The sequence below is a fragment of the Wolbachia endosymbiont (group B) of Parapoynx stratiotata genome, from assembly GCF_947250635.1.
Classification (GTDB): domain Bacteria; phylum Pseudomonadota; class Alphaproteobacteria; order Rickettsiales; family Anaplasmataceae; genus Wolbachia.
In genome coordinates this window covers 1,267,656-1,498,341 of record NZ_OX366335.1, presented here as the reverse complement: position 1 = coordinate 1,498,341, position 230,686 = coordinate 1,267,656, and the positions used below count along the sequence as shown (strand labels likewise).

The following is a 230,686-nucleotide window of genomic DNA, read 5'->3' as shown; positions in this document are numbered from 1 at the left end:
GCTTGCCCTGATGGTAAAACATGGGATACAACAAAAAATATATGCAAATAATAAGCATAAAGCTTCAAAACATTAGCAAATGGTGCTTCTTTAAGGAGCACCATCATTGCACGAACTTGTGACTTAAGCCACCATAAAGGTGTTATTCGAGTAGTCCCTCCCCTGTCATCCCAGTGCGTGACACTGGGATGGCTTTCTTGCATCACTCAAGTAAAAAGAGCTAGCAGTTACTGACAAAATTCACTATAAGACAAGCATTTAACCTACGAAAGAAAAATATGTCACAAAAAATGAGAGTCAGTAACTGCCATGAATATAACAAATTTCTCCAAGAGAGGGGAAATATTTTTCATTTTATTAATGAAGCAATTGAGAATTGGTACGAAAAAGGTCCAAAAATGGCTGGTGGCAACTATATTTATAGCGATAAAGTTGTGATTTTAGTGCATATAGTCGCTAATCTCTTTAGAATTGGCTTAAGACAAACGGTAGGGTTTATAGAAGGGTATTTGCAGCAAATAGGAAAAAATTTGCAGCTATTCACAAGCTTCAAAAAAAACTCAATATTAAGATCAGTGACTGTAGAGTTAACAAAAATGATACGGAAGGTATTGAAATTGCCATAGATAGTACAAGTATCAGTATTTATAATAATACCCCTGGTCACAGTAAGGAAAATAGCGAAAGTATCGCAGTTATAAACAGGTAAGAAAGCTGCATGTAATGCTGGAGATAGGTAGCAAAAAAGTCATAGCTGCAAAATATAGTAGAGGAGTTTATTCTGATCATTACGGAGCCTGTGATCTTATTGAAAGAGTTGAAGCTCAATATAATATAAGCACACTGTATGGAGATAGGGCATATAACCGAAAGAAATTATATAAATTGTGCAATGAACTTGGGATAAAGACAAAAATTCCTCTGCAAAATAATGCAGTAGAGCATCCAAAGTTAGACTATATGGCAGAGAGAAATGCTGCAATTAGACTAATAAAGTCATATGATAAAGATAATATAAAGATGTGGAAAAGGCAAATAAACTACGGAAAAAGATCTTATATAGAAAGTTTTTTCTCGCGACTGAAACAAATATTCGGATTTAATTTTCGTAACAAATCTGAGGTTAATCGTGAAAAGGAACTGCTACTCAAGTGTTATTTGCTTAACAAATTTACTGATTTTGGTATGGCTAAATTTGAAATAGTTACATGAATTTGTCGTAAACCACCACTACATGAAGTGTTATGCAACAAAGCCATAGCGGATAGTAATGCCATTTGTGAATATATAGAAGAGACTTACAATAGCGACGTCAAATTACTTGGTTCATCCACTATTATTAAGTCTAAAATACGCGCTTTAATCAATTGGTTCGATAGCAAATTTTACAATGAAGTTACTAAGTATATTATGAATGAAAAAGTAATTACTAACCGCAGCCCTGACTCTAGATTTCTTCATGCAGCTCAGAATAACCTGCCTTGCCATATGGAATACATCTAACACTTAATTAACAAGAACGTTTGGCTTGCAACCGATAAGTTCACTTTAGCCGATATTACTTTAGCATCACATATTTCTATAATAGACTACGTAAATAGTTTCCCATGGGAAAAAAGTAAGATTTTAAAAGAATGGTACTCCATTGTTAAATCAAGGCCTTGTTTTCGCGAAATATTATTAGAGAGAGTTTTTGGCTTAACTCCCCCTAGACATTACGCTGACCTTGATTTTTAACTTGCGTGAGTTTTAAAGCTACAGTCATTCCTTCGTCAGTAGGAATCAATATGGAGAAATATTTTTTTTCATCTGACAATCTATCGTTAAACTCTCTCATAGCATGCCATGACTTTTCTGATACTTCTTTTGGAGGAGATTCTAAAAATACTGTATCAAATAATAGAGTGTTATCTGCAACGATTAGCCCATCTTGTTTAATGTATGACTCTGCCCAATCTAAATACTTAGGATAACTACTTTTGTCAGCATCGATGAATATCATGTCAAATGGTGCCTTTGCTGATAATTCATTAATTTTTTCCAGTGCATCACCTTCTATTAGAGTAATTTTATCACTTAGATTAAAAGCACTAAAATTTTTTTTTGCTATTCTTGAGTGTTGAGGATTATTTTCTATTGTATATATATGACCATCTTTCGGTAAAGCTTTTACCATACAAATTGACGAATAACCATATAACGTGCCAATTTCAACTATGCTTTTAACTTTATGGATTTTGATAAATAAATTTAATAATTTTCCTTCTTCAGGAGTGATTTGAATACGTTGTTTCTTATCAAGAGTACAATGTTCTTCTATTTTTTTATACTCTTTTGCAAATAAGCTTCTTATGTACAAGGATTTTCTGCTAAAGTTATGACGCATTAAGTTTTATAATATAAACTAAGGAGGTTTAATCTATATAAGATTTATAAATATAACAATAGAGTTAAGAATAATAAAATTTTTTTATTTTAAGTTGTTATTTTATAAAGTAAAATTTTAAGTGACAAAGATTATTATATATTTTACTATGGTTAACTAGTATAATAACCAATTGTTATACTAGAATTAAGGGATCGTTTATTTACATCTCTCTTAAAATGTAATTTTTATAATCAATTAGAGGGGGTTATATGTCTTATAACATTGCTAACGAAGTTGAAACGTTAAGCAAGAAATCTAATAATAATGAAGGAGTGAAATTACTGCACAATCCAGCTTATCGCGAGAAGTACAAAGAACGCTTTAACGAAGCTCAGAAAAAAGTTATGGATATGGTCCAATTTTATGATGGAACGATAGTATTAATAGAGAATAAAATTGCTATGTATTATTATGCTTGGCACAGTAAAAAAAGAGAGTTTGAGCGTAAAAAGCAACAAACAGTATCAAAAAATAATGATTCAGCATAGGGTTTTTATATGGTAAGCTACAGTGTTATTACTTCACTATAGCTTTTCCATATAGCTCATCTATTACATTAGTGAAATATTCCAGCTCTCTATATCCTTCATGTTTGATTTTACCATTCTCTACATATGATTTATCATCGTTAAGCTTGATGATGAATACAGGAGTAGCTGTGATATCAAGTTTATTAATTGCAAGTGATTTATCATTTATAATTTTGTCCATCATCTTTTTATCATTAATGCATTGGTTAAATACATCTTGCTTCAAATTGCTTAGTGCAGCAATTTTTTGTAGTATAGTTAAATCACTAAAATTAGAGTAGTTCCACGAGTCTATTGCATTAAACACAGCTTTGTTAAAATTAAAATAGTCTTCTTCTTTTTCATAGCAATAACTTAGCATTGCAGCTTTTAATCCTCTATAATCTAGAGGAAAATGACGGAATATGTATAACATCTTACCTGTATCTATGTACTTCTCTTTGATTTTAGGAAAAACTTTCTTATGAAAAAGAGAACAGTGATAACAAGTGAGCGAGGCGTATTCTATCATTAAAATTGGTGCTTTTCGATCTCCTAATAATTTATCATCAGGCAATAGCGACAGTAGTTCTTTTGATGTTATTTCATCAGTTTTTTGAGTGTTGGGTAAGTTTTGTTCAATAGCTGCATCAGAACTAACACTTATAAAAATAAGTAAGAACAATAATCTAAAAATCATTACAATGGAAACACTTAACTTATTAAAGAATTTATGCATTTATATAAATGATGTCAAGATAACTTTTGTTTAGCAAGGCTTTCTACTCTGTCTTTAAATGCAGCAATTATTCTGCTTTGTGTGTATTTATACACTGAGTTTAATAAAGTGGAAAACAAATTGGATTTAAATTCAAACTTTATATAGAACTCTACCATAGTTTTACTTTCATCTATAGGAGTGAATTTCCATTCGTTGTATAAATGTTTAAATATTCCATTTGACGACACAGCTTTTATCCAACCTTCATTTGTTCCACTTGGAGAAAGGAAGGTCACTTCTGATGTGTAACTTCCTTTAATGCCATGAAAAGCTGCAAGGAGGTCCACAATCATTTGGCTATCAGTTTTTTCTTTTATATAAACAGCTTTGCACCAAGGAACAAAATCAGGATACTTCTCAACGTCAATTACAACTTGAAATATCTCATGAGATGAGCAGAAAAAAACACCTTGTTCTTTATATTGGTGTAACATAAACCTAAATAATGGAAAAGGGATCCATATCTACCGTCAGTCTTAGTAGATTCCTGAGACCTAAAGTTAAGGTGGGCATCACGTACTAATTTCAATGAAATTAACAGAGGCAATTCCCTTGATCAGAAATTATCGCTCGGGAAATTTAACTTAACTCATAACGCATAGCACAGACCCCTAAATTAATTATAGATTATTTATATAGAGTATGTCTATAGATATATTAAAACTAGCGATCATTATTTTGCCTTTGTTAAATTTTGCATTTTAAGTATCATAGCTAATAAATATATCTTATGAATCTTATTAAGTTCTTAACCATTTTTATTATAATCTCCTCAAGTGCTTACGCGAATTGTATAGGGCACAAAACTTTTGTGCTTGCCATGAAGCAGCAAGTAGACAACACGTCTATGAAAGGGAATAGAAAAAATCTAGAACATGTACAAGAAGAACTTCTGAAAATTATTCAGAATAATGTTGACCTCAAAGGAATATCTCGATTTGTCATAGGGAAATATTGGAATTTATCTACTCAGAAAGAAAAAGAAGAGTTTCTAAAAGAATATGAAGTATATCTCGCGCGCTTGTGCGCTAAAATTTTGTATAAATACATAAATAATAGTGAAATGATCATAATGAGTACAAAAGCAGTTGACGATGAAACTTGTCTGATAGGAACAAGATTTTCTTATGGTGATGAGGAATTTACAAACATTGACTTTAAAGTGACTAAAAGTGACAATTCTTTCTTAATAAACGATGTTGTAATGAGTGGGATAAGTATTGCTATTAATCAACGTTCTCAATTTAGTGAAAAAATCGACACGCACGGCATGGCAAGTGTAATAGATGAATTAAAATTTAACAATAATCTATGATATACATGCCTCATTGGCCTAAGCCGCTTGGCAGTAGACCAAAGGATTTTTCTCTTGATCGCATAAAAAGCTCTCTCAATAGATTAGGCAATCCTGAGAAAAAAATACCGCCAATAATTCACATAGCTGGCACTAATGGCAAAGGATCGACACTATCATTTCTAAGATATATAATGCAAGCAGCAGGGTATAAAGTTCATACCTACACTTCTCCACATTTAGTGAATTTTAATGAAAGAATAGTTATTGCAGGCAATGATATCGATGATAGTGAATTACATAACTCACTAGAAGAATGCCGTATAGCAGTCGCAGAACAACCCATCACTCTATTTGAAGCCGCAACGACTGCAGCCTTCTTAGCTTTTTCTCGTCATAAAGCTGATATTACTTTAGTTGAAGTGGGTCTGGGTGGAAGGCTTGATGCAACAAATGTTATAGATAATCCAATTCTAACGATCATCACTTCAATTGCCCTTGACCATACAGAATATCTTGGTCCTACCGTAGAAACCATAGCAGGTGAAAAGGCTGGAATAATGAAACCTAATGTTCCTTGCGTAATAGCACCACAAGAAAAATCTATAATGAACACGCTAGAGCATCATGCAATAAATAAGAAATCTCCTCTGTATAGAGGAGGACTTGAATGGAATTGCGAAAAACAGAATAACAGGATGGTCTTTCAATCGACTATTCAATCAATAGAATTTTCTTTGCCATCTTTAAAAGGAGATCATCAAATAATCAATGCAGGAAACGCAATTGCAGCATGTAGCATTTTAAGTGGAAAATATGGCTTTGATATTGGAAAAGAGGACATTGCTTCAGGTTTACAGGGCACTTATTGGCCTGCGCGGCTAGAGTCTATAAAAAAAGGTAATTTAATTTCTTTATTACCAAAAGATTGGCAATTATTTCTAGATGGCGCACACAACAATGATGGTGCCAGAGTGTTAGCTAAGTGGATAAAAGACAATTTTACTGAAGGTGTCTATATGATCTTTGGCGTTACTCGTAACAGAAACGTGGCAGAGTTCTTAGAGCACTTAAAGCCATATATCAAACTACTATGCGCCGTTTGTGTTAAATCTGAACCTAAAGCAACAAGTACAGGTTCAATTAGAGAAGGAGCTCGTAATATAGGAATAAATGCTATTGAATGTGAATCAATCGGCGATGCGATATCAAATCACATATTGAAAGCCTCTATTCAAAACGTCAAAACCATACTAATTTGTGGCTCGTTATTTTTAGCCAGAGATTTGAGTATGGAGAATAATCAACCTACTTGATGAGCCGAGACGTTAAAAGCACCATCAGGATTTACAATGCTGCTTGGCTTTTCGGTTGATGCTCCTATAGGTACATTTTGTTCATCACCTATTCCTTCAGTTTTTACAAGATTTACAACTTTTCTCTCGTAGATTTCACTTGCTAAGTGTAGTAATAAACTACAACCCAGTAATGCAGCAAATCCGATGAGTATTTTACTGTTTAAGCAACTAGATTGGTACTGTAACACCAAACCTGCTACTAATAAAATAGGAGGAAGATAATTTGAAATTTGGGAAGTAAGAATTAGATATTTAAATGCTTTACTTTTGGATATTTCATCTTCTAGCTCTTCTTGATCTAAATTTTCACCTTGTTCCCGTTGAGGATTTTGCAAATCCATAGCTTTTTTAAATAAAGAAGACATCAAATAAACAGATAAGAAAAAAGTTGTAACAGATGTTATTAGAGTCGCACTAAACAAAATGCCAGGTGCATCAGTAAAATTAGCAGCCTTATATAGCTTAAACCCCAAGTAAATATACGACACTAATGACGAGATGAGCAGTAGGATATTTACCCGAGTAAAAACAGCATAATACTCTGCACGCTTATCATTCTGACCTTGCTGAATTGATTGTAAATACCTTTTCAATTCCTCAGGAATGATTAATCCCCGATTCTTTCCACTTAGTGGTTTAATATATTGCAAAAGCGCTGCTTTATTTCTGTTAAGGGCCTGTATTTTTTCATCGCTACCTCCTGGTTTATCTGGGTGACACTTTATTGATAACCTTCTATAATTTTTTGCTATTATATTAGATATTTCTAAGAAGTTACGACCTTCTACTTCTTGCACTTGAATGCCTATCTCTTTAAATAAACTTTCATTATAATCATATTCTCTTTTTCTTAGCTTATAGCCCATGTCTCCACCTCATAAATTAACTAACTATTAATACTTTATAATATATAAATTTCCAAATCATGTCAATTCTTTCATTCATGCTTATTGTATGAATTATTTCTTTCACGACTACCATGACAAGTGTATGAAAGTTATCATTTAGTGCATAATAGTGCTTCAATGTTTAGGGTTACAGTTTTCATTGGTCATTTGAGTTACTCAAATCCAATTCATGCCAGTTCTATCTATCTTGTCATTTAAGTAGCCCTTTTTGTGTAATCCCAGTACCCTCTCTTTGATGTCATCCAAGTGGCTTACACTGGCTTTCCGTAATCTCAAAAAACGTTGTGTTTTAGCATAATTTTGTGCTCAATATGCTTGTTTATAGTAAAAATTTCTGGATTTCAGCATCAAATGCTGGAATATGGGTATCATTCAAGTAGCCCTTTGTTGTCATCCCAGTGCTCCGACACTGGGATCCAGGAACCAGCGTCACACGCTGGCTCTCTAAAATTACTTTAGCCACAAATATTAAGAAATTTACTGAGTAGAAAAAAAGGTAAAAAAATCCTTTAGTAGCGAGTTTTATAATGTAAATTGGTGTTGTAATAATGTGCTAACAAGCGCGATTTGGCTGAATGTAGAAAAAATAAAAAAAGCCGCTATAATTTTTATGTAATTTGCCAATAAATATCTGAGTTTTTTACTGAATTTTGTTATTAAATCCGCGGAGATTAAAAACAAGGATAAATACTCTTACTTTTATAGTAAGGGGGATGGCGTAATTTGTCAAGTTAAATAAGCTAATTTATTAACATGTGATAATTAGACAGCTATCGTGGATTGATCGTTCAAATGACTACTAGATTTGAGATTATTACTTTCATCTATTTGCGGCTGACTAATCATAGTACAAACGAAATTGGTTGCCATAAAGGTACAGCCTAGAATAAAAAAAGCAACGGAAATAAAGGGGATAATAGGAAATTCAAGAGGTAATATAGATGTAATTCCTCCTATTAAAAATGAAACGTTAGATGTAATGTCGAGGCAGATCTTCATTAATTTATCTTGCCAAGAGGTATCGAGTTGCTTATTAAGGCCACACTGCCTAAAATGATCAGTTAATGACCATATATTTAAAGCAAGCGAAAGTGCACTTAGCATAGTGCTGACAATAGTACAGTACAAGCTTAAGGAAGAAATATTTAGGTCTAATGCTGCTGTATACCCCATCAAAGAAGCAATAGATAGTGCAGTAACCAAGCGTTTTGAATAAGTTCTTATTTTCTTTCTGTAAACAAGCTTTTTTTCTTCATAACTCATAAACTTAGTAGTAAATACATTATATCATAGCATTAATTGACTCAAAAATCAATATAGAGTGCCCGAGAGAAGACTTGAACTTCCACAACTTAAAAAGTTACTAGCACCTGAAGCTAGCGCGTCTACCAATTCCGCCACCCGGGCTTTTTGTGATTTACTATGTTAAAATTAAATAATATACTTAAACAATTTTTAGCTCAAAGGTAATGCCAAATCTAGATCAAATATTTTTTGCTCAAAACAATGTTAATATTAATAATGTATATAAAATAGTCAACAACGCTTTGAGCGATAGTGATGGTGGTGAATTATTTTTAGAATTTTGCCAATCAGAGTCCCTGGTTTTTGATGATAACATATTGAAACACATGGATTTGAATATCAGAAGGGGATTTGGGTTAAGGTCCTTTTGTGAGGATAGTACGTCTTTTGTTTGCTCTTCTGAAATTAGCGAAAAGGAAATTAGTAACGCTGCTTCTATAGTGAAAAGTTCAGTATCTTTAAACAAAACAAATTCAATAAACTTAAATGAGGGAACAAGAGAGCTGTATTCAAAGATTAACCCCATAAATGAAATGGATCTGAACTCAAAGATTAAACTACTCAATGAGGTTAATGAGTATGTAAGGTCCAAGAATAACTACGTGAAGCAAGTAAAAATAATTCTAAGTGGAGAATGGCAAGTTATACAAATAATAAAAGATGATCACAGGTTAAGCGACATCAGACCTTTAGTACGTTTTAATGTACTAGTCATCGTAGAGAAAAATGGCCGAGCGGAGAAAGGTTCTGCAGGGCATGGTGGAAGAGACGCTTATAGTAAGTTTGTTTCTGAGAAGAAGTGGAAAGAAGTTGCAAACCAAGCGTTAGAGCAAGCGCTAGTAAATCTTGAGGCAATTCCAGCTCCGGCTGGAGAGATGACAGTTGTTTTAGGTTCAGGTTGGCCAGGAATATTATTGCATGAAGCTGTAGGTCATGGACTTGAAGGTGATTTTAACCGTAAAGGAATCTCGGCATTTTCAAATTCTATGGGTAAACAAGTGGCAGCTAGTAACATTACTGTAATTGATGATGGAACTCTACCTAATTTGCGTGGTTCTATTAGCATAGACGATGAGGGTACTTTACCTGGCTATAATGTGCTTATAGAAGATGGAATTCTAAAAGGATATATGCAAGATCATATGAACGCTAAACTCATGGGTGTAAGCCCAACTGGTAATGGTAGAAGAGAAAGTTACAAAGAAGTTACCATGCCACGCATGACAAACACCTATATGTTGCCAGGAAAATATACACCAGAAGAAATAATATCCAGTGTAAAGAGAGGCCTATATGCAGTAAATTTTGGTGGTGGACAAGTTGATATAACATCAGGAAAATTTGTTTTCTCATCTTCGGAAGCTTACCTAATAAAAAATGGTAAAATTACACAACCAGTCAAAGGAGCAACGCTAATTGGTGATGGGCCAACAGTGCTAAAAAAAGTATCAATGATTGGTAATGATCTAAAGTTAGATCCTGGTGTTGGTACGTGCTCAAAAGACGGACAAAATGTGCCTGTTGGAGTTGGTCAGCCAACACTCAAGGTCGATGCAATAACTGTTGGTGGAACTGAATATGTAGATAAGGGCTAAGCGAACTCAGCTCATGCTGTACAATTATATTGTAACCATTATTCAAGTAGCTCATATAGATGCAAAAACTACTTAACAAATCTCTCTGCCTTCCTTGCTATAACGTGTATAACAATCTCACAAAAAATAATATCATAGAATTCAATAGGTGATCTTTAAAAAATCCTTAAGGAAAGTAAAATACTGTTTAAATAGGCCGATATAGATGGTTTTACGATATAATAAAATTATTATAAACAAGAACTTATAAACTCTAGCAAATGAATTTGTGAGTTTAGTGGTGTTAGGAATACCTGGCTCTTTTATGTGGATTGACATTCTCAATAACCTGCTCTAGAGATAGATTATATAATTTTGACAAGGTTCTTGGCATGTGATATTTTTCTCAAATATAGGGAATGGTATAAATGACTTTATATCTATATCCAGCTCTAGGGGAAGATCTTCAATGTTTACGTCTATCCCTGATAAAGGATATTCTATGTCCATGTGCAGCTTTGGGGGATAGTTCTACTTTGAAGATTTCTTTCACTTTTACTATTGCGACTCCCGATTGGCTTTGTTGCATCACACTTTATGAGATGGTGATTTATGGTAAATTCATGTAACTATCTCAAATTTAGCCATACCAATATCAGCGAATTTATTAAGCAAATAGCATTTAGTTCTTTTTCTCGATTTATCTCAGATTTATTCCTAAAACTAAATCCGAATATTTGCTTTAATCTTGAGAAAAACCCTTCAATATAAGATCTTTTCCCATAATTTACTTCTTTTTCCATTCTTTCATGCCATCTTCACCGTATAATTTTATTAACCTAATAGCAGCATTCCTGTCAGACATATAATCTATTTCTGGATGTTCTGCCGCATTGTTTATTGGTGGAATTTTTGTCTTTATATCATATTCGTTACACAACTTATAAAACTTGTGCCTATCACATGCTCTATCTGCATATAGTGCTTTTATGGCATGCTGAAAATCAACTTCTTTTAGCAAATCACAAGTGATCAGAGTAGACACCGTTACTGTATTTTACAGCTATGGCTTTTTTGTTGTTTATATTCAACATTACGTGCAATTTTCTCGTTTGCTCATAGCCACTCTGTCAGTGCTATTTTCCTTGCTGTGTGTTGTTGTATATACTAATTCCTGTACTGTCTATAGCAATTTCGATATCTTCTATATTATTTTCTGCAATCATTTATCTTAATATTAAGTTTTTTTTGATGCTTGTGAATAGCTGCAAATCTCTTCCTATTTGTTGCAGATATCCTTATCACTATAAATATAGTTGCCGCCCTGCATTTTTGGACTATTTTCATACCAATTTTCGATAGCTTCATCGATGTAACGAAAAATATTCCCCCTTTTTTCAAGGAATTTGTTATATTCGTTTTGGTTACTGACTTTCATTTTCTGTGGCATATTTTTTCTTCAACAGTTAAATGGCTGTTTTATAATGAATTTTGTCAGTAACTTCCAGTTCTTTTCACTTGAGCGATGCAACAAAGCCATCCCAGACTGGGATGACAGGAGAAGGAAACGCAGGAATGGCAGGGGAAAGAAACACTGGGATGACAGTGAAAGATCTAATTCCTTATATCAATTAATTCTCATCCACCTTTTACATTACATAAACTCATCACTTTTATAGAACATCTCATTAAAATCATTCAAAATTCCAAAATCTTGATTTTTAATAAATAGATGCCCATCTGCAATATAGGACTCAGCAAGAGTAAATGGTTCATCATGATGCTGTGATGCTGGCCTAACAATTTCATTGTACAAAACCATTACTTGCTCATAATTGTATCCACTACCATCATGATATTTACCACGTATAGTGTCATAAAAATTTCTTACATCATCATACGTAACTTGCAGTTCTACCTTATATTTCCCTATTTCAACAGCCTCACCCACTTTGATTTTTAAAGGATGTTGTGATTCTTCTTTCACATTATCTATAACAATTGTTTCCTCTTGCTTCTCTTCGTCTCCTCTTATCGATCTTTTACTCCTTTCTTCAATTACAGGTTGATCTGCTGGCATTTGGTCTATATCGTTAGATTCTTCTTCTTGCATAGTAATTTTTTTGAGATAGCTAAGCATATCCTTTCCAGCTTTTTCCCAAGTTGCAGCTTCTTTTGAAAGCTCACGATAATAAGAATCATTATCGCCTTTGCTATCTATTACATCTCTTGCTAGTCCTTTCTCTTCTGCCCATAACTCAGCATGTTCAACAAGTGTCCTGCCATCTTTGCCTACAACGTCAACGTCAGCTTTGTTTTTTATTAGATATTCTATTGTATCTAACTTTCCATGCCTCACTGCATGAACTAAAGGTGTCCAACCATCATTATCCTGAACATTAATATTCGCACCTTTTTCAACTAACTGCTCTATCATCTTCTTATTCCCAAGATCAACAGCAAGATGCAAAGGTGTTAAGCCGTAGCTATCCTGAATATCAATATCCGCATTATGCTCTATGAGATATTTAACTACTTCCATATTTTTCATGTGCATGGCAAAATGTAGTGGAGATTTACCAGAGCTAATATCACGGGTATCAACATCTATACCACGATCTATTAAGTATTTAGCAATTTCCGTATGTTTTAGCTCAATTGCATAGTGCAGCAGTGTTTGAGCTGACGTGTTCTTGATACCAAGATCTGCGCCATACTCAATTAAACTCTTAACTATTTCCGCATTCCCTAGCTTAATAGCAGCAAGTAACGGAAAAGTATAATAACTTTTACTATTAGGATCTGCGTTATGATCTAATAGATACTTCACTATTTCTGTATTACCTGAATAAATAGCACTGTATAATGGTGTTTGGGAATAAGCATCTTGAATATTAGGATTTGCACCACGATCTATTAAGTATTTAGCTATCTCTATATTTCCAGACTCAATAGCATAGTGTAAAGGTGTCTTATAATACACATATTTAGTATTAGTTTTCTGATAATAATTGTCATGAACATTAAGATTTGCTCCATGATCAATAAGATATTTTGCTACTTCCGTATTTCCTGACTGAATGGCATAATGTAGTGGCGTTTGTCCATTATGGTCTCTTGTATCAATATATGAATTGTGTTTTAGTAGCGTTGCTACTTTGCTTAAATCTCCCAATGAAGCAGCAAAATGTAAACTAGTCGCACCTGTTACCTTATTTATCTCGTTTACTTTTCCTATAGTGTTTTCTACATTATTGTCATCAATATTCACCTTTAAGAAAGGCTGTTTATTATACTTCATAACTTTTATTGTAACAGCTTTTCCTTGTTCGTCTTCACTCGCTTTTTTAGCAGGTTGCATAGAATCTTCTCTACTGACACTTTCTATCTTGGTTTTATCACCACTTACATTATGTACTGGGCTATAACCATATAGACCCTTGCCTGCACTTTGTTGGCTTGTTGAACTTTCAACACTGTTAGATTCAACAACATTATATTCCATATGTTGTTCACCACTCAGCTCAGCCTTAACCCATTTTTTAAATTCTCGATCATAACCTTTTAGCTCAGTCAAAAAATCCTCAACTAATTTCTTACCTTGATCCCTATCATGATATCTCTTATAAGTGGAGAGGCTCTTTAGTAAATTATCAATTAAGTCCGGGTGTTTATTTTCAAGAAACTTTACTACTTGCTCTGCTTCTGAATAGTAGTGATTTCCTTGATAATCATTACGTAATATCTCATCTAGTTTAAGATTCTTATTTTTTATTGCAATTAAAGCTTCTTTATCTCCGTGATCATTAATGTGTTTGCCATTTTCTAAACCAGCAACATAGTTAGCAATAGCTTCGTGCATTGCTTTTGGCAAGATATAGCTTAGACCAAGATTTGCAAAGTGCATTGCATGCCCTATCTCGTGCTCTAACGTATGTTGATTTAAATTCCCTTTACTATCTAGGTAGACATAAACGTCAGCAGCATTTCCCTTATTTAGATCGATCATTCTTGTGTAGCCATTAACACCGTCGCCAGAATCGAATCCAACTTTTTTCAAGTACTCTTTAAACTCATTTTGAGTGTTGAATACATAAGTATTGATCCTTATATCATGGTCAGAGGTATTAAAAGCACCCTTAAAGTCTCGTACAGCATCTTTAATGCTTTTTTCTATTGTATCTAGCTTATTGGCAGCTAAGTCATACTTGATATTTATATTAGTGTTATCAAGGGATACAGTTTTGCTACGTGAAAGGTTTGACATTACACCATCCATGTAATTTACTATTTCCACTTGCCCTTGCTGTTTAGCATAAGTAAGAGGTGTACCATCGCATGCTCTTTTAATATAAAGATCAGCACCATTATCTATCAGACATTTCACCATATCTAAATTTCCACGTGTAATAGCTAGGTGTATCGGAGTGTAGTTATGAGTAAGATTTATATCTGCACCGTTTTTTATTAAATAATCTACTACTTCTGTATGACCTTTATTGACTTTTACATTTGCAGCAACATGAAGAGGAGTATCATTCCATTTATCTAAAACATCAAGCCTAGCACCTTTTTCTACTAAAAATTTCACTGCAGCTAAATTTCCATCTTCAGCAGCTTTATGCAGAAAGGTTCTGCCGATACTGTCTTGTCGGTTTATATCTGCACCTTTGTCTATCAAATATTCTGCTAATTCCATACGTCCAAGTGAAATAGCCATGCCAAGAGGATTATTATATTTACCCAGGTTAACATCGGCATTACCTATTTCGACTAGAAATTTTATCATTTTCTCATCATTATTCATAACAGCATAAAAAAGCGGAATGAGCTTATGTTTATCTTCCACGTCCACTCTAGCGCCTTTATCTATTAACAGTTTGACCTCATCGAAACGCCTACTAAAAACAGCTTTATGTAGAGCAGCATAGCCTGCAGAGTCTTTAGCATCTAAATCTAAATTTTTTGATTTATCATATTCAGAATTTGTTTTAAATTTCATATTCACCTCTTAAAAATTTTCACTATAAATAAGTCTTGAGAAAAATGCGTTAACTGTAGATTCAGCCTTTACCTTGTTTTTGCATAACTGCTTAGATAGTTGATCATCGCTAAAAAGCAGATTCTTAGTATCGAGATATTTAGCATAGTTGCCAGCAAGTATTGAGTAGAAACCGCTTTCAAGTTCAAGATAAGAGCTGCTATTCAGAACAAAAAATAAATCGCTCTGGTCAAGCAGTATGTCATAACCAGAGCTCGTGCAATGTAAGTATTCATTGCCTTCATACTCTGCTATGTAGTACTTACTTGCATCAAGATCACCATTAAGCTGTAAAATTGCTGCTGAATGTCCATTCCCAATACTATGGCCTTTTATTACTTTAAGTACTTTAATCTCATCATTTTCTATGAGTTCTCTTAACTTTTCATTCTTTTGATTTAATTCTTCCTCTGCTTTTCTTCTGTCTTCTTCTAATTTTGTTTCTTTTTCAACAAGCTCATTTTGTATTTGCAAAAACATATCTTGAATGGTTAAGCCATTTAGAAAGTAATCCAATACACTTGACACAAACGGCTGCAATTCACCATTATCTTCAAAGCTCTTTTCCTGCTTTTTGTCATATTGAGTGGGATTATAGATTGCATACAGAGGATAAAAGCCATAATTCACCTCGTCGAATGATAACTCTATCGAAAATCCGCTCTGATCAAGTGGAAGTTTAGTAGCTAAATATCTACCATTATCATCTCTGATATATAGCTCATTTATACCATAGTGACCACTATATTTGTTGTAATAAATATAAAAATTCTCAGGATTAAGATTAAAGTAATCATCTAAATTGTTAGGTTTACCGAGCTTTTCACGTAGAAAACTCTTGCTCTTATCTGTAAGTTTGATGCGTGTAGAGAAGTAACACCGATCTATTCGGTCACCTTTTTCTATTTCAAAGTCTAGGACTATTTTATCGCTAAACATACAGAATTTCCTCACATTTCCAGTATTTATGATTATAAATTGTGTACTATGAAAAAAGCATTAAGGCTTCTCTATGTATCTAAAAACAGCGCTAACTTATGACAAAAACAGTTGACGTATTACTGCCACTTCCAATTGATCAGCTATTTTCATATGTAGTTGAGGAAGATACTGAAGTTTCAATTGGAGATTACGTAGTGGTGCCGTTTGGCAGAAAGCGTTTGATTGGAATAGTTTGGAGAGAAAGTAGCAAAAGCGATCGAGAATTAAAATTTATTGAACAAAAGGTCGATTTACCGAGCATCAGACCAAAACTGATCGAATTTGCAGAGTGGGTTGCGCAGTATAATGTAATACCTATTGGTATGCTTGCAAAAGTGATAATGGGAGGAGTGTTAAAGGTAAATCAAATAGATAAGTTAGTTTGCACTAAGCAAAAGCAAGAAATAAGTGAAATAGATTGCCAATTAAACCCTGAGCAGCAAGCAGCTCGCGATAAGATAATAAGTAATTTGAATGAGTATTCAGTGACTTTGCTTGACGGTGAAACCGGGTCTGGAAAAACGGAAGTTTATCTCTCTGTGATTGCAAGGTTAATTGAAATCGTAAACGATGCACAAGTCCTGATCCTTCTGCCAGAAATTGTCCTAACTTCACAATTAGTAAATCGTGTTCACAGTCAGATATCTGGCAATATAGCTGAGTGGCATTCAGGACTTACTCCCAAAGCTCGCCGAAATAATTGGCTTAATATAGCAAATGGAAGTGCGCAGATAATTATTGGGGCAAGGTCAGCACTTTTTTTACCTTATAAAAACCTAAAATTAATCATCGTCGATGAAGAGCATGACTCATCCTTTAAACAGGAACAAGGAATTATATATAATGCTCGAGATATGGCCATTATCTTAGCCAAGCTCGAAAATATTCCGATTATTTTATCATCCGCTACTCCGCTGCTTGAAACAATTTATCATGTTAAAAAAGGGAATTACAACCATGTAAAGCTAACCGAACGATTCGGTGGTGCAGAGTTGCCGCACATAAAAGTAGTGAATAATAAACAATGGATTTCAAATGAGCTTTTCGAAGGGATAAAACAAACCATAGAGAAAAAACAGCAAGTTATGCTCTTTCTAAACCGCAGGGGGTATGCGCAACTTGCAGTTTGTAAAAAATGTGGATATAAAATTTCCTGCTCAAATTGCACTGTATGGCTTACGTACCACAAGAAAAAGAATGTCCTTTTATGCCATCACTGTTCTTATCAATTAAAACTTCCAGAAAAATGCTCCAATTGTCAAAGTGAGCAGTCATTGCTCCTTTATGGTGTGGGAATTGAAAGGTTAGTTGAAGAAATAGTGAAATTAATACCAAATGCAAAAACTGCAATTATCAGCAGCGATCAGAAGTCGCTTGGTAACGTAATTGACTCAGTGCTCAAAGAAGAAGTGAATATTATAATCGGTACACAAGTGATTGCTAAAGGGCATAATTTCCCTAAGTTAACTTTGGTTGGAGTGATAAACGCAGATTTAGGCCTTGAAAATTCTGACCTCAGGGCAGCAGAAAAGACGTATCAATTATTGCATCAAGTTGCGGGTAGATCTGGGAGGTTCAACGAAAAAGGAACGGTAATAGTGCAAACTAATAATCCTGAAAGTTTGATAATAAAAGCATTGCAGCAGCAAAAAAGGGATTTGTTTTATGAAATTGAACTTGAGTCAAGACGCAAAGCTAAAATGCCCCCATTTAGTAGGCTAATAGCGCTTATAGTTTGTGGTAAGGATCAATTTGCAACGCAGAAAGCAGCAAATGAGATAACAAACTTTTTGCATAATCAATTTTCAACTACCTCTCAGCACTTGACATTGAAAGAATTTGAAATTTTTGGCCCATCACCAGCAGCAATAAATTTTTTAAACAATAAATATCGGTATAGAGTGTTACTAAAAATATACAATAACCATAGTCTATTCATAAAGAAAAAGCTGAAACATTGCTGTAACTTGAGTTCAAATATTGAAGTAACAATAGATGTTGACCCTGTGAGTTTTTTTTGATGTTATTTGAATTTATTTGACATTTGTAGGAATTGCTAATAAACTATATTAACTTTTTAATTAAAAATCTGACTTTTATTAGAATTTATTATATTATTGATATAATTAGAATAAGGAGATGGTATGACTACTTTACTTGAAATCTTCTGTAGGCAAAAGATAAAGTATCAAGAAAAAATTGGACAATTGAAGGCATTTCTTGATAAAAATATCGAAATACCTATTGACAAGGGGTTATTTAAATTAGCTTTATCTATAGAGGATCCTGTAGATATAAGAAAAGATATGGTGTATCTTATTTTGCACTACTGTATTAAACACGATAGTGCAATATCTGAGAAAAAAGAGAAATTATCATTTCAAGACGTGATGAAGATTTTAGATGAAGCTGTGAGTATACTTTCTAATCCTCAGTATTTCGACAGATTGATCAATTTTCGAGATCAAAGTAGAAATACATTATTACACCAAGCTGTTATAAGTAATAACACTAAAGCAATAGAAGCCCTTTTGACATATGGTGCAAGCCCTTTGATAAAGAATAAAGAAGAGAAAATCCCATTAGATTTAGCTCAAGGAGATATAAAAAAATTACTCATCGAATGTATGAAAGACCAAGCTCAATCGAAAAAAGAAAGTGCTAGATGTAATAGTTTGATTGGCATTATACCTGGCGTTTTTCTTGGCATTGGACTCGGTGTTGGTGGTGCTTTAGTCCCTTCAATGACTATTATATTATGCGCACTCGCAGTATCTGCTCTTGTTGCTGGAATAGCAGTTGGACTGTCTATATATTTCCTAAGTCAAGACTATAAACAGGCTAAATTGATAGAAGGAGTTGTTGCTATTGATTCTCAATTGAATTCCGTCAAACCTGAAAAGACTGCAGATAATAAAGCAGTACTAGGATAACTGTGAGTTTTTTAACATTAGATTTCTTGCATAATCAAGTGTGATCCCAGTGTCAGCTACTTGTATAACAAGAAAGAAAGCACTGGTCTCACATGCATCTAAACGGATACATAACCTTTCATTCACAATTCGTCCTCAAATAGTCTAATTTTCTTTAGCTATGAAATAGAGCAAATTGATTTTTTATTAGTTGATGTCTGCTTTTTTGCAGAACATTGGTCAGGCTGTGATATAGAAGGTTGGTTAAATGTTGTTTTGGGCTTATTAAGAGAAGATCGTGCTGAAGAAGGGCCAAAGCCACTATCTTTAGCCGAAGCATCATCCCCACCTTTACCTTCACCATAGTAGTCGGGCCTAAGGAATTTGCTCGAGTTTCCATTATGTGATTTACCTATAACTGAATTCTTAGGTGAATCACCAAAACCACTATCTGCACTTGGTCCATCTGTCCCTACTTTTTCTTCAGAAGGGGCAAGAGTTTGTGGTTTCATAGCTGGCACACGTGCAGGATCAATGGACAGTTTATAATCCTCATTGATTACAGAGCTCTCCATGATCTTATCCATCACACAGTAAGCAATGTCTGGGTTAGCAAAATCTATTGCATATATTTGTTCGGCACCATATGTTGGCAGACCTCTTTCTGCAATATCATCTTTTACATCACGCAATACTTTTGTACCACCAAACACCTTATTATTAATATGATCAACTTCTTTTTCATTTAAAAACTCTATGTAATTACCACAATCAAAAATAGGAGCCAAAATTGAATACTCATCTTTACTTTCTTTATGGGAAGTATGCCACATAGAATCAATTGGTAGGTGCGGTAGTGCCTTACAAATTAAATCAACAATTGCGCGCTTCAGAGTGTCATTCATTTCATCTTCGGTACTTGAAACTTCCAAATCACGACACTTCAAGGATACTTTATCCTTTGCTATGTCTTTAATGAGCTTAGGATTATCAAAAATGCTTTTCTTTAGATATACATAATTTCCTTTCTCTTCTAAAAAATCCTTAGTTTTTTTAGGACCATTTTCATAACCTTTTATTCCCGATGAAAGCAAATTTACAAAAGAACGTTGCAAATTTCTATCAACACACTCCGCACCATATAGATAAGATCCCTTATTAAAGACTTCATCAATTATATTATAATCTACATGATTTTCTATCTCCTCCTCTATATCATCTGATAGATTCTCACAACCTAGTTCCGATTTTTTGTCTTCTTTTTCTTGCTCTTTAATAAGATCTGTTGCAAATCGCGCGAGTTCATGGGCTAGCAAAAACTTTAGATTAGAAACCACCTCTTTCCTCATTGGCACCAAAAATTTATTATCTTCAGCCGATTTCCCTTGATCAAAGTTAAAAGGAAAAAACTTTGTATAAAAATTATCATCAAGAATACTTTCATCCGGACAAAATCTTTGTATTATTTTTTCTTTCATACTGCTCAGGTACTTTATGCGCCGATCACGAGTCATATTATTATCAAGCGAGATAACAATATGATCGTCCTTTACAGTAAAATTAGTAACAACAGCATTACTGAAACGAAGAATACTATTAAATGCTTTTACTAATTCTCGATTTATTTCACTTTTATTAGGCATAATACCACCTCTCTAATTAATTAACATAATTACTTACCACTCCTACTGGTGCCCTGACCACTCTTACTACTACTGGATTGATTTTGCTTCATTCGTTCTTGTTCACGCTTAATCATATCGCTGAAGTTATCTATTCTCTTTGGATCTAGGTATTTTTTATCAATCCTTGTTCTCCCTGAATCAGGTACTTTTTTATTTGGATCATTATTGCCATGCATATCAACCTCTAAATTAAATTATTATGTAATGAGTATATTAAGAATCAACTACTAGCACAAGCAGTTTTTTTACATAAATTTTATTCACCATTTTTATACTCCTGGATTCCAGACTGGGATGAAGAGAGAGAGCTACTTGTCCGCCATGTCATTCCAGCACTTGATGCTGGAATCCAGATGAAATACTAGTACTGGAATGACATCGAAGGAGCTACTTGCACGACATTGAAGGGGCTACTTGCATGGCGGCCTTTTAAAATTGGGATGACACCATTTACTACGCAAATTACCACAATGTTCGTACAGTTGTGTACCCAGACACTGTCATCCAGATACAATTTCATCATATAAATCTTATATGTTAAAAACAAGTCTTTATAAGTATTAAGAAGTAGTAATATAAAGATGTATAGAGAAGAGGAACCGTCATAGATCTTGGTCATAAGGGACCGTATTGGAGCAAGGTTCTCTTCTCTGTTTATATACTGAATAGTTCCGAACAACTGATTGAGTTTTTAGGCTCGTATATAAGGGTGGAAAATGCAGTATTATATTATTCTTACGGAGGAATTATGAATTCATCAAATATCATTGCTGGCATTGATGTTAGCAAAAATAAGCTAGATATCCACATTCATCCACTTGGACATTATAAAGTATTTGAAAATGACGTTCAAGCTATTGATCAAATACTCGACTTTTTACGTTTGCATAATGTAACCAAAGTTGGACTTGAAGCAACTGGTGGGTACGAAAAATTATGTGCTTATACTTTACTAAGCCATGGTTTCGAAGTATATGTTATTCAACCTAGATGGGTTAGAGATTATGCAAAAAGCCTTGGTATCGCTACTAAAACTGATAAAATAGACTGCAGCATCATCTCACGTTATATCAATAATACAGATATGCGTGTTACTCCTTTAAAGGTTAGTAATATTGACAGTTTGAAGCAAAAGTTATCTCGCAGAAATCAATTAGTGGAAATGGCAAAAATACAAAAAACTCAAGCTCATCAAGTAACTGATATATCCATAATCAAACAAATGGAAGAACTACTTGCCATTTTGCAAAGTCAAATTCAAGTTTTAGAAGACGAGATGATAACATTGATTGAGCAAAGTCAAGAGCTTAAAGAAAAATACATATCAATAACTAGTATGCCAGGAGCAGGTAGAATCTTAGCTATTACTATGATCTGTTATCTACCAGAATTAGGAACTCTCCGACATAAAGAAATATCTAGCCTTTCTGGAGTTGCACCTTTTAATCGAGATAGTGGTTTTAGTAAAGGAAAAAGATGTATTCAAGGTGGTAGATCACAGATTAGAACAGTTTTACATATGTGTGTTCTTAGTGCACAAAAGTACAATTCTTATATAAGAATCTTCTTTGATAGGCTATACGATCAATACAAAAAACCATATAAAGTTGCTTCTACTGCTGCCATGAGAAAATTACTTATCCTTGCTAACTCTTTAATCAGAGATGGCAGGGTTTTTACTGAGGAATATAGCCCTAAAGCTGCTTAGATTGAAAATTAGTGTAGTTGTGGATAAGTGCGCTTACACAGACTGAAAGCACTTATCCACATCCACACTTCTTAAAAGAATTCAAATCAAATACTACAACTTAAATTACGTAAAATGTGTTAAAAGCATCTTTGGCTTTATAGTCCACTAAGTAAAAATTTATTTTTAGTATTTTTCTATTGACTTTTAACACAACTGCTCCTATGATTATTGTCCAGTAGAAATTTCAAATTTTGTAAAATCTTTAAAAACCCAGTTATTTTTAAGAGTGTAGAAAATAGTTATAAGAAATTTTCTAGCAGTAGCAGTTATAGCCTTAGCAGAATCACGCTTCTTTTTTATATGTTCATAAAAGCTTTTCAAGTAAGGACTGTAACGTACAGCAATCCAAGTACATTGAACTAAAGAAGTACGCGCTATTTTTGACCCTCGTTTGGTAATTCTTCCAATTGTACATTGCTGATTAGATTGAGAAACTCTTGGTACAACTCCAAAATATGCAGTAAGTTTCTCAGGTCTACGGAAATCATTAATGTCTCCGATTGTTACAATAAAAACAGCTGCAGAAATTGGACCTATTCCCTTTATGCTGATAAGATTGCTGAACCCAGGAAGTTGTTTAGCGAAAGCTATAATTTCCTTTTCAAGCTTTTTAAGGCTTTCTCGGATAGCTTCTAAATGATAGCTAATCACTTCAATTTCAACTTTTTCTAAAGGATCCCAATTATGCTTTTGAGTAGCACGTTCAAATCCTACTTTAGTTGTAAGTACTTCTTTTTTAATTTTTATTCCATGGTAATTAAAAAGACCATGAACTTTATTGATTAAAGATACCCGTGACTTTACTAACTGATCTCTCATTTGAAGAAGAGAAGCTAACTGCTGGCATTGTTTGTTTTTGCACCTTGCCTCAGGCAACATATCTTTGCTGAGAAAGAAAGCAATAGCTCGTGCATCATGCTTATCTGTTTTGTTCACAGAGCGACGAACAACTTCAAACTGCCCAGGAGCAATTATTACTATGCGTTTAACGTAAGGTGAAACTGCATCATAAAAGAAACAGCTGTTACCTGTTGCCTCTATGGCTACTTCATCTGTTTCTTGAAGCAGTTGTGTTAAAAGTCAATAGAAAAATACTAAAAATAAATTTTTACTTAGTGGACTATAAAGCCAAAGATGCTTTTAACACATTTTACGTAATTTAAGTTGTAGTATTTGATTTGAATTCTTTTAAGAAGTGTGGATGTGGATAAGTGCTTTCAGTCTGTGTAAGCGCACTTATCCACAACTACACTAATTTTCAATCTAAGCAGCTTTAGGGCTATATTCCTCAGTAAAAACCCTGCCATCTCTGATTAAAGAGTTAGCAAGGATAAGTAATTTTCTCATGGCAGCAGTAGAAGCAACTTTATATGGTTTTTTGTATTGATCGTATAGCCTATCAAAGAAGATTCTTATATAAGAATTGTACTTTTGTGCACTAAGAACACACATATGTAAAACTGTTCTAATCTGTGATCTACCACCTTGAATACATCTTTTTCCTTTACTAAAACCACTATCTCGATTAAAAGGTGCAACTCCAGAAAGGCTAGATATTTCTTTATGTCGGAGAGTTCCTAATTCTGGTAGATAACAGATCATAGTAATAGCTAAGATTCTACCTGCTCCTGGCATACTAGTTATTGATATGTATTTTTCTTTAAGCTCTTGACTTTGCTCAATCAATGTTATCATCTCGTCTTCTAAAACTTGAATTTGACTTTGCAAAATGGCAAGTAGTTCTTCCATTTGTTTGATTATGGATATATCAGTTACTTGATGAGCTTGAGTTTTTTGTATTTTTGCCATTTCCACTAATTGATTTCTGCGAGATAACTTTTGCTTCAAACTGTCAATATTACTAACCTTTAAAGGAGTAACACGCATATCTGTATTATTGATATAACGTGAGATGATGCTGCAGTCTATTTTATCAGTTTTAGTAGCGATACCAAGGCTTTTTGCATAATCTCTAACCCATCTAGGTTGAATAACATATACTTCGAAACCATGGCTTAGTAAAGTATAAGCACATAATTTTTCGTACCCACCAGTTGCTTCAAGTCCAACTTTGGTTACATTATGCAAACGTAAAAAGTCGAGTATTTGATCAATAGCTTGAACGTCATTTTCAAATACTTTATAATGTCCAAGTGGATGAATGTGGATATCTAGCTTATTTTTGCTAACATCAATGCCAGCAATGATATTTGATGAATTCATAATTCCTCCGTAAGAATAATATAATACTGCATTTTCCACCCTTATATACGAGCCTAAAAACTCAATCAGTTGTTCGGAACTATTCAGTATATAAACAGAGAAGAGAACCTTGCTCCAATACGGTCCCTTATGACCAAGATCTATGACGGTTCCTCTTCTCTATACATCTTTATATTACTACTTCTTAATACTTATAAAGACTTGTTTTTAACATATAAGATCTTTGGTGAAATTATCCAAGTCTTTTAAGCGAAACGTTTGAATATGCTCAGGTTTCCCTTCTTGTAAGTAACAAACAGTAAAACTATTGGTATGTAAATCGACTCCAATGTGACGCATATTTTTTCCTCCAATTGCATATTTCAATATATCAGAGTAGAATATTGCCGGTTGTTCCAAACTCCTATACGAGGTCATCACATTTTGTGAGCCTCACGATGATTTTCGGTGGCAGGGGCAGTTAATCTCCCCCACGAAGTCTTCTTTCTACTCCCTGGGCAGAAAGTGCTTCAGAAAAACATCCAACCTGCCACCTATCCACTCTGAGAAGTCATTATCTTCTCTTGCTTCCAACCAAGCAATACTTATTCATACCATCTCCCTATTTTTCCTCCAGTTCAAGTAAATAATTCTCGGCAATTTCTCTACTTGATATGTTTTTTTCAAATCATTCATGAAAACTTTTGCTCGATACATATTTCAGTGAATTTCTTATCTGATGTACTATACATTTCTGCTTTAGGAAATACACTGTTTATTGCTTTAGGAAAGCTTTTTAACACATACAATCAGGATATCTTCTACTCCTTTCTCTTTTAAGTCATTTAACATCCCTAGCCAAAAGTTAGCTCCCTCACTTTCTGCTATATAAAAGCCTAAAACTTCTTTTCTGCCATTTTGCTAATATGTTATACATACATTTGCTTACACAATGCCCGTCCTCCTTGACCTTAAAAAACCATGAACACTATTGGATATACAGATTGCAGCGGACGACTGCGCCATTCGTTGATTACCAGTAACAATTTGTCAGTAATACTTGATATCTCTGCTGCAGATATTTTATATTTCTTCTACATGCGATGCTATATCCCATGCCACTGGCATATGTACTTAAAACCTTTGCTTCAAGTTCGGTTGTTTGCCTTTTTCTGACTACTTGTGGCTCGAAACTTCCTTCTCTATCTCCTGGTGTCAATAGTTCAAATACTTGTCCGTAAAGTCTTTGAATTTCTTCGGTTGTTTTCTTCGCTTTCAGCCGACAAATGGTTTTCTATCTCGCCTTCCCTCTAGCAGTTTTTTTATAAATGGTGTTAATGCTCCATCTCTTTCCGTCAATGGTCTTCCTTCTCGTATAGATGATAAGATATTTGTTTCTAATTCTTTATAGTCTACCAAACCGGTAGTTCTGTTTGCTTGACTCATTGTCAAACCTCCATTTTTTTATCAATTTATTACTTTACTTCTCGGTTTGACACAGTTTATTTAACACTTCCCTAAGTACGTAAGAAAAAACACTCCTATACTGAAAGTACAAGCATTTGTTGAGATTATTAGGAATGTAAAACCTAGCAGAAATCTTGATAATTCAAACGCTGAACAACTTCAAGCTATTGATAGAAAAATCCCTTAATTGTACATAGGCCAAGTTGGCTTATGTGTTCTTATTCTCACTTTGTAAACATGCCAATAATTTTATCCACTATTCCACCCATATTTGCTCCAGCTTGAGTATGCGCTATTTTACCACCGTGTGAAATTAATTTAGGATCTGCACCAGGTGATATATTAACAAATTTACTACCAACAACCCCACTGCTAGCGATTAGAGCTGAGCTATCAATTGGCAACTTTATGTCTCTGCTTATGCACATATCGATTCGTGCTATGTAGGTAGCTTTGTCAAGCGATACACCAGTTATGCTTCCGATTTCTACACCAGAGATCTTGACACTATCACCAACCCCTACACCGTTAGCATCAGTAAAAAGGCCATGTATTTTATAGCAATCCTTATAGTTTTTCTTGATGTAAGATAGCTTATTAATAGCGAAGAAGACAAGAAAAATAGTGAAAATTAATACAAATGACCCAGCAGTTATTTCAAGTATATTTGACCTTCGCATCTTCAGTTATTAGGATTCCAGCTTTCATAGTAGTTTTTCACCTTTTGGTTTGGGTAGTATGCATCTTTTATACCCGTTAAATTAGGAGTTTTTCTTTTGTTATTATTAACTGGTACTGCATTATCAGTATAATGCATCCATATATGCCATTCTGGAGGAATTGTTGTAGGCTCAGAAACATTGCCATATATTACCCATCTTTTTCCTTCACTTGATTCATAGTAAGAATTTCCGTTTTCGTCCCTTCCTATAAGTTCACCTTCTCTCCGTAATAGGCTCGTTACTGCATTATAAATTTTAGACAACATAAAGGTGTTAAAACAAAAAGTATTATATATACTAATACTTTAACGATGTATTAACAACAGTTTAATGCAATTACCAATTCTACAAGTTATTATACCGATAATTGCATCAATGTTTTGCTTTCTTACCAAGAAACATAGGGTGTCCTGGTTTATCTCTTTTTTTGCAACGGCAGCTACTTTCTTTATTTCATTAACGTTGCTAATGAAAACATACAATGGTGAAATTATAACTTATTATCTTGGAGATTGGTCTCCTCCGTACGGAATAGAGTTGAGAATCGACATATTGAACTCCTTGATTCTAACTTTGGTGAATTTTATAGCGCTGATTAGTGTGCTTTATAGCTTTGATATTAATGAAAAAGAGATTAGCAAAAACAAAATCACAGGTTTTTATTCTCTATTTTTACTGTGCTTAAGTGGACTACTTGGGATTTTAGTCACAAATGACATATTCAACCTTTATGTCTTTTTAGAAATTTCATCTCTTTCTTCTTATGTTTTAGTTTCAATGGGAAGGGATAAGAAAGCTTTAGTTGCAGCATTTGAATACCTCATTAGTGGTACTGTAGGAGCAACATTTTACTTGTTTGGCATCGGCCTTTTATACTCTATGACCGGAACGCTCAACATGTCTGACATGGCTGAAAGAATAGTACCATTATACGATAATAACATCATAAGACTTGGTACATTATTCATTTTTGTTGGTCTCTCAATCAAAATGGCACTATTTCCACTCAGCAGATGGCTGGTTAACGCATATAGCGAAGCACCTAGTTTCATTAGCATATTCTTTTCAGGCACAGTGACAAAAGTGATGATATATGTTTTTATCAGAATCTTTTACACTGTTTTTCAGCAAAATTTTTTCTTACCACTGCATAATGTGATAATTATCCTCGCACTTTGCGCTATTGTATTTGGATCAATATCTGCAATAATCGAAAAAGATATAAAAAGACTGTTTGCTCACTCCAGTATCAGTCAGATTGGCTATATACTTTTAATGCTGGGTTTAAATTCAAAATCAGGTTTGTTTTCAGCAGTTCTTCACATAGTAAATCATAGCATGATAAAAACGTCTTTATTCATGGTTGCAGGGTGTATTTCTTATAAGGTTGGTATGACAAAAATAGAAAATTTATCAGGACTAAAAAAGTCAATGCCCTATACAACACTTGCATTTACTCTATTTAGTTTAGCATTAATCGGTGTACCCTTGACAAATGGCTTTGTAAGTAAGTGGTATATGATGCAAGCAATTCTTGAATCTCGTGCATGGGTCTCTCTGATGGTTTTTGCTGTTAGCTCTTTTTTTGCATTAGTATACATTTGGAAAATGGTTGAGAAAATGTATTTTGAAAACAGTACAGCATCAAACGCTGGAATGACACTTAATGAGGTACCATTGCTTATGCTCTTTTGTCTATTATTTATGGCAATTTTAACGGTAATAACTGGGATATATAGTAATCCAATTCGGTTGGTAATTAATAAATTTGCTTTTTGATTTTCTTATGTTTTATTGTATCTAAAAGTCTGTAAAGTTTTCGCTGTGGATAAGCTGAAGAAGATTCACTTATTATTAGTCATGAACGTAATAGCTCTGTTTTGCGTTGGCATTGTTGTTCAATATTCTTCTGCTGGAGGAAAGTGGGCTCCATTTGCAATTCACCAATTGGTCATATTCTCTTTCTTCCTTTTGCTTGCTATAGCTATGTCATTTATAGAGCTAGATTTTTATTTGAAGCACGCTTATTTTTTTTACATAGCAGCAGTAATTGCGCTGTTAGCAGTAAATTTTTTTGGCTCGCATATAATGGGTGCAACGAGATGGATAAGAATTGGGTCAATTAGTTTACAACCATCAGAATTTGTAAAAGTGGGCTTAATACTTGCACTTGCTTGTTATTTTAATAAACAAAGTGTGTATAAAATGATGAAATTTCAAAGCTTATTTAAGCCACTTATAATTATTTTCTTACCTGTATTCCTTGTATTGAAGCAACCTAATTTAGGAACAGCTGTAATAATATTGTTTATAGGAGCATCAATCATATTCACAGCAATAATGGAGAGACCTCATTTAATAATTTTTGGAACTCTTGGCATTTTCGCAATACCAGCTATTTGGCCTTTTTTGCGCCCTTATCACAAGCAAAGGATATTATCATTTTTGGATTCATCAGTAGATCCACTTGGAATAGGTTATAATGCACAGCAATCTCAAATAGCTATTGGTTCAGGAGGTTTGTTTGGTAAGGGATTTATTAATGGAAGTCAAACTCAACTTGGATTTTTGCCAGAGAAACGAACAGATTTTGCTTTTGCGGTACTGAGTGAGGAATGGGGTTTTTTAGGCAGCATGACTTTGGTTTTACTCTATACCACATTGCTTGCTATAATATTCTCCATTGCTTACAGGTCAAAAAATTACTTTTCTAAGTTAATATCTATCGGGGTTTTTGCCTTTTTTAGTGCTCATTTCTTTATAAACATTGGAATGACAATAGGCTTCTTACCTATAATAGGTGACCCACTTCCATTTCTATCCTATGGCGGAAGCACAACTGCTGCGAGCTTAATATGTATAGGATTGCTACTTAGTTCCGTGGCATCTACAAAGGACTTAAAGCTAAGTTTCCGATTTCACCCATAGAAAGAGCTTAGACAACCATCACTCTGCTAATGGTTAACGTCTTATTCTTCAATGAGAATCCCATTTTACGGTGCTTAAATCTATTCCCTCTTGTACCATTTCCAAAAGTGGGCTCATCTCTCTTAGCCGTCCAACATTTTTAGTAACAAGATCTGCTGCATATAGAACTTCATCTTTAGTTGTAAATCGGCCAAGGCCAAATCTAATTGATGAATGCTCAAGATCGTGGCCATTGTTTAGTGATCTTATGACATAAGAAGGCTCAAGGGATGCAGATGTGCATGCAGAACCAGAGCTTACTGCTAAATCCTTGATTGCCATGATAAGAGACTCACCCTCAACATAAGGAAAACTTAAGTTAAGGTTACCTGGAATCCTATTTTCGTAGTCACCATTTAAAACAACATCAGGAAATGCCTCTTTTATTTTGTTGTACAAAATATCTCTCAACTCTTCTAATTTGCTTGCTTCTATTTCCATTTCTTCTTTAGCGATACGTGCCGCTTCACCAAAACCAACTGCAAGGGGAGTAGGAACTGTTCCAGAGCGTATGCCTCTCTCCTGTCCACCACCACTAATTAGTGGCGTCAACCTAACACGAGGATTTTTTCTACGGACATATAATGAACCTATTCCCATAGGTCCATAAATTTTATGGCTAGAAAGGCTCATAAGATCAATGTTCATTTCATTTACGTCTATTGGAACTTTTCCAAAGCTTTGGGCAGCGTCTGTATGAAAAAATATATTATGCTTTCTACACATTGCACCAATTTCTTTGACAGGTTGCATTACTCCGATTTCATTATTTGCCATCATCACTGAAATCAGAATTGTTTTATCAGTGATTGCCTCCTCAAGTTTCAACAAATCTATAATTCCGTTTTGCTTAACGGACAAATATGTAACTTTAAAGCCTTCATTTTCCAGATGTCGACAAGAATCTAAAACGCACTTATGCTCTGTGCAGACAGTTATTATATGATTTCCCTTATTCTTATAAAAATGAGCAACACCTTTGATAGCCATGTTATTTGATTCGGTTGCACCCGAGGTAAAGACGATTTCTTTGCTGTCTGCATTCACTAAATCAGCAATGTGCTTCCTTGCTTTTTCTACTGCTTCCTCAGCTGTCCAACCAAATGAATGGCTACGAGAGTGTGCATTACTAAACTCACCAAAATAAGGTATCATCACCTCCAAAACACGAGGATCTACTTTAGTAGTAGATTGATAATCGAGAAATATTGGTAATTTTATTTTAGCATTGCGTATTTTTTCCATATTCATAGTCAGGTTTCAGCATAGAAGTTACAATATTTAGTAGCACTAAAGCTTAATTTTTTCAAGATATTGATCTTACCCAGAAAAAGTAGACAGGTAGTTAAGACGTTTTTTTCATGAAAATGATGAATCAAATTTTTCAGGAATGCAATAGTTAATAGTAGAATGTCTACGTTGTTTGTTATAAAAAATTTCTATGTATTCAAATATTGCGGTTCTAGCTTGTTGTGCGGAGTGTTGTGAGGTATCAATGAGTAATTCCCTCTTTAGTGAACTAAAAAAGCTCTCCGAAACAGCATTATCGTAACTTTGTGACTCATGCTAGAAATAATACTTTTTGTATTCAGTAAAAATTGATAATTTTTAGAGGTGTACTGTGATCCTTGATCGCTATGAAATAGTAGATTTTTAACGGGTTTGCGCCTATCAACAGCCATCAATAAAGCATCTATAACTAATTGCTTATTTATTGAATTACTCATTGACCAACCAACTACCATGCGTGAATATAAATCTATTATTGCTGCCAAATATAGCCATCCTTCGTTGGTGTTTATGTATGTAATCCCATATCTTGTTTGGCTGATCAGTGGTGAAATTCTGATCCAATATGTTAGGAGTTATAACTCTATTGTCTGTTTGAAGTTTCTTAGTCTTAAACCTTCGTCTAAGTTGGGCTTGAATGCCATTTTCCTGCATAACATTTTGCACTGTTTTGATGTTATAATTTTTATCTAAAACCTTTAATTCAGCGTGGAGCTCCGTATCTGCATTGTGACGCTTGATATATCTTTTGAATATCTTTTATGAGCTCTTCTCTTGTTGATTTTTTATTACTTTTTTCCTTAGAAATCCATTTATAATAACCACAAGCAGATACGTTCAAAAACCTGCATAGCTCTTATATGTTAAAAACAAGTCTTTATAAGTATTAAGAAGTAGTAATATAAAGATGTATAGAGAAGAGGAACCGTCATAGATCTTGGTCATAAGGGACCGTATTGGAGCAAGGTTCTCTTCTCTGTTTATATACTGAATAGTTCCGAACAACTGATTGAGTTTTTAGGCTCGTATATAAGGGTGGAAAATGCAGTATTATATTATTCTTACGGAGGAATTATGAATTCATCAAATATCATTGCTGGCATTGATGTTAGCAAAAATAAGCTAGATATCCACATTCATCCACTTGGACATTATAAAGTATTTGAAAATGACGTTCAAGCTATTGATCAAATACTCGACTTTTTACGTTTGCATAATGTAACCAAAGTTGGACTTGAAGCAACTGGTGGGTACGAAAAATTATGTGCTTATACTTTACTAAGCCATGGTTTCGAAGTATATGTTATTCAACCTAGATGGGTTAGAGATTATGCAAAAAGCCTTGGTATCGCTACTAAAACTGATAAAATAGACTGCAGCATCATCTCACGTTATATCAATAATACAGATATGCGTGTTACTCCTTTAAAGGTTAGTAATATTGACAGTTTGAAGCAAAAGTTATCTCGCAGAAATCAATTAGTGGAAATGGCAAAAATACAAAAAACTCAAGCTCATCAAGTAACTGATATATCCATAATCAAACAAATGGAAGAACTACTTGCCATTTTGCAAAGTCAAATTCAAGTTTTAGAAGACGAGATGATAACATTGATTGAGCAAAGTCAAGAGCTTAAAGAAAAATACATATCAATAACTAGTATGCCAGGAGCAGGTAGAATCTTAGCTATTACTATGATCTGTTATCTACCAGAATTAGGAACTCTCCGACATAAAGAAATATCTAGCCTTTCTGGAGTTGCACCTTTTAATCGAGATAGTGGTTTTAGTAAAGGAAAAAGATGTATTCAAGGTGGTAGATCACAGATTAGAACAGTTTTACATATGTGTGTTCTTAGTGCACAAAAGTACAATTCTTATATAAGAATCTTCTTTGATAGGCTATACGATCAATACAAAAAACCATATAAAGTTGCTTCTACTGCTGCCATGAGAAAATTACTTATCCTTGCTAACTCTTTAATCAGAGATGGCAGGGTTTTTACTGAGGAATATAGCCCTAAAGCTGCTTAGATTGAAAATTAGTGTAGTTGTGGATAAGTGCGCTTACACAGACTGAAAGCACTTATCCACATCCACACTTCTTAAAAGAATTCAAATCAAATACTACAACTTAAATTACGTAAAATGTGTTAAAAGCATCTTTGGCTTTATAGTCCACTAAGTAAAAATTTATTTTTAGTATTTTTCTATTGACTTTTAACACAACTGCTTATTTTACAGCAGTTTTCATGCTCTTTTATAAAAGAATATTTCACTCTTTTTGGTTTGCAAAATATCCCAGGGCTTTTTTTTAAATATCTCTTTCTCTAGTTACTCTTGCCAGTTCTTTCTTTAAATCAAACCGTTCTTTGTCATAAGGAGACAACTTTCCTTTTCCTGGAAACGCGTCTGTCCCAGACATTTTATCATTGTATTTTTTTACCCACCTGCTTAATGAATCGCCGTTAATACCCAGATCTCTTGCTATTTTTGCTGATGATTGACCTGTTTCTTTAAATTTTAAAAAGTTCATGTTAGTCTCCTATAGTGTTAGTGGAATTTACTTTATGGTGGTGTCAGCCTCTTTGGTGTCATCTCAGCGTCCTTTTTCTTGTCATCTAAGTAGCCCTTTCCTTGTCATTCCAGTGCTTGACACTGGAATCTAGTTTCACCTTATGATGGTGTTATTCAAGTAGCCTCTATCCAAGTGCCCCTTTGGTGTCATCCGAGTAGCTGACACTGGGATGGCTTTATTGCATCACACTTTATGAGATGGTGATTTATGTTAAATTCATGTAACTATCTCAAATTTAGCCATACCAATATCAGTGAATTTATTAAGCAAATAGCATTTAGTTCTTTTTCTCGATTTATCTCAGATTTATTCCTAAAACTAAATCCGAATATTTGCTTTAATCTTGAGAAAAACCCTTCAATATAAGATCTTTTCCCATAATTTACTTCTTTTTCCATTCTTTCATGCCATCTTCACCGTATAATTTTATTAACCTAATAGCAGCATTCCTGTCAGACATATAATCTATTTCTGGATGTTCTGCCGCATTGTTTATTGGTGGAATTTTTGTCTTTATATCATATTCGTTACACAACTTATAAAACTTGTGCCTATCACATGCTCTATCTGCATATAGTGCTTTTATGGCATGCTGAAAATCAACTTCTTTTAGCAAATCACAAGTGATCAGAGTAGACACCGTTACTGTATTTTACAGCTATGGCTTTTTTGTTGTTTATATTCAACATTACGTGCAATTTTCTCGTTTGCTCATAGCCACTCTGTCAGTGCTATTTTCCTTGCTGTGTGTTGTTGTATATACTAATTCCTGTACTGTCTATAGCAATTTCGATATCTTCTATATTATTTTCTGCAATCATTTATCTTAATATTAAGTTTTTTTTGATGCTTGTGAATAGCTGCAAATTTTTTCCTATTTGTTGCAGATATCCTTTTACAAACCCTACCGTTTGTCTTAAGCCAATTCTAAAAAGATTAACGATTATATGCACTAAAATCACAACTTTATCACTATAAATATAGTTGCCGCCCTGCATTTTTGGACTATTTTCATACCAATTTTCGATAGCTTCATCGATGTAACGAAAAATATTCCCCCTTTTTTCAAGGAATTTGTTATATTCGTTTTGGTTACTGACTTTCATTTTTTGTGGCATATTTTTTCTTCAACAGTTAAATGGCTATTTATAATGAATTTTGTCAGTAACTGCCAGTTCTTTTCACTTGAGCGATTCAACAAAGCCATCACGATTCCACTGAAATCACTCTTTCCCTTAATTCATATTAATATGGTGACTCCATTTATTCCCTCACTTTCAGCTTTTTCTTGCTTTACCATATCTCTTCCCCTCTTGTCTCTATCTTTATGTATTAAGCTGTATAACTCAAAATCTTGATAAAATGCAGAAAAGTTTTTTTAATTTCAGCTCCATCCTCGAAGAGTTAGAAAATAACTTTAAGCAAGTTAGTCAGAATTTTTCTGACGCAAAGGAACAAGTTTTAAATTTAGCTGTCAACTCTGAAGATTTGGCAGGCAAGTTTCTTAATTATCACCCGAATATGTGCATAGTATAAAATTAGCTTGATAGACTTCAAGAGCTTTGCCTATGAAGTCAGTGTGCTTCTTGAAATGCAATATACTTTTATTACTTTAATTATGAAAATCCGTTAAGCCTTCTTGCCAATTACTACAATATTTTCACTTGGAAAAAAGTAGTCAGGTATAGCCATATTTTTTGGTGCAGGACCGCCAATTACTCGGCCTGATGTGTCATAATATGAACCGTGACAAGGGCAGAACCAACCGTTGCCGTCTTTTGTAGCGTGATCAACTGGTACACATCCAAGATGGGTGCATATTCCAATCATAATTAACCATTCATCTTTTCCTTTGTATACTCTTTTTTCATCTGATTCAGGATCTCTCAAATTTTCTGCATTTATGGCTCTTGCAGCCTCAATCTCTTGTTTTGTGCGCTTGCGGATAAATACTGGCTTACCTTGCCATTTTACCTTTTTTCCTTGTCCTTCTTGAATATCAGATAGATTAACCTCAACCGTAGACATCGCTAAAACCTCAGCAGAAGGATTCATAGACTTAACCAATGGCCAAAGACTGCTTGCAGCTCCTATACCTGCCATGGCACACGTAGTTAATGTGATAAAATCTCTTCTACTCTTATTTTTGGCAAAATCTTTAACAAGAGATGTTTTTTTATTCTTCTCATTCGTCAATGATTTTTTATTTTTAGTTAACTTCTTATCCATCAATCTCTACTTGAACATAGACATATATTTTAATTTAAATATTATAGATTAATCAATAGAAATTTGCACTATTTGCTTAACCTTTGCTATACAGTTAAGAAGAAACAGAGTTTTCAATTTCGGAAATACTATCTTCAGTGGAATCGGGATCCTCAATTTTCGCTACTGACACCACCTTTTCTCTACTCTCTGTTTTAAACAGAGTGACTCCTTGAGTGCTACGTCCTGCAATTCTGATATCATTTACTGAAATACGAATTAACTTTCCTTTATCTGTAATAAGCATGATATTATCACCCTGTTCAACTGGAAAGCTAGCAACAACATTACCGTTTCTGTCGGTAGTAAGGATATTTGTAATACCAACACCACCTCTATTTGTTACCCTATACTCGTACGCAGAAGTTCTTTTACCAAAGCCATTTTCAGTAATAGTTAATATGAACTCCTCATTCATTGCAAGTTTTAAGAACAGTTTGTTATCTATTCCTAAATCATTCAAAGTCTTTTCCAATTTAGAATCAATGGAGTTATTAATTGCAGTTCCCAGTCTTTTTGCAAGTGGAACTTTTAAGTAAAGTTCTTTTGTTTCTGTTGCTACACCTATCCCATTTAATATGGTCATAGATATCACGCTGTCATTCTTTGCAAGTTTGATACCTCTTACGCCATCTGAATTGCGACTTTTAAATTGACGCACATCACTTACAACAAATCTGATACTTTTGCCGAATCTTGTTGAAAGAAAAACATGATCAATTTCATTGCATACTTTAACTGATATTAACTTATCTCCTTCATCGAGCTTGATTGCTATTTTTCCATTGCTTGGAATATAGTGAAAATCTGCTAAAGAGTTGCGCCTTATGTTCCCATGAGCAGTAGCAAAAACTATGTTTTGATTTTCGTCATTTTCACTTGGTAATGGCATTATATTAGTTATAGTTTCACCATCGCTAAGCGGGAATATATTAACAAGTGCTCTTCCACGTGCAGTTGGCTCTGCAATAGGTAACTTATAAACTTTTAATCTATAAACTCGGCCAATATTAGAAAAGAATAAAAGGCTAGTGTGGGTATTCCCAACAAATAATTTTGTGGTTACATCCTCTTCTTTTAATCCTTGTCCTAGCTTTCCTTTTCCACCACGACGCTGAGTTCTATAATGAGAAAGCTTCACACGCTTGATATAACCATTCATAGTTACGGTTATCACCATATCCTCTTGTGGAATTAGATCTTCAGCTTCAATGTCCGTATCTGATTCCTCTATTGAAGTTTTTCGCGGCACAGTAAATCTGTTCTTTATTTCTTGTAGATTGTTTTTTATTTCTTTCATCAACTTCTCTCCTGAGCCAAGAAAAGCGATATATTCTTTTATCAGGTTGATCATTGAACTTAGCTCAGCTTCTAATTTGTCTTTTTCAAGGCCTGTTAAACGTTGCAATTTCATGTCAAGAATAGCTTTCGTTTGCAGCTCAGTTAATCTATACACTCCGTCTTTCAAAAAGCTTGTGCTGTCTGAGATTAATCCAATAATTGTGTTTATCTCAGCTGAAGTTTTCCATTCTTTATTTAAAAGTTCTCTACTTGCTTCCGCAGGATCTTTTGCACCACGGATGATTTTTATCACTTCATCTATGCTCAAGACCGCAATGTAGAGCCCTATATATATATGAGCTTTTTCCCTCGTTTTTCTTAGACGAAACTCTGTTCTCCTGATTAATACTTCTTTTCTAAAATCAATAAAAGCAGCTATAATTTCTTTCAACGACATCAAAGCAGGCCTGTTGTTGTTGAGGACTAAAGTGTTAACACTAAAACTACTTCTTAGTGGAGTTAGTCCCAATATTTGATTAAGTATAAAACTTGCTTCAGCATTTCTTCTGAGGTCAATTACTACCCTAATACCAGACTTATCAGATTCATCCCTAATTTCTGTTATGCCATCAATTCTTTTTTCTTTTACAAGCTCACCTATCTTCTCAATTAATTTTACTTTATTTACCTGGTAAGGTATTTCATCAATCACTATTGCTTGCCTATCTTGTGACAGGTCTTCCATGTGAGTCTTGCCTTGCACAACAATTGATCCACGACCCGTTGCAAATGCTGATCTTATTCCAGACCTTCCAAGAATCGTTCCCCCAGTTGGGAAATCCGGTCCTGGCATCACTTCAAGTAACTCATCCAAAGTAACTTCAGGATTATCTATATATAACATACAAGCATCTATTATTTCTCCAAGGTTGTGAGAAGGAATATTGGTTGCCATACCAACTGCAACACCGCTTGCACCATTTACCAATAGATTCGGAAATTCTGCAGGCAGTACAACAGGCTCTGTTTCATTTCCATCATAGTTTGGCCTAAGATCAACTGTATCTTCGTCAATATCATTTAGTAAAAAATGCGACACTCTGTGGAGCCTTGCTTCTGTATATCGCATTGAAGCTGGCGGATCTCCATCTATCGAACCAAAGTTACCTTGCCCATCAATAAGTGGTAAAAGAAGAGAAAAATCTTGAGCCATCCTGACCAAGGAGTCATAGATAGCCATGTCACCATGTGGGTGATATTTTCCCATTACATCTCCGACTATACGAGCTGCTTTTTTATACGGTTTACCGGCATCGAACCCAGCCCTCGACATTGCGTATAATATGCGCCTATGAACAGGTTTAAATCCATCTCGCACATCAGGTATAGCTCGACTTATGATCACACTCATTGCGTAGGAGAGATAAGAATCCTCTAGCTCTTTCACTATTGAAACTGGTACTATGTTGTCTTGCATTTTCTATACTTTGATTGAAATAATTGTAATATTAATATTCAACTAGGCTAATGGGCAATGACAGACTTGAACTGCCGACCTCCTCGGTGTAAACGAGATGCTCTACCAGCTGAGCTAATTGCCCCTCTAGATATAATTCTATAGTTCAATGTTGTTGTTGTAAACAAAAATAGCGATACAAGCAACTCTTATGGAATCGCTGAGTGCGCACTATGGAGTTGTATAAATTTTAGCCTTGCTGCTACCTTGTATAAAGGTATTCTTTCACTTGCATTTTTTGACATGTTCAACAACTTTGAATAACATGCTGTGGCATTTTTAAAATCTGAGAGCTTATCTAGAATAACAGCTAAATTATAGGTATAAAAAATATTGTTTTGATCTAAAGAAATTGCTGCTTTCATATATTCTTTAGCTTTTACGTAATCCCCTTTTTTCATATAGATCAAACCTAAATTTGCTGATAAAGGGGCGCTATTTCTGAGTGTATCATACAATTTCAACATTTCACTCAATGCTAAATTAGGATCATATTGTGAGATTATCGTCAGAAAATTCTTTAATACATAAGGGTTGCTAGGATATTCTTTTAACAGTCTTGTGTAAATCTCTACAGCTTTTTTAAATTCTTTGTTAGCGTAATAGATGTTCCCTAGTCCAATTAAAGCACTTTCATGATAAGGAAATTTTGCGATAATCTGATTGAGGAGAGAAGTAGCTGTTTCACTATCTCCTAACTCAAAGGAATCTTTTGCTTTTTTTAAAATAGAGTATATGTCAAAATTCTTGCCAGAATTCTGCGAAATTTTGATATTAAATTTGTCACTTTTTCTCTCGATAACATCAAGATCTTTATATTTTTTATCAGCTTTTATATGCTTGACAACACTATCAAAGACCTTCTGTATCTCCAAATTTTCACTAGCATAGGTAACAGAAGACCTCCATAAAATCACAACGCAAATTAACATGCAGACAAACATAGATCCTAGTGTTGTGGCATTGGCTGAAGCGCGTAACCAGTAAATCTTATTTCTTTGAACTATACGCAACACATTACAAATTCATAAATGCTAAATTACTTATCTAATATAACAATAAAGATATTATTAATTGGCAGATACTATTTAGAATGAGTTAAAAGAGCACTTCTACACATCCCATATGGTTGCCAATTACACTCCTCACATGCGTAGTCAAATTTCTCTAAAGACATTTTCTTTCTAATTCTTTTTACTGCTTTACTCCAGGTCAAAATCTCGCCAATTTTTATTCCTAAAATTTCCATATGCCTTCTATCTAGCTCTAAAACTTTAGCTTGTGTGGTACATTTACCTTGTTTAGTCTGGTTTGGGCAAACACTACAAATAGTGTCAAGATTATCAACTACTTCGATTTTAGTATTAGGATCACTAATTACTTTACTTGCTATCTTTTTGTAATTTTCTACAAAGCTCTGAGAATATCCATACCCTTGAAATGCAAGAGTGCACATAAAATGATGAGGACGAAACCTTATCACTTTTTCAAATACTGCAAAGCTGCTACAAGTAGAAAAATTTTTACCAAACCAGGAAGGATGAATGGTAAAACACCTACCATTATTGCTTGTTTCAGACCCACGTAAATAGTAAGCCAACTAATACCACAAATAAAGATTACGAATGTACCCGCCAGACAACTTAAAGAATTACACATAAATGATTTATATTTAGAGTTCAGTAATTCATTTACTCTGCTCATTACTACAACAGCAACTAAACAGCCAATCAAATATCCACCTGTTGGCCCGAGAAAAATGTGATAACCACTAGAAAAATTCGCAAAAACAGTCAATCCTGCTGCACCAAGTGATAGATATGTAAGCACAGAATAGAATGCTGTTCTGTGGTTAAATTTAAGCCCAATAAGCATTACTCCTAAAGTTTGCAATGTGATAGGCACAGGCTGCAATGGTATGCTTATTTGAGCCATCAAGAATAAAAGTAAAACGCAAGACAATATTTCAGCCAGTGTTGATCTGCTGCTAGATTGTGTTATAAACATACTTTCCCAATAAAAATAACTTATTAAATGTCATATATGTGTATGAGAGGTTTTGCAATTTAAATTTTGCTCATATTGTGCTACAATGAATTATTTATGCACTATTAAACTAAAAATGATGAGTAAACAAGATCTATTATCGTTGATGAAAGCAAGACACAGCGGACGTTCATACGATCCTACAAGAGCAATATCTCAGGAAGACATGGATATTTTAATGGAAGCTGTAAGGCTGACTCCCTCATGTTTTGGTGATGAACCCTGGAGATACGTAATATGCAACAAACAGAACAATCAAAGCGCATGGGAAAAGCTGCTAAATTGCCTTGATGAATCTAATCAAAAGTGGGCAAAAGATGCACAAATACTAATTATATCTCTAAGCGCTAAGAATTTCCGTAAATCTGACAAAGGTGAAAATTTTTGGGCTAATCACGATACTGGTGCAGCAAATTATGCACTTATGCTACAGGCTGCAGCTATGAACTTAATGGCTCATCAAATGGGTGGATTTGATAGAGATAAAATAGTAGAAAAATTCAACATATCCGATGATTTTAATTTAATGTCAGTGATAGCGGTTGGTTACGAAGAAGATGGCGCTGAAACAAGTAAGAAAAAAAGAAGACCAATAGAAGAAATATTTTTTTATGATGAGTGGCCAAAAACTAGTTAACTTACTTTGACCACCCCTCTCTCAATACCTTAAAAATAGGATTATCTGGTAAGTAATTTTTTTTCATTGTACCTTTTTCAATTGCTTGCCAGTCTTTCCATGAAAGCTTCTCGTTTCCAAGTTCATAGTCCATACCGTCCCACACGTCTTCACGAAAACCATAAACAGCAAAGTGCCAATTATATTCATTAAAAATAGAAGTAAGATCTCGAAAATAGTTCTCTAATCCTTTTGAACAGCGATGCCCGCCAAACTCTCCAACAAAGATCTTATAATTTGGTATATTATATTTCTCTTGGAAAACTTTGACTGGTTCTATATATGATCTGAGTGTATTTCTATTCCAGTACTCTGTTTTATTTGTGTCAGCAGAACAAATATATCCTGGATAGAAAAATTTCCCCTGGTTTAGTTTTAAATTTGTATAAACAAAAGGCTCGTATATGTGAAATGAATAAAGAACATTGTGATCATTAAGTGGTTTTAATTTATCGAAAGCCTGAGGATCGCCATAATTACTGCTGTCCAGTATGATAGGGGTTTTTAGGTCAATGCTTTGTTCTACGTTATAAATAGCCGAATCTGCAGTATTATAAAGCCTTTCTGGATGTGGTTCATTTAAGATATTATATCCAACAATAGCAGGATGATCTTTAAGCTCTTTCGCAAGATCTTGCCAAAATTTTGCTGCTTGTTTTTGAAAAGCTTGATCTGACCATAAACGTAAATCATCTTTATCGTTATTATTTTGCTTCCATCTAGATCCAGGTAAGCTAAGCATCGTTAATACTACTGGTATTTTTTATTGATGAAAAGCATCTAAAACATCTTTCAGAACTTTCAGATCTTTGGAAATCAGGCCAGGATAATTGTCTGCATTGCCTAAGAGGAAGTCACGTTGCGTAGTTTCAAATTTGTCAGGAGCAAGACGAATAAAACCAATTTTGTATTCCTTTGCTGATTTGATTAAGTCACTATCAACTTTTCTATTGAAAACATTTGCTCCCTTTCTAACTCCAGTTTGCCAAAAGAGCATTTTGCTGTTCTCCGGTATTGACTTAGCACTTACATTACAGAAAACTATAGAATACAAAACAGCTGTAATTAGAAGAAAAATTTTCACTTATGTAATTTTGCTATAATGGTAAGTAACCTAACAGACAAGATCCCGTTTGTAAAGATGCACGGTACTGGCAATAGTTTTGTTATCATAGACTCACGTTCAGCAAATAATTTAGACTGGAATTATAGACAAATTGCTGATCAAGGCAGTTGTGATCAAGTGATAATTATAACAATGTCTAATGCTGCAAACTGCTTTATGCATATCTACAATGCTGACGGTAGTCGAGCTGAAATGTGTGGAAACGCAGCACGCTGTGTTGGATATTTGATAATGTTAGAAAAAGGTACTGAATATATCACTATTGAGCTGATAAATAATCGTATCTTAGAATGTTTTAAAGTAGGTGATAAATCAATAAAGGTCAATATGGGTAAACCACTGCTTAAATGGAATGAAATTCCTCTTTCTTGTGAATGCGATCCCCTTTATCTACCTATAGAGCTTGAAATGCTGAAAGAGCCAGTTGCAGTAAATATTGGTAACCCTCATATAGTTTTTTTTGTTGATAACATAAGCGAAATACCATTGCAGAATTTAGGACCAAAGCTAGAAAATCACGAATTATTTCCTCAGAAAACAAATGTTAGTATTGCACAAATAGAAAAATCTGGAGAAATAAACTTAAGAGTTTGGGAAAGAGGAACAGGTATTACTGCTTCATGTGGTAGTGCGGCTTGTGCAGCATTTGTTGCATCTATACTTCGTAAGTGTTTGGCTACTAAACAAACTTCAGTGCATTTACCAGGAGGTCAGTTACTGATTGAGTGGTCAAAAAATATACTGATGACTGGGGATATAGGGTTTTTATGACCTAGGCTAGGCACTGACACTCATTACTTCTAACACCTTTTTACCAATCACAGCAGGGGTTTCTGCAATCGCAATCCCAGCACTGCGCATAACCTCTAACTTTGCACCAGCACTTCCACCGCTGGAAGAGATGATTGCTCCAGCGTGTCCCATACGTCTTCCTGGAGGTGCCGTTTGGCCTGCTACAAAACCAACGATTGGCTTTTTAGTTTTTTCTGTTTTCACAAAATGTGATACATCTTCTTCTTCGTTTCCACCTATTTCACCAATAACTACAATACCATGAGTATCGTCATCTTTTAAAAAGAGCTCCATACAGTCAACAAATGTCATACCATGAACTGGATCCCCTCCAATTCCTATACATGTTGACTGACCAAGACCAACAGCGGTTGTTTGTGCTACCGCTTCATAAGTTAAAGTTCCGGAGCGAGACATAATTCCTATGTGTCCACGCTTATGGATATGGCCAGGCATAATTCCTATTTTGCATTCTTCAGGTGTAATAATTCCCGGGCAGTTGGGACCAATCAATTGACTTTTTGAGCCGATAAGCGCACGCTTAACTTTCACCATATCAAGTATAGGAATGCCCTCTGTAATACAAATTATCAATTCTATTTTTGCATCTATTGCTTCAAGTATTGCAGCAGCAGCAAATTTAGCAGGTACATATATAACTGTGGCATTTGCACCGTTTTTTTCTTTGGCTTCTGCTACAGTATTAAAAACCGGTAAATTAAGGTGAGTGCTACCACCCTTTCCAGGAGTTACACCTCCCACCATTTTCGTTCCGTAATCAATTGCTTGCTCTGAATGAAATGTGCCTTGTGCACCAGTAAAACCCTGGCATATTAATCTTGTATCTTTGTTTACTAAAACGGACATGCTTTATTTTACCTCTTTTACTATCTTTTGCGCAGCATCACCCAGTTCATCTGCAGCAATAATATTTAATCCTGACTCTTCTAAGATTTTTTTTCCTTCTTCAAAATTAGTACCTGATAATCTAACCACTAGAGGAACTTTAATGCTCATTTCTTTTGCAGCCGCAACAATTCCACTTGCGATAATATCGCAACGCATTATACCACCAAATATGTTAACCAGAATTCCTTTTACGTTGCTATCAGACAATATGATTTTAAATGCTTCAGTTACAGTTTCTTTACTCGCTCCACCACCAACATCCAAAAAGTTAGCAGGCTCTGCTCCGTAGTATTTTATTATATCCATTGTTGCCATCGCAAGACCTGCACCGTTTACCATGCAACCAATACTGCCATCCATTTTGATGTAACTGAGCCCATACTTTGAAGCCTCTATCTCTTCTTTCACTTCTTCATCATAATCACGAAGTTCCATAATTTCTGGGTGACGATATAAAGCATTGTCATCGAAATTAATTTTCGCATCGAGCGCAATAAAATCTCCAGAATTTGTTTCAACCAGTGGATTAATTTCAATTTGGCTCGCGTCAGTTGCAATAAACGCATCATATATTTTTTTTGCAATGTTCGATATCTTTTCTATTTGTTCTGGACTCAAATGAAAACTGCTGCTTAACTTGCTGCTATCAAAACTTGTAGCAGAATCAATATCAAATTTCACAATTTTTGCAGGAGAATTTTTTGCCACTTCTTCGATGTCCATTCCACCTTCTGAGGAAAATATGAATATTGGCCTACTGAGCTTCGGGTCGATTACCAGGCTTAAATAATACTCTTTCTTAATGCTTGAGCCTTCTTCAACGTACACTTTTCTTACTTGCTGCCCGCTTGGCCCTGTTTGATGAGTAACTAAAGTCATACCAATCATGTTCTTTACAAACTGTTGAGCTTCTTCAACTGACTTTGCTAGCTTTACACCACCAGCCTTACCCCTACCACCTGCATGAATCTGAGCTTTAACCACAAACACGTCAGATTTTAGTTGATTTATTTGAGTTTCTACTCCTTCTGCAGATGTAGCAACAAAACCCTTTGGTACCGGGACATTAAACTTGTGTAAAATTTCCTTTGCTTGATATTCATGAATATTCATAAGATAACTAATTATTAACCTTAGTAAAAACTACCAACCATAACGCTGTCTTCTGCATTCTTGCTGATACCTCTTTTTCCTTGCTTCAGCTTTTTTTTTAGCTGTTTTCTCTGATTTCTTTTCGTGATATTTTTTTTTCATTTTGAGCCCTCTTCCTTCCTTTTGAATTATTTTTCTCAACACTGGAAGAGCTCTATCTACATCACCATAATGGACTGATACTTCAATCAAACTCTATACCTCCTTCGGTAATCACTTCAAAATCCATTTATAAATTAGAAAATTAACATTGTCAATTATTTTATAAACTTGAGCGATAGAATATGATATGCAGTGATTTATATGAAAAAAGCTTCATTCTGCTGTCAATCATTTACTTGCTGATAAAAATTGCTCTTAGGTTACAGTGCTCTTGTAATTTTTCTAATCTCGGGGCGGAGAGATTTGAACTCCCGACCCTTTGGTCCCAAACCAAATGCGCTACCAGGCTGCGCTACGCCCCGACTTCTTTACTAAGAGTATCGATAGTTCGGAAAAATGCAAGTTTCATTTATTTCTTTTAGGAAAAATATAATGCAGATTTCTTTATATAGAGTGTCAAGTTGCACTAGCCATATTAAAAAATCTAGCTATACCAATTGGTGAAGGTTAATGCAGCAACTACAGCAGTATCAACTCTCAAAATTCTTTTTCCTAGACTCAGTTTCTGACAAAATTTATTGGCAGAATCAAGTTCGTAAGATGAAAAACCACCTTCGGGGCCAACAATAATAGCAACGTTTTTCTTGCCTTTTAGAACTTTATTAGGAGGTTGTCCTTCACCTGTTTCATCACACAAAACAAAATTTTTATTCTGGGAATCGGATAATTCACAGAAATTAATAGGAAGAAAAATCTGTGGTATACTTGTCCTACCGGATTGTTCCGCAGCTTCAATTGCCTGTAATTTCGCTCTACTTAGGTTAATGTTTTTTACTACTGTACGTTCTGTTGAAATAAATTGAATGCAGGTTACTCCCATTTCAGTTGCTTGTCTTACTATGTTGCTTAAGGCGCCGCTTTTTACCAGAGCACAATACAAATATAGATTTTTTTCATGTTGTTGTTGTTTAGTGCGTTCTTTTATTATAATTTTTGTCGATTTACTTGATATATTCACTACTTCTCCTAACCATTCTCCATCCTTTCCATTAAAAAGATAGATGTTATCATGCTTCTTAAGCCGCATTACATTGTAAATATAGTGACTTTGTCGTGGATGAAGCGCCAAACTTACATTTTGTGATAAAGCTTCTTCAACATAAAGCCTAATTTTTTTCATTCAAAACTTTAGTTATTTGCATTCTGTTTGAGTGACTCTTACGGGATTTGAACCCGTGTTACCACCGTGAAAGGGTGGTGTCCTAACCACTAGACGAAAGAGTCGACTTGAATCTAACTGAGTTATATCGATTATACATATAAAGTCAATTCAATTATTTTGAATCACACAGTTAGAGTGATATATCAGTGATTTTATATCGACAGCCTCCTATTACCCCATGTTCAATGCTTACTGAACCTATCTCAGATTTAGGAGCTTTAGATCCTAAATCTAATTTTTGTTCAACTTTTGTATCTGAATCATAGCCAGAATCATATCCAGAATCTCTACGCTCAAAATTTTGCCTTATTTCTTTTACGTTAAAGCCAGCCTTGGTCTTGATTTGCTGACTCGCTGGCTTATTAGTACTTTGCTCATTTAGTTTTACTTGCAAATTATTCACTTTATCCTTCACTAATCCATGATAAGTCCCAGAATTATCTTTTATATGTTTTGCTTGTCTTTCTGATCTCTTTTTCGATAAATCTACTTTAGCATAAATAGGCTCTGGTTGCTCTTTATGATTTAAGCTAGTGGGCTTTTTTTGCTCTGAGAAATCATCTACATCTTCATAAATAGGTTCTCCTGATATACTAGAATAACCACTATCTTTCAATGATAAATTTTCGGTAGATCTTTTATGCAAATCATATACTTCAGCATAAATGGATTCTTCCGATACGCTCAACTCTTCTAATGAGTTACTAACCTTAGCGTCATATACCTCATCATAAATGGGCTCTTTTAAAAGTAAAATATCATCATGTTCAAAAATTCTAGGAGGTTTTTTAGGTGAGTTGGCCTTAAATTTTAGCTCTACTTCCTCTTTAAGCTTGTCACAACTTTCCGTTTGTTTCAAAATCTCCAATATTTCTTTTCTTTCTTTTTTTATTAGCTCACCAAGCACTAAACAACATTTTTCTTTACGATCTTTGAGACTGTCCTTATCTCCGTACTGCATAGCTTCTGATGCTATTTTGTATTGAAGGATTACATTTCCTATACTATTATTTATTTCATTAATATTTGCTCCAGCACTAATAAGTAACGTCATTACATTATGATCAAGATTTGTTACTGCATACTCTAAAGCTCGATTTAAAGTTTGATCATTATTCAAGTCAAATGACCCCTTGTTCCTAAAAGGATTAATTCTAGAAAAGAGTTTTTCAAAGCTGTTTACTATATTATGAAGACTTAAAGCTAGCCTCACGCCTCTTATATTGCTATTTCTAGCGGATTTAATTAAAAAACTATCTACTATACCCATGATTGTACCCCTCTATATAAAAGCTCACCATTGTGGTACAATTTTAAACTATAACGATTTATTTTATATTAATAACCGCTTTTCACACCCACTTAACAAGAGGCGGCATCGACATCATAATTGCATCGGGGTTACCATTAGTCATTAAACCAAACCTTGTACCACGATCATAAAGAAGATTGAACTCCACATATCTGCCACGTTTTATCAATTGTTCTTCTCGTTGTTCTTTTGTCCAAGATTTGTGCATATATTTGTGTATGATGTGCAAGTAAATTTCTAAAAAAGCTTCACCTACTGCTTTTGTGAACTCAAAATCATTTTTCCAGTTGCCAGAAGTTAGATTGTCATAAAAAATTCCACCAATACCACGTGGCTCTTTTCTATGTTGTAAAAAAAAGTAATCATCACATTGCTTTTTAAATTTCGGATAATATTCGATGTTGAACTCATCGCAAGTTGCTTTAATTGATTCGTGAATGTACTTATAATCTTCCTCATCTTTATAAATTGGAGTAAAGTCCATTCCTCCACCAAACCATTGTTTTGAGGTATATATCAGCCTTGTGTTCATATGTGCTGCAGGGATAAGGGGAGATTGCATGTGAGACACTAAAGATATACCGCTTGCCCAAAATTCTCCATTGCTTTCACTTGCACCAGAAATTTCATTAATGGCTGAGTCTGCGAGCTTTCCGTATACTCTTGAAACGTTTACTCCAACTTTTTCAAAAATATTACCAAAGATAATTGTAGATTCACCACTTCCTCCACCTGGTCGGTTCCACTTTCTTTTTTCGATTTTTGGTTCTGTGAATGACTGTACCTCAATTGATAAGAAAGATTCGGTGATCTTGTTTCTCAGTGCGCAAAACCATTCAAATGCTTGTGTCTTTTGTTTTTCCATAATGCCTTCTGTTGGCTTATTAATATTATTGTACTCTATATTTACAGGACTCAATTAGATTGGGATAGTAACTACTCATCAAGGATGTTAATAAATCTATAATAATTAAATCAATATAGTAGAATATTTTTATATGTGCAAGGATGCCAAGCAACAATAATGAGTAAAAGATACATAGATAACAAAAAAGAGAACAGAGTTGACTTCATACTAAGAAATTATGGGATGTCAATTATTGTGATGGCAGTCATTATGTTCTTACCTCCAATAGCAATATCAGTACTCTATTTTTCTAATGTATATAGTCAGCATGTTAATATAGAGATTAATTTATTAATTAGTACTCTAATGACTCTCTTTGTGGTATATAATATAAAACGTTACAAGTATCTACTTAATATCATAGAGTTTCAAAATGCAATATTTGCAAATGCACTGAATCATAATACAGAGTTTTGTCTCATTTTACATAAAGATGAGGGTATTATTTATGCTGATGCGAGGTTCTACGAAAGGTTTAAAGATCACATAAACGATGATGTTACGCTAGATAAAATTCTTGAAGCAGGAGATGTTTCAGAAAAAGACAGAAAATCACTCTATCATGCGTTAAGAAATAACACTTCTGTAAAAGTATGCATTTCCTTAAGCAAGAAGAGTAGAATATCTAACTTTCTTTTGCTCTCTGAACCAATACCGGATAATCCACAAATTGCTATAAATAGTAATAAGACTTTAAATTTATCATTAGCCCCAATAGCAAGACCGAATGGGTATTTTGTACTGAAGGCAACACAGGTAAACAAAGAGCAGGTATATGAAGAGTTGATAGAGAAACACAATATAGCAACTTACGTTGCAAATACAAAAGGAGGTATCTTATCTGTAAATAAAAGATTTTTAGACATGTTTGAACTAAAAAAATTGGAAAAAGGTAGCTCAATCAATGATTTTATATCTCAATCTAAGTATGACGATACAATAACCAAAAATGAAATTATGTTTTTTACTATAAGCGGTGCTCCATTTAAGGCTTATATGAGTACTGCTATATTTTGTGATAAATACAATCATAGCTATATACACGGCTTTATAACACCAACTGAATCAAATATTGTTGATTATCAACTACACCCTTGTTTTACAAATTCGTCAATTGCTATTGCACAATGCGACATAAATGGCAATTTTATAAAGAAAAATATAGCATTAGTAAGACTTGCGGGGTCAAATAATGGTTCTATCTTTGCATTGATATCAGATGGTTATCATATGAAAGTGCGTGAATATTTTTCAAGTAATAGGATAAATAATGCGTCCTTTGATGTGCAGCTCAATGGCGGTAATAACATGAAAATATATTTTAATAAGTTTCTTCATAATAAAGTGATGTTCATACTTTGTTATTTTATTGATAATACTGAACGTAAAAAACTAGAGATAAAACTTGAGCATTATCAAAAGGTGCAAGCTATAGGGCAGTTAGCAGGTGGTATTGCACATGATTTCAATAATATATTAACCGGAATAATAGGATTTTGTGATTTGCTTTTACTCCAGCACTCAGCTAGCGATCCATCTTTTGGAGATATAATACAGATACAGCAAAATGCAAAACGTGGGTCAAATTTAGTAAGACAACTGCTTGCTTTTTCAAGAAGACAGACTTTGCAGCCAAAGATTATTAATGTAAATGGTACGATAGCTAATCTTTATGAAATGATCAAAAGATTAATAGGTGAAAATATAAAATTTAATATTTATTATGGTAGCGATTTGGGTGCTGTTAGGGCTGACCAAGGACAATTAGAGCAAGTTATGCTTAACTTAGCAGTTAATGCTGGTGCTGCTATGGAAAAGGGGGGAGAGTTAACTATACGAACCTTTAATCAAAAGGTTGATTCATTAAATTCTACACCTCAGGATATGTTTTCTCCAGATAAGGAAACGATTGAACATGGGAATTATGTTGTGATTGAAGTGATTGATACTGGATGTGGAATGACGAGTGATATAATTGAAAAGGCATTTGATCCATTTTTTTCTACCAAAGATATTACTTCTGGTACAGGTCTTGGCCTCTCTACTGTATATGGCATTATTAAACAAACCGAAGGATACATCTATGTTGCTAGCAAAGTGAATCGTGGAACTAAATTTAGCATATTTTTGCCGATAGTTTACATATCGGATGAAAATGATAAAGAGGAAGATAGTAAAGAAATAGAGAAACCGGTAGAGATTAAAGGTAATGGTATAATTTTATTAATTGAAGATGAAGATTCAGTAAGGGAATTTACTGCTAAGGCTCTTACAAGAAAAGGATTTAATGTAATAGAAGCGAGTATAGGCAGCGAGGCACTAGAGATCATTAGAAAAAAAAATCAACACATAGATCTAATAATCACTGATGTAATCATGCCAGAGGTGAGTGGTCCAGAAATAGTTAAAGAAACATTGATACATAGGCCAAACATCAAAGTTATTTTTATTTCTGGGTATGCAGAGGATGCTTTTTTAAAGAGCGATGAAATCAATATAGAAGACTTCCATTTTTTACCCAAACCATTTACTCTGAATGAGTTAGGAAATAAGGTTCAAAGTGTGTTACACAAGACAAAAAAAGGCAGTTTACTTTGAGCATGACTGGCAACAAAAAAATTTTTCTAATGCAAAAATTTCTTGCATATATACAATAGAGTTATTTTATACATAAGATAAAAGGCGTGAGCAAGATCATTGCAATAGTAAATCAAAAGGGTGGAGTTGGTAAAACTACAACTAGTATAAATTTATCAACAGCCTTTGCTGCTGTGGGAAAAAGTACTTTACTGGTAGATCTTGACCCTCAAGGAAATGCTAGTACAGGACTTGGGATTTCTTATCGTAGCAGGGAAGAAAAAAATATATATAAAATACTGCTGAGCAGCGAAAGTGAATTGGTGGAATCGGCAATTTTCAATATAAAGGAAATTCCAAATCTATCGCTGATTTCATCAGTGGTTGACTTATCAGCTGCAGAAATTGAGCTATCACAACTTGAGCAGGGAAAATTCGTACTAAAAGATACGCTAGAGAAAGTACGTAATAATTATGAGTACATAATTATCGATTGTCCTCCATCACTTGGTCTGCTTACTATCAATGCTCTGACCGCTGCTGACTCGATTATTGTTCCTCTTCAGTGTGAATTTTTCGCTCTGGAAGGATTGAGCCATTTAGTTAAGACTGTAGAGCTGATAAAAAGAAATAACCTAAACCCTTTCCTGCTAATAGAAGGAATATTGCTCACAATGTATGACAGACGCAACAAACTTAGTGAGCAGATAAAAAATGATATTTGCCAGTATTTAAATGATAAAGTATATAAAACTATCATCCCATTGTATGAGACCATTATTCCACGTAACGTACGGTTATCAGAAGCGCCTTCTCATGGGAAACCCGCTATTGTATATGATTTTAAGTGTCCTGGTGCGCAAGCATATATAAGTTTGGCAAAAGAAATTTTAAAGAAACACATGAGCATCTGTAAAGAGAAAAAGCTGATAAGTGAGGGTGCGGCGTGAAGGATAATAGGCGCTTAGGTAGAGGTCTTGCCGGCCTCATAGGCGATAATTATGATAATAAGGAAGATCGATTACCCGTTTCATTACTGCATCCGAGCAAATTTCAGCCGAGAAAATATTTTGATGAAGAGTCATTGAAAGGACTTGCAAGTTCGATAGAGAAAAATGGCATTATACAGCCTATTGTGGTGCGCAAAGATCCAAATGATGACGATTATGAAATAGTAGCAGGGGAACGTCGTTGGCGGGCAAGTAAAATTGCAAATCTTGATAGTGTGCCAGTCATCATAAAAGATTTAAATGACAAGGAATGCTTAGAAGTATCGATAATTGAGAACATACAGAGGCAAGACATTAATCCAATAGAAGAAGGTGAAGCGTATAGGAAACTAATAGATGAATTCTCCTATACACACGAAGAACTAGCTTCAACTTTAGGCAAAAGCCGCAGTCACATAACCAATATGACTCGAATGTTATCACTCCCTGATGGAGTGATAACAATGATCAACGAGAAAAAATTGTCTATGGGCCATGCAAGGGCATTGATTAATGTTGAAAATGCGGAAAGTCTTGCAGAAAGAATAGTTTCTCAGGGCCTGAGCGTTAGACAAACTGAAAAATTGATAAAAGACTTACAACAAAATAACGACCGAAAAGAGCATAAGTGTACTAAAAATCAAGATATGGCAGCATTAGAAGGAGCTATATCTTCTCAGCTTGGTTTAAAGATCAAAATTAATGACAGTAATTCTAAGGGTAAAGTCATGATACGTTATAACAACTCAAATGAATTGGATTTTATATTGAAAATTTTGAATAGAAGACTTGAATCAGCTATTAATGTCGAAAGTAGCTCATAGAAATTTCTTGACAAACCTTCCCATTTTCCTTGCAATGGAAGTGAAATGGTGGAGTTTGTCAAGTAAGTTATTTCGTTTCTACCTTCAATAAAAATTTGCACGCAATAGCACAGAAGCATACGTTGCTATTCCCTCATTTCTTCCAATAGAACCTAATTTTTCCGCTGTGGTTGCTTTGATATTTACGAATTCACCATTAATTTCTAATATTTTTGATATGAATTCCTTCATTCCTGCTTTGTAAGGCGATATTTTAGGCTCTTCACAAACTATAGTAATATCTAAATTAGACACGCTATATCCTTTTTTCTGTGCTTTTTTAGCAGCAAAGTCAAGAAAATGAGATGAATTGCAATCCTTCCATTTAGAGGAATTAGGAGGAAAATGTTCTCCTATATCGCCACATCCTAGTGCTCCGAGTATTGCATCAACGATTGCATGTATTGCAACATCACCATCGGAATGTGCCTCTATTGCCATATCATGCTCAATTTCCACACCGCAAATTTTTATAAAGCTCTTAGCATCATTTTGAATTTTAACAAATTTATGTATATCATAACCGGTTCCGACACGCAATTTTGGCTCTCCAAAGAGAAGTTTTGCCATATTGATATCCTCTTTTGTAGTTAACTTAAAATTCTTTTTCTTACCTTCAATAATCGCAACATGTTTTTTATGCTCCACCATTAGTGATGAATCATCAGTAAATTCTTTGACTGACTGATGGCACGATAATAATTCTCTGAAATTAAAAATTTGAGGGGTTTGTATGGCTCTAAGTTTTTCTCTTGAAATCGTAGATTCAACGAAATTATTACTCACCAACGATATAGTATCCTCGACTTCTATTGCTGGAACTACTCCTGTATATTGACCATTAATCATAGATTCAATCAAGTTGTTTATTAGAATATTTGATACAAAAGGCCTACAAGCGTCATGTATAATAACAAAATCTGGATTGATCTTTTGCAAACTCTCCAGTCCAAGTTTAACTGAACTCTGCCTGCTTTTTTCTCCACATACTGGACTCAGCAATTTAGTATCTATAGTTGATGACGTAACTTCTTTATAGAAATCTTTTTGACTTTCATTTACTACCACTCTTATGTAACTTATGTACTGATTAGCTAAGAATTTTCTAATTGTGTGAAATAAAACAGACTTACCTGCCAGTTTTATATACTGTTTAGGGATTTTGGCATTGCATCTACTGCCTACTCCTGCTGCAACTATTAATGCTGCTATCTTGTATTCCTCAAGTCTGTTAGTGTACATGCTTATCATTTTCGTTGTTAATACAAGTTATCTAGCATTTTAAAAAAGTTTGATCCAATTCTCAAAAAAGAATATTCTTTTACTAGGTGTAATATATGTTAGAGGGAAATAATGCACGTTGCTAAGTATAATAAAGAAAATGAGATACATCTTATATTTTTTCATGGAATAGGTGATAATTATAAAAATGCGTCCAGGTATATACAAGATAGATCTACATATCTCCATAGGTCTAATTTCTACACTCATGCACATAAATACCCAATTGCATTTCAAAACTATATAACTTACGCAATAGCTAGTTTCTTATTTTTAGGAATATCCATATTATCACCCGCTCTGATATTATTTACCAACCCAATGACGTCTAGGACAGCGAATTCAGCAATATTATCAGCTTTGATTTGCACTTTTTTGTCTATATCAATACTCATGATTCCATTTATAAATAAGAATAAAAGCTTATCTCAGTCTGCGATAAAAAAAATCAATGAATTAATGGACAAGGGTGTAAAACCTGAAAACATCATACTTTTCGGCCATTCCTTTGGAGGAGCAGTTGCATCAGAAGTATTAAAATATTTTACAGACAAAAATATTAAACTTGGAGGCGTTATTTTTACTAGCACTTTCAGCTCTTTTCATAATGCAATAAAGCATTTTCCAATTCCTCAAGCAAAAATTTTAAGTGTACTGCCCTCATGCTTATTGAAAAAGATGCTTAAGGTCCTAAATTTAGATTTTGATATAGTAAGCAATATACAAAAGCTACAAAATGATAATATACCAATAGTAGTCATTAATCATGAAAGAGACACCTTAATACCATATCCTGCACAATTGGCAAAGGCAGTAGATGATCTATTGTTAAATAGAAATTCGATTAAGATCGTTAATCTGAGAGGCTTTACAGATAACCCGCATAACGGGGTTTTATCTAGTTGGCAATTGAGTGAAAATTTGGTTGATCTCATGCCTAATAAAATAATGAATAGATAGTACTTACAAAAAACTGTATATTTTTCGGTAAATTAACTATTCTAAACACATGCAAAAACGTCATATAACTATTTGTTGTGTACTGCTTTTCATAATAGGGGCATTATTTTTGATGCGTCCTATGATTGTTCCGTGTCTAATATCTGTTTTTGTTGCACATCTATTTAACCCGCTAGTAACCAAGTTTGAAAAATATAGAATACCACGTTCATGTTCTGTAGTTTTTATAATACTTACCTTATTGATAGCTTTTATATTAGTTATCACATTTGTTTTACCTATTATATATTTTCAAATTACTTTAATATTAAATTTCTTAGTGAATAAGATACCTTCATTAAAGCTTAAAGTGATTCCTTCTGTGCTAGAATTTCTTAATATAAAAACTGAAGATAGTTTATTTGATCACTTGTCTAAAAATCTAGTAGAAAATTACAGTGATTATATATCTTATTTTATAAATGCTCTTAGTATGGGCAGTAATCTTATAATTCAAGTGCTAAATTCAAGCTTTAATTTGATTTACATGGTATCATTAATAGCTATTACGCTTGTGGTGTTTTTTTATGTATTACGTGATTGGCCTGCAATTGTAGAAAAGGCTAATAAACTAATTCCCATTCTTTACAGAGAAAAAGCTGCAGGTTATTTTTCCAAAGTAGATTTCATTATATCTAATTACCTAAAGGGACAGTTAAACGTATGTATAGTCATGATGATCTTTTACTCCGTGGGCCTTAGCATAATTGGGCTGAAGCATTCTGTAGCTATTGGAATTTTATCAGGAACATTAACATTTATACCCTATATAGGGCCATTATTATACACTATTATCGGATTTTTGAGCGCCATTACTCAATTTAGTGGATGGTTTGAAAGTACTGCTGTCTTGCTATTATTTAGTGTTGGTCAATTAATAGACTCAAGCATATTAGTGCCTTTATTAATAGGAAAAAAAGTTCATATACATCCAACTATCATTATTTTAGGAGTTGTCATATGCACCTCATATTTTGGGTTTATAGGTATATTATTTTTTATTCCAATAATAGGAATGTTCAGTGTATTAGTAGAATATGCAGTCAATAAATATTTTGAAAGTGAGCTTTATAAAAATGGCTAATTAGTTCACGATAAAAAGAAAAAGGACCTCTGATACATTTGGGAGATGCAAGTAAATTTTTATGCAAAAATTATTATCAAAAAGTAGTAATGTAAGAGGCTTTACGTGCAATTAAATTTATTTAGCAATAATCAAGTTGATTATTGCTGGCAAAACTATATCACCTTAGACGAAAATAAGCACGTATATAACTCAATAGTTAACGATTTATCTTGGAAATGCCTGATTCTTTTTGGACCTAACAGCTCTGGAAAAACTCACCTTGCTCATATTTGGCAATCAATAAACAATGCAATTTTTATCAATGTGAATAATTTTGTAAGCGAAATTAGGTATAGCGATGCGTTTATTTTAGAGGATGTACAAAACATTAAAGATGAGGAAATGTTGTTACATTGTTATAATTATATGAAAGAAAATGATAAGAGACTGCTAATCACTTCTTCAATTTCACCAAAAAAGCTTAACTTCAAACTAAGAGATTTAAGCTCCCGAATATTGTCAACTACCAGCGTAAAAATTTTGCCTGCAAGCGAGGAATTATTAAGAATTATGCTAATAAAACGGTTTTCAGATAAACAGTTAAAAATTGATTTAAAAGTGATTAATTATATTCTAGCAAGAATAGAACGTTCTTTCCACAGCATTAATAAAATTATAGAAAAAATAGATAGTGAATCCATAGGATCAAATGTAACCATTCCTTTTATTAACACTTTATTAAAAAAAAGTCCCAAGTGATTCCTTCTGCTGCAAGACATTTGTTATATATATTAAAGATTTATTAATACCCATACAATAATGAAGTTGAAATCACTATCTCTTTATGTTAAAATTATAATAAATACTATGATGTAATAAGCATAAACAGACATAGCTAAGGAATATTTTATATGATAGTAAAACTTACTTTACAGGATGTTTTTTATAGATTTGATGTTATAATTGAAATATGGTAAAAATAAGATCAAATTTAAAAAAAAGGTTAAAACAAAGGTTTGTAGTACTTACTTTATTGATAAATGTTTTATTTATCTCATATTTTCTTATAAAAAATACAAAAAATACTTTTAATCAAATTATAGTCAAAGAAATAAATATAGGAGCTGATAATGAAAAATAAACAACCACAAAATAAAAAAGAGGATCTTTACATAACGTATTACATAGATACTTTGGTTTCCGAAAAATCCTCTACACAAAATACTTTGGAAAGTTATCGTTCAGATTTACACCAACTTGAAAAATTTTTATTAGAAGGAGGCACGACCTTAGTTGGTGCAAGTAAAGCTAATATTAAAGATTATGTAAACTTTTTACGTACACAAAAGAAATATAAAACTAGCTCTATATCAAGAAAAATATCTGCTATCAAAAATTTCTATAAGTGCCTATTTAATGATGGAATAATAGATTTTAATCCAGCACCGGCTAATGATAATGAATTAAGAAATCCAAAGGTTTCCCGTCCTTTGCCTAAGTATTTAAGTGTTCAAGAAATATTTTTGCTCATGGAAACAGTAAAAAAATCAGCAAGCGGATCGAATAAAGAGATAAGCAGTAAAAGGCTATGTGCAATTTTAGATATTCTTTACTCTTCCGGGATGCGTGTTTCTGAACTAATCAATATGAAGTTATGTGAAGTATCACATTTAGTAAACAGTAATGGTAAGGAAGGCTACATAATAATAAAGGGAAAAAGTGGCAGAGAAAGGCAAATCTTTTTTAATCAACAAGCATTGCAAAGCCTTAAAGATTATTTATCAATTCGTGACAATCTGCTCCCTAACAACAAAAAATCTGATTGGCTATTCCCAGGTGATAAACCTAATAAACCAATTACAAGGCAAAGAGTTGGTCAATTAATAAAGGAATTAGCAAGAAAGTGCGATATTGATGAAAATAAAATCTCTCCACATGTGATTAGGCATTCTCTTGCTACCCATCTACTGAATAGCGGAGCAAATATTGTGCTGATACAAAAAATTCTTGGCCATACTAATCTTTCTACAACACAAATATATACTCATATTGCTAACGAAAAGTTAAAGGACAAATTAGCTGATTCTCATCCTATTACTCAGATGATCAATAATTAAACTTATTGCTTTTAGTTTTGTAGTAAAGTTAAATTCAAATAAGTTTACGTGTGTTTGTGATTGCAAGTTTATTATTTAATTTACTCCTTATATTATGGGAAGTATTCTATACTTTAATTACTCTCCCTGTAATTTTCTTTCCTGAGTGTGTAATAACCATTTTCCTTGTTTGCTCGGTGAGAGTTGTATTATTCATGTTGCGTTTATTATGTGGCATTAAATATGAAGTGAGGGGAATGGAAAACATTCCTAAGCAACCTTTTATAATTGCATCTAAACACCAATCTCCATTTGAAACATTTATTTTTATACTACTCTTTAGAAAAGCAGTTTTTATTTTAAAACGTGAATTGAAATGGATTCCATTCATTGGTTTGCATCTCATGGCATTAAAAATGATTTTTATTAACCGCTCAGATGGTATTAGTTCTGTGCGTCATATCATGAAATTAGCAAAAGTGTGTATAAAAGAAAATAGAGGCATAATAATATTTCCTGAAGGTACAAGAACAACTATAAACCAAAATATAAAATATCAATCGGGTATTGCTGCTTTATATAGCGTATTATCTGTTCCTGTGTTACCGATTGCTTTAAACACTGGTTTGTTTTGGCCAAAAAGCATACTTTCTCTGAGAAAGAATCCCGGAAAGGCGGTAATAGAAATATTACCTCCCATATATCCTGGGTTAAACAAAAATGAATTCTTGCAAAGTTTAGAAAAAATCATTGAAGAAAGAAGTAGTAGATTAATTGCAGAAAAAACTGATATTGCAAATTAACAAAAAAACTTTATAATTAAAAGAAAAGTACAGGTATTAATATATGGCAAATCATAAGAGTGCTAAAAAAATGATGAAGGTAATAGCAAAGCGTACTTTAGTAAATAAGATGCGAAAAAGCAAAACTCGTACTGCTATTAGAAGATTAGTTGATATAATCAAGTCTGGTGATAAAGAGAATGTTGTCTTGGCATTTCGGAATGCTGAATCCAATTTACACAAATGTGTAAATAAAGGTGTCATTCATAGGAATACCGCTGCGCGTAAAATAAGTCGCTTAAATGCAAAAGTAAAAGCATTGATGACCGCTTAATACTGTTAATGTAAAGTTAGCTGTATTAATATATACTCTTCAGTTCGTATATTCTGTATAAAATTAAGTAGCTCAAGTGATGGATAAAAAAGCATTATTGGAACTAAGTAATGGGTCAAAAATTGATCTGCCCGTATTAAGTGGAACAGTAGGTCCTGATGTGTTAAATATTAAGGACTTATATAAGACAACAGGATTATTAACTTACGATCCAGGGTTTGTTTCTACAGCTTCATGCTCTTCTACAATTACATTCATTGATGGAGATGAAGGAGTTCTTAAATATAGGGGACATAATATAGCTGATTTGGCAGAGAATAATAATTTTACTGCTGTGATTTATTTATTGCTCTATGGTGAATTACCCAGTTCAGAGCAACACAAAAAATTTCTTCTCAAAATACAAGAATCATCCAAAGTATCAGAGCAAGTTACAAATGTAATCAAAGCATTTCCAAAAACTGCTCACCCTATGTCGATTTTAGTTGCATGTTTTGCAAATTTGTCAGCGTCTTACCATGAAATGCATGGCAACAATGTCAATGGTGAAGATTTAGATTTTGGAATTTCTGCAATAGCAAAAGTTCCTGCAATTGTTGCAATGATTTATAGACATATCAACAATCAGGAATTCATAAATGCTAATAATAAATTAAGTTATAGTGAGAATTTCTTAAATATGATATTTGGCAGTGCTGTTAATAATACCCTTTTTGTAAAAGCTCTGGATAAAATATTTACTCTTCATGCTGATCACGAACAGAATGCTTCTACAGCAGCTGTCAGATTGGTAGGGTCAGCTGGTTCTAATCTATTTGTAAGCCTGTCTGCAGGAGTTGCTACACTTTGGGGTCCAGCACACGGTGGAGCTAATGAGGCAGTTATAAATATGCTAAAAGAGATAGAGCAAAGTGGAGATGTAGATAGATTCATTGAGAAAGCTAAAGATGATAAAGATCCATTTAAGCTAATGGGATTTGGACATCGTGTTTATAAAAACTATGATCCGCGCGCGCTTATATTAAAGGATGCTTGTCATGAGATTTTAAGCAAACTAGAGCAAAACAATGAATTACTTGAAATTGCAAAAAAACTTGAAGAAATAGCTTTAAAGGATGAGTATTTTATTACACGTAAGTTGTATCCAAATGTTGATTTTTACTCAGGTATAATAATGAATGCTATCGGTATCCCTTCAAGTATGTTTACATCCATTTTTGCACTTGCAAGAACCACTGGTTGGGTTGCCCAGTGGTATGAAATGGTAAACGATGAAGAAACCAAGATTTGTAGGCCAAGGCAGCTATACCTTGGCAAATAACCTTTCATTCACAATTCGTCCTCAAATAGTCTAATTTTCTTGAGCTATAAAATACAGCAATCTGATTTTTTACTAGTTGATGTCTGCTTTTTTGCAGAATGCTGGTCAGGCTGTGATACAGACGGTTGGTTAAATGTTGTTTTGGGCTTATTAAAAGAAGATCGTGCTGAAGAAGCGCCAAAGCCACTATCTTTAGCCGAAGCATCATCCCCACCTTTACCTTCACCATAGTAGTCGGGCCTAAGGAATTTGCTTGAGTTTCCATTATGTGATTTACCTATAACTGAATTCTTAGGTGAACCACCAAACACCTTATTATTAATATGATCAACTTCTTTTTCATTTAAAAACTCTATGTAATTATCATAATCAATAACAGGAGCCAAAATTGAATACTCATCTTCATTTTCTTTATGGGAAGTATGCCACATAGAATCAATTGGTAGGTGCGGTAGTGCCTTACAAATTAAATCAACAACTGCGAACTTCAGAGTTTTATTCATTTCATCCTCGGTAATTGGATTATCATCCTCGGTATTTGGAGTATCAAAACAACGGCATGTCAGAGATACTATATGCTTTACTATGTCTTTAACAAGCTTAGGATTATCAAAAATGCTTTTCTTTAGATATACATAATTTCCTTTCTCTTCTAAAAAATCCTTAGTTTTTTTAGGACCATTTTCATAACCTGTTATCCTCGATGAGAGCAAATCTACAAAAGAACGTTGCAAATTTCTATCAACACACTCCGCACCATATAGATAAGATCCCTTATCAAAGACTTCATCAATTATATTATAATCTGTATACTTTTCTATCTCCTTCTCTATATCATTTGGTAGCTCCTCAAAACCTAGTTCCGATTTTTTGTCTTCTTTTTTTTTGCTCTTTAATAAGATCTGTTGCAAATCGCGCGATTTCATTGGCTAGTAAAAACTTTAGATTAGAAACCACCTCTTTCCTCATTGGCACCAAAAATTTATTACCTTCAGGCAATTTCTTTTGGTAAGAGTTAAAAGGAAAAAACTCTGTATAAAAACAATCATCACTAATAGTGTCATCAGAATGCCTTTTTTTCCTGTCATCCCAGTCGGCTTTGTTGCGTAGCTCCTGATAAGGCAGGTAGGTACAGTAAATTCATGCAGCTAATTCGAACTTAGCCATACCTATATCAGTAAATTTATTAAGCAAATAGCACTTAATTAGTAGTTCTTTTTCACGATTTATTTCAGATTTATTCTTGAGACTAAACCCAAACGTTTTTTTCAACCTATAGAAAAAACATTCAACAAAGGATCTTAGTCCATATTTTGTTTCTTGTGTCCATTTCTTTATACCGTTCTCATAGTTTTCACATAATTTAATCACATTAATGTTGCTATTTCTTTCTAATTGATAATCAATTTTCTCATAGATTTTCGCACCTTTTATTGGTCGAATGATTGGTTTTATATTATGTCCTTTACACACTTTATACATACTAGCTTTATCATAAGCTGCATCTGCGCGAACAGATGAAATATTATATTTATCTACTGTTCCCTTTAACATATCGCATGATAATCAAGTGTAGTACCATTAGTGTACTTCATATCTATAACTTTTTTATTATTTATACTTAAAATAATATGTAACTTTCTTACTTGATCATATCCATTATATTTTCTTACTTTTGCATTTTCTTTATTACGTTGATGGGTGTTGTTATAGATACAAATACTGGTGCTATTTATAGCTATTTCAATGTTTTCCATACCATTTTTATCAATTCTACAATCATCAATTTTCAAGTTAAGCTTTTTGAATCTTCTAGAAGCTTGAGTATAGCTAATGACTTTGAGGTCTTTTCCCATTTGCTCTATACAACCTTTTACGAAACCAACTGCTTGTCTTAAGCCAATCCTAAAAAAATGGACTACTATATGTATCAAAATTACAACTTTATCACTATAAATGTTATTGCCACCTGCAACTTTTGGACTATTTTCATACCAATTTTCTATGGCTTGATTAACAAAATGAAAAACATTTCCTCTTTTTTGAAGAAATTTGTTATATTCGTAGCAGTTACTGACCTTCATTTTGACTGGCATATTGGTGGTTAAATACCTGTTTTATAATGATTTCTGTCAGTAACTTCCAGTTTTTTTTACTTGAGCCATGCAACAAAGCCCTTTCGGATAGAAGAATCACTTGACAAACTTCACCAGCCTCTTATCTTACCAATAAGAGTATTTATCCTTGTTTTTGACCTGCAGCTCAATCACAAAATTCAGTAAAAAAACTCAGATATTTATTGGCAAATTACACAAAAATTATAGCGGCTGCATGTCTTTTAAACTTTTTCTACATTCAGCCAAATCGCGCTTGTTAGCACATTATCAATTTAAATTATTAAAACTTGCTATTCGGGACTTCTTTTGCCTTTTTTCTATTTGGTTGGATGATTTTATAAATTAGTTAAAATATTCATAATATTGATTTCTTATCACAACAATGCTATTATTAAGCTAATATTACTTTTAGTGAGGTATGAGCAATGGTTGATGTGGCTTTTATTGGCGTAAATACGGTTATTGATAACGGATACAGAAGAAAAATAAAACTCGTTATGTCAGGGTTATTTTTAGCTGTATCAGCAGCAACTGCTATCTGGTTTATCTTTCCTGGATCGCAAAATGTACTTGCTCCATTCTTGCTTCCAGCTATATTCCTTCTCTTGACTCTGTCTATGGGATATTATACGTTTCTTTTTGGTTGTGAGAAAAAATCTGTAGTAGAAAATGTTCTAGGTATCTGCTGAGTCAGTTAAGAGAATGCGTTGCCAAGACGAGATCGAATCTTTGCTAGCAAAAACAAGAGATACCACAAAAAATAAGTTTTGTAACATACTTTTGTTTTGAGGATCGTATCAAAGCGCACAAACTTGCTTTATACGTAAAAGACATTGATGATATTGCATCTTTAATAAAGAATGAGGATCTTTTAAGTCACTTTGATCAATTTTTTACCATAACTGAAGTAAGCAATAAGAATAGTAGAAATGAGCTAATTAATCGCGCAAGAATATATAGAACAATAAGTGAAAAACCTAAAAATGAAATACAAAGTTTTTTAGCTAATCAAAAAGAGAGTCTTTCGTATGAAATAACGTCACCTAAAATTGATAATTTTTTACCACAGGTTAATGCAGTAACTGTTTAGGTTAGCAAAAGTTCAATACGTATAGCTAAGTCTTTGCAATATCAATAATTTCATTGTGTACATGATTATCACTTTTTTTTTCAATTCCAGTAATAACATTACATCTATTAGATTCTTTTATAGCTATTTCTTGAAATCCTTTTCGAATTTTATGATAGAAATCAATGCTCATTTCTTCATACTTATTTTTATCCTTTGCTCTGCTGAGTCCAACTTGAACATCAATATCTAAAATAAATGTGATATCTGGATATTTAATTTCCACTAATTTGTGTAAGTCTCTTATTAGACTCAAGTCAACACCTAGTCCATACCCTTGATACGCAATAGTTGAATCGATAAATCGATCACAAATAACTGTCTTTCCCTCTTTAAGAGCTGGCAATATTAATTTTTTCATATGTTCGTGCCTCATCGAGATAAGCAGCAAGAGTTCAGAAATAGGATCAATATTATCCTTAAGTAGTAATCCTCTTATTTTTTCTGCAAAATCAGTACCACCTGGTTCTCTAGTCAATACGACATTATTTTCACCGTGAATTTGCTTGAAATAATTTGCAAGTAACTCAGACTGTGTTGTTTTACCAGAACCATCTATTCCTTCGAAGGTTATGAACATAAATTTTATAATTACAATGCTAAATGCAAACAGTGTACATAGAAACCATTTGACATTTAAGCAATAAGATCATAAATTATACACGGTATATAATTCTCTATGAGCTATGGTTGCGCTAGACACTCCTAAGATAGATTTAGACTTTACTGCAAAGAATTTCAATCTCTTGGGAGTGGATAACAAATATTATACATTAAGTGACTGCTATGGGGAAAATGGTCTTATTGTAATGTTTATATGCAATCACTGTCCTTACGTTCAATCAATTATTAGCAATCTAGTAAGCGATGTTAATTTGTTGAAAAAAGATTATCAGGTAAACACCGTTGCAATCATGCCAAATGATGTGAATAAGTACCCAGAAGACTCCTTTGAAAACATGATTAATTTTGCCGAGAAAAATAAGTTTACATTTCCATATTTAATTGACAGTAACCAAGAAGTAGCTAAAGAGTATGGTGCTGTTTGTACCCCTGATCTCTTTGGGTTTAACGCTGATTTAAAACTTCGTTATCGTGGACGTTTTAACAATGCAAAAAAAGAGAAAGTTCAAAATTATGAAATAGGAAGTAGTGATTTATTTCAAGCGATGAAATTTATTGCAAAAACTAGCAATCCTCCAATTGACCAAAAATCAAGTATTGGTTGCTCAATCAAGTGGTCTAATTCTACAGGGTAAATATCATGCACAGTGGCTCTCAGCATTTGTTTGATATTATAATCTTACTTTCCGCTGCTGTGTTTATAGTAATAGCGTTTTGGAAAATGAATATTAGTCCAGTGCTTGGTTACTTTGTTGCAGGTGCATTGATTGGTTCTCATGGATTTAATCTGATACATTCAGCTGAAGTAATGGATAACTTCGCAGAATTTGGAGTAGTTTTCCTGTTGTTTATTATAGGTCTTGAATTGACATTTGAACGCCTCATCGCCATGCGTAGGCATGTGTTTGGGTTTGGTTCTCTCCAAGTTATAGTTACTATGATAGCAATATGGTGCATTGCTCTCGCCTTTGGAGTGAGCATAAACATGGCAGCAGTTATTGGTGGTGGGCTTGCACTATCTTCAACAGCAATAGTGTTGCAGGTTCTGCAAGAAAAGGGTTCTCAAGCAAGCCAAGTTGGTAGATTGTCGATAGCAGTGCTACTAATGCAGGACTTTGCAGTGGTACCTCTAATAGTACTAGTGCCCCTGCTTACTGGCAATTCTGAACACAGCTTAATAAGCTCGTTGGCAGGCTCATTAGTACAAGCAGCTATTGCATTGGTGTTGATATTTGTAACTGGTAGGTTATTACTGAGGCCATTGTTTTCGGTTATTGCCAAAATGGAGAGTAATGAAATCTTTATATCAACAACACTTCTGATAATATTAGGATCAGCATTTATTACTGAACAATTTCATTTATCAATGGCATTAGGTGCATTTGTTGCTGGGTTACTAGTTGCAGAAACAGAACACAGGAATTCGGTAGAACATGCAGTATTGCCATTTAAAGACTTATTTCTTGGTTTATTCTTTATGACTGTTGGCATGTCTATTGATATTGACCTTTTACTCAATAAGTTACCACTCGTTACTTTATTATCAATTATCCTTATCGTTTTAAAGACGTCCATTATATATACATTGTGTAGATTTTTTGGATTTAGAAGTGCACCTGCAATACAAGCTGGATTACTGCTTGCACAAGGTGGTGAATTTGCATTTATTTTATTCCGTTTAGCAGATGAATTAGATGTACTATCAAGTGAAATCGCTCAAGTGCTTATGATGGTAACTACAGTAACTATGGCTTTTACTCCTCTTTTATCGGGAATTGGAGACTGGATAGCAAATTCATTTAGCACTGAAAAAATAATACTAGACGATGAAGCAATCGAAACAGACACACAAGATCTTTATAACCACGTAATAGTTGCCGGGTTTGGTAGAGTGGGATATATGGTAACGAAAATGCTTACTGCAGAGCATTTAAGTTATGTTGTTGTAGATATTCAATCAAAAATAGTGAAAGAAGGAAAAAATGACAGTTTCCCTATATATCTTGGAGATGCTACAAGATATGAAATTTTAAAATCAGTAGGAATAGAAAGAGCTCAAGCTCTTGTGGTTTCAATAAAGAACGAAGTCACTATAAAGAAAATAGTTTCTCTAGTTGCAACAAACTTCCCGCATGTAAATATTATAATACGTTTACCAGATTTGAATAATGTGGAGGTTTATAAAGATCTAGGGGCTAGTAAAATTATTCCCGAGACGTCTGAGATTGGATTGCAGCTAGGTGGAGCAGCATTAAGCTTAAGTGGAATTAGCGAAAGCGGAGTTACATCTTTAAAAGGTAAATTTAGAAAAGGCAACTACAGTATGTTAAAAGACCTTGGTAGTGATAAAGATGAATGATCCTCTATCACTTTAATTAGTGACCAGAAAAACACATTTAATTAAGCAACTATACTCTCTAGAAAGGTGAAATTGACCTTATTGTAACTATGAACAAAATAATAATAAAAAAATTTGGTGGTACTTCGCTAACTGACTTAAATCGAGTTGCAAATCTAATAAAAAACGATATTGAAAAAGGTTATAATGTAATTGCTGTTGTATCTGCTGCTGCAGGATTCACTGACCAAATGGCTTTTCAAGCCAGGCAAATTTCAAATTTAAATTGTAGACAAGAGTTATCAGAGTATGATGTCCTGCTTTCAGCAGGAGAACAAATCTCTTGCGGGTTATTAGCTATCACTCTTCTGTCTGTTGGAGTTAATGCTAAATCATGGCTCGCCTGGCAGTTACCAATTGTAACGGATAATTTTTATTCTGAGTCTAAAATAAAAAAGATAAAAATTGACCATGTAAAAAGATCTTTTGCTGAGGGTTATACTGCTGCAATCATTGCTGGTTTTCAGGGTATACACGATGATAGAATCACTACTTTTGGTAGAGGAGGATCTGATATCTCAGCAATTGCCTTTGCTGTAGTCTTTGGTATTAGGACTTGTGAAATTTTTACTGATATTGATGGAATATATACAGCAGACCCAAAAATTGTTCCAAGGGCACGCAAGCTTAAATCTATCTCTTACAATGAAATATTGGAGATGTCGTCATCTGGTGCTAAAATATTGCATAATCGTTCAGTACAACTTGCAATGAAGCATAATATTAAGGTGCAAGTGTTATCCACTTTTGAGGAAGTAGAAGGCACTTCAGTACTACACGAAAAAGATGTACTGGAAAGATACTTAATTACCGGAATAACTTATAGCACTAACGAAGCTCTTGTAACTTTCACTAACCTTGCAGATATGTTGTGTATTCTAAAAGATATTGCAGGGGCAAATATTAAAATTAACATGATACATGGATCAAGCTTTGTGATTTCCGAGTTTGATGTTGACTCAATGAGAAAGCTGCTGAACAAAAATGAAAATTATGTCGTAAACAATAATATAGCTAAAATTTCAATAATTGGTATTGGTGTTATGTCTGTGATGCACTGCACACTCAAGGTTTTAAGCGAAAAAAAGATAGAAATACTTGCTGTCACAATGTCCGAAATCAAGATCAGTATAGTTGTTCAAAAAAAACACGCTGAGGCTTTAATTAGAGATTTACATACCGAATATGAGCTTGATGTATGACAGCACGCTTGAAATTTATTTACTTGATAATTCAAAAAACTTGAAAGAGCAAAGATAGTTATTGAAATTATCTTGATTTACATCGGTTATCCAAGTTTGACATTGAATACTTAACACCTCCTCCATTAACACCTTTCTGTAATCTTTATCCAGATGCGACATTATATCGTCAAGCAGAAGAAGAGGTGCTTTATTGTAATGAATACACCTTGCTTTTACACTAGATAAGATGATAGAAAGCAGTAATAGCTTTTGCTCTCCAGTAGAACAAAGATTTATTGGCATGTCCCCTTTTTGGCAAAAAACCCAAAAATTATCATTATGTACAGAAAAGGTTACTCTACCAGTTAATGAGTCTTTTTCTCTGTTTTCCTTTAGACGATTCTGAAAATATTCTGCAGTATCGTCCAAAGTTAGCTGGCTGCTGAATTTCAAACTTGCCTTCGGAAAAAGCTTACAGGAATGGTTATCAATTGTGTCTTGTAATATCTTTAAAACAGATGATCGCATACGTAAAATATCAATTGCATTGGTAGCCATGACGTTTTCAAGACTAGAGAGCCAACTTTCGTCCAAAATATTCTCTCTAAGCAATTTACTTCGCTCATGCTTAGCTTTTCTATATTTCATGTAGCAATAGGTGTAATTTTCTTCAAATAGTGAAACTATACGGTCTAAAAATTTTAACCTGTCGCTTGGAGAATTAAGAAGAATATAGTCCATTTGTGGAATTAGCCATATTACATTAGATATTCTATACAAAGATGAGTAGCTTGACTGCGTTTTCCCATCAATTTGTATTAATTTCTTATTAAGATTCTTTCCTATACCAATTGAGTTAAGCTCTGCTCCATTGAAAAAATCATAATACACTACCCAACTTTCATTACTGCGCCTATTTTGCATCTCATTGATTTTTGCTTTTTTCATTCCGTTGCTTTTAGCAAGCAATGAGATTGCTTCAAGTATATTAGTTTTTCCAATACCATTTTTGCCAGTTACTACAACTGGTCTATCATCTAAATCCAGTTCAAAGTTTGAATGACTACGAAAGTTATATAATTTCAGTTTTTTTATATAGCAATGGGTAGTCATTCTTTAATTTATATTCTCCTTACTTCTTCTAGAACCTCATCAACATGTCCACTAACTTTTACGTTTTTCCAGATCTTCACTACTTTACCTTTTTTATCTATTAAAAAAGTAGTGCGCTCTATTCCCATATACTTTTTGCCAAACATACTTTTCTCTACCCAAACACCATACTTTTCCAACATTTCAGCATTTTCATCAGAAACTAAAGAAAATGGCAGAGAATATTTTGCTTTGAAGTTAGCGTGGCACTTAACGCTATCTTTTGATACACCAATTATCACTGTGTCAAGAGAAGAGAAATTTTCTATTTTGTCTCTAAAGCCTTTTGCCTCCATTGTACAGCCCGGAGTATCGTCTTTAGGATAAAAATAAAGGACTACATTTTTTTTATCAAAAAATTCACTCAGCGATAAAATTTCGCCAGAATCTGTTGGCAAACTAAAATCAGGTGCATTATTTCCTACTGTTAATTCCATACTTTGCTCCATTATTAACACTTTTATGGTACTATAGTATATTGTAATAGGAAGGGAGGATAAATGAAAGTAGCTTTTCAAATGGATGAAAATATAAATTTTGAAACTGATACTACATTTGCATTAATAAAAGAAGCGCAGAGGAAAAAGTACGAAATTTTTGTTTATGTACCTAATAATTTAGCACTCAAGTTAAATCAGCCAATTGCCCTTGCTCAGAAAGTCAGCGTTGATGATTGTAGCTTCATTTCAAAAGAGGATGTAGTAATCAACCTAAATGAAATGGATATCATATTTATCAGACAGAATCCACCATTTGATATGCGGTACATTACAACAACCTATATCTTAGAAAAGACTACTGCGTTAGTAATAAATAATCCAACAGAAATAAGAAACTGTCCTGAAAAATTAATTACTTCACTATTTCCAGAGCTAATTCCTCCAACTTTGATCACTGAAAATATATCGATGATTAGAAATTTTTGTCACGACTATCAGGATATCATCTTGAAACCACTATATAGCTATGGAGGAAATGACGTAATAAGAATACAAGACCAAAATAGCATTCAAGTGGTAGTCGATCTCATGATTGCAAAATATGAATGTCCTGTAATTGCACAAGCATTTTGTAAAAAGATAAATACAGATAAAAGAATACTGCTACTGGATGGAAAGCCAATAGGAGTAATGAAGCGAGTTCCAAAGTCTAGCGGAGAAATCAGAACAAATATGCGGCTTGGAGCAAGTTTTGAATCTATTGAAATGAATGATAGAGACACTGAAATATGTAATAAAATTGGTCCTGAGCTAAAGAAAAGAGGGCTAATATTTGTTGGCATTGATATTATAGATGACTTCCTTCTTGAAATTAACACAACTTCGCCTACGGGAGTAGTTTATATCAATAAGTTGTATAGTAAATCACTAGAAAAAGAACTATGGGATGCATTTAAAGAAAAAGCAATTCGTCAACTAAGTTCTTGAGCTATTGCCTTAATAAATTTAGTAACTCCATTCCTTATTCTTGTTTTCTTAGTATTATTAGCCATATCACGCAATTTTTGACAATTTTGCAATAAATCAACTAGCAACTCTCCTAGATTCTTTTTCGCGTTACTATTTTGCTCAACCATTACAGCTGCTCCCGAATCTTCAATATGTTTTGCATTATAAAATTGATGGTTATCTTTTGAGTGAGGATAAGGAATATATACAGCAGGACGCTCAGCAAGAGTAATCTCTGCTATTGAAGTTGCCCCCGCTCTGCTAATTACCAAATGAGCATTGGCCAGTTTATTTTCCATATCATCGAGAAACTCACTTAACTCACAATTAATTCCTTCACTTTTGTATAGACTCTTGACCTTGTTTATATTTTTCTTTGTACATTGCTGCGTTACTCTAATCCTTTCTTTTACTTCAACAGGTAGATCACAAATTACGCTGCTCACTACATCATCAAAAAAATTTGCACCCTGACTGCCTGCTATTATTAACACGTTTAAAACTGTTTCAGCTCTAGAATAGCCTTGTGCTTCTATATCGACAAAATTTCCTGTAAAAACGCATTTACTACCTTCTGCATACTTAGTCTCTGGAAAGCTAGTTGCAATTAATTTTGCACTCTTGAAAAAGAATCTATTTACTCTCCCTAAAACTATATTTTGTTCATGTAAAATTATAGGTATAGAAAAAATCTTTGCTGCAAAAAGAGTTGGAAAAGAAGCGTAGCTACCAAAACCAATGATTAGCCTTGGTTTTAATTTCCTGATTCTATATATTGCTAGTGCACAACTATACATTAACAAAAAGAGAAATTTCAATTTGTTGCCGCTTGGCTTGCACAATGGTAAAATATAACTTTCTACATTGATGGTTTTTTGATCCGTAAATAATATACAATTGTATCCTTGTACCTTTAGTGCCCTTGCTAAGGTTATAGCTGGAAAAATGTGTCCACCTGTACCGCCTGTTGCTAGAATAATAGTCATCTGTAAGTAGTAATTTGATAATATATTGTTAATTATTTTTTAATACTTTGCATGTAAAATTTTATCAAGCTTTATGATAGTTGAGTTAAAAATGCCTAAAAGTAGTGACAGTAAAAAAGAATCTAACGTAAAAAATAAGCCTCAAGAGCAAAGCAGAAGCGGAGGTTTACTAAAAAACATAATAAAAGCTCTTTTTAACTCAGTTGTTGATCTACCTCAGCAAGAACAACTCAATAAAAATATTGATAGACAACAAGGTTTAGACAGTAAAAGAAAAAGCCCAGAGGATCTTAATCAGGAAAAAAAGCTTGAAGTGAAAGAAGCAGCTGAAGGGTTAAAAGAAAAGTTAGAAAAATCTGATATTGGTAATCAATCTATTAGAATTGAATCGCCTAATCAGGATAATTGTAGCTCTAAAACAATGGATCGTTAGCTTAACTATTTAACGATTCATCATCTGCAGCAAGTACTGATTCGTGTATAATTTCCGAAATAGTTGGATGAGGAAAAATCGTAGATTTTATGTCGCAGTCTGTTCCCTCTAGTTGCTTTGCAAGAGCGAAATTGCTAATTAACTCTGTTACTTCCGCTCCTATCATGTGGCTACCCAGAAGTTCGCCTGTTTTTTTGTCTATAATTGTTTTCACTAAACCTTCAGTTTCACTTAGTGCAATAGATTTACCATTAAAGTTGGAGTGAAATTTTCCTACTTTTATATCGTATCCACTTTTTATTGCCTGTTCCTCAGTAAGGCCAACGCTTGCTACTTGCGGATGAGAGTAAGTGCAATTTGGTATGCACTCTTTTTTTAACTTATGAGCATTTTTACCGGCAATTTTCTCAACACAGATTACAGCTTCATGACTTGCTTTATGCGCTAAACATGGGGGACCAGCTACATCACCTATTGCATACACACTTGATTCACTTGTTTCATACCACTCATTCGTTTCAATGAAACCAGAAGGACTCAACTTAATTTTTGTATTTTCTAAACCTATATTTTCAGTGTTTGCTTGCACGCCAACTGCAACAATTACTCTATCGAATTCTTTATTATCACCACTACTTAGCTGCACTTGAACAGAGTCTTTATTTTTAGTGAAAGTTTTTACACTATTGCTCGTATATATTTTTATTCCTTGTTTTGTAAATATCTCTTGTACTAAATTTGAAATGTCTTTATCTTCCAGCGGCAAAATAGTGTCTTTTACTTCTATAATTGTTACATCAACCCCCAAAGTACTATAAAAACTTGCAAATTCTATTCCTATCGCACCAGAACCTATGATTAGTAGCGATTTTGGTAACTTCTTTGGAGTCATAGCGTGCTGCGCATTCCATATTAAATCTCCATCCGCCTCTATTCCAGGTAGATTTCGCGCTCTAACACCTGTTGCTAAAATGATATGATTGGAAGAAATCTCCTCCTCCTTTTTGTCATTAAGAATTTTTACAGTACGATTACCTGCAAGTTTACCAAAGCCTTGATGAACTTTGATGTTATTTTTTTTCATCAAATACTCAACACCACTTGATAGCTTATCAACAACGTTCCTTGAATATTTCACTATTGATTGTATATCAAAACTTGTATCCTTTACTTTTATGCCAAATTCTTCTGATCTTCTTATTAATCTATAAACTTCAGACGCTCTAAGTAGCGATTTTGTTGGTATACATCCCCAATTTAAGCATATACCACCCAAATTTTCCTCCTTTTCAACAATTGCAGTTTTAAGTCCAAGCTGCGCCGCTCTAATTGCTGCTATATAACCACCAGGACCGCTGCCTATAACTGTAATATCATACTCATTCATCAGCTTTCTTCGTATTCAAAAAGATTATATATAACAGATGGAAACCGTATAATCAATGCTAAGGTACATAGAAGCGACTTGACAAACCTTCCCACTTTTCTTCTTATATCAATAAGAGTATTTATCCTTATTTTTAATCTCCGCGGGTTTAAAAACAAAACTCAGATATTTATTGGCAGATTACATAAAAATTATAGCGGCTGCATGTTTTTTAAATTTTTTCTACTTCAGCCAAAACACGCTTGTTAGCACATTATCAATTTACATTATTAAAACTCGCTATATAGGGATTCTTTTGCCTTTTTTTACTTAGTAAATTTATTATATTTATAGCTAAAGCTTCAGGCCAGCACTTGATGCTGAAATCTTTACTACAAATAAGCATATTGAGCACAAAATTATTCTAAAATACAACGTTTTGGTGAGACTATGGACAAACTGAATCCCAGTATCTGGGCACTGGGATGACAAGAAATAGGCTGCTTTCATAACAATGAAAGGTTATTTGGATGATAGCTGCACTTCCAGTTTCAGCTACTCGGATGACAAGAAAGATGACACTGGCATGCTGAACCATAATGTTCGTACAGGTGTGCAAGAATCAGTGGGTGTGACTTGCCAAATTTTTAAATTACGGACAGCACCAAGTAACGCACAAGTACAGCGTCTATACCAGTTACTGTTGTACCTTATTTCTTTCTCCACAATACATTTTACCTGATAAGAATAGAGCTACTATAAGGTAAATAAGATTCCATGTTGCTAAGGAAATACCAAAAATATAATGAGGCCTGTCACAAGATGGAGAGTAATTAGGGTTTAATAGATTATTTCTTAGCTCTTCTATGCTAGCGTTGCCACTTGCTTGCTCTGTACAGCCTAAAACATCATGAAATAAGTGAAGTTCAAGACCTATATGATAAAAAGATATTATTGCACCAATGAGATAGCTGCAAAACATTGCATAGATTAGAATTTTGTTGTCTTTGAACATGTACGCAACTGCAAGTAACCCTGCAACATAGTAAACTACTCGCTCGTATATACATAACTTACACGGTATCATATTGAAAAAATACTCTAGCACATATGCAAAAATTAAAGCGACAGCGCTTGATAAGAGAAAAATTATAGAACTGTTATTTACATCTGACATAGTTAATGAATTACTACAATATCTGTGAAGAGTCAACTCTTGTTTGACAACGTTTCATGTAACGATAGAACACTAAGTACTATGTTACTACTTTTACACCTCTATACATATGCTCGCCGTTGTATATTGGTTCAGTAATCAGCCCTTTCATATCAGTTGCAACTCTAGTATCACTATCTATTTTTGCAATTTCTTCTTTGGTATACAATTCATCCTTGTTTTTCGTCTAGCTATTGTCATATTGAATATCAACTTCTCCTCCATTGGTTTTAAACCCAAATGTTTCTTGCATAAGCAATCTTGCTTCTTCCAAACGTCTATTGTAACGTTTGTTAGAATCTTGATAGCTAGATATAAGAAGAAGAACGTCATTAGAAAGAGTGAAATATACTATCTCTTCCATGATTTTGTAAATCTCATGTTCTGATAACTTAAACAAAGGATAATCTTTTTGAAACTTATTCTTTACTTCATTGTAAATTTCCATAATTTTTACTCTACCAGCATCGCTTAGAGCAATGATAGCATTTTCAATACTTGCTATACCATCATAGTCATAACCTTTTCTGTCATTTTCAGCAACCAAAAAGCCCTGCCTAGCATGAATCTCACCGACTTTCTTGTCTTCTTTAGGTGAGATATCAAAATCAAAATAGATCATAGGAGATTTCAATATCAACAACATAAATATACGCATGCTGTCTATCTCAACACCAAAATTTTACTTTCTGGAATAGAGTATAGATCTCTAAAATATTGAGATACAGTGTATAAAGGACATTTAGATAGTTCTGTTTTCTTATTTGGTTGCAAGTGAAAGCTAAATCCATACTCTCCTAAATCCAGCTCATTAAAGTCTATAAGCTCTATATTTTTGTCTAGATTAAAAGGAAGCAAGATTACCTACTTTACATAGGGATTTTTGTTCTTTTTCAAAAGTAATCTGACTGGTACGCCTTCAACAAAGAAGTTTTTTCTAAGACCATTAGTCAAATAACGTTTATAACTCTCATCAACACTTTCCGGGACGTTGCATACCAAAGAAAAAGCTGGAGGTTTGGTGCCAATTTGAGCAATATACTTCATTTTAATTGCTCTACCTTTTATAAGTGGGTGAGAATGTTTTTCCACAGCATCTATTAGCCAATTATTCAGTTTTGCAGTGCTGATCTTCTTGTTTAAGGATTCACTCACTTCAAGACACTTATCTATCACATCACCACAGCGCATACCTTTCAATGCAGAAATTGTTACAGTTGGCACTTCCAAAAATAACCGAGTCACTTCCTGTTGTTTGACAAATTTTATTAACTTACTTCTGTCATCCTTACCTATTAAATCCCACTTATTTAAAACAATGATAATTCCCTTCCCCCCTTTAATTGCAGCTTCAGCAATTGATAAATCCTGCTGCTCAACGCCAAGCAAGGAATCTAGCATTAAAATCACTACATGAGAGCGCTTTATTGACTCTATACTTTTTTCAACAAATCTTGATTCTAAGTTATCAACAACATTTGCCTTTCTGCGGATTCCCGCAGTATCGATGAGAGTGATTAATTTCCCATTATGGTCGTATGAAATATCCACAGAGTCACGCGTGGTACCGGGTTCTGAGCTTACTATTAGTCTATTTTCTGCAAGTAAACTGTTTAAAAAAGTTGATTTTCCAACGTTTGGGCGACCGATGATTGCAATCCTCAGTCTAAAGGACTCACTTTCAGGCAGCTCAGTGCCTTCGCTAAGACCTTCAATAACACTAGCTAATGCATCATAAAGATCAATCATACCAAGATTATGTTCGGCTGAGATGTACACCGGACCTATGAAGTTGAAGAACTGCAAATAATCAACGTTTTCCGATTTATGACTTTCGCATTTGTTTGCTATTAGTATTACAGGTTTGTTCGTTTTTCTCTTCAGCCACTTTGCAAACTCTTTGTTCTGCTCGTTTTGCACTTTTGCATCAACAAGAAAAAAAATTACATCTGCGCTTAATAAAGAAAACTCTATTTGTTCAATAACTTGTAGTGAAAAACTAGTTTGGTCATTCCATCCTCCTGTATCTATAACTTTAAACTCTAAATCACTAATTCTTCCAATTCCTTCACGCCTATCTCTCGTTACTCCTGGAATGTCACTAACTACCGCTGCTTTTCTTCTTACTAGCCTATTAAATAGAGTTGACTTGCCTGCATTTGGAAGGCCTATTATGACTATTTTCAGCATAGTTTAAGAGCATGTTTTGTACATAATAGATTATAATCAAAATTTTTCATTTTAACTATTGACTTGATAGATTATATACCTATCCTAAAATTAGGATATTTTATCTTAAGTTTATTATGTAGAATTGGAGGCGCTATGCATAATGCAAATGAAACTTTAATAATGAATTTCGATCAAGTTGCTCAATTAACTCCTCAAATTTATAAATTAGGGACACCTTATAACAACAGGACACGTATATATAACTATATAACTTTAGCTAAAGCATTGGAGAACCTCAATGATCCATCCCGGTCACATGCAAATAAGGATTTTTTTGAGTGACAATGATGAAGAAACTAAGAAATTTCTGAGTGTAATTCGAAAAGGAATTGCTGAATATACAGGTAATGATTCTGTAGATGTGAGGTTGAGAGGAAAAGAAGATAAATCATTTACTGCATGGGTATCGTTAAAAGAAGGCAGAGGTGAGTTAAAATTTGATAACTCATTTCCTGGTAAAGCCTTAAAGGATAGTAATCCAAAAATTGGAGCTTTTACATTGGTATCTCCAGAAGATAAAAGGTTGGTGCGTGTTTCACAAAGTGATGATGGTGTAAGGCTTTATCAAATACTAAATGAGTCTTGTATAATTAAATTTAACTGGAAAGTGGGTGATAGAGATTGCAGTATTGCTTTAAATATTAGTGGAAATGGTAACGTATTTTGTACTGATTTAAGTGATAATATAAGTCCTGAGGACTTCGAGGAAAACAAAGCTGTAAAAATAAAAATTGGCTATTATGAGAATAAGAAGATGGATAAATATAATGACATGACTCTAGCAAAATTGGTCTCATTGGCTTCAAACTTACAAGGAATTGAAAGAGAAGTTATAACAATTAATCCATCAACAGGTGTAACAAGTGCAAGTGCACAGAATGTTAGTGAGTCTCAGCATTCTCAAAATATTAAATAGAAATTGCTAGCGCATTAATTATCGTACACATACACCGTTGCATGCAGCAACGGTGTATGTGTATAATCAATAGGATTTGTAAGCTCAATAAAGTTTACAACCAATTTGAAAGTTATTTTACTACATGCAAGACTCTGAAATACTAGAAACTCTAAAGATCAAAACATTAGAAGCCGAAAAAGGAGGAGGTCCTGATAGAGTTAAGAAGCAACATGAAAAAGGAAAGCTAACCGCTAGAGAAAGGCTGAGTATATTGCTCGATGAAAATTCATTTCAAGAGTATGATAAGTTTGTGAAGCATCACGCAACTGATTTTGGCATGCAAAATGCTGATTTTTTAGGTGATGGAGTTGTAATTGGCCATGGTACTATTTATGGCAGAAAAGTTTTTGTTTATTCTCAGGATTTTACTGTCTTTGGTGGATCACTTGGTGCATCACATGCAAAAAAAATATGCAAAATTATGGATATGGCAATTAATGCCAGGATTCCAATTATCGGACTAAACGATTCTGGTGGAGCCAGAATCCAAGAAGGAGTAAATTCCCTTGCTGGTTACGGAGAAATTTTTCAAAGGAATGTAAATGCATCAGGCGTTATACCACAAATCTCTCTAATCATGGGCCCATGTGCTGGCGGTGCAGTTTACTCTCCAGCACTAACTGACTTTACTTTCATGGTAAAAAATAGCTCATACATGTTTATAACCGGACCAGATGTAGTGAAAAAGGTTACCTATGAAGATGTAAGCTTAGAAGACCTCGGTGGAGCAAAAATTCATACAAGCAAAACAGGAGTAGCAGATTTTGCATTCAATAACGACGTTGAAATGTTGCTAGAAATGCGTGAATTCTTTACCTTTTTGCCAGCAAACAATCAAGAGTTGCCAAAACCTGTAACAATCTGTGACTTAATTGATGATGTTGATGAATCTTTGAACACTCTAGTTCCTAGTAATCCTAATACTCCTTATGATATGTATGAACTCATTGAAAAGGTGTGTGATGAAAGGAAATTTTTTGAACTAAAACCCGATTTTGCCCGTAACATCATAATTGGCTTTGGCAGAATTGGAGGAAATACTATTGGTGTTGTTGCAAATCAACCTATGCACCTTGCAGGATGCTTGGATATTGACTCTTCAAGAAAAGCTGCGAGGTTTGTAAGATTTTGTGACGCATTTAACATTCCCATCATCACACTTATTGATGTTCCAGGTTTCCTGCCAGGTACAAATCAAGAATACAATAATATAATACAACACGGAGCGAAACTGCTTTACGCTTATGCTGAAGCGACCGTGCCGAAAATTAGCCTTATCACTAGAAAAGCGTATGGTGGTGCATATATTGTTATGAACTCAAAGCATTTAAAAGGTGATATAAATTATGCTTGGCCAACCGCTGAAATAGCTGTAATGGGCCCTGAAAGTGCAGTTGAAATTATATTTAGGCATGAAAAAGACCAGCAAACGTTAATCAAAGAATATAAAGAGAAATTTGCTAATCCATTTTTTGCTGCATCACATGGATACATTGATGACATTATAGTGCCAAGTAAAACAAGGCATCACTTTCACAAAGCATTAGAGCTACTTAAAAACAAGAAAGTAGAAAGAATATGGAAGAAGCATGATAATCTTCCTTTGTAACTTTCCTCTCAGTCTTTATTGTAAGGTCTACAGTGCCGTTACACCAAGTTGGATTACCAATAACGCTAACTTTTGGGTTCTTTTTTCTACAATGTATTCTTACTTTAGCTAAAAATTACTTCCGCATATTTTAAGTCTGATTATAATGACAATTAGAGATACTTTTAGAGCTCAAAAATTTATCTTTGTCTGCAGACTTTTTTTATTAAACTCATAAAAAAATGTAGCGTATCCTCTTCAGCGTATGTGAGTGCATACACACATACTTAATTTCTGTCGTATGTGCACTGCATTTTTTTCTAATCTTTTTTTTATAGGGGGGTTTTATGTTCAGAATTCCAGATACTTGACCTTTACTTTAGCTAATAAAAACCAACTGGTACCTGCGGTTTTTATAGCCTCAAAATTTCAATCAAACTTCAACTATCATTCAAAGAAACTTATAGTTATTCTTAGTGTTATTACTGTAGTAACAGCGCTATGATGATAAGAATATGGAATCCTTTATAACTTTCTTCTCAGTCTTTATTATAAGGTGTTCAATAATATGGGAAGAGTAAAGTTTTAAAGAGATAATTAAAATTATCCTTATCACCTACTTAGCAATAAATTATATTTGCTTAATCGTAATTACTTACACTTCTTCAATGTCCTGTTTTATTTATGGCAAACATTAAGCTTAAAAATGTACACAGTCTATTAAATTATATTATTTGTTTTTTCCTTATATACATTCAGTATATGCATTCTGCTATTACTTTAGATAACTCTTCATCACATTTAAAAAACTTACCTGATTTTTTACCTTTTAGAAAACCTTTTGATAATATAGAAAAAATTATTAGAACTGACAATTTTAGAAGTTTTGATCTTGATAAAAGAAATAAGCTTTATACCAATGCTCATAATAGTATCAGTCTTGTAAATATTATTAATAAAATTATCTTAGCTCAAGATAACTTATTCATACTAGAAAGTAAGCCGTATAATATAGTACTTGTTGATAATCCCAATCTTAGTAGAACTACAGGTGCTGCAGGAAAGGACTATGTAATTATTGAGGGAAGCTTAAAAAAAAATATCAAAGATTATACTAGAGTGATATCACATGAATTAATTCACAGATATATAGGACATATAATAGAGCAAGACAACGATAAGAAAAATGAAAAAAAATATAAGTGGTTTTTTGAAGGATTTACGGAATTTTATGGAGTGAAAACCTTACTTGACACGAAACTTATTAATAAAGATGAATATTTAGAAGTAATTAATACTATTTTAAAAGAGTATTTTAACTCCTTAGTACTTGATATTGATTTTGAAAAGATAGGCAAAAAACATTTACTTGATCAAAACATAAGCATGTTGAGCTATAACAAAGGTTTTATTCTTGCAATGATAATTGATGAGAAATTAAATGAGATTAGTAATGGAGAATATAACTTATTAAATGTTATAAATAGAATAATAAATGAAGCGACTTCAAAGCAAGTTAATTTTAATGTTGACTTATTTGCAAGTCATTTAAAACATTACTTATCAGAGTCCTTTATAAAAGATATCATAGCCTCTATAGGAGATTCTAGCATACTTCTCAGTCTATTACCCAGTAGATTACTAAATAAAAATTTAACTTTCCAAGATACTGATAAGTATAGTGATATATGCTTTAACTTAACCAGAAGTCTAGAGCTACAAAAGATACGTGGGGTTAAATTAGGTAGTGATTGCAATAATATGGGACTCAAGAATGGTCAAGAACTAAAGTGTTATAGTATTGACTTTAATAGTGGTAATATTAAGTTAAAAGTCCTTGAAAACAAGATACCGAAAGTTATACATTTGAAAGCAAATAAAATGACGAGTAGCATTCCAATATATAAATAGCTCAGATAAATGCTTGACAAAAGCTATAGTAAACCTAGACTTTGCTATTTTAAAGCAAAATAATTATGGTAAACAATAAAGAAAAACAAGTGGATTTATTATTAGAGCGTCTTAGCGTTAATATTGGTCAAGTTAGTAGTAGTATTATACTTAAAAGAATAGAGAAACTTTCAGGTAATTTTCATGGTAGAAATAATCACAGTAGCCATTGTCAGTTTGATAGAGATGGTGGAGGGCATGGTAATATATGCTGGGCAGATAAGATAAAAGAAGACCTGACTGAGAACTATCATAAAAAGGATAGAGAAATTTCTATCTAACTTTTCATTAGAGCTATTTTACGGTAATTATTCAAGAGTTGAAGGATTTGGCAAAAGAAGTCCTTTTGTATTACCGTTAATATGTGTTTCCAATAATGGTAATCTCGGCCCACTAGATGATTTGAGAACATGTGTCCCTCATAAGTTTGTTGAATATAACATAAGCAATACTAGTTGGGCTAAGTTCTTATCAGATAAATTTTTTAATAACTTTTTGAGTGATATGGAAAACAGGCCTGACGATTGTAAGCAGTGTTGTTATGAAAATATTTGTGGTGGGGGAAGTTATGGTAACAGGTTTAACCCTGCCAACGTAAGTTTTAATAATCCTTCAGTATATTGTGAGGGATTTTTGGCAAAGGATTATACAATTTCTTTTAATGCATGGATTTTCTAAAGAAAAATTACGGCAGGTATTATTGAATAGTAATACTGAAAAAGCAGCTTAATGGTAGTGTATAAAAGGTATTTACTAGACGTTTTTCTATAATCTAATTAGCATCTAGAGGATTGACTTTATGAATATCGTCCTCTAAACTGCCGTTACCAAGATTCGAACTTGGGACCTCGTCATTACCAATGACGTACTCTACCACCTGAGCTACAACGGCAAGTTCACGTATTATGATAATGAATAACATGAAAAAAAATAAGGAAAAAGAAGAAGAGAGAAAAAGATTGGCAAAAGCTTTAAAGCAAAATATTCTAAAAAGAAAAAAACAGCAACAGAGTAGACAAAGCAGACCCCTTCCAAAATTTGTTTGTGGTGAGGAATTTTTAGGAGAAAGCGCCGCAGAATACCCAAACGTATTTGAGGAAGCTTTAACAACAAAATTACCATCAGAAACTTAAGTTTTGAAGGAGGTATCATGCCAGAACTCCCAGAAGTGGAAGTCATCTCTAACTTCTTATTTGATAAAATCAAAAATAAGAAAATAAGCAATGTTACAGTCAATAATTGGAATTTGCGTGTACCAATAACAAAAAATATTGATGATTTGCTAAAGGGCAAAGTTATAAATGATATCAAGCGTAGAGGTAAATATATAATCTCGAATATAGATGCTAGTATGGCTGTAATCATACATCTTGGCATGAGCGGAAAGCTTATATATGCTGAAGACAATCAAGCACAGAACAAACATGATCATGTGATATTCTTATTTTCTGACAACACTTCACTAATCTTTAATGACCCAAGAAGGTTTGGATTAGTGATTGTTTTAAACAGAGAGCAAGAACTAAATTTTTTTAATAACCTAGGAATAGAACCCCTCACAGATGAATTTGACGGACATTATTTACAGAAGTTGCTAAAGAACAGAAAAGCAAATATCAAATCAGTATTAATGAATAATAAGCTAATAGTTGGCGTAGGTAACATATATGCTTCTGAGAGCTTATTTAGAGCTCGAATATCACCACTTAGGCTAGCACAAGATTTAACATATATAGAGTGCGAAAAACTTGCTATCGAAATAAAAAATACTCTGAGTGATGCAATTGCTGCTGGTGGTTCAACACTGAAAGATTATGCACAACCATCTGGATCTGCTGGATACTTTCAAAATAACTTTTACGTATATGGTAAAGTGCAAAAACCTTGCAGAATCTGCAACAATATCATAACACTTATACGACAAAATGGTCGTAGCACTTATTTTTGCAATGCATGTCAGAATTAAATTTTATTTTTGCATATGACACTCTTACCTGAAAAAGATCCTTTTGATTTGTTCTCAAAGTGGTATCAAGAAGTACTTAATTTTCCGTGTAAAGAGTCAACTGCAATGACGCTAGCAACGTGTAGCAAAGACTGCATTCCATCTGCAAGAGTGGTATTACTAAAGGAATATAGTAAAGAAGGTTTTGTGTTCTTTACTAACGTAAACAGTAGAAAAGGAAAAGAATTGACTGAGAATCCCAAAGCTGCACTCGTATTTCATTGGACAGAATTTTCTAGACAAGTACGAATTGAAGGAGAAGTTAGGCTTCTAAGCGGCAAAAAGGCTGACGAATATTTCTCTTCTCGAGCACGTGATAGTCAAATTAGCGCGTGGTGCTCAAAACAATCAAGAGTTCTGAAAAATTGGCAAGATTTTGAGCAGGCTATAGAATTGAAAGAGAAAGAATTTCACAATACACAAGTTTCTCGTCCTGACTTTTGGGTGGGATTTTGCGTAATCCCAAAGGTAATTGAATTTTGGCAAGAAGGTGAATATAGGAGACACACTAGATTTAGATATACTCTTGTTGAGAAAAGCAATTGGAAAGTGGAACAATTATATCCCTAACGTTAGAGAAAGCTACTCTGCAGATCAAAGATAAGGATTTATTGTCATAACAGGAAAGTAACTTTTTATGGCTTAAAAACTTGTTGTATGTAACGTATTGTAATACTTACGCAAAATATTTTAGTGCATTCTCAAATATGAGCATTCCATCACCATATTTTGGCATAGCCACTCCTGAACGTTTACATTTTTCTTTTTCAAGAGGCCAGTTGTCCTGCTGAGTAAAAAATATTCCTCTCTCTGGGTGAGGCATTAAAGCTAAAACTCTACCACTTTTGTCTGACAAAGCTGCCAGGTCGTATATAGATCCGTTTGGATTGTAAGGAAATTGTAAATTTGCATAGTCACCATTTTCATCAACGTAACGCAGTGCAACGGAATTATTTTCAATCAATTGATTTAAAATATCTTGATCCATAAAAAACCTACCTTCTCCATGAGCAACAGGAAGATATAGCTCACTCAGGCCCCGTAGCCAAACAGAACTACTCTGCGGATTAACTCTTACTCTAATCCAACGACATTGGTAATTACCTATATCATTAGAGGTTAAAGCTAGATTAGAGAATTCTGGAACTAATTTTACTAATATCTGGCAACCATTACATATCCCTATAATAAGCTTATCCTGAGATAAGAAATTTTGAAATTCGTCTAACAAGTTGTTTTTTATACGCAAAGCAAATGCATTACCAGCACCAGTATCATCACCATAGGAAAAACCTCCTGGAATTGCAAGTATATTGCTTAATTTCAGTTCACTTGGATTATCTATAATATCATTAATGTGAACGATTTTTACTTCAATATTATTAATACCAAGCTTTCTGCTGCATTCCATAAATGCAAATGCAGTTTCTTTTTCGCAATTCAAGCCATAACCAGATAGGATTGTAATTTTCATGAATCAAAAAACTCGAACTTTCTTTTTACAAAATTTGCTATTAAATTTAAAGCAAATAGCATTAACAATAAAGCTATAATTGCAATGGCAGCAAGCTCAATAAATGCAATTTCAGGACTACTTGACCATATGTATATTTGTACAGGTAAAACAGTTGCCGGATCGAAGAAGGATGTAGGTGTATCAGCAATAAATGCTACCATGCCTATCATAAGTAAAGGGGAAGATTCGCCTAAAATCCTTGCAATTGCAAGCACTGCACCATGTATTATCCGTGGCAACGCAATCGGTAAAGAGTGATCCAATATCACCTTGATGTGAGGTGCACCTAGCGCAAACGCTGCATCTTTTATTGCAATAGGAACGTTTGTAAAGGCATTTTTTGTTGCAATAATAATATTAGGCAGCATCATAAATGAAAGAGTCATCCCGCCAACAAGCGGTGAAGAACGGGGTAAACCAAATATGCCCAAGTAGAGAGTCAGTCCTACCACACCAAATATTATCGAAGGCACTGCAGCAAGGTTATTCATGCTAATTTCTACAATACTGGTTATTAGCCTATTTCTAGGCATAAATTCATAAAGACAGATACCTGACATAATTCCTATTGGCAATGCCAACGCTAAGCATACTATAATTGTCATTAATGAACCGATAAATGCCCCTAAAATCCCTGCATTCTCAGGCTCACAAGAATCAGACTTAAGAAACAGAGACTTATTAAAAAATTTTCTTACTCTTCCCTTCTCTTTTAACCAATCAAGTAATTTAGCATAATGATCATTCAAACATTTATTTTTATATAGTGAATTGATCACACTCGATGCGGTAAACCAAATCTCATATTCACCACTATTTTTTACTCTCTTAAGAAAAAACCTCTCTAGCTCCTTGTAAGAGTTACGACTTAAAATTTCGTCACTGTCTTTAAAGTCAATTCCTTCAAACACTTTATGTAAAGAGTTATTGAGTAGTCTAATGGACTTATATCGTAAATCACCAGGATTATTAGTTAAAATAAGATCAGCATTTATTTCAACTGGCAATAAAATTTTCGTTACTGTTAAAGCACTGTAAGAGTTAACTAATATACTTAGTAATATACATATAGGACACCCAATTGAGACAATCAGTGCTGTAAAAGAGCAAAAGCATAAAATGTTGTTCTTTTTATTTTTTCTTTTTACACGAGCATGTACGCGCTTAGATTGAAGTAACTTAAGAAAGTTTTTCTTTATTATACCCATTTACTTTTCTTTACATGAGGATTTGAAAAAACTTTCCCCTTTTTCCAGTGATTGACACTGGGATGACATCACAGCGGGAGGCAAACGTACAGTTGTGCGCCACACACTGGGATAATAAGAGAGAGTTTTGAGATGATACAATTGACATCACTCCCTATTGTATCTACTTAGATTTTTTTTTAACATAAGTAGTACGTTCTTTGATCCTTGCAGCTTTCCCAAATAGCTTGCACAGATAATATAATTTTGCTCTACGGACCTTTCCCTTTCTTATCACTTGTACTGAAATTAATGCAGGAGAGTAAACAAAAAATTGTGATACTATACTTTCTCCATGACTTACCTTTCTAACTGAAAAAGAAGAGTGTAATCCACGATTTCTTTTTGATATACATACGCCCTCAAATATCTGTATACGCTCACCCATACTATCAACTACCTTAAAAGTGACCTTCAAATCATCGCCAGGACAAAAAGCTGGCATCTCTTTGGCTAACCTTTGTATTTGTTGTTCGTTAAATTTTTCAAGTAAGTTTGTCATTTATCATCTCCATTCAACAATTCAGGTCGACGTTCCTTTGTTCTAACATATGACTGTTCCCTTCTCCAATCACTTATTTTTCTGTGATTGCCAGACAACAGAACCTTAGGAACTTTGTACCTACTCCACTGCTCAGGCCTAGTATATTGAGGATATTCAAGCATACCACCACTATAACTAAAACTTTCTTCAGCAACGCTATCGAAATTATTTACTACACCTGGAAGAAGCCTAATACATGCATCAAGAACCACCATTGCAGCTGGCTCACCTCCCGAAAGTATATAATCTCCAATACTTAACTCATAAGGAGTATACACATCAATTACTCTTTGGTCAACACCTTCAAATCGACCACACAATATTGTTACATGAGGAATTTCTGTTAGCTCCTTTGCAATGCTCTGATTAAATTTTGTACCAGATGGAGTCATATAAATAAATCTAGTATTTTTATGAGCAGAAAGCACATTATCAACTGCATTACCAATCACATCTGGGCGCATAACCATCCCTGCTCCACCTCCATATGGAACATCATCTATAGTTGAATGTTTATCTTTAGCAAAAGAACGAATATTTACTATTTCAAGATTCCATATTTTTTTTTCCAACGCTCTTCCAGCAAGAGAATAGTTCAAAAACCCGGGGAACATTTCTGGAAATATGGTTAACACTGTAACACTAAACGTCATTAGCAAATTTGTAGTAAACTAAGCAGCAATTTGATATTATCTTATAGTATACAGCTAAATTAATCATGTCACTGAATAAAACGATATACGAAGGTAAAGCCAAAGTCATTATTGAAACTGAAGACTCATCAACTGTTATACAGTACTTTAAAGATGATGTTACAGCGTTCAACAAGGAAAAATATGAAATTATTGAGGGCAAAGGAATAATTAATAATCATGTTAGTGCTTTTATCATGGAAAAGCTTGAAGAAGCAGGAATTAGCACGCACTTTATAAACACTCTAAACGAAAGAGAACAGCTAGTCAAAAAACTCAAGATAATACCTCTTGAGATAGTGGTTAGAAACATTGCAGCTGGCAGCTTTTGCAAACGTTTTAATATCAAAGAAGGTGAGACACTTACATCTCCTATAATCGAGTTTTTTTACAAAAATGATGACCTAGCCGACCCAATGGTGAATGAAAATCACATACTATATTTTGGTTGGTTATCCAATAAAGAAATGGAAGAAGTTAAAACTACAACTTTAAAGATCAACAAAATCTTAGTCGACCTATTTTCAAATGCAAATATATATTTAGTTGATCTCAAGTTAGAATTTGGCAAATTGATAAACAACAGCACTAAAATCATTTTAGCCGATGAAATCAGCCCTGATAATTGTAGGCTATGGGATAAAAATACTCATAAAAAGCTAGACAAAGATGTTTTCCGTTTAAATCTAGGAAACTTAAAGGAAGCATACTCAGAAGTTGCAAAAAGACTGTCAGTAAAGTTAGACTAACTAAATACTACTCTATCAAGTGGAGGGTGACATGCCTCATCAAGTTTTCCAATAATCTCAATTTTTTCTCCACGCTTTTGGAAATGGCTTTCCACATCCTTCATATTATCGGGATCTACAATCAGTACTATACCTATGCCGCAATTAAATGTTTTTAACATTTCTCTCTTTTCTATTTTGCCTTCTTCTTTCAGCCATAAAAATATATCTGGCCATTTCCAAGAATTAATATTTATGTCTACAAATAAATTTCCTGAGAGAATTCTTGGGATATTGTCTATTAACCCGCCACCTGTTATATGCGCAATGCCTTTTACCTTTGGCATAATAGGCAACAAAGAATCAACATATATCTTTGTTGGCTTAAGTAATATTTCACCCCAAGATTTATTATTCCATGGAGATATATCATTATAATTTATACCTAAGCTTTTAAAAATATGGCGCACCAAAGAAAATCCATTTGAGTGAATTCCATTTGATTCTAAACCAACTACACAGTCACCTGCTTTCATTATACTACAATTTGGAAGAATTTGCTTTCGATCAACAACACCAACCACAAACCCTGCAAGGTCATAGTGATTGTTACCATACATTCCAGGCATTTCTGCAGTTTCTCCACCAACTAATGCTATTTTAGATTCCTTGCACCCTTCTGCAATGCCCTGGATTACAGACAATAAAACGTTTTTGTTTAAAACGCCTGTTGCAAAGTAATCAAGGAAAAATAAAGGTGTTGCTCCTTGTGCAAGTAAATCATTTACACACATTGCAACTAAGTCTATACCTATAGTATCATGCTTATTCACCTCTTGAGCTATTAATAGTTTTGTGCCCACTCCATCAGTTGAGGAAACAAGTACTGGATGGTCGTATTTCTTACTCAGCGAAGAAAAGTCAAACAATGCGGAAAATGATCCTACTTCACTAATTACTTCTTCTCCTTTAGTCTTTTCAATAATAGGTTTAACTTTTTTTATTAGTTCATTATATAGTTTAAGGTCTATTCCAGATTTAGCATAAGTATTCATAACGCCTTCATAAATCTTATAATTATTAATACTACATTAATGCTTTGACACAAAAAGCGCAACGAAACTTTCTCTTAAATTGACTACTACATGCCTACCAATATAGGGTTAAATTAAATCATTTATACTTTTATCCAATGAATAAAAACATAATGTTAATAACAGAATGCCTATCAGGACGAATTCTTCATGATTTTGCTAGTTCTATGCAAGGAATAGTGGGTGGATTGGAAGAGCTTGAAGAAAACAACCCTAATATGCAAAACGAAGCATTGTCATTGCTTAAAGAAAGCTCCGATGATTTAATATATAAATATAAAGTTATGAAGCAAGCGTATTCTCATTCATCAGATAATTGCAGCTTTGTTAAGACTAAATCCAATATAGAAAATTATTTATTAAAAAAAAAGTAAAGCTTCAGTGGAGAGTAAGTGAATGTCCTACAGAAAACTTAATTGAAAAAATAAATAAGATAATTTCCAATATGGTGATAACTATAATCAGTGCAGTGGCACAAATTGAATTAGTGTCTATTTTACTGACTAAAACAGAAGATAAAACACTACTCACTATAAAAGTAGTAAATGAACATAAATCAATAAGTACATTATTAGTGAGCAAATTAACAAAAAAAAATGATATTCGTTTGGATACAAAAGACATTATTATCTATATGACTTCTTTACTGTTAGAACAGTATAACACTAAAATCAATTGCACTTGTGAAAGTAATTCACTGAATATAGGCTTAACTATAACTTGAGATGGCTTCATATTTCATAAAAAGGAATCGATACTATAAATTTGAATCTTGGATAAGGAAAGGAAAAATTTTGTGGAGTAACCTAGACATAAAATCTGTAGTTAATTTCTTTGCAGGGAGTGTTAAATAAACTGTGTCAAACCGAGAAGTAAAAATAAAATAGAAACAAAAAATGGAGGTTTGACACAGTTTATTTAACACTCCCCTTTTTCCTGCAGTAATGAATTATTATGGAGCTTGCATTTTCTGTCGCTTACTACTGGGATAGCTTAACAGTTGCAGTGCATGTCTATCAATGATAAAATGAAGATCAGTTTATTTTGATACTATGATTAGGGTACTCTTTGTTGCACTATTATTTTTTTGTGGTGGTTATGCACTTGCAAAACAGGAACCAAGACCAATAGCTGGTGATAACCACATAAAGGTAATGAATTATAATCCACAGGCTATACATAAGTACACGGGCTTTTATGGTTATCAATCCAGCATATTGTTTGAGCCAGGGGAGGTAATAGAGAGTCTTTCAATGGGTGATGCAACCGGTTGGCAACTCCTTCCTCAAGGTAATAGATTATTTATTAAGCCTATAGATGATATTGCCGATACTAATGCAACTATAATTACCAATAAAAGAGTTTATTATTTCGAATTTCATGCTGAAGAAGCAAACGGGCTAGATGATCCAAGGTTAGCATATGAAGTAAGGTTTCTTTATCCACTGTTCAACAGTGATGAAATTTATTCAACGAGTAACGGTGATATTCTAGAGCAAGCTAGTCATACCACTATCCCTGATATAAGTGATATTGAGGTTATAAAGAAAGGCTTGAATTTTAACTATTCCATCTCGCACGTTAAAGGCAGTCAATCAATAATACCAATTAAGGTTTTTGATGACGGAAAATTTACATATCTACAATTTAATAAAATAAACTCTGATTTCCCGGCAGTTTTTATGGTTGATTCTGCAGGATATGAATCCTTGATAAATTTTCGTACAGTTGATGACTACCTGATAATTGAAAGAGTAAGCTCGGTATTTACCTTAAGAAACGGATCAAGCACAGTCTGCCTGTTTAATGAAAACATACCTTTCAAAAAAGGTAAGTGATTAAAGGCTATAGTATTCTTATAGGTGCAAAATTCTTTCTATGGTGCTTCGTAATTCCATGAAGGCCAATAGCGCTGAGGTGTTCTTTTGTTCCATATCCCTTATTTTTATACCAATTATATTGAGGATGTTTATTATGCAATTCTTCCATAAGCCGATCTCTTGTAACTTTTGCAACGATTGAAGCAGCTGCGATTGATATACTTAAGCTATCACCATTCACTATAGATTTTACTTGCCATTTTACTTCAGGTGGTTGATTACCATCAACTAGCACATAATCTAGTTCTAGATTCAAGTTTGCCAACGCACGTTTCATTGAAAGCTTTGTTGCTTGCAAAATATTGTATGAGTTTATTTCTTCTACGCTTGCCATTCCTATACCAAATTTTGCAACAGACGTTATTTTTTCGTATAGAACTTGCCTACACTTAGGGGTTAGCTTTTTTGAGTCGTTTATTCCATCAATAACCGTATCTCTATCAGTAAATATTACAGCTGCAGATATCACTGGACCGGCAAGCGGACCTCTTCCAACTTCATCTACTCCTGCTATAATTCCTGATAATGTATCTTCTAATGTGAAATCTGGATATTTCATAGTTCCTATAATAAGAAAGTTAAAGCAAAAATCGAACAAGCAATAGAAATTATCCAAAATTTTATAACTATTGTATTTTCTGACCACCCTTTCTTTTCAAAGTGATGATGTATTGGTGTCATAAGGAAAATTCTTCTTCCTGCTCCATATCTAAATTTTGTATATTTAAAATATGATACCTGAATAATCACAGATAAAGTCTCTATTACAAAGATTATTCCAATAACGGCAAAAAGCATTTCTTTTTTAATTAGAACACTAGTGAGTCCTAAAGCTGCACCGATTGATAGGCTTCCAACATCACCCATAAATATTTTTGCTGGATGTGTGTTAAACCACAAGAAACTTAAAATAGCTCCTATAAATGCAATGCAGAATAAAGTAATGTTTACATCTGTCTGAGTGATGTATGCAATTAGCCCCAAAAAAGCAAAGGAAGTAATGGCTTGAGTTGCAGCAAGGCCATCTAGGCCATCTGTAAGATTCACAGCATTAGAAGAGCCAACAATAACAAATGCAGCAAACGGAAGATATAGATAGCCAAGGTCGATTGCTACTTCTCTAAATAGAGAAATTTTTGTAAAACCTTCAGCAGATTGTAGCTTAAGTATAAACATACAGACCAGAGTAACGACAAACTGAATAAGTATTTTGGTTTTTGCACTTAAACCTCGGTGGTGATTTGTCTTCAATTTTAAATAGTCATCAATAAATCCAAGTAGAGCAAAAAATAGAGTTATAAATACCAGCAATGAAATTTCTGGTGTTAATTGAGTCCAAAGCAGGATTGGTAATAAAGCAGAAGTTAGTATTATTATTCCACCCATAGGTGGTATATTCTTTTTTGTTATTAAATGACTTTCTGGTCCATATGATCTGATTGGTTGTCCATCTTTACTTATCTTTTTTAGAAGTTTTATAAAATAGGGAAAGAGAATAAACCCAAAAATAAATGAGATAAAAAACGTCTTTGTAGATGAGATCACCTGCCTATTCAAAATTAACTAGATATTATACCAAAAGCTTTACCTAATCTCAATTTATACCTTTTTATCAGCTTATTTTATTTGGAGTAAATTTAGTTATTGATTAGTTATAGCAAAGTTTGCATACTGATATTTAGTTAATGGTAAGAGGTGGCATATGTTAGATTATATTAAAAAGCTTTTGTGGGCTACTACAGTACCTGATAATGAGAGTCGAGTTAAAAGTTCTTACACGCATATAGTAGAGAAACCTTCTTTTGGTGATGCAGCTTCAAAGTTGAGTAAGGAAGAAAGGTCAGAAGAGCATCTTGTTCTTCTAAAAGGTAAAGGCAATAGCTCTGGTACAACTGTAACAGAAGGATCGTCTAGTATTCAGAATGCAGTATCAGGCAAGGACAAGCGTGGATATATCAAATTAGACAGTGATGAAGAATGGGATAAATTCTTTGAGTTACAGAATGATTCTGACACTAATATTACGAACAAAGAACCTTTTTCTCGGAAGAAAGGAGAATCTCACTATCATGGTAAAGAGATTGTAGGCAAGATTGCTGACCAAATTAAGGCAGAGATATCGAAGGTATATACCATAGAGTCCATAATGATAAAAGAAGGCAAAAGGGAAGGTAATATTGTTTATCCTACCGTAAGAGTTGTGCTACATGCCAATAAAGAAGGAGCAGATATAGCTAAACTTCTAGGCGGTAGTATATGTAAAGAGTATGGTGTAAGAACAATTACATTTTGTCATCCTAATCAAGAAAAAAAGAGAGGGGCATGTTGCTATATTAATAATGATAGTGATAATGAGGAAAGAGTTTATGAAATAATTAGTGGGTTATATGAAATGACTTTAAAGTGGTATGTTGATGGAAAAGAATGCAAAATTAAAGTTAACATTGACGGTAAGAACGGTGTAACTCTCCTTGAAGGGAACGGTGTTACTGCAGAGCAGTTGCGTGCAAATAAAGAAGTCAAAATAGGTAAGAGACGTGAGCCAAAATCTTTATATGAAGCGTTAGTACCGCAATTGCAACAAAAGAGCTCTGAATCAGTCAAGGTTTTACAGCAGCCTTCAACAGATGTAACAAATGTGACAACAACACCAACTTCTACTTCTCAGAGATGCTCTTAACTAAATAAATAAGAAAAAGCAAAAATAGTACAAGTTGCTTACAAATGTAAGTAACTTGTACTTCTATGATGAATAACACAATATTACCAAGAAATTTCTATGAACGGCCAACTTTAACCGTAGCTGGGGAGCTGCTAGGGAAGATGCTGAAATTTTCTAATTTTAGTGGAATAATAACTGAAGTTGAAGCGTATATAGGAATGGATGACCCAGCTTGTCATGCAGCAAGAGGCTATACTAATCGAACCTCAGTAATGTTTGGTACGCCAGGGTTTTCGTACGTATATTTTATATATGGAATGTACTATTGTCTAAATATTGTAACAGAAGCAGAAGGATTCCCAGCAGCAGTGTTAATACGAGGATTAAAGCTCATTGAACCGCTTGAAGCAAATTTAGGCGGGCCAGGCATACTGTGCAAAAAATTAAACATTACAAAAGAACATAATAAACAAGACCTTACTATAAGTCATGAATTTTGTCTCTATGAATATCACCTCAAACCAGATTATGTGTGCACTCCAAGAATCGGAATTAGTAAAGGCAAGGAGAAATTTTGGCGATTTAAAAGTTGCGTTTTAGCAGAAATGCCTAAAATCACACTCAACAATAAATATAGACCTCCTGCATAAACTAGATAAAAAGGCAAATAGCCTTTTATGTTTACCAACAATAGACTTCTTGGATAACCTAAGGATATTTTTTGATCTTCTATGGGGGAGATGGTATGAATAAGTATTGCTTGGTTGGAAGCAAGAGAAGATAATGACTTCTCAGAGTGGATAGGTGGCAGGTTGGATGTTTTTCTGAAGCACTTTCTGCCCAGGGAGTAGAAAGAAGACTTCGTGGGGGAGATTAACTGCCCCTGCCACCGAAAATCATCGTGAGGCTCACAAAATGTGATGACCTCGTATAGGAGTTTGGAACAACCGGCAATATTCTACTCTGATATATTGAAATATGCAATTGGAGGAAAAAATATGCGTCACATTGGAGTCGATTTACATACCAATAGTTTTACTGTTTGTTACTTACAAGAAGGGAAACCTGAGCATATTCAAACGTTTCGCTTAAAAGACTTGGATAATTTCACCAAAGATCTTATATGTTAAAAACAAGTCTTTATAAGTATTAAGAAGTAGTAATATAAAGATGTATAGAGAAGAGGAACCGTCATAGATCTTGGTCATAAGGGACCGTATTGGAGCAAGGTTCTCTTCTCTGTTTATATACTGAATAGTTCCGAACAACTGATTGAGTTTTTAGGCTCGTATATAAGGGTGGAAAATGCAGTATTATATTATTCTTACGGAGGAATTATGAATTCATCAAATATCATTGCTGGCATTGATGTTAGCAAAAATAAGCTAGATATCCACATTCATCCACTTGGACATTATAAAGTATTTGAAAATGACGTTCAAGCTATTGATCAAATACTCGACTTTTTACGTTTGCATAATGTAACCAAAGTTGGACTTGAAGCAACTGGTGGGTACGAAAAATTATGTGCTTATACTTTACTAAGCCATGGTTTCGAAGTATATGTTATTCAACCTAGATGGGTTAGAGATTATGCAAAAAGCCTTGGTATCGCTACTAAAACTGATAAAATAGACTGCAGCATCATCTCACGTTATATCAATAATACAGATATGCGTGTTACTCCTTTAAAGGTTAGTAATATTGACAGTTTGAAGCAAAAGTTATCTCGCAGAAATCAATTAGTGGAAATGGCAAAAATACAAAAAACTCAAGCTCATCAAGTAACTGATATATCCATAATCAAACAAATGGAAGAACTACTTGCCATTTTGCAAAGTCAAATTCAAGTTTTAGAAGACGAGATGATAACATTGATTGAGCAAAGTCAAGAGCTTAAAGAAAAATACATATCAATAACTAGTATGCCAGGAGCAGGTAGAATCTTAGCTATTACTATGATCTGTTATCTACCAGAATTAGGAACTCTCCGACATAAAGAAATATCTAGCCTTTCTGGAGTTGCACCTTTTAATCGAGATAGTGGTTTTAGTAAAGGAAAAAGATGTATTCAAGGTGGTAGATCACAGATTAGAACAGTTTTACATATGTGTGTTCTTAGTGCACAAAAGTACAATTCTTATATAAGAATCTTCTTTGATAGGCTATACGATCAATACAAAAAACCATATAAAGTTGCTTCTACTGCTGCCATGAGAAAATTACTTATCCTTGCTAACTCTTTAATCAGAGATGGCAGGGTTTTTACTGAGGAATATAGCCCTAAAGCTGCTTAGATTGAAAATTAGTGTAGTTGTGGATAAGTGCGCTTACACAGACTGAAAGCACTTATCCACATCCACACTTCTTAAAAGAATTCAAATCAAATACTACAACTTAAATTACGTAAAATGTGTTAAAAGCATCTTTGGCTTTATAGTCCACTAAGTAAAAATTTATTTTTAGTATTTTTCTATTGACTTTTAACACAACTGCTTCAAGAAACAGATGAAGTAGCCATAGAGGCAACAGGTAACAGCTGTTTCTTTTATGATGCAGTTTCACCTTACGTTAAACGCATAGTAATAATTGCTCCTGGGCAGTTTGAAGTTGTTCGTCGCTCTGTGAACAAAACAGATAAGCATGATGCACGAGCTATTGCTTTCTTTCTCAGCAAAGATATGTTGCCTGAGGCAAGGTGCAAAAACAAACAATGCCAGCAGTTAGCTTCTCTTCTTCAAATGAGAGATCAGTTAGTAAAGTCACGGGTATCTTTAATCAATAAAGTTCATGGTCTTTTTAATTACCATGGAATAAAAATTAAAAAAGAAGTACTTACAACTAAAGTAGGATTTGAACGTGCTACTCAAAAGCATAATTGGGATCCTTTAGAAAAAGTTGAAATTGAAGTGATTAGCTATCATTTAGAAGCTATCCGAGAAAGCCTTAAAAAGCTTGAAAAGGAAATTATAGCTTTCGCTAAACAACTTCCTGGGTTCAGCAATCTTATCAGCATAAAGGGAATAGGTCCAATTTCTGCAGCTGTTTTTATTGTAACAATCGGAGACATTAATGATTTCCGTAGACCTGAGAAACTTACTGCATATTTTGGAGTTGTACCAAGAGTTTCTCAATCTAATCAGCAATGTACAATTGGAAGAATTACCAAACGAGGGTCAAAAATAGCGCGTACTTCTTTAGTTCAATGTACTTGGATTGCTGTACGTTACAGTCCTTACTTGAAAAGCTTTTATGAACATATAAAAAAGAAGCGTGATTCTGCTAAGGCTATAACTGCTACTGCTAGAAAATTTCTTATAACTATTTTCTACACTCTTAAAAATAACTGGGTTTTTAAAGATTTTACAAAATTTGAAATTTCTACTGGACAATAATCATAGGAGTTGAACATTCCCTTTTTATAAAACTTTTGCATACTCCTATTTAACTTTAATAGCTCTTTATCTTCCTGAAATCTGGATGTTTTATCAATGCATCTTCTATTCAGCCGTTAGCAAGAACTTTCACTTATTCCATAGATTTGCGCTATATGGAAATATGTACGGTATTTACACAAATATTCGAGTGCTATTAATAAATATATTTGGTTTTCCTCCTCTTGCCTTTTTCTTGGCCTCTTCCTCTATTAAAATTTCTATTATTTTTCCAATGTTTTTCTTTTTACTCCTCTTAGTCTTCGAAGCTTCTCTTCATCAAGTTTACTTACCTGCTCAAAATTTATACCTTCCCTAATATTGCTTCTACTACTTGTTTCTTAAGTTATCCAAGAAGTCTATTGTCTGTTCAGATACGAGGTCGCTGCTGCCATTTGAAATATTTTATTCACCTAAAATTACATTCTACCTATTTTAAAAGTAGTTTAAAAAACTTTATAGACTACATACAAAAGACCTAACATCTTTAGCAATGCCTTCATAAATCCTTACTAAATCCTCACTTAGTATTGAAGGATTTCCACAATCAGAAGCACTACATATTTGCGGATCTAGAGGAACTCTGCCCAAGAGTTTGACTCCCAGCTCTTCAGACATTTTTTTTGCACCACCTTTTCCAAATATGTGTATTTTTGAATTATCTTGAACAAAATAGCTCATATTTTCCACAATGCCGATAATTGGCACGCTGAGCTTTGTGAACATATCATAAATTTTCTGTGCATCGACTAAAGCAAGCTCCTGTGGAGTTGAAACTATTATTGCTCCAGTTAAACTAAAATTCTCCATCAGACTTAAATGTACATCGCCAGTGCCAGGCGGTGTATCAATGATTAAATATTCTATATCAGACCACCTTGTTCCCATTAGCAAATTGTAAAGTGCTTTTGTGATCATAGGTCCACGCCATATTACTGCGCGGTCCTTATCAATAAAATAGCCAATTGAAATAGTATAGAGACCATGTTTCTCTATAGGCATTGCTTTACCACTCTGTATTTCTGGTTTTAATTTCTCAGTGCCCAACATTTTAGGAATCGAAGGACCATATATATCTGCATCAACTAGCGCAACTTTATGTTTTAATTCTACTAACGAAAGAGCTAGATTTAGTGCAACTGTTGACTTACCCACACCTCCTTTACCAGAAGCAACGACAATTATATTTTTCACTCCTTCGATATGAAGTTTAGCTTTTTGTTGCCTAGCTTGTTTTTGACCAGTAGCAACTACAGTAACCTTTCCTACTCCCGGTATCGCCTTAACAGCTTGCTCACAATTTTTTCTTAATTCTTCATTTGGCTCAGTAACTTCAAGAGCAAAAGCAACATCTTTACCCTTAATAACAATTGAGGATACTACACCAACATTCTTACCACTTTTCTTCTCTATAACCTTTTTTAGGCTCTCTCTTACGATTTCCTCATTAACCTGTGTAAATTTTTTCCAGAACATATGATGAAATTTTTTCTATTGGTGTATACTAACATAGAATAATTAAACTGCACTGACTTTAAAGCGAGGTTACAAGAATATGCTAAATGATAACAACTTAACACAAGCACAACGAAATTTGCATTTTAAGTTGAAAAAGGTAATATCAAATGGTGAGGGAATTAGTAATATCTTGAAAGTAGCCTCAGAGAATGATTTACTAAAAGTTCTTACAATAGGATATACTACACAATTTCCAAGAGGTGGGGAACGCACTTTAACACTACTTAGCCTCGCCATATTCAAATGTAATGACGAATGCGTTAATTCTATTTTAATACATTCTCAAAATAACGGTACACTGCAAGAGATTATTAATACTGAAAATATTATAAACTATCAAGATAGTCTGATATACACCTTAACATCGCTTGGCTTTGCTATACATTACAATAAGCCAAGATATATTAATGATATTTTAACAAAAGCCCAGGACAGTGGAATACTACAAGATATTCTTGCTGCTAGAAATATTGTACAGTATTTCAATACTAAGGAGTATGCTTTAACACCACTCAGTTTCTCTATATATAAAGGTAATAAAGAATGTATCAGTTCTATTTTAGAAAAAGCTCAAAATAATGATATGCTGCAAGGCGTTTTTATTGCTGAAAATATTTTACAGTTTTCAGATGGTCTGACGCATATTTTAACACCAATTAGCTTTGCCATATATGAAAATAATAAGGAATGTTGTAACTACATTTCAACAATGATTCAAAATAATGTTGTATCGCAAGATATTCTGAATAATTGGACATACATTTTAACATTGCTTGGCCTTGCTATATATAGAAATAACAATGAGTATATTAATTCTATTTTAAGACAAGCTCAAAATAATGGTACGCTGCAAGAAGTTCTTACTGCTAATAAAAATACTATGTGTTCTCCAGATGGTTGGACGTACAACTTAACATCACTTGGCTTTGCTATACATGAAGGTAATCATGCACATATTAATTCGATTTTAACTCAGGCCCAAAATAGTGGTATATTGCAAAATGTTCTTGCTGCTAAAAATACTGTATATTCTCCAGATGGTTGGACGTACAACTTAACATCACTTGGCTTTGCTATACATGAAGGTAATCATGCACATATTAATTCGATTTTAACTCAGGCTCAAAATAGCGGTATATTGCAAGAGATTCTGACTACTGAAAATACTATAAACTATAAAGACGGTCGGACGTACAGCTTAATACCACTTGGCATTGCTATATATAAAGGTAATATTGAATGTATTAATTTTATTCTAGCACAAATTAATGATATGCCGCAATACATCATCTATGCTGCCTTTCAACCAACTGCAGCGATTAATGAAAGGAATATTAGGATTAGTAGTGCATTAGATAATGTATCTATTTCTTCTAGGTATGTTAGAGAAAATAGCAAAGTCAATTAATTTCTTAAGTAACTCTTTCTTGCAAGTACTACTTTTTTATGTATCTGTTCAGGCAATGGCGTTAACTTAAGAGAATAAATTAGCAAGCTCTCCTAAAGGCATGATGGCGTTTAGGCTTATCTACTTTATTGCAGCTATACAATCTTCACGTTAACTTTAGTGCGTATACTTAAAAAGGGCTTGAAAATTTTTTGGTTCCAACAAGCACCTGATAAAGTTTTTGTTTCATTATAGCAAATCGACAGCAAGAAACTGCTAGCGATAGTAGGGTTGCCTAGCGATTCTGCCACAGTATCAGCTGCTTCAATGATATCCATTTGTCCCTATAATTGTCTTTTCCCGCCTACCTTATTTTACCACTCTGCTGAACAGAGACAAATTTACTTTCTTACTTCACTCACTAAAATTTTAATATGACGTTTCTTTCCTGCAGACAATTTTATGAATGACTGATCTTTGAAGCTCTCAGAATTTATTATATAGTTAACATCATTTATAGTATTATCATTAACTTTACATCCATTTCCCTGTATTAAACGCTTTGCCGCACCTTTTGAAGGTTCAAAACCGGTGTCATGAAGCAAGTCTATCAGGAGTATGCCATTTGCAACTTGTTCTCTTGTGATGGTGTAACCAGAAAGCAATGAACTGTCTTCATTTTCAAAAGCAGAGATTGCAGTAAGTCGTGCAGTTTCTGCTTCTTTATCACCATGACATATTCTTGTTACCTCTGTTGCCAAGACCTTTTTTGCTTCATTTATTTCTTGATCCTTCAAGGACTCTAGTTTTTTAATTTTATCAGTTGGTAAATCAGTGAAAAGTCTCAAGAAACGACCAACATCTTGATCATCAACATTGCGAAAATATTGCCAGTAGTCATAAGGCTTGAGCATACTGCCATCAAGCCATACTGCACCACTTTCAGTTTTGCCCATCTTTTTTCCTTGTGCGTTTAATAAAAGAGGTGTGGTAAGACCAAACAGCTCAGGTAAATTTAACTTTTTGCCAAGTTCAATTCCGTTTACTATATTTCCCCATTGGTCTGACCCTCCAATCTGGAGACGACAGCCATACTTTTTATTCAACTCGACAAAATCATAGGCTTGTAACAACATGTAATTAAACTCGAGAAAGCTTAGATTTTGCTCCCTATCTAGCCTAATTTTCACACTATCAAAGCCTAACATGCGATTTACAGAAAAATGTGTCCCTATATCACGCAAAAAGTCTATATATTTTATGTTATCTAACCAATCTGCGTTGTTTACTATGATTGCACCAGTTTTTCCATAATCGAAAGATATCATCTTCTCGAGGGTTTTCTTTATACCAAGTATATTTTGATTGATATCTTCTATCGGCAAGACGCTTCTTGCTTTGTCTTTACCAGATGGGTCACCAATTTTTGTTGTGCCACCTCCAAGTAGAATTATTGGCTTATAACCGAATTTTTGTAGGTGACGGAGCATCATGATTTGAATGAGATTGCCAATATGCAAACTTGGTGCCGTACAATCAAACCCAATGTATGCAATTATATAATTATCTTGTGATAATAGCTGTTCTAACCTATCAATGTTTGTACATTGATATAGGTATCCTCTTTCTTGAATGAAGTTTAAAAACTCGGATTTATGTTTCATAATATGTTATTTTGTGTGTAAACGGTGTTGTTAACGATGGCGTCATTCCAGTGCTTGACGCTGGAATCCAGTTTATTATGAAATTTCATCAAAAATGTTGTATAGTGTGCTCGTTTATGATTAAGTTTTCTAGATTCCAGCGTCAAGCACTGGAATGACACCACCAACTTCATAAGGGTTGCCTTCAAAATTACAACATTTGAAAGTGTATACCAGCTACCTGGATAATCAATTCCATAACTCTTCTATCTTATAATATTCTCTTACTTCTGGCCTGAATAGGTGAACCATTATACCTTGAAAATTCACAATCACCCAGTTACCTTCATCCATACCTTCTACATCTATTTTATCATATTGCTTGAGATTTTTCATCACGTGCTCAGCTAATGCTTTTACATGGCGGCTCGAATCACCGGATGCAATGATCATATATTTTGCAATGACAGTTTTATTCTGTACATCAAAAGTAACTATATCTTGACCTTTGTTTTGATCTATTACATCTACAATTGTATTTTTTATTGATTCTGTATCACCATTCATTATTCTAAATTATATAATTTATCTGTAATGATACACTCAAAATTTCTGAATATGAACTATTTTTGATATGTTTCTAGTGTAACGTTTATAATACATATATTTGTAATATATGATAGTTTTCTGATGGTATGATCATTTACTTAATCGGATTTCCGGGTAGTGGCAAACTTACGATTGCAAAAGAGCTGTGTAATATTATTGATGGGGTGATAGTAGACAATAACCTGTTTAATAATATCATATTTGATATGATTGATTTCAGAAACGCTGAGGTTACAAGTGAAATATGGGAAGAAATTTTTGTGATTAGAGAGAATATGTTAGCAATATTGGAAAAATACCATATAGAATCAAAGCATTATATATTTACAAACGAATTGATAAAAGGTGATTCCTATGATCAAAAAGTATATAACTCAGTGGTGAATTTAAGTAAAAAAATGAACGTAGAGATTCTCCCTGTGGTGTTATATTGTAATAGTGGAGAACTAGTAAAGCGCGTTCAATTAAAGGAAAGAGAGCAGGAGAGAAAAATTACTGATTCAGATTTTGCTATGAGAAGAATTAAAGGAAAGAAACTATTTATGCCTCAAGGTTCACTTGAAATTGATAACTCAAACTTAAGCGCAAAAGAAGTTGCAAAAAAAATTGTTGAAAAAATGAATAGTAAAAAAGTAGTTGGAACTTCTATGATAGATAATTTAGCAACAGAGAGTATTTGTGATTAGTGAGGAGAAAGAGTATCGCCCTTGTGTTGGCATAATGCTATTTAACAAACAGGGAAATGTTTTTATTGGAAAACGCTTTGATAGTGACTCTTATTGGCAGATGCCACAAGGAGGAGTTGATGAAGGTGAAGAGCTAGAGCAGGCAGCGCTACGTGAGCTATTGGAGGAAGTTGGTACTGATGAAGCAGAAGTTGTGGCTCAAAATAAAGAGTGGATATATTACAACTTACCCGAGGAAGTTATACCGATATGCTGGAATGGGAGGTATTCTGGCCAAAAGCAAAGGTGGTTCTTAATGAAATTTTGTGGGAAGGATAAGGATATTAATATTAACTATACTGATCATCCAGAGTTCAAAGAGTGGCGTTGGCAAAATGTGGATGATTTGGTAGCCAGTGCCATACCGTTCAAAAAAGAAGTTTATAAAAAAGTGATAGAAGAGTTTTCTTCTATCATAAAAGGATCTATTTATGATAGTTGATTCTCATTGTCATCTAATTTATTTTTCTGATGATGAAATACCAAAGGTAATTTCAAGAGCAGAGCAAAATGGTGTGAGAATTTTGCATAACATATGTATAAGCATTAATGATATCCCTAAATTATTAAAAATCTCTTCATCCTATGATCAAGTCTACTGCTCCGTTGGTATACATCCGCTTGATACTACTATAGAAAATGGTGAGTGTATACATGTTGATGAATTAATTGAGTTTACTAAGGGCAAAAAGGTAATTAGTATCGGTGAAACCGGATTAGATTTTTATAAATCTGATAATAAAAGCAATCAAAAAAAAAGTTTTGCATCACATATAGAAGCGGCAAAAGTAACAGGATTACCTTTAGTTATTCACACTAGAAATGCTGATAGTGAGATGATTGATATGTTAAATTCAGAAATGAAGAAGGACGCTTTTAGTGGAGTAATGCATTGCTTTGCTTCTTCTAAAGAGCTTGCTTATAAGGCTATGGACTTGGGATTATACATTTCATTTTCTGGAATTATTACTTTTAAAAATGCGAACTTACTAAGAGAAATTGCACAAAATGTGCCACGTGAGCATGTTTTAGTTGAAACTGATGCACCTTATCTATCTCCTGAGCCTTACAGAGGAAGAAAAAATGAACCGGCAATGGTGAAATATGTTGTGAATTGTTTAGCAGAATTATGGAATGAATCGCCGGAACAAGTAGCAAAAATAACTACAAATAATTTTTTTAGACTGTTTTCGAAGCTTGAGCTCAAAGAAATTCTATAGGGCAATTAATTTAGCTGACAGAGCTCTTTTACTGCACTTACAGATTTATAAAACATCTCTTGTTCACTATCGTTCATTTTAACTTCTAGAATTTTCTCAACTCCATTTTTGCCAATAATAGTAGGAACACCAATGAATAAGTCTTTCACACCATATTCACCATTAAGATAAGCAGCGCATGGTAATATACGCCTTTTATCTTTTAAGTATGATTCTAGCATGCTTATGGCTGAAGATGCAGGAGCATAGTATGCAGATCCAGATTTAAGTAGATCAACTATTTCTTTTCCACCATTACGAGTGCGCTCAACTATTTCATCAACTTTTCCTCGCGTAATCAAACCCATCTCAATGATTTGGGTAAGTGGAATGCCAGCAATTGAAGCATAATTGATTAGTGGTACCATAGTGTCACCATGTCCTCCAAGCACAAAAGCAGATACATCTTCAATAGAAATATTTAACTCACTTGCAAGAAAATAACGAAAACGAGCAGAATCAAGCACTCCTGCCATACCAACAATCATATTAGCTGGCAGACTTGAAGATTTGTATACTACTGAAACCATAGCATCTAAAGGATTGGTAACCACTATTACAAATGCGTTTGGAGAATGTTTTTTAATATTTTCCCCAACCTCTTTCATTACTGCAGCATTAGTTTGCAGAAGGTCATCTCTGCTCATTCCAGGTTTTCTGGCAATGCCAGCAGTTATTATAATTGCGTCAGAGCTTTTTATATCTTCATACCTATTTGTACCAGTAATATTGACATTAGATCGATCAATAGGAGATGATTCTACAATGTCAAGCGCTTTACCTTGTGGTATTCCATTGCTGACATCAAGCAAAACAATATCTCCTAGCTCTCTTAGTGCAATCATATGGGCAAGCGTTCCACCGATATTTCCTGCGCCAATCAAAGATATTTTTTTTCTTTGTGCTGTCATTTTTTACTCCTTTATATTTACTTTTGTGGCTTTCCTACCTTCCCAAGGGGATAAGCTGTCAAACATACGAAAATCTTGCGGTAAGTCTATAGGATTATATACAACCTTTTTTGCCTCTATATCGTATCTTACTTCCTCGTAGCCAGTGAGAGGAAAATCTTTTAACATTGGATGACCTTTGAATCCATAATCCGTTAAAATCCTACGTAAATCAGGGTGATCAGAAAACTCTATTCCATACATATCAAATACTTCACGCTCAAACCACGAAGCTGCGTTAAATATCTTTGCTACACTTAGAGGTATATCACCTTCACATAACTGAAGCTTTATGTGCACTCTGATATTGTGTACAACGCTGAGCAAATTGTATATTAGCTCGAAACGTTTTTCTCTATCTGGGTAATCAACTCCAAAAACGTCAACTAATAATTCAAGCCTACACTTTTCATCATCACGTAGAAAGAGTAAGTGATTTTCAATGTCATTCAAAGCTGAATATATTACAATAGTGCCATCATTTTTCTGAATACATTCACATTTAGTCTTTTTTTGTATGTATTTTGCAGTTTTATCCATGCTATATATTTTTAGTTCGTTTTATTTTATTTTGTAGACATAGCATTCCATATAGCAACGCCTCAGCAGTTGGAGGGCATCCAGGAACATACACATCAACTGGCACAATTCTATCGCAACCACGGACTACTGAGTAAGAATAATGATAATAGCCACCGCCATTTGCACAACTTCCCATAGAAACGACGTATTTGGGATCTGCCATTTGATCATAAACTTTACGCAATGCTGCTGCCATTTTATTAGTTAACGTGCCAGCAACAATCATAACATCTGCTTGCCTTGGGCTTGCACGAAAGATTATGCCATATCTATCAAGATCATAACGACTGGATGCAGTGTGCATCATCTCTACTGCGCAACATGCAAGACCAAATGTCATTGGCCATAATGAACCAGACCTTGCCCAGTTCATTATATAATCTATTAAATCGCCAAATTTAGTGATAAGAAAACCTTCTTTTTTGTAACGATTCCAGTCGCCATTAGATAAATTTACTTCCATTCCAACGCACCTTTACACCACTCATAAATAAAGCCTATAGTAAGTATTGCAAGGAATATCATCATAGACCAAAATCCGCAATAGCTTATTTTAGATAAAGAAACGGCCCAAGGGAAAAGAAAAGCAATTTCTAAATCGAATATTATGAACAATATTGCAACTAAGTAAAATTTTATGTCGAAACTTTTTCTGGCTCTTGATAAAGGATTAAAGCCACACTCATATGTAGAAAGCTTTTCACCATCTGGGTTACTGACTGCAAGAAACATAGGTAATACACCTAAAGTAAAGGATACTACAATTGATACACAGATAAAAATTAATATGGTTAAATATTCACTCATTTAAAAAACATATAACACTATGAATTTACATGCTTTCCTAATCTTTTACCACCTAAAATATGTATGTGAAAGTGCGGTATAACTTGCTCTCCATCTTTACCGTGATTAGTAACTAATCTATATCCTGTTTTTTCTAAGTTATATTTATGTGCTATTTCTCTAACAGTTTTAAAAAAACTTACTATTTCCTCTTCGGAAGCTTTCAGAACAAAATCATCGTATGAAACGTATTGAGCTTTTGGTATAACTAGAATATGAACTGGTGCATCAGGATACTTATCACGAAAAGCTAGCACATTTTCATTTTTATGTATTTCCTCATAAGACAACTCACCTCTTAATATCTTAGCAAAAATATTAGTGTCATCATAAGCTGTACTACCCATACTTTATTAAATTCCTGGTCCTCTTCTATTTTGCTTATGATTTGGTGTAGAAGGTGGGCTTATTGCTGCTTCGCTAGAAGCATCTTCAAGACTTGAAACGTCTTTTAGCTGTATATCTTGTCCACGCAAAACTGACCCATAGTCCATTTGGTGTCTTTTTGAAAACGTTTCTATTCTTTTTGCCCTTCTTGCAGCAATAACTTCTGGTTGTAAATGATACATATCTCCAGGAACAGTTAGGCTATGATACCTTTCCTCTATTTTAACTTCTTTCATAACACTCTCCATAATTTATTTCCCCCTACCTCTTATGCTTTCGCAACTTTCAAAATCTTGTTTAATAGCTTTTTGCCAATTATTTAAAGTTTTCTCTGATGACTTTTCTTTACCTATAGACCTTATAACTTCTTGTGACTGTTGCTTTTTACTATCGTATCCACTATACAACTTTTCTGCAATATCATACAGCAACTTTCGGTCTGTGTGAACTTTAAACTCTCCACCAGTAATTTTTGCCAAATTTTTGAGATCATAATCAATTTTATTATAAATTCCTTCAAGAGCGTACTTTTTCATTACTTTTTCGTCTATACCTGGATTTTTATCTTTTATTTCTTGGATAATCTTCTCAACATCAACTTCAATTACAATTTTGTTTTCTTCTCTAAAAATAGTTATATTTGGCAGATCTTTCCTTATTTTATCTAATTTCTCTGGACTCAAGTAAGGTATATCCCCCGTTAAAGTTCTTGACGCTAAAAAACTTACCTTACCTTTTTCTTGTTTTGTTATTTGTATGCCAAGGTACTTACTAGCTTCTGTGGTTTTTATAGGTGGGTCATATTTCTCTTCTTCTTTAGGTACATCACTCACAGCCTTTTTTAATGAAACTTTAGCATCATGCTTCATTTCATCAATTGAAGCAAACGGTTTCTTTATAGGATAAATAAGTGCTTTAGGCACAAGAAAAAACACGCCTTTTATCTTAGCCAAAATAGACTTTTTATTTGACTCATCTTTTGCCATACATACCTCCAAGTCACTTTCTACAATCAGATAGTAAAATACACCCAATTATAGACGAAAATATTTAAGCTTGTATATCTATTATAAGATGAAATTATAGAGATAGCAATCATTATTTGTACATTACCAAAGTATGTAGTATTTTTGCTGCTTTTCTTGTTCAAATTACCTTTAAAGATAAATTATGTTAAAATGGAACGCAAATAATATTATCGATGCTACTGGCGGAAGAGGGGAGGGTGTTTGTAATTCGGTATATAGCTCAAATATTTCAACGGATACAAGAAGCATAAAAAAAGGTGATTTATTTATTGCTCTCAAGGGAAAGAAATTTGATGGGCATGATTTTCTACATGAAGCATTTTTAAAAGGAGCTGTTGCTGCGGTAGTAAGCGAAGATAAATATAGAAATTTTCCTCTAATTATTGTGCAAGATACTCTAAAAGCTTTGCATAACATGGCATCATATTACATTAGAAATGTTCTTGTTAATGCTAAAGTTATTACAATTACAGGTAGTGTCGGGAAAACGACTACAAAGGACATGCTGCACACTGTTCTATCGCAATATGGAGCGTCTTATGCAAACAAAGATAACTTGAATAATAATATAGGATTACCTTTTACTATTCTAAAAGTCCCAAAAAACTGCCAGTACTTAATCCTTGAAATGGGAATGAATAGAGCTGGTGAGATAAAAGAGCTATCGAAGATTAGCAATCCGGATATTGCAGTTATTACCAACATCGAACCTGCGCATGTTGAAAATTTTTCATCTCTACTTGATATTGCGCAAGCGAAGTTAGAAGTCCTATGTGGTATGAAAAATAATGGTACTTTGGTTTTGAACAAGGATAATAAACATTATGATTATCTTTTATCAAATGCTGACAGAAATGTAGTGAGCTTTGGTAAGAATGAAAGTGCTACTGTTTGTTTGTTAGACCTAATAAGAAACGATAGCGGTATAAATTTAAAAATTAAACCGCACAACGGTCAAATTATAAACTGTAATTTACGTTTGCGGGGTGAGCATTTTACATACTCTGCATTAGTTGTGACAGCAGTTGTGCAAAGTCTAGGACTTGATTTATCGAAATTACCACTAGCACTTGAGAATTTTACTGTAACAGAAGGTAGAGGTAATGTTCATCAAGCTAAATACAATGGAAAATTAGTACATTTGATTAACGACTCCTATAATGCTAACCCTACTTCAATGAAGGCTGCAATAAGAACTTTAGGTACATATTCTAATTTAAGAAAAGTGGCACTACTCGGCGATATGTTAGAACTTGGTAATGAAAGCATAGTATTTCATACAGAATTGCTTGACTCTATAGTAGAACAAAATGTGAATAAAGTTCATACAGTTGGTAAATTTATGTTAGAATTGAATAAACTTTTACCGGAGAATATAAAAGGCATGCATTTCGATGATTCTAACCAATTGAAAAGTAATTTAGCTAATATTGTTCAAGGTAATGATGTAATTTTAGTTAAAGGTTCTCATGGAATGAGAATGGACCTTATAGTGCAGGAATTCACAATAGAATATTAAATAAAACTATTGTATTAATTTAAAGTTAAGTTATTGGAAGTTTTAACTGTGATAAAACGTATAGTTATTTTTGGTGGAACGGGATTTATAGGAAAACACATCGTAAGACGCTTGGCAGCGGCGGGGTATTTAATAAGAATATTTACTCGTGATCAGGAAAAAGCTGCTTGTCTAAAGTTATGTGGCAACTTAGGGCAAATATCAATACTTGAAGGAGATTTTTTTAATGAAAAATCAATTTTAGAAAGTATGGAGGGGTGTGATGTTGTTATAAACTTAGTAGGAATATTATATGAAAAAAGAAAATACGATTTCTATACAGTTCATGTTGGAATAGCTGAAAGAATAGCAAAAGCTGCGCAAATAAAAAATGTATCCATGATGATACATTTTTCTGCCATGGGAATAGAAAATGGTAAGTTATCAAAATATGCCCAAAGTAAATTGAAAGGTGAGAAAGCTGTAGCTTCGGCGTTTCAAGGAGCAATGATAATTAAGCCCAGTCTTGTATTTGGTAAAGAAGATAATTTCTTTAATAAGTTTGCAAGATTAGCAACAATTCTTCCTTTTTTGCCGTTGATCGGTAGTGGAATAACGAAGTTTCAGCCGATATGTGTAACAAACTTAGCTGAAGTGGTATACCGTATTATCAGCTTTAATAAGCAAGATAAAAAAATTTATAATATAGGTGGACCAAAAGTTTACTCTTTTAAAAGCTTATTAAAGTTTATTCTGAATGTGACTAACAGAAAGTGTCTACTGATCAATGTACCTTTTCCAATGGCAAGATTGATAGCCTTTTTCTTAGAAAGTAAAGTTGTTTCTGTGCTGTTAAAACCTATAACTGGAGATGCAAGCCCTATACTTACTCGAGATCAGGTGAAAGTTATGATGAGTAGTTCAATCGAAAAGTCAGATGATCTCGAAACAATGAAAATTAGACCACTAGCAATTGAAAATGTGGTACCAGAATACTTGAAAATTTATAGAAAGCATTGATAGAAGAATGTGCCCGGTAGGATTCGAACCTACGACCCACAGCTTAGAAGGCTGTTGCTCTATCCAACTGAGCTACGGGCACACATCATATATAAAATGCTTCTTAGTACACGTGAAGTCAAGTATTTCTTGTGAATATAATGTTTGTGATAATATCTCAAAACTTTGTCAGTACAGCATGTAACGATAAAACTGAGAAAAAAGAAGCGTGGGTAATAGGAAGTCTAATAGCGCAGTAACACAGAACCCCAGGCTAAACCTGCACCTATTGAAATCAGCAATATCAGATTTCCTGACTTTATTTTTGATTCTTGTACTGCATAGTCTAAGGCTAGTGGAATTGACGCTGCTGAGGTGTTTGCATGCTTATCAACGGTATTAATTACTTTTTCTATAGGAAAATCTAATTTCTTTACTACTGCTTCAATAATGCGAATGTTTGCTTGATGGGGAATTAACCAGTCAATATCACTAATCTTCAAACTATTGCATTTTAGAGTTTCCTCTACTGAGGCTGTTAATTTCTCTACTGCATGTTTAAACACTTCTCTTCCATTCATAAGTATCTTTCCAGAATCACGAGTAGAGGATATTCCTCCGTTTGTACATAATAAGTCCACATTGCCATCAGAGTGTAAGTTTGTTGATATAATGCTACTGCTACTCATTTCTGATTTCATTATCACTGCACCAGCACCATCACCAAAGAGTACACAAGTTGACCTATCTTCCCAATCAACAATCCTAGACATTATTTCAGCACCAATAACAAGCGCGTATTTAATTCTATCGTTAGACTTTATAAGTGAATCAGCAACTGTAACTGCATATATAAAACCAGAGCATGCTGCCTGTACATCAAAAGCAAATGCGTTTTTACACTTTAATTTACTTTGTATAATCGTTGCACAGCTAGGAAAAGTTTTGTCAGGTGTTGTTGTTGCAACTATGATCAAACCAATTTCATCTATTGAAATTTTCGCTTTTTCTATAGCATTTTTCGCTGCATTAACAGCTAAATCTGACGTTAGTTCTCCTTCATCTGCTATATGTCTTTGAACTATTCCTGTTCTTTGCCTTATCCATTCATCGTTTGTTTCAACTATCGATGCAATTTCGTTATTACTCAAAATTTTTTTTGGTAGGTAAGAACCAGTGCTCAATATGAAACTTTTATTCAATATGACTTACCCCGTTAATTATCTTCTGGTTTAAATTTTCACTGATTGCATTTACTGCAAATTTTATAGCGTGAGCAAAAGAAATAGCATCAGAATTTCCGTGGCTCTTTATAATGATACCATTTAGCCCTAAAAACATAGCTCCACTTCTAATTTTAGGATTAAAACGCTCTAATGCTTTATTTAGCTTGGGTTTCAACAATATGCCGACAAGCATTTTTGTCATCCATGAATTAAATACTTCCTGTTTTATTAGACTGATAAAAGTACCAGCAGTTGCCTCAGCTGTCTTGAGCATTACATTACCAACAAAACCATCAGCAACAATTACGTCTATATTACCATCTAAAAATTCACTTGCCTCTATATATCCTTTGAAGTTAATACTTGGAGCATTTTTGAGTAACTCAAAAGCTCCTCTTACTGAGTCAGTACCTTTCACTTCTTCTGTACCAATGTTTAGCAAAGCGACTTCAGGATTTTCAACTTTTAATGCTATTTTTGCAAATATACTCCCCATTAATGCAAATTGAAATAATGAGTCAGTATTACAGTCAACATTTGCACCAAGATCAAGCAATGCAAAGCTTTTTGTCTTAGTTGGACAGACAGATGCAATAGCAGGACGATAGATATTGGGTAATGTTCCTAAAATAAATCTGGAGATAGCCATCAATGCTCCAGTGTTGCCTGAAGACACCATTCCAAAAGCTTTACCTTTTTTCACTGCTTCAACAGCTGCCTTCATACTTGAATCTTTGCGATGTTTCAGTGCAAAAGAGGGTTTATCATTTGGAAGAACATTATCAGAGCAATGGGTAAATTCGGAGTTATCGATTACTTTTTTGTATTTTGAAAGCAAAGGAGATATTTCTTTCTGATCTCCATAAATATGAAAAAAAACTTCAACACCTGGATCAACAAGATTATCCAAGAAAAAACTAGCACCCTGAATTACGGAAAGAGGTGCAAAATCCCCTCCCATAGCATCAAGTGCGATAACTATGTTGTTGTTGACCGTGGGTAACATATCATGAGTTACTCCGCCTTTTGTTTAATGAAAACACGTTTTCCTTTGTAACTATTGTCAACTGCTATGTTATGAGGCAACATGAATTCTCCAGTTGTTGCACATACCACAATATTCTTAGGTTTAATAGCATGATGAGAACGATGCATATTACGCCTTGACTTTGACTTTTTTCTCTTTGGAACTGCCAAAACTTACTCCAATTCAATTATATAACACAATTTATTAGTAGCATGTTTTTTACAAGAAGTAAATAGCGAAATAAGTAAGGTTTTCTTATACAATTCAGTCTTATAAACTTAAACTCAAGCATTTTGATCAAAGTATATTGAACTTAAGATATATCTTGACTATACTCTGCGATAGAGTTAATAAAAATTTTAATAAAATCAGTAAAACTAATTTTTAGCTAAGATAAATGCAAAGTGAGTTCCTTTGATGTAAACAGTGTTAGAATAATCGGTAGGTGCTTTATCAACTTTCTGTTGAGGCTTGGTAACGCATTTGTGTTTTTTATTCAATCTCTATACCACTGCTTTGTGCCACCATATTATTTTAGCAATGTAGCAAAACAAATTATAGAGATAGGCTTTTTCTCTTTACCAATTGTTGGGCTAACTGGAGTTTTTATAGGAGCGGTGATAGTTTTACAAAGTAGCTTAAGTGGTCTATTGATTAATCAAGAACAAGTAGTACCTAAGCTTGTTACGATCACTATCATTAAAGAGTTAGGGCCAGTTTTGATTAGCTTAATAATGGTAGGAAAGGTTGGGTCCTCAATTGCAGCAGAAATTGGCACGATGCGCATCACTGAACAAATAGATGCACTTACAACTTTGGACATCAATCCTTTCAAATATTTAATTGCACCAAGAATTCTAGCGTCAGTTATAGTATTTCCAATACTTACAGTATGTGCAGATCTAATAGGAATATTTGGAGGGTATGTCACCGCAGTCTTTGAATTTAACCACAATTTAAATATATACATAAAATATACAGCTCAATTCTTTAATATAAACAATTTTGTTGTTGGGCTAATGAAAGCGACTGCTTTTGGTGCTATAATTTCTGTTTCAAGTTGTTATTACGGTTACCATTGTAGAGAAGGTGCACGAGGAGTAGGTGTTGCTACAACATCAACTGTTGTTTTTTCGTCCATATTGATCATTTTAGCAAACTACTTGATTACTTTGATACATGTATAGCCCCATAATATCAATATTGAACCTAAGCTTGTCTTTTGATGATAGAACGATATTAAACAACATAAGTTTTAATATATCGAAGGGGGAATCATTAGTCATACTTGGCGGCTCAGGAAGTGGTAAATCTGTATTAACAAAAATAATCATTGGATTGCTAAAACCAGACTCAGGGTCTATTAAAATAAATAGTGAAAGCAAAAATAAATTTGGAGTCTTATTTCAAAATTCTGCTTTATTTGACTACGTTACAGTGTGGGAAAATATATCTTTTAATTATAAAAAGCGCTTTAATATCAGCGAAAAGGAGGCAAAACAGCTAGCAATCGAGAAGTTAAATGATGTTGGACTGGAGGAAAGCATAGCAGATATGTTTCCAATCGAGCTATCAGGCGGAATGAAAAAAAGAGTAGCACTTGCAAGGGCGATTGCGCACAATCCAGAAATTATTGTATTGGATGAGCCAACTTCAGGATTGGACCCAATTATGTCAGATATGGTAAACGAGATAATAATAAAATTATCTAAAGACTTTAACCCTACAATTATCACGATTACACATGATATTCATAGTGCATTTAAAATAGCTGATAAAATAGCAGTATTATACGAAGGGAATATTATCTACCACGGAACTGTCCAAGAAATACAAAATACTAATAACGAATATATAAAAAAATTCATTCATTATATATAGCTATAGGTTTACAAACGATATTGTGAATGCCATATCTAGCCTAACTTGAGCTACTGACAATTGTCGTTCTGTTACTAGTGTAGTGCCACGGTGGTATGGTGTGTTAGCTATAAAACAACGCATTAAATATAGCTAAAGTAACTTATATCAATTTTTATTATTATGCCAATTCCAACTGAGGAAATTTATTGAATTTGTTACTTCACTACTCAACAGCAATTACAACTGATGATTTTATTTCATTCTACTACCTGCTGATTTATTTTCTGCTCAGCATATCCATTAAATCAGATTCTTTGAGTTTATTATGATCAACTTTACTGAATTTATTCACCATAGAGCTCATTTGATTATACTGCTTAATTAGAAGATTAACGTCAGTTACACTTGTTCCGGACCCCTTAGAAATTCTAAGTCTTCTTTTGCCATTTAAAATATCTGGATTTTGCCTTTCTTTTTCGGTCATTGAGTTTATGATGGCTATATATTTTTTCACTTTATTGTCGTCTGGCACACTGCTACTTAGCTTTTTTGTGAATGAACTAGGGATGAATTTCATTATGTTGCTAATGCCATCCATTTTACTCAGAGTTTTTAACATTCCCACTAGGTCGTTTAGGTCGAATTTACCCTTTTTTACTTTCTTTTGTAACTTATCAATTTCTTCCTGACCAACAATCTCAGCAGCTTTTTCAACCAATGATACAACATCACCCATGCTAAGTATCCTTTTTGCAATTCTATCGGGATAAAAATCATCGAGGTCACTTAATTTTTCACCACAAGCAATAAATTTAATTGGACAATCGGTGATCATTTTCATAGAAAGAGCAGCACCACCACGTGCATCACCATCAACACGGGTGAGAATAATGCCGGTTACACCTATTACCTCATTGAATGATTTGGCAATGTTGACCGCATCCTGGCCTATCATTGCGTCGGCTACTAAAATAACTTCTGCAGGTGAAGCTATTTCCTTTACGGCTTTCAACTCATTCATCATATTATTGTCAATATGAAGCCTGCCTGCGGTGTCTAGTATTAATACATCATAATTATCGTTCTTTGCTGCTGCCAGTGCCCTTTTTGTAATTGCAATAGGCTCCTCATTTATTACTATAGATAAAGTTTGTACGTCTATCTGTTTACCCAGCACCTCAAGTTGTTTCTGGGCAGCCGGCCTATAAATGTCTAAAGAGGCAAGCATCACTTTTTTCTTTTGCTTTTTTAGCTTTAAAGCAAGCTTTCCTGAGGTAGTTGTTTTACCTGCACCTTGTAAGCCCACCATCATAATCACAGCAGGGGGTTTAACTGCTAGATTTAAGTCACTTTTCTCTGATCCGAGAACTGCAACTAAATTATCCTGCACAATTTTAATTATCATTTGTGCTGGAGAAACACTTTTTATGACTTTTTCCCCAATCACTTTATCTTTAATGTCGTTGATGAATTTTTTTGCAACTTCAAGTGAAACGTCAGCTTCAATTAAAGCTATACGTATTTCACGCATGGCAAGATTAAAATCATCTTCAGAAATGATCGACTTTCCTCTCAGTTTACTAAATACAGAATTTAAACTTTCAGTTAACGATTTAAACATAATAGCATTAGTAGAATACTCATTAAAAAGAGAGAAGAAGCTGAAACAAAACTTACTGAGTTATAACTTAGCACTTCTTTAAGTTTAGTAATATTATTAAAGTATAAATTAGTAAGTGAATTAGTCAAGTTTTGCAGTACGTTGGCAGACATTTCTCTCACTTTAAAGACCAATTGATTGAACAGCAAGACAATATAGGGTACGAAAGCTCTAAAAATCCAATCAATATCCATTTTAAAATTTATTCTTGGGTAAAATAACTTGCGTAAAGGAATAAACAATAAAGTGGTACATAATAACAAATTAAATTGCGACAAAATATTTTTTGTGTTGTACACAAAATCGAAAATCGAAGGGTTATTGTAAATAGGCAAGTAAGGGTTGCCAGCAATTATACATATGAATGCTAAAATAATCATTGTTATTCTACCTTCTTTCCCTTCTGAAGGTTTGGACTTGCTTTTAGCGATAAATATGTAATAGAAAAACTTGAGCCCCACGCTTAAATAAAGCAGTAAATTTAGAATCTTGTATAAATTTTTATACACTTCTAAATTAGCACCACTTGCTTCAATCTCGGCTGTAATGTATGATTTGCTAATAAATCCAACGGTTCCAGGAAATGCAGCCACTGTGAATATCGCAATTATAGCACACATGCCTTCGACTGACATCAATTTACCCACTCCATTAAAACTAATTGTTTTTGTCCGCGAAATAATCGCATTGCTAACCACAAACAATAATGATTGATAAACAAGAGAGAAAATTATGTGTAGCATCAAAATTGGTATTGCCTTTTCCGAAGGGCTGAGTAAACCTCCTGCAATAATCAGCAAGCCCATTTGTCCTACAACATTATAGCATAGAAATCTACGAATATTTTGCTCAAGAGAAGCAAATATAATGCTGTAAATTACAGTGATGGCGCCTACAAGTGCTAATATTTCAGTACAATCTTGCCATAGGGTGTAAGTGTGTAAAAGCATCACTAAAAAAGAGACTTTAGTGGTAAATAAAGAGAGATATGTAGTGCCATGTAGTGATGCAGCAGGATATGCATCAACAACCCAAAACGAAAAAGGAAAACAAGCGCAGTTTATCAATAAACCCAAAATTATCAGGTTAGTGCTTTGAAGTGCCAATCCTGCTGTCAATATAACTCCAACCAAAAAGTGTACACAAGCGTACCTTATTGCAGATCCACTATCTCTACAGCTAGCTGCGATAATAAAAAATGCACTGATGGTCATTAATTCAAAGAATATTATAACCAACATTATCTGCTTGGATAAAATTGCACAGAGTGAGCAGGTAGTATAAGCAAAAAAAGATAGCATCTCTGAAAAAGTCAAATTTTGTGTTGGTAGAACAGCTAAAAATGCAACTGATAAAAAAGATATTAGTACGATACGAAAAGATAAATCAAAATTTAGAACTGGATGAGAGCAATTCAGTGTAGTACCTAAATTTTCAGGTAATATTAGGACTATCACTATTAATGTAGTCAATAGAAATAGCAATAAAAATTTATAAAGTTGCACAATGATGTAAAACAGTATGGTTTATGCTACCTCAACATACAAATAAAATCAATTTGCATATTAACCACTAGTTAAGCTAATTACCATATAATTATATCAGGGTTTAGAAGGTTATAGAGAAACCGGTCAGATTAGGTTTTTAATCTAATCTGACCGATAGCTTTAATAGTGAGGTAAGCTTTAATATAGCACTCCTAATTCACAGTGCTACACTCGTGCATAATTTATTTTTAATTTGTGCACGAGCGTTAGTAAATTATTTACTTTTTGAAATAAAATTTGGCATCAATTCAATATCCAGAACTTCAGTAAGTCTGCTAGTTGAGAGTGATTTACTTTCTTTGTTTTAAGTATCTGCATAAATCTAATGGAGCTGCCAGTTTTCAATGCACTCATTCGACTTTTATGCTCTTCGCAATATTTGATTCTATTAAAGAATTCTTTGCTAATCTAGTCTTTAACGCTTTTTTTTAGATACCGCCGCGGTGTCTCAGCATAGATTCCGCTAACACGTAGCGGAATCTTAAATTGTTTTAGCTATAGATCCCTGTATCAAGTACTGTAATGACGGCATTCGAGTAGCGGACACTTGAATCAAGAAAGCTCTTTAGTAGCTGTATAATGAAAATTAGATCATAAAATCCTCTGACAGCACATTCTGTGTTTTACCGTCATCCATAACTGTGTAATCAATATTATATTTATCGAATTCATTGCGCATCCTAGTTAAATGTCCTTTATCATGATCCGAAAGAACACTTACGTAGCTAAAGCTATCATTAAAAAGATCATTATAAATTACTGGAGATTGAACTGTGTAGGATGTTGTACACTCATCTTGACCGTTATTATCTTTACAAAGGGACATTTTTCCTGTTTTGCCAGTATCATCTTTAGTAGAAATAAGAAATTTCATACCTACGTCTTCGTTTTTTGCTATAAACTCCTTACACTTTCTACTTTTTGCAGAACATGGTCCTATAGCTATAGAGTAGCTTTCTTTTGGAAGTGTGAATATTAACTGATGTGTCATAATACTACCTTAATAAAAATCATTATCATAGTATAGATTTATTAATAAATAATATACATTATGGTATAATTAGTACAAAATAGGTTTAACCAATCTCAGTAGGACTGCCAGTTGGACCCATAAGAATTATTTGTTCACCTTTTTTAAAACATTTACATAAATTAGTGGAACCGCCAGTTTCAAGCACAATAGTGGAAATAAATCCTTTTTTTTTGTCTACTTCAGTGCCGGTTACTGCTATACCTTCCATAGTGAGGTGAGTTTTTCTGCTATTGGTTTCAAAATTTTGCAACCTAAAGAATTGTCCAGGTTTAAAATTCTTTGCCGCAAGTGGTGCTTTGATCACTATTTCCACAACTTTGTCTGTTAAATATTGAACTTTTATAACCTTTGCAGTGAATTGCTCTTTGATTCTATTAAAGAATTCTTTGTTAGCTTGACGGAACAGCGTCACTCCAGCGCGTGACGCTGGCTGATTAGATGTTTGGATCACTCCACTCAAAAGCTGAGAAATAATAGGGTAGCCGTTCTTAGCACTTGCCATAGCTTTCACGACGCTTCCGCTATACGAAGGGTGAAGATCACCAAAAAAGCTGATTGTTTTATTGCCTTGCTTATACACTAATATTCTATCTTTATTTTGCATTTTAGGAGAAAATATTGGGTCTATTTCTTTTCCTGATGAATTCAAATGAGTAAAATACCCATTACTTAATTTAAAATGCTTTTTATCTTCTGTTGCAATAACTGTATTTGGCTCAGTACCTGCTGCTATAAAAATAGAACGTGCTTTTATACGTTTGATTTCGCCGGATTTTGTGTCTATCAGTTTTATTGACTCAGCATGGTTATATTTATCTGTCACAACTTCAACTGGCTCTAAGTTTTCAATAAAGTAAATCCCTTCTGATAATGCGTTTTGCACCTCTTCGCTATTTAATCGATAACTTGGCGAGTCTTTCAGCTCTTTTCTATATACAACTTTCACTCCCCCAAGACTCTGCATTAACTCCAGTATTTTTGCTCCTCTATTCTCTTTTTTTGCTAATTCTTGCTCTTTTTGGATCAATTGTGCATGCGATATCAGCTCATTTGCAATTTTGTGTTCTTCCTCTGTCCAATCTTTTTCAACACAGTCTTTTCCGTACTTATCAACCAATATTTCATAACGAAGAAGAAATTTTTCTACTTGAATTGGATAATACGCTAAAGCTTCAGTGGCAGTGTCAATCGCAGTAAGCCCCGCACCTATAACAACTATCGGCATACGAACTTGCAGATTTGCTATAGAATCAAATTTAAGAGCGCCAGTCAGTTGTAACGACATAAGAAAGTCAGATGCCATGCGCACTCCACGGGCTAGTATGTTTTTTATTTTGATCATTCGTGGCTTACCAGAGCCAAGTGCCAGGGCAGTGTGATCAAAACCCAAGTTGAATGTGTCATCAACGGTTATCGTACCTCCAAAACGAATGCCTCCATAAAGTGCGAAATTCTCACGTCTTTCCAGCAAAAGTCTAATGATTTTTAGATAATTTTTGTTCCATCTGGAGGTTATGCCATACTCTGCTACTCCACCAAATCCACCAGCTGTGCGTTCACTTAGTTTTTCATGCTCGAAATCTTTAATTAGCTGAAAATTATCGATCAAAGGTTCAATCTTTAGTCCATCAATGGCGATAACGTTATGCCCATCGTTTAATAAATGATGAGCTAAATTAAAACCCGCAGGACCAAGCCCTACAACTAGGACGTTTTTTCCTGTGTTTCCTTTTGGCAATGGACGCTGAAAATTTAAAGGATTCCAACGGCTAAGCAGAGAATATATTTCAAATCCATACGGTAAACTGAGCACATCATCTAGAATCCTTGTTTCAATCATTGGCACATTTACAGGTTCTTGTTTCTGATATATGCATGAGTTCATGCAATCATTGCATATTCTGTTCCCAGTAGCTGCACATAATGGGTTATCTATTACCACAATTGCAAGGCTTGCTATGCTGTACCCTTCGCTTTTCACCAGATTCATTTCTGATATTTTCTGTTCTAGTGGACAGCCGTGCAATTCAACTTTGAGTGGGGACTGTTTAAAGGTATTGTCGTTATTACTTAGCCCCTTTGAACAACTGTCCTTATTTTGCTTATGACAAAATATGCAGTAATGAGCATTATCCAATGCTTTATTCAAACTCACCTTTTCACTTGTCAGATCAAAACCATGTCGTCTTTTTGTTTTGCTTGAATACAATACCTCAACTTCGTCTACTTCTTTTTTGAAGAACGATACGAGATTTTCGTGATCAATTTTTCTGTGAATACTAAAAAGTATACTCTGTTTATTTTTCACTCTCCACGCTGCATATTGCGCTGCAAGTTCTATTTCTTCTTTGTGATCCTCTTTATTTTCCAACCAACGCATCACCTGCTCAGCAAAATTTTTTTCTGTTGTTGGTAGGGCAAGAAAGCGATTTAATTTGCTGGTAACATAATCAATATCTATATCTGCTATATCAGTGTACTTCTTTAATGCATAGCGTTGAACAAATAACCTTTTACACTTATATATTGCAGCAAAGTCGTTGTGCTTTTTCTTTAGCTCCTCTGCTTCTTTTCCAATATTAAAAAGTTTTGCAATAAATTCATCAAGTAAATATGAGAGGTCTATTATTAACTGACTATCTGTCATTTGAGTGGCCAACATTGGTTGTTCTATGGATCCCAGTGTCAAGCACTGGGATGACATCAAAGAAGAAGCTGCTTTTTCTCTTGCTTCAATTAATGAACAAAACAAGCTTTCATCGCACGATTTTATATAATCTAAAAACGTCTCATCTAATTTTATTAATCCACTACAAGTGTATAAGTTTGAAAATGAGATTTTGAAATTCAGTTGCATTGTTATACTATACAGTGTACATACTGTTTCTTACAGATGAAGATTTTATTTGTCTTGCAGTCTTGCTAAGATTGTTGCTTCTGCAGCTTTTTCTTTCCCAACATATGCAACACACTCAAATTTGCATGCACCCAAACACGCACTTTTTATATTGGATTGAAGAACCAACGTGTCCCCTGGAATAACTGGTCTTCTGAATTTTGCGTTTTCAATAGACATAAAGTAAACAACTTTATTTTCTATTGTTTCTTTACCGAGGACACATATAGCAGATGCCTGAGCTAAAGACTCAACTATCAAAACTCCTGGCATTATCGGATGGCCAGGAAAATGGCCAATAAAAAATGGCTCATTGAAAGTCACATTTTTGATTGCTTTTATGCTTTTACCATGGTCACATTCTATTACTCTATCTACTAAGAGAAACGGATAAGAATGTGGTAGTATTTTTATAATATCACTGATATTAAATTGCATAAGCCTACTCAATGCTTTGCAAAGAAAATTCAGGTATTTCCTTATTTACATTTTTTAATACCACATCTGATAAATCAACCTCATCCATAGAGTATAGAACTTGGTTCTTTTTTGAAATAAATAGTACTAAATCTACATTGTTTTTTTCTGCCGTTCTTTTAGCCACTTCTTTTATTTTGTTAAAGACACTTTCTACTGCTTCTCTATAGTTTTCTTCTAAATTTGACATTTTCTTAGCGTAATTATCCCTAACGCTTACAGTGTACTTACTAAATTGTTCCGTCTTTTCTTTTTTTGCTTCTTCTGACAAAAGGTCAAATTCTTCTTTCGATGGCTTAAATTTTTCTAACTCATTTTCAAATTCTTGCTGTAATCTAGAATTCTGCTCCTTTATTTGTTGTTGTATATTTTGCAGAGCCAGAGATTCGTTGATAACTTTGTCACTATCAATAATGGCAGCCTTTGTATTAATCGCGCTCTGAGGTTGATACCCTACAAACTTATACCCTACAAATAAGGAAACAATTAAGGCAATGACTGATGTAAATAACTGTATATATTTCATTCAAATCCCCGCTTCAATAGAAATTTTAACGTTTGGTGATGGTATTATATCATAAGTTTCCTTTACTAAAGGAAACCCAAAATCTAATCTAAGTCTACCAAAAGGAGAGGGCATTGAAAAGCCAAAACCTGGTGATACTCTTATAAGCTTACTATCGTAATATTTTCCACTATATATCTCCTTTTCATCTAAACCAAAAAGTGTTGCGTAGTCAACAAATAGTGAGCCTTTGATACCAGCATAGTCGTATAATTTAGATAGTGGAAAATCTACTTGCTGTGTTAAATTAAAATAAGTTTTGCCTCCCAATGAGCTTTTATTTTTGTCTTCTGCTCTTGGTCCAATGCCGGAAAGGTCAAATCCTCTAATTTCATTACCACCTTTAAAAAAGTGCTGGCCAATATTTAGCTCTTTATCGGTATAAGAGAAAATATGACCTGCTGCTATTTTAAAGCGCAATGTTATATCATCATCAATTTTGCTTAGTATAGGGCGTGTATAAAAAGACAAAAACTCAGATTTTAGGAAATTTACATTTCCTCCCAATCCTGAAATATCCTGATTTAAGCGCAACAAGTACCCCTCCTTTGGAGTATATAGATTATCCAATTTATTGTACGCTAACGTGTATCCAACTGATGAGATCTGATACTCACCTTTTTGATCTCTTATTATCTCAGAGATATCCTCATCTTTTCCACTCTTATTGTCCATATGTATATGGTTATATTTATAAGAATAGCGAATAGAGTTGGTTAGATTTTCTAAAATTTTATAAGATAATTTTACTGTTCCTCCCCAGTCACAAGTATCAAAAGTGGTGTTTGGCTTATCTTGTTTTTCATAAAATATACCTACGCCTAATGACGTATCAGAATCGTTAAAATTATTTTCAACAGCGTCTATACTAGTAGAAAGAACATATTGACTTTTTTCAAGAGCAAAAGATACCTCTTTACCACTACCAAATAAATTACGATCTGTGAAATCGGTTTTAACAAATACTCCACCAGGAAGAGACATGCCACCTGTTAAAGATAACGAGGCAGTTCTTTTTTCTTTGACATTTAAATCAAGATTTACTGCATTTTCATCCACTATATAACTATTTATTTTTACTGTTTCAAAAAAATCGCTATATATAAGTTTTCTACGTGATTTTTGAATCTCAGATGTGTTATATGCGTCGCCTTCTGCCATGCTAAGTTTTCTTCTAATTACTTTATCTAAAGTGCGGTCATTGCCATCAATAGTAATTTGGTTTATATAAATCTTTTTACCTGGTAGCACTTTGTAAGTTACATCCACAATATTGTTATGTTGTGTATATTCTGGATTAACTTTTGCAAATATATATCCTTTTTCGTTTAAATGTTTACTTATTTTTTCTGCTGTATTGTTAATTTTAACTCTATTAAATATTTGATTATTTTCCTCTTTGATAAATTCTAATATTTCTTCCCTTAAACTTAAATCCTTAATCTCAGTTTCAATATCAACTTCATTATTTCCAAATAAGTATTGCTGCTTTTCATCAATCAAAAAAGTTAACTCTATTTGGTTGTTATTATCAACCTCAACAATTGGTTGGATATTATTTTGAATATATCCCTTAGATGAATAGAAGCGATCAAGCAGTTCTGTGTTAATCAGTAGATATTGAGGTGAATAATGAGTTCCGCTTTTAAAAATGGCTCTAAATAACTTACTAAATATATCATTGCTATGCCTTTTGATAACTTGCTCTAGCTCATTTGCTGAAAAGTTTTTATTACCTATGAATCGTAAACCCTTAATTTTAGACGTTCTTCCTTCTTTTATCTTAAAAATTAGGTTTATCCTATTGCTACCAAGCTTATCTAGCTCATATGCAATTTTAACACCAATTTTACCACTGTTCCTATAAAGAGTAGCTAGATTTATTAAATCGTTTTGTAATTTTGTTTCAGTGAAAATAGTTAGTGATTTTGACTGGATAACGTTATTTAGCAACTCTTTACTGTTAAATAACTTATTGCCTTTCAATATTACTTTGTTAATCAATGGATTCTCATGAATTTTTACTACTAAGTTTTTTTCATCATCGATATAGGCGTTAATACTAGCAAATAACTTTGTTTTGTATAAATCTTTTATAACTGAATCTACATCATCATCATTTATATGACTACCTGGTTCTAATTTTGTATAAAACCTTATTGTTTGATCACTTACTCGCTCATTGCCAATATACTTAATATTTTTTATCTGTACTTTTTCTTTATTTTCTAGAGCAACAAGTAGAGTGGGAAAAGAAATAAGTATTATTATTAGTATGTGAAATAACTTTTTCATATGTATCTTAAAAAAGATGCCTAATATCATTTGTGATTGCAACTGCCATCAACAAAAACAGTATGGTAGCACCAAAAGTGACTGCATATTTTTGATATTTCAAACTCAAATCTCTACGTATAACTGCTTCTATAATATAATGAAATAAATGCCCACCATCTAGTAGTGGTATTGGCAGCAAGTTAATTGCAGCTAAATTAGCTGAAATAATTGCCATAAAATATAGAACCATCATAAGTCCCTTTTTAGCTGATTGCCCTGAATATTTTGCAATTTTTATTGGCCCACCTATTTCATTTATACTCCTTTTACCAACAACAATTTGAAAGAGTGCTTTGATTGTTAAACACATAGTGTGGTAGGTTTCATTCACTGATAGGCTAGCAGCTCCAAGAAAAGATGACTGTTTTAACCCTATCATATTAATTGAGGTAATTCCTATAGTTTTTCTTTCTATTATGTTACCAAAGACATCTCTATCCTCAACTGTAAACGGAGTTAGAATAGTTCTGTACTCTTCGTTATTTCTGCTATACTTAATTTCTATTCTTGTTTCAGGATTGGACATTATCACGCGTGAAATATCTTCAAAGTATTTTATTTTGTACTCATTGATCTGTGTAATAGTGTCACCTGGTAATAGGCCAGCTTGCTTTGCTGCACTTTCTTCAATTACATTACCAATTACTGGTGGAGTACGATAATAACCTGCCACGCTGAAAAATATTGTGAAAGCTATAACGGTAAATATCATGTTTGCAAAAGGTCCTGCAAAAACTATTGCTGCTTTTTGATATCGAGGTTTTGTATGGAATGAGTATAATTTTTCTTCTTCAGTTAATTTTTGTTGATCAACAGGAACGCTTGCTGCATTAGTATCCCCTAACATTTTAACGTAGCCACCCAATGGAAAGGCACTTAATTTCCATCTAGTTCCAGACTTGTCGTTAAAACCAAAAATTTCAGGACCAAAGCCTATAGAAAAAGATTCAACTTTAACCTTGCATGCTTTAGCGACAATATAATGCCCATATTCATGCACGAATACTATGATAGAAATTATTAAAGAAAACGATAAAAAATAATATATTCCAGCGCTAAGTTGATGAGAAATTAATTCCACCTATGTTTTAAATCTTAATCAAACGTTGAGTATATTAAAATGCGCCTTGCTTGACAAGTATTTAGTTTAGTCTTTAAATTAAAAAAAAGTTTAATGACAATGATAGATATCTCCTTATTAAGAAGAAAACTGATGTATAGGAGTTGGCATAGGGGTTGTAAAGAAACTGATATACTTTTAGGGCATTTTGCATTGAAATATCTTGATAAATTTTCCTTAAGTGAACTAATTGAATACGAAAAAATAGTTGATCTTGATGATTGCGAATTATATTGTTACATCACTCGTAAGAAACTTCTCCCCCCTGATTTGAGTAGTGAGGTAGTCGATTTGATTGCTTGCTTTAATCACTTATGCACCCAATAATCTTGTTTACCCTATCTAATACTTCAGCATATTCTACTCTTTTTTCCTCCCTATACTTTTTGCATTCTTGATTTATTTCGTCTAATCGCTTTGTTAATTCTAAAATTTTGTCTTCGAGAGTCAATGCTGCAAGTAAGAAATTTAATGCATCTGAGCCCTTACCTCCAGTTCTTTGAGATATGGAGCTAACTAGCTTGTTGAAGCTATTAGCAAGTTGTAATAAATGGTCCTTCTTTTTACTTTCGCAAGATATTTTATATGTGTTATTATGTATAACTATTTCTACTACTTGCATATGATGCTATATTGTACAACTTTCAAAATTACAATATAGATTTTTATTCATTTATCAAGAGGGATAACTTTTTACTGCTACGAAAATAAGTTTTAAAGTATTGATGTTTTGCAACCTTCTGTGACGTCAAATTACTTGCTTCTTTCAAGTTATAGCTTCTAATTGAAAAAGAACCAAACCCCCTGATTTCAACTCTATTATGATATTTCAACGTGTTTGAAAACACTCGAAAGAAACTATCAACTATGTCTGCTATAATGACCTTATCTAACAAAAGGTGTTTTTTTGCCACTTTTGCTATTATATCAGATTTCGTTGCCATTTATATGAAGCACAAGAAGTTATTTGGCAGATAATATTATATTATATTTTTCAACACCTACTACTTCAACTTGTATTTTTTCTGATATAGAAAACTTTTTATTTTCTGGTAAATGCTCTTGATCTACTAAAAGGGTTACATTGTTCTCAACCTCAACGATTAGACCATTTTCCTCTCTCTTACTTACAGTAACCTGAATTTTATCCCCTACTTTAACTTTCTCTATCAGTTCTTCAAGAGGATCATACTCTATTTGCTTTACTCCAAGATAAATTCTTGTCCGATCTACGTTAGCCCTTATCACTTTTGCTTCTATTTCATCACCTACATTATACTTTTTTATCTCATCTGAATTGTTTTTCGACCAACTTAGATTTTGCATATAAATTGTTCCTTCTACGTCCTCAGATATCTCAGAATTATCAAAAGTCACAGATATTTGTGAACCATTGTTGCTTTTAACTTTACCAGAAACAATAGAACCAAGAGGATATTTATCAATAAATACTTGCCAAGGATTCTCTACGCACCTTTTTGTGCTTAAACTCATCTTATTTTTAATAATGTCAATACCGAGAATTTTTACATCCACTTCTTGTCCTATTGTTACAAAACTACTGATTGGTAAATTACTCTTGTTCCAAGTTATTTCTGATGAGTGTACCAAACCCGCAATCCCAGGTTTAATCTCAACAATGAATCCACAATCTTTTATACCCGTTACACATCCTTTGTGTACGCTGTTAATTGGACATTTTGACTCTAGATCTTGCCAAGGATTGTCTCCTAATTGTTTTACACCCAGGGAGATTTTTCCATTTTCTCTATCTATTTTTATAATTTTAGTTTTTATATGCTGACCATAAGAAAAAATTGCAGATGGATGACTTACATTACTCCAAGAGATATCTGTAATATGTAGCAGCCCATCTATAACTCCCACTGTATCTGATTCATGAATGCCAACAAATGCACCGTAGTGAGTGATGCTTTTTATTTTGCCTTCTACTACATCACCTTCATTTAAAGATTCTAAAAACTTAATTTTTTCACCAGCATGCAATTTCTCTAATACCAGCTTTCTTGATACTACAATATTCCCCTGCTTCTTATCCATTTTAAGCACGATGAATTTTTGTTCAGTTTCAATAAGGTGATTAGCATCTTTTATTTGCTTCAAATCCACATGACTCAGCGGTAAAAACGCACTTATTCCATCACCAAGATCAACAATAAAACCGCATTTAATTGAGCGTTTAATGATTCCTGTTACTTCATCTTTTGTAACTGCGCTTTCTTCCAATTTATTCCATTTTTCGTCTCTGATTGCTTTCTCACGACTAAGAACAACATTACCATGGTAATCTTCAATTCTTTCAACATAAACTCTAATTTTCGAGCCAACAGTGATATCATCATTACAACTGAGCTCCTTAATCAGAATTCTTCCGTCTGACTTTAAACCAACATCAACCACAATATCATTAGAATTTCTTCTTGTGATTATACCTTCTACCACATCTCCTTCTTTGATTTTGTTAGCAAAAGAATCTTCACAAAAGTTATTATCTTGATTATCAAATTGATCTTGAAATATCTCTTCTATGAACCTATTTGATGATAGCCTCTTGATAGCAACTGTACTTTCCATACCTTTTAATTTTAACTTCATTAGAACTCATATATTATATAATATTAATAATTAGTGACAAGTAAATTCTCATTAATTCATTTCGAGAATTGTTTAAGCTATAAAAGATTAAGTTATGTAAGTTATGTTATCTAGGAATAATAATTGGATTAGGTCATTTTCCAGAAGATCTAGGTTGAAGTTGAATGTTTTGGAGAAGTATTCTATTAAAAACAGCAAGGAATCTATAAAAAAGATCGTAGACTTACAAAAAAGAATACGAGTAGAAATAGGTTTCGGTAATGGTGAAAATATGCTCTATCAGGCATTCAATGAATCTGATCTATTATTTATAGGATGTGAGCCTTATTTAAAGGGGGTCTCTTCCTTGCTAAAAAGTATAGAAGCACACAGCATAAAAAATATTTTAATATGGACAGAAGATGCAAGAGAATTAATTGTCAATTTTCCTGACCACAGTGTTGAAAAATTCTTTATTCTCTTTCCAGATCCATGGCCAAAAAGAAGTCACAACAAAAGACGGTTAATTAATACGGAATTTTTAAATTTATTAGCAAAAAAAATACTTGTCACAGGTGAAATATTTATTGCAACTGATCATCAGGATTATGCAGAGTGGATAGAGTTACATATAAAGCAGTGTAATTTTTTAACCTATAAGGAAGATAGTTTTGCAAATTATACCCCAACAAAATACCACAGAAAAGCGCTAGAATATCAGCATAAAATAAAGTTTTTTAAAGTAAATGTTATATCTAAACTGACTTAGATTTACCTCTGCTTGTTAGTACAGATGTGTACATGACACTCTATAGTGCAAGTAGCCTACCATATACTGGGAATAACAGTTTACTGAATTCTTTAATCTCACAAATAGAAAGATCAATAAACTTGATAAACATCAACATTATCAGCCAGCATTGCTTTTGCAACTTCAATTCTACCTTTTTTATGATCGGTTTGGATAATTTTATAACCTATAGCATTTTGTCTAGCAACCAATCTGGTGCTTCTCTACCTTTTTCCCACTTAGCAAATCTCATCTTTTCTTTTAGGTAATATTCTCTATATGCTTCTATTGGGTTACTACATTTATATCGATCAGGTAACGCTTGTGTAAAAGCTTGTATATCAGCTGATCGAAATATTAGCAAATCCTTGTTATTATCGCACCAATCTATAACTTCTTCGGATTTATGCGTTCTTTTGTATCGCAAGCTATATTCTATACACAATTCTTTTCCATGTTTTATTAACCAATCAAAGTTTCCTTTTGATTGTCTAGCCCATAAAGAACAAGGATGGTTTTTGTGAGTAAGTTTATATGGAACTTCTATATTCTGGTTTGTAATGCTGACTAAAGGATTTGGCTCTTTCAATGCTATTGAAAAAACACTGCTAAGCAATTGAGCAGTTTCTAGCGGCATTTTTACTATGTGCTTATCGCATAACATTTGTGCTGCAGTTACAGGATTTTCGTCTAATATAAAGATATTCATCTAAGCACCCAGAGATAGAATTTTTGCGTAGTATTTATTTCAATAAACCCTAAAATATCATTCAGAAAATGGATAAGTTAAATAAGCTCAGTTAAAAAAATTATACACAATTCCGAGGAACCTTTTCAAGCTACAATGAACGTATCGCTACCACTCTAGCAATATTATTTCTCACCCACTGAAGATATTGCACGGTACTGTCTACTTGATCGTCGTGACGGATTTCTGGAAACATTAAAATCTCATACTCAAAGTCGCTAAGCCATACTGCTTGGTTAGGGAGAAAAACCCGCTCAGATTCTATAATTGGGACAATTCGGTGAAATCGAGTTAATTTGTCATCATGTGGTACTATTTGAATAATAGGTAAATCACTGTTTTTCCTGAGCTCCTGAACCAATTGCTGACCGCTTGCTTTTGCTTCGATTAAAATTGCGTGTGGCTTCCACCTTGCAGCCAGCGATAGAACTTTCTCTTTAAGTTTTGGATATTCAAGTTTTGCGCGATATACATCGAGTAAATAGAATGTATTATCTACTTTTGTCCAGGTAGTGCAGACACTAAAGTCACTTGTATTGTTTGTTGAAATTGCAGTATCCCAACTTTGTGTTACATGCAAGAGGCTATCAGGAAAATTTTTATAGCGCTTCAACCACTCTCGTTTAATTATAGCACTTGAAAGTGGTAGAGGGTTTTGTTGGTATTGAGCAGCAAAACCATAACTCCCAAGTTCAGCTTTTATCATCTCAATTTCTTCTTTTCCTTCAGTTAGGGAATACAACAATTGACCTTCTTTTCTTGAGTATATTTCCTGTTCATGCTCTGGAATATGATTATTAACTGAATAAATAATCTCCTTATCTTCAGCTATTATTGGTAAACAGACATGATGCCATATGTTTCTTGGTTTACAGAGGAGGTGACCAGTTAAATCTTCTAAATGGAGTCTGTGCATCACAAGAACGATAACTCCTTTTTTTCTGTCGTTGAGCCTGGTTACTAAAGCCTGATCAAACCAGTTTGCAGCACGCTTTCTAAATGTTTCGCTCAAAGCTTGTGCGGGACTTAATGGATCATCCACGATAATGAAATCTCCACCTTCACCGGTTAATGTTCCTCCAACTGATGTTGCAATTCGACATCCTCTTTGCACTGTTTGAAATTTATATTTAGTGTTTTGATCTTTGCATAATTCTACTTTCGGAAATAGCTCTCTATACCAATCAGATTGCATTATGCACCTTGTATCGAGTGAGTGCTTTTCGCTAAGCAACCGAGAATAACTTGCAACTATTATTCTTGCAGTTGGCTGATTTCCAAGTATCCATGCGGGCCATGCAACACTTACACAAATGGACTTCATTGAACGTGGCGGCATATTGAATATTATTCTTTTCACTTCACCTGAACTTGCCGCTTCAAGCCTGTCTGCTATGACTTTTATATATTGATAATCATTATACTCACACCCCGGCACTACCGTTTGAAAGCATAATTCAATGAATTTGAGAAGGTTTATATTGTTCATAAATTAAGGTTTGTTGATTTTTTTAAGATTTTGTTGTGTAATTAAACCAGCATAGTGAGAGTTAAAATATGAAAGAAATAAGAGAGCAAACTGAGAGAGAATTTATAAAAACTCAAAACGGGATAAAAATAGAGACAATTACGCTTCTTGGTAAAAATCAAAACAATAATCGAGGTGAAAAACATCTGATATACTTTATTGGTGGAAATAGAGCGTTAAGCCCTGGTAAAGATTATTCCCAAAATTGGAATTGGGCCACAGAGCAATGTACATCTTTTTAATTATCCTGGACTTGGTTTAAGTAAAAACAGTTCATTGATACGTAGCAATAGAGTTAAATCTGGTATAGCAGTTGTAACTAACTTATTGGAAAAAGGTATAAAGCCAGATGATATCATATTGTTTGGAGACTGCCTAGGTGGACATGTGGCTGCAGAGGTTCATAAAAATTTTAAGTATAAGGATATACATTTAAGATGCATCGTTAGCAATGCTGCAAGTTCACTTAAACAAGCTTCTCTTTATTATTTTGGATTCATAGCAAAATTAAAAATTTTTCTTGCTCCGATAATCAAATTGGTACTAAAGATTTTTGGCTGCTACTGGAAGACATATAAAATCGTAAATTCAATTACTCCTTATACAATGTACTTTAATCGAGAGGGAGATAAAACGATAAAACAGCCAGCGCAACTTGCAACAGAAATAGAAAAAATAGATCAAAGCGGTAGAAGGAAAGATTATCAAAAAAAAGAAATATTTGAAGATTTTGAGGAATATGAAGGCTTTTTTAAGCAGCATATAATATTAAGAAAAAATGATGAGTGTATTGATTCGAAAAAAGCTGATAAAGATATACATAAATTGCCAATTACGTGTTTAAAGTCTTCCAACAAAACTGATTACACTTTTCCTGAGTTGATTAGTTTATATATTCACATTACAGATGAATATTTTTCTAAACGTGGCTCATTAAATAATGAGGAGAAGGTTAAAGCATTTAAAGAAAGTAAATTTTATAAAGATTTTTCAAGCTGTAAAAATTCAAAGGGCTTTTTGCATAATCACATGAATAAGCAAGAGCATCCTTCGATGTCATTTCAGCATGTGATAATAGAATCTAGGGAAAAAAAGACCTTTCTTAACAAGTCAAAGAAGGCTAGTTGCTCTTAACTTGACGCGTATACTTTCTTCAATATTTTAGCCATCTGTATCTGTTCAGATGCATGCAAATATCAGTGTTTCTTTTCTTATCATCCGAGTACTGGGACCCAGAAGACTCAGGTAATAAGAACTAGATTCCAGAGTCACGCGCTGGAATGACACCGTCATAAACTGCTAGGCCTTCATAATTTCATCCCAGTGTCCTCTTTCTCTTATCATCCCAGTACTTGATACTGGGATCCAGATGCATGGCTAATGCTGAAACCAATACTCCCTTTTCTTGTCATACGAGTACTGGGACCCAGAAGACTCAGGTAATAAGAACTAGATTCCAGAGCCACGCGCTGGAATGACACCGTCATAAACTGCTAGGTCTTCATAATATCATCCCAGTACTGGGATCCAACTAAATTGGTGAACACTTTACAGCATTTTTGATAGAAAGAACTAGATGCCAGTGTCAAGCACTGACCATTTTTTCCTTAAGTTTTTGCAGCTTGCGTTCTATTACAAAACCACTGTGGTGCTAACGAGTGGCAAAATGATAGCAAGTTTTAAATTTTATTTTCAATAACGAAATTTGGCACATCTTGCTACACTTCCAGTTTTTATTGTACAAAATGGGCTTCTGTCGTCTGTGTCTGACATGAAGCTAATGTTATTCTCCCTCTTTCTTGTACTGGATTTAGCTTTTGAAACGCGTGGTTGAAATCTTCCTTACTCACTACCTTGGACTTTCTTTCAAGAGCAGCGTATATTTTTGCTTCATTAACTAGTTGTTCTAACTCAGCTCCAGAATAGCCTTCTGTTTTTTCTGCAATATCTTGAATATTTAGCCTTCCATCAGTTTTTGTATTTTTGGTATAAAGCTCCAATATCTTTTGTCTCGTTTCCACATTTGGATTAGGTATATGAACCCTTTGACCTAAGCGTCCAGGCCTAATAAGTGCTGGATCTATCTCATTGACCAGGTTAGTTGCACCAATTACTATTATATCTTTTCTGCTCTTAAATCCATCTATTTCAGTTAGTAACTGTGTTAAGCTCTCTCGACAGTGGTAAGCTGAGTTATTAGCGGTACTTCTTTTTTGGGCAACTGCATCTATTTCATCTATGAATACTATACAAGGAGAATATTTTCTCGCTACTTTAAAAAGCTCGCGTACAGCATGTGCACCATGACCAATATATACTCCAATAAGTTCTGGACCTGAGATACTTATAAAATTCATATTTGATTCACCTGCAATTGCGCGGGCGATAAGTGTTTTACCATTTCCAGGAGGGCCGTGCAGTATATAACCTTTTAGTGAGTTAATACTTTCACTTCCAAACATCTCACGCATTTCTTCTGTCATTTGGTTACAGCAAATAATCTGCAATCGTTGTTTTAAGGAATCGTCAATTATAACATTAGCAAATGTTGTTTTATTATCTGAATTAGCTAATTCTATTTCTATAGGCAGCTCTACTTCCTTCATTTTACTAAATATTTGATCATATATAAACCAAGCGATAAAAAAGAAAACAGTGAGTAACACAGAAGGCATAGCTTCGCTAATATAATGTGCAGCCAGCTCATATCCTTTACTGAGAAACATTGTATGCATATAGGCAAACAAAAGAGCAATAGAGACCATAATTGCTATGCATAGTAAACAGATAGCAATTCTTTTGAGTAATTCTGAGATTTCAATTTTTTTCATCTTACTGTCTTATATCGATTTTAAACTGAGAACAATTTTATTTAGATTAAATACTAAAAAAATATACCCTTACACTTCTTTGAATTCTACTAAATTCACTTTTAAAAAGCAATTATAATATAATTTGTGCGTGGTTAAGATAGCTCTGGAATAGTATAAAGAACTATGTCATCATTGAAGAGAAATTCATCTGTTGTTTTGTACTCTTTATTAATTTTATAAGAATCATAAACATCGTAATCTGCTTTTGTATGGTAATCACAATATTGAAACTTACCCTCTTTATTGAAAGAGCCAAATTGATCAATTAATGTAGCCATTTTCTTACCTTTTCCACTTTTTGTTAATTCAAATACATCAGCTGGGCAGTGGCCTGAAGAATCTTGATTAGTAGTTCCTTTTGCAATAAAAAAAGATGGTTTATCGTTAAGCAACTTGCAGAAATTTGGCTTATATCCCTTTTTCATATAGTTTAAACTTGTATACTGGTATTCATCTGGAACATTTGAGTATTGAGAATCATACTTTTTATGTTCAAAAAACTCATTACCTAAGAAATTACAAAATGTTAATTTATAATCATCATTATTACTAGACTTAACGACTTTAAGATAATGAAAGTTTCTAGGAATTTTTATCTCTTCTTCTGTAACGTGATTATGTATGACCAATTGGTCATCAAGCATGCAGTAACCTATTTTTGGTAAAGTAGCTACAAGCTTACCGTTTAACATGATATCTGCTTGATAGATATTATCCGATAATTCTTTTCCCTTTTGCAAAGTAAAATCCTGCCCTGCTTTAGCTGGTGCACTGCATTGCTCAGTTTTAGTTAAGTTTTTTATTATTGTTGATATCTCACTAATTTCTAATATATCATGTTCATTTTTTGTGTATTGATACTTATAGCAACTACCATCTTCACATACTGGAAGACATTTTCCTTCTTCATCTGATATATAGATATAATCACCTTCTATTGTAAAATAAAGTCCACCTTTTTCTTCTTGAATTTTTTGTAGTACTGGGTCATTTTCATCGTTAAAATTGATAAAATTGAGTACTCCAGTTATATCTCTACCAGACAATTTGAGGCCAAAGTCAGGACTATCTTTTATGTTGTAAAGCGAAATCAAGATAGGTTTTGATTCAAGCTTTTCTATAATATAGTTTCTATTTGTACTTATTATAGCTTCTTGTTCTACAATAAGATCCTCTTTAATAGAGTTTCCACTTTCATCAGATCTTTCTGCTTGCAGGGGTAAGTTTCCTTCATATAAAGATATTTTATCTCCCTGCTTCCTTAACTTTAAACCATTAATATTCTCTACTTTAATTGGACCAATATGTGAATGGATAACCTTACTATTTTTGTTTAATATATAATATTCAGCAGGAAGTTTAATCAATTTTTTATAGAGCGGATTTTTATCCTCTATTTTAAATATATGTTTTTCCATGATATTACCTTAAATAACCAACAACTTGCTGATTAATGGCACTTAGGCTACTAGGAGGAGAGACATAACTCATAAAACTCCTTGGCTGCTCATTATTTGCCACTATTTTTTCAGTACTAACGAAAGCTCTTTGCTGCTCATTTAATCTTTTTTCCATATGATCTTTAAAAGTAGACAAACATTTACTAGTTTGTTTGTAATTAGGGAGTGATTTTTTCGCAGTTACACACAAGAACTTCAACAACTCATTATGATTTTCATCATTAAGTAATGACTTATTGATAATGGTTGACTGCAGTTCCACTGGATCAAAATTTAGACTTTTCTTTGGAATGCCACATTTCACAGCTGTTACTCCTAATACTTCTTCAAATTGTATTACAATATCTGCTGCATCTATTATTTTTGCCACTTCCTGTATTTCATTTTTTACTTTATATTTGTCCTGTCCTACCGCAGGGTAAAAGAAATTTATTACTTGAGATATAAATGAAGTTGGTCTGCTTGCTCCGCTTGTCACTGATGATTTTTTAGTTTCCCTCTTTCCTCTACGTGTACCACAAACTTGATTTGCGGGATTTGTTGTACAAAATATATCTCTTACGCTACTATGCAATGCTTCCGCATTTTCGGGAACGTTCAAAAAAGTGTGTCAAACCGAAAAAAAAGTAATAAATTGATATAAAAAATGGAGGTTTGATATGGGTCAAGCAAATAGAACTACTGGTTTGGTAGATTATAAAGAATTAGAAACAAATATCCTGTCATCTATACGAGAAGGAAGACCATTGACAGGAAGAGATGGAGCATTAACACCGTTTATAAAAAGGTTGCTAGAGGCAAGTCTGGAAGGTGAAATAGAAAGCCACATGTCAGCTAAAAGTGAAGAAAATAACCGAAGAAATGGAAGGAATGCAAAAACTTTACGTACAAGTTCAGGCTCATTTGAACTATTAACACCAAGAGACAGAGAAGGAAGCTTTGAACCGCAAATAGTCAAAAAAAGGCAAACAAGCCTACATCCAGAACTTGAAGCAAAGGTCTTAAGCACATATGCCAGTGGCATGGGATACAGAGATATAGCTTCACATGTTGAGGAAATATATGACCACAAAATATCAGCAGCAGAGATATCCAGTATTACTGATAAACTGCTACCAGTAATCAATGAATGGCGCAGCCGCCCACTGCAATCAGTGTATCCAATAGTGTTTATGGATGGCATGTTCTTTAAGGTCAAGGAGGACGGACATTGTATAAGTAAATGCATGTATAATATATTGGGCATAAATCAAAATGGCAGAAAAGAAGTATTAGGTTTTTATTTGGCTGAAAGTGAAGGAGCTAACTTCTGGTTGGGAGTTCTAAATGACCTAAAAGAGCGAGGAGTAGAAGATATTCTAATTGCCTGCATTGATGGGCTAAAAAGGGGAACGTTCAAAAAAGTGTGTCAAGCCGCATTTTTAGTTCAACTCAATTTTCAATCTATCTGGAAAGAAAATATCAAGTTGAGACATAGTTAAAGCCCAATTAGGGAGAGCCATAATCCACTTTTGCTCTACCTTTTTTATAGCACAATATACCTGTTTGTACAAGGCATTTGTACTAGTAAATGAACCCTTAGTTTTAGTAAATTTCCTGATTTGTCTATGCAACCCCTCAATTGGATTGGTGGTGTAAATCAGCTTCCTAACTTGCCCAGAATACTTAAAATAACTGGATAAGTTTTCCCAATTGTTCTGCCAGGATTTTATAACTAAAGGATACTTCTCTCCCCATTTTTCTTCCAGCTCAAGCAGATAATTCTCAGCGATCTCTTTACTTGAAGCACGATATATTTTTTTCAAATCATTCATGAAAACTTTTACATCTTTGCTAGATACATATTTCAGTGAATTCCTTATCTGATGCACTATACATAGCTGTACTTCTGCCTTAGGAAACACACTATTTATAGCCGCAGGAAAGCTTTTTAGCCCATCAATGCAGGCAATTAGAATATCTTCTACTCCTCGCTCTTTTAGGTCATTTAGAACTCCCAACCAGAAGTTAGCTCCTTCACTTTCAGCCAAATAAAAACCTAATACTTCTTTTCTGCCATTTTGATTTATGCCCAATATATTATACATGCATTTACTTATACAATGTCCGTCCTCCTTGACCTTAAAGAACATGCCATCCATAAACACTATTGGATACACTGATTGCAGTGGGCGGCTGCGCCATTCATTGATTACTGGTAGCAGTTTATCAGTAATACTGGATATCTCTGCTGCTGATATTTTGTGGTCATATATTTCCTCAACATGTGAAGCTATATCTCTGTATCCCATGCCACTGGCATATGTGCTTAAGACCTTTGCTTCAAGTTCTGGATGTAGGCTTGTTTGCCTTTTTTTGACTATTTGCGGTTCAAAGCTTCCTTCTCTGTCTCTTGGTGTTAATAGTTCAAATGAGCCTGAACTTGTACGTAAAGTTTTTGCATTCCTTCCATTTCTTCGGTTATTTTCTTCACTTTTAGCTGACATGTGGCTTTCTATTTCACCTTCCAGACTTGCCTCTAGCAACCTTTTTATAAACGGTGTTAATGCTCCATCTCTTCCTGTCAATGGTCTTCCTTCTCGTATAGATGACAGGATATTTGTTTCTAATTCTTTATAATCTACCAAACCAGTAGTTCTATTTGCTTGACCCATATCAAACCTCCATTTTTTATATCAATTTATTACTTTTTTTTCGGTTTGACACACTTTTTTGAACGTTCCCTTTTTACTGAGGAATATAGCCCTAAAGCTGCTTAGATTGAAAATTAGTGTAGTTGTGGATAAGTGCGCTTACACAGACTGAAAGCACTTATCCACATCCACACTTCTTAAAAGAATTCAAATCAAATACTACAACTTAAATTACGTAAAATGTGTTAAAAGCATCTTTGGCTTTATAGTCCACTAAGTAAAAATTTATTTTTAGTATTTTTCTATTGACTTTTAACACAACTGCTCCTTTGTCACCTTTAGAACCTATCTCTCCTTTCTCACCCATATCACCTTTTATCCCTATGGCTCCGTCTAATCCTTTAGGACCAATATCTCCTTTTGAACCTGGCAACCCATCTGATCCTTTAGAACCAATATCTCCTCTCTCACCTTTTAGACCTTGAGAACCAGGCTCACCTTTCCAACCCCTTGGCCCACTCGTTCCACTTTCACCTCGCACACCTCTATCACCCTTTATACCTTTTGTTCCATCTATACCTGGCTTACCCTGAGAACCAGATTCTCCCTTGTTGCCTTTTGGACCCAAATGGCCTGGTTCACCTTTAGGACCACGTGCTCCAGTGCTACCTACAGAACCTTCTGGACCAGGAAAACCTCGGTCACCCTTATCACCTCTGGAACCTTGTTTACCGTGTAACCCCGGTTCACCGGGTGCACCGGTATAACCTAGTTCGCCCTTTTGTCCTGGAGGACCTTGAGGACCAGGCGCTCCATCGAAGCCTCTATCACCTTTTTGTCCCCTTTCACCTGGCTCACCTTTAGGACCTTGTACACCAGTACGTTCTAATCTGTCTACTCTGCGTTTTAAAAGTTCAATTTCTGTTTCTAAATTTATATGTTCTTGAATATTCACATCAACCTCCAAAAAGTTATCAAAATTTTCTAAGTTATAATAATAAGGATATGGACCTGGTCTATTGTCGTGCTCATACCCAAAAGAATTAGGGTTAAAATTATAAAAATTTTTGCATGTGCTATTTTCATACGATATGCAACCAACATAACTATTGCCTAACTTTTTTACTGCGAAATAGGTATCTTGTGCTTTCAAGCTCTCCATTTCATGAAAAGGGAATAACTGGAATATATTGTCTATACGAGTAAATGCTGAAAGGATATCATTCAATATGCCAACTTTTCCACCAGTTAAATTATATACCTGAGCGCTCCTATATAATTTGTATATATTTCTTGATTCTTTAAACAAATAGTCTCCTATTTTTATTTTGAGTCTTTTATCAGGTGAACTTTTAAGATCTTCCAAAATAAGACTGACATTTTCGCTACTAATTATGTCTTTTGGATCTATTAAAACTTTCCTGTTTTCTAGCAGTTCATAATAAATACTACAGCTTTCACGATTATATGCCTTAACATGTAAACCATTTGTGTAACCATGAGGTATACGATCAATAGTAGCTATGATAGTATTTTTGCCATCATAGTAATAATAATAAGGTTGATCAGAGGTAGTAACTAAAGCGAATTTGTAATCATTTCCTACCCTTTCTAGCTTTAATTGTGGCCATTCAGATAAGTTGTTTAGTATACTTGCCACGTCATGCTTCAAATCCCAAATTTGAAAACTCAGGCCAATATTGTTGTCGATGATAATGTAAGATACACTAGGCAGGCTAAATGTTGTTTTGTTATTTAATCTTATTTGTGCAGGTATCCTACGACCAGTTCTATTATTACAATCGTTTTGTAGGATACCTTCCTTTTCTAGTTTAAAACGCATCTCCACCTCCCTTTGCGATTAGATATAATTAATTTATGGGTATTAATTATTGATTAATAATGATGATAAGTAAATATGATTATGCTTTATACTAATTTAATTATAAATTAATTTGTGAAAGAAAGTTATCCTTTTTAAACTGATTATCAAAAGGCTTTATATCATCCAGTTTCTTACCACTATAGCTCTTTCATCTTATGGATGATATCGTTCTAGTGCTTGATACTGAAGTCTAGTTCTTTCATAACCTCGTTGGAAAGGTTTTCAGTATAGGGATAAATTTTATTAATCTACAGAAAAACCCTTACCCTTAGGATAAAGAAGCTAGTTAAATTTGTCAAGCAATTTTTTCATGACCAACTAGATAAATAGCTACTTCTTCAATTTGATTGAGGTGAAAAATTGATTGCCGTTGCGGTAAATAAGCAGCATTACTGAATCTTTGCCGTCTTTTTTTACTGCTGAATCAATTTGTTTTTGAAAATCATTAGTATTTTTAATATCGATTCCATCTAGTTGGATAATTATATCACCTTTCTTAATAGAACGTAGTGTAGAATTACTACTACTATCTACACTAGTAACTACTACACCCTTTGTGGGTGCATTGTTTTTTAGTTCTTTTGGCAAATTTGAAACGGTTAAACCACTTATATAACTAGATGTTGATTTATTTTCTTCTTGATTATTACCTGAATCATCATTTGTAGATTCCTCGATTGCAACCTTGATATTGACTTCTTTACCTTTTCTAAGTAACTTAACCTGTACTTTCTTTCCGGGCTCAGTTCGTGAAACCATATGAGGTAATTGCGTCATTCTATCAATTTTTTTGCCGTCAAATTCTAATAGTATATCACCTACTTTGATTCCTCCTTTCTCTGCAGGACTGCCCTTTACTACGCTTGCAACTAATGCACCTTTGATATCTTTTAAACTTAAGGATTCAGCAAATTCTTTTGTTATAGGCTGAACTTGCACGCCAAGCCAACCATGTTTTATTTTTTTACCACTTTTTAATGTGTCAATAATTGAAATAGCTAGATTAGATGGTATAGCAAAGCCTATACCCACGTTACCGCCAGACTCAGATGGGGAATAAATAGCAGTATTAATACCTATAACTTTTCCATTTAGATGAAATAGTGGTCCCCCTGAGTTACCTCTATTAATTGCAGCATCAGTTTGAATAAATTCATTCATAGTACCAATACTAATGTCTCTAGATCTTGCAGACACAATTCCTGTACTTACAGAGCCACCCAAACCAAAAGGGTTGCCTATTGCAATAACTGTATCACCAACTCTTGCTTTATCAGAATTACCAAATTCAACAAAAGGAAGATCTTTATCAGAATTAATCTTAAGCACAGCAAGATCAGTTTTTGCATCATAGCCTAAAACTTCTGCTTTGAAATAAGTATTATCGTTTATAGTAACTGTAATATCTTGGGCATTTTTAATAACGTGATAGTTGGTTACTATGGTTCCACTTTTATCTATAATAAATCCAGACCCAAGTAACGTCACTTCTCTATTAATGCTAGGAGCTCTATCGAAAAATTGATCAAAATGCTCGAAAAATTCTCTAAAGTCATCAAAGAAATTATTTCTTGGCGTAAAAGGGATTTTAGTTCTATTGTTATTTTCTTGTTTAATTATTTGTTCACTTGAAATATTTACAACTGCAGGAATAAGTTCTTCCACTATATCAGCAAGCCCTTTATTACAACTACATACAGGATCTGCAACTGTTTTTGCAAACAGATTAGCATATGAAGAAAATGAAATTAAAAAATATGCAAATATAGATAAAATAAATGCTTTACTTTTCATAAACTATTTCCATCCCTTGTTCAAAATATCTAAGAAATTATTATTTGGTGAAAGCACAAATTTAGTATTATCCTTAGCAAATGATTTACTATAAGCTTTCATAGAGCGATAAAAGTTAAAAAACTCTTCATCAACCTTGAATGCCTCATTATAGATTCTAGTTGCTTCAGCATAACCACGGCCTCTTATTTCATGTGATTCTTTTACTGCACTAGAGACAATTCCCCTTTTTAATTTATCAGCTTTTGATCTAATTTCTTGTCCAGCTTGTTCTCCTTCTGCTCTAATTTCTTTTGCTTCCTTTTCCCTTTCAGTTTGCATGCGGCGGAATATTGCAGAACTATTTTCTTCTGGTAGATCTGCTCTCTTAATTCTTACATCTATTATTTCTATGCCAAATTTTCCAGCTTCAGAATAAACTCCACGTTGAATTAATTGCATAACTTCTGATCTCTTTTCATTCAACAAACTAATTAATGAAAATCTTCCTATATTCTCCCTTATGTGAGCTTCTATGACAGGATATAATCTTCTAACTAGCCCTGATTCATTTTTCACAGTTTGATAAAAAGTGATAGGATCTATTATTTTATATTTTGCATAAGCATCTACTATAATACGCTTTTGATCTGCAGTTATCACTTCCCTTGGAGTTTTATCAGGACTTAAATCTAAAATTCTCTTATCAAGAAATTCTACGTTATTTATAAATGGCAATTTAAAATATAAACCACTGTCCCTAACATCTTTTACGACTTTACCGAGTTGTATAACTATTGCTTGTTTTGTTTCTTGAACAACGAAGATTGAATTAGATAAGGCAATCAATAATACAACAAATATAAAAGCAAAAACAATTTTTATATTACTACTCATGGCTATTTTCCTAAATTTGTAAGAGGTAAATAAGAGAACATACCTTTCAGATCGTCTGTTATAACAAACTTATCTACCTTGCTGAAAATATTTTCCATAGTTTCAAGATAAATACGATTCTTAACAAGAGAAGGATTTTGTCTATATTCTTCGTAAAGAGATAAAAAGCGATTTGCATTACCTTTTGCTTCATTTATTATTTCATTCTCGTATGCTTCTGCATCTAATTTTATCTTTATTGCTTCACCTTTTGCACGAGGTATAATATCATTACTGTAAGCGTATGCTTCGTTTATGGTACGCTCCTTATCTGCGCGAGCACTTTGTACATCCCTAAATGAGCTAATCACCTTTTCTGGTGGATCAATTTTTTTCATTTGAACGGATAAAATCTCTATACCCATTTGATATCCATCAAGAATCTGTTGCAATAAAATTCTAGTATCTCTGGAAATTTCAGCCCTGCCTTGACCTTCGAGTGCAAAAGAGATCGTATTCTTACCTATTATTTCTCTCATAGCACTTTCAGCAGCATTTTTAACGCTAAAACCAGGTTTATAATCCCGCACTTTGAATAAATAATCTTTGGCATCCCTGACTCTCCATTGGACCTCAAAGTTAACGTTGACTATGTTCTCATCTCCGGTAAGCATCACTCCTTCACCACGATCTGTATCTCGCCCATAAGAGCTGCTTATCCCAATTTCTTCACGATTTACTTCTTTAACATTTACTTTAAAAACCTTACCAATAGGGTAGGGAAAGTGATAACGCAAACCAGATGTTTCTGTATTGGAATATTTGCCAAAAGTAAGTTCTATACCTTCCTCACTCGGATGGACAATATAGAAACCAGTACAAAGATAAAACAACAAAACAATAAAAATGATGAAATAAGGTTTTTTCCCTCTATTTCTGGTTAAGCCATTAAAAAAGCATCTTATATCAGACACAGCTTTACTTAAAATATCTTCATTACTTGAACCTGACGGTTTCTTTCCAAGATTCCAAGGATTACGCTCATCCATAAAAATTATTAATTGTATAACTAATACGCTGATATTACTTAATCTTATCAAAAAATGCAAAACTATTTTGTTTGCAGATTAATGATCGGAGTAAAGGATGTGATCATACACTTCCTTTTTCTCTATATGATATGGTCAATTCTACAGAATTTCTAGCTTTTTTTGAATTCTTTATTGTCGTTTTTGATAAGTATCTTTAGTTGTATATTAATTATTAACATAAAAGACAATGCCTGGGATTTAGGAAACTTAATTTTAATCAAGTAGCTGCATAATAAATCATTGTCAAGTGATGGAATGACATTATCTAATATGCAAATTACCTGCAAATTGAAATGTTCAAACAATTGTGTATCTGAGTTTTGAGATGACGAAACTAGGGTTGTGTAATCTATACATATTTGTGATAACTTCTCACCTTCGCTCAAATAACTTTTCAATATCGCTTAATTTCATTTCTATATAGGTTGGCCTTCCGTGATTACATTGTCCAGAATAAGGTGTCTTTTCCATTTGCCTCAATAATTCATTCATCTCCTCCAATTTCATCTTTCTGCCTGCTCTTATTGATCCATAACAAGCAATTGTGGCTAGTATTTTATTCACCTTATCCTCTATAGGTAATGTATCTTCTATTTCTGTTAGTCTATCAACTATATCAATGAGCATTCTCTTTGTGTCTACTGCTCCTAAGATTGCAGGAACTTCTTTTACTATGATCTTATTTTCTGATTTAATTTCAATCTCAAAACCCATCTCAAAAAGTTTATCTTTATAAGTTTTAATCATCTCCATTCCAGCTTGATTTTTGATTTCAACCATTTCAGGCAAAAGAAGTTTTTGTCTTTTTATACTTGATTTCTCCTTTAAGCACTCGTATACTAGTCTTTCATGGGCTGCATGCTGATCTACTATAATTAGTTTGTCTCTTACCTCGGCAATAATATAAGTATTGTAGATTTGACAGTGTGCAAACCCAAGTGGATAGTCCCTTATTAGATCGGTTTGTTTCCTTTCCAAAATTGTAGTTTCTGCTCGTGGAGGAGATTTTTGCATACCAGTATAATCAAACGATTTTGAATGTTCTGATAAGCTTTTTATCTCTATATTTGGAGAAGTAAATTCTCTCATTAACTGGTTTTCAAAAGGATCCGACCTTCTTCCATAAAATTCATTTTTAAGACTAGACCTACTAAAAGGATCTGATGATAGATGATTCGTTGTTGTTCCATTCTGGGCCAATACAGTTTCTGCAAGATCTATTCTCTTTGATAGCACTTTTATTAGCCCTCTTCTCACTATTTCATATATTAGCCTCTTGTTCTGAAACCTTACCTCTGATTTATTTGGATGCACATTTACATCAACTTGATCATACGGTATCTCTAAGTGCAGCGCTGCAAAAGGATATCTATTGCTTGGAATAAGGTCGTGATACGCATAACGAATTGCACCAATAAGTAGATTATCTTTAATTGGTCTACCATTAACAAATGTATAGATCTGAGTTGAATTGCTACGATTGACAGTAGGTTTACAGATGTATCCTGTAAGTCTAATGCCATCTTCTTCTTCACTAATTTGCAAAGAGTTTTCATGAAATTCTTCTTCTACTTCGCATAGCCTGCTAAATAATGAGGTCTGCTTAGCATACTTAAGAAGCTTCTTATTATCGGAGATAAGAGTAAACTCAATTCCATAATTGATCATTGCTAAGTTGTTTACAATATCAACAATACTTTGTGTTTCTGCCCTTTCGGTTTTGAGAAATTTTAGTCTATTTGGTGTGGCAAAAAATAAATCTCGTACTTCAATATATGTTCCTATCGATAAAGGATAAGGAACAAGCTCTCCTATTTTTTCTCCCCCCTCATACCTTATAGACCATGCTTGATCTGCTTTGCTTGCCTTAGATGATAATTTTATTCTGCTTACTGCTGCAATTGAAGGCAAAGCTTCTCCTCTAAAGCCAAGATGCTTGATCTCTATCAATTCACTGTCACTCAATTTTGAAGTAGCATGGCGCATAAACGCAAGTTCTAAATCATCCTTTTTTACTCCGCTACCATCATCGATTACAGTAATGAGGTTACGCCCACCACTTTCTATCTTAATTTCTATCTCTGAGCTTCTGGCATCTATTGCATTTTCCACTAATTCCTTTACCACACTTGCAGGCCTTTCTATTACCTCTCCTGCTGCTATACGATTTATGGTTTTTGTATCTAAAAGAACTATTGCCATTATAATGTTGGTTTTTCTTTTACTGCTTTAGTTTGCCCCTCTCTCCATTTTTTTAATCTATCTGCAATTTCACTATTAGAAATCGACAATATAGATGCAGCAGTAATAGCGGCATTGCATGCTCCACTCTCTCCTATAGACATTGTTGCAACTGGAACACCTTTTGGCATCTGCACTATAGATAATAGACTATCGAGCCCATTTAATTGCTTGCTATGCACAGGAATACCGATAACAGGTAAATAAGTAAGCGATGCAGTCATACCAGGTAAATGAGCCGCTCCTCCTGCACCAGCTATAATAACCTTAAAGCCTTTTTCTTGAGCAGACTTAGTAAAATTAAAGAGTCTCTCTGGTGTTCTGTGTGCGGATATTATAAATACATCATGTGAAATTTCCAATTCTTTTAATAGGTTAATAGCATGCACCATAGTGCCATAATCCGACTCGCTTCCCATAATTACAGCAACATCCTTTTTCATTTTTTCTGTATTAGACATGATTTTATTTACTAACCAAATAGTATTTAAGAAGCAACAGATATTTAAATTAAATTACGAATATGATATAGCATTCTTATTAAATAGAAACTTTAAAAATTGAAATGAATCCCTATATTAAAATATAGAGGTATAAATTTCGGATATAAGGGTCTATTCATAATCTTTTTAGAAGCAAAGCGGTGGAAGCAAGAAGACGATTTGTAAGCTAGTATTGAATTTTGCTTATCACAATTGTCTACACTTTTCTATAAGAGTATTAGAGACTTACCTTTTGACAATACGGCAAAGATTTCTACAGTTACATCCTTTTATTTGTTTCTTTGCAATTACTTTTTTATATATGTTTCAAAACACTTTCTTTACTTCCGCTATGTTTTTTACTTCATTTATTAAAATAATCTTGCCATTTTGAAAACATTGTTGATTCACTGAAGCCACTTTTTAGGACCTGTAACACTATGTAAAATATATCCTAAATCTTCTTGATTTTGTTTCTTTCTACAGAACTCTACTCAGTTTTTCTCCTACTCATCTTGCTCTGTTTTCATAATTTACATACTCTATCTCCTGCTTTATTCCTTTCTTGAGATTATGTACAGTCTCTAAAACGAGTTTGTAAAATGATTATTTCTGTATTTTAAACTTTGCAATTTCAACTTATTCTCTTTAATAGTAAGTTTTTTACAAAATAATAGTTTGAAATTACTAGTATTTTGATAAAAATTATAGTCAATTTAAAATTTTGAGTATCAGTATATCATTATAGTTATTGACAAATTATATAGTATTAATATATTGGTATATTAAATATTATGATATAATATTTAATAAAGCTAGTTGGTATGTGAGAGTAAAAATTATGGAAACAATATCATTAAACAATCTGGATAGTGAAGCAATAAAAAAAAAATTGCTGAGCATAATAAGTAAAATTATAGGAAAAAATACTTGGACTCAAGCTTGTGCGGCTGAGAAACTTGGTATTGATCAACCAAAGGTGTCACAAATTAAAAGTGGTAAGACAAGTGGTTTTTCTTTAGAGAGACTGTTAGGTTTTTTGAAAAAGCTTGATCATGAAATAACAATTACAATAACAGAAAATCAATCAGTAAAAGCTAAAGAAGAAAAAGTAGAATGTAGAATTGGATCTCAATAGATCCGAAGTTGACATCTTATTTTTTGTGATATAGTATAAAGTTTATAAAGGTAGTATTTTATGATTGAGTCTATTGTAGAAAAGTGTGTAGAACAGGTACAGAACCGTTTTAAATTGGTTCTGCTAGCAAGTCAAAGAACGCATGATTTGAGTACAGGGGCAAGCGATCCCGTTGAAATGGTTAAGTTTAAAGATCATAAGGATACGATAGTTTCTTTATATGAAATAGCAGAAAAGAAGGTGAATACTCATGAGTTGTTTAACCTTTTGGTGAAAAGGTGCAAGGAGCACATGAAAGGAAACACAGATAATACTTATATTAATAGTCCAAGTAAGCTAGCAAATTTGTTAAATTTTTCTGATCATCAACTTAACACAAGTCTGGATGTAAGTCAAGAAAGCCACGATGATGAAATAGATGATCAAGATAGTGGTGAAGAAGTACCGATTTAGAAATCTGCAGAGGTTATAATAGCTTATAAATGATTAGTATTGCTATCTATGCGCTTTTGTTCTGTATGAGTGTAATGTTATGTTGTATAGTATTTAGGTCAAGTGATGTGTACAATAAGATTTTAGCATTCAATAGTTTATCAACACAAGTAGTTTTACTCATAACAGCAATATCGATTATTCTGAATGATTTTTTTTTAATTGATATAGCATTACTGTATGCTAGCATCAGCTTTATATCAACTATAGCGCTAATGAGATTAATGTTGTTTTGATAATTTATGGTAGCATCCATTCTCATATTTTTAGGTGTTTGTTTAATAGTCATTTCAAGCTTAGGAGTAGTAGTATTTCCTGATTTCTATACTAGACTACATGCTGTAGGTATTACAGATTCTAGTGGCGCAATGTTGTTGTTGATTGGTTTTGCTTGGCAAAATGAATTTTCAATCAATACTATTAAAGTTATATTATTGATTTTTATAATATGGATAGCCAATTCAACTAACAGTTATATTTTAGCGCGTACTTATTATAAAAGTAAAGACTATTAAAGAAGGTTAAGATGCTAGAAATACTGAATCTAATATTACTTTTGCTGTTACTCACGGTTACAGTTTTTATAGTTCTTTCGAAACATTTGGTTGTAAGTGCTGTTCTAATGTGTGTATTTAGTGCACTGATTGCACTTATGTACTTGATTATGAATGCGCCAGATGTTGCAATTACTGAAGCTTCTGTTGGTGCAGGATTGAGCACAGTCTTTACGTTTGCAGCACTCTCTTTGGTAAAGAATTACAAAGCAAATTTATCTCATAGCCCCACAACACTTTTTTTTATGTTATTTTTGACTGCATGTTTATCATACTTTATGATTCAATTACCAGATTTTGGCAGTCATAATGCTCCAGTTCACTTGCACGTTGCTCCTTATTATGTAGAAAATACTGAAAAAGCTATTGGTATTCCTAATATAGTGACAGCTGTTTTAGCAAGCTTTCGTGGCTATGACACATTTGGAGAAACTATAGTAGTTTTTACTGCTGCACTTTGTATAATGTTAATATTAGAAGAGAAAGAAAGTGATTAAAGATCCGGTATTAAGTGCAGTAACATTTTTGATGATACCTTTTATCATTTTTTTTGGTTTATACATACAGTTTCATGGTGACTATACTCCAGGTGGAGGTTTTCAGGCGGGAATAATTATTGCTTCTGGGATAATATTATATTCTATGTTATTTGATATACCTACAACTTTAAAAGCAATACCTTACTCTATTATCAAATTTACTAACGTACTAGGTATTTTAACCTATGGAGGAGCTGGTATTATAACAGTTTTATTTGGCCAAAATTTTTTATCCTATAGTATATTGTCAGCTGATAGTAGAACAGGTCAAAAATTGGGTATTTTCTTAGTGGAGCTGGGTGTATTGCTTACCGTCTCTTCTTCCATGTTAATCATATATATAAATTTTGCTCGCAAGAAAAAACAATGACTCTATATAATTATGTAGGCATTACTATATTAATGGCGCTAGGTTTCTATATCATTGTAAATGATAAAAACTTAATAAAAAAAATGATGGGATTAAGTGTCTTACAAGCATCTGTTTTGTTGTTTTACATATCTTTAGGGTATGTAAAAAGTTCTTTACCTCCTATATTGACTTCAAATTTTCACTTATATACCAATCCTATACCTCACGTCTTAATGCTTACTGCTATAGTGGTTGGAATTGCAACATTTTCAGTTGGATTGTCCATAGTAGTAAGAATGGAGAGATTAGTTGATTAAGAAGAGTGTGAATAAATTGACAGTATCTTAAACTATATGAAGTAGCAAGTAACTATAAATTAAGAATAAAACTATAAGCTTGCTAATTGTAAGTTTATTTGATAAATAAGAAATAAAATTATAAACTGTAAAGGTAATGATGTCAACTATTAATGGTACGGAAGATAGGAAAAAGATCATCAAAGATCTTGTAACCAAAAGTATAAGAAAGGGCGGTTTTATCACTTTTGATGATATAAATGATAAGTTGTCAGATGAAAGTTTTCCACCTGATTTTATAGATGATACTATAGCTTTATTGCAAGACTCTGGAATTAACATACTCGAAAGTAGTGAAGATGAGGAAGAAGCTCCTTCTAATGATGATGGTAATAAGCTTGATGATGATGAGACATCGTTGAATACTACTACAACTTTAGTGCAAAATGATGATCCAGTAAGGATTTATTTACAAGATATGAGCTCTGTAAAGCTTTTGTCACGAGCAGATGAAATTAAGATAGCAAAAAAAATTGAATCTGAAAAGCATAACATGTTACGTGCAATAATTGAAACATCAGTGGCATTCAACATGATCAAAACATGGCGTGATGATTTAAGTGGGGGAACTTTTTTGCTGAGAGAAATGATAAATCTAGATGCAATTTATAACTCTGATTTCAATATGGTAGCCAAAGAAGAAAGTGAAGCTGAAGATGTTAAAGATTATGTTGATGATGAGGAAAAAGGCAACGATGAAAAGGGAAATGAGAGTGAAGATATAAGTTCAGCGAATTTAAACATTTCTGTTCTTGAAATGGAAAGTGATTTATTGCCAAAGGTTATCACAGCATTGGATGAGATCATTACTTTCACAAATGAAGCATTGGTATTGAAAAAAAATTCTAAAGATTTCTCTAATGAGCTAGAAAATTTATATAATCAAATATGGTCTGTAGCATTACAAATTCAGTTTAGTGATGCTGCTATTGCCAGAATTACACAAAAACTTTACGAAATAAATAGACTAATCACGTTTGAAGAAGCTAATCTTATTACTGAGGCTAGAAAGTACGATATTGATAGAGAAAGTTTCTATAATATTTATTGTGCTGTGCTTTTAGAGCACGAATTGAGCGAAATCAGTCTTTTAAAGAAGAATGAAAATCAGTCCCTTTTTACAGGTGAATTAAAAAATAAATTCTTAAGGTTTATAAACGATAACTATGAATATATAGCTAGTGCCTTAAGAAATATTAAGAGTTATGTACAAGGAGATAAAGTACAAGAGTTTAAGGAGCTAATCAAGAGAATACAAAAACACGAACGAGAAGTCTCTGAAGCAAAGCAAGAGATGATAAAGGCTAATTTAAGGCTAGTGGTTTCAATTGCTAAAAAGTATTCAAAAAGAGGACTTGATCTACTTGACTTGATACAAGAAGGCAATATTGGTCTTATGAAGGCTGTAGATAAGTTTGATTACAAACGTGGATATAAATTTTCGACTTATGGTACTTGGTGGGTAAAACAATCAATAACTAGGGCAATACCTGAACAGTCTAAAGTAGTTAGAATACCAGTTCATATGGTGGAAATTATCAGTAAAATCAATAAAGCATTAAGAAAGATGACTCATGGAATGGGTAGAGAGCCAACATTAGAGGAATTAAGTATAGAATTGGCAATGCCGATAGAAAGAATACGTAAAGTTATGAAAATAGCAAGAGATCCAGTAAGTCTTGAAGCTCCAACAGGAAAGGATGATAGTAGTACCTTCGGTGATTGTATAGAAGATAAGCGAGTTTCTAAACCAGAGGATGCTGCAATACTTGCCGACTTGCGTGGCATTACGACCAATGTTCTTGCAACTTTAACACCAAAAGAAGAAAGAATTCTAAGGATGCGCTTTGGCCTTGGTAAAGATGGAAAAGAGCATACCTTAGAAGAAGTAGGAAAAATTTTTAATGTTACACGTGAAAGAATTAGGCAAATAGAGGCAAAAGCACTACGTAAGTTGAAACATCCAAGCCGTGCTAAAAAACTTAGAGGTTTCTTTTAAGGCAGAAGGGCTGCTCAAAAAATAGGTAAAATTCAGCCAAAGTGGGAACGTTCAAAAAAGTGTGTCAAACCGAAAAAAAAGTAATAAATTGATATAAAAAATGGAGGTTTGATATGGGTCAAGCAAATAGAACTACTGGTTTGGTAGATTATAAAGAATTAGAAACAAATATCCTGTCATCTATACGAGAAGGAAGACCATTGACAGGAAGAGATGGAGCATTAACACCGTTTATAAAAAGGTTGCTAGAGGCAAGTCTGGAAGGTGAAATAGAAAGCCACATGTCAGCTAAAAGTGAAGAAAATAACCGAAGAAATGGAAGGAATGCAAAAACTTTACGTACAAGTTCAGGCTCATTTGAACTATTAACACCAAGAGACAGAGAAGGAAGCTTTGAACCGCAAATAGTCAAAAAAAGGCAAACAAGCCTACATCCAGAACTTGAAGCAAAGGTCTTAAGCACATATGCCAGTGGCATGGGATACAGAGATATAGCTTCACATGTTGAGGAAATATATGACCACAAAATATCAGCAGCAGAGATATCCAGTATTACTGATAAACTGCTACCAGTAATCAATGAATGGCGCAGCCGCCCACTGCAATCAGTGTATCCAATAGTGTTTATGGATGGCATGTTCTTTAAGGTCAAGGAGGACGGACATTGTATAAGTAAATGCATGTATAAGGGAACGTTCAAAAAAGTGTGTCAAGCCGCATTTTTAGTTCAACTCAATTTTCAATCTATCTGGAAAGAAAATATCAAGTTGAGACATAGTTAAAGCCCAATTAGGGAGAGCCATAATCCACTTTTGCTCTACCTTTTTTATAGCACAATATACCTGTTTGTACAAGGCATTTGTACTAGTAAATGAACCCTTAGTTTTAGTAAATTTCCTGATTTGTCTATGCAACCCCTCAATTGGATTGGTGGTGTAAATCAGCTTCCTAACTTGCCCAGAATACTTAAAATAACTGGATAAGTTTTCCCAATTGTTCTGCCAGGATTTTATAACTAAAGGATACTTCTCTCCCCATTTTTCTTCCAGCTCAAGCAGATAATTCTCAGCGATCTCTTTACTTGAAGCACGATATATTTTTTTCAAATCATTCATGAAAACTTTTACATCTTTGCTAGATACATATTTCAGTGAATTCCTTATCTGATGCACTATACATAGCTGTACTTCTGCCTTAGGAAACACACTATTTATAGCCGCAGGAAAGCTTTTTAGCCCATCAATGCAGGCAATTAGAATATCTTCTACTCCTCGCTCTTTTAGGTCATTTAGAACTCCCAACCAGAAGTTAGCTCCTTCACTTTCAGCCAAATAAAAACCTAATACTTCTTTTCTGCCATTTTGATTTATGCCCAATATATTATACATGCATTTACTTATACAATGTCCGTCCTCCTTGACCTTAAAGAACATGCCATCCATAAACACTATTGGATACACTGATTGCAGTGGGCGGCTGCGCCATTCATTGATTACTGGTAGCAGTTTATCAGTAATACTGGATATCTCTGCTGCTGATATTTTGTGGTCATATATTTCCTCAACATGTGAAGCTATATCTCTGTATCCCATGCCACTGGCATATGTGCTTAAGACCTTTGCTTCAAGTTCTGGATGTAGGCTTGTTTGCCTTTTTTTGACTATTTGCGGTTCAAAGCTTCCTTCTCTGTCTCTTGGTGTTAATAGTTCAAATGAGCCTGAACTTGTACGTAAAGTTTTTGCATTCCTTCCATTTCTTCGGTTATTTTCTTCACTTTTAGCTGACATGTGGCTTTCTATTTCACCTTCCAGACTTGCCTCTAGCAACCTTTTTATAAACGGTGTTAATGCTCCATCTCTTCCTGTCAATGGTCTTCCTTCTCGTATAGATGACAGGATATTTGTTTCTAATTCTTTATAATCTACCAAACCAGTAGTTCTATTTGCTTGACCCATATCAAACCTCCATTTTTTATATCAATTTATTACTTTTTTTTCGGTTTGACACACTTTTTTGAACGTTCCCATGTATAATATATTGGGCATAAATCAAAATGGCAGAAAAGAAGTATTAGGTTTTTATTTGGCTGAAAGTGAAGGAGCTAACTTCTGGTTGGGAGTTCTAAATGACCTAAAAGAGCGAGGAGTAGAAGATATTCTAATTGCCTGCATTGATGGGCTAAAAAGCTTTCCTGCGGCTATAAATAGTGTGTTTCCTAAGGCAGAAGTACAGCTATGTATAGTGCATCAGATAAGGAATTCACTGAAATATGTATCTAGCAAAGATGTAAAAGTTTTCATGAATGATTTGAAAAAAATATATCGTGCTTCAAGTAAAGAGATCGCTGAGAATTATCTGCTTGAGCTGGAAGAAAAATGGGGAGAGAAGTATCCTTTAGTTATAAAATCCTGGCAGAACAATTGGGAAAACTTATCCAGTTATTTTAAGTATTCTGGGCAAGTTAGGAAGCTGATTTACACCACCAATCCAATTGAGGGGTTGCATAGACAAATCAGGAAATTTACTAAAACTAAGGGTTCATTTACTAGTACAAATGCCTTGTACAAACAGGTATATTGTGCTATAAAAAAGGTAGAGCAAAAGTGGATTATGGCTCTCCCTAATTGGGCTTTAACTATGTCTCAACTTGATATTTTCTTTCCAGATAGATTGAAAATTGAGTTGAACTAAAAATGCGGCTTGACACACTTTTTTGAACGTTCCCGCCAAAGTTTTATAATTTTACCCTATTTTTCTTTTTTTATAGGCTTCATAGAGCAGTATGATTAGATATTGAATGTTGTGGCAAATAAAAAGAATAACTCTAATTAAAAGTGTAAAAATTTTTGTGTTCTGGGTGATAGTTTATCTGATAATGGTGTAATTATTGAAATTTTAATAACTTATCCTTTGTAAGAAACGTGAAACTTAATGCCCCTTTTTATTAAGGAGGATTTTTAGCAATGGCCTTACTGTTGTTGAATATGTAGCAAAGTATTTAGGTTTAGAAGAATTTAAGTCATCATGGAGATGCTCATTTTTTGATCGATACTATGAACAGTAAGGTCATAACTATGCGATTTTATATGCAACAGCATCTGAAATTCTTAACCCTATTTTTTCTTATTTCCTCAATAAATTTCGTTTAGTTAATCAGCTAAACGCAGTAATTAAACATCATCCAGACGTAGGTAAAGGAGATTTTATTTTTCATTATAATCGAGGAAATAATATTATGGGTGCCACTGCTTATAACAATGTTAAAGCAGAAAAAGTATTGAAATAAAGCGGTTAGTGAAATATGTAATGCATTTGGTTCTAAATGAATATGGTGTAAAGCATGTGATTGTTGCAAATGTGACTGAGGTTGGTTTGATACTAGCTTTAATAAAGACGAAAAGCAAGAGAGCTGGCTGCAAAGCTTACACAGAGTTTCAATACAAAATTAGCTAATGATTTAGATTATATGAAGAAAGGTGCAGATCTTGAAATAAAAGCATTCGATCTTAATTCTAAAATGAAAAGTATGCTTGGTAAATATAAGAGCAAAGGGTTAAATGATCGAGATGCATACCTATCAAACATTGTAGACCAGTTTGGGGGAGGGTGATTTGGAAAAAGTATAAAGATACTCTTGTTGATATTTAAAGGAAGGCTTGATACTTACTATAATTCTGGATGCAGCACAGAAATACTAAAGGATTATTTCTTTTTTGATTATTTTTATCCAACTGCAGAACCTTATTGTGAAGTTGGTAATGAAATGTATGAGTTGATAAAAAATTAGATTTCTTTTAAACATCTTTATGGTTTGTAGTAACTATCTGCGTAGCTGAATGGTAAAGGGAGGGGGGTAAACAAAGTAATCTAAAATATAGAGAAAATACAACGGTGCTTGATACATAGCTATTGCGATTTTATCCTCTTTTTGTCATTTTAGTGCTAGAATGACATTCTGCTAGTGAAGTTTATTCTTTGATATATTAACTATAAATATAGAGAAGTCTTACTAAATAAAAGGGTAAAAGGAACCTCTGAGTAGTGAAATTTTGACTCTATATTACTGTAAGTGGTGCTGTAATAATGTTCTAACAAGCGCGACTTGGCTGAGTATAGAAAAAATTTAAAAAACCGCTATAATTTTACGTAATCTACCAATAAACACCTAAGTTTTTACTGGATTTTGTGATTGATCCTACAGTCAAAAACAAATTTTGAGTCATAAATACTTTTAGTGCCATAATAAAATAGGGAGGTTTGTCAAGTAAAGTTCTTTATTTCATCAGATGCGCTGCCAAATTGTTATGCAAGCAAGTTTTTTAGTTTTCGTATATCCGAAGTAATTCTTGTGCATTGGCCTTGATTAGAGTCGGACATTCTCTATCATTTAATAATGAATGCAATATTTCAATTGCACCTTTAATGTCGTTACTGTGTATCTTTACTATAGCGATAGCTTCTTGGCTTGAATAAGGGTACACTGCATTTGATTCTAAATTACTAATTTTATCTCTATTTGTTTTTTCACCGCTGTAGTGAAGTAAGCTCATTACTTCTAAGTATTGTGCTAACTCACGCAAAACATCAGGAGCATCTTTATCGTCTGCCAAATCATTATAAATAATAGATGCTGTGTCTGTTGGCATTGAATCTGAGATATGATTGAATGCGCGTTCAAAATTTGCTAAATACTCCCAATTTGAATCTATTTCTTCTAGCAGTGACTTATTATCTTTTTTTAAGAATAATACTTCGTAAAATTTGTCACCTGCAGTTATAGATTGTTTTGTGTTATCAATGTTGCGCAATAAGTATAATGTGATGCCAACTAACATTGGCGCGAGTGCAAGCAGAAAGATGTATTTTTTCATGGTAATATTCCAAATAGTTATATATTTATACATTAATGCTTTTGATTTGCAAAAACATATTGACATAGTGATTATATCACATAATAATATTCTTAGAGTTGTTTGAATAGTTGGAGATTAAAATATTTCTAAAGTAGAAATAAAGACAGCAGTATCAAGCTAAATTATTTTTTGTCGGATTTATCCGATGTACCCTCAACCTTTTATAGGTTGAAGTCTAAATTTGAGAGTTTGATCCTGGCTCAGAATGAACGCTGGCGGCAGGCCTAACACATGCAAGTCGAACGGAGTTATATTGTAGCTTGCTATGGTATAACTTAGTGGCAGACGGGTGAGTAATGTATAGGAATCTACCTAGTAGTACGGAATAATTGTTGGAAACGGCAACTAATACCGTATACGCCCTAGGGGGGAAAAATTTATTGCTATTAGATGAGCCTATATTAGATTAGCTAGTTGGTGGAGTAATAGCCTACCAAGGCAATGATCTATAGCTGATCTGAGAGGATGATCAGCCACACTGGAACTGAGATACGGTCCAGACTCCTACGGGAGGCAGCAGTGGGGAATATTGGACAATGGGCGAAAGCCTGATCCAGCCATGCCGCATGAGTGAAGAAGGCCTTTGGGTTGTAAAGCTCTTTTAGTGAGGAAGATAATGACGGTACTCACAGAAGAAGTCCTGGCTAACTCCGTGCCAGCAGCCGCGGTAATACGGAGAGGGCTAGCGTTATTCGGAATTATTGGGCGTAAAGGGCGCGTAGGCTGGTTAATAAGTTAAAAGTGAAATCCCGAGGCTTAACCTTGGAATTGCTTTTAAAACTATTAATCTAGAGATTGAAAGAGGATAGAGGAATTCCTGATGTAGAGGTAAAATTCGTAAATATTAGGAGGAACACCAGTGGCGAAGGCGTCTATCTGGTTCAAATCTGACGCTGAAGCGCGAAGGCGTGGGGAGCAAACAGGATTAGATACCCTGGTAGTCCACGCTGTAAACGATGAATGTTAAATATGGGAAGCTTACTTTCTGTATTACAGCTAACGCGTTAAACATTCCGCCTGGGGACTACGGTCGCAAGATTAAAACTCAAAGGAATTGACGGGGACCCGCACAAGCGGTGGAGCATGTGGTTTAATTCGATGCAACGCGAAGAACCTTACCACTCCTTGACATGGAAATCATACCTATTCGAAGGGATAGGGTCGGTTCGGCCGGATTTCACACAGGTGTTGCATGGCTGTCGTCAGCTCGTGTCGTGAGATGTTGGGTTAAGTCCCGCAACGAGCGCAACCCTCATCCTTAGTTACCATCAGATAATGCTGGGGACTTTAAGGAAACTGCTAGTGATAAACTGGAGGAAGGTGGGGATGATGTCAAGTCATCATGGCCCTTATGGAGTGGGCTACACACGTGCTACAATGGTGGCTACAATGGGCTGCAAAGTCGCGAGACTAAGCCAATCCCTTAAAAGCCATCTCAGTTCGGATTGTACTCTGCAACTCGAGTACATGAAGTTGGAATCGCTAGTAATCGTGGATCAGCATGCCACGGTGAATACGTTCTCGGGTCTTGTACACACTGCCCGTCACGCCATGGGAATTGGTTTCACTCGAAGCTAATGGCCTAACCGCAAGGAAGGAGTTATTTAAAGTGGGATCAGTGACTGGGGTGAAGTCGTAACAAGGTAGCAGTAGGGGAATCTGCAGCTGGATTACCTCCTTAGGCTTTGTACGTAATTCACCATTTCAAATAATAGTGTCATTATGTACTATACTGCTGTCTTTACTTCTACTTTATTTTTTAATTTCTCGATAACGAAATTTTATGAGTAATAGGCCTCTTTCCCCATATTTACAAATATATAAAGTACAAGTTACTAGTTTTTTTTCTATTATGCATAGATTGACTGGTATCTTGCTATTTCTTTTATTAATCATACTTTCTTGGTATTTTATATTATATGTTTACTCCCCTAAGTTAATTATAGTAAGGTGCTTAAATGCATTATTGTTCACTCCTGTTGCTAAATTAGCTTATATCTTATGCTTTGTAAGCTTTATGTATCATTTTCTTAATGGTATTCGTCATTTATTGTGGGATGCTGGGCTTAATTTAGAAATTGCTAGTGTTTTAAAAAGTGCTATGTTACTAACAATAATGCTATTTCTTTCTACTATGGCTTTTTTATTTATATTTATATGAGTCAATCTGTAAATTCAGTACATCATTGGTGGATCCAGCGTGTTTCTGCGGTGATTTTGTTATTTTTATTTCCTTGGTTTATTTACTCATTTTCTTGCACATTTTATGTTGATAGCCCTTTATCTTTTAATGAAAAATTATTTCAGGCTATTAATCATCCACTAGAGCTTTTGTTTTTTGTTATACTGGTGTTTTGCATTTTTTGGCATGCAGTTCTTGGAATGCAGGTAGTGTGTGAAGATTATATAGACAGCGTATCTCTAAGGATTTTTACAATTACATGCATGAAATACTTATCAAGCATTACTTATATAGTCCTTGCTTTTACGACTTTTTTCTTTTATAGGCATATTTTCTTGTAAAGTTGCCAGTTCTATGTTAATATATTATTAGTGTACTAGTTTTATTATTGAACTATAGCGATTTTGGTTTAGCAATATGTTAGAGACATTGAAAAAGTGGGGAATAGACCTTACGCTAAAGGTGAAGGATCTATTTAGTTCATCTGAGTCTCAAGTTTATGTCAAAGACCTTAGGAAGGTAATGATATATGAGGATGGAAGAAAGTGTCAATATCCAAAAAATTATGATCAGATTGTAGATTCTGGGAGAGTTGTAAAAAAAAATGACAAGCTTGTAAAAGATAAAGACGGAAATCCAGAGTACCAGCTTATATATAATGAATACAAATTTGATCTAGCCTTGGTTAAGGAAATTGATAAAAAATCTTACTTTACTATTGACTTTTTAGTTAGTAAAGGTAGGCGTGAGGTTAATGATTATAGTAAATTTTATAATCCATTTAAGTTTTCAAAAATAGATCTTGAAAAACACTTGCCGGTCTTTGAGGTTGATACTAAGTTACTTAGATTAACTAATTCTTCTTTTCTTGCTAAAAAAGGTTGCTTCATCAATGATGAAACGGGAGAAGTTGATGAGAAAGATAGAGATGAAAAAGGAAGAAATGGAAAATTACTATACGCTAGTGATTACAAGAAGCTAAGCACCCATTTTTCAGAAATTAGAGATCAGGATGGTAATCTAGAGCTAGATAAAAGTCTTATATCTGTTTCTATCGTTTTTGCTACAAGCTTGGCTAAAGTTTGTACTAAATTGTTGACCTCTCTTCCTATAAAGTTAGGGGAGTATTTAATAAGCGAACAAAACCCAATTGCAAAGTCTTTTGGCTATCTTTTGTTCACCCCTGCAATGGCAGTAAAAAATTTAGTGAATATGGGAGCTACCATACTTAAGGCTCCAATTTTATTGTTTGTAGCAAATGAGAAAAAGTATGGTGATGCTTATCTTACTATGTGGAAACACCAATTGAAAGAATGTTGGAAAGAAGTAAAAAGCGACTTTAATGTTGTTACAAATGGGGAAAGGCCAAAGCCGAAGCAGAAGGATCATAAGCCACTTAGCATAGCGGGTACATGGAAAGAGCTTAACGCTAGAAAATCAGATATTGAAAAAAACTTAGAGAAGGGGTTGAGCAAAAATAGTGAAAGTATAGATAAATCTAGAGAACTAGGTGTTGGAGAAAGCTTAAAGGAAAAGTTGCAAAACAAAACTGATGAAAAAGTAGCTGCAGCCGTTAATCAAAAAAGCAACACTCCTTATATTGATAGAGAGAGAGAAAGAAGACAAGATTCATCAAAAAATTTAGGGACTCCATCACGCTCGTAGTCAACCATCACTTTAAATTACTTTTTACTTTAATCATCTCACAATAAAAACTTGCATGCATTTTGCCGTTAGTATAAGATATTAATCAAATAATTAATATCTTAATTAAATGCGCCCTGTAATACTGTGTGGTGGTAGTGGCAGCAGACTTTGGCCTCTATCTAAGCCAAAGCAATTTCAGAAAATATTTAGTCAGAATACTATGTTTCACAACACTTTGTTGAGGCTAAAAGGCGATTATATGCCACCCATCATTACCACAAATATACAATATGAGTCATTATTGATGCAGGAATTACATGCATTACAGGAATGTAAAGTAGTTTTTGAACCAGTTAAAATTGGGACAGCGGCAGCAATACTAATTGCTGTGCTTCTCTGCGATAGGAACGAGACAATCTTAGTTCTGCCTTCAGACCATTTTATAGGTGATTTGAATAGTTTTTATGTTTCTATTGAGAAAGCGTCTGAGCTAGCCTCTAAAACTAACTCTATAGTCACTTTTGGGATAAAGCCTCATGAATTCAATTCGGAATACGGCTATATAAATGCAGTATATGGTCAGAAAGGGAAATATCACATAGTAAAGAGCTTTATAGAAAAGCCTGAATATGAGCTGGACAATAATCATTATTGGAACTCTGGAATATTTGTGTTTAAAGCAAAACGCTATATAGATGAGATAAAAAAAATTGCTCCGACTCTCTATAATTTATGTTGTGAAAGTATGAAGCATTTTGTACCACGAGAGAGATTTCTGTATTTAGAACAGCAAAATTGTGCAGGAATGGGTGATACATCTATTGATCACCTAGTGATAGAAAAAGCAGAAAATATTGCAATGGTAGAAGCTAATTTTGATTGGATGGATATTGGTACTTGGAGTTCAGTTTTAGAACTGAGTAAGAGATTTAGTGAGAATTTAGTTTCATTTCAGCATGTAACAAAAGGAAGAGAGCCAGTTTTGATGACAGAAAATGGTGAAAAGATTTTATTAGGTAGAGTTTATAAACGGCAAAATAAGAGCCTAATGTTGTTCATTAATAAAGTTAAAGAAGCAAAGCCAACAAGGAAAGAGATTAAGCCATGGGGATTTTATAGTGTGATTTTAATGGGTAAGGATTTTCTTATAAAATACCTTTTATAAATCCACTGAGCTGCACTTCTAAGCAATTTCACCACTATAGAGATGAGTACCATATAATACTATCAGGGGTTGGATGCGTGAGTTTAGATGACAAAACATATGCTATAACAAAAAATCATGTAGTAGAGATTCCAAGGAAGGTGTTTCATAAAATTGAGAATAAAAGTACAAGATTTCCTCTTGAGATAGTTGAGTTTCAGGTAGGAAAGTTTTTATCTGATAATGATATAGTAAGATTGGACGATATATATGGAAGGTCTTAATATAGAATATTGAATATATTCTATAAGCTTGCTAAATTTAGACAACCTAATTTGAGGTAAAGGAAAAATTACAGTTATATGAAGCATAAAAAGTATGATATTTAAATCTTAGTATAATGTCTATTGCCTTTGAATTTACTATGGCTATTCGCTATTTGCGAGCAAAGAATTCTAGATTTTGCTCTATAATGGCCTTGTTTTCTATTATTGGTATTGCTCTTGGAGTTGCAACGCTAATAGTAGTAATGTCTGTAATGAATGGGTTCAGAGCAAAGCTGCTCGACTCTGTACTTGGCATTAATGGCCATATTAATGTTTACTTTGATAGAAGCATAAATTCAGATTACCACGCAGTGTTAAAATCTATTGAGAAAATCCCAAGTGTATTAAAAGCTACTTCTATGACCAATGATCAAGTAATCGTTGCAGCAAATGGTGGAATTGCAGGTAGTGTAGTTCGTGGTGTATCAGCTAAAGACTTATTTAATAACACTATCGTTACAAATAATGTGATTGTGGGTAATGTGGAAAAATTCGATGAAGGAGTAATAATAGGGGCACGATTGGCAGAAGCCTTGAATATTGATTATGGTGATAATATTATACTTGTATCTCCTGAAGGATTTGATGTATTGCTTGATGAAATGCCAAGAATGAAAGAATATAAAGTTGTAGCAATATTTGATATGGGTATGTTTGAGTACGATAATACCTTGATGTATATGCCCATGAAATCAGCTCAGGCTTTTTTTAATTATAAAGATAGTGTGAGAAATATAGAAGTGTTTGTAGATGATATTGCTATGGCTAATAAGCTAGCAAACGCTATAGCAAAAGAAACAGGAATGAAAGCTGAAAGTTGGCAATCTCAGCAAAGCCATTATGTTAATGCTTTAAAAACTGAAAGAAATGTGATGTTTTTAATTCTTACTTTGATTATAGTTGTGGCAGCATTCAATATTGTTTCAAGTTTGATGATGATAGTGCAAGAAAAGAAATCCGCAATTGCAATTATGCGTACGTTTGGTGCAACAAGTGGAAGCATTATGCGCATATTTTGTGCTTGTGGGCTGTTAATTGGTTTTACAGGAACTTGTCTTGGCTCTGTTATAGGAGTTATTTTTTCTCTCAACATTGAAAATATTAGAGTGTTTTTAGAAAACATTACCAACATCAAGCTATTTGATCCTATGATATACTTTTTTTCAAGTTTGCCAGTGATATTAGTTTCTCAAGATGTAGTGAACATTTCTGCACTTGCATTGTTCTTGTCATTTTTAGCAACAATTCCTCCTGCATTGCAGGCAGCTGCACAAGACCCAGCGGAGATATTACGTTATGAATGATACTCGAAAAAAATGCATAGGTTGGTTCTTAATTATATTGTTATTTGTTAGCCATATTGCAATAAATAACATAATATTTTTCAAAATAAATCAGCAAGAAAGTGAAAATAGTATAAATGGTTTAACGGAAAAGATGGATGAACTTAGAGTATTGCTTGAAGTGAATCAATCTAGGGTAGAGAAAAGGATATTTGACTTAAAGAGAAATCTGCACACTCAATGTGAGCAAGGTGATGGTAGTTTAAGGCATAAGAACCTCGCAAAGTTGCTGCTACTTGTGATTAAGATGAAGAATTCGTTATTGCGAGAAGCCAAGTTTGATAATCATATAAATTCAATAAAGCCTTTGATATCAGAGCTTGACGATCCAGAGATAGAAAATGCAGTAAATGAATTGGAAAATTTGAAAGAGGTAGATACTTTACGCGGGTTGAAATTGTCTTTTGAGAAGAACATGACTGTTATTAACTACAATAAAAGTAACTTGTTTAAAAAAATCATTTCAAATTGGATAAAGATAGATGATCGTAGTGATCCACTCAGGTTAAAGCTTGCGGAAATTGAAGAATTAATAAGCGATAATGATTGGCAGAGCATATCCACCGCAATAAGTGACTTAACATACCCAGAATTCAAACCATGGCTTAATAAATTGAATGATTTTATTGTAGCTTTCAAGAATACTTCAATAATATATCGTCACTTATTACAATACATCTCATGATTTATTTTATAATTTTTGCTTTTTCGTTTTTATTTGGCATATGGATCAAGGTAAGTGGTGAAGTAATAAAATTGGAATTAGGCAATTACACTATAAGTATTGATCTATATTTCGTTATTCTTGCTTGCGTAGTCTTATTATTTTTATTGATTGCAGTTGCACGTTTTTGTTCTTCTATTTCCTCAACATTTGCTAACATAAAAAATAGAAGAAGAAGTAGGGAAGAATTGCTTCTCTTTGAAGCTTTCTTTAGCTTAGACTTAGGTAATATAGAGAACACCAATAAGCTAATTAAAAATCTAAATGAAGAAAGTGATAAATTATCTTTAGTAAAGCTCTTTAATTCAGGTAAAACGGGAAATTACAGCTTTTTCAGCCATAATTTAACGAGTATTGCAAGTAAAAATCGCAACTTAGCTCTACTTCTGATCAATAAACTGATTATTCACCTAAAGCAAGAAAGGTTAGTCTTTCAAAAATTTATAGAATATTGCTCTAGTTCAATTAATGATAAAATTTTGTCTATTCCCTTTCAAATAGAGCATTGTATATTGCAAGAAGATTGGATAAATGCAATTTCAAAGTTAAAGGAAGCTATCAAATTCAATATTTTTCTTCCCTTTGATCGTAAAAAGATGTTAGCGGTTTTTTATTGCGCTTTAGCAAAGCAATACGAAAGTAAAGGAAGTTTTTACAAAGCTATAGATTATTTAGCTAAAGCACAAAGTTATTATGCAACTTTTCAGCCCATCAATTATTTAAAGGCAGAATTATATATCAAGCTTGAAAAAATCAGAAAAGCTTCCACAGTATTAGAGGAAGAGTATAGAGTAAATCCTACTCCTCAATCAGCTAGAATGTATATCAAGTTAAATAATAAAGGCGCTGAAAGACTATATAACTTACGCCCTGATTATTATTTTAGTTATTGCTTGCTTGCTTTGTCTTCAATTAGCTTAGGGAAATATGATCTTGCAAGTCAGCATTTAGATATTGCTATGAAAAAAGCTAATTACATATCAATCTACCTTGTTATGGTACAGCTCAAGATTATGTTGCAAGAGTATGATCAAGCAATTTATTGGTTAAACAGGATGGACTCAGAAGCTGTGCCTGATCCAGGTTGGAAATGTGCTGATTGTAATAAAGAGCTAAAGCAATGGGATTATAAGTGCTCAAGTTGCAATAGTCTTAATTGTATTTACCTTATATTATAAGACTCCATAAGGTGTGATACTTTTACATCGAGATTGCTTTAATATAATCTTTATCTCAAAACAGTAAATCTGTGAGTTTCTTAATTAGGTTTGACTCCAATGTCAAAAAAACTTGTTTTTAGACATTACCAGTTATATATTTTAATAAATTAGAATTATATACAAAATGAAGAGCTTAAAGGAATTATCCTTAAGAATTAAAAATATTAAGTCTGTGCAGAAAACCACGAAAATAATGCAAATGGTTTCTGCAGCAAAATTATTACAAAGCCAAAAGAAATTATCAAATTCAAAATTGCATATATCTAAGCTGCATAGCATTATTTCTTCACTAGCGCTATCAGCGGATCAAGAGTTACTAGCAAGAATTCTAAATATCAATAATGAAGATTCTTTCCTAGTATTTATTATTGCATCTGATCGTGGTTTATGTGGCAGCTTTAACTCCTCTGTTGTTAAATTCAGTCAGGAGCATATAAACAAATTAATTGCAAATGATAAGAAAGTAGACATTGTTTTTTTTGGTAAGAAAGCTTTTGAGACAGGCAAAAATAGATTTAATTCTAAAAATATCTTGAAGGTTGAAAATAGTAAGGGAATCAAACTAAAGCGTGTGGAAGCCTTGGTTAGTGATATAGATCTAAGTAAATACAATAAAGTTAAGGTTTTTTACAGTAAATTCTATAATACCTTCATGCAAAAGCCAATATTAGAAACAATAAAACCATGGAGTAAAGACTCATTATTAATTGATAATTCTGTAGTTAGTCCTCTAACAGATTACGGCTATGAGTATGAACCACAAAATATTGAGTTTATTTTAAAATCTTTGACTCAAGATTATGTTACAGCTGCTCTTTATTCTGCTTTACTTGAAAGTGCAGCAAGTGAAAATAGTGCTAGGATGGTTGCTATGGAATCAGCAAACAGAAATACAAAAGAAATGCTAAATAAACTAGCATTACTTTATAATCGTTCTCGTCAAGCAGCAATTACAACTGATTTGATTGAAGTTATAGGTGGTGCAGAATCTATATAGAAACTCAAGGAATGAAAAATGAATATATTAAATATTGCAGCAGATATCACTAAACTAATAAAAAAGCAGAATCAAGACGCAGAAGTTACAATATATGAAACTAATAAGACCTCGGTTTCTCAGCGTCTATCAAAAATTGAACAAATATCACAATCTAGAAACTGTACTGTCGGAATTAGAGCTATAGCAGGTAAGAACAAAGCTGCGTATATTTCCACAAACGATTTGAATAATCTTAGTAGTGCAGTGAGCCAAGTGGTGGAAATGGCAAAGAATGCCCAGGAAGATCATTATATTAGTTTTGCTGTAGATGGCAGTAATTATATCTCTTCTGCAGATTTAAATATCTCAGATAATAATGTTGTAACAATTGATAAATTAAAAGAAATTACTGAAGCTACAGAAAATTCAGCTCTTGCACATAAAAATATTATTAATTCCGAAGGAGCTTCATCTTCACATACTTCAGTAAATACAGTATTATCAACCGTTTCTGGTTTTGTTGGTTCATTTAGTAAGTCAATTTTTGTTAATCAGGTTTCTGTTGTTGCTGGAGAAAAGAGTGAAATGAAAATAGGCTACGATTACGATGTAGCATGCAACTTCAGTGATTTAAAAACACCGGAGTCAATAGGGAAAGAAGCAGCAAAAAGAGCAATAGATCAATTGGGTTCATGTACAATCAGGACAGGCAAATTTCCGGTTGTTTTTGAAAAAAGAGCAGCAAAAGAGCTAGTAAAGAGCTTTGCTTCTGCCATAAATGGTAGCAATATTGTAAATAATAGCTCTTTTTTGAGAAATAGTTTAAATAATCAAATTTTTAATACTGAGATTAGCATTATTGATGACCCATTGTTACCAAGGGGTATAACATCAAGACCGTTTGACGGGGAAGGAATAATGAGCAGAAGAAATGAATTTGTAAAAAATGGAGTACTGCAAAACTGGATTTTAGATCTATATTCGGCTAGGAAATTAAACTTGGAAACGACCGCAAATGCAACTCGTGCAAGTAATGCTGCAATTATTCCTTCAGCTAGTAATTTCTATTTCAAAAATGGTAATAGATCGTTTAAGGAATTAATTGAGGAAGTAAAAGAAGGAATATATGTAACTGATTTATTTGGTTTTGGTGTTAATTTAATCAATGGCGATTATAGTCAAGGTGCATGCGGATTTTTTATAGAAAATGGTAAAATAACGTATCCAATACACGAGATTACTGTTGCCGACAATTTGAAAAATATGTTTAGCAATTTAGTTGTTGCAAATGACCTAACTTTCTGTGGGCAGTTTAATTCACCAACGATTAAAGTTAGCGAAATGACAGTAGCAGGTTCACTTAGTGATTAAAAATTTTAGTTGCATTAAGTACAATAATTGTGTACTATTACTATGTAATGTTAAGAATAGACTATGGAGTATAGAAGTTTAGTTGCAGTAACTAAGCTTAAAGCATTCTAAATCGTAATTTCAAAGTTTTTCATCACATTAATAATATTAGTTAGTAGTTTAGGAGTTATCCATATGGAATTTGGTAATATAAAATGGTTTAATGTTGAAAAAGGCTATGGTTTCATCAAGCCAGAAGGTAAAGGTGAGGACGTTTTTTTACATGTTAGTACATTAGAACGTTCAGGAATAAGACCTGATGCACTTCGAGGAGAGGATAAAAAGAGAGGAATGAAAGGGGAAAGAGTAAGTTATGAGCTTAAAGAAGAGCGTGGTAGGAACGGAGAAGATAAAAAGTCTGCAATAAATTTAAGATTGGAAGATTAGTCTATCGTGAAGCTTTTTAATAGGGTAATGTATTGTGAGTAATTTTCATGAAATGGGGCTTCCAACTTTGCTTAGGCAAGCTCTAAGTAAAAATAATCTTTGTGTTCCAACCCCGATTCAGGTGCAAGCGATTCCTCTAGCTCTTCAAGGCAAAGATATTCTTGGGTCTGCTCAAACGGGAACTGGAAAAACCTTAGCGTTTGCTATTCCACTGGTTGCTAAATTGATGAATGAGCCAAGCATTGGTTCAGCTTTAGTCATCGTGCCAACCAGAGAGCTTGCTCATCAGGTAACAAGTGAGATAAGAAAACTCTTATCTCAAAGTTCTTTACTAAGAGTTGCTTTGTTGATCGGAGGCGAGCCTATTTTTAGGCAGCTAAATCAGCTTCAGAGAAAACCACAAATTATAATAGGTACTCCTGGTCGTATTATAGACCATATTGAGCGTAAAACTTTAGTTACTCGGAATGTTGGTATTCTTGTGCTTGATGAGACGGATCGTATGTTTGATATGGGCTTTGGAATTCAGATTGAAGAAATTATGAAGCATTTGCCTAAAATAAGGCAAACTCTTATGTTTTCTGCAACTCTTCCTGGAGAAATAGTAAAACTTACTGAAAAATATCTTAATCAACCAGAGCGTGTTTCTGTTGATTGCCAGGCTACAACTTCTGTAAAAATTAAACAAGAAGTTGTTTATGCATCAGAATCAGAAAAATATGGCAAGCTTGTTACACAATTATGTCAGCGCAAAGGATCGATCATTATTTTTGTCAAAACAAAGCGAGGAGCGGATCAGCTAGCTGACAAATTGCACAAAGATGACTATAGCGCTTTGGCAATTCATGGTGATTTAAGGCAGCACAAGCGTGAAAGAGTCATTGATTCTTTTCGTCGTGGCCGCAATCAAATCATGGTTGCAACAGATGTTGCTTCTCGCGGCCTTGATATTCCGCACATTCAACATGTTATCAATTATGATGTACCACAATCGCAAGCTGATTATGTTCATCGTATAGGTAGAACTGCACGTGCGGGAGCTGAAGGATTTGCATTATCTTTTGTTACACCTCAAGATAAGAGAAGACTGCCTGCACTAGCAGATAAAGAAGGAGAGCCAAATTTTGATTGTAGTATGCAATCTCAAAAACGTAACAGCAAAAAGATCTTTAAAAGGCCAAGTACGTTAAAGGCTAAATATGGTAGAAAAAAGATCAATGTATTTAAGAAGAAAAGCAGAGTACTAGAAAAAGCGTATTAATGTACTTAACTATTCTTCTATTCTTTAAAAGCTCCAGTAAACTTGCTGCAAAGTGAAGTGATTGGAGGATGGTAGAAAGAATATATAGCTAGCCCAAATTAGATTTACCTACAATTTGATAATCTTAATTCTGCTGCTTATAACGTTTTGAGATTATCACAACGGTATAATGTTAGGCTGTGTGGACTATAATCTGTAGCTTAATTCAATTTGGCTACAACGAGCTGCTAGATTTCAGTTTTTTTAATAATTGTGTGCTACTAATTATATATAAATTTACACTTTTAAAGAGAATAGATGATTTCTAAAAATTTAGAGGCAAGTTTAAATAGAGCGTTACAGATTGCTTCTGATTGTAAGCTTAAATATGCAAAAGTGGAACATTTGTTGCTAGCATTAACCAAAGATGTGGATGTAAATTATGTTTTATCAAGATGTAACATCAGAGCTGGTGAAATCATAAATATAGATAATATTATATTAAGGAATGATCGTGGTAATAATACAAAAGGTTTTTTACAAGACAACTCCGAATTAACTGTCAATAAAGTTGAGCCTGATGTGCTATTTCAACGCATAATACATAAAGCCATGATACGAGCTCATCGTCTGGGAAGAAAAGAAATAAATGGAGCAAGTATTCTATTAGAGATTCTGTCTGAGCAAGATTTATACATTGAAGAGCTATTACGCAAACAGAATGCAAAGGATTCTAATTTGATTTATAACATATCCAATATAAAATATTCAGGTGATATAGAAGAATATGTAACTAATCGCAAGATAAAACTTGATAAGAATAACGATATCTCTACTGTAGCAAATAAAGGTGAATTATTAAAAGATGAAGAAGTTCTACAAAATTATTGTAGAAATTTAAATGATTATGCAAGAAGCAAAAAAATAGATTATGTCATTGGTCGTGATTATGAATTAAATCGCACTATAGAAATCTTGCTAAGACGCAGAAAAAATAACCCTTTATATGTCGGAGAACCAGGTGTTGGTAAAACAACAATAGTTGAAGGCTTGGTATTGAAAATTATTGAAGGTAGTGTTCCGAGTGCACTGAGATCCAGCATAATTTATGCTTTGGATTTAGGATCACTTCTTGCAGGAACACGCTATAGAGGTGACTTCGAAGAGAGAATAAAATCTATAATAAAAGTAATTGAGGCAAAACCTGGCGCTATTCTTTTCATTGATGAAATACACACTATTATTGGAGCGGGTTCAACAAGTGGCAGCTTTCTTGATGCTGGCAATCTGCTCAAACCTGCACTTGCAAGAGGTGCGTTGCGTTGTATAGGTGCAACTACATATAGAGAATATAGCAATAGCTTTGAAAAGGATAAAGCATTAGCAAGGAGGTTTCAAAAAATTAATGTAAAAGAGTCTTCTATTAATGATACAGTAAAGATACTAGATGGTATAAAGCATTACTATGAAAGGTATCATGGAGTATATTACACGAAACATGCCATTAAATCTGCAGCTGAACTTTCACACAAGTATATTACTGGGCGAATATTACCTGATAAAGCAGTTGATGTTATAGATGAAGCAGGGGCGTATTGTAAGTTACAAAAAAACAGGCGAAAAATTATAAACAGTAGAGATATTAAGAATACTATCACTAGGATTACAAACGTACCTTGCGAGCTTGATGATGTGCAAAGAGTAAAATCTTTGAAAGAAAATCTCAAGAAAGCCATTTTTGGTCAAGAGCAAGCGATAGAGTCTCTTGTTAATTCTATTAAAATTGCTAAATCTGGTCTGAGAAGTTACAGTAAACCCTTGGCAAATTATCTTTTTGCAGGACCAACTGGCGTAGGTAAGACTGAGCTTGCAAAGAAATTAGCACAGAATATGGGTATGAACCTTATACGATTTGATATGTCCGAGTATATGGAACCTCACACAATATCTAGAATGATTGGTTCCCCTCCTGGATATGTGGGTTACGACCAAGGTGGATTGCTTACAGAATCTGTATCTAACAATCAATATAGTGTGGTACTTCTTGATGAAATTGAGAAAGCTCATAGTGATATTTACAATATATTACTACAAGTCATGGATTATGGTTATGTTACAGATACTTACGGGCGTAAAGTTAATTTTTCCAATATAATTTTAATTATGACAACCAATGCAGGTGCATTTGAGCGTAGCAAAAGTTCTATTGGCTTTGGGTATAAGGACTTTAATATTGGTGATAGCGAAAAAGCAGTAGAACGGATTTTTAGCCCTGAATTTCGTAATCGCTTGGATGCAGTCATTTCTTTTTCTGACCTCAATTTAGATGTCATTTTGTATATTGTGGATAAATTTGTTCAAGAATTGAAAAAGCAACTTATGCAAAAGGGCATAAGTTGCTCAGTCGAAGAGGAAGTAAAGTTTTATCTTGCACAAACTGGCTACAGCAAAGAAATGGGAGCACGTCCGATAGAGAGGTTGATTGAAAAAGAGATAAAAAGTCATTTGGCTGAAGAAATGCTGAATCGTCAATTAATCAAAGGAAAGAAATTAAGGATTTATATGGATAAACAAGAAATTGCTTTTAATATAGTTTAAATTCTTGCTTGAGTATTAAATTTGTAGTATAAGCCTCATTTTTTAATGAGGCTAAAGTGGCAAGTTTAACTAGAAATCAATATTACAGTAATCAAGATTTACAGAACTTATTTTCAAGGCTGGGAATAAAAGTAGAAGAAGTAATAAGCCAGGAGTTTGATGATGTACTTAAGTTAGTTGAGCGGCGCTTTAGAAAAGCTTCATTAAAATGTCACCCTGATAAAGTAATAGGAGAGAAAGAAAAAAAAGTAGCTGAAGAAAAGTTTAAAAAACTTAGTGCAGATAAAGATAAGCTAGAGCAATATCTTAATGCTTTAAAAGCAGCTGGCATATCTATACCATTACAGCAAGAAGAGCAAAGAAAAACCTATGAGATTTTATCACGTAGAAGTAAAGCTATAAATAGAGCATTTTTATTTTTTATATTAGCAAATGTGATACTTGGTCCGTCGCCTAAAGTCAAATATTACTTATCGCAACTTGCTAACAGTGGCAAAGTGCAAAACATCGCTTCTCAATTTTATTCATTCAGCATAGGGATTTGGCCATTGTTGTTCATGATATCCTTTGGCATTATTTATGCAGCAAGTAAACAAAGTGGTTCACAAGAAGGAAATATGGATAGATTCAACCGAAGGTTTAATTTACTTATTGCTGCTGATAATTATGTGATATGTATTGCAGTAGCGTTTGCTGTGTGCAGTTTAGCATCGGAAATTGCACAAAATGGCTGGCCTGTTCAATATGGAACAATGCTGATAGTTAATTTGGCATTGGATTTATTACTGATTGCTTTACTTAGAACTTTTACGAAAGCTTCTGAATTATATAGTGAGCACTGCATCCAGCGTTTATACGAAGAAGATGCAGAATTTAGCTACAAGGAAAAGTTTGCATGGTATGACTATAAATTAGTGCTTATGCCGCTCATTATTCCTATTGTTAAAATGTATTTTGAAGATTTAATTCAAGAAAAACCACAACAGCACACCACCGATCCTAAAGTTACACCTTTAAATATAGGTGTAGGAGCAAGAGTATAAAAAGGTCTTTGCTTCAACTATAGTTTTTGCTACACTTTAAGTAAATTTGAAGATGTTAATGAGTGAAGAAGTAAAACAAATCCTAAGTTATTACGAAAGTGAAAATCCTGGAGTAAAAGCAAATCTTGCTCGTATTCTTATGCATGGAAAACTTAGTGGAATTGGCAAGTTAGTAATTCTTCCTGTAGATCAAGGATTTGAGCATGGGCCAATAAAAAGTTTTGAAGTTAATCCTGATGCTTACGATCCGCATTATCATTTTCAGCTTGCAGTTGATTCGGGAGTAAGCGCATATGCTGCTCCGCTTGGTATGATCGAAGCTGGTGCTTCAACTTATGCTGGAATGCTACCACTTATTTTGAAGCTTAATAGTGCTAACTCCTTGCACTCGAAAAACTTAACTTCTGATCAAGCAATAACTGCTTCTGTAAAAGATGCGCTGCGTTTGGGTTGCGTAGCTGTTGGGTTTACTATATATCCTGGTTCTGCTAAGTGCTTCGATATGATGGAAGAAGCTCGCGAAATTATAGCTGAGGCTAAGTCTTGCGGCCTTGCCGTAGTGCTATGGTCTTATCCACGCGGTGAAGGAATTTCCAAAGAAGGCGAAACAGCAGTTGATGTTATTGCCTATGCTGCGCACATAGCAGCTTTACTTGGCGCTAATATAATCAAAGTAAAACTTCCAATTAACTATTTGGAAAGGGAGAAAATAGAAACAGAAAATATTGAGTCATTATCTAAAAGAATTGAATATGTTAAAAGATCTTGTTTTGCAGGGAAAAGAATAGTAGTTTTTTCTGGTGGCGAGTCGAAATCAGTGAATGACATATGCAATGAAGCGAAAGAAATTAAGCAAGGCGGTGGTAATGGTTCAATTATCGGGCGTAACACTTTTCAAAGAAAAAGAGAGGATGCTTTATCTATGCTAAAAGATATAATGGATATCTATGCATAAAAAACGGCTGGGTGGCAGAATGGCTTATGCGGAGGACTGCAAATCCTTTTATACCGGTTCAATTCCGGTCCCGGCCTCTTACTCCAATTAGATCGTTTTTTCTTCTGAAATTTTAACAAGAAGTGTGGCTTTTAATGAAATATTTAAAGAAATAAGATACTATATTCAAAATATAAGCAGTAAAATGCCAAAGAGATTAACAGAAGTTTTATTATTGATTGGTTTGCCCTTCTTGCTTACCAGTTGCACTTTTCACTATTTATTAAAGAGCTCGTATACTCATCTTGCACCAGAAAAGTACCCTTCATCCAACAAACAGCCGGTTTACGTCGGTACAGCTTACAGTGCACAGACTATATATAATGCGTTATTTAATGACTTTCTGTTAATAGGTAAGTCATCATTCACAGCCAAACATGGGCGTGCTAGTCAATATGTTAACTATGGAAGAGAAGTTGGAGCAGATGTGATAATCGTATCATTTCAAAATATGCAAAAGGATAAAGAGCATTTTAGCATCACAGAAAAACTATTATGGGACACAAGCTTAACAACATTTCATACAAGGACCATTATAAACTTTGATCAGGACGTACTCTTTCTAAAAAAGGTAGGTGATGCAAAAGCTCCATGGGAATATGTCAAAGGAGAGTTCAAGCTTCACGAAAAAGACGATACTGATCCATATCTAGGGAATTGGGTAGGGTATAGAATATGCAAGATTGCAATATCTTCTTCAGAAGATGAATACTTAGGATTTGTAAATGAAGATAATTGTAAAGAAAAATCTGGAATAAATAAGATGCTTGCTTGGAAAAATGGGGATGTAAGGTTGCGGCTTAATAAACAATCAAAACAGGGATTTTATTTAAATCGAAATAAGATTCCTATACTAATAAAATCTCAAATTAACAAATTTGGCTACCTCGAATTAGTAGATAAAAATACTGATCAAGTTCTGGTTTCCCTTCAGAAAAATTAGTTTTTACTACTCATAGAAACTATATACTTACTATTTTGATAAACCTCAAGCTTTCTAAGTTATTCTTGTTGCATGGTAAAAAATAAACTAAAAATAAGCAAAGTGTTTTACAAAATGATATTACGTAATTTATTGTTTTTACTGCCGCCTGAAATTGCTCACTCCTTGGTAATAACGGCGTTAAAAAAGATGCCCTGTAGGAAACCTATAGAACTACCTAAGTCTTTAAATGTAAACTTTTTTGGTAATAAAATTAGGAGTCCTGTAGGTCTTGCTGCAGGTTTTGATAAAAATGCGGAAGTTGTAAAGCCGATGCTCTCATTTGGTTTTGGATTTATTGAGGCTGGTACTGTAACTAAACATCCCCAATATGGAAACAAGAAACCGAGAATTTTTCGATTAATTAAAAATGAAGGAATAATTAATAGATTGGGATTTAATAATAAAGGAATAGACTATCTTCTTAAACAGATCAGCGAAGCTAAGCTTGATGATTGCATTTTTGGCATCAATATAGGAAAAAACAGTACATCAAAGGATCAAATAAGCGATTATGTTGAGTTGCTAAAGATAGTATATGGAAAGAGCAATTATATAGTACTGAACATCTCATCTCCAAACACACCTAACTTGCGCAATTTGCACAATAAACAAGAATTATCCAAATTGTTGAAATCTATCACTCTAACCCGAAAATCAATCGATAGCTCTGAATCCATACCGATAATATTAAAAATTTCTCCAGATATAGATCAGCAAACAAAAGAAAATATCGCTGAGCTTACACTAGAATATAAAATTGACGGCTTAATAGTAAGCAACACTACGATAAGTCGAGATTCTTACTATAATGAGAGCGGTGGGTTGAGTGGCAGACCATTGTTTCAACTTTCAACTGAGTTATTGAGTGATATGTACAAGCTTACTAAGAGCAGAATTTTATTGATAGGATGTGGGGGAGTTTCAAGTGGTGTTGACGCATATGAAAAAATAAAGGCAGGAGCTTCTTTAGTCCAGCTATACACTGCTCTTGTATACCAGGGGCATCAAGTTGTGAACAAAATTAACCTGGAGCTTGCGGAACTAGTAAGAAGGGATGGATTTAGTAACGTTACTGAAGCGGTGGGTTGTATACATTAATTTTGGAAGTGGTGGTATTATTTTAATAAAATAAAACTAATTCTCTGGTATAAAGGTGGTAGAAAGCGTTTTTCTTTTGAATGATGAACATGAAAGTTTTGAACGATATAATATCTAAAGTTATTAATTATAAATTTACAGATCATGCAATATTAGAAGAGGCATTAACCCATCCAAGCGTAAATAAAAGGAATAGCGAAGACCAGATCGTAAGCTACGAAAGGCTAGAGTTTTTGGGCGATAGTATTTTGAACATGGTTGTATCTGCTATGCTGTTTAAAATGTTTCCTGAAGAAAAAGAAGGAGCATTGGCAAAAAGAAAAACGGATTTAGTTTGTGGTAGTACCATTGCTAATGTTGCTAAAGAAATAGAGTTAGGTAACTTTATCATCATGAATAATAGTGAACGTTGCAACGGAGGGAAATGTAACTTAAAAAATTTAGAAAATTCGCTTGAGGCACTAATAGGTGCAATTTATATTGACGGTGGACTTGAGAGTGTTGAAAAATTTATTATCCGACATTGGGAAAAGCTAGCTAAAGACATCCTCGATCCTCCTCAAGATCCTAAAACTTCACTGCAAGAGTGGACTCAGAAAAACAAATTACCTTTACCAGAGTATGAACTTGTAAAACAAACTGGACCAGCACACAATCCTGAGTTTACTATATCAATTTTCATAGAGAATTATGGCAAAGTTTCTGCATGCGCTTCTAGTAAAAAAATTGCTGAACAAAAAGCTGCTGAGTTGATGCTAGAAAAAATTAGAAAAAACGACTCATTTTAAGCAAAATAGACACTAACATAAATTTTAAGTAAGTGAATAGCGAATACTCTTTAGTTCAGTTTACATATTTTTTTATCTCAGCCAAAATCTTATCAGATTGACTTTCATCTGAATTTAAATCAGCGACAAAGTGTGTGACATATTTCCCTTCAGGGCCAATAAGGTATATTATTGAAGAATGGTTAATTTCCTCTTCCCCATCTGTTTTACTTGCATATACTTTATACTTTGCAACTACTTCGTCTATTTTTTGTCTTTCACCAGTTAGCATTTGTATTCTATGGTCAAATTGCTGCTGAAATTCTTTAAGCCTTTCTGTATTATCGCGCTCAGGATCAACTGTGATAAAAAATGTTTGTAGCTTGTTGTCAGTTTTCTCGTCTAACTTTGCAAGTGTTTCTGAAATTATTCCAAGGTTCATAGGGCAAATTCTTTTACATGAGGAAAATCCAAAAAAAATCATCATATACTTATCTTTGAAATCACTACTGCGTACTATTTGCCCGTTTTGGTTAATCAAAGAAAAATCCCCACCTATTTTAATTTCTGTATTGTATGGGACAAAGATGCCTTTCTTAGTAAAATAACAATAACCTAAGAAGACAGCTGCTAATGCTATTAGTAGACTAGACAATAACCTTATAGACTTTACCATTAAAGCGTTCCTAATAAAATTAAATCATATATTAACTAGTTGACTGATTCAACATATTCCTTCCAAAGTGGATTGTTAATTTTGTCTAACAGTTTCTTATGCTCATCAAATTCTTCACTACTTGGTGAGTGTTCTCTGCGAGCTAAATTTCGCACTTTGTGCTGGATAAACGTGGAGTTATTGTCCTGATCACATTCATTATTAAACAGAAAGGTTTGCAATCCTCCTGTAAGCTCAACATAGACCTTTGCAAGCAATTGAGCATCAACTAATGCTCCGTGTAACTCTCTACCTTCCAGAGATATATCAAAACGTTTACATAATGCATTTAAAGAAGCAGGTGACCCTATGAATTTTTTTCTTGCAAGTGGCAATGTATCTAGCACTCTATCTGAGGAAATTAACCTAGCATTTAACTTGCCTAATTCCATATTAAGGAACTTAACATCGAACTCAGCATTATGAATTACCAAAATGTCATTAGATATGAAGTCAAGAAATTCAAGTGTAACATCTGAAAATAGTGGTTTATCTTCCAAAAACTCCTCACTAATACCATGAATCTTAAATGAGTGGTAAGGTATATCTCTTTCTGGATTAAGATATCGATGAAATGTTTTGCCTGTTGGAATACGATTAATTAATTCCACACATCCTATCTCAATAATTCGATGACCAGACTCAGTGTCAAGACCTGTAGTTTCAGTATCAAGTACTATTTCTCGTAGCCTACTTTCCATCAGTTGTCATTTGTTGTTAAATTTTTATCATTACTTGCCTTCTTATAGTTAATAGAAACAAGTAACCAAGTTGGGTCTGATGAATTAATATTTTTTTTGAATTGCCATACATCCTCAACTTTGTTAATGGTAGACATACTACCTGATATGATGTCTCCTTCATTATTCTTAACAAAGTTAATTTGCTCTGAAAGGAAATATACTGCAACAAATATTACGTTTTTTACTAGTTTTATTTCTAAGATCTTTTGTGAAACGATAGAAACAATTATAGACTCGTGTACCTCTTTACGATGTTTAATTTTGTCCACAAAGCTGTTATACAAATCTTTGTCCAGAAGGGATTTTAATTGAGGTAAATTTCCTTGGTTAAAATATTTAATTATTAATTCAAAAGCTATGCTTGAACCTTCGATAAAATTGGAAATAGAGAAATCTCTGTTTTTTTGTAATATTTGTTCATAAGTAGCTTCTATTGAACTTTTGTCATTGCTATAAATATAATCTTCGATATTTTCTACTACATCCTCTTTACTTTGACTTACATCCAATACACCTGTTAGCTTTTTTAGGTTGAGACTGGCTGATTTTCCTAAAGAATTATATAAGCGTGAAAAAATAAACGCCGCTAGTAAAGCATATATTACAAGCTCTATCATGGTAACTTAACCCCTTGGTATATAAAGTATCTAAATATTATTAATTTTTGATAAAAATATGTTTTGCATATTAGCCTATAGTTAGGTTTGCTATTCGTTTATAAATGAATATATTATATAAGAAAGTATTAAATATCTCAACTTAATTAAAGGAGAAGTAAGAAATGTTACAACACAAAATGAAAATTCATGGTCAGTATGTCAAAGATTTTTCGTTTGAGAATCCAAATTCGCCATTCCTTCCTTCTAGTAAAGCTCCTGATATTAATGTAATGGTTAATATTAATTCAGCAAAATTAGAAGGAACAGAAAATAAAAAAGGAATAAGTGAAGAAAAGCCTTTTCATGAAATTACTTTGCATATAGAAGCCAAAGCAACGGTAAAAGATGAAGATGTAAAAGATGATATAGCTTTCATTTGCGAGGTAAAGTATTGCGGTATTTTTTCAATAGAAAACTTTACAGAGCTAAGTGAAGAAGAGGTGAGACAAGCTTTATTTATTGGTGGACCTACTTTTCTTTTCCCTTTTGCAAGAGAAATAATTGCAAGAGTTACAAGTGGTGGTGGATTTCCCCCACTGATGCTAGATCCTATAGATTTTGAAACTATATATGAGCAGCAAGGTCAACAACAAAAAAGTAACGGTAGTAATTCCAATTTTAACTAATATGATGTAACCTGATGAATAATTCTTTAAACGCAAAAACGACTTTAAACATTGACGGGAAGTCATACAACTATTTCAGCCTAAGTAGTGCTAGTGAATTTTTAGGAATAGATGTGACTAAGTTGCCCTGCTCGCTTAAGGTTCTGCTTGAAAATTTATTGCGCAATGAAGATGGAGTAAACGTAAAGCTGGATGACATAAGAGTACTAGCAGACTGCGTCAATAAACACACTAATCACGAAATTAGCTATAAACCAGCAAGGGTGTTGATGCAAGATTTTACAGGGGTTCCTGCTGTTGTTGATCTAGCTTCGATGCGGAGCTATGTAAAGCAAAATGGAGGAAGCCCGAGTAACATAAACCCATCTGTACCGGTTGATCTTGTGATTGACCATTCTGTTCAAGTAGATAGTTATGGAAGCACTTCCGCATTCAGTAAAAATGTTGAGCTAGAAGTAAAAAGAAATTTGGAGAGATATCAATTTTTAAAGTGGGGAGAGTCGTCCTTCACAAATTTTAGAGTAGTACCACCAGGTACTGGAATTTGCCATCAAGTAAACCTTGAGTATTTAGCGCAAGTTGTGTGTAATAATGATGGGGTCATATATCCTGACACTTTAGTTGGTACTGACAGTCACACTACAATGATTAACGGGTTATCAGTCCTTGGTTGGGGTGTTGGAGGCATAGAAGCTGAGTCTGTGATGCTTGGTCAACCAATTAGTATGGTGATTCCAGAAGTAGTTGGATTTAAATTAATTGGCAGACTACCGGAAGGAGTAACTGCGACTGATTTAGTGCTGACGGTTACCAGTATCCTAAGAACAAAAGGTGTTGTTGGTAAATTTGTAGAATTTTATGGTGATGGTTTAGATTATTTATCTCTAGCAGACAGGGCCACTATAGCTAACATGGCCCCAGAGTATGGTGCAACTTGTGGGTTTTTTCCAATTGATCAGAAAACACTCGATTATTTACATTTAACAGGGCGACCAGAAGAGCTGATCAAATTAGTTGAAGTCTATTCAAAAGAGCAGGGATTGTGGCGTAGCAGTAATGAGTTAGCATTTTTTGACACACTAGAGCTTGATTTATCAAGCGTAAAGCCAGTGATGGCTGGTCCTAAAAGACCACAGGATAAGATTTTCCTTTCAGAAGTAGCGGAATCTTTTTCTACATCTTTTCCTATTAATGAGACAAACAGACCTCCGTTGGAACCTATCTATGGCGATCAGCTCCAGAGTGGCAGCGTAGTGATTGCAGCAATAACAAGCTGCACTAACACCTCAAATCCAAGTGTGATGATTGCTGCAGGTCTTGTAGCTCGTAATGCAATTAAACTTGGATTAAAATCAAAGCCTTGGGTTAAAACTTCTCTTGCTCCAGGGTCACAAGTTGTGACAGAATATTTAGAAAAGTCTGGATTGCAGGTAGATCTAAATGCTTTGGGTTTTAATCTAGTTGGATATGGCTGCACAACTTGCATTGGAAATTCTGGTCCACTTAATAAGGATATAGAGGATGATATAAAAAACAAAAACTTAACTGTTGCTGCAGTTTTGTCTGGCAATCGTAACTTTGAAGGAAGAATTCATCCGTTAGTCAAAGCTAATTACTTGGCATCTCCGCCACTTATTGTTGCATATGCACTTGCAGGCACTGTGCAAATTGATTTGACAAAAGATTCAATATGCAAAGATAAGAATGGAAATGATGTCTATCTCAAAGATATATGGCCAACAAATAATGAAGTTGAGAGCTGTGTTAAAAGTGTTGTGACGCGTGAAATGTTCATACAAAAGTATAAGGATGTTTTTTCTGGTGATGAGCATTGGCAAAAGATAAAGTGTGAGAAAGGTGAAATCTATGATTGGGACGCGAAAAGCACTTATATACAAAACCCTCCCTATTTTGATAATTTATCGATTAAGAACAATAAAAGCAACATAGTTGATATAAAGAATGCGCAAATACTAGCGATGTTTGGCGATAGCGTCACTACCGACCACATTTCCCCTGCTGGAAATATTGCCTCAAATAGTCCTGCAGGCATATATTTAAAAGGTCTTGGAGTTGAACCGCAAGATTTCAATTCATATGGATCTCGCCGCGGTAACCACAACGTAATGATGCGTGGAACCTTTGCTAATATCAGAATAAGAAATAAAATGGTGAGCGCTGAGGGTGGCTATACAAAACATATTCCTTCTCAAGAAACTATGTCAATTTTTGATGCAGCAATGCAATATAAAAGAGAAGCTGTTCCATTAGTTGTTATTGCAGGACAAGAATATGGTACAGGTTCAAGTAGGGATTGGGCAGCAAAGGGTACTGCATTACTGGGAATTAAAGCTGTGATTGCAGAAAGTTTTGAACGCATACATAGGTCCAATTTGGTCGGTATGGGTGTTCTTCCACTTGCATTTCAGGATGGAGTAACGAGAAAGGTATTTGATGGTAGTGAGATAGTGAGCATAAAAGGTGAAGTAGTACCAAATGGAAATCTAGAATGTATCATTAAAAGAAAGGATGATTCAGAGCAATCCATTCAACTCAAGTGCTGTGTACAAACTGCAACTGAGGTTAAGTACTTGATGAGTGGTGGAGTGTTGAGCTATATACTTGCGCAGTCCTTTTGAGCTATCACAGTCATTAACTAGGTTTTTTGAATCGATTCTGGCTCTTTATTTAAATAATAATTTATTCGATGCAAAGTTATGATATAATCTTACCTTACATATGGTAAAGGGTGTTTTGTAGATAATTATGATCAGTTCTATACAAGAACCTAACGCATTACGAAAACGATTGCAGGCATTTTATCGTGCTGATGAAAAAAGTCACGTACGTTATCTTGTAGAAAAATCAGAACTTTCGGCTGATTCAAAAAACATAGTTTACAATATTGCAAAACAAATTGTCGAAAAGATTAGAGGTAGTAAATTAGGCATTATAGATTCTTTTATACAACAGTACTCACTTTCTAACGACGAAGGAGTAGCGCTAATGTGTCTTGCTGAATCATTACTTAGAATACCAGACGATTACACAATAGATGAATTGATCAAAGATAAAATTGTCAACCAAGAATGGAATAAACACCTGGGGCGTTCCTCTTCATTGTTTGTTAATGCTTCTACATGGAGTTTAATTATAGGAAGCAGTATATTAAGAAACAATGAAGAGGATTCAAAATTCTATCACATAATTTCCAGGTTATTGAAAAATTTAGGAGAGCCAATAATCCGCAAAGCGGTGAAACAAGCAATATCCATTCTTGGCAAGCATTTTATTGTTGGAGAAACTATAGAAAAAGCATTGGAAAGTGTGAAATCAGATGACTACAGTAAGTATTTATGCTCTTTTGATATGCTTGGTGAATCTGCTTGCACAGTTGAGGATGCGGAAGAGTATTTTAATTTATACATGCATGCAATAAAAGCCATAGGTGAATCTGCTGACATAAATGATTGCTTTAAATCTCAAGGGGTTTCAATCAAATTGTCTTCACTGCACTCACGTTATGAATTTAGCCAATTTGGTAATATAGCTGAAGAGCTGAGAGCTAAGTTGCTGGAACTGTGTCATGAAGCGAAGAAATATAACATTTCACTTTGTATAGATGCAGAAGAATCAGAAAGACTTGAGATGTCATTAGTTTTATTTGAGCAATTGCGTCTTGATGATTCACTTTCTAAGTGGGAGGGGCTTGGCTTGGCTGTGCAAGCGTATCAAAAACGTGCTTTATCTGTTCTTGATTTTGTTGAAGATGTTGCCATTCGATCAAAGCATAAAATTATGGTGAGGCTTGTAAAAGGAGCATATTGGGACTCAGAAATCAAGCGCACACAAGAATTAGGGTTAATTGGTTATCCGGTGTTTACTAGAAAAAGCCACACAGATGTATGCTATCTTGCCTGTGCGCAGAAACTTTTAAGCAAAGAGAATCACTTTTATCCATGTTTTGGAACTCATAATGCTTATACTTTTGCTACTATAATAGAGCTTGCCGATAAAAATCATCCTGGGTTTGAGTTTCAGCGCTTACATGGAATGGGTAAAAGTTTGTATGATTATGCAATTTCAGAACTTGCAACAAGCATCAATTGTCGTATATATGCACCGGTTGGTAAACATAGTGATTTATTACCATATCTTATTAGGCGCCTTCTTGAAAATGGAGCTAATAGCTCGTTTGTCAATCAAGTAAATGATTCTGACGTTAAAATTGAAGAATTAGTCTCAGATCCATTAGAAAAAGCTAAAAGCTTAGAATATGAGCCTCATCCAAGCATCCCGTTGCCACGAGATATTTTTGGAGAGGAAAGAAAAAACTCCTTGGGGATGGATATTAGCGATTCAATTGCAGTTTCACAATTTGCAAATGATATAAGGGAATTTAGTGAAAAGAAATGGCAAGTTGGCCCAATAATTGATGGAGAGTCGTTTCTTGACAGTGCGGAATTTACCGAAGTAGTGAATCCTGCACATTTGGAAAATGTAATTGGAGAAGTGTCAAGTGCAACAAGTGCTCAGGCTTTAAATGCTCTTGAAATAGCACATAGTGCTTTTACTAAGTGGCAGAATGTTTCAGCAGAAGAGCGCGCTAAATGCCTTGAAAAAGCTGCAGATTTGCTTGAGGAAAGGATGAAAGAGTTAATTTATATTCTGATTGTAGAAGCAGGAAAAATTTTATCCGATGCAATAGCAGAAGTAAGAGAGGCAATCGACTTTTTGCGCTATTATGCAATGATAGCAAAAAATGAACTGAATGACTGGAAAAAATTGCCAGGTCCAACAGGTGAAGATAACTTCATCTTTTTTGAAGGCAGAGGAGTTTTCTTATGCATATCACCGTGGAATTTTCCACTCGCTATCTTCATTGGACAGGTTTCAGCTGCACTTGCAGCAGGTAATGCAGTGCTGGCAAAACCGGCAGAGCAAACGCCGATTATTGCCTATGAAGCTGTTAAGATACTACATGAAGCTGGAATACCAAAAAATGTGCTACACCTTATTCCAGGGGATGGTTGGTATTTAGGTAAAACATTAGTACCAGATAATAGAATTTCTGGTGTAGCTTTTACTGGTTCAACACAAACTGCTCAAATAATTAATCGAATGCTTGCTAGTAGAGATGGTCCTATTGTGCCACTTATCGCTGAGACTGGTGGATTAAATGCTATGATTGTTGATAGTTCTGCTCTTTTAGAGCAGGTAACTAAGGATGTTTTAATTTCTGCATTTCGCAGTGGCGGTCAACGTTGTTCTGCTCTCAGAGTGCTATTTATTCAAGAAGATATAGCAGAAAAACAGATAAAAATGATATGCAATGCAGCTCAAGAACTAAAGATAGGTGACCCAATACAACTGAGCACAGATATTGGTCCAATAATTGACAAAGCATCTATTGATATGCTCACTAAACATACGGAAAAAATATCAAGGGATGAAGATTCAAACCTTTTGTCCAAGGTACACATGGATACAAATTCTTATAATGGTTATTTCTTTCCTCCGTACATTTATGAGATACAAAAAATTTCGCAATTAAAGCAAGAAGTGTTTGGGCCTATTTTACATATCATACGTTTTAATAAGTCGCAGTTAAATGAAGTTATAAGTGATATAAACAATACAGGATATGGACTTACGTTTTCTTTGCAAAGCCGTGTACAAAGTCAGATCGATTTAATAAGCAAGAAAATATCAGTTGGAAATGTATACATCAATCGCAATCAAATAGGTGCAGCAGTTGGAATGCAACCATTTGGCGGTAGAGGACTGTCAGGTACCGGACCAAAAGCTGGTGGTCCTAATTATCTGCAACGTTTTTCTATAGAAAAGGTTGTAAGTGTCAACACTACAGCATGTGGCGGTAACATTACACTTGCGTGTTTGGATTGATTTGCAATTTCTAAATTGGAAGTCCGTGCAGTTGTGTATGCAGTACTAAAACCTAAAACTCATACACTGAAAGGATAGTTGTGATTCTAAGGAGGCTTCAAAGAAAGTCTTGTCTTTAATAAAAGAAAAAGGTTGCTATAATTCTGATAAAAGCACTATAAACAAAATGAATGTAAAAAATATCTTATTAGCGTTTTTAGTACAATTTATATTCGATTTGTCATTATTTGCGGCTGATCCTATTTTGCTTAATTGTATTGAAACTCCAGGAATTTATGATCTTGAAACAAGGCCAAAAAGCTTTAACTCTTCAAATAATTTAAGAAGAAAACCTGGCTCTCCAAATAATGCAGCAGGAGAATTAATAAATGTAGTGGGTAGAGTTACTGATGTAAATTGCTTACCGATACAAAATGCTGTGGTTTCTATATGGCACGCAGACTCACTTGGCATGAGCTATTATGATGAAAATGTGGAGCTTGATCCAAATTTTGCTGGATCAGGAAGATTTGTAGTAAATAACCTTGGCTATTATAATTTTATTACAATAGTACCAGGTAAAATTGGTGATAGGGCTCCACACATAAACTTTTTGGTCCAACATCCAGATTTTCCAGAATTCACAACACAAATGTTTTTTGCTGATCATAATTGCGATAACTGTGATGATCTTCTTCTTGGTAATCTTATTGAGAGTGGACTTGCAAGCCTTCTGATAGCACCATTTACTTATAACAATCAGGCCATGAAGACCTACACATTTAATATAACCCTAGGTGGGCATAACAAATTTTCTGATAAAAGATAAAGCCCTTGCATATCAGGGGAGTTCATAGTAGTCTTAAGCGCTATTGTACTTAAAATGTATATGAAAAATATCTTACTAATGTTTTTACTATGTTTTATGTGCAGCTTACAATTATTTGCAACGGAGATGTCAACGATGAAGATAACAATTTCTAAAGCTTTACCCGATTTTGAGACGCTAGTGGTAGGTTTGTTTGAGGGTGATAAGCTCATAACTAATGTTCTACAAGATAAGCAAGCTATAGATAACATCAAGAAATTTAGTGGTTTTAATGGAGGTTTTGGTGAATTTTTCTCCGTTACTTCATCAGAGGGAAAAAATATTATAGTTGCTGGTCTTGGAATGAGAGATGAATGGGATGAAAGCAAAGGATTAAATATTGGTGGTAAAATATATTGTGAGCTAAGCAGATTAAGAATCAAGCGAGCAGCTATTTCAATCGAGGGCAGTACAGCAAATGTTGCATATGGAGCATTTCTGCGCAGTTTCAAGTTTGATAAGTATAAAACTAAAAAAGATGAAAAAATTACAGAAGTAGAGGAGATCACAGTGCTAACGAAAGATGAGCAATTCAGTAGTGCTGAAAAATCATTTGAGCGTTTAAAACACGAAGGTGAAGGCATCTTTCTTGCACGTGCTTTTACTACTGAGCCACCTAATATTTTATATCCAGAGTCTTACGCTAATCGTATAAAAGCTGAACTTACTCAACTTGGTCTTGAGGTTGAAGTGCTTGATAAAAAGCAAATGGAAGAGAAAAAAATGGGAGCCCTGCTTGGAGTAGCACAAGGAAGTAGTAAAGAGCCAAAGTTAGTGGTGGTAAAATGGAATGGGGCTTCTCAAGAACAAAAACCAATAGCTTTTATAGGCAAGGGTATAACGTTTGACACTGGTGGAGTGTCACTTAAACCCTCACGCGGTATGGAGTCAATGAAATATGACATGGCGGGTTCTGCTACTGTGGTTGGGGTGATGCGTACTCTAGCTGGACGAAAAGCAAAGGTAAATGCAGTTGGTGTAGTTGCACTTGCAGAAAATGCAGTGGACGGTAATGCTCAAAGACCAAGTGATGTAGTAACTTCGATGTCTGGACAGACGATAGAAGTGTTGAACACTGATGCAGAAGGAAGGCTCATACTTGCAGATGCTTTGTGGTATACGCAAGACAGATTCTCACCTAAATTTATGGTTGATCTTGCAACTTTAACTGGTGCTATAGTGGTTGCGCTTGGAAATAATGAATATGCTGGTCTTTTTTCAAATAACGATGAATTAGCAAATCATCTGATTGATGCAGGAAATGAAGTAAATGAGAAATTATGGCGCTTTCCTATGAATGAGACTTATAACAAAATTATTGATTCACCGATTGCTGATGTGCAAAATATAGCTCCTGCAGGTTCTGGTGGGGATAGCATAATGGCTGCACAGTTTCTACAGCGTTTTGTGAACGACACTTATTGGGCGCATTTAGACATTGCGGGCGCTGCTTGGCATGAAAAAGGCACTGATATTTCTCCAAGAGGGGCAGTAGGTTTCGGTGTAAGGTTGCTCAATAAATTAGTTGAAAAATACTATGAGGTTAATGATTAGGGATATTTGTATTGGGTTTATGGCTTAATTCATGGCTACATGATTGTCTATTTACAAGGCGTAGAAAATGATATCATAAAAGTAACTTGCACTTTCTTTTTGGAGGATTCTAAAGTTACGAACTTGAGCAGCATTAAGAAAGTATTTTTGTTCAAATGATGATTGTAATGATGATCTATTAAAACTTTAAAGCCATTTAGTATTGACGCTATATACTTAAGTGTTAAAATAAAATGAGAAGTTTTTAGGAGTTTATATGGCAGTAGGTGGAAAAGCAAAGACAGCTAGTAAAAATAACCCTACTCAGCGTAAGAAAGCCGAGCAAAAAATGTATAAAGATAAACCGGTAAAACCTGTTAGATATATAGATCGTGACTCGCGCATGAATTATATGTCTGCTCAATATGAAAATGGCAATCTAGTTGAAGATGAGGTAAGCGGCAATCCTATAAAGTGGGAAGCTGTATAGTAGTTGTGGTTAAAGTTACTATTAATTCTAAGGAATGTGAAGTAGAGCATGGGCTCACTATAATTCAAGCTTGTGAAGTTGTGGGCGTTGAAGTTCCGCGGTTTTGTTATCATGAGCGTTTAGCAATTGCTGGTAACTGCAGAATGTGTTTGGTTGAAGTTGAGGGTGGCCCTCCAAAACCAGTAGCTTCTTGTGCAATGCCAGTTGCAGAGGGTATGGTTATTCACACGGATACTCCCAAGGTAAAAAAGGCGCGTGAAGGAGTGCTCGAATTTTTACTAATTAATCATCCACTTGATTGTCCAATTTGTGATCAAGGTGGTGAGTGCGATTTGCAAGATATAACAATGGCTTATGGGAAAGGAATAAGCAGACTTGATGAGCATAAAAGAGCTGTGCCAAAAAAACATTTTGGTCCACTGATTGAGACTGCGATGAATCGATGCATTCATTGTACTCGATGTGTTAGATTTTTGTCTGATGTTGCAGGTACAAATGAACTTGGAGGAATCGGAAGGGGAGAAAATGTAGAGATTAGCACTTACATAAAAAGGCATATTAGTTCTGAATTATCTGGAAATATCATAGATCTCTGCCCGGTAGGGGCTTTAACTTCAAAGCCTTACTCCTTTACAGCGCGTCCATGGGAGCTATCACATTGTGAGACTATAGATGTGCTAGATGCTGTGGGAAGTAGCATTAGAGTTGATTATCGTGGCCTGGAAGTTATGCGAATATTACCAAGGCTGAGCGAAGAGGTAAATGAAGAATGGATATCAGATAAAACCCGTTTTGCCTATGATGGACTAAAAGTTCAGCGTCTTGATCAACCTTATGTAAAAAAAGATGGTAAATTAGCCCCAGTTGATTGGAATGAAGCACTAACTGTTGCTGCAAAGAAATTAAAGAATACAAAATCAAATAAAATAGCTGCAATTGCAGGTGATTTAGCAGATTGTGAGTCTATGCTTCTACTCAAAGAAGTGATGCAGAAGCTCGGCTCGGGGAATATAGATTGTAGGCAAGATGGAGCAAAGCTTATATCAAATAATCGTGGGTCATATGTATTCAACACCACTATTGAGGGTATAGAAAATGCAGATTTATGTCTGCTTATAAATACAAATCCAAGAATAGAAGCACCAATAATTAACGCAAGATTGAGAAAGAGATATTTACAAGGTAATTTCACTATTGCAAATATTGGTCCTAATCTTGAATATCTATATAATGTTGAAAGATTAGGTGATGGTCCAAACGTTCTAAAAGAAATAGAAGAGGGAAATCACAAATTCTGCGAGTTACTGAGTGCGGCTCAGAACCCTATGCTAATTATCGGTCAAGATGCATTAATAAGAGATGATTCTGAATCAGTTTTAGCTCTAGCTGGCAAAATTGCAGAAAAATTTAACATGATCAGAGATGACTGGAATGGCTTTAACGTACTGCATAAGGCTGCAGCAAGGGTTGGTGGACTCGATATTGGATTTGTTCCTAGCAAAGGTGGAAAAGACATTAATCAGATGCTAAAACAGGCAGAAAGTGGTGAGATAGAAGTAGTTTATCTTCTTGGCGCAGATGAAATTGATATATCAAAGTTAGAAAGTACATTTGTAATTTATCAAGGCCATCATGGTGATAGTGGAGCACACATAGCAGATGTTATTCTACCTGGAGCTGCTTACACAGAGAAATATGCAACTTATGTAAATACTGAAGGGCGAGTACAGAGAACAAATTTAGCTGTTTTTCCTCCTGGTGAAGCAAAGGAAGATTGGTTGATTATAAAAAATTTATCCCAATATTTGGGCCTTTCCTTACTATACGATAATTTATTTGATGTGAGGAAGAAATTATACACTATTGGTCCACAGTTTAGAGATCTTGACCAAGTGGTGAAAAACAAATGGGTACCAATTACCTGTGATGAAATAAAATTAAGTAATATCTCTTTCACTCTAAAAAAGTGTAATTTTTATATGACAGACTCAATAAGTCGCGCTTCAAAAATAATGGCAGATTGTACTAAGAATTTTTATGAACACTCTACTTAATATTTTATTTATTCTAACACCATTATTACTAATAATTCTGGTATATTTTCAACGAAAATTAAACTCTATATTTTTGTGTAAAGAACAAAATACATTAGAAAAACAGTTCGTTTATAAGCTAGTTGATTTTATCAATGATATTATTGCACTATTTACGGAAGGATATGTATGGATGGCAATAACATTTATTATAGTTACCGAGGGAAGAGGGAATTATTTGCCTCTCACAATGATCTTAATTATGATGTCACTAGTGTCATTCATATGCATATCATTTTACTATTCTATTAAGCTAAATGCTGTACAGAAAAGTGTTGTCCTATTGATTTCAATAGGGACATTGTCTTTTGTGTCTAGAGCATTTGCTGTATTTTTTATTGCCACAATTATGAACTATTTTTTTGATTTAGGGTTGCATGTACTTGATATTTGATATTCTTTTTCTTCTTATTCCACTTTTGCTTTCAGTAGCATATTTAGTGTACTTTGAGCGTAAAGTTATTGGTGCAATTCAACTAAGGCATGGTCCAAGTGTAGTAGGGCCATTTGGGCTACTACAGCCATTTGCAGATGCTATCAAATTGATAATTAAAGAGCCGATAATACCATTTAGAGCAAACACCATACTGTTTATTATGGCTCCAATGCTCACCTTTATTTTAGCATTAATTTCCTGGGCAGTTATACCATTTGGAGCTGAAATAATTACAGAAAATGGACAGCAGGTAATAATCCCTAAGGTAATAGCAAATATTAATGTTGGAGTGCTTTATGTGCTAGCTATATCCTCTTTGGGAATATATGGCATTATTATTGCAGGCTGGTCTAGTAATTCTAATTATGCATTTCTTGGCGCTATAAGGTCAGCTGCTCAAATGATTTCATATGAAGTTTCAATAGGTCTAATAGTTGCTACAGTTGTTATTACAACTGGCACATTAAATCTTGGAGAGATGGTGGTAGCGAAACATAATATGCCATTTTGGATTGATTTATTACTAATGCCTATAGGAATAATATTTTTTATTTCTTTGCTTGCCGAAACTAATCGTCACCCATTTGACTTACCAGAAGCTGAAGCAGAGCTCGTCTCTGGGTATAACGTCGAGTATTCATCAATGCCTTTTGCTCTCTTTTTCTTGGGAGAATATGCAAATATGATTTTAGCAAGCGCTATGATGACAATATTCTTTCTAGGAGGGTGGTATCCTCCATTAGAGCTTAGTTTGCTGTATAAAATTCCTAGTTTAATCTGGTTTGTTTTGAAGATAGTTGTACTTTTGTTTATATTTGTTTGGATTAGAGCTACAATACCTCGTTATCGTTATGATCAATTAATGCGTCTTGGTTGGAAAGTATTTTTGCCAATATCGGTACTTTGGGTAATACTCATTTCAGGAGTGTTGCTTTTTACTGGGAATTTGCCTGGATCCAATGTTTAATTTCCCAAATACAAGGTTAAGGCGTAGGCGCTCAGGCAAGTGGATTCGCAATTTAACAAGTGAAAGCACTTTATCAGTAAATGATTTGATTTTTCCCTTATTTGTTCATGACGGAGAAGAAACAATTGAGCCAATTTCTGGCTTACCTGATATCAAATGTTATTCAATAGATGGATTAATTTCTATAATTCAGAAAGCTAAGGACTCGGGGATTAATGCTGTTGCAATTTTTCCTGTAGTTGATAGTAAACTAAAATCTGAAAACGCCGAGGAAGCGTACAATCCTGACAATTTAATCTGTAAAGCAATTTGTGCTGTAAAATCAAATGTACCGGATATTGGCATTATTGCAGACATTGCACTAGACCCATACACTACTCACGGTCATGATGGCATTTTAAAAAGCAGTAGGATAGATGTAGAAAATGACGAGACTGTGTCAGCATTATGTAAGCAAGCACTTGTTTTAGCAAAAGCAGGATGCGATATAGTTGCTCCTTCTGATATGATGGATGGCAGGATAGGAAAAATAAGAAAAACATTGGATGATAATAACTTTCAGAATGTGTCAATATTGTCCTATGCAGTAAAGTACTGTTCTAGCTTCTATGCGCCGTTCAGGCAAGTTGTCGGTTCGTGCGCATCATCAAATTTCATCGACAAAAGTGGTTATCAAATGGATTATAGAAATGCACGTGAAGCAATCTGCGAAATCGAAATGGATATAGATGAAGGTGCAGATTTTATTATGATAAAGCCGGGTATGCCATACTTAGATGTAATAAAAACAGCAAGTGAAAAGTTTAATTTTCCGATTTTTGCTTACCAAGTAAGCGGTGAATACGCAATGATAAAAGCTGCAGCAAATAATGGCTGGCTGGATTATAACAGAGTGATTTATGAGTCCTTAATTGGTTTTAAACGTGCAGGTGCAAGTGCAATATTTACCTATGCTGCACTTGATGTTGCAAAAAATTTGGTATCTACTTAGCAGTGTGGAACATCTAAGTAGGTAGCTGGCCGAAGTGACTTGACAAACCTTCCCACTTTCCTTATCATATCAATAAGAGTATTTATCCTTGTTTTTAATCTCTGCAGATTTAACAACAAAAATTCAGTAAAAAACTCAGGTATATATTGGCAGATTACATAAAATTATAGCGGCTGCATGTCTTTTTTATTTTTTCTACATTCAGCCAAATTGCGCTTGTTAGCACATTATTACAATGCCAATTTAAATTATAAAATTCGCTATAAGGGGGTTCTTTTGCCTTTTTTTTTATTTAGTAAATTTTTTAATATTTTGAATTAGCTATACATACTGACATCATATCACAGTGCGTGACACTGTGATCCAGAAAAACTAACCGCAAATTGAATCATAATAAAGACTAGATTCCAGCGTCATGAGCTGGAATGACATCAACTTTTGAATTCCAGTTATGCAAGAGATCTAATGACGCAAAGGGGCTACTTGAATGACAGGAAAAGGAGCACTGGGATAGAGACAATAATATGAAGAAAGAAGGGATAACGGTTATTGGTAAATTTAGATCGTTTTTAACTATTTGCCTTTTTTCTATGCAAGAAGTGTATTGATAAGTCCATTATAATTCAGTATTGTGAAAAATATAAGTCAAGTGTTAGTTAGGACATGGGGATTTTTTTTCAATTTTTGGGTAAGGTGCTAGGCAAGGTTTTTCCTGCCAAAATAGTAAGCTCTTTTTTAGGAGTAGGATATTTACCGGGTTGGCAGCATTATTGGTCTTCTTTTCTAATATTATTTATTACCGACATTATATTAATGCTTACATACGGAGGTGATTTTATACTATATAAAATGCCGAATTCAGGCATAGTTGTAGCTGCTATTTTTACCAAGCTAGCAATAGTTATGTTAGTGCTGCAATTAGTTGGCATATCTATTTTTCATACTCAAGATCCTTCAGCTAGCAGTGATGAGAATATAGTAATACAAATAGCATCAGGACAGGTGCTGACTGTTGCGCTTTCGATGCCGGCAATAATGTCAATTTATTATATTGTAAGTAAATTCTATCTAAGTATATGTAAAGCAATACTTCAATGTCCATTTTGGTTTAATGATCTTATGCATTTGTTCTTTTTCTTTATAATACCTTATTTATTTTTTAATATTGTAGAAGTAATAAAACCATGGCCGATAAGTACGATACAGCTTAGTTATAACAATGCAATATCAATCACATTTGAAGGGATTTTTCATGTGTTTTATGCAGTGATTTTATTGTACTTGACTGCATTTATATTCTGCGATCTGACTATGCATGATGCGATTGTTTTAAATAAAAGCATATTTGAGTATGTAAAAGAAAGTTCAATAGCCTTGAGTGACTATTTTCATGGCACTATTAAAAAAATAAGTATAGAATAGTACTTATTTGCTTATGTATTCAGTTTAAAAGATATACAGTTTGCGTGAATCTACAGGATATAATAAAGGGATTACAAGATTTTTGGGCAGATGAAGGGTGTACTATACTTCATCCATATACGTCTGAAGTTGGAGCTGGAACACTACATCCCGCAACAATCATGTCAGCGATTGACGAAAAATCAACAAAAATTGCGTATCTACAACCAGTAATCAGACCTGCAGACGGACGCTATGGCGACAACCCTAATCGTTTATATCAGCATCATCAATACCAAGTTATAATAAAACCATCTGGCAGCAATTTGCAAGATATTTACTTAAATAGCTTAAAAGCTCTTGGTGTATCGACAAAAGAATATGATATTAAGTTTATTGAAGATGATTGGGAAAACCCAAGTGTTGGTGCATCCGGTCTTGGTTGGGAGGTTACATGCAACGGAATGGAAGTAACACAACTTACTTATATACAGCAAGTGGGAGGTATTGACTGCAGAATAATTCCTGGTGAAGTAGCATATGGGTTAGAGCGTTTAGCAATGTGCATACAGGGTGTAGATAATGTTTACGACATAATGTGGAACGGTAGCGGTGCAACTTATGGAGATATTTTTAAACAAAGAGAGCGAGAGTTTTCTTACCTGGCACTTGATTATTATGATACTAAAGTAGTACAACAGCAGTTTGAGGATACAGAAAAACTGTGTAAATTCCTTGTTGAAAAAGAATTGCCGATAGCAGCTTATGACCAATGTATTAAAACGAGCCATCTACTTAATCTACTTGATGCAAGAGGTGTGCTTGGTGTGAATGAACGTACAGCCTATATTGGTAGAGTGAGAGAGTTAACAAAAAAATGCTGTGAATTATATAGAGCAAAGTAGAATATGTTGTCACAATTATTGTTTGAATGTCTTTCAGAAGAAATTCCATCAAGAATGCAGAATTCATCTGCAGCTCAGGTTAAGAGCTGTATCACTAATGCTTTTAGTAAAAATAATGTGAAATTTGCATCTATAGAAGTTTATGTGACTGCACGTCGCATTGCTCTTTTTATTGATGGCATAAGTGCTTTAGAGCTAAAAGATTCTAACAATGAAATTAAAGGACCAAGAGTTAATGCACCGAAAAGTGCTATCGAAGGTTTTTTGAGAAAAAATCGGAAAGGTGAAGAAGATTTACTCATTCGCAAAGTAAATGATGAAGATTTTTACTTCATTAAGAGAGAAAGCTGCTTATTTAACATCAACGGGTTTCTCAAAAATCAACTGGAGGAAATGCTAAAAAACTTTTCTTGGCCAAAGAGTATGAGATGGAGTGAAAGAAAAGAGAGATGGGTTAGGCCAATTAAAAATATTCTATGTATTTTAAATGACGAAATAATACCTATATCTTTTGCAGGGGTTACAGCATGCAACGTGACGTGTGGTCATAGGTTTCTTTCAGGTGATGCAGTACTTACTGTTAAAACACCCAAAGACTATTTTGAATTGTTAGAAAAAAATAATGTCATTCTCCAGTTGGACAAAAGAAAGCAATTTATACTAGATCAGATTAATAAGTTTACAAAAGAGGAGAACTTACAACTTGAAAAAAATGATTATTTACTTAATGAATTGGCAGGGCTTATAGAGTGGCCAATAGTATTATTTGGTAAAGTAAAATCATCAGAATTACCGAAGGAAGTAATACTTAGTATAATTAATACGCAGCAAAAGTATCTTGCTTTAAGTGATGGACAGAAAATATCACATTTTGTTACTGTTGTAAATGTTAACAACAATGAAGTTGTCAAAGGCCATGAAAGAATATTAGAAGCACGTCTTGCTGATGCCCAGTTTTTGATATCTCAAGACAAGAAGGAAAACCTAGATTACTATGTCAAAAAATTGAGCTCTATTTCATTTCATGCTTCGCTCGGTAGCGTAGAAGAAAAAGTGAAGCGTATTATCGCTCTTTCAAAGTATATAGCGATATTTATTCCACATGCTTCATTAATTAAAGTTGAACGTGCTGCATATTTAGCAAAGGCAGATCTTGCAACGTTGATAGTGAAAGAATTTCCGGGATTGCAAGGAGTAATGAGTGGATACTACGCTTCTTATTTTCAAGAGGATAAAGAAGTAGTGGAAGCTATAACTGAGCACTATAAGCCAATTGGATCGGACCAAGAATGCCCTAAATCTCCTACTGCGATTGCTGTAGCTATTGCAGACAAAATGGATAGTTTGGTTGGCTTAATTGCAGCAGGTGAGAAAATCTCTGGTTCGTATGATCAGTTTGGTTTGCGGAGAATGACAATTGGTATAATTAGAACAATACTTGAAAATAATTTGCATATTCCAATTAGATTGCTGATAGATAAGTCAGTATCTTTATGTTCAAGGCTTCTATTGAATAAAAATATAACTCCAGTTGATAAGCCAAGTGAAAAACAAATTTCAGAACTAGTATTTAAATTCTGCTTAGAAAGGTTCAAGGTTATTTTAAAAAATAGAAATATAAGGCAAGATGTTGTAGATTCAATACTATATAAAGTCGATATTAATGATCTGCTGAAAGCGGAAAAGCAAACTGTTATATTGGATCATTATCTTAGTACAAAAGAAGGTGAACAGGTTCTAAGCACTTATAAAAGAGCCAGTAACATGATGAGCAAAGTGAGAAAAAGTGATGGCACTACTTATAATGCATCTTACAGTAAGAAGTTTTTGATTGAAGATGAGGAGATTGCGCTATCAAATTGTGCTATAGCTGCTTGTAAAAACATCAAACAAGCGATAGAAAATAACGACTTTAATACAGCGCTTGATGAACTTGCTCGTTTTGCTCCGTTTATCAATCAATTTATGGACAGTGTAAAGATTAACTGTGATTCTAATGAGCTTAGAATAAACAGGTTATCTTTGCTTGCAAATGTTGTTTCTACCTTTCATTTAGTAGCAGAGTTTAACCTTATACAGGTTAAACAATTGATAAATGCTCAGGCAATATAAGGAACAAATCAAATCATCTCCACAATCCTGTGGCGTTTATAAGATGGTTGGAGATAAGAATAAGGTTTTATACATTGGTAAAGCAAAAAACTTGAAGTCGAGATTATCCGACTACCTTCAATTCGAAAACCTTTCTGAACGAATCAGAGTAATGATCTCACAGGTTATTAAGGTTGAAATATTCATCACTGAGAATGAAATCGAAGCATTGCTTCTTGAAGCACAGTTAATAAAATCGTTAAAACCATCTTATAATATTTTGCTTAGGGATGGAAAATCTTATCCTTATATAACAATTTCTAAGCATGATTATCCAAGAATAGCGAAATATAGAGGTAAGTTTAAGAAGAATGAGTTTCATTACTACGGCCCTTTTCCATCTGCCGCTGCTGTTAAGAACACTATATTATCATTGCAAAAAGCTTTTCTCTTAAGAGTATGTTCAGATCAATATTTCTCTTCAACAAAAAGACCATGTCTTGAGTATCAAGTTAAGCGCTGTTCAGCACCATGCGTAGATAAAATTACAAAAGATGATTACTGCAAATCAGTAAAACAAGCACAAGATACTCTGCTAGGAAGGAATAAAGAAGTGCAAAGACAGCTATTTTCTACAATGGAAAAGTGCAGTAGGGAGATGAACTACGAGCTTGCTGCTGTCTATAGAGATCGATTGAAATTTCTTCAGCAAATTCAAATTCAGCCAATGGATTTTTCTTTTGAAGAAGATGCAGATTTCTTCAGCATTGTACGTGAGGCAGACTTAGCATGCATTGGTGTACTATCTTTCAGAGATAAAGGTAACTATGGAAGCATTCCTTACTTCATTGAGAATTGTAGTGATCATCCAAATGATGAAATTTTATCCACCTTTTTGGTCAATTTGTATAATCCAGTTAGCACACCACCAGCACAAATTTACGTTCCCGATTTTATTAAGGATAAGGAAATTATAGAACAAGCACTTTATGCTCTTACTCAAAAATCAATAAAAGTTTTGTATGCAAAAAATAGTAAAGAGCGTGATTTGTTGAATTTTATTTACAATAATTCTAAGCATAGCCTAGAGCAGAAGCTTACTGATTATAGAAATAACCTAGAAAAGCTCGAAGAGCTTAGCAAAATCTTTTTGTTACCAAATATTCCAAAGCGTATCGAGGTTTATGATAATAGCCATATATCTGGAAATCAACAAGTTGGTGTGATGATTGTTGCAGGGCAGGAAGGTTTTTTAAAAAGTGAATACAAAAAATTTACTATAAAAGAAGAAATTTCAGGTGATGACTATAAAATGATGAGAGAAGTGCTGACTAGACGTTTCTCTGGCAATATAAAAGACATCATTCCTGATTTTTTACTGATAGATGGTGGGCCAGGACATGTTTCCATAGTGCAGAATGTGTTGGAGATATTGAATATAAACGTTCCTTTTGCTTGTATGGCGAAAGGTCATGATCGTAACGCAGGAAATGAAAGATTTTATGTGCCGAGCAGAGAAGAATTTACTCTAGCAAGTGACAGCAAGGTCATGCTTTATTTACAATTGCTGCGTAATGAAGCTCACCGTTTTGCGATAACTTCGCATAGAAAAAAACGCGATAAACAGTTTTTTGCTTCACAATTAAGTAAAATATCTGGTGTTGGCAGTAAAAGAAAGAAGGCACTCATGTCTCATTTTGGTTCGGTAGAAAACATAAGCAAAGCTTCTCTAGCTGAAATTCAAAACGTACCTGGAATTAGTAAAGGTTTAGCAGAAATCATTCTTCAACACGTGAATTCTAAGAAAGGTACTCCTAAATTAACCTTTATTTCTTCTTAATAAGACATAAAAAGCTCCTTTGCCACCATGTTTTTTTATGGCTTGCTGATAGTATAAGATCATATTTCGAACTTTTGTGTCATTCAACCACTTATTTAAGCTATTCTTTATAGTGTCTATTTTATCTGTACTATTACCATGCCCCGTAATTACCAATAAGCACCTATTCCTTGCTTGATAATTTTTGATAATAAAATCTATCAATTTACAATAAGCATTATCTATACTATAGCCATGCAAATCGAGTTTATCGCTTATAAAATATTTGCCTCTATCGATCTTTAATTTTGTATTGTAGTCAAGACAAAATGATGAATCACCATTATCAGTATTAAGAAAATTTTCTTGTAAGCCAGAGATACCTTTATCAATCATAGATTTTATATTTACTTTGTGATCAACTTTCAAAGTAACTTTGCCACATTCTATTGGCTTAACATTTTTTTGCCAATCTAACTCATCATCCGACATAAATGCATTAATTAAATCACATAATTTTACAACAATATATAAACACAGTAAAATATTGCTTATTCTATAAAAAACTGATTTTCAATAATGAGATGAAATCATCAAAAGCTAATGAGAATTTTTGGCTATACGGAAAGCACACTTGTATCTCAGCATTAAGAAACAAAAATAGGCGGTGTATAGAACTGTTAGTAACAGAAAATTTCTACAGAGAATTTGAGAAAGAAATTAAACAATGTGCAGATAGTAAGGGCATTAAAGCTCGACTGGTAGAGAACAAAATGTTCAATGATGTTTTACCCAAAGGTGTAAATCACCAAGGAATTGCTTTAAAAGTTACTCCTATTTTTCACAGCTTAAATATTGAAGAAATAGCTGAAGGTTCAGGTGAAAACTCTACTATAGTCATTTTAGATCAAATTACTGATACACACAATATAGGTTCGATTTTGAGAACCTCAGCTTGTTTCAACATTGATGCATTGGTTTTACCACATCACCATTCGCCGGGCGAAAATGCATCTATCGCAAAAGCAGCAAGTGGAGCACTGGATATTGTCCCTCTAATATACGTTACAAACATAGTAAAGACGATGGAGTCTTTAAAAAAGATAGGCTACTGGTGTTATGGGTTTGATTGCAATGCAAAGGAAAATATAGATGAAATAAAGAATTTTGGGCAAAAAAGAGTAATTGTTTTTGGTTCTGAAGAGAAAGGAATGCGGAGACTAGTTAAAGAAAATTGTGATTATCTTTTAAAAATCCCAATGTCAAACGTAATTAACAGTCTAAATGTTTCAAACGCAGCAGCAATAGGACTATATTCCATCTACATTAAAACAAAAATAACTGCAAATTAGTTGCAATAAAACAAGGATGTCATTCCAGTATGTGATACTGGAATGACAACAGTGAATGACATCTTGCGATGTCATTCACTAGCACTTACATTACCAATCCCAAGAAAGAGGTGAACTTGAATCTGTTGGAATCTCGAAGGATGGCTGTGACACTATCTCTTTTATCTCATTTCTAAGCCATTCACTACCTTCTTGCCCAGCATCCGTGATAGCTTGCTTGAAACTGCTCTCTAGTACAGCTTTAGCAGCTTCAGTGACGTGACCATTACCATTTATAGCATTTCCTATTGTAGTTAACTTAATTAACTCAGCGTTTAAGTCAGCAGGCATCTTATCAGTCTTAGTTTGTATTGCAGTAACCTTATTTCCTAAATTAGCAGCATTTGTAGCAGTTTCTATAGCAGTTACTTTAGCTGTTAAGTCAGCTGGAATAGTATCAGTTTTAGCCTTTATAGCAATGACATCAGCTCCTAAGGTATCTGTAATCTTATCAGTCTTAGTTTGTATTGCAGTAACCTTATTTCCTAAATTAGCAGCATTTGTAGCAGTTTCTATAGCAGTTACTTTAGCTGTTAAGTCAGCTGGAATAGTATCAGTTTTAGCCTTTATAGCAATGACATCAGCTCCTAAGGTATCTGTAATCTTATCAGTCTTAGTTTGTATTGCAGTAACCTTGTCTCCTAAATTAGCAGCATTTGTAGCAGTTTCTATAGCAGTTACTTTAGCTGTTAAGTCAGCTGGAATAGTATCAGTTTTAGCCTTTATAGCAATGACATCAGCTCCTAAGGTATCTGTAATCTTATCAGTCTTAGTTTGTATTGCAGTAACCTTATTTCCTAAATTAGCAGCATTTGTAGCAGTTTCTATAGCAGTTACTTTAGCTGTTAAGTCAGCTGGAATAGTATCAGTTTTAGCCTTTATAGCAATGACATCAGCTCCTAAGGTATCTGTAATCTTATCAGTCTTAGTTTGTATTGCAGTAACCTTGTCTCCTAAATTAGCAGCATTTGTAGCAGTTTCTATAGCAGTTACTTTAGCTGTTAAGTCAGCTGGAATAGTATCAGTTTTAGCCTTTATAGCAATGACATCAGCTCCTAAGGTATCTGTAATCTTATCAGTCTTAGCCTTTATTCCTGATATCAGATCTGTTCCGACTTGAGTTTTTATGGTAACTAAGTCAGCGCTTAAGTCAGCTGGAATAGAATCAGTCTTAGTTTTTATTGCATCTACATTAGTTCCAATACCTAATAATGTAGCAATTGCACCTCCAGTCATGAAGTTTGTTGCTGTAGCACTGTAATCTATTTCAGCAGCACCATTAGGTTCATACTTAAAAGTGTTGAAAACATTAGTAGCATTGTCTACACCAAAGGTATACTTATTCTGTGCAGCATCTTCATAAATTATGCTTTTAATGTTAGGGGATGGTACATTTGCTCCAGAGTTGTCTTTAAAAGTTAAACTAGCCATATCACTTTCCGTTAATTATAAAAACCATAATGTGCATGAAAATAATATAAATTCCGTAAATACTAGATTTTGCATAAGATTTCCTTGAAGCTTTTCGCTTCAGAATTCTTCTCTTGTGATCTAAGTATGTAGCAGACGATGTCATCCTAGTAGCCCCTTTGGTGTTATTCCAGTGCTTGACACTGGAATCCATTTTTCCATCATAAGAAACGTTGATTACTTTTATACTAGCAAATTTAACTGGATGCCAGTGTCTGGGCATTGGAATAACAAAAAGAGGGCAGGGCCCTCCTTGTATATTAGATATAGGCTGAGTTATGATCGTGATAAACGTGATCGCTTGCGCAGTCGAACATTTTCCTTAGTTTTAGTAAATTTCCTGATTTGTCTATGCAAACCCTCAATTGGATTGGTGGTGTAAATCAGCTTCCTAACTTGCCCAGAATACTTAAAATAACTGGATAAGTTTTCCCAATTGTTCTGCCAGGATTTTATAACTAAAGGATACTTCTCTCCCCATTTTTCTTCCAGCTCAAGCAGATAATTCTCAGCGATCTCTTTACTTGAAGCACGATATATTTTTTTCAAATCATTCATGAAAACTTTTACATCTTTGCTAGATACATATTTCAGTGAATTCCTTATCTGATGCACTATACATAGCTGTACTTCTGCCTTAGGAAACACACTATTTATAGCCGCAGGAAAGCTTTTTAGCCCATCAATGCAGGGAACGTTCAAAAAAGTGTGTCAAACCGAAAAAAAAGTAATAAATTGATATAAAAAATGGAGGTTTGATATGGGTCAAGCAAATAGAACTACTGGTTTGGTAGATTATAAAGAATTAGAAACAAATATCCTGTCATCTATACGAGAAGGAAGACCATTGACAGGAAGAGATGGAGCATTAACACCGTTTATAAAAAGGTTGCTAGAGGCAAGTCTGGAAGGTGAAATAGAAAGCCACATGTCAGCTAAAAGTGAAGAAAATAACCGAAGAAATGGAAGGAATGCAAAAACTTTACGTACAAGTTCAGGCTCATTTGAACTATTAACACCAAGAGACAGAGAAGGAAGCTTTGAACCGCAAATAGTCAAAAAAAGGCAAACAAGCCTACATCCAGAACTTGAAGCAAAGGTCTTAAGCACATATGCCAGTGGCATGGGATACAGAGATATAGCTTCACATGTTGAGGAAATATATGACCACAAAATATCAGCAGCAGAGATATCCAGTATTACTGATAAACTGCTACCAGTAATCAATGAATGGCGCAGCCGCCCACTGCAATCAGTGTATCCAATAGTGTTTATGGATGGCATGTTCTTTAAGGTCAAGGAGGACGGACATTGTATAAGTAAATGCATGTATAATATATTGGGCATAAATCAAAATGGCAGAAAAGAAGTATTAGGTTTTTATTTGGCTGAAAGTGAAGGAGCTAACTTCTGGTTGGGAGTTCTAAATGACCTAAAAGAGCGAGGAGTAGAAGATATTCTAATTGCCTGCATTGATGGGCTAAAAAGCTTTCCTGCGGCTATAAATAGTGTGTTTCCTAAGGCAGAAGTACAGCTATGTATAGTGCATCAGATAAGGAATTCACTGAAATATGTATCTAGCAAAGATGTAAAAGGGGAACGTTCAAAAAAGTGTGTCAAGCCGCATTTTTAGTTCAACTCAATTTTCAATCTATCTGGAAAGAAAATATCAAGTTGAGACATAGTTAAAGCCCAATTAGGGAGAGCCATAATCCACTTTTGCTCTACCTTTTTTATAGCACAATATACCTGTTTGTACAAGGCATTTGTACTAGTAAATGAACCCTTAGTTTTAGTAAATTTCCTGATTTGTCTATGCAACCCCTCAATTGGATTGGTGGTGTAAATCAGCTTCCTAACTTGCCCAGAATACTTAAAATAACTGGATAAGTTTTCCCAATTGTTCTGCCAGGATTTTATAACTAAAGGATACTTCTCTCCCCATTTTTCTTCCAGCTCAAGCAGATAATTCTCAGCGATCTCTTTACTTGAAGCACGATATATTTTTTTCAAATCATTCATGAAAACTTTTACATCTTTGCTAGATACATATTTCAGTGAATTCCTTATCTGATGCACTATACATAGCTGTACTTCTGCCTTAGGAAACACACTATTTATAGCCGCAGGAAAGCTTTTTAGCCCATCAATGCAGGCAATTAGAATATCTTCTACTCCTCGCTCTTTTAGGTCATTTAGAACTCCCAACCAGAAGTTAGCTCCTTCACTTTCAGCCAAATAAAAACCTAATACTTCTTTTCTGCCATTTTGATTTATGCCCAATATATTATACATGCATTTACTTATACAATGTCCGTCCTCCTTGACCTTAAAGAACATGCCATCCATAAACACTATTGGATACACTGATTGCAGTGGGCGGCTGCGCCATTCATTGATTACTGGTAGCAGTTTATCAGTAATACTGGATATCTCTGCTGCTGATATTTTGTGGTCATATATTTCCTCAACATGTGAAGCTATATCTCTGTATCCCATGCCACTGGCATATGTGCTTAAGACCTTTGCTTCAAGTTCTGGATGTAGGCTTGTTTGCCTTTTTTTGACTATTTGCGGTTCAAAGCTTCCTTCTCTGTCTCTTGGTGTTAATAGTTCAAATGAGCCTGAACTTGTACGTAAAGTTTTTGCATTCCTTCCATTTCTTCGGTTATTTTCTTCACTTTTAGCTGACATGTGGCTTTCTATTTCACCTTCCAGACTTGCCTCTAGCAACCTTTTTATAAACGGTGTTAATGCTCCATCTCTTCCTGTCAATGGTCTTCCTTCTCGTATAGATGACAGGATATTTGTTTCTAATTCTTTATAATCTACCAAACCAGTAGTTCTATTTGCTTGACCCATATCAAACCTCCATTTTTTATATCAATTTATTACTTTTTTTTCGGTTTGACACACTTTTTTGAACGTTCCCGAGAAGTATCCTTTAGTTATAAAATCCTGGCAGAACAATTGGGAAAACTTATCCAGTTATTTTAAGTATTCTGGGCAAGTTAGGAAGCTGATTTACACCACCAATCCAATTGAGGGGTTGCATAGACAAATCAGGAAATTTACTAAAACTAAGGGTTCATTTACTAGTACAAATGCCTTGTACAAACAGGTATATTGTGCTATAAAAAAGGTAGAGCAAAAGTGGATTATGGCTCTCCCTAATTGGGCTTTAACTATGTCTCAACTTGATATTTTCTTTCCAGATAGATTGAAAATTGAGTTGAACTAAAAATGCGGCTTGACACACTTTTTTGAACGTTCCCCACAAAACCATTCTCTAGATAGAGATTATATTCATGATGTTGATCTAATAACTCAAAGTTATCTTGTGTTTCTAAGCTGAAGTGACTTGAATCTGATAGCAATTCGTAATTTGGATTATCTATTTTACTAATGCTGCTTATTACTTTGCCATTACCATTTGATATAGCCAAACTATAACTATCACCATCCTTCATTATTTTGATGGATACCTTATCTTCAGGTAACACTATAAGCTTTTTCGTGTCACTATCGTGAATTAGAAATTTGCCATCTTTAAAGTAATACTTGTCTTCCGGCAAAGCACCAATCTTATAATCCGATGTATGCAGTTTGTTCCAAAAATCTAACACAGATTGCTTATCTGCTCCTTCTGCTCTATTATACAAGGCTTTCACATCATTATAATCTATGATTACATTTGCCTTATGCTTTCCTTCTACATCTCTATCATAGCTCTTTTCTATTTTCAAGATTGTGTCTTTCAACACTACCTGCTCTTTCTCCTCCACTGAAGCTGACCTTTTTGCCCTTGTTGGAATTTGTGGTTGATCAGACTGTATTTCACTATTGTCGTTTCTCTCTTCAGCAACAACATTAGTAGTACTATGAACTTCTGTCTTAGTTTCACTTACTTGCCCTTTTGGACTTTCGGTTTCCCTTGTGTATATCCTTTGATAGTCAGTGTAGCCTCTATTAGTGTCACCGATATCGCCACTGCCTTGATCGAAAGTTATTTTTTTGCTTCCATTTCCCATATTCTCAATTTCAACTTGAGGAGAAACAGATGCGAGGAAATCATTATAGCTGTAGTTATAATCAGCAGAAAAGAATATTTTTCCTTTGAAGTCATGGAAATTATTAGATAACATTCCAATTTCTTCATCAGTATCACCATCAAATAGTTTTACTTTAGTGAAATATCTTTGATTGTTGATTCTCACTATTTCACCACTCGAATTTCTTTGTATCTGATAATCATTTGGATCATGTTTAATGGTAAAAAGTTTACCAGGGGCATATTTTTCTAAGTTTATAAGGCCCACATTTATATGTTTATGAGAATAATCTCTCTTTTCATATTCATGTGCAAATACTGGGTCAATATATTTGTATTCGTCTGGTATGCTACTGTATTCTCTTCCTTCAGAATCAGATGGTGCTAATTTATATTGTCCATCTTTTTCCACCAATTTTAGGTGAGTAACATTGCCTGGCAATTGAAACCTTACGTTTTTTCCATGATCATGAATGAACAAGTTACTTTCATTTATAACTTCACCTCTTTCATTTTTTATCTCTTCAGTAATATAGAAACCCATATTTTTGAATTCATGTAGATTTTTGCCTCCTTGCTTTACAACCGCTTCGTATACATCGTCGTCTGTTCTATCAGTCCCTTTATCATCCAATAATGTTCCTTTTTCTACGATTACGCCGCTTTCTCTTTGCTCATCAGAATATTGAGCATGCTTTGAATCCTGATGATTTAGAATTTTGGTCCCTCTAAGAAGCAGAGAATCTAAATCTTTTTGAATGTGTCCAGTGCTAGGATGCAACAATTCATTTTCATGTAAATGTGCTTCATCAAAGTATTCATCACGTTCAACTGTTCTGCCATCTATCAGAGAAGCTTTATAATGACCATTTTCTTTTGTAATAGCCATATAAGCACCACCGTCATATTGAGTATTCAAGTTGTGCAATATGTCCTCAAAAACAAAAGTTTCTTTAGTTTGACCTTCAACTTGCTTAAAAAAGCCCGATTCGCTCGACAACTCTCCAAGCTTTGTATTCCCATCATATATAGATAGTGCACCCATATCTCCGTGACCAAGAGCTTTGATAGAGAAAACTTTACCTTCTTGTAGATTAATATGAGCACCTCTGATTAGGTTTGGATCGATATTAACCATCTCTTCTAACATCTTTTCTACGTCAATGTTCTGAGTTGACTTTAACTGTTTTGAACCAGTGCTTATCATCTCATCAAGCAAGGATTTTTTCAATTCTTCATATCGAGAGGAAGAAGTAATGAAATTATATTGTTCCAAAAGTTTTTCACGAGAAATCTCTTGCCTATGGTATTTTTCACGTACTGCATCGGATTCCTTGCGAATCTGCTCATCCAGGGCTTTCAATGCATTATCATAAACTTTTTTTAAATTCTCATCGTAATTTGACAATGTCCTTAAAGCCTGACTTTTATACTCTAGACTGTTTTGGTATTCATTACCTTGTTGGTCAGAGTAAGTTAGTTTATCCTGTCCATCGGAAGTTTTTACTACCTTAAGGAAATGATATTCCTTTGATATATCAAGTGTATCATTTGTTGCTCTATTTATAGCACGAGCAACATCATAAAACGCAACATGTTCTACAGGAGAAAAACTTCCAACGTTTTCTCCATCTATTTTTTCTATATTTGCTTTATAATACGATACATCTTTAATTTCTCCACCCACTATTTCTTGACCAGTTGCTATAAAATCTCCTTTTGTAACTTGCAAAGCGTTGAGATGTTCCATTGCAGTTTCTGTATCATTCTCAGCAAGCCAACTTTTGAAGTCAGCATCATGTCCTTTTATGTCTTTCAAGAAACTTTTTGATTCATCTGAGTTACCTTGACGTAAAGCATCTAGGTAGTCTCTTAATAAACTAGGATCTTTTTCCTGTAAGTACATTATCAACGCATGGCCTGTCTTATAAACCAAACTATTTTCTTCGCTGTTATTTGAATATTTTAAACTTAAAATTTTATCTAAATCTAGATTTGCAGCTTCGGTTTTATCGATACTTGACCCTTGAGCATTGAACTTGTGATCTGAATGGTGCTCAAAGTAATCTGCAATTCCCTCCATTAATACTGTAGGTAGAGATTTTCCTCCTGTAGCCAAGTAAGTTAAACCATGTGCAAATTCATGCTGAAGGTTATGAACGCCACCTTGCTGATAGACATACATCTCAGCAAAAACATCAGCTTCTCCTTTGTAGTAACATTTACCACCCTCATCTCCAAGGTAAGAACCAAAACGTTCGCTTCCGCCAAGATGAGTGTAATCAGCCTTATCATCAAACACATAAATTTTGAACGTTTGTTCTGAGCTACCAGGCTCCAGCTTAAATGCATCTTTAAAATTAGTAGCTGTTTCTCTTATCTCACTTTCAATGTGAGCAACTTTACTTGCTCTTAAATTATGAGAATAAACTTCTACTTTAATATTTAAATCTTTAACTTCTATAACATGCTTATCGTTAAAATATTCTTCTTTAGTTATATTTTTGTTTACTTGTTGATTGATTGTCATTACTTTACCCCTAATTTATTAGTCTTTACAATATCAAGCATAAAGTGACTCATCTGAAAAAAACGTAAATTCTCATATTGGTATAATTTATATCTTAATAAAAAGGTATAGATAGTTAACTTAATATGAAAAATCGAGAATATAGCTAAAATTCCATAGCTGTTAATAAGTAGCGGAATTATAATTAAGAAATTTACTGAGTAGAAAAAAAGGTAAAAAAATCCTTTAGTAGCGAGTTTTATAATGTAAATTGGCGTTGTAATAATGTGCTAACAAGCGCGATTTGGCTGAATGTAGAAAAAATAAAAAAAGCCGCTATAATTTTTATGTAATTTGCCAATAAATACCTGAGTTTTTTACTGAATTTTGTTGTTAAACCCGCGAAGATAAAAACAAGTATGAATACCCTTGCTAATATAGTAAGGAAGGTAAGAAGGTTTGTCAAGGAATTTCATCCAGCAAGAAGTCTAAAAGCAAATTGACTTTCATTTCACTGAAGCACTATACTAAGGTTAAGATGGGTAATTAGCTCAGTTGGTAGAGCACTTGCTTGACGTGCAAGGGGTCGCTGGTTCGAGCCCAGTGTTACCCACGTTTTTTTGCTCATAAAAAGATTTTGTATGACAGCAGTGCACAATGGCAAACACTCAATAGCAGAGTCCAAGCGCTTAATTTATTCCATAATAATAGTTGCAATAACAATGCTTATGGAGATAGTAGGTGGAGTAATTTCACATTCGCTTGCTCTACTATCAGATGCAGGGCATATGCTCACTGATCTTTTTGCCTTGATTTTAAGCTGGGTAGCGCACAAATTTTCAGCTAAGAAATCTGATTTACAGAGGTCATATGGGTATCACAGATTGCAGATAATTGCAGCATTTGTTAATGGTTTAACTCTATTTTTCATTGCAGCGGTCATTATAATTGAATCAATAAAGAGATTCATTTGTCCGGTCAATGTGGAATGGAAAGTAATGCTAATAATTGCCACACTTGGCCTAATCTCTAACATTATAGTCTTTTTTATATTACATAGTAAATGCGAAAGTAATATAAACATAAAAAGTGCTGTATTGCATGTTATCGGAGATATTTTAGGTTCTGTAGCTGCTATACTTGCATCCATAATTATCATGTTTACCGGATGGCAAATAGTGGACCCTATTTTGTCAGTATTTGTCAGTGTAATAATCTTAAACAGTGGATATAAAATTCTCAAGAATTCTTGCCATATACTCCTTGAAGGTACACCTGAGAGTGTATCTGCTGAGGAGATAAAAAGTGAGATTGTATCTAAGTTACCTGAAGTGATAGATGTGCATCATATACATGCATGGTCACTATCTGATAATTATTTTATACTTACTATGCATGCCAAGATAAAGCAAAATGGACAACACACTAATATTTTGTATGAGATAAAAAAAATACTATTAAATAGGTTCGAAATTGCGCACTCTACAGTTGAAATTGAATACGATGAGTGCGTAGACAGTAAAATACTTAAGCATTGACATCTATAGGCTATTTGTTATTACTACAATATCATAATATTATAGAGAGTAGGCTATGATAGGTATTTCCCAAATACAATTTCCTGGAAAGGATTCTTACAGATTAAAGACAGCAAGTTACTTCGCAGCTTTTGTTTCTTTAAGCATTTTAGTTAATCCTGCCAATGTCTTTTTATCTTTTGCCACATTGTTTTTTAGATCTGAAATAAAAACTTTTTACGTTTATAAAGACATAAAAGCTGCAAAGCAGGAAAAAATAAGTAAAAAGGAATATTGGGAAATATTTTTTAAGGATAATAAAATTAAGATAGCATCTTTCCTTTTATTTTTTGCCTCTATAACATATATAACTTTTACAACTACTTTCCTGCTTGTTTCGTTACTTGCAACAATACCACTTGCAATGATTTTAATTCTATTACAAAGTGAATTAAGGCCAAAGGATTTTAATCCATTTACGTTACTCAAAGCTGCTATTAGTTTCTTTTTAGAAGGCATAAAAGAAAACTCACGTGGGCTAGTCAATAGCTTTGATATTAAGCTTGAACATTTACTACCCCATCAATTAAATAATGATATCATTAAAAATATTGACAAATTAAAAGATAAATATACTGAACAAGTATCTGAAGACACTATTAATAATGAGGGATTTAAAGAGTTTATTGAATATATAAATCACTTACATATGCTTGATGGCCAACCATTTAGTAATGAGAATAAGGGAAAATTAGTAATGTTTTTGCAAGATTTTTGCAAAGGTAATGAGAAACATAGCTCTGGTTTCACTGGTGGACAAATTCTTCTGTTAGTTCTTAGAGCCTGCAATGATGGAGATAGAGAAGCTGTAAAAAATAAAAAAGACGCGTTGATTGCAAATTTACTAGATAGCCAAACTTTCTCTAGAAAAGAACGAATTCCTAACACATGTTTTACTGGTGTTATCTACAGAATGTTAAGTACATTAGAGGGTATTCATTCCGATCCAGAGATTAAATTTACACCACCTAGACAAATGCTCCTTACAGAAGCAGAAAATGAAGCACGTAAGTTTATGTTAGACAGGCTAAAAAATAAGAAGAACAGTAAAGAAATTCTTAGGGCTTGGCATAACGCCCAAAATAATTATGAAGATGATAAAAGTCAAAAAATAGTTGATGATTTTATTGCAGAAGTAAGTATTTCCTTAATGAGAAATTTACTGAGTTTTACTTCTCAATATAGTGAACAAATTGTGCTGACGTTAATGAAAAATATCAGCTCTGTAAAGTTAAATAAATTAGAGCACTTTGCGCTGTCTCAGCACATAACAAATAAACTACAGGGGGATGGTTTAGACGATCAACTCGAAAACATCAAAGGAAAAGTCTTTTTGGAGCTTTTAAACCAAAATTTGCTTAGAACAGATTTTTTTCTCAAGGACTCATCTTTAACTGAAGCTAAGAGAATAGCTAGCAAAATAATAAAAGAAGAAGTAAAAGAATTAAAATTGAAAGCCAAGAAGACTATTAAGGGTCAAGTGGCCAGAATGTTAGATAGTTTAAGAACGTTACCACTAGAGAAAAGGTGTTATAGGGTATACACGGAACTGAGTAAAAATAGCAGAGACGATAAAGAAGAAATAAAGAAAATTCTGCAAGAAAAGCTAGCAATAACAGAAGCAGTGATAAATAACATGTTAAAAAAAGAAGCTTCACACAGGCTAGAGATAGAGATTGAAGATATTTATAATCAAAATAAGCGCAATGTAACCACACTTTATGAAAAAATACAAGAAGTGAAGCAAAGATTCATTGAAGATGAATTTTTAATACCTCAAGAAGTAGAGAGTATAACAAGAGTAAAAATTACAATCTTAAATAAAGAAGATAAAATAATACCATCAAGCAGTTTATCTCGTAGTTTAAGTGTCAGTGATTTAACATCTCATTGCTTATAGAAACTTATGCTCTCTGCCTTGCAGAAGATTTGCAATATTTTTGTAATGCTTCAAGAAAATTAATATCGCTACAGTGAGTAGTATAAGGAATAACTCCTTTTGAAAAAAGAAAGATGCTATAACAGCTGCTGCAGTAGCAGCCAAGGAAGCAAGAGAGGAGTACCGAAAGATAAAAAATACTATTAGCCAGACAAATACAAATGCTAATGCTATAGAAATGTTAAGTGCTATCAAAACTCCCAAAGTTGTTGCAACCCCCTTTCCTCCATTGAACCTTAGCCAAATAGGAAACATATGCCCTAGAACTGCTAAAATTGCAGATACATATATATAAAAATCGTTATTATCACAAAATTGTTGTGCTGTATAAACCCCGACAAATCCTTTCAAAGAGTCTAAAAATAATGCGAGGACAGCAAGTCTCTTATTTCCTGTTCTTGCAACATTTGTAGCACCAATGTTTCCTGAACCTACTTCTCTTAAATTTATACCATTTATTTTTGCAATAATTAAGCTAAACGGTATTGAACCTAATATGTAAGATAATACAAAGACTACAAATATCTCTATCATAGCAGAAATCTAGCTAATTTTGTTATTCCTTAGCCTTTTTAGATAACATTGGACTTCATTGTTAATCTGATTGCTAAATAGTATAAGTGCTGTCATATTGATGAGTGCTAAACAAGAGAATAAAGCCCCACCAATATTAGCAATAGCCATTATATCTTTGGAAAGACCAGAGAGAAATGCCACAATTATTACCGATATTCGGTATATCACTATACTCTTTGGACCAAATAAATATAACCATCCCATTTCACAGCAATAGACAAATGAAATTACTGAAGAAAATGCAAACAAAGGCGCAGCTATGGTTAAAAGGATAGGAAACCAAGAAGAAACTGTCTCAAATGCTTTTTGGGTGATCAGTATTCCCTCGCCAGTGCTGGTCTGGTATGCACCTGTTATTACTATTGTTATTCCTGTTAAGCAACAAATTAACATTGTATCAAAGCATGGTTCTATCATAGCAACTAGACCAGTCCTAACCGGCTCCTCATCTTTAGCTACAGCGTGAGTAATTGCAGCAGAACCAACACCTGCTTCACTGGCAAAAATTGCCCTTTGAATCCCAGCGACAAATGCTCCTACTACTCCACCACCAACAGCATTGAAGTCTATCATACTGGAAAACAATATTTTTAATGTATTGCTAAAATTGTGAATATTGAATGCAATAATCGTGAAACAACTCAAAATATATATGAGTGACATAATAGGCACCAGCGCAGAAGAGACTTTAGCTATTCTCCTGATTCCACCGATAATCACCAGAGCAAGTAACGTAGAAATTATGGAAGAGAGAAACCAAGGATGACCATCTATCCAATTTGAATAACCAGATAATATTGAAACCATTTGGTTAGTTTGAAACGCTACACTTCCACCAAGACCTGATAATACAAAAACCGCTGCATATATTGCAGCCAGTACGATACCAAGTTTTTTAAATCCAAATTCCTCTAGCCCATTTCTTATATATTGAAAAGGACCACTAAATAACTGCTCTTGACCTTCTGTTCTGTGCCTGAATGCTAAAGTCACTTCAGCGAATTTTGCTGACATACCAAAAAAGCCTGTAATCATCATCCAAGGTACCGCTCCTGGTCCTCCCATTGAAACTGCAATTGCAACACCGGCAACAGTTCCAAGACCTACTGTGCTTGATAGCGCGGTTACAAATGCCTGAAAATGAGTAATGTGACCATCGTGATGATCTGTGTCATATTTTCCACATAAAATAGCGAATGCATGCTTAAACATCCTTATGTTGAGAAATTTAAAACGTAGTGTTAGAAATATATAACCAAAAGCCAATAGAAGAATTATAAATGGTACGTGAAAGATCTTGAAAAACAACACTTCATTCATGAAGTTGCTTACTCCATTTAATGCAGTGTCATAACTTTTATGAAAAACTGAAGCAGCGTATACATCGTTAAACGATAGGCAAAATAACATCATGCAAAGCAATCTATAAATCATGTTTAATACCTTTTGTAATAAGAATCTATTGTATTTAAGACTTCCCTTCTCAGTAGATATATTGCAACAGCATTTGGAATCATAAGGCACATAAACAGGCTATCGCCTAAATAAGATATAAATTCTATATTTTTTGACATACAACTGATATACACTGAACCCACTATAAGAATTTGGAACAATATCAGTACTTTTTTGTTACCAAATAAGTACAACAGGGCAACTTCACAGTAGTAATAGTAAGCTATTATTGTGGAAAATGCAAAGGAAAACATTATCAGCGGAAGAGCTAGCTTGCTCAATAAAGGCAAGGCTGTTGAAAATGCTGAGCTAACTAACGTAATATCACCTACGGTATTAGTGCTATGCATATCGGTGATAATTATCACAATACCAGTCAAAAATGAGACTAATATTGTGTCTACAAATGGTGCAATCATTGCAACACTTCCAACTTTAACTGGGTCTTTCTCTTTTACAATCGAATGTGCTATAGCTGCTGTTCCAGTACCTGCTTCATTAGCAAACACTGACCTTCTTACCCCTGCTATTAATCCACTCAATACTCCACCTCCTATAGCTGATTTGTTAAAGATATCTTGAAATATTATAGATAGAGCATTCAGTAGATTATTTCCGTTTACACAGATTAAATATATACACATGCCTATATATAACATTATCATGATCGGCCCTAAACCTGTTGCAACTAAAGCAATTCGCTTTATTCCTCCCAGTATTACAATTAATACAAATAGCGAGATAATAACAGATGTGTTGTATTCAAATAAGTTACTTGACAACGCTGCAATTTGATTTGCCTGAAATGGTATGCCGCCTAGAATCATTGCAACAAGCAGCATAACTGCGTAGATAAATGCAAGGAATTTGCCAGTCTTCATAAATCCAATCTTTGCAAATCCACGCTCCATGTAATAAAAAGCTCCACCTGTTGTGCTTTCAGAACGATAGGTAAATGCAAGTACTACTTCAGCAAACTTTATCGACATACCGAGTATTCCAGTAATTATCATCCAAAAAATTGCACTTGGGCCCCCTATTGTAATAGCTATTGCAACTCCTGATATTGTTCCAAGGCCAACTGTTCCTGAAATGACTGTTGTAAACGCTTGAATATGAGTGATTATACCATTGTTATTACCATTACATTTTAGGTTGAATAGCGTCTGTATTCCATACTTGAATAATCTAAAGTTAATGAATTTGAACCGAACCGTACAAAAAACTCCAGTTGCAATTACCCAAAGAATTATAAATGGAATGTTGAATATCTTTATATACAGAAGAGAGTTTAATAGATCAGTTGCTTTTACAATCATGCTGCTCACTACTTTTATATAGCTAATGAGTTTTATATGTGTAGTATATATAAAGTCCAGTGCTTATTGGAATAGTAAGTATATACAATGCACCTAAAATTGGTAGTGTTATCCAGGGCTTGCTTATAAACAGTATGATCAATATTCCAAAAAACGACACAAATATATAGGATAGGCTTCTAGGAACATAAATGTGCTTTGCAGAGAAAGTTGGAATATGACTTATCGAAAAAAATGAAATGGCCAAAAAGTAACAAGCTGTATTCTTTACGTTAAAAAATTGCTCTATAAGAAGTAAGTATTCACTCTCATGAGATTGAAAGGTAATAATTATTGGTAACAGAGCAAGTAAAGCGCATACAGGAGCTGGAACGCCGGAAAAGAAAAATTTTTTCCAGTATAATTGTTCTGAATGTAGTAAAACATTGAATCTTGCAAGTCTTATTGATATGCAGATTACATATATCATTACTAAGATCCAACCTACAACTTTAATTTCCTTTAATTTCCAAAAATATAAAAGAAAAGCAGGTGCTGAACCAAAATTTAGAAAATCTGCAAAAGAATCAAGCTGTGCTCCAAAATCGCTAGTTGATTTTAGAATTCTTGCTATTCTGCCATCCATTCCATCTATTATTGCTGCAATGATAATAAAAATTGCTGAAAATTCCCATTGTTCATTAAATGTGAATTTAAGTGAAGTAAGGCCAGCACATAAACCTAGTAAAGTTATAAAATTTGGAAATAACTTGGTAATAGGTAAGGATTTACCGTTACTTTCATCGTTATTCATACAATGTCAAAGGTAAGCTTCTCTTGTTTATTTAAATCTGCTATAACTGTCTCACCACCAATAACAGTTTGGCCTTCTGAGACTCTTACCTCTATTCCAGCAGGGATATAAATATTTACTCTACTGCCAAATCTTATAATTCCAAACCTTTCACCTGCTTTTACATTCTGAGACGCTCTTAAATTACAAACAATGCGGCGTGCGATAAATCCAGCTATTTGTTCCACAATGATTTCTTTTTCCTTTTCATACTCAATCACAATAACCTGCTTTTCATTTTCATTACTGGACCTATTACTCATTGCAGAAACAAACTTGCCTTTCTTGTAGCTCATTTCCTTTATCGTACCAGATATTGGTATACGATTCACATGAACATTTAAAACACTTAGAAATATGCTGACAAGCGTAAACTTTTTCTCTTCTCTATTCTCTTCTGATAAAGGGTAACTAACTTCTTCAATTTTTGAAACCACACCATCAGCGGGACTTAATATAAAATCCTTATTGTTTGGTACAGCTCTTGCTGGATCACGAAAGAAATAAGTACATAGTAGTGTTGGTAATAAGCAAGTAATTCCAGTCCCCCAAGATATAGAAAATGCTATACACGTTACTATAAAGGAAACAATTATAAATAAATAACCTTCTCTGTTTATGTTAGGCAAACCAAAGCACATAACTTATTCTCAATAATTCATTATTAACAATTTATCATTTATAATTTCTCATGAAAAGCTTTTTTTTACTGTTTCACTTTTCGAATTATTATATAAACATTTGCTTATAAAATCGCTGATAGATGTAAATTTTTTAATAAAAATTGAAGTTTTTTAACTATTATTAATATAATTTTAATAAAAACTTAATAATAATCCTTAATAATCTATGAATTAATATGTTCGCAATTTCGTATGACAGGGGAAATAGAAAAAGATGAATCTCCTTCCTTATACTCTGCAATTCGGATGGGTGATATTGAAGCTACAGAGCTACTAATAAAGTCTGGTGCAAACGTCAATGATAATTATGAACGTAATCGTACGCCACTGCATGTTGCTATCGGGTATAAGCAGTTTGAAATAGCGAAATTGCTGATAAATAACGGAGCAAACGTTAACGCAAAAACTGGAAATCATGGCAAAGATGACTTAACACCAATGCACCTTGCAATTTTTGCAAACACGCCAGAGTTTATAGAATTGCTAGCTAGCAATGGTGCGTCAATTGATGAAAGAGAAAGCACTGAAGGACATACACCTTTTCACCTTGCTACTTTATATGGAAATAAAAGTGTAATACAAGCCTTAGTTGACAAGGGACAGAATATTGAAGATATTGATAATAATGGGCGTACAGCTTTATTTTTAGCTATTAGGCAATGCACTGAAGCAAAGAATGATAGCAGAGTAGAAGTTATCGAGTATTTGATGAATAAACTCAAAGCAGACATAACGAAAAAAGATAATAATAACAACACAATACTTTTTCCTGCTGCTAATAATTGTCCTGGAAAAGTAGTGGAACTCATCATTAAACAATATATAGAAAGCTTTGGTAGAGATCAGTTGAAGGATTTTATCAACCACAAAAATAAAGATGGAATAGATGCTTTGGATATTGCACTCAATAGTGGAAATGAAAAGGCCATTGAAGTACTTAGCTCATATGGAGCAGATATCGAGAATAAAGTAACTCCCAAGATTACTGTAGAAAAACCACATAGTACCTTAGATGGAGCAGAAAGTATAGAAGTGGTATCCCCAATCAAACAAAAATAAAAGCAGCTCTAAATTCCTTGCTTTATTTACATTCTTTCTATAGCATGATATATTAATGTTAGAATGGGGTATGTTTGCAGGTCAAAATAATAATCAACAGCAAAATAGAAATAGAGTACAGGCTTTAATAGAAAGAGTGCAAAATGCTTACAACAACACTAATAAGATTAAAAGATTCATTAATATAGTTTTATTAGTAAGTATGATTCCTTCATTTTTTCTTCTTGTACAGCTCTCTTTGTATTTATCATTAGTAAATTATTTTTTCAAACCAAGGGAAAATGAAAAAAGATTATCAGCGTGGCCAAAAAATGTTATTAGAATAACATTAAGCATTTTTTTAATTGTACACATTATTAATTCTTGTGTGCTTTTGGTACTGCCTATATTGTGTTTATGGTTGCTAAACAAATCACTCATTGAAGACATACAGCAGTTTAACGATTTAATACAACAAATTCCAGAGGAAGAAAGGCCTATTTTCTTTCAAGATTTAGCAGCCATTCCTTTTATGGCACAAACTACTCATGACCCAAGTGCAGTTGCTAGTATAAACTTGAGTGTTGATAGACTCATAGAAAAGTATAAAGAGAATTTAAGCAAAGATGAATTCTATGTACAGCTAAATAGAGGCAACACAACCGACATTGAAGAGTACATCACACAGTCAAATGAATTTACAGAAGGCGATAAATCTCATGCACTTGAATGCTTAAGATTTATCAATAGAACAGGAGATAATTTTAAAGACAATCATAGTAAGTTAACACTAAAGCAAGCAGCTATTTTATGTTGGAAAGCCTGCAATGATAGAAATACAGGGACAGAAAATCAAAGAACTCCTTTGAATGATGAAGACATAAAAAACAGAAAAGATATGTTTTTAAAAGGTCTTGTAGACGCTGCAACAACTTACGGTAATCAAGGTCAAAGTTGTGCAGGTGGAACATACAATAAATTATTTGAGTCTTTATCTGGCTTACATCCATCAGTGATTATTAAACTCGATGGAGAAGAGGCTAGAGAAATGATAAAAGAAACGATCACACAAAAATTCCCTGAAATGGCCAAAGCCAATTTCACCAATTTCTCTGGAAAATCACAAGAAAGGATCCGTAGCGAGTTACCAAAGTTATCATCTGAAACAGTAAGGTATATTATGACTACGCATTCAGCTCTTGAGAGAAGGTATCAAGAGTTCAGCAATAGATTAAACAATGATAAAAAGAATGAAATATTAAAAGAGTGTATGAGCAACTTATCCTGTGTTGATCTAGAAAGTCCAATTGAAAGAAGAAGGTAAATTGTATTTGATTGTGGCCATTTATTTTGAAATATGAAGCAGAATTTTGTATGGTTGTTTCAATTTAAGTCTATGTATTGAAATAACATGTAAAACCACTTCGTGTAGGTGATGTATTATATTTTATCTATATGTCAAGAATCCTTCTCTCAACTTAAAGATGTTGCTAATCAGCACATACAAATGTAATATTAATTAATATTTATAAATAAAGCAATTCCATGGAAAGTAACTACAACGCTGACGCAATAAAAATCCTAAGAGGTCTTGATGCTGTAAGAAAGCGTCCAGGTATGTACATTGGTGATACTGATGATGGATCTGGTCTGCACCATATGGTGTACGAGGTTGTTGACAATGCGATAGATGAGTCTTTGGCTGGGTATTGCAGTAAGATTGAAGTTAGCATAAATGAAGATGGTTCAGTTTCTGTAACCGACAATGGTCGTGGCATTCCAACAGACATTCACCCAGAGGAAGGGATATCAGCAGCAGAAGTGATAATGACCCAATTACATGCAGGAGGTAAATTTGACAGCAATACCTATAAGGTTTCTGGAGGATTACATGGTGTTGGAATTTCAGTTGTTAATGCGTTATCGAGTTGGCTGGAATTAACCATATGGCGCAATAAGAAGGAATATTTCATACGCTTTGAAGATGGTGAGTCTGTTGAATCTTTAAAGGTAATTAATGAAAACAAAAATAAAAGAGGAACTAGAGTAACGTTTATGCCATCAACGGGGACTTTTAGTAGTATTGATTTTAGTTACTCCACTCTTGAGAGTCGCATCAGAGAATTGGCATTTTTAAACTCAAATATTGAGATCATTTTGTGTGATCTCCGTAATAAACCACATGTAAAGTCTCATTTTAACGATAGTAAAGAGTCTGAAGATAATTTTGGTACAGCTAATTTTGTACGGTACTTAGACAAGAATAAGACACATGTTACTAAAATTGCCAGCATTAGAGATAATGTAAAAGATCTAGGTACCAGTGTAGAAATATCAATGGAGTGGAATGATTCCTACTATGAGAATATGCTATGCTTCACAAATAATATAAGACAACGGGATGGTGGTACGCATTTGGCGGGGTTTAGATCTGCACTAACCAGATGTATCAATAACTATGCAAACAATGAAGGTTTTTTGAAGAAGGCAAAAGTGAATTTGACTGGAGAAGATGTTAGAGAAGGCTTAACTTGTGTTTTATCTCTCAAGATGCCTGATCCTAAATTTTCTTCACAGACAAAAGATAAATTGGTCAGTTCTGAAGCGCGGGCAGTTGTAGAGAGCATAGTTTTTGACAAGTTGAGTACAATACTTGAAACTGACCCCAAGTTAGCAGCAAGTATAGTAGAAAGAGCGATTAGGTCAGCAAAAGGAAGAGAAGCCGCAAGAAAAGCACGAGAGTTAGTTAAAAATAAAAACAATATTAATATTGCAACTCTACCTGGAAAGCTTGCCGATTGTCAGGAAAAAGTTCCTGAATTATCGGAATTGTTTATAGTAGAGGGTAATTCCGCAGGTGGTACTGCAAAGCAGGGACGTAATCGTAAAACACAGGCGGTACTTGCTTTAAGAGGGAAAATTCTAAACGTAGAACGTGCAGGGCTGGATCGTATTTTTTCATCTGCAGAAATTGGCTCTCTGATCACGGCAATTGGGGCTGGAATAGGGAGTGAGCACTTCGATATTGAAAAAACTAGGTATCATAAAATTATCATTATGACAGACGCAGATGTTGATGGCTCGCATATAAGAACTTTGATTCTAACTTTCTTTTTTAGACATATGCGTGAAGTAATTGAGAAAGGATATTTATACATAGCGCAGCCACCGCTCTATAAAGTTACAAAAAATGCTAAAGATACTTATATCAAAGATGATGAAAGTTTTGAAGAGTATATAGTAAATTCAGCGATTAAAAGATTAACATTAAATGGTGTAGGCAAAGATTTGCGTTTCGTTTTGAATAACTGCCTCAGTATTTCAAACATTAGCAAAAATTATGATAGGGAAATACCAAAAGATCTCTTAGAATCATTGCTAATTTTAAGCAAAAAGAATGCTCTATTGTCTGCTGATGAGATATTAAAATATTTAAAATTGATGTATAGTGAATATAATTGGGAAGTAGAAGTAAAAGATGAGGAAATTCACATTGCTAAATTGTTTCAAGGGTTAGCAGACAAATATGTATTCTCGCTTAGTATGCTTGAAAGTAAAGAAATACGGAATATATTGAGTTCTCTTGATAACATAATTGACTTATTTAATGGTGATTCATTTTTACAGTCACAAGAAACTGAAATAAAAATAAAGTCTCCAAGTGCACTCGCAAAAATAGTGATGGATTATGGTAAAAAAGGTTTAACTCTGCAGAGATTTAAAGGCCTTGGTGAAATGAATGCTGATCAGCTTTGGGAAACTACACTCAATCCAGAAACTAGAACTCTGCTAAAAGTTGAAATAAAAGATTGTGAAGAAGCAGATAGCATATTCTCGGTGCTAATGGGTGATATAGTTGAACCACGTCGTGACTTTATAAATAACAATGCACTTAATGTGCATGATGTTGATATTTGATTTTAGAAACGCTAAACCCTTATGGCTTAGCATTGTGTGCCAAACCGGCTATTTAAAACGTACTACTAACCAATCCATTTCAGAAATCTGAATTGATCTCGGTTGTATTCCCGTTTTCGATCATAAATATATAGATTTTCTGTCCTATTGTTGTTATAATTAATGCCTCGCTAACATTGAATATTAATGAATGAATTGAGAAGGCTCACTATTACAGAGATGCATGATGGACTTAGGCGGGGGGATTTTTCTGCTGTTGAGCTTGTAGAGACGCATGTTAATGCAGTTGAAAATGAGCAACTAAATGCATTTGTAACAAAAACCCCAGAAATCGCGATAAAAGCTGCTAAAATAGCAGATGAATACTTCTTGAAACAAAAAGATAATATTTCACCACTTATGGGCATACCAGTTGGTGTTAAAGATTTATTCTGTACAAAAGGAATAAAAACAACAGCATGCTCAAAAATGCTGGAAAATTTCATCCCTACTTATGAATCTACGGTATCTAATGTGCTTTTAAAAAGTGGAGCAGCCATGCTTGGTAAACTTAATATGGATGAGTTTGCTATGGGTTCTGCGAACACAAACAGCTATTTTGGTCCTGTTAAAAATGTATGGATTAGAAAAAGTGACGGAGAAAAAGTTGTTCCTGGTGGATCATCTGGTGGATCTGCAGCATCAGTTGCTGGGTTTTTATGTGCTGGAGCACTAGGAAGTGATACTGGTGGGTCTGTACGCCAACCAGCAGCTTATTGTGGAGTTGTTGGAATAAAGCCAACTTATGGAAGGTGTTCGCGTTTTGGTATGATTGCGTTTGCAAGTTCTCTCGATCAAGCAGGAGTAATTACTCGTTCCGTTTCTGATTCAGCGTTAATGCTGGAAACAATTTGTGGCTATGATGAAAAAGATTCAACATCGAGCAAAAGGCCAGTGCCTAAATTTTCCAGTTTTATAAATGGTGATATTAAGGGTAAGCGCATTGGTATACCAAAAGAGTATAAGATGGATGGAATTTCAGATGAAATAGTTCATAATTGGGAAAAAATTGCTTCCTATTTAAAAGAAAACGGTGCTGAAGTTGTTGACATTACTCTGCCTCATACTAAATATGCGATACCGGTTTACTATCTAATTTGTTCTGCTGAAACTTCATCTAACCTTGCTCGCTATGATGGTGTACGTTACGGATTCAGGGTTGATGCTGATACCCTTGAAGAAATGTATTCGCTAACAAGAGCAGAAGGTTTTGGTAAAGAAGTGAAAAGGAGAATTTTAATTGGTGCTTATGCGCTTTCTTCAGGTCATTACAATGAGTATTATGAAAAAGCACAGTGCATTAGGGCATTAATTAGAGATGATTTTATAAAAGCGTTTGAAAAAATAGATTACATACTTGTGCCATCTGCTCCAACAGAAGCTTTTGGCTTAAATGAAAAGCCAGACCCGCTAATTATGTGCATCAATGATGTGTTTACCGTGCCGGCAAGCTTAGCGGGGTTACCTGCTATTTCTGTTCCTGTTGGACTTTCCAATGAAGGCTTACCACTTGCTTTGCAAGTAATTGGAAATTATTACGATGAAGCTGGAATATTAAATATGGCAAGTGTGATAGAGCAAAATTGTGGCAGAATAGTTAATTCCCTTACGTAATATGTTTTCTTATAGTAACTATAGCATTATGATTATTTTGGCTATAGGAAACAAGAGCTTGATTTTTATAGCTAAATAACAGACCATCAAAGGCACACATAAATATCTACAATGAAAGAAAAAACTTTCACAATCATTGATGGTTATGGTTTTCTTTTCAGAGCTTATTACGTTTTGCATCATTTGACTACCACAGCTGGTATTCCAGTAGGTGCTGTGTACGGTTTTCTTAATATGGTTCTGAAGTATATTTCCCATTCGGACTACTTAACTATAGCACTTGATTCTGGCAAAAAAAATTTCAGGCACAGTTTATATTCTGAGTACAAAGCAAACAGAGTAACACCTCCTGAGGATCTAATTCCACAATTTACAATACTGAGAGAAGCGGTAGAAGCTTTTAACTTCAGCTATGAAGAGATTGAAGGCTATGAAGCAGATGACATAATTGCAACACTAGCTGCAAAATATGCCAACCACGAAGACTTTAAAGTAGTAGTAGTCTCATCAGATAAAGACTTATTTCAACTTTTGAATTACAACATTCTAATATTTGATCCTATTAAAAATATATACATAGATGAAAAACAAGTGATAGAAAAATTTGGTGTAAATTCAAATAAGCTTCTTGATTTATTTTCTCTAACTGGAGATGCATCTGATAACATTCCAGGCGTTCCAGGAATAGGCCCAAAAACTGCAGCTAAATTGCTGGATAAATTTGATTCGTTGGATAACATTATAGAAAACATCAATAACATTGAGCAAACAAGAGTTCGTAATATTCTTACTGAGCATAAGGAAAAAGCACTAATTTCAAGAGAACTTTTGTCACTATGCAAAAAAGTAGATCTTCAACATGATATTGTAAAATATGAAGTCCATCCTCCAAATATGGAAAAATTGTTATCCTTTTTGAAGAAATATGAATTTAATTCATTGATAGGAAAAGTAGAAAAGCTCTTTTCTTATAGTGGATCTAGCACAAAAGAGAAAATAGAATATAGTAGTGAAGAATTAGAAAAATTTTTGGAGCATTGCAGATATGAAGGTAAAATTGCAATTCATTGCCACTTTGAAAACAATAGATTGAACAAAATCTCCTTATCTTGTAGTGAGGATAATATTTTCTACATAGATCAAAGCTGCCTACAAGATGCACTTACTATAATAAATTCAACTTTATTTTCAAATGGGGTGCTTAAAATAGTACATGATATTAGAAAGATCAGAGAAATATTTCCTACAATAGAGAGAGTGCTAGACTCAATTGATGACCTGATGATCATGTCATACAGCCTTGACACAGGTAAGCATGATCACAGCATTCCAAACATAATTGCACACAATTTAAGTAAAAATGTAGAAACTTTCTCGGCAAAAATTTTAATAGCGATCCATGAGAAACTGACACAAAGATTATTTCAGGAAAAACTTTTTACGATTTACGAGCGCTTTGATAGACCTCTCATGAAAGTAATATTTGATATGGAGCAAAATGGAATACTGCTCAATATTCAAAAACTACAGGAATTGTCTGATAAGTTTGAGCAGCTAATTGCTGTACTTGAAAACGATATACATAATTTAGCAGGAGAAAAATTCAACATTGCATCGCCAAAACAATTAAGTGATGTTTTGTTTAATAAAATGGAGCTAAGTAAAAAGAAAAAGTCAAAATCTGGGTCTTATAGCACAAACTCTGAAGTTCTAGAGGCACTTGAAGAGGAGGGGACAGAAATCGCAGGTAAAATTTTAAGTTGGCGACATTCAAGTAAATTAAAGGGTACCTATACTGACGCGTTAATAAAACAGGTTGATCCGCTTGATGGTAGGATACATACAAGCTTTTCAATAACCACAACTGCAACTGGAAGGCTGAGCTCTAGCAATCCTAATTTACAAAATATTCCTATCAGAAGCGAAGAAGGTAGTCTTATCAGGCAAGCCTTTATTGTGCCAAAAGGTTGCAAGATAATTTCTGCTGACTATTCACAAATAGAATTAAAAATCCTGGCACACGTTGCAAATGTTACCGCATTTAAAGAAGCTTTTGCAAACAGGCAAGATATTCATGATATCACTGCAAGACAAGTTTTTGGAGTGCAAGAAATAGATGAGCAATTAAGACGCAAAGCAAAAACCATTAATTTTGGCATTATATATGGCATTAGTCCATTTGGCCTTGCAAAGCGACTTGGCATTACCTTTCAAGAGGCTGCTGAATACATTAATTACTATTTTTCTTGTTATCCAGAAATAAAAGCCTATATGGAAAAAGCAGTATCTATCGCAAGACAGCACGGTTATGTAGAGACTTTGTTTGGTAGAAGATGTTTTGTAAGAGACATCAACAATAAAATTCCTTATCTAAGACAATTTGCAGAAAGGGCAGCAATAAATGTACCACTGCAAGGAACCGCCGCTGATATAATAAAACGCGCGATGATTCGGCTTTTTGATCAGTTAAAGTCAGGTAAAATAATCCTCCAGGTTCATGATGAATTACTTGTAGAAGTGGAAGAGAGCAGAGTGCAAGAAACAGCAAAACTTATGAAAGATATAATGGAAAATGCAGTAGAAATTTCTATACCACTTGAAGTAGAAATAAAAATTAGCGACAACTGGGGCTTTTCTTAATTATACCGTAGACCCTAAGAACCTGTCTTGAAAGGACTTAATTAACAAGCATAGTCATATTAAATATTTCTTGAAGTAAGGAGAGTACACTCATACGTCAAGCAAACAACATTTACCTAAAATTCTTTGACATTAGCAGCTTTCTTGCCCCGTTTTCAGTAAACAGTGATTTTGTAATTCTTCTATATATTAGAAAAATTTTTATTTTAATTAGCGTTAAACAATAGGCGCCTATTGGTTTTTAGCTAAAGTAAAGGTCAAATATCTGGAATTCTGGACATAAAATCCCCCTGTGTAAAAAAAAGATTAGAAAAAAGTGCAGCGCACATACAACAGAGATTAAGCATATTTACATGCACTAAAGAAGATACGCTACGCTTTTTGATTAAAAATTTGACTGAAAAGTCTGCAGACAAAGATAGATTTTGAGCTCTTAAAATATCTCTAACTGTAATTATAATCAGATTTAAAATATATGGAAGCAATTTTTTACATTCCCTTATCACTTATATCATTTGTTACTTTTCTATTTTTTGCTTTATTCTTTTCTTTTTTTCTCTTTCAAGACAGGTTCTAAGAAATTTGAACTAATACGAAAAATATGCTATAATTATGGCATAGGTAAATGAAATAGGTCAACCATGACAGTTCCACCAGTAAAAGCAGAGTCTTCAAAATCACCTATAAAGGAAAGTGAGATAATTTTCAAAGAAGAACATAAGGCAATTTATGATGCCTTCATGGAAGCATTACAAGATAAAGCCAAATCACAGGAGAGCCCACGAATAACTAATGTTTTCATATCAGATTATGAGTACATACTACTTAATAATGTCAATCCAGAAAAGATAAGACCACTCAGTAAAGAGAATTTTTGTCAGTTTTTACTTTCTGTGCTTAAAGAAATTAGAGAGAAAAAATTAGCTGGAGAGGAAGATAGTAAAGTAAAGCAAATAGTAGAAGGATGCTTAGATGATGTACGTGGTACAGAAGCTAGGGATTGGGTTGTTGATTTTGTTAAGCGTAAAATACCTGGAAGAGGATTATTAGAAAAAATACCAGGTCTTGGAAAAGTTTTAGATGTTAAGGAAGAAGAGGATAAACCACTACTTAGTGATGAAGAGATGGTAACAAAGTTCTTACGTAAAGTTTTTCTTCCTATTCTTTTTTCCATTGCTTCAATATTAATTTTTGGTCCTACTACACTTGCGATAATTGCTGCTGTTATTGGTACAATATTTGCTGTAAAGGGAGGAATTGAAGTTCTTTTTTCAAATAATAGGCCAGGTACTTTATATGACCCTAGCTCACCAGATAAAGATGATATAGAAAAGAGAAAAAAATTGAATGAAAAAATTCGCAATGGCATTGATGATATTTTAAAAACCGAAATCAAAGAGATTACTGAACAAATTTCTCAGGGAGACGGAGAGAATAAACAGCATTTTACTTCTGAGCGAGTTTGCAGTCCACGAAAAGAAACACCTGCTACCCTTAAACAACCTACTTTAGATCAGCCAGCCAAAAGCACAGAAAAGACAGCAGTCAATTAAGACCTATTTGCCAAAGGTGAATTGTGTAATAGCTCTTTTATTGTTTTATAACACATACAACGGGAGTATGATCAGATGGGTTTTCTAGTTTACGCAACCTATCATCTATGTAACATGTTTCCAATTTATCTGCAGCTTGTGGCGATAGCAGCATATGATCTATTCGCATTCCTTGATTGTTTCTGAGTGAATTACCTTGATAATTCCACCAAGTGAATTGTTGTAAGTTGAGGTGAGATATTCTAAATGCATCTTTAAAACCAAGATTCAAGATCGCTCTTAATTTCTCACGCTCTTTTATATGAAAGCACACTTGGCCATTTAATAAATTTGAATCAAAAACATCAATTTCATCCAGTGCAACATTATAATCGCCAGCTATAATAGTTAACTCTTCATTTTTCAACAAAGTGCCCATCCTTTCATATAGGTTATCAAAAAACTTGAGTTTATATTCAAATGCTTGGGAGTCCAAGCTTTGACCATTGGGCACGTATAAACTTCCTACCCTTATCTTATTATTGGTGTGTTTTATCACACACTCTATATAACGTGCTTCTTGATGACTCTCTACAACATCAATTTTTAATTTTTCCAGTATTGGATATTTAGATAAAACACAAACACCATTTCTTGCAACCTGTCCATAGACAGCATATTCATATCCTAACTTTTCTATCTCTGCATAAGGAAATTGCTCTTCTGTACATTTTATCTCTTGCAGCAAAACTATATCTATCTGACTATCAACTATAAAACTACAAAGTTGGTTAATTCTTTTACGTATGGAGTTTACATTCCAAGTTGCAATCTTTAGCATCAACAATCCTTATTAATTATATCAATTAAACTCTCCCCTGTGGGCAACCTCGATGTTATAATTTTTTTCCACTTGATTAACTTTAAACTATCAGCAATGTTTTTACTCATGGTATATGCAACTGTATTATTCATCACAGGAGATAGCCCACTTTTTAGAACTAATGAACAAAATACCCTTGCAGTTTGTGAGGAAAAAAAAGCAACGCTATCAATTTTACCGTCCAATAGTAAATTTTTACACCTATTAGTTAGACTCCTTTTAGTAATTGTTTTATAGAGTACAACTTCTCTTACGTTAAAACCTTCTTCAGATAATCTTTTTTTTAGGTCACATGATACTTCTTGTCCCCTTATATATAAGAACTTTATTGCATTTGAATAATGAGATTTTATGAATGATATCAGACCATCAACGTTGCTGTCTGCTGAGATTATATCGGAAAATCCCAAATTTTTTGCAGCCTGCATAGTTGAATTACCAACTGTAATAATCGAAAA

Annotated in this window: 199 protein-coding genes, 8 tRNA genes, 1 rRNA gene, 1 other RNA gene and 22 pseudogenes (2 of these 231 only partly in view); 117 read left to right on the top strand and 114 right to left on the bottom strand. The window is 33.9% G+C overall.

Annotated features, from left to right (window positions below):
* The 3 genes and pseudogenes from OOT12_RS07045 to OOT12_RS07030 form a co-directional block, all read left to right on the top strand.
* Positions 1–51: the end of a TrbC/VirB2 family protein gene (locus tag OOT12_RS07045; protein WP_264374480.1), read on the top strand. The gene continues 303 nt to the left of window position 1, outside the view; only the last 51 of its 354 coding nucleotides appear in the window; the start codon falls outside the window, past its left edge; its stop codon occupies positions 49–51.
* Between the two features lie 227 nt (positions 52–278).
* A pseudogene (locus OOT12_RS07515) lies at positions 279–1,212 on the top strand (IS5 family transposase).
* A gap of 36 nt (positions 1,213–1,248) precedes the next feature.
* Positions 1,249–1,737, top strand: a pseudogene (locus OOT12_RS07030) (glutathione S-transferase family protein); the annotation flags it as partial.
* Here the strand turns inward: OOT12_RS07030 and OOT12_RS07025 are convergent.
* The gene (locus tag OOT12_RS07025) at positions 1,709–2,386 is read right to left on the bottom strand and encodes an O-methyltransferase (RefSeq protein ID WP_006013497.1); all 678 of its coding nucleotides are present in this window, start codon (positions 2,384–2,386) and stop codon (positions 1,709–1,711) included. The pseudogene OOT12_RS07030 and the gene OOT12_RS07025 overlap by 29 nt on opposite strands.
* Positions 2,387–2,637: 251 nt before the next feature.
* Here OOT12_RS07025 and OOT12_RS07020 point away from each other — a divergent pair, with 251 nt between their 5' ends.
* Positions 2,638–2,916 carry a DUF2671 domain-containing protein gene (locus OOT12_RS07020; RefSeq protein ID WP_007302334.1) on the top strand — a complete coding sequence of 93 codons (279 nt, stop codon included), beginning with the start codon at positions 2,638–2,640 and terminating at the stop codon, positions 2,914–2,916.
* A gap of 28 nt (positions 2,917–2,944) precedes the next feature.
* Here OOT12_RS07020 and OOT12_RS07015 read toward each other — a convergent pair whose 3' ends face one another.
* The 3 genes from OOT12_RS07015 to ssrS all read right to left on the bottom strand — a co-directional run bounded on the left by OOT12_RS07015 (position 2,945) and on the right by ssrS (position 4,331).
* Positions 2,945–3,637 (bottom strand): DsbA family protein, encoded by a 693-nt coding sequence (locus tag OOT12_RS07015; protein ID WP_264374483.1) that lies wholly within the window; start codon positions 3,635–3,637, stop codon positions 2,945–2,947.
* 53 nt (positions 3,638–3,690) lie between these two features.
* Positions 3,691–4,152: a type II toxin-antitoxin system RatA family toxin gene (locus tag OOT12_RS07010; RefSeq protein WP_264374484.1), complete on the bottom strand. Its 462-nt coding sequence runs from the start codon at positions 4,150–4,152 to the stop codon at positions 3,691–3,693.
* Between the two features lie 17 nt (positions 4,153–4,169).
* Positions 4,170–4,331, bottom strand: a non-coding RNA gene (gene ssrS / locus OOT12_RS07005) — 6S RNA.
* Between the two features lie 117 nt (positions 4,332–4,448).
* Between ssrS and OOT12_RS07000 the strand changes: the two genes are divergently transcribed.
* Positions 4,449–5,033 carry an MlaC/ttg2D family ABC transporter substrate-binding protein gene (locus OOT12_RS07000; RefSeq protein ID WP_264374485.1) on the top strand — a complete coding sequence of 195 codons (585 nt, stop codon included), beginning with the start codon at positions 4,449–4,451 and terminating at the stop codon, positions 5,031–5,033.
* Positions 5,030–6,328: a bifunctional folylpolyglutamate synthase/dihydrofolate synthase gene (locus tag OOT12_RS06995; protein ID WP_264374486.1), complete on the top strand. Its 1,299-nt coding sequence runs from the start codon at positions 5,030–5,032 to the stop codon at positions 6,326–6,328. The genes OOT12_RS07000 and OOT12_RS06995 overlap by 4 nt, the downstream gene beginning before the upstream one ends.
* On the opposite strand, the gene OOT12_RS06990 is transcribed toward OOT12_RS06995, so the two are convergent.
* From OOT12_RS06990 to OOT12_RS06980, 3 genes are all read right to left on the bottom strand, one after another.
* Positions 6,316–7,236: a molecular chaperone DnaJ gene (locus OOT12_RS06990; protein ID WP_264374487.1), complete on the bottom strand. Its 921-nt coding sequence runs from the start codon at positions 7,234–7,236 to the stop codon at positions 6,316–6,318. The genes OOT12_RS06995 and OOT12_RS06990 overlap by 13 nt on opposite strands.
* Before the next feature lie 804 nt (positions 7,237–8,040).
* Positions 8,041–8,541: a hypothetical protein gene (locus tag OOT12_RS06985; protein ID WP_264685275.1), complete on the bottom strand. Its 501-nt coding sequence runs from the start codon at positions 8,539–8,541 to the stop codon at positions 8,041–8,043.
* A 59-nt stretch (positions 8,542–8,600) separates the two neighbouring features.
* Positions 8,601–8,685: transfer RNA gene (locus OOT12_RS06980), tRNA-Leu, on the bottom strand.
* Positions 8,686–8,747: 62 nt separating this feature from the next.
* Here OOT12_RS06980 and tldD point away from each other — a divergent pair.
* Positions 8,748–10,178, top strand: a complete 1,431-nt coding sequence (gene tldD / locus OOT12_RS06975; protein ID WP_264374489.1) for a metalloprotease TldD — start codon at positions 8,748–8,750, stop codon at positions 10,176–10,178.
* A 600-nt stretch (positions 10,179–10,778) separates the two neighbouring features.
* Here the strand turns inward: tldD and OOT12_RS07510 are convergent.
* Positions 10,779–11,607: pseudogene (locus OOT12_RS07510) on the bottom strand (transposase).
* Positions 11,608–11,648: 41 nt separating this feature from the next.
* On the opposite strand from OOT12_RS07510, the gene OOT12_RS06960 reads away from it, so the two are divergent.
* Positions 11,649–11,792: a hypothetical protein gene (locus OOT12_RS06960; RefSeq protein WP_264374492.1), complete on the top strand. Its 144-nt coding sequence runs from the start codon at positions 11,649–11,651 to the stop codon at positions 11,790–11,792.
* Between the two features lie 19 nt (positions 11,793–11,811).
* Here the strand turns inward: OOT12_RS06960 and OOT12_RS06955 are convergent, their stop codons facing one another.
* Both OOT12_RS06955 and OOT12_RS06950 read right to left on the bottom strand, forming a co-directional pair.
* Positions 11,812–15,159: an ankyrin repeat domain-containing protein gene (locus OOT12_RS06955; RefSeq protein WP_264685273.1), complete on the bottom strand. Its 3,348-nt coding sequence runs from the start codon at positions 15,157–15,159 to the stop codon at positions 11,812–11,814.
* Between the two features lie 9 nt (positions 15,160–15,168).
* Positions 15,169–16,137 carry a hypothetical protein gene (locus tag OOT12_RS06950; protein WP_264375226.1) on the bottom strand — a complete coding sequence of 323 codons (969 nt, stop codon included), beginning with the start codon at positions 16,135–16,137 and terminating at the stop codon, positions 15,169–15,171.
* Positions 16,138–16,235: 98 nt separating this feature from the next.
* On the opposite strand from OOT12_RS06950, the gene priA reads away from it, so the two are divergent.
* Complete coding sequence (gene priA, locus OOT12_RS06945) at positions 16,236–18,200, top strand: replication restart helicase PriA (RefSeq protein ID WP_264375225.1); 1,965 nt, start codon at positions 16,236–16,238, stop codon at positions 18,198–18,200.
* A 123-nt stretch (positions 18,201–18,323) separates the two neighbouring features.
* Positions 18,324–19,112 carry an ankyrin repeat domain-containing protein gene (locus OOT12_RS06940; protein ID WP_264375224.1) on the top strand — a complete coding sequence of 263 codons (789 nt, stop codon included), beginning with the start codon at positions 18,324–18,326 and terminating at the stop codon, positions 19,110–19,112.
* Between the two features lie 158 nt (positions 19,113–19,270).
* On the opposite strand, the gene OOT12_RS06935 is transcribed toward OOT12_RS06940, so the two are convergent.
* Together OOT12_RS06935 and OOT12_RS06930 are read right to left on the bottom strand one after the other, a co-directional pair.
* A complete protein-coding gene (locus OOT12_RS06935; RefSeq protein WP_264375223.1) occupies positions 19,271–20,734 on the bottom strand; it encodes a hypothetical protein in 1,464 nt (487 codons plus the stop codon).
* Positions 20,735–20,763: 29 nt separating this feature from the next.
* Positions 20,764–20,952, bottom strand: coding sequence for a hypothetical protein (locus tag OOT12_RS06930; RefSeq protein WP_264375222.1), 189 nt, complete (start codon positions 20,950–20,952; stop codon positions 20,764–20,766).
* 572 nt (positions 20,953–21,524) lie between these two features.
* On the opposite strand from OOT12_RS06930, the gene OOT12_RS06925 reads away from it, so the two are divergent.
* Positions 21,525–22,484 (top strand): IS110 family RNA-guided transposase, encoded by a 960-nt coding sequence (locus OOT12_RS06925; RefSeq protein ID WP_264688607.1) that lies wholly within the window; start codon positions 21,525–21,527, stop codon positions 22,482–22,484.
* A 207-nt stretch (positions 22,485–22,691) separates the two neighbouring features.
* Here the strand turns inward: OOT12_RS06925 and OOT12_RS06920 are convergent.
* The 6 genes and pseudogenes from OOT12_RS06920 to OOT12_RS06895 all read right to left on the bottom strand — a co-directional run.
* A pseudogene (locus tag OOT12_RS06920) lies at positions 22,692–23,591 on the bottom strand (IS110 family RNA-guided transposase); the annotation flags it as partial.
* A 198-nt stretch (positions 23,592–23,789) separates the two neighbouring features.
* The gene (locus OOT12_RS06915; RefSeq protein WP_264688607.1) at positions 23,790–24,749 is read right to left on the bottom strand and encodes an IS110 family RNA-guided transposase; all 960 of its coding nucleotides are present in this window, start codon (positions 24,747–24,749) and stop codon (positions 23,790–23,792) included.
* A gap of 216 nt (positions 24,750–24,965) precedes the next feature.
* Positions 24,966–25,088 (bottom strand): annotated as a pseudogene (locus OOT12_RS06910) (IS110 family transposase); the annotation flags it as partial.
* A 265-nt stretch (positions 25,089–25,353) separates the two neighbouring features.
* A pseudogene (locus OOT12_RS06905) lies at positions 25,354–26,174 on the bottom strand (IS256 family transposase); the annotation flags it as partial.
* A 245-nt stretch (positions 26,175–26,419) separates the two neighbouring features.
* Positions 26,420–26,875 carry an outer membrane lipid asymmetry maintenance protein MlaD gene (gene mlaD / locus OOT12_RS06900; RefSeq protein ID WP_264375168.1) on the bottom strand — a complete coding sequence of 152 codons (456 nt, stop codon included), beginning with the start codon at positions 26,873–26,875 and terminating at the stop codon, positions 26,420–26,422.
* 2 nt (positions 26,876–26,877) lie between these two features.
* Positions 26,878–27,183, bottom strand: a complete 306-nt coding sequence (locus OOT12_RS06895; RefSeq protein ID WP_264685272.1) for an NADH-ubiquinone oxidoreductase subunit NDUFA12 family protein — start codon at positions 27,181–27,183, stop codon at positions 26,878–26,880.
* A 64-nt stretch (positions 27,184–27,247) separates the two neighbouring features.
* Between OOT12_RS06895 and OOT12_RS06890 the strand changes: the two genes are divergently transcribed.
* On the top strand, positions 27,248–28,696 hold the full coding sequence (locus tag OOT12_RS06890) for a proton-conducting transporter transmembrane domain-containing protein (RefSeq protein ID WP_264376530.1): 1,449 nt from the start codon (positions 27,248–27,250) through the stop codon (positions 28,694–28,696).
* A gap of 45 nt (positions 28,697–28,741) precedes the next feature.
* On the top strand, positions 28,742–29,845 hold the full coding sequence (rodA, locus tag OOT12_RS06885; protein ID WP_264376531.1) for a rod shape-determining protein RodA: 1,104 nt from the start codon (positions 28,742–28,744) through the stop codon (positions 29,843–29,845).
* Positions 29,846–29,893: 48 nt separating this feature from the next.
* On the opposite strand, the gene OOT12_RS06880 is transcribed toward rodA, so the two are convergent.
* Together OOT12_RS06880 and OOT12_RS07505 are read right to left on the bottom strand one after the other, a co-directional pair.
* On the bottom strand, positions 29,894–31,135 hold the full coding sequence (locus tag OOT12_RS06880; protein WP_264685271.1) for an IscS subfamily cysteine desulfurase: 1,242 nt from the start codon (positions 31,133–31,135) through the stop codon (positions 29,894–29,896).
* Between the two features lie 108 nt (positions 31,136–31,243).
* Positions 31,244–32,030, bottom strand: a pseudogene (locus OOT12_RS07505) (IS3 family transposase); the annotation flags it as partial.
* A 218-nt stretch (positions 32,031–32,248) separates the two neighbouring features.
* On the opposite strand from OOT12_RS07505, the gene OOT12_RS06875 reads away from it, so the two are divergent.
* Positions 32,249–33,208 (top strand): IS110 family RNA-guided transposase, encoded by a 960-nt coding sequence (locus OOT12_RS06875; protein ID WP_264688607.1) that lies wholly within the window; start codon positions 32,249–32,251, stop codon positions 33,206–33,208.
* 191 nt (positions 33,209–33,399) lie between these two features.
* Here OOT12_RS06875 and OOT12_RS06870 read toward each other — a convergent pair.
* From OOT12_RS06870 to OOT12_RS06830, 8 genes and pseudogenes are all read right to left on the bottom strand, one after another.
* Positions 33,400–33,710 (bottom strand): annotated as a pseudogene (locus OOT12_RS06870) (transposase); the annotation flags it as partial.
* Between the two features lie 258 nt (positions 33,711–33,968).
* Positions 33,969–34,870, bottom strand: a pseudogene (locus tag OOT12_RS07500) (IS5 family transposase).
* Positions 34,871–35,381: 511 nt separating this feature from the next.
* Positions 35,382–35,981 carry a ubiquinol-cytochrome c reductase iron-sulfur subunit gene (gene petA / locus OOT12_RS06855; RefSeq protein ID WP_264375176.1) on the bottom strand — a complete coding sequence of 200 codons (600 nt, stop codon included), beginning with the start codon at positions 35,979–35,981 and terminating at the stop codon, positions 35,382–35,384.
* Between the two features lie 94 nt (positions 35,982–36,075).
* Positions 36,076–38,778, bottom strand: coding sequence for a DNA topoisomerase (ATP-hydrolyzing) subunit A (gene gyrA, locus OOT12_RS06850; protein ID WP_264685270.1), 2,703 nt, complete (start codon positions 38,776–38,778; stop codon positions 36,076–36,078).
* Between the two features lie 51 nt (positions 38,779–38,829).
* Positions 38,830–38,902 (bottom strand) — tRNA-Val (locus OOT12_RS06845).
* Positions 38,903–38,966: 64 nt separating this feature from the next.
* Positions 38,967–39,833 carry a tetratricopeptide repeat protein gene (locus tag OOT12_RS06840; protein ID WP_264375178.1) on the bottom strand — a complete coding sequence of 289 codons (867 nt, stop codon included), beginning with the start codon at positions 39,831–39,833 and terminating at the stop codon, positions 38,967–38,969.
* A gap of 68 nt (positions 39,834–39,901) precedes the next feature.
* Positions 39,902–40,300, bottom strand: a complete 399-nt coding sequence (locus tag OOT12_RS06835; RefSeq protein ID WP_029237639.1) for a DUF1284 domain-containing protein — start codon at positions 40,298–40,300, stop codon at positions 39,902–39,904.
* Entirely contained in the window at positions 40,297–40,824 is a 528-nt protein-coding gene (locus OOT12_RS06830) for a biotin transporter BioY (RefSeq protein WP_264375179.1), read from the bottom strand. The genes OOT12_RS06835 and OOT12_RS06830 overlap by 4 nt, the downstream gene beginning before the upstream one ends.
* An 85-nt stretch (positions 40,825–40,909) precedes the next feature.
* Between OOT12_RS06830 and OOT12_RS06825 the strand changes: the two genes are divergently transcribed.
* A complete protein-coding gene (locus OOT12_RS06825; protein WP_264376527.1) occupies positions 40,910–41,500 on the top strand; it encodes a nitroreductase family protein in 591 nt (196 codons plus the stop codon).
* A 1-nt stretch (position 41,501) separates the two neighbouring features.
* Here OOT12_RS06825 and OOT12_RS06820 read toward each other — a convergent pair whose 3' ends face one another.
* Both OOT12_RS06820 and OOT12_RS06815 read right to left on the bottom strand, forming a co-directional pair.
* Positions 41,502–42,281: a glycoside hydrolase family 5 protein gene (locus tag OOT12_RS06820; protein WP_264375181.1), complete on the bottom strand. Its 780-nt coding sequence runs from the start codon at positions 42,279–42,281 to the stop codon at positions 41,502–41,504.
* A 21-nt stretch (positions 42,282–42,302) separates the two neighbouring features.
* Positions 42,303–42,536: a hypothetical protein gene (locus OOT12_RS06815; RefSeq protein ID WP_264375182.1), complete on the bottom strand. Its 234-nt coding sequence runs from the start codon at positions 42,534–42,536 to the stop codon at positions 42,303–42,305.
* A gap of 105 nt (positions 42,537–42,641) precedes the next feature.
* Here OOT12_RS06815 and dapF point away from each other — a divergent pair, with 105 nt between their 5' ends.
* A complete protein-coding gene (gene dapF / locus OOT12_RS06810; protein WP_010403976.1) occupies positions 42,642–43,436 on the top strand; it encodes a diaminopimelate epimerase in 795 nt (264 codons plus the stop codon).
* Between the two features lie 6 nt (positions 43,437–43,442).
* Here dapF and sucD read toward each other — a convergent pair whose 3' ends face one another.
* The 8 genes from sucD to hemF form a co-directional block, all read right to left on the bottom strand.
* A complete protein-coding gene (gene sucD, locus OOT12_RS06805) occupies positions 43,443–44,324 on the bottom strand; it encodes a succinate--CoA ligase subunit alpha (protein ID WP_264376525.1) in 882 nt (293 codons plus the stop codon).
* A gap of 3 nt (positions 44,325–44,327) precedes the next feature.
* Positions 44,328–45,479 carry an ADP-forming succinate--CoA ligase subunit beta gene (sucC, locus tag OOT12_RS06800; RefSeq protein ID WP_264375184.1) on the bottom strand — a complete coding sequence of 384 codons (1,152 nt, stop codon included), beginning with the start codon at positions 45,477–45,479 and terminating at the stop codon, positions 44,328–44,330.
* A 30-nt stretch (positions 45,480–45,509) separates the two neighbouring features.
* Complete coding sequence (gene rpsU, locus OOT12_RS06795; protein WP_007302350.1) at positions 45,510–45,710, bottom strand: 30S ribosomal protein S21; 201 nt, start codon at positions 45,708–45,710, stop codon at positions 45,510–45,512.
* A gap of 198 nt (positions 45,711–45,908) precedes the next feature.
* Positions 45,909–45,982, bottom strand: a tRNA-Pro gene (locus tag OOT12_RS06790).
* A 122-nt stretch (positions 45,983–46,104) separates the two neighbouring features.
* Positions 46,105–46,800, bottom strand: coding sequence for a 16S rRNA (uracil(1498)-N(3))-methyltransferase (locus OOT12_RS06785; RefSeq protein ID WP_015588133.1), 696 nt, complete (start codon positions 46,798–46,800; stop codon positions 46,105–46,107).
* A gap of 32 nt (positions 46,801–46,832) precedes the next feature.
* Positions 46,833–46,904: transfer RNA gene (locus OOT12_RS06780), tRNA-Glu, on the bottom strand.
* Between the two features lie 68 nt (positions 46,905–46,972).
* Positions 46,973–47,962, bottom strand: a complete 990-nt coding sequence (locus OOT12_RS06775; RefSeq protein ID WP_264685269.1) for a hypothetical protein — start codon at positions 47,960–47,962, stop codon at positions 46,973–46,975.
* A gap of 232 nt (positions 47,963–48,194) precedes the next feature.
* Positions 48,195–49,019, bottom strand: coding sequence for an oxygen-dependent coproporphyrinogen oxidase (gene hemF / locus OOT12_RS06770; RefSeq protein ID WP_264685268.1), 825 nt, complete (start codon positions 49,017–49,019; stop codon positions 48,195–48,197).
* 159 nt (positions 49,020–49,178) lie between these two features.
* Between hemF and OOT12_RS06765 the strand changes: the two genes are divergently transcribed.
* From OOT12_RS06765 to OOT12_RS06755, 3 genes are all read left to right on the top strand, one after another.
* Positions 49,179–51,659 (top strand): response regulator, encoded by a 2,481-nt coding sequence (locus tag OOT12_RS06765; protein WP_264375188.1) that lies wholly within the window; start codon positions 49,179–49,181, stop codon positions 51,657–51,659.
* A gap of 86 nt (positions 51,660–51,745) precedes the next feature.
* Positions 51,746–52,588 carry a ParA family protein gene (locus OOT12_RS06760; protein WP_264375189.1) on the top strand — a complete coding sequence of 281 codons (843 nt, stop codon included), beginning with the start codon at positions 51,746–51,748 and terminating at the stop codon, positions 52,586–52,588.
* A complete protein-coding gene (locus OOT12_RS06755) occupies positions 52,585–53,451 on the top strand; it encodes a ParB/RepB/Spo0J family partition protein (RefSeq protein ID WP_264375190.1) in 867 nt (288 codons plus the stop codon). Before OOT12_RS06760 ends, OOT12_RS06755 begins: the two co-directional genes overlap by 4 nt.
* Before the next feature lie 84 nt (positions 53,452–53,535).
* On the opposite strand, the gene ispD is transcribed toward OOT12_RS06755, so the two are convergent.
* Positions 53,536–54,741 (bottom strand): 2-C-methyl-D-erythritol 4-phosphate cytidylyltransferase, encoded by a 1,206-nt coding sequence (gene ispD / locus OOT12_RS06750; protein ID WP_264685267.1) that lies wholly within the window; start codon positions 54,739–54,741, stop codon positions 53,536–53,538.
* 102 nt (positions 54,742–54,843) lie between these two features.
* On the opposite strand from ispD, the gene OOT12_RS06745 reads away from it, so the two are divergent.
* The 7 genes from OOT12_RS06745 (at position 54,844) to OOT12_RS06715 (ending at position 61,369) form a co-directional block, all read left to right on the top strand.
* On the top strand, positions 54,844–55,731 hold the full coding sequence (locus OOT12_RS06745; RefSeq protein ID WP_265032275.1) for a PGAP1-like alpha/beta domain-containing protein: 888 nt from the start codon (positions 54,844–54,846) through the stop codon (positions 55,729–55,731).
* 49 nt (positions 55,732–55,780) lie between these two features.
* Positions 55,781–56,854 carry an AI-2E family transporter gene (locus OOT12_RS06740; protein WP_264375194.1) on the top strand — a complete coding sequence of 358 codons (1,074 nt, stop codon included), beginning with the start codon at positions 55,781–55,783 and terminating at the stop codon, positions 56,852–56,854.
* Positions 56,855–56,959: 105 nt separating this feature from the next.
* Complete coding sequence (locus OOT12_RS06735) at positions 56,960–57,595, top strand: DnaA ATPase domain-containing protein (protein WP_015588224.1); 636 nt, start codon at positions 56,960–56,962, stop codon at positions 57,593–57,595.
* A 371-nt stretch (positions 57,596–57,966) separates the two neighbouring features.
* Positions 57,967–58,953 (top strand): site-specific tyrosine recombinase, encoded by a 987-nt coding sequence (locus OOT12_RS06730; RefSeq protein ID WP_010404031.1) that lies wholly within the window; start codon positions 57,967–57,969, stop codon positions 58,951–58,953.
* 56 nt (positions 58,954–59,009) lie between these two features.
* On the top strand, positions 59,010–59,735 hold the full coding sequence (locus OOT12_RS06725; protein ID WP_029237643.1) for a lysophospholipid acyltransferase family protein: 726 nt from the start codon (positions 59,010–59,012) through the stop codon (positions 59,733–59,735).
* Positions 59,736–59,778: 43 nt separating this feature from the next.
* Positions 59,779–60,048 carry a 30S ribosomal protein S20 gene (gene rpsT / locus OOT12_RS06720; RefSeq protein ID WP_007302369.1) on the top strand — a complete coding sequence of 90 codons (270 nt, stop codon included), beginning with the start codon at positions 59,779–59,781 and terminating at the stop codon, positions 60,046–60,048.
* A gap of 79 nt (positions 60,049–60,127) precedes the next feature.
* Positions 60,128–61,369, top strand: a complete 1,242-nt coding sequence (locus OOT12_RS06715) for a citrate synthase (RefSeq protein ID WP_264375196.1) — start codon at positions 60,128–60,130, stop codon at positions 61,367–61,369.
* Positions 61,370–61,413: 44 nt separating this feature from the next.
* On the opposite strand, the gene OOT12_RS06710 is transcribed toward OOT12_RS06715, so the two are convergent.
* Together OOT12_RS06710 and OOT12_RS07495 are read right to left on the bottom strand one after the other, a co-directional pair.
* Positions 61,414–62,295, bottom strand: a complete 882-nt coding sequence (locus OOT12_RS06710; RefSeq protein ID WP_264685265.1) for a hypothetical protein — start codon at positions 62,293–62,295, stop codon at positions 61,414–61,416.
* A 214-nt stretch (positions 62,296–62,509) separates the two neighbouring features.
* Positions 62,510–63,465 (bottom strand): annotated as a pseudogene (locus OOT12_RS07495) (IS5 family transposase).
* 446 nt (positions 63,466–63,911) lie between these two features.
* On the opposite strand from OOT12_RS07495, the gene OOT12_RS06695 reads away from it, so the two are divergent.
* A complete protein-coding gene (locus OOT12_RS06695; protein WP_264375198.1) occupies positions 63,912–64,175 on the top strand; it encodes a hypothetical protein in 264 nt (87 codons plus the stop codon).
* A gap of 426 nt (positions 64,176–64,601) precedes the next feature.
* Here OOT12_RS06695 and tmk read toward each other — a convergent pair whose 3' ends face one another.
* On the bottom strand, positions 64,602–65,195 hold the full coding sequence (gene tmk, locus OOT12_RS06690) for a dTMP kinase (protein WP_010403811.1): 594 nt from the start codon (positions 65,193–65,195) through the stop codon (positions 64,602–64,604).
* Positions 65,196–65,301: 106 nt separating this feature from the next.
* On the opposite strand from tmk, the gene OOT12_RS06685 reads away from it, so the two are divergent.
* The 3 genes from OOT12_RS06685 (at position 65,302) to OOT12_RS06675 (ending at position 68,839) form a co-directional block, all read left to right on the top strand.
* Positions 65,302–65,874 (top strand): thioredoxin family protein, encoded by a 573-nt coding sequence (locus OOT12_RS06685; protein WP_264375199.1) that lies wholly within the window; start codon positions 65,302–65,304, stop codon positions 65,872–65,874.
* 5 nt (positions 65,875–65,879) lie between these two features.
* Positions 65,880–67,598 (top strand): monovalent cation:proton antiporter-2 (CPA2) family protein, encoded by a 1,719-nt coding sequence (locus OOT12_RS06680; RefSeq protein WP_264375200.1) that lies wholly within the window; start codon positions 65,880–65,882, stop codon positions 67,596–67,598.
* Positions 67,599–67,687: 89 nt separating this feature from the next.
* On the top strand, positions 67,688–68,839 hold the full coding sequence (locus tag OOT12_RS06675; protein ID WP_264375201.1) for an aspartate kinase: 1,152 nt from the start codon (positions 67,688–67,690) through the stop codon (positions 68,837–68,839).
* 15 nt (positions 68,840–68,854) lie between these two features.
* On the opposite strand, the gene recF is transcribed toward OOT12_RS06675, so the two are convergent.
* Both recF and bcp read right to left on the bottom strand, forming a co-directional pair.
* Positions 68,855–69,934, bottom strand: a complete 1,080-nt coding sequence (gene recF / locus OOT12_RS06670; protein ID WP_264336463.1) for a DNA replication/repair protein RecF — start codon at positions 69,932–69,934, stop codon at positions 68,855–68,857.
* A gap of 8 nt (positions 69,935–69,942) precedes the next feature.
* On the bottom strand, positions 69,943–70,410 hold the full coding sequence (bcp, locus tag OOT12_RS06665) for a thioredoxin-dependent thiol peroxidase (RefSeq protein WP_010403789.1): 468 nt from the start codon (positions 70,408–70,410) through the stop codon (positions 69,943–69,945).
* A 63-nt stretch (positions 70,411–70,473) separates the two neighbouring features.
* Here bcp and gshB point away from each other — a divergent pair, with 63 nt between their 5' ends.
* Entirely contained in the window at positions 70,474–71,400 is a 927-nt protein-coding gene (gene gshB / locus OOT12_RS06660) for a glutathione synthase (protein ID WP_264375202.1), read from the top strand.
* Here the strand turns inward: gshB and murG are convergent.
* Positions 71,385–72,407, bottom strand: a complete 1,023-nt coding sequence (gene murG, locus OOT12_RS06655) for an undecaprenyldiphospho-muramoylpentapeptide beta-N-acetylglucosaminyltransferase (RefSeq protein ID WP_264685264.1) — start codon at positions 72,405–72,407, stop codon at positions 71,385–71,387. The genes gshB and murG overlap by 16 nt on opposite strands.
* Positions 72,408–72,480: 73 nt before the next feature.
* Between murG and OOT12_RS06650 the strand changes: the two genes are divergently transcribed.
* Positions 72,481–72,840, top strand: a complete 360-nt coding sequence (locus OOT12_RS06650) for a hypothetical protein (RefSeq protein WP_214303140.1) — start codon at positions 72,481–72,483, stop codon at positions 72,838–72,840.
* A 1-nt stretch (position 72,841) separates the two neighbouring features.
* Here the strand turns inward: OOT12_RS06650 and lpdA are convergent, their stop codons facing one another.
* The 5 genes from lpdA to der all read right to left on the bottom strand — a co-directional run bounded on the left by lpdA (position 72,842) and on the right by der (position 77,612).
* Positions 72,842–74,227 (bottom strand): dihydrolipoyl dehydrogenase, encoded by a 1,386-nt coding sequence (lpdA, locus tag OOT12_RS06645; protein ID WP_264375204.1) that lies wholly within the window; start codon positions 74,225–74,227, stop codon positions 72,842–72,844.
* A 676-nt stretch (positions 74,228–74,903) separates the two neighbouring features.
* Entirely contained in the window at positions 74,904–75,383 is a 480-nt protein-coding gene (locus tag OOT12_RS06640; protein WP_264375205.1) for a disulfide bond formation protein B, read from the bottom strand.
* 79 nt (positions 75,384–75,462) lie between these two features.
* Entirely contained in the window at positions 75,463–75,591 is a 129-nt protein-coding gene (locus OOT12_RS06635) for a hypothetical protein (protein WP_264375206.1), read from the bottom strand.
* 18 nt (positions 75,592–75,609) lie between these two features.
* Positions 75,610–76,044, bottom strand: a complete 435-nt coding sequence (locus OOT12_RS06630; protein ID WP_264377213.1) for a hypothetical protein — start codon at positions 76,042–76,044, stop codon at positions 75,610–75,612.
* 242 nt (positions 76,045–76,286) lie between these two features.
* A complete protein-coding gene (der, locus tag OOT12_RS06625) occupies positions 76,287–77,612 on the bottom strand; it encodes a ribosome biogenesis GTPase Der (RefSeq protein WP_264375208.1) in 1,326 nt (441 codons plus the stop codon).
* Between the two features lie 135 nt (positions 77,613–77,747).
* Here der and OOT12_RS06620 point away from each other — a divergent pair, with 135 nt between their 5' ends.
* The 6 genes from OOT12_RS06620 (at position 77,748) to OOT12_RS06595 (ending at position 82,828) form a co-directional block, all read left to right on the top strand.
* Entirely contained in the window at positions 77,748–77,936 is a 189-nt protein-coding gene (locus tag OOT12_RS06620; protein WP_264375209.1) for a hypothetical protein, read from the top strand.
* A complete protein-coding gene (locus tag OOT12_RS06615) occupies positions 77,929–78,570 on the top strand; it encodes a hypothetical protein (protein ID WP_264375210.1) in 642 nt (213 codons plus the stop codon). Before OOT12_RS06620 ends, OOT12_RS06615 begins: the two co-directional genes overlap by 8 nt.
* A 124-nt stretch (positions 78,571–78,694) precedes the next feature.
* Positions 78,695–80,221, top strand: a complete 1,527-nt coding sequence (locus OOT12_RS06610) for an acyl-CoA carboxylase subunit beta (protein WP_264375211.1) — start codon at positions 78,695–78,697, stop codon at positions 80,219–80,221.
* A gap of 741 nt (positions 80,222–80,962) precedes the next feature.
* Complete coding sequence (locus OOT12_RS06605) at positions 80,963–82,111, top strand: M61 family metallopeptidase (RefSeq protein ID WP_264375212.1); 1,149 nt, start codon at positions 80,963–80,965, stop codon at positions 82,109–82,111.
* A 65-nt stretch (positions 82,112–82,176) separates the two neighbouring features.
* Positions 82,177–82,431: a hypothetical protein gene (locus OOT12_RS06600; protein WP_264375213.1), complete on the top strand. Its 255-nt coding sequence runs from the start codon at positions 82,177–82,179 to the stop codon at positions 82,429–82,431.
* Positions 82,432–82,654: 223 nt separating this feature from the next.
* Positions 82,655–82,828: a hypothetical protein gene (locus OOT12_RS06595; RefSeq protein WP_179943622.1), complete on the top strand. Its 174-nt coding sequence runs from the start codon at positions 82,655–82,657 to the stop codon at positions 82,826–82,828.
* A gap of 141 nt (positions 82,829–82,969) precedes the next feature.
* Here the strand turns inward: OOT12_RS06595 and OOT12_RS06590 are convergent.
* Positions 82,970–83,042, bottom strand: a tRNA-Thr gene (locus OOT12_RS06590).
* Between the two features lie 19 nt (positions 83,043–83,061).
* Here OOT12_RS06590 and OOT12_RS06585 point away from each other — a divergent pair.
* From OOT12_RS06585 to pdxH, 3 genes are read left to right on the top strand one after another with little or no spacing between them, the layout of a single operon-like run.
* Positions 83,062–83,283, top strand: coding sequence for a hypothetical protein (locus OOT12_RS06585; protein ID WP_230609012.1), 222 nt, complete (start codon positions 83,062–83,064; stop codon positions 83,281–83,283).
* Between the two features lie 17 nt (positions 83,284–83,300).
* Complete coding sequence (gene mutM / locus OOT12_RS06580) at positions 83,301–84,116, top strand: bifunctional DNA-formamidopyrimidine glycosylase/DNA-(apurinic or apyrimidinic site) lyase (protein ID WP_264375214.1); 816 nt, start codon at positions 83,301–83,303, stop codon at positions 84,114–84,116.
* Positions 84,117–84,131: 15 nt separating this feature from the next.
* Positions 84,132–84,725 (top strand): pyridoxamine 5'-phosphate oxidase, encoded by a 594-nt coding sequence (gene pdxH, locus OOT12_RS06575; RefSeq protein ID WP_006014087.1) that lies wholly within the window; start codon positions 84,132–84,134, stop codon positions 84,723–84,725.
* A gap of 106 nt (positions 84,726–84,831) precedes the next feature.
* On the opposite strand, the gene OOT12_RS06570 is transcribed toward pdxH, so the two are convergent.
* The 4 genes from OOT12_RS06570 to trmD form a co-directional block, all read right to left on the bottom strand.
* Positions 84,832–85,629 (bottom strand): phosphoribosylformylglycinamidine synthase subunit PurQ, encoded by a 798-nt coding sequence (locus tag OOT12_RS06570; RefSeq protein ID WP_064085770.1) that lies wholly within the window; start codon positions 85,627–85,629, stop codon positions 84,832–84,834.
* On the bottom strand, positions 85,626–86,879 hold the full coding sequence (locus OOT12_RS06565) for a PstA family ABC transporter permease (RefSeq protein ID WP_264375215.1): 1,254 nt from the start codon (positions 86,877–86,879) through the stop codon (positions 85,626–85,628). Before OOT12_RS06565 ends, OOT12_RS06570 begins: the two co-directional genes overlap by 4 nt.
* A 163-nt stretch (positions 86,880–87,042) precedes the next feature.
* Entirely contained in the window at positions 87,043–87,420 is a 378-nt protein-coding gene (rplS, locus tag OOT12_RS06560; protein WP_264375216.1) for a 50S ribosomal protein L19, read from the bottom strand.
* Positions 87,417–88,115 carry a tRNA (guanosine(37)-N1)-methyltransferase TrmD gene (gene trmD / locus OOT12_RS06555; protein ID WP_264375217.1) on the bottom strand — a complete coding sequence of 233 codons (699 nt, stop codon included), beginning with the start codon at positions 88,113–88,115 and terminating at the stop codon, positions 87,417–87,419. The genes rplS and trmD overlap by 4 nt, the downstream gene beginning before the upstream one ends.
* 65 nt (positions 88,116–88,180) lie before the next feature.
* Between trmD and purC the strand changes: the two genes are divergently transcribed.
* The gene (purC, locus tag OOT12_RS06550; RefSeq protein WP_264375218.1) at positions 88,181–88,903 is read left to right on the top strand and encodes a phosphoribosylaminoimidazolesuccinocarboxamide synthase; all 723 of its coding nucleotides are present in this window, start codon (positions 88,181–88,183) and stop codon (positions 88,901–88,903) included.
* Here purC and purM read toward each other — a convergent pair.
* On the bottom strand, positions 88,900–89,937 hold the full coding sequence (gene purM, locus OOT12_RS06545) for a phosphoribosylformylglycinamidine cyclo-ligase (protein ID WP_264375219.1): 1,038 nt from the start codon (positions 89,935–89,937) through the stop codon (positions 88,900–88,902). The genes purC and purM overlap by 4 nt on opposite strands.
* Positions 89,938–90,074: 137 nt before the next feature.
* Here purM and OOT12_RS06540 point away from each other — a divergent pair, with 137 nt between their 5' ends.
* The 3 genes from OOT12_RS06540 (at position 90,075) to virB9 (ending at position 91,814) form a co-directional block, all read left to right on the top strand.
* Positions 90,075–90,350, top strand: a complete 276-nt coding sequence (locus tag OOT12_RS06540; protein WP_012481935.1) for a hypothetical protein — start codon at positions 90,075–90,077, stop codon at positions 90,348–90,350.
* On the top strand, positions 90,314–90,700 hold the full coding sequence (locus OOT12_RS06535) for a histidine phosphotransferase family protein (protein ID WP_225247280.1): 387 nt from the start codon (positions 90,314–90,316) through the stop codon (positions 90,698–90,700). The genes OOT12_RS06540 and OOT12_RS06535 overlap by 37 nt, the downstream gene beginning before the upstream one ends.
* A gap of 328 nt (positions 90,701–91,028) precedes the next feature.
* Positions 91,029–91,814 (top strand): P-type conjugative transfer protein VirB9, encoded by a 786-nt coding sequence (gene virB9 / locus OOT12_RS06530; protein ID WP_007302273.1) that lies wholly within the window; start codon positions 91,029–91,031, stop codon positions 91,812–91,814.
* A gap of 7 nt (positions 91,815–91,821) precedes the next feature.
* Here virB9 and OOT12_RS06525 read toward each other — a convergent pair whose 3' ends face one another.
* Both OOT12_RS06525 and mraY read right to left on the bottom strand, forming a co-directional pair.
* Positions 91,822–92,415, bottom strand: coding sequence for a ribonuclease HII (locus OOT12_RS06525; protein WP_213863879.1), 594 nt, complete (start codon positions 92,413–92,415; stop codon positions 91,822–91,824).
* Between the two features lie 5 nt (positions 92,416–92,420).
* Complete coding sequence (gene mraY, locus OOT12_RS06520; protein WP_264375220.1) at positions 92,421–93,401, bottom strand: phospho-N-acetylmuramoyl-pentapeptide-transferase; 981 nt, start codon at positions 93,399–93,401, stop codon at positions 92,421–92,423.
* A 157-nt stretch (positions 93,402–93,558) separates the two neighbouring features.
* On the opposite strand from mraY, the gene OOT12_RS06515 reads away from it, so the two are divergent.
* From OOT12_RS06515 to OOT12_RS06495, 5 genes and pseudogenes are all read left to right on the top strand, one after another.
* Positions 93,559–94,536, top strand: coding sequence for a hypothetical protein (locus OOT12_RS06515; protein WP_264375221.1), 978 nt, complete (start codon positions 93,559–93,561; stop codon positions 94,534–94,536).
* Positions 94,537–94,604: 68 nt separating this feature from the next.
* Positions 94,605–95,168 carry a DNA-3-methyladenine glycosylase gene (locus OOT12_RS06510; protein ID WP_264375256.1) on the top strand — a complete coding sequence of 188 codons (564 nt, stop codon included), beginning with the start codon at positions 94,605–94,607 and terminating at the stop codon, positions 95,166–95,168.
* A 348-nt stretch (positions 95,169–95,516) separates the two neighbouring features.
* Positions 95,517–95,639, top strand: a pseudogene (locus tag OOT12_RS06505) (IS110 family transposase); the annotation flags it as partial.
* Between the two features lie 216 nt (positions 95,640–95,855).
* Positions 95,856–96,815 carry an IS110 family RNA-guided transposase gene (locus tag OOT12_RS06500; protein WP_264688607.1) on the top strand — a complete coding sequence of 320 codons (960 nt, stop codon included), beginning with the start codon at positions 95,856–95,858 and terminating at the stop codon, positions 96,813–96,815.
* A gap of 198 nt (positions 96,816–97,013) precedes the next feature.
* Positions 97,014–97,913, top strand: a pseudogene (locus OOT12_RS06495) (IS110 family RNA-guided transposase); the annotation flags it as partial.
* Positions 97,914–98,035: 122 nt separating this feature from the next.
* Here the strand turns inward: OOT12_RS06495 and OOT12_RS06490 are convergent.
* Both OOT12_RS06490 and OOT12_RS06485 read right to left on the bottom strand, forming a co-directional pair.
* Positions 98,036–98,260 (bottom strand): annotated as a pseudogene (locus tag OOT12_RS06490) (helix-turn-helix domain-containing protein); the annotation flags it as partial.
* 148 nt (positions 98,261–98,408) lie between these two features.
* Positions 98,409–99,428, bottom strand: coding sequence for an Mrp/NBP35 family ATP-binding protein (locus OOT12_RS06485; RefSeq protein WP_264374522.1), 1,020 nt, complete (start codon positions 99,426–99,428; stop codon positions 98,409–98,411).
* A gap of 79 nt (positions 99,429–99,507) precedes the next feature.
* Here OOT12_RS06485 and OOT12_RS06480 point away from each other — a divergent pair, with 79 nt between their 5' ends.
* Positions 99,508–100,878: a WD_0033/WD_0034 family tandem repeat-containing protein gene (locus OOT12_RS06480; RefSeq protein ID WP_264374523.1), complete on the top strand. Its 1,371-nt coding sequence runs from the start codon at positions 99,508–99,510 to the stop codon at positions 100,876–100,878.
* A 79-nt stretch (positions 100,879–100,957) separates the two neighbouring features.
* Here OOT12_RS06480 and OOT12_RS07405 read toward each other — a convergent pair.
* The 3 genes and pseudogenes from OOT12_RS07405 to rsfS form a co-directional block, all read right to left on the bottom strand.
* Positions 100,958–101,116 (bottom strand): annotated as a pseudogene (locus tag OOT12_RS07405) (IS4-like element ISWosp8 family transposase); the annotation flags it as partial.
* Between the two features lie 142 nt (positions 101,117–101,258).
* Positions 101,259–102,521 (bottom strand): tyrosine--tRNA ligase, encoded by a 1,263-nt coding sequence (tyrS, locus tag OOT12_RS06475; protein ID WP_264374524.1) that lies wholly within the window; start codon positions 102,519–102,521, stop codon positions 101,259–101,261.
* 228 nt (positions 102,522–102,749) lie between these two features.
* On the bottom strand, positions 102,750–103,067 hold the full coding sequence (gene rsfS / locus OOT12_RS06470; RefSeq protein ID WP_007302263.1) for a ribosome silencing factor: 318 nt from the start codon (positions 103,065–103,067) through the stop codon (positions 102,750–102,752).
* A 128-nt stretch (positions 103,068–103,195) separates the two neighbouring features.
* Between rsfS and OOT12_RS06465 the strand changes: the two genes are divergently transcribed.
* The 3 genes from OOT12_RS06465 to OOT12_RS06455 are packed head-to-tail and all read left to right on the top strand — an operon-like array spanning position 103,196 to position 105,054.
* Complete coding sequence (locus tag OOT12_RS06465; protein ID WP_264374525.1) at positions 103,196–103,795, top strand: AAA family ATPase; 600 nt, start codon at positions 103,196–103,198, stop codon at positions 103,793–103,795.
* Entirely contained in the window at positions 103,788–104,276 is a 489-nt protein-coding gene (locus OOT12_RS06460; RefSeq protein ID WP_264374526.1) for an RNA pyrophosphohydrolase, read from the top strand. The genes OOT12_RS06465 and OOT12_RS06460 overlap by 8 nt, the downstream gene beginning before the upstream one ends.
* The gene (locus tag OOT12_RS06455; protein ID WP_264374527.1) at positions 104,266–105,054 is read left to right on the top strand and encodes a TatD family hydrolase; all 789 of its coding nucleotides are present in this window, start codon (positions 104,266–104,268) and stop codon (positions 105,052–105,054) included. The genes OOT12_RS06460 and OOT12_RS06455 overlap by 11 nt, the downstream gene beginning before the upstream one ends.
* 5 nt (positions 105,055–105,059) lie before the next feature.
* Here the strand turns inward: OOT12_RS06455 and mdh are convergent, their stop codons facing one another.
* Genes mdh through OOT12_RS06420 form a run of 7 tightly spaced genes read right to left on the bottom strand, consistent with a single transcriptional unit; the run spans position 105,060 to position 108,844 of the window.
* Positions 105,060–106,004, bottom strand: coding sequence for a malate dehydrogenase (gene mdh / locus OOT12_RS06450; protein WP_264374528.1), 945 nt, complete (start codon positions 106,002–106,004; stop codon positions 105,060–105,062).
* A gap of 3 nt (positions 106,005–106,007) precedes the next feature.
* Positions 106,008–106,583 (bottom strand): NADH-quinone oxidoreductase subunit C, encoded by a 576-nt coding sequence (locus OOT12_RS06445; RefSeq protein WP_264374529.1) that lies wholly within the window; start codon positions 106,581–106,583, stop codon positions 106,008–106,010.
* A 1-nt stretch (position 106,584) separates the two neighbouring features.
* Positions 106,585–107,088, bottom strand: coding sequence for a NuoB/complex I 20 kDa subunit family protein (locus tag OOT12_RS06440; protein ID WP_264330817.1), 504 nt, complete (start codon positions 107,086–107,088; stop codon positions 106,585–106,587).
* Positions 107,079–107,432, bottom strand: coding sequence for an NADH-quinone oxidoreductase subunit A (locus OOT12_RS06435; protein WP_006014410.1), 354 nt, complete (start codon positions 107,430–107,432; stop codon positions 107,079–107,081). The genes OOT12_RS06440 and OOT12_RS06435 overlap by 10 nt, the downstream gene beginning before the upstream one ends.
* A 17-nt stretch (positions 107,433–107,449) precedes the next feature.
* Positions 107,450–107,818: an HIT domain-containing protein gene (locus OOT12_RS06430; protein WP_006014413.1), complete on the bottom strand. Its 369-nt coding sequence runs from the start codon at positions 107,816–107,818 to the stop codon at positions 107,450–107,452.
* Between the two features lie 6 nt (positions 107,819–107,824).
* Positions 107,825–108,106: a hypothetical protein gene (locus tag OOT12_RS06425; RefSeq protein WP_010403548.1), complete on the bottom strand. Its 282-nt coding sequence runs from the start codon at positions 108,104–108,106 to the stop codon at positions 107,825–107,827.
* Positions 108,107–108,109: 3 nt separating this feature from the next.
* Entirely contained in the window at positions 108,110–108,844 is a 735-nt protein-coding gene (locus OOT12_RS06420) for a hypothetical protein (RefSeq protein WP_264374531.1), read from the bottom strand.
* Between the two features lie 184 nt (positions 108,845–109,028).
* On the opposite strand from OOT12_RS06420, the gene OOT12_RS06415 reads away from it, so the two are divergent.
* On the top strand, positions 109,029–110,405 hold the full coding sequence (locus OOT12_RS06415; RefSeq protein WP_264374532.1) for a UDP-N-acetylmuramoyl-tripeptide--D-alanyl-D-alanine ligase: 1,377 nt from the start codon (positions 109,029–109,031) through the stop codon (positions 110,403–110,405).
* 48 nt (positions 110,406–110,453) lie between these two features.
* Positions 110,454–111,404: a complex I NDUFA9 subunit family protein gene (locus OOT12_RS06410; RefSeq protein ID WP_264374533.1), complete on the top strand. Its 951-nt coding sequence runs from the start codon at positions 110,454–110,456 to the stop codon at positions 111,402–111,404.
* Positions 111,405–111,412: 8 nt separating this feature from the next.
* Here OOT12_RS06410 and OOT12_RS06405 read toward each other — a convergent pair.
* The 4 genes from OOT12_RS06405 to rpmF all read right to left on the bottom strand — a co-directional run bounded on the left by OOT12_RS06405 (position 111,413) and on the right by rpmF (position 113,806).
* Positions 111,413–111,486 (bottom strand) — tRNA-Arg (locus OOT12_RS06405).
* A gap of 142 nt (positions 111,487–111,628) precedes the next feature.
* The gene (locus tag OOT12_RS06400) at positions 111,629–112,585 is read right to left on the bottom strand and encodes a beta-ketoacyl-ACP synthase III (protein WP_264374534.1); all 957 of its coding nucleotides are present in this window, start codon (positions 112,583–112,585) and stop codon (positions 111,629–111,631) included.
* Positions 112,578–113,615: a phosphate acyltransferase PlsX gene (gene plsX / locus OOT12_RS06395; protein WP_010405337.1), complete on the bottom strand. Its 1,038-nt coding sequence runs from the start codon at positions 113,613–113,615 to the stop codon at positions 112,578–112,580. The genes OOT12_RS06400 and plsX overlap by 8 nt, the downstream gene beginning before the upstream one ends.
* Before the next feature lie 8 nt (positions 113,616–113,623).
* Positions 113,624–113,806 (bottom strand): 50S ribosomal protein L32, encoded by a 183-nt coding sequence (gene rpmF, locus OOT12_RS06390; RefSeq protein WP_006014434.1) that lies wholly within the window; start codon positions 113,804–113,806, stop codon positions 113,624–113,626.
* A 234-nt stretch (positions 113,807–114,040) separates the two neighbouring features.
* Between rpmF and OOT12_RS06385 the strand changes: the two genes are divergently transcribed.
* Positions 114,041–114,823, top strand: coding sequence for an MlaE family ABC transporter permease (locus OOT12_RS06385; RefSeq protein WP_264685263.1), 783 nt, complete (start codon positions 114,041–114,043; stop codon positions 114,821–114,823).
* Positions 114,816–115,517 (top strand): ABC transporter ATP-binding protein, encoded by a 702-nt coding sequence (locus OOT12_RS06380; protein WP_010405332.1) that lies wholly within the window; start codon positions 114,816–114,818, stop codon positions 115,515–115,517. Before OOT12_RS06385 ends, OOT12_RS06380 begins: the two co-directional genes overlap by 8 nt.
* A 259-nt stretch (positions 115,518–115,776) precedes the next feature.
* Here OOT12_RS06380 and ffh read toward each other — a convergent pair whose 3' ends face one another.
* The 8 genes from ffh to rseP all read right to left on the bottom strand — a co-directional run bounded on the left by ffh (position 115,777) and on the right by rseP (position 127,095).
* On the bottom strand, positions 115,777–117,120 hold the full coding sequence (ffh, locus tag OOT12_RS06375) for a signal recognition particle protein (protein ID WP_264374535.1): 1,344 nt from the start codon (positions 117,118–117,120) through the stop codon (positions 115,777–115,779).
* Entirely contained in the window at positions 117,105–118,664 is a 1,560-nt protein-coding gene (locus OOT12_RS06370; RefSeq protein ID WP_052264998.1) for a proton-conducting transporter transmembrane domain-containing protein, read from the bottom strand. The genes ffh and OOT12_RS06370 overlap by 16 nt, the downstream gene beginning before the upstream one ends.
* A gap of 628 nt (positions 118,665–119,292) precedes the next feature.
* Positions 119,293–119,697, bottom strand: coding sequence for a hypothetical protein (locus tag OOT12_RS06365; RefSeq protein WP_264374536.1), 405 nt, complete (start codon positions 119,695–119,697; stop codon positions 119,293–119,295).
* Between the two features lie 85 nt (positions 119,698–119,782).
* Complete coding sequence (locus OOT12_RS06360; protein ID WP_264376520.1) at positions 119,783–122,596, bottom strand: FAD-dependent oxidoreductase; 2,814 nt, start codon at positions 122,594–122,596, stop codon at positions 119,783–119,785.
* 45 nt (positions 122,597–122,641) lie between these two features.
* Positions 122,642–123,073: a 3-hydroxyacyl-ACP dehydratase FabZ gene (fabZ, locus tag OOT12_RS06355; RefSeq protein ID WP_264374538.1), complete on the bottom strand. Its 432-nt coding sequence runs from the start codon at positions 123,071–123,073 to the stop codon at positions 122,642–122,644.
* A gap of 4 nt (positions 123,074–123,077) precedes the next feature.
* Entirely contained in the window at positions 123,078–123,638 is a 561-nt protein-coding gene (locus tag OOT12_RS06350) for an OmpH family outer membrane protein (RefSeq protein WP_264685262.1), read from the bottom strand.
* A complete protein-coding gene (gene bamA, locus OOT12_RS06345; protein WP_264374539.1) occupies positions 123,639–125,972 on the bottom strand; it encodes an outer membrane protein assembly factor BamA in 2,334 nt (777 codons plus the stop codon). It lies immediately after the preceding gene.
* 7 nt (positions 125,973–125,979) lie between these two features.
* Entirely contained in the window at positions 125,980–127,095 is a 1,116-nt protein-coding gene (rseP, locus tag OOT12_RS06340) for an RIP metalloprotease RseP (RefSeq protein ID WP_264374540.1), read from the bottom strand.
* Between the two features lie 99 nt (positions 127,096–127,194).
* Between rseP and OOT12_RS06335 the strand changes: the two genes are divergently transcribed.
* On the top strand, positions 127,195–127,461 hold the full coding sequence (locus tag OOT12_RS06335; RefSeq protein ID WP_010404229.1) for a succinate dehydrogenase assembly factor 2: 267 nt from the start codon (positions 127,195–127,197) through the stop codon (positions 127,459–127,461).
* Here OOT12_RS06335 and OOT12_RS06330 read toward each other — a convergent pair.
* The 3 genes from OOT12_RS06330 to OOT12_RS06320 are packed head-to-tail and all read right to left on the bottom strand — an operon-like array spanning position 127,439 to position 129,750.
* Entirely contained in the window at positions 127,439–127,756 is a 318-nt protein-coding gene (locus OOT12_RS06330; RefSeq protein WP_010404232.1) for a cell division protein ZapA, read from the bottom strand. The genes OOT12_RS06335 and OOT12_RS06330 overlap by 23 nt on opposite strands.
* 43 nt (positions 127,757–127,799) lie before the next feature.
* Positions 127,800–128,078, bottom strand: coding sequence for an HU family DNA-binding protein (locus tag OOT12_RS06325; protein ID WP_010404234.1), 279 nt, complete (start codon positions 128,076–128,078; stop codon positions 127,800–127,802).
* Between the two features lie 19 nt (positions 128,079–128,097).
* Complete coding sequence (locus OOT12_RS06320; protein ID WP_264374541.1) at positions 128,098–129,750, bottom strand: 30S ribosomal protein S1; 1,653 nt, start codon at positions 129,748–129,750, stop codon at positions 128,098–128,100.
* A gap of 103 nt (positions 129,751–129,853) precedes the next feature.
* Between OOT12_RS06320 and trmB the strand changes: the two genes are divergently transcribed.
* Positions 129,854–130,498 (top strand): tRNA (guanosine(46)-N7)-methyltransferase TrmB, encoded by a 645-nt coding sequence (trmB, locus tag OOT12_RS06315; RefSeq protein ID WP_264374542.1) that lies wholly within the window; start codon positions 129,854–129,856, stop codon positions 130,496–130,498.
* A gap of 208 nt (positions 130,499–130,706) precedes the next feature.
* Here the strand turns inward: trmB and OOT12_RS06310 are convergent, their stop codons facing one another.
* Both OOT12_RS06310 and terL read right to left on the bottom strand, forming a co-directional pair.
* Positions 130,707–131,228 carry a pyrimidine dimer DNA glycosylase/endonuclease V gene (locus OOT12_RS06310; protein ID WP_006013204.1) on the bottom strand — a complete coding sequence of 174 codons (522 nt, stop codon included), beginning with the start codon at positions 131,226–131,228 and terminating at the stop codon, positions 130,707–130,709.
* Between the two features lie 130 nt (positions 131,229–131,358).
* Entirely contained in the window at positions 131,359–132,756 is a 1,398-nt protein-coding gene (gene terL, locus OOT12_RS06305; protein ID WP_264374543.1) for a phage terminase large subunit, read from the bottom strand.
* Positions 132,757–132,824: 68 nt separating this feature from the next.
* On the opposite strand from terL, the pseudogene OOT12_RS06295 reads away from it, so the two are divergent.
* Positions 132,825–133,960, top strand: a pseudogene (locus OOT12_RS06295) (alpha/beta hydrolase family protein).
* Positions 133,961–134,528: 568 nt separating this feature from the next.
* Here the strand turns inward: OOT12_RS06295 and OOT12_RS06290 are convergent.
* The 3 genes from OOT12_RS06290 to OOT12_RS06280 form a co-directional block, all read right to left on the bottom strand.
* The gene (locus OOT12_RS06290) at positions 134,529–135,626 is read right to left on the bottom strand and encodes an AAA family ATPase (RefSeq protein ID WP_007302426.1); all 1,098 of its coding nucleotides are present in this window, start codon (positions 135,624–135,626) and stop codon (positions 134,529–134,531) included.
* Between the two features lie 134 nt (positions 135,627–135,760).
* A complete protein-coding gene (locus OOT12_RS06285; RefSeq protein WP_264374546.1) occupies positions 135,761–137,086 on the bottom strand; it encodes a hypothetical protein in 1,326 nt (441 codons plus the stop codon).
* A 4-nt stretch (positions 137,087–137,090) separates the two neighbouring features.
* Positions 137,091–137,729, bottom strand: a complete 639-nt coding sequence (locus OOT12_RS06280; protein WP_264685261.1) for a hypothetical protein — start codon at positions 137,727–137,729, stop codon at positions 137,091–137,093.
* Positions 137,730–137,787: 58 nt separating this feature from the next.
* On the opposite strand from OOT12_RS06280, the pseudogene OOT12_RS06275 reads away from it, so the two are divergent.
* Positions 137,788–138,513, top strand: a pseudogene (locus OOT12_RS06275) (IS256 family transposase); the annotation flags it as partial.
* A gap of 36 nt (positions 138,514–138,549) precedes the next feature.
* Here the strand turns inward: OOT12_RS06275 and OOT12_RS06270 are convergent.
* The 7 genes from OOT12_RS06270 to purE form a co-directional block, all read right to left on the bottom strand.
* A complete protein-coding gene (locus OOT12_RS06270) occupies positions 138,550–139,782 on the bottom strand; it encodes an IS256 family transposase (RefSeq protein WP_096097236.1) in 1,233 nt (410 codons plus the stop codon).
* Between the two features lie 205 nt (positions 139,783–139,987).
* The gene (locus tag OOT12_RS06265) at positions 139,988–141,604 is read right to left on the bottom strand and encodes a collagen-like protein (RefSeq protein WP_264685260.1); all 1,617 of its coding nucleotides are present in this window, start codon (positions 141,602–141,604) and stop codon (positions 139,988–139,990) included.
* A gap of 372 nt (positions 141,605–141,976) precedes the next feature.
* On the bottom strand, positions 141,977–143,440 hold the full coding sequence (locus OOT12_RS06260; protein WP_264685259.1) for a DegQ family serine endoprotease: 1,464 nt from the start codon (positions 143,438–143,440) through the stop codon (positions 141,977–141,979).
* A gap of 3 nt (positions 143,441–143,443) precedes the next feature.
* The gene (hflC, locus tag OOT12_RS06255; RefSeq protein ID WP_264374549.1) at positions 143,444–144,316 is read right to left on the bottom strand and encodes a protease modulator HflC; all 873 of its coding nucleotides are present in this window, start codon (positions 144,314–144,316) and stop codon (positions 143,444–143,446) included.
* Between the two features lie 2 nt (positions 144,317–144,318).
* A complete protein-coding gene (gene hflK / locus OOT12_RS06250) occupies positions 144,319–145,344 on the bottom strand; it encodes an FtsH protease activity modulator HflK (RefSeq protein ID WP_007302431.1) in 1,026 nt (341 codons plus the stop codon).
* Positions 145,345–145,758: 414 nt separating this feature from the next.
* Positions 145,759–147,588, bottom strand: a complete 1,830-nt coding sequence (gene mutL, locus OOT12_RS06245; RefSeq protein WP_264376518.1) for a DNA mismatch repair endonuclease MutL — start codon at positions 147,586–147,588, stop codon at positions 145,759–145,761.
* The gene (gene purE / locus OOT12_RS06240; RefSeq protein ID WP_007302433.1) at positions 147,588–148,088 is read right to left on the bottom strand and encodes a 5-(carboxyamino)imidazole ribonucleotide mutase; all 501 of its coding nucleotides are present in this window, start codon (positions 148,086–148,088) and stop codon (positions 147,588–147,590) included. The genes mutL and purE overlap by 1 nt, the downstream gene beginning before the upstream one ends.
* Before the next feature lie 862 nt (positions 148,089–148,950).
* Here purE and OOT12_RS06235 point away from each other — a divergent pair.
* The 9 genes and pseudogenes from OOT12_RS06235 to OOT12_RS06195 form a co-directional block, all read left to right on the top strand.
* On the top strand, positions 148,951–149,247 hold the full coding sequence (locus tag OOT12_RS06235; protein ID WP_064085421.1) for a helix-turn-helix domain-containing protein: 297 nt from the start codon (positions 148,951–148,953) through the stop codon (positions 149,245–149,247).
* A 60-nt stretch (positions 149,248–149,307) separates the two neighbouring features.
* Entirely contained in the window at positions 149,308–149,700 is a 393-nt protein-coding gene (gene rpoZ, locus OOT12_RS06230; RefSeq protein ID WP_264374551.1) for a DNA-directed RNA polymerase subunit omega, read from the top strand.
* A gap of 29 nt (positions 149,701–149,729) precedes the next feature.
* Complete coding sequence (locus OOT12_RS06225; protein ID WP_319606842.1) at positions 149,730–149,975, top strand: monovalent cation/H+ antiporter complex subunit F; 246 nt, start codon at positions 149,730–149,732, stop codon at positions 149,973–149,975.
* A gap of 6 nt (positions 149,976–149,981) precedes the next feature.
* On the top strand, positions 149,982–150,254 hold the full coding sequence (locus OOT12_RS06220; protein ID WP_264374553.1) for a monovalent cation/H(+) antiporter subunit G: 273 nt from the start codon (positions 149,982–149,984) through the stop codon (positions 150,252–150,254).
* Positions 150,255–150,265: 11 nt separating this feature from the next.
* Positions 150,266–150,790 carry a DUF4040 domain-containing protein gene (locus OOT12_RS06215; protein WP_213863894.1) on the top strand — a complete coding sequence of 175 codons (525 nt, stop codon included), beginning with the start codon at positions 150,266–150,268 and terminating at the stop codon, positions 150,788–150,790.
* Complete coding sequence (locus OOT12_RS06210) at positions 150,783–151,202, top strand: Na(+)/H(+) antiporter subunit B (RefSeq protein WP_007302439.1); 420 nt, start codon at positions 150,783–150,785, stop codon at positions 151,200–151,202. The genes OOT12_RS06215 and OOT12_RS06210 overlap by 8 nt, the downstream gene beginning before the upstream one ends.
* Positions 151,199–151,501 (top strand): cation:proton antiporter subunit C, encoded by a 303-nt coding sequence (locus OOT12_RS06205; protein WP_264374554.1) that lies wholly within the window; start codon positions 151,199–151,201, stop codon positions 151,499–151,501. Before OOT12_RS06210 ends, OOT12_RS06205 begins: the two co-directional genes overlap by 4 nt.
* A gap of 139 nt (positions 151,502–151,640) precedes the next feature.
* On the top strand, positions 151,641–153,539 hold the full coding sequence (rpoD, locus tag OOT12_RS06200; protein ID WP_264374803.1) for an RNA polymerase sigma factor RpoD: 1,899 nt from the start codon (positions 151,641–151,643) through the stop codon (positions 153,537–153,539).
* A gap of 113 nt (positions 153,540–153,652) precedes the next feature.
* Positions 153,653–154,225, top strand: a pseudogene (locus tag OOT12_RS06195) (transposase); the annotation flags it as partial.
* Between the two features lie 36 nt (positions 154,226–154,261).
* On the opposite strand, the gene OOT12_RS06190 reads toward OOT12_RS06195, so the two are convergent.
* On the bottom strand, positions 154,262–155,494 hold the full coding sequence (locus OOT12_RS06190) for an IS256 family transposase (protein WP_096097236.1): 1,233 nt from the start codon (positions 155,492–155,494) through the stop codon (positions 154,262–154,264).
* 70 nt (positions 155,495–155,564) lie between these two features.
* On the opposite strand from OOT12_RS06190, the pseudogene OOT12_RS06185 reads away from it, so the two are divergent.
* Positions 155,565–156,230, top strand: a pseudogene (locus tag OOT12_RS06185) (IS256 family transposase); the annotation flags it as partial.
* A gap of 775 nt (positions 156,231–157,005) precedes the next feature.
* The gene (locus tag OOT12_RS06180) at positions 157,006–157,149 is read left to right on the top strand and encodes a hypothetical protein (RefSeq protein WP_029237693.1); all 144 of its coding nucleotides are present in this window, start codon (positions 157,006–157,008) and stop codon (positions 157,147–157,149) included.
* Positions 157,150–157,858: 709 nt separating this feature from the next.
* Here OOT12_RS06180 and OOT12_RS06175 read toward each other — a convergent pair.
* Positions 157,859–158,476, bottom strand: coding sequence for a hypothetical protein (locus tag OOT12_RS06175; RefSeq protein WP_264374555.1), 618 nt, complete (start codon positions 158,474–158,476; stop codon positions 157,859–157,861).
* Positions 158,477–158,629: 153 nt separating this feature from the next.
* Between OOT12_RS06175 and OOT12_RS06170 the strand changes: the two genes are divergently transcribed.
* The 19 genes and pseudogenes from OOT12_RS06170 (at position 158,630) to rnc (ending at position 178,560) form a co-directional block, all read left to right on the top strand.
* Positions 158,630–160,133, top strand: a 16S ribosomal RNA gene (locus OOT12_RS06170).
* Between the two features lie 102 nt (positions 160,134–160,235).
* Entirely contained in the window at positions 160,236–160,613 is a 378-nt protein-coding gene (gene sdhC / locus OOT12_RS06165; RefSeq protein WP_015588184.1) for a succinate dehydrogenase, cytochrome b556 subunit, read from the top strand.
* Positions 160,610–160,975: a succinate dehydrogenase, hydrophobic membrane anchor protein gene (sdhD, locus tag OOT12_RS06160; RefSeq protein WP_264374556.1), complete on the top strand. Its 366-nt coding sequence runs from the start codon at positions 160,610–160,612 to the stop codon at positions 160,973–160,975. The genes sdhC and sdhD overlap by 4 nt, the downstream gene beginning before the upstream one ends.
* A 76-nt stretch (positions 160,976–161,051) precedes the next feature.
* The gene (locus OOT12_RS06155; protein ID WP_264374557.1) at positions 161,052–162,299 is read left to right on the top strand and encodes a hypothetical protein; all 1,248 of its coding nucleotides are present in this window, start codon (positions 161,052–161,054) and stop codon (positions 162,297–162,299) included.
* A gap of 109 nt (positions 162,300–162,408) precedes the next feature.
* A pseudogene (locus tag OOT12_RS06150) lies at positions 162,409–163,709 on the top strand (sugar phosphate nucleotidyltransferase).
* A 116-nt stretch (positions 163,710–163,825) separates the two neighbouring features.
* On the top strand, positions 163,826–165,055 hold the full coding sequence (locus tag OOT12_RS06140; RefSeq protein ID WP_264374559.1) for a lipoprotein-releasing ABC transporter permease subunit: 1,230 nt from the start codon (positions 163,826–163,828) through the stop codon (positions 165,053–165,055).
* Positions 165,048–165,779, top strand: coding sequence for a hypothetical protein (locus OOT12_RS06135; RefSeq protein WP_264376515.1), 732 nt, complete (start codon positions 165,048–165,050; stop codon positions 165,777–165,779). The genes OOT12_RS06140 and OOT12_RS06135 overlap by 8 nt, the downstream gene beginning before the upstream one ends.
* On the top strand, positions 165,776–166,996 hold the full coding sequence (locus OOT12_RS06130; protein WP_010404310.1) for a tetratricopeptide repeat protein: 1,221 nt from the start codon (positions 165,776–165,778) through the stop codon (positions 166,994–166,996). The genes OOT12_RS06135 and OOT12_RS06130 overlap by 4 nt, the downstream gene beginning before the upstream one ends.
* Before the next feature lie 166 nt (positions 166,997–167,162).
* On the top strand, positions 167,163–168,035 hold the full coding sequence (gene atpG, locus OOT12_RS06125) for an ATP synthase F1 subunit gamma (protein WP_264374560.1): 873 nt from the start codon (positions 167,163–167,165) through the stop codon (positions 168,033–168,035).
* An 18-nt stretch (positions 168,036–168,053) separates the two neighbouring features.
* Positions 168,054–169,388: a TldD/PmbA family protein gene (locus tag OOT12_RS06120; RefSeq protein WP_264374561.1), complete on the top strand. Its 1,335-nt coding sequence runs from the start codon at positions 168,054–168,056 to the stop codon at positions 169,386–169,388.
* Between the two features lie 174 nt (positions 169,389–169,562).
* The gene (locus tag OOT12_RS06115; RefSeq protein WP_264336822.1) at positions 169,563–169,814 is read left to right on the top strand and encodes a cold-shock protein; all 252 of its coding nucleotides are present in this window, start codon (positions 169,563–169,565) and stop codon (positions 169,812–169,814) included.
* Positions 169,815–169,848: 34 nt separating this feature from the next.
* The gene (locus tag OOT12_RS06110) at positions 169,849–171,075 is read left to right on the top strand and encodes a DEAD/DEAH box helicase (protein ID WP_264374562.1); all 1,227 of its coding nucleotides are present in this window, start codon (positions 169,849–169,851) and stop codon (positions 171,073–171,075) included.
* A gap of 297 nt (positions 171,076–171,372) precedes the next feature.
* Positions 171,373–173,652: an AAA family ATPase gene (locus OOT12_RS06105; protein ID WP_264374563.1), complete on the top strand. Its 2,280-nt coding sequence runs from the start codon at positions 171,373–171,375 to the stop codon at positions 173,650–173,652.
* Positions 173,653–173,708: 56 nt separating this feature from the next.
* Positions 173,709–174,695: a molecular chaperone DnaJ gene (locus OOT12_RS06100; protein WP_264374564.1), complete on the top strand. Its 987-nt coding sequence runs from the start codon at positions 173,709–173,711 to the stop codon at positions 174,693–174,695.
* Positions 174,696–174,753: 58 nt separating this feature from the next.
* Complete coding sequence (locus tag OOT12_RS06095; protein ID WP_010404347.1) at positions 174,754–175,650, top strand: class I fructose-bisphosphate aldolase; 897 nt, start codon at positions 174,754–174,756, stop codon at positions 175,648–175,650.
* A 5-nt stretch (positions 175,651–175,655) separates the two neighbouring features.
* Positions 175,656–175,727, top strand: a tRNA-Cys gene (locus OOT12_RS06090).
* A gap of 107 nt (positions 175,728–175,834) precedes the next feature.
* A complete protein-coding gene (locus OOT12_RS06085; RefSeq protein ID WP_264374565.1) occupies positions 175,835–176,632 on the top strand; it encodes a hypothetical protein in 798 nt (265 codons plus the stop codon).
* Positions 176,633–176,704: 72 nt separating this feature from the next.
* A complete protein-coding gene (locus OOT12_RS06080; protein ID WP_264374566.1) occupies positions 176,705–177,772 on the top strand; it encodes a quinone-dependent dihydroorotate dehydrogenase in 1,068 nt (355 codons plus the stop codon).
* An 89-nt stretch (positions 177,773–177,861) separates the two neighbouring features.
* Positions 177,862–178,560: a ribonuclease III gene (gene rnc, locus OOT12_RS06075; protein ID WP_264374804.1), complete on the top strand. Its 699-nt coding sequence runs from the start codon at positions 177,862–177,864 to the stop codon at positions 178,558–178,560.
* Positions 178,561–178,615: 55 nt separating this feature from the next.
* Here the strand turns inward: rnc and OOT12_RS06070 are convergent, their stop codons facing one another.
* The 3 genes from OOT12_RS06070 to OOT12_RS06060 are packed head-to-tail and all read right to left on the bottom strand — an operon-like array spanning position 178,616 to position 180,614.
* Complete coding sequence (locus OOT12_RS06070) at positions 178,616–179,215, bottom strand: SCO family protein (protein ID WP_264374567.1); 600 nt, start codon at positions 179,213–179,215, stop codon at positions 178,616–178,618.
* 35 nt (positions 179,216–179,250) lie between these two features.
* Positions 179,251–179,955, bottom strand: a complete 705-nt coding sequence (gene dnaQ / locus OOT12_RS06065) for a DNA polymerase III subunit epsilon (RefSeq protein WP_264374568.1) — start codon at positions 179,953–179,955, stop codon at positions 179,251–179,253.
* On the bottom strand, positions 179,955–180,614 hold the full coding sequence (locus OOT12_RS06060) for a Tim44/TimA family putative adaptor protein (protein WP_264374569.1): 660 nt from the start codon (positions 180,612–180,614) through the stop codon (positions 179,955–179,957). Before OOT12_RS06060 ends, dnaQ begins: the two co-directional genes overlap by 1 nt.
* A 164-nt stretch (positions 180,615–180,778) precedes the next feature.
* Here OOT12_RS06060 and secB point away from each other — a divergent pair, with 164 nt between their 5' ends.
* The 13 genes from secB to uvrC all read left to right on the top strand — a co-directional run bounded on the left by secB (position 180,779) and on the right by uvrC (position 200,783).
* On the top strand, positions 180,779–181,282 hold the full coding sequence (secB, locus tag OOT12_RS06055) for a protein-export chaperone SecB (RefSeq protein ID WP_264374570.1): 504 nt from the start codon (positions 180,779–180,781) through the stop codon (positions 181,280–181,282).
* Between the two features lie 14 nt (positions 181,283–181,296).
* Positions 181,297–183,921: an aconitate hydratase AcnA gene (gene acnA, locus OOT12_RS06050; protein WP_264374571.1), complete on the top strand. Its 2,625-nt coding sequence runs from the start codon at positions 181,297–181,299 to the stop codon at positions 183,919–183,921.
* 127 nt (positions 183,922–184,048) lie between these two features.
* The gene (gene putA / locus OOT12_RS06045; RefSeq protein WP_264685258.1) at positions 184,049–187,189 is read left to right on the top strand and encodes a bifunctional proline dehydrogenase/L-glutamate gamma-semialdehyde dehydrogenase PutA; all 3,141 of its coding nucleotides are present in this window, start codon (positions 184,049–184,051) and stop codon (positions 187,187–187,189) included.
* A 166-nt stretch (positions 187,190–187,355) separates the two neighbouring features.
* Positions 187,356–187,997 carry a protocatechuate 3,4-dioxygenase gene (locus tag OOT12_RS06040; protein WP_064085711.1) on the top strand — a complete coding sequence of 214 codons (642 nt, stop codon included), beginning with the start codon at positions 187,356–187,358 and terminating at the stop codon, positions 187,995–187,997.
* Between the two features lie 135 nt (positions 187,998–188,132).
* Positions 188,133–189,590, top strand: coding sequence for a leucyl aminopeptidase (locus tag OOT12_RS06035; protein WP_264685257.1), 1,458 nt, complete (start codon positions 188,133–188,135; stop codon positions 189,588–189,590).
* A 256-nt stretch (positions 189,591–189,846) separates the two neighbouring features.
* Positions 189,847–190,059 (top strand): hypothetical protein, encoded by a 213-nt coding sequence (locus OOT12_RS06030; RefSeq protein WP_264374574.1) that lies wholly within the window; start codon positions 189,847–189,849, stop codon positions 190,057–190,059.
* Positions 190,060–190,064: 5 nt separating this feature from the next.
* Complete coding sequence (gene nuoG / locus OOT12_RS06025; protein ID WP_264374575.1) at positions 190,065–192,113, top strand: NADH-quinone oxidoreductase subunit NuoG; 2,049 nt, start codon at positions 190,065–190,067, stop codon at positions 192,111–192,113.
* Between the two features lie 416 nt (positions 192,114–192,529).
* Positions 192,530–193,555, top strand: coding sequence for an NADH-quinone oxidoreductase subunit NuoH (nuoH, locus tag OOT12_RS06020; RefSeq protein WP_264374576.1), 1,026 nt, complete (start codon positions 192,530–192,532; stop codon positions 193,553–193,555).
* Positions 193,548–194,546, top strand: coding sequence for a porphobilinogen synthase (gene hemB / locus OOT12_RS06015; RefSeq protein WP_010404406.1), 999 nt, complete (start codon positions 193,548–193,550; stop codon positions 194,544–194,546). The genes nuoH and hemB overlap by 8 nt, the downstream gene beginning before the upstream one ends.
* 663 nt (positions 194,547–195,209) lie before the next feature.
* Positions 195,210–195,968 carry a phosphatidylglycerophosphatase gene (locus OOT12_RS06010; protein ID WP_264374577.1) on the top strand — a complete coding sequence of 253 codons (759 nt, stop codon included), beginning with the start codon at positions 195,210–195,212 and terminating at the stop codon, positions 195,966–195,968.
* Between the two features lie 44 nt (positions 195,969–196,012).
* Positions 196,013–196,852 carry a glycine--tRNA ligase subunit alpha gene (locus OOT12_RS06005; RefSeq protein ID WP_264374578.1) on the top strand — a complete coding sequence of 280 codons (840 nt, stop codon included), beginning with the start codon at positions 196,013–196,015 and terminating at the stop codon, positions 196,850–196,852.
* Between the two features lie 3 nt (positions 196,853–196,855).
* Positions 196,856–198,964, top strand: coding sequence for a glycine--tRNA ligase subunit beta (gene glyS / locus OOT12_RS06000; RefSeq protein ID WP_264374579.1), 2,109 nt, complete (start codon positions 196,856–196,858; stop codon positions 198,962–198,964).
* Positions 198,948–200,783, top strand: coding sequence for an excinuclease ABC subunit UvrC (gene uvrC, locus OOT12_RS05995; protein ID WP_264685256.1), 1,836 nt, complete (start codon positions 198,948–198,950; stop codon positions 200,781–200,783). The genes glyS and uvrC overlap by 17 nt, the downstream gene beginning before the upstream one ends.
* Here uvrC and OOT12_RS05990 read toward each other — a convergent pair.
* The gene (locus tag OOT12_RS05990) at positions 200,763–201,254 is read right to left on the bottom strand and encodes a Smr/MutS family protein (protein WP_264374581.1); all 492 of its coding nucleotides are present in this window, start codon (positions 201,252–201,254) and stop codon (positions 200,763–200,765) included. The two genes, uvrC and OOT12_RS05990, sit on opposite strands and share 21 nt — an antisense overlap.
* Before the next feature lie 92 nt (positions 201,255–201,346).
* Between OOT12_RS05990 and rlmB the strand changes: the two genes are divergently transcribed.
* Positions 201,347–202,114, top strand: coding sequence for a 23S rRNA (guanosine(2251)-2'-O)-methyltransferase RlmB (gene rlmB / locus OOT12_RS05985; protein ID WP_264374582.1), 768 nt, complete (start codon positions 201,347–201,349; stop codon positions 202,112–202,114).
* Between the two features lie 90 nt (positions 202,115–202,204).
* Here rlmB and OOT12_RS05980 read toward each other — a convergent pair whose 3' ends face one another.
* On the bottom strand, positions 202,205–203,584 hold the full coding sequence (locus OOT12_RS05980; protein WP_264685255.1) for a hypothetical protein: 1,380 nt from the start codon (positions 203,582–203,584) through the stop codon (positions 202,205–202,207).
* Between the two features lie 360 nt (positions 203,585–203,944).
* A pseudogene (locus tag OOT12_RS05975) lies at positions 203,945–204,319 on the bottom strand (IS256 family transposase); the annotation flags it as partial.
* Between the two features lie 64 nt (positions 204,320–204,383).
* Between OOT12_RS05975 and OOT12_RS05970 the strand changes: the two are divergent.
* Positions 204,384–205,217 (top strand): annotated as a pseudogene (locus tag OOT12_RS05970) (IS256 family transposase); the annotation flags it as partial.
* Between the two features lie 35 nt (positions 205,218–205,252).
* On the opposite strand, the gene OOT12_RS05965 reads toward OOT12_RS05970, so the two are convergent.
* Complete coding sequence (locus OOT12_RS05965) at positions 205,253–206,485, bottom strand: IS256 family transposase (RefSeq protein ID WP_096097236.1); 1,233 nt, start codon at positions 206,483–206,485, stop codon at positions 205,253–205,255.
* 73 nt (positions 206,486–206,558) lie between these two features.
* Between OOT12_RS05965 and OOT12_RS05960 the strand changes: the two are divergent.
* Positions 206,559–206,864 (top strand): annotated as a pseudogene (locus tag OOT12_RS05960) (transposase); the annotation flags it as partial.
* Here OOT12_RS05960 and OOT12_RS05955 read toward each other — a convergent pair.
* The gene (locus tag OOT12_RS05955; protein WP_264685254.1) at positions 206,809–210,204 is read right to left on the bottom strand and encodes a peptidase M2; all 3,396 of its coding nucleotides are present in this window, start codon (positions 210,202–210,204) and stop codon (positions 206,809–206,811) included. The pseudogene OOT12_RS05960 and the gene OOT12_RS05955 overlap by 56 nt on opposite strands.
* A 519-nt stretch (positions 210,205–210,723) precedes the next feature.
* Here OOT12_RS05955 and OOT12_RS05950 point away from each other — a divergent pair.
* From OOT12_RS05950 to OOT12_RS05940, 3 genes are all read left to right on the top strand, one after another.
* Positions 210,724–210,796 (top strand) — tRNA-Val (locus OOT12_RS05950).
* A 28-nt stretch (positions 210,797–210,824) separates the two neighbouring features.
* The gene (locus OOT12_RS05945; RefSeq protein ID WP_250120286.1) at positions 210,825–211,721 is read left to right on the top strand and encodes a cation diffusion facilitator family transporter; all 897 of its coding nucleotides are present in this window, start codon (positions 210,825–210,827) and stop codon (positions 211,719–211,721) included.
* 55 nt (positions 211,722–211,776) lie between these two features.
* Positions 211,777–213,660 (top strand): hypothetical protein, encoded by a 1,884-nt coding sequence (locus OOT12_RS05940; RefSeq protein ID WP_264374587.1) that lies wholly within the window; start codon positions 211,777–211,779, stop codon positions 213,658–213,660.
* Here OOT12_RS05940 and plsY read toward each other — a convergent pair.
* Genes plsY through OOT12_RS05915 form a run of 5 tightly spaced genes read right to left on the bottom strand, consistent with a single transcriptional unit; the run spans position 213,655 to position 218,522 of the window.
* Positions 213,655–214,233, bottom strand: a complete 579-nt coding sequence (plsY, locus tag OOT12_RS05935; RefSeq protein ID WP_405197548.1) for a glycerol-3-phosphate 1-O-acyltransferase PlsY — start codon at positions 214,231–214,233, stop codon at positions 213,655–213,657. The two genes, OOT12_RS05940 and plsY, sit on opposite strands and share 6 nt — an antisense overlap.
* Positions 214,234–214,242: 9 nt before the next feature.
* Entirely contained in the window at positions 214,243–215,709 is a 1,467-nt protein-coding gene (locus OOT12_RS05930) for an alanine/glycine:cation symporter family protein (protein ID WP_264374588.1), read from the bottom strand.
* Positions 215,710–215,711: 2 nt separating this feature from the next.
* On the bottom strand, positions 215,712–217,049 hold the full coding sequence (locus tag OOT12_RS05925; protein ID WP_264374589.1) for an alanine/glycine:cation symporter family protein: 1,338 nt from the start codon (positions 217,047–217,049) through the stop codon (positions 215,712–215,714).
* A gap of 22 nt (positions 217,050–217,071) precedes the next feature.
* Positions 217,072–217,842, bottom strand: coding sequence for a CDP-alcohol phosphatidyltransferase family protein (locus tag OOT12_RS05920; RefSeq protein WP_264374590.1), 771 nt, complete (start codon positions 217,840–217,842; stop codon positions 217,072–217,074).
* Positions 217,839–218,522: a phosphatidylserine decarboxylase gene (locus OOT12_RS05915; protein ID WP_264374591.1), complete on the bottom strand. Its 684-nt coding sequence runs from the start codon at positions 218,520–218,522 to the stop codon at positions 217,839–217,841. The genes OOT12_RS05920 and OOT12_RS05915 overlap by 4 nt, the downstream gene beginning before the upstream one ends.
* Positions 218,523–218,756: 234 nt before the next feature.
* Here OOT12_RS05915 and OOT12_RS05910 point away from each other — a divergent pair, with 234 nt between their 5' ends.
* From OOT12_RS05910 to OOT12_RS05885, 6 genes are all read left to right on the top strand, one after another.
* Complete coding sequence (locus tag OOT12_RS05910; RefSeq protein ID WP_264376507.1) at positions 218,757–219,623, top strand: ankyrin repeat domain-containing protein; 867 nt, start codon at positions 218,757–218,759, stop codon at positions 219,621–219,623.
* Between the two features lie 70 nt (positions 219,624–219,693).
* Positions 219,694–220,926 carry a hypothetical protein gene (locus tag OOT12_RS05905; RefSeq protein ID WP_264374593.1) on the top strand — a complete coding sequence of 411 codons (1,233 nt, stop codon included), beginning with the start codon at positions 219,694–219,696 and terminating at the stop codon, positions 220,924–220,926.
* Between the two features lie 221 nt (positions 220,927–221,147).
* Positions 221,148–223,520, top strand: coding sequence for a DNA topoisomerase (ATP-hydrolyzing) subunit B (gyrB, locus tag OOT12_RS05900; RefSeq protein WP_264374594.1), 2,373 nt, complete (start codon positions 221,148–221,150; stop codon positions 223,518–223,520).
* Positions 223,521–223,706: 186 nt separating this feature from the next.
* Positions 223,707–225,173, top strand: a complete 1,467-nt coding sequence (gene gatA / locus OOT12_RS05895) for an Asp-tRNA(Asn)/Glu-tRNA(Gln) amidotransferase subunit GatA (protein WP_264685252.1) — start codon at positions 223,707–223,709, stop codon at positions 225,171–225,173.
* A 111-nt stretch (positions 225,174–225,284) separates the two neighbouring features.
* Positions 225,285–227,813 carry a DNA polymerase I gene (polA, locus tag OOT12_RS05890; protein WP_264376506.1) on the top strand — a complete coding sequence of 843 codons (2,529 nt, stop codon included), beginning with the start codon at positions 225,285–225,287 and terminating at the stop codon, positions 227,811–227,813.
* Between the two features lie 641 nt (positions 227,814–228,454).
* Complete coding sequence (locus OOT12_RS05885; RefSeq protein ID WP_264374597.1) at positions 228,455–229,366, top strand: hypothetical protein; 912 nt, start codon at positions 228,455–228,457, stop codon at positions 229,364–229,366.
* 37 nt (positions 229,367–229,403) lie between these two features.
* Here the strand turns inward: OOT12_RS05885 and OOT12_RS05880 are convergent, their stop codons facing one another.
* Complete coding sequence (locus tag OOT12_RS05880) at positions 229,404–230,186, bottom strand: exodeoxyribonuclease III (protein ID WP_264374598.1); 783 nt, start codon at positions 230,184–230,186, stop codon at positions 229,404–229,406.
* A protein-coding gene (locus OOT12_RS05875) for a uroporphyrinogen-III synthase (protein WP_064085243.1) crosses the window boundary here: on the bottom strand, positions 230,186–230,686 show its 3' portion. Its footprint extends 207 nt past the window's final position; only the last 501 of its 708 coding nucleotides appear in the window; its start codon lies beyond the right edge, outside the window — the gene reads right to left on this strand; its stop codon occupies positions 230,186–230,188. The genes OOT12_RS05880 and OOT12_RS05875 overlap by 1 nt, the downstream gene beginning before the upstream one ends.

Excerpts from the sequence above, each read along its gene's own strand:
- sucD (WP_264376525.1), bottom strand. The coding sequence starts at position 44,324 with ATGTCCGTTTTAGTAAACAAAGATACAAGATTAATATGCCAGGGTTTT.
- bcp (WP_010403789.1), bottom strand. The coding sequence starts at position 70,410 with ATGGAATTAACAGTAGGAAATAATGCACCTGATTTTAGTTTGCCAACA.
- OOT12_RS06040 (WP_064085711.1), top strand. The coding sequence starts at position 187,356 with ATGAATGTAAAAAATATCTTATTAGCGTTTTTAGTACAATTTATATTC.
- hemF (WP_264685268.1), bottom strand. The coding sequence starts at position 49,019 with ATGGAAAAACAAAAGACACAAGCATTTGAATGGTTTTGCGCACTGAGA.
- rplS (WP_264375216.1), bottom strand. The coding sequence starts at position 87,420 with ATGACAAACTTACTTGAAAAATTTAACGAACAACAAATACAAAGGTTA.
- OOT12_RS06825 (WP_264376527.1), top strand. The coding sequence starts at position 40,910 with ATGAATTATTTATGCACTATTAAACTAAAAATGATGAGTAAACAAGAT.
- OOT12_RS06875 (WP_264688607.1), top strand. The coding sequence starts at position 32,249 with ATGAATTCATCAAATATCATTGCTGGCATTGATGTTAGCAAAAATAAG.
- OOT12_RS06455 (WP_264374527.1), top strand. The coding sequence starts at position 104,266 with ATGATAGTTGATTCTCATTGTCATCTAATTTATTTTTCTGATGATGAA.
- OOT12_RS05910 (WP_264376507.1), top strand. The coding sequence starts at position 218,757 with ATGACAGGGGAAATAGAAAAAGATGAATCTCCTTCCTTATACTCTGCA.
- OOT12_RS06030 (WP_264374574.1), top strand. The coding sequence starts at position 189,847 with ATGGCAGTAGGTGGAAAAGCAAAGACAGCTAGTAAAAATAACCCTACT.
- OOT12_RS06985 (WP_264685275.1), bottom strand. The coding sequence starts at position 8,541 with ATGAGTTATGAAGAAAAAAAGCTTGTTTACAGAAAGAAAATAAGAACT.
- OOT12_RS06095 (WP_010404347.1), top strand. The coding sequence starts at position 174,754 with ATGAGTGAAGAAGTAAAACAAATCCTAAGTTATTACGAAAGTGAAAAT.
- OOT12_RS06430 (WP_006014413.1), bottom strand. The coding sequence starts at position 107,818 with ATGGGTAGTACAGCTTATGATGACACTAATATTTTTGCTAAGATATTA.
- OOT12_RS05880 (WP_264374598.1), bottom strand. The coding sequence starts at position 230,186 with ATGCTAAAGATTGCAACTTGGAATGTAAACTCCATACGTAAAAGAATT.
- OOT12_RS05990 (WP_264374581.1), bottom strand. The coding sequence starts at position 201,254 with ATGTCGGATGATGAGTTAGATTGGCAAAAAAATGTTAAGCCAATAGAA.
- OOT12_RS06120 (WP_264374561.1), top strand. The coding sequence starts at position 168,054 with ATGAATATATTAAATATTGCAGCAGATATCACTAAACTAATAAAAAAG.
- plsX (WP_010405337.1), bottom strand. The coding sequence starts at position 113,615 with ATGTTACCCACGGTCAACAACAACATAGTTATCGCACTTGATGCTATG.
- OOT12_RS06570 (WP_064085770.1), bottom strand. The coding sequence starts at position 85,629 with ATGAAAATTACAATCCTATCTGGTTATGGCTTGAATTGCGAAAAAGAA.
- OOT12_RS06695 (WP_264375198.1), top strand. The coding sequence starts at position 63,912 with ATGGTTGATGTGGCTTTTATTGGCGTAAATACGGTTATTGATAACGGA.
- OOT12_RS06260 (WP_264685259.1), bottom strand. The coding sequence starts at position 143,440 with ATGAAAAGTAAAGCATTTATTTTATCTATATTTGCATATTTTTTAATT.
- OOT12_RS06225 (WP_319606842.1), top strand. The coding sequence starts at position 149,730 with ATGATTAGTATTGCTATCTATGCGCTTTTGTTCTGTATGAGTGTAATG.
- OOT12_RS05925 (WP_264374589.1), bottom strand. The coding sequence starts at position 217,049 with ATGATTGTAAAAGCAACTGATCTATTAAACTCTCTTCTGTATATAAAG.
- OOT12_RS06060 (WP_264374569.1), bottom strand. The coding sequence starts at position 180,614 with ATGATAGAGCTTGTAATATATGCTTTACTAGCGGCGTTTATTTTTTCA.
- OOT12_RS06510 (WP_264375256.1), top strand. The coding sequence starts at position 94,605 with ATGAATAACACAATATTACCAAGAAATTTCTATGAACGGCCAACTTTA.
- OOT12_RS06135 (WP_264376515.1), top strand. The coding sequence starts at position 165,048 with ATGAATGATACTCGAAAAAAATGCATAGGTTGGTTCTTAATTATATTG.
- OOT12_RS06740 (WP_264375194.1), top strand. The coding sequence starts at position 55,781 with ATGCAAAAACGTCATATAACTATTTGTTGTGTACTGCTTTTCATAATA.
- ispD (WP_264685267.1), bottom strand. The coding sequence starts at position 54,741 with ATGATAAGCATGTACACTAACAGACTTGAGGAATACAAGATAGCAGCA.
- dnaQ (WP_264374568.1), bottom strand. The coding sequence starts at position 179,955 with ATGGAAAGTAGGCTACGAGAAATAGTACTTGATACTGAAACTACAGGT.
- atpG (WP_264374560.1), top strand. The coding sequence starts at position 167,163 with ATGAAGAGCTTAAAGGAATTATCCTTAAGAATTAAAAATATTAAGTCT.
- hflK (WP_007302431.1), bottom strand. The coding sequence starts at position 145,344 with ATGGATGAGCGTAATCCTTGGAATCTTGGAAAGAAACCGTCAGGTTCA.
- OOT12_RS06155 (WP_264374557.1), top strand. The coding sequence starts at position 161,052 with ATGTTAGAGACATTGAAAAAGTGGGGAATAGACCTTACGCTAAAGGTG.
- OOT12_RS06785 (WP_015588133.1), bottom strand. The coding sequence starts at position 46,800 with ATGAAAAAAATTAGGCTTTATGTTGAAGAAGCTTTATCACAAAATGTA.
- OOT12_RS06190 (WP_096097236.1), bottom strand. The coding sequence starts at position 155,494 with ATGGGTCAAGCAAATAGAACTACTGGTTTGGTAGATTATAAAGAATTA.
- OOT12_RS06710 (WP_264685265.1), bottom strand. The coding sequence starts at position 62,295 with ATGAAATCGCGCGATTTGCAACAGATCTTATTAAAGAGCAAAAAAAAA.
- tyrS (WP_264374524.1), bottom strand. The coding sequence starts at position 102,521 with ATGAAACATAAATCCGAGTTTTTAAACTTCATTCAAGAAAGAGGATAC.
- OOT12_RS06465 (WP_264374525.1), top strand. The coding sequence starts at position 103,196 with ATGATCATTTACTTAATCGGATTTCCGGGTAGTGGCAAACTTACGATT.
- OOT12_RS06895 (WP_264685272.1), bottom strand. The coding sequence starts at position 27,183 with ATGTTGTCTAAAATTTATAATGCAGTAACGAGCCTATTACGGAGAGAA.
- OOT12_RS06525 (WP_213863879.1), bottom strand. The coding sequence starts at position 92,415 with ATGAAATATCCAGATTTCACATTAGAAGATACATTATCAGGAATTATA.
- OOT12_RS06685 (WP_264375199.1), top strand. The coding sequence starts at position 65,302 with ATGGTTGCGCTAGACACTCCTAAGATAGATTTAGACTTTACTGCAAAG.
- OOT12_RS06115 (WP_264336822.1), top strand. The coding sequence starts at position 169,563 with ATGGAATTTGGTAATATAAAATGGTTTAATGTTGAAAAAGGCTATGGT.
- OOT12_RS06630 (WP_264377213.1), bottom strand. The coding sequence starts at position 76,044 with ATGATCTATTTTGATTTTGATATCTCACCTAAAGAAGACAAGAAAGTC.
- OOT12_RS06815 (WP_264375182.1), bottom strand. The coding sequence starts at position 42,536 with ATGCTCTTTTGGCAAACTGGAGTTAGAAAGGGAGCAAATGTTTTCAAT.
- OOT12_RS06085 (WP_264374565.1), top strand. The coding sequence starts at position 175,835 with ATGCCAAAGAGATTAACAGAAGTTTTATTATTGATTGGTTTGCCCTTC.
- lpdA (WP_264375204.1), bottom strand. The coding sequence starts at position 74,227 with ATGAATGAGTATGATATTACAGTTATAGGCAGCGGTCCTGGTGGTTAT.
- OOT12_RS05980 (WP_264685255.1), bottom strand. The coding sequence starts at position 203,584 with ATGGCTAGTTTAACTTTTAAAGACAACTCTGGAGCAAATGTACCATCC.
- rnc (WP_264374804.1), top strand. The coding sequence starts at position 177,862 with ATGAAAGTTTTGAACGATATAATATCTAAAGTTATTAATTATAAATTT.
- OOT12_RS06715 (WP_264375196.1), top strand. The coding sequence starts at position 60,128 with ATGGATAAAAAAGCATTATTGGAACTAAGTAATGGGTCAAAAATTGAT.
- OOT12_RS05955 (WP_264685254.1), bottom strand. The coding sequence starts at position 210,204 with ATGACAATCAATCAACAAGTAAACAAAAATATAACTAAAGAAGAATAT.
- OOT12_RS06265 (WP_264685260.1), bottom strand. The coding sequence starts at position 141,604 with ATGCGTTTTAAACTAGAAAAGGAAGGTATCCTACAAAACGATTGTAAT.
- OOT12_RS06730 (WP_010404031.1), top strand. The coding sequence starts at position 57,967 with ATGAAAAATAAACAACCACAAAATAAAAAAGAGGATCTTTACATAACG.
- recF (WP_264336463.1), bottom strand. The coding sequence starts at position 69,934 with ATGACTACCCATTGCTATATAAAAAAACTGAAATTATATAACTTTCGT.
- purE (WP_007302433.1), bottom strand. The coding sequence starts at position 148,088 with ATGTCTAATACAGAAAAAATGAAAAAGGATGTTGCTGTAATTATGGGA.
- trmB (WP_264374542.1), top strand. The coding sequence starts at position 129,854 with ATGTTATCTAGGAATAATAATTGGATTAGGTCATTTTCCAGAAGATCT.
- OOT12_RS06330 (WP_010404232.1), bottom strand. The coding sequence starts at position 127,756 with ATGCAAGTAGTAGAAATAGTTATACATAATAACACATATAAAATATCT.
- OOT12_RS06765 (WP_264375188.1), top strand. The coding sequence starts at position 49,179 with ATGAGTAAAAGATACATAGATAACAAAAAAGAGAACAGAGTTGACTTC.
- gyrB (WP_264374594.1), top strand. The coding sequence starts at position 221,148 with ATGGAAAGTAACTACAACGCTGACGCAATAAAAATCCTAAGAGGTCTT.
- OOT12_RS07020 (WP_007302334.1), top strand. The coding sequence starts at position 2,638 with ATGTCTTATAACATTGCTAACGAAGTTGAAACGTTAAGCAAGAAATCT.
- OOT12_RS06010 (WP_264374577.1), top strand. The coding sequence starts at position 195,210 with ATGGGGATTTTTTTTCAATTTTTGGGTAAGGTGCTAGGCAAGGTTTTT.
- OOT12_RS06105 (WP_264374563.1), top strand. The coding sequence starts at position 171,373 with ATGATTTCTAAAAATTTAGAGGCAAGTTTAAATAGAGCGTTACAGATT.
- OOT12_RS06605 (WP_264375212.1), top strand. The coding sequence starts at position 80,963 with ATGCATTCTGCTATTACTTTAGATAACTCTTCATCACATTTAAAAAAC.
- OOT12_RS06220 (WP_264374553.1), top strand. The coding sequence starts at position 149,982 with ATGGTAGCATCCATTCTCATATTTTTAGGTGTTTGTTTAATAGTCATT.
- OOT12_RS06610 (WP_264375211.1), top strand. The coding sequence starts at position 78,695 with ATGCAAGACTCTGAAATACTAGAAACTCTAAAGATCAAAACATTAGAA.
- acnA (WP_264374571.1), top strand. The coding sequence starts at position 181,297 with ATGAATAATTCTTTAAACGCAAAAACGACTTTAAACATTGACGGGAAG.
- OOT12_RS06380 (WP_010405332.1), top strand. The coding sequence starts at position 114,816 with ATGTATAGCCCCATAATATCAATATTGAACCTAAGCTTGTCTTTTGAT.
- OOT12_RS06130 (WP_010404310.1), top strand. The coding sequence starts at position 165,776 with ATGATTTATTTTATAATTTTTGCTTTTTCGTTTTTATTTGGCATATGG.
- OOT12_RS06585 (WP_230609012.1), top strand. The coding sequence starts at position 83,062 with ATGAATAACATGAAAAAAAATAAGGAAAAAGAAGAAGAGAGAAAAAGA.
- OOT12_RS06310 (WP_006013204.1), bottom strand. The coding sequence starts at position 131,228 with ATGAATATCTTTATATTAGACGAAAATCCTGTAACTGCAGCACAAATG.
- rpoZ (WP_264374551.1), top strand. The coding sequence starts at position 149,308 with ATGATTGAGTCTATTGTAGAAAAGTGTGTAGAACAGGTACAGAACCGT.
- purC (WP_264375218.1), top strand. The coding sequence starts at position 88,181 with ATGTCACTGAATAAAACGATATACGAAGGTAAAGCCAAAGTCATTATT.
- OOT12_RS06650 (WP_214303140.1), top strand. The coding sequence starts at position 72,481 with ATGATAGTTGAGTTAAAAATGCCTAAAAGTAGTGACAGTAAAAAAGAA.
- der (WP_264375208.1), bottom strand. The coding sequence starts at position 77,612 with ATGCTGAAAATAGTCATAATAGGCCTTCCAAATGCAGGCAAGTCAACT.
- OOT12_RS06285 (WP_264374546.1), bottom strand. The coding sequence starts at position 137,086 with ATGGAAAAACATATATTTAAAATAGAGGATAAAAATCCGCTCTATAAA.
- OOT12_RS07000 (WP_264374485.1), top strand. The coding sequence starts at position 4,449 with ATGAATCTTATTAAGTTCTTAACCATTTTTATTATAATCTCCTCAAGT.
- OOT12_RS05940 (WP_264374587.1), top strand. The coding sequence starts at position 211,777 with ATGATAGGTATTTCCCAAATACAATTTCCTGGAAAGGATTCTTACAGA.
- murG (WP_264685264.1), bottom strand. The coding sequence starts at position 72,407 with ATGACTATTATTCTAGCAACAGGCGGTACAGGTGGACACATTTTTCCA.
- OOT12_RS06070 (WP_264374567.1), bottom strand. The coding sequence starts at position 179,215 with ATGGTAAAGTCTATAAGGTTATTGTCTAGTCTACTAATAGCATTAGCA.
- fabZ (WP_264374538.1), bottom strand. The coding sequence starts at position 123,073 with ATGCAATTTAATATCAGTGATATTATAAAAATACTACCACATTCTTAT.
- OOT12_RS06745 (WP_265032275.1), top strand. The coding sequence starts at position 54,844 with ATGCACGTTGCTAAGTATAATAAAGAAAATGAGATACATCTTATATTT.
- OOT12_RS06930 (WP_264375222.1), bottom strand. The coding sequence starts at position 20,952 with ATGCATGGCAATAATGATCCAAATAAAAAAGTACCTGATTCAGGGAGA.
- OOT12_RS05905 (WP_264374593.1), top strand. The coding sequence starts at position 219,694 with ATGTTTGCAGGTCAAAATAATAATCAACAGCAAAATAGAAATAGAGTA.
- trmD (WP_264375217.1), bottom strand. The coding sequence starts at position 88,115 with ATGACGTTTAGTGTTACAGTGTTAACCATATTTCCAGAAATGTTCCCC.
- OOT12_RS06290 (WP_007302426.1), bottom strand. The coding sequence starts at position 135,626 with ATGAAAAAAATTGAAATCTCAGAATTACTCAAAAGAATTGCTATCTGT.
- sdhD (WP_264374556.1), top strand. The coding sequence starts at position 160,610 with ATGAGTCAATCTGTAAATTCAGTACATCATTGGTGGATCCAGCGTGTT.
- OOT12_RS05915 (WP_264374591.1), bottom strand. The coding sequence starts at position 218,522 with ATGTGCTTTGGTTTGCCTAACATAAACAGAGAAGGTTATTTATTTATA.
- terL (WP_264374543.1), bottom strand. The coding sequence starts at position 132,756 with ATGAACAATATAAACCTTCTCAAATTCATTGAATTATGCTTTCAAACG.
- OOT12_RS06335 (WP_010404229.1), top strand. The coding sequence starts at position 127,195 with ATGATAGATATCTCCTTATTAAGAAGAAAACTGATGTATAGGAGTTGG.
- OOT12_RS06350 (WP_264685262.1), bottom strand. The coding sequence starts at position 123,638 with ATGAAATATATACAGTTATTTACATCAGTCATTGCCTTAATTGTTTCC.
- rsfS (WP_007302263.1), bottom strand. The coding sequence starts at position 103,067 with ATGAATGGTGATACAGAATCAATAAAAAATACAATTGTAGATGTAATA.
- OOT12_RS06890 (WP_264376530.1), top strand. The coding sequence starts at position 27,248 with ATGCAATTACCAATTCTACAAGTTATTATACCGATAATTGCATCAATG.
- OOT12_RS06415 (WP_264374532.1), top strand. The coding sequence starts at position 109,029 with ATGTTAAAATGGAACGCAAATAATATTATCGATGCTACTGGCGGAAGA.
- OOT12_RS06080 (WP_264374566.1), top strand. The coding sequence starts at position 176,705 with ATGGTAAAAAATAAACTAAAAATAAGCAAAGTGTTTTACAAAATGATA.
- OOT12_RS05965 (WP_096097236.1), bottom strand. The coding sequence starts at position 206,485 with ATGGGTCAAGCAAATAGAACTACTGGTTTGGTAGATTATAAAGAATTA.
- OOT12_RS06935 (WP_264375223.1), bottom strand. The coding sequence starts at position 20,734 with ATGCCTAATAAAAGTGAAATAAATCGAGAATTAGTAAAAGCATTTAAT.
- purM (WP_264375219.1), bottom strand. The coding sequence starts at position 89,937 with ATGAATACTTATGCTAAATCTGGAATAGACCTTAAACTATATAATGAA.
- rpsT (WP_007302369.1), top strand. The coding sequence starts at position 59,779 with ATGGCAAATCATAAGAGTGCTAAAAAAATGATGAAGGTAATAGCAAAG.
- tldD (WP_264374489.1), top strand. The coding sequence starts at position 8,748 with ATGCCAAATCTAGATCAAATATTTTTTGCTCAAAACAATGTTAATATT.
- OOT12_RS06990 (WP_264374487.1), bottom strand. The coding sequence starts at position 7,236 with ATGGGCTATAAGCTAAGAAAAAGAGAATATGATTATAATGAAAGTTTA.
- uvrC (WP_264685256.1), top strand. The coding sequence starts at position 198,948 with ATGCTCAGGCAATATAAGGAACAAATCAAATCATCTCCACAATCCTGT.
- OOT12_RS06540 (WP_012481935.1), top strand. The coding sequence starts at position 90,075 with ATGAATAAAAACATAATGTTAATAACAGAATGCCTATCAGGACGAATT.
- gyrA (WP_264685270.1), bottom strand. The coding sequence starts at position 38,778 with ATGCAAGACAACATAGTACCAGTTTCAATAGTGAAAGAGCTAGAGGAT.
- plsY (WP_405197548.1), bottom strand. The coding sequence starts at position 214,233 with ATGATAGAGATATTTGTAGTCTTTGTATTATCTTACATATTAGGTTCA.
- OOT12_RS06235 (WP_064085421.1), top strand. The coding sequence starts at position 148,951 with ATGGAAACAATATCATTAAACAATCTGGATAGTGAAGCAATAAAAAAA.
- gatA (WP_264685252.1), top strand. The coding sequence starts at position 223,707 with ATGAATGAATTGAGAAGGCTCACTATTACAGAGATGCATGATGGACTT.
- secB (WP_264374570.1), top strand. The coding sequence starts at position 180,779 with ATGTTACAACACAAAATGAAAATTCATGGTCAGTATGTCAAAGATTTT.
- ffh (WP_264374535.1), bottom strand. The coding sequence starts at position 117,120 with ATGTTTAAATCGTTAACTGAAAGTTTAAATTCTGTATTTAGTAAACTG.
- OOT12_RS06420 (WP_264374531.1), bottom strand. The coding sequence starts at position 108,844 with ATGGCAAAAGATGAGTCAAATAAAAAGTCTATTTTGGCTAAGATAAAA.
- OOT12_RS06595 (WP_179943622.1), top strand. The coding sequence starts at position 82,655 with ATGGAAAACAGGCCTGACGATTGTAAGCAGTGTTGTTATGAAAATATT.
- OOT12_RS06830 (WP_264375179.1), bottom strand. The coding sequence starts at position 40,824 with ATGTTTATAACACAATCTAGCAGCAGATCAACACTGGCTGAAATATTG.
- OOT12_RS06915 (WP_264688607.1), bottom strand. The coding sequence starts at position 24,749 with ATGAATTCATCAAATATCATTGCTGGCATTGATGTTAGCAAAAATAAG.
- mdh (WP_264374528.1), bottom strand. The coding sequence starts at position 106,004 with ATGACAGCACAAAGAAAAAAAATATCTTTGATTGGCGCAGGAAATATC.
- OOT12_RS06215 (WP_213863894.1), top strand. The coding sequence starts at position 150,266 with ATGCTAGAAATACTGAATCTAATATTACTTTTGCTGTTACTCACGGTT.
- OOT12_RS06445 (WP_264374529.1), bottom strand. The coding sequence starts at position 106,583 with ATGGATAAAACTGCAAAATACATACAAAAAAAGACTAAATGTGAATGT.
- nuoH (WP_264374576.1), top strand. The coding sequence starts at position 192,530 with ATGTACTTGATATTTGATATTCTTTTTCTTCTTATTCCACTTTTGCTT.
- petA (WP_264375176.1), bottom strand. The coding sequence starts at position 35,981 with ATGGATAAGAAGTTAACTAAAAATAAAAAATCATTGACGAATGAGAAG.
- rpoD (WP_264374803.1), top strand. The coding sequence starts at position 151,641 with ATGTCAACTATTAATGGTACGGAAGATAGGAAAAAGATCATCAAAGAT.
- OOT12_RS06940 (WP_264375224.1), top strand. The coding sequence starts at position 18,324 with ATGACTACTTTACTTGAAATCTTCTGTAGGCAAAAGATAAAGTATCAA.
- OOT12_RS06365 (WP_264374536.1), bottom strand. The coding sequence starts at position 119,697 with ATGACACATCAGTTAATATTCACACTTCCAAAAGAAAGCTACTCTATA.
- mutL (WP_264376518.1), bottom strand. The coding sequence starts at position 147,588 with ATGGCAATAGTTCTTTTAGATACAAAAACCATAAATCGTATAGCAGCA.
- sdhC (WP_015588184.1), top strand. The coding sequence starts at position 160,236 with ATGAGTAATAGGCCTCTTTCCCCATATTTACAAATATATAAAGTACAA.
- sucC (WP_264375184.1), bottom strand. The coding sequence starts at position 45,479 with ATGAATATTCATGAATATCAAGCAAAGGAAATTTTACACAAGTTTAAT.
- OOT12_RS06140 (WP_264374559.1), top strand. The coding sequence starts at position 163,826 with ATGTCTATTGCCTTTGAATTTACTATGGCTATTCGCTATTTGCGAGCA.
- OOT12_RS06820 (WP_264375181.1), bottom strand. The coding sequence starts at position 42,281 with ATGCTTAGCTTACCTGGATCTAGATGGAAGCAAAATAATAACGATAAA.
- OOT12_RS06480 (WP_264374523.1), top strand. The coding sequence starts at position 99,508 with ATGCTAAATGATAACAACTTAACACAAGCACAACGAAATTTGCATTTT.
- priA (WP_264375225.1), top strand. The coding sequence starts at position 16,236 with ATGACAAAAACAGTTGACGTATTACTGCCACTTCCAATTGATCAGCTA.
- OOT12_RS06950 (WP_264375226.1), bottom strand. The coding sequence starts at position 16,137 with ATGTTTAGCGATAAAATAGTCCTAGACTTTGAAATAGAAAAAGGTGAC.
- OOT12_RS06205 (WP_264374554.1), top strand. The coding sequence starts at position 151,199 with ATGACTCTATATAATTATGTAGGCATTACTATATTAATGGCGCTAGGT.
- OOT12_RS06485 (WP_264374522.1), bottom strand. The coding sequence starts at position 99,428 with ATGTTCTGGAAAAAATTTACACAGGTTAATGAGGAAATCGTAAGAGAG.
- OOT12_RS06995 (WP_264374486.1), top strand. The coding sequence starts at position 5,030 with ATGATATACATGCCTCATTGGCCTAAGCCGCTTGGCAGTAGACCAAAG.
- OOT12_RS06640 (WP_264375205.1), bottom strand. The coding sequence starts at position 75,383 with ATGTCAGATGTAAATAACAGTTCTATAATTTTTCTCTTATCAAGCGCT.
- OOT12_RS05885 (WP_264374597.1), top strand. The coding sequence starts at position 228,455 with ATGACAGTTCCACCAGTAAAAGCAGAGTCTTCAAAATCACCTATAAAG.
- gshB (WP_264375202.1), top strand. The coding sequence starts at position 70,474 with ATGAAAGTAGCTTTTCAAATGGATGAAAATATAAATTTTGAAACTGAT.
- OOT12_RS06955 (WP_264685273.1), bottom strand. The coding sequence starts at position 15,159 with ATGAAATTTAAAACAAATTCTGAATATGATAAATCAAAAAATTTAGAT.
- OOT12_RS06425 (WP_010403548.1), bottom strand. The coding sequence starts at position 108,106 with ATGGAGAGTGTTATGAAAGAAGTTAAAATAGAGGAAAGGTATCATAGC.
- OOT12_RS06680 (WP_264375200.1), top strand. The coding sequence starts at position 65,880 with ATGCACAGTGGCTCTCAGCATTTGTTTGATATTATAATCTTACTTTCC.
- OOT12_RS05920 (WP_264374590.1), bottom strand. The coding sequence starts at position 217,842 with ATGAATAACGATGAAAGTAACGGTAAATCCTTACCTATTACCAAGTTA.
- OOT12_RS06175 (WP_264374555.1), bottom strand. The coding sequence starts at position 158,476 with ATGTCAATATGTTTTTGCAAATCAAAAGCATTAATGTATAAATATATA.
- OOT12_RS06675 (WP_264375201.1), top strand. The coding sequence starts at position 67,688 with ATGAACAAAATAATAATAAAAAAATTTGGTGGTACTTCGCTAACTGAC.
- OOT12_RS06925 (WP_264688607.1), top strand. The coding sequence starts at position 21,525 with ATGAATTCATCAAATATCATTGCTGGCATTGATGTTAGCAAAAATAAG.
- OOT12_RS06515 (WP_264375221.1), top strand. The coding sequence starts at position 93,559 with ATGTTAGATTATATTAAAAAGCTTTTGTGGGCTACTACAGTACCTGAT.
- rlmB (WP_264374582.1), top strand. The coding sequence starts at position 201,347 with ATGAAATCATCAAAAGCTAATGAGAATTTTTGGCTATACGGAAAGCAC.
- OOT12_RS06600 (WP_264375213.1), top strand. The coding sequence starts at position 82,177 with ATGGTAAACAATAAAGAAAAACAAGTGGATTTATTATTAGAGCGTCTT.
- hemB (WP_010404406.1), top strand. The coding sequence starts at position 193,548 with ATGTTTAATTTCCCAAATACAAGGTTAAGGCGTAGGCGCTCAGGCAAG.
- glyS (WP_264374579.1), top strand. The coding sequence starts at position 196,856 with ATGTTGTCACAATTATTGTTTGAATGTCTTTCAGAAGAAATTCCATCA.
- OOT12_RS06435 (WP_006014410.1), bottom strand. The coding sequence starts at position 107,432 with ATGAGTGAATATTTAACCATATTAATTTTTATCTGTGTATCAATTGTA.
- OOT12_RS06180 (WP_029237693.1), top strand. The coding sequence starts at position 157,006 with ATGAAGAAAGGTGCAGATCTTGAAATAAAAGCATTCGATCTTAATTCT.
- polA (WP_264376506.1), top strand. The coding sequence starts at position 225,285 with ATGAAAGAAAAAACTTTCACAATCATTGATGGTTATGGTTTTCTTTTC.
- OOT12_RS07015 (WP_264374483.1), bottom strand. The coding sequence starts at position 3,637 with ATGATTTTTAGATTATTGTTCTTACTTATTTTTATAAGTGTTAGTTCT.
- virB9 (WP_007302273.1), top strand. The coding sequence starts at position 91,029 with ATGATTAGGGTACTCTTTGTTGCACTATTATTTTTTTGTGGTGGTTAT.
- putA (WP_264685258.1), top strand. The coding sequence starts at position 184,049 with ATGATCAGTTCTATACAAGAACCTAACGCATTACGAAAACGATTGCAG.
- mlaD (WP_264375168.1), bottom strand. The coding sequence starts at position 26,875 with ATGCGAAGGTCAAATATACTTGAAATAACTGCTGGGTCATTTGTATTA.
- OOT12_RS06270 (WP_096097236.1), bottom strand. The coding sequence starts at position 139,782 with ATGGGTCAAGCAAATAGAACTACTGGTTTGGTAGATTATAAAGAATTA.
- OOT12_RS06035 (WP_264685257.1), top strand. The coding sequence starts at position 188,133 with ATGAAGATAACAATTTCTAAAGCTTTACCCGATTTTGAGACGCTAGTG.
- dapF (WP_010403976.1), top strand. The coding sequence starts at position 42,642 with ATGGTAAGTAACCTAACAGACAAGATCCCGTTTGTAAAGATGCACGGT.
- OOT12_RS06440 (WP_264330817.1), bottom strand. The coding sequence starts at position 107,088 with ATGGAAGTAAATTTATCTAATGGCGACTGGAATCGTTACAAAAAAGAA.
- OOT12_RS07025 (WP_006013497.1), bottom strand. The coding sequence starts at position 2,386 with ATGCGTCATAACTTTAGCAGAAAATCCTTGTACATAAGAAGCTTATTT.
- OOT12_RS05930 (WP_264374588.1), bottom strand. The coding sequence starts at position 215,709 with ATGATTTATAGATTGCTTTGCATGATGTTATTTTGCCTATCGTTTAAC.
- OOT12_RS06320 (WP_264374541.1), bottom strand. The coding sequence starts at position 129,750 with ATGAAGTTAAAATTAAAAGGTATGGAAAGTACAGTTGCTATCAAGAGG.
- tmk (WP_010403811.1), bottom strand. The coding sequence starts at position 65,195 with ATGTTCATAACCTTCGAAGGAATAGATGGTTCTGGTAAAACAACACAG.
- OOT12_RS06360 (WP_264376520.1), bottom strand. The coding sequence starts at position 122,596 with ATGCAACTGAATTTCAAAATCTCATTTTCAAACTTATACACTTGTAGT.
- OOT12_RS06880 (WP_264685271.1), bottom strand. The coding sequence starts at position 31,135 with ATGAATATGGAAAAAATACGCAATGCTAAAATAAAATTACCAATATTT.
- OOT12_RS06565 (WP_264375215.1), bottom strand. The coding sequence starts at position 86,879 with ATGGGTATAATAAAGAAAAACTTTCTTAAGTTACTTCAATCTAAGCGC.
- pdxH (WP_006014087.1), top strand. The coding sequence starts at position 84,132 with ATGACACTCTTACCTGAAAAAGATCCTTTTGATTTGTTCTCAAAGTGG.
- OOT12_RS06500 (WP_264688607.1), top strand. The coding sequence starts at position 95,856 with ATGAATTCATCAAATATCATTGCTGGCATTGATGTTAGCAAAAATAAG.
- mutM (WP_264375214.1), top strand. The coding sequence starts at position 83,301 with ATGCCAGAACTCCCAGAAGTGGAAGTCATCTCTAACTTCTTATTTGAT.
- OOT12_RS06620 (WP_264375209.1), top strand. The coding sequence starts at position 77,748 with ATGCATAATGCAAATGAAACTTTAATAATGAATTTCGATCAAGTTGCT.
- bamA (WP_264374539.1), bottom strand. The coding sequence starts at position 125,972 with ATGAAAAAGTTATTTCACATACTAATAATAATACTTATTTCTTTTCCC.
- OOT12_RS05945 (WP_250120286.1), top strand. The coding sequence starts at position 210,825 with ATGACAGCAGTGCACAATGGCAAACACTCAATAGCAGAGTCCAAGCGC.
- OOT12_RS06325 (WP_010404234.1), bottom strand. The coding sequence starts at position 128,078 with ATGGCAACGAAATCTGATATAATAGCAAAAGTGGCAAAAAAACACCTT.
- OOT12_RS07010 (WP_264374484.1), bottom strand. The coding sequence starts at position 4,152 with ATGTTACACCAATATAAAGAACAAGGTGTTTTTTTCTGCTCATCTCAT.
- hflC (WP_264374549.1), bottom strand. The coding sequence starts at position 144,316 with ATGAGTAGTAATATAAAAATTGTTTTTGCTTTTATATTTGTTGTATTA.